Here is a 225,261-nt window from a genome sequence, read left to right on the forward strand (position 1 = left end):
ACGCCCAGATCGCCCAGAATATCCGCTGCCCCTTTCATAGTCGGCCAGTCCGACTGGCTGCCCATGATGATCCCTACCTTTATCTCGGCCATACGCTCTGCCCCCGGCTTAGGAAAGAGCGCGCACTATAGCCAAATCGGGCGATGTGGCAATGCGGTACGAAAGGCGCGCGCGAGGGGTTTTCGCACGGGCCAAATCCCGGGTATTCAGGCGGTGATTGGAGGTGCTCATGCTGGAACTTCGGCCCAATTGCGAACTGTGCGACCACGATCTGCCGCCCGAGAGCCCTGAGGCGCGCATTTGCAGCTATGAATGCACCTATTGTGCCGAATGCGTCGAGACCCGGCTGCACAATGTCTGCCCCATCTGCGGCGGCGGTTTTGCGCCCCGTCCGATCCGCCCACACCGGTCCTGGCGGCCGGAACTGAAGCTGGGCCTTGCCAATCACCCGGCTAACGACAGGCGCCGTCACTCGAAGTTCACACAAGAGGATATCGCCGATCACGTGGCCCGCATCCGCGATATCCCGCCCGAGGACAGGTAGGTTCAGGCGATGATGTCGGGGGTCAGGCGATCCTCGATTAGCCGGATGATGTCCTTGAGGCGCAGCTTCTGCTTTTTCAGTCGTTTGATCGTCAGCTGATCCGCAGTGGCCTTGGCCTCAAGCGCTTCGATGGCTTCGTCCAGATCACGGTGCTGGCGGCGGAACACTTCCAATTCGACCCTCAGAACTTCATCGGTTTTCATCGACAGATCGGTGGGTGCATTCATGGGCGACTCGGCTCTTCTTAGTACTGTTTGCGCGACAGGATACGCGGTCGGGATGTTTTAGCCTAGACCTTGTGGAAGCCGGGAATTCTCCCCATATTCATTGGGGCGCGGCTGCCTGAACGGGGCCGTGCGCAACGTCGCTTTGACAATAAAGGACGAGAAAACGTGTCGAAACTTACTCTGGGTTCATACCCGCATCTGCTTGGGTTTGAACAATTGGAACGCCTTCTGGAACGTTCGGCCAAGGCCGGGAACGAAGGCTACCCGCCCTACAATATCGAACAGACCTCGGATTTTTCCTACCGGATCACGCTGGCTGTGGCCGGGTTTGCAGAAGAGGATCTGGCGATCACCATTGAGGATCGGCAACTGGTGATCCGGGGCCGTCAACGCGACGACAGCGAGGGGCGCGTCTTTCTGCATCGCGGCATTGCCGCGCGTCAGTTCCAGCGCATGTTCGTGCTGGCCGACGGGGTCGAAGTGGGCGAGGCCGTGATGGAGAACGGTCTGCTGCATGTCGATCTCAGCCGCGCAGTGCCGGAAACCGTGGTGCAGACGATCAGTATAAAGAAGGGGTAATCGATGCATACACCGTATGAATTCAAGGAAGAAGGCAGCCGGATCGTGTACGTCAAGGCTGTCGATGTTGCCGACCTGCCGCATGACGTGCGGGTGCAGGCGGGCGACCGCGCGCAACTTTATGCCGTGCATGACGCGGACGGCCAGCAACTGGCGCTGGTTGCCGACCGCAACCTGGCCTTTGCTCTGGCCCGGCAGCACGACCTGTCTCCGGTCGCGGTGCACTAACCGATTTGACGTGACAATTGCCGCCGTTCGGGCGAAACATGCGGCCCGGTCGGCTGGGCAATCCCGCCGTCCCAAGGGTTGACCACGCGGGAGAAGGCGGATGAGCTGGTTCGATTTCGATTGGGTGGATGCCTTCAGTGACCGCGCCTTTGGCGGCAATGGCTGCGCTGTGGTGCATGGCGGCGCGTCCCTGCCCGAGTCGGTTTGCACCGCTTACGTCCGTGAAACCTCGCTGGTCGAATGCACCTTTACCGGGCCGTCAGAGGTCGCCGATATCCGCGTCCGCTATTTCCTTGCCAGCCGGGAGATCCCTTTTGCCGGACATCCCACCATCGCCACCGTCGCCGCCATGCGCTCGCGCGGGATGATCGAGGGCGATGCCCTGACACTTGAGACCGGCGCGGGGATCGTCTCGATTCGCCTTGCAGGTGACGAGATCGAGATGACGCAGGTTGCTCCGCAGTTCGGGACCCCGGTGCCTGTCGAGATGGTGGCGGAGGGGATCGGATTGACCTCGGATGCGATCATCTCGCCACCGCAGATGGTGTCGACAGGTCTGCCGTTCTGCATCACTGTGCTGCGTGATCATACGGCGTTGCGTGCGGCGCGGCTGAATGTCGAGGCCCTGCGCCGGATGGCCGAAACCCAAGGCTATGACGGTACAGACATGATGGAGCCCTTTCTGGTGACGCTTGAAGGCGCGACAGACGCGGGCGACACGTTCTCGCGCCTGCTGATGGCGCCGCCCAGCCCGCCCGAGGACCCGTTCACCGGCTCGGCTACCGGGGCGATGGCGGCGTATCTGTGGAAGCGCGGGCTGATGGACAAGGATAGTTTTGTAGCCGAACAGGGCCATGACATGGGCCGCCCGGGCCGCGCCACCGTCACCCGCTTAGGCCCGCCTGAGGCGATGACAGGCATTCGCGTCGCGGGTACCGGACATGTGCTTATGCGCGGTCAGGTCGATCTGCCGCAGGAGGTCGCCTGATGCCCGACCCCGCAATTGCCGTCCTGCCCTACGGGCTACGGTTGGGCCCCGATCTAGCGCAACTGCCGGCGTCCGATCTGATCTGGCCGCTGGGCTGTCCTGACCGGCTGGCCAGCGCTACCGTGGGCGATCTGGAGCGCACTGACCACATCATCATGTTCCCCAACACCATGGCGCATTTCCGTTTGCGCCGGGGCACGCGGGCGCGTATCTCGCTGATGATGGGTGAACCGGCGGCAATCCATGCCAAGCATATCAAGCTGCTGCGCTACACTTGGCGGCGTTTTTATCGCATCTTCACCTTCCACGAGACGCTGGTGAACATCCTGCCCAACGCCGAGTTTCTGCCCTATGGCACCACCTGGGTGCCGGAATGGCGCGATCTGCCGTTGGACAAGGCCAAATCCTGCTCGCTCATCGCTTCGGCCAAGCGAGACACCACCGGGCACCAGTTGCGCCACGCGGTGGTCGAATGGGTCCGCGAGACCGGGCAGGACGTGAATATCATGGGCCGCGGTTATACCCCGTTCGAGCGGAAATCCGACGGGCTGGCGCCCTACCGCTATTCGGTGGTGATCGAGAACGTGCAGGAGCCGAATTATTTCTCGGAAAAACTGATCGACGCGATCCTCTGCAACACCGTCCCGATCTATTGGGGCTGTCCCAATATCGACCGGTTCATGGATCCGGAGGGGATGATCATCTGCAACGGCAAGGCTGATATCCGGCACGCCATCGAGGCCGCCTCGGTCGAAGATTTCGAAAAGCGCCTGCCGCTGATCCAGGCGCTGCAGCCGGTCGCCGCGCAATACGCCGATTTCGAGCGTCGTGCCGCCGAGGCATTGAGGGCCACACTGTAGCCCGTTCGGCGCCATACCACCTTGAACCCCAACCCGCGCGCGTATAGGGAAAACTTGCGCGCAAAGGGGAGGTTCGCATGCAGGACGATCCGAAAACACTGGTTTCCACCGACTGGCTTGCCGCCCATATCAAGGACCCGGATCTGCGGATTCTGGACGGGTCCTGGTACCTTCCCCAACAGGGGCGCGATGCCAAGGCCGAGTATGATGCCTCCCATATCCCCGGCGCGCGGTTCTTCGATATCGATGAGATTTCCGACCACCGTTCGGACCTGCCGCACATGGCGCCTCCGGTCGAAAAATTCATGTCCCGCATGCGTGCGATGGGGGTCGGTGACGGTCATCAGGTGGTGGTCTATGACGGCGCCGGGCTGCAATCGGCGGCCCGCGTCTGGTGGCTGTTCAAGCTAATGGGGCAGGAGAATATCGCCGTGCTCGACGGCGGGTTGCCGAAATGGCAGGCCGAAGGGCGCGAGATCGAGGATCTGCCGCCTGTCATCCGCGACCGCCACATGACGGTGCGGGTGCAGAACCATCTGGTGCGCGACGTTACACAGGTCTCTGCCGCTGCCAAGCTGGGCGATCATGAGGTCATAGATGCCCGCGCCGCAGGCCGGTTCAATGGCACCGAGGCCGAGCCGCGCGAAGGTCTGCGTTCGGGCCACATCCCCGGCTCGCGCAGTGTTCCGTTTCCCGAGCTGTTCAACAAGGATGGCACGATGAAGGCGCCCGAGGATTGCCGCGCCGTGTTCGAAGCCGCTGGCGTGGATCTGTCCAAACCCGCCATCACCACCTGTGGTTCGGGCGTGACGGCGGCCATCCTCAGCCTTGCGCTCGAACGCATGGGCAAGACCGATCACTCGCTTTATGACGGCTCCTGGGCCGAATGGGGTGCCTTCCCGACCCTGCCCGTCGCAACCGGAGAAAACTGATGTTCGAAAATCTCAAGGCGCAGCCTGCCGACAAGATTCTGGCGCTGATGCAGGCCTATCGCGAAGACCCGCGCGAGACCAAGATCGATCTGGGTGTGGGGGTCTACAAGAATGCCGAGGGCGTGACCCCGGTGATGCGCGCGGTCAAGGCCGCAGAAAAGGTGGTCTGGGAGGAGCAGCAGTCGAAATCCTATACTGGCCTGATCGGCGATCCGGCTTATTCGGATGCGATGATCAAGCTGATCCTGAGCGACGCGGTGCCGCGCGCGAATGTGGGCGCTGCCGCCACCCCGGGCGGCACCGGCGCCTGCCGCCAGGCGTTTGAACTGATCCGCATGGCCAGCCCCGGCGCCCGCATTTTCGTGTCGGACCCGACCTGGCCCAACCACATCTCGATCCTGAACTATCTGGGCATGGAGATGGTCCCCTATCGCTATTTCGACAGCGAGACGCGGGGTGTGAATTTCGATGGGATGCTTGAGGATCTCAAGCAGGCCAAGGCGGGCGACGTGGTGTTGCTGCATGGATGCTGCCACAACCCGACCGGTGCCAACCTGAATCTGGTGCAGTGGCGGGAGGTCGTGGACCTGATCAACGCCCAAGGTCTGGTCGCGATGGTCGACATCGCCTATCAGGGTTTTGGCGACGGGCTGGAAGAGGATGCGCAGGCGACTCGGCTGGTGGCCTCATCGGTCAAGGAATGCCTGATTGCGGCGTCGTGCTCGAAGAATTTCGGGGTCTATCGCGAGCGCACCGGCCTGCTGATGGCGGTGTCGCAGGACAGTGGCCAGACGGCACTGAACCAGGCGACGCTGGCGTTTTTGAACCGCCAGAACTACTCGTTCCCGCCGGATCACGGCGCGCGGGTGGTGACGACTATCCTCAATGATGACGCCCTGCGCGCCGATTGGGCGGCGGAACTGGAAGAGGTGCGCCTGTCGATGCTGGGTCTACGTCAGCAACTGGCCGATGAGTTGCAGCGCCTGACCGGGTCGGACCGCTTTGGCTTTATTGCCCAGCATCGCGGCATGTTCTCGCGTCTGGGCACCACACCCCAACTGGTCGAGAAACTGCGGGCCGAACATGCCATCTATATGGTCGGGGACAGCCGGATGAACATTGCGGGTCTGAACGCGAAGACGGTGCCGATCCTTGCCAGGGCGATTGTTGACGCAGGTGTCTGATCCGGCATTGACCGTTTGAAGATCTTGATTGGGCCGTCTGTTCCGCGCAGGCGGCCTTTCTTTTTGAGCGCTTTGCAGAGGGACGCGCGCGATCCTGGGTGGGCGCTTTGCAACGCTTGTGGTCGGCGCTTTATCTCAAAAGCTCCGGACTCGGGTCGAGCAGGAGGGGACATCGCCAATGCGCCCTCCCGAGGGGAGGGTCGGGCGCGACCCGGGCTGGTCGCCCGTGTCAAGGTGGGAGGAAGGCGCAAGAAAAAACCCGGGCGCGGACGCCCGGGCTTGGTTTCCTTCCAGACGGGTCTTAGCCCTTCGAGAACTCCGGATAGGCCTCCATCCCCAGCTCGGCCATGTCGAGCCCGTTGATCTCTTCCTCTTCGCCGACCCGTAGGCCAACGGTGTTCTTGATGATCAGGAACAGCACGTAGCTGACCACGAAGACGAACCCGCCGATGGCTGCAAAGCCGATGATCTGGGTGACGAACGAGGCGTCAGCGTTGGTCCATGCCACGATGAAGGTGCCCCAGAACCCGGCGATCAGGTGAACCGGGATCGCGCCAACGACGTCGTCGATTTTCATCCGGTCCAGCATCGGCACCGCGAAGACCACGATCACACCACCGATGCCGCCGATGATCAGAGCTTGAAACAGCGAGGGTGCCAAAGGTTCGGCCGTGATCGACACCAGACCGGCCAGCGCGCCGTTCAGGGTCATGGTCAGGTCAACCTTGCCGAATTTTACCTGCGTCAGGATCAGCGCGGCGACGGCTCCTGCAGCGGCGGCCATGTTGGTGTTGGCGAAGATGCGGCTGATATCGGCGATGTCGCCGATGGTGCCCATCGCCAGCTGCGAGCCGCCGTTGAAGCCGAACCAGCCCAGCCACAGGATGAAGGTACCCAGAGTGGCCAGCGCCAGGTTCGAGCCTGGAATCGGCACCACCTTGCCATCCTTGTTGTACTTGCCGATACGCGGCCCCAGCACAAGGGCCCCGGCCAGCGCGGCAAAGCCACCGGCGGCGTGCACAAGAGTCGAGCCCGCAAAGTCGCTGAAGCCCATCTCGGACAGCCAGCCGCCGCCCCACTGCCAGGACGCCTCGATGGGATAGATCACACCGGTCAGCACCACCACGAACAGCAGGAACGGCCACAGCTTCACCCGCTCGGCCATGGTGCCCGAGACGATCGAGGCGGTGGTGGCGCAGAACATCAGCTGAAAGAAAAAATCCGACCCGACCGAGGCATAATCCAGCGCGGTTTCGGTGTCGGCCAGCCCCACCGGTTCCAGCGAGGTGGGCGAGAAGGCACCGAGAACACCGGTAATGGTCCAGCCGTCGCCGGGGTACATCAGGTTGAAGCCCAGCAGCCAATACATGATCGCGGCAAAGCCAAAAAGCCCCATGTTCTTGGTTAGCTGCATGGTCACGTTCTTCGAGCGTACCAGCCCGGCCTCGAGCATGGCAAAGCCTGCGGCCATCCAGAACACCAAAAAGCCGCCCACCAGGAACAGCAGCGAGGTCAGTATGTATTTGGTGTGCAGCGCGGCCTCGCCGGTGGCGGCGGCCTCCTGCGCCATCCCCATCTGCGGCAGCGCAACGAGCGCCGCGGTAGGTACAAATATCTTGGTCAGTTTCATCATGTCCGTTTCCCTATGCGTGATATCAGCGAAAGGCCGCTTACAGCGCCTCTTGATCGGTTTCCCCGGTGCGCACCCGCACAGCCTGTTCGACGTCGAGGACAAAGACCTTGCCGTCGCCGATCTTGCCGGTCTTGGCAGTGGTCGTGATGGTGTCGACAATCGTCTCGACCATGCCTGCAGGCACCACGATTTCGAGCTTGATCTTGGGCACGAAATTCACCGCGTATTCGGCGCCGCGATAGATCTCGGTATGGCCGGACTGGGATCCGAACCCTTTGATTTCGGTTACCATCATGCCGCGTATCCCCGCCTCGGTGAGGGCTTCGCGCACCTCCTCGAGCTTGAACGGCTTGATCGTTGCAATGATCAGTTTCACGTTGTTACCCCTCGTTCTGCCGATCTGATCGGCGTGTTTGCACGCGCAGAAAGAGACCGTTTCTGCGCGCGCAAAGAAACGAGTCGGGGGGCTGAAATCCGATGAGAAGTCGGCGATATTGCACAATTTTTGCACAAACCGACATGAACGATTAAAAAAGCGGCATAGTTGCGAGGGAAAATACCGGAAATTCACACCTCAACACGCGGGGCTGGTCAGGGTATTGTGCGGCAAAAGCAAGAAACGGGCAGAGCTGAGAATGACGGATTCAAAGCGGCGCAAGCCGACATTGGTGGCGGACAAACGATACCCGTCAGCGGGCAGGAAAAAGACGTCGGCCAAGTCCACCCGCAAGGCGCCGCCAAAGAAAACCACGACCCGTAAAGCCAAGCCGAAAAGGACTGCGCGTAAGACGGCCCGGCGCAGTACGCGCGGCGGCGGGATCACCGGTGCGATCCGGCGGTTCTTCGGCTGGATCTTCGGAATGATCTGGGGCTTTGCCTGGCGCGTCGGGATGGTTGTCTTGCTGCTCGTCGCCTTGGCAGTGGGCCTGGTCTACACGACGCTGCCTGAGGTCGATGCGCTGCTCGACGGGCGTGCGCGTGGGTCTGTGACCATGCTCGACCGCGAAGGCAAGGTCTTTGCCTGGCGCGGAGATCAGTTTGGCGGTGTGATTACTGCCGACACCGTGTCAAAACACCTGAAAAACGCGGTGGTCGCGACCGAGGACAAGCGGTTCTACCGCCATTTCGGCATCAGCCCGCGCGGTGTCGCCAGCGCCGTGCGCATCAACCTGCGCGAGGGGCGCGGGCCGCTGTCTGGGCACGGCGGCTCGACCATCACGCAGCAGACTGCCAAGCTGTTGTGCCTCGGGGTGCCATATGAGCCGGGGCAGTGGGAGTCCGAGGCGGCCTACGAGTCCGACTGCCGTCAGGGCTCGCTCTGGCGCAAGGTGAAAGAGGCAGTCTATGCGCTGGCGATGGAGGTCAAGTATTCCAAGGATGAGATCCTGACCATCTATCTGAACCGCGCTTTCCTGGGCGCCGGCGCGCGCGGGTTCGAGGCGGCCAGCCAGCGCTACTTCGGCAAGTCGGCGGCAGAAGTCAGCCCCGCAGAGGCGGCGATGCTAGCCGGTCTGCTGGTGGCGCCGACACGCTATGCGCCGACCAACAACCTGCAACGCTCGCAGGATCGGGCCCAGCTGGTGATCGGGTTGATGGAGGAGCAGGGTTACCTGAGTACTGCCGAAGCGAAGAGTGCGCGCGCCAATCCCGCGCAATTGTCCGAGGCGGCGGCGGCGCGTGCGGGCGGTTACTTTGCCGACTGGGTCATGGCCAGCGGGCCAGAGTTCTTTACCCGCAACACCACCGAGGATGTGGTGATCCGCACGACACTGGATCAGCGCCTGCAGACTGCCGCCGAAGAGGCAATGCAGTTCGTGTTCCAGGAAAAGGTCAAGCCGGGGTCCAAGGCGCAGGCCGCGATTGTCGTGATGTCCGCCGATGGTGCCGTGCGGGCGATGGTTGGTGGGCGCGAGACCCGCGTTTCGGGTGCCTTCAACCGGGCGACGCAGGCGCTGCGGCAGACCGGGTCGTCGTTCAAACCGTTTGTCTATGCCACGGCGCTTGAACTTGGTTACTCGCCAAACGACATCGTGTTGGACGAGCCTTACTGCCTCAACATCCCTGGGTCGGGTCGGTGGTGCCCCAAGAACTACACCAAGAGACACTACGGCCGGGTGACCCTGACGCAGGCCCTGAAGGATTCGCTGAACGTGCCGGCGGTCAAGGTGGCCGAGGTGGCGGGGCTGGACAATGTGCGTACCGTGGCCAGCAATTTCGGAATTCAGAGCGATCTGGCCGCAGGTCCGGCGCTTGCACTGGGGGCGTCGGAAAGCACGCTGATCGAGATGACCGGGGCCTATGCCGGCATTCTGAATGGCGGTTCTTCGGTCGAGCCATACGGGCTGACCCAGCTGAAACTGCTGGGCGAGGACGAGCCTCTGATGGACACCAGCACCGGCATTGGCGAGCGGGTGATCCGGACGGACGCGGCGCGGCAGTTGATCTGGATGATGGAAAAGGTTGTCTCGCAAGGTTCGGGCAAACGCGCGGCACTTCCTGGTTGGCAGGTGGCGGGCAAGACCGGCACCACGCAGGCGGCACGGGATGCGTGGTTCATCGGCTTTACTGCCGACTACGTGACCGGGGTCTGGATGGGCTACGACGACAACACGCCGCTGTCGGGCGTAACCGGCGGCGGGCTGCCTGCGGAAATCTGGCACGAGACGATGGTGCGCGTGACCGAGGGGATGACCCCCAGTCCGCTACCGATGCTGGCGCCGAAACAGCCGGTCCGTACCGCCCAGCAGCCCAAACGCAGTAAGCCAAGGAGGGGTGGAGGTTTCGGGCAGGCGGTGGACAGGCTGCTCAAGGATATCTTCGGGGGCAATTGAGGAAAGGCGTTTGACCTGATCGCGCTCTGCGTTCCATAGAAAATGTTCGCTAATTGTTCTTCTCTGTGCTACCGAAGAGCCGCAGCAATTTCGGAGTGAGCGGATGCCAGATCAGACCGAGAAATACAAACAGTTCAAAGCTCTGCATCAGGGTGAGAGCGCTTTCGTGATGCCAAATCCGTGGGATGCTGGGACCGCCCGGATTTTAAGCTCGATGGGGTTCGCCGCCCTCGCTACCACCAGCGCGGGATACGCGTTTTCGGCAGGCAGGCGCGATTCCTCTGCTGCGTTGTCGCGACAGGAACTGCTGGCCAACGCGGGGGAAATCGTCGCCGCCACCGACTTGCCGGTATCGGCTGATCTTGAGGACGGCTTTGGCGCGGCCCCTGAGACCTGTGCCGATACGATCCGGATGGCATGTGACATCGGACTGGTTGGCGGTTCGATCGAGGACGCGACCGGCGACCCCGACAATCCGATTTATGAGATGGACGCAGCCGTTGACCGCGTTCGCGCGGCTGCCGAGGCAGCCCGCGATCTGCCGTTCCTGCTGACCGCCCGGGCCGAAAACCACTTGTGGGGCCGGCCTGATCTCGACGGCACGATCCGGCGCTTGGTCGCGTTTGCCGAAGCGGGGGCAGATGTGCTTTATGCTCCGGGACTTCCCGATATCGACGCGATCAAGGCGGTCTGCCAGGCGGTCGATAATCCGGTGAATGTGGTCATGGGGCTTCAAGCCCCGGCGTATTCGGTGCAAGAACTGTCCGAGGCAGGGGTGCGCCGGATCAGTGTCGGCGGCTCTTTTGCGCGGGCAGCGCTGGGCGCGCTAAGACGCGCTGCTGACGAGGTTCTGACCACCGGAACCTTCACCTACGCCACCGATGCGATGCCCGGCGAGGCCATCGCCCGTCTCATGTCACCGGAAAAACCGACCCGGCGCTAGCACAACGAAAAACCCGCACCATGGGGTGCGGGCTTGTCATTGTCACGATGACCAGAGCCGGTCAGCCCGCCTTGGGCAGGTCCTGAATCAGGCGGTCCAGATTACCCTTGCGCGCATCCAGCATGGCGCCGATCTCGGTGCGTTCGGTCAGCAGCACGTTCACCCCTTCGATGAACATGTTGAAGAACTTGTCCTTGCCGGATTTGTCCGAGACCAGGAACGTCACTTCGAACGGCGCTTCGCCCCGCAGCTTGACGGTGCTGCGCACCTCATAACCTGCGCGGATCTTGCGGGCGTTCTTGACGTTCACCTCACCGCCAATGAATTCACGGAAACGACGGCCGTATTTGCGGGCGATATAGCCTTGGAACGCCTTGGTGAACTGCCGCAGCTGCGCCTTGCTGGCGCTGCGCGCATCGGCACCCAGCGCATAGCGCGCCATGATCGGTACATCCGCGTAGCGCACGAAAATCTTCTCGAAATCCCTGAGCATCGCATTCTCGGATTTGCCCGAGGCGATCACCTTGTTGATTTCATCGACCACGCTGTTGACCAGGCTAACGGCGCTGGCCTCGCTCAGCGCCAGTGCGGGCACCGGCAGCGCGGCAAGGCCGACCCCGGCCAGCGTGGTGGTCACGAAAAGGCGGCGGTTCATCATGTTACTCTGCATATGGATCCTCATATGGGTCGAGATACGGATCCGAGGCCGCGTCTTCTCCGTTCACCGCGGCGTAGGGATCGGTATAAAGGCCTAGATAGGCGTCGTCATCGCCACTTGCCAGTTCGAAGCGGCGGTTTTGCAGGTAGATCAGGCGCGATTGGGCGTAACTGTCTGCGCTGCCGTAAAGAATTGAATCGACCGTGTCCGAATAACGGCCCCGGTCACCCATGCGGCGCACAACCTCGGCATAGAGACCGAGGTTGTCGGCAGGCCGGGTCGGCGCAAAATCGATCGGGTTGGTGAAGAGGTTCACCACCACACCCACCGCGTCCCGGGTGGTCGAGGGGCCGTAAAGCGGCAGTTCGACATAAGCCCCCTCGCCAAAGCCCCAAGTGTGCAGGGTTTCACCGAAATCGGTGTCCGGCCGCGCAATTTCCATCTCGCTGGCCGGATCGAACAGGCCGCCGATGCCCCAGATCGTGTTCACGGTGAACCGAAGCAGGGCACTGCCGGACTCGCGCGGTTTCCCCTGCAGCAGATAATCCACGGCCTGCCCCGGCGTGGACAGGTTGCGCGCAAAGTTGCTGAACGCCGTCACGACCGGATCAGGAAAGATCCTCACATAGCTCTTCGACGCCGGGCGGAAGAAGTACCGATCCACCCCGCGGTTGAAGGCATGAATCGACCGGTTGGTGTTTTCGTACGGGTCATGGATCTCGCCGCGTGAGGCCTGCTCGGGCGGTTGCTGGGCACAGGCCGACAGGGCCGCCACCAGGGCCAGGGCGCATAGAGACTTGATAAACTGACTGGTCAACACGGTCTTGGGTACTCCATGGCGGCTAGGCGGCGGCGCGGCCAGGTCAAACTAGATAATCGCCCGAGGTTCAATGTGATTGGCGCGGTGTTGCTGACACATAGTGGATGAGTGACGGATATGAAACAGGCAAGCATGTATCGCGCCCGGGCGATGAGGTAAAGCGGCACACCTATCAGCGTGACCGGATGAGAGGAGATACGCGCATGGCATGGGCTCGGGGCGTTTGCCCATGCGCATTTTGGGGCGGGGATCAAATCTCTGTGGGTGGTGCTCGGTTTCGGGCTTTTCGACCGCCCCGATCCCGGCTAGCGTCCGCCGGAACCTGATTGTGGGAGGACGCGACTCATGAGCATCGCAGCGAAACTTGAAAGCCTGGGCGTGACCCTGCCGGACGCACCGGCACCGGCGGCCAACTATGTGCCTTTCGTGCGTGTCGGCAATATCGTTTACGTATCGGGCCAGATCTCGAAGGATGACGACCTGATCACCGGCAAGCTGGGTGACGGTATGGAGGTCGAGGCAGGTGCCGCGGCGGCGCGTGTCTGTGCGATCAACCTTCTGGCACAGGTCAAGGCCGCGTGCGACGGCGATATCGAGCGGCTGGTGAGGGTGATCAAGCTAACCGGATTTGTGAATTCGACTGCCGATTTCACCCAGCAGCCGCAGGTCATCAACGGCGCGTCGGATTTTCTGGTCGAGGCGCTGGGCGATGCCGGGCGACATTCGCGCTCGGCGGTCAGCGCGGCGGCCCTGCCGCTGGGTGTTGCGGTTGAGATCGAAGGGATCTTCGAGATCCGATGACGCCGGACCTGCCACGCGCCTTTCTGGACGTGCCAATTGCCCACCGGGCGCTGCACGACATCACGCAGGGGCGCCCTGAGAACAGCCGCGCGGCGATCCGCGCGGCCATCAAGGCCGGGTACGGGATCGAGATCGACCTGCAACTGACGGCCGATGGCCGGGCCATGGTGTTTCACGACTATGACATGACGCGCCTGACCGGCCAGCCCGGCCCGATCCGACGGCTGACGGCGGCCGAGGCCGAGGCGGTGCCGCTGCTGCATTCCGATAGCGAGGGCATCCCGACGCTGGCTGAGGTACTGGAGATGGTGGCCGGTCAGGTGCCGCTGCTGGTCGAGATCAAGGATCAGGATGGCGGCATGGGCACTGACGTCGGCGCGCTGGAAGAGGCGGCGGCGGCAATGCTCTTGGCCTATAAAGGCCCGCTGGCGGTGATGTCCTTCAACCCCAACAGCATGGCCGCCATGGCGCGTCTGATGCCGGACGTTCCACGCGGGATCGTTACCAGCGCTTACGAACGCTCGAACTGGCCACTGTCACAGGCCGTCCGCGATCACCTCCGCGATATTCCGGACTTCGATCGGGTGCAGGCGAGCTTCATCAGCCATGAATGGCATGACCTGAACCGCCCTCGAGTCACCGAACTCAAGGCGCGCGGTGTGCCGATCCTGTGCTGGACGATCCGCTCGCCCGAGCAGGAGGCAGAGGCGCGCAAGGTTGCCGACAATGTGACCTTCGAGGGGTATCTGGCTGCGCATTCGGCTTGATCCGGGGTTGTCCGGCCACAGATACTGATCAGGCGCGGAGGGTACATGGATCAGGCACAGATCGAAGTTCGGGTTCTAAGCTCCCTCGATCAGATCGGGGCAGAGGACTGGGATGCCTGTGCCTGTCCCGAGACCGCCGATGGCGGGCGGCCCCTCGATCCGTTCACCACGCACCGCTTTCTGCTGGCACTGGAACAAAGCGGCTCGGTCGGACCCGGCACCGGCTGGCAGCCGCAATACCTGACCGCCTATCTCGACGGCATGCTGATCGCCGCGGCGCCGATGTATGCCAAGTCGCACAGTCAGGGCGAGTATATCTTCGACCATAGCTGGGCCCATGCCTACGAACAGGCGGGCGGGCGCTACTATCCCAAGCTGCAGATCGCGGTGCCCTTCACCCCTGCCACGGGTCGGCGGCTGCTGGTGCGTCCGGGGTATGAGGGGATCGGTATGTCCGCTCTGGTTCAGGGCGCAGTGCAGCTTGCTGCCGACAATCGTGTCTCTTCGATCCATGTCACCTTCTGCACCGAAGACGAGGCGCGGGCGGGCGAGCAGATGGGCCTGCTGCACCGCGCCTCGCAGCAGTTTCACTGGCTGAACGATGGGTATCGCGACTTTGGCGGGTTTCTCGCCGCCCTGTCCTCGCGCAAACGCAAGAACATCCGCAAGGAACGGGCGCAGGCCTGCGCCTTTGGTGGCGAGATCAAAACGCTGACGGGGCCTGATCTGAGGCCCGAGCATTGGGATGCGTTCTGGGTCTTCTATCAGGACACCGGCTCGCGGAAATGGGGCTCACCCTATCTGACGCGCGAGTTCTTCGACATCGTGCACCACACCATGGCGGATGATGTGGCACTGGTGCTGGCCGAACGCCACGGACATCTCATCGCTGGGGCGCTGAACTTCGTCGGGCGCAAGACGCTTTACGGCCGCTACTGGGGTGCCATCGAACATCATCCATGCCTGCATTTCGAACTGTGCTATTATCGTGCCATCGATTTTGCGATCGTCGAAGGCTTGCACCGGGTCGAAGCGGGCGCGCAGGGCGAACACAAGCTGGCGCGCGGATATCTGCCGACGCAGACCCACAGTCTGCATTGGGTGGGTGATTCCGGTTTCGCCGACGCGGTGGCCCAGTATCTTGAGGCCGAACGCGCGGCGATTGGCGAAGAAATCGAGATTCTGACCGACTACGGTCCGTTCAGAAAATCGACTCCGGAGGAACAGCAATGACCGAACTTCTGTCGGAAGAGACCCGCGGCCCGCTTCTGGACCCTCTGTTCAAGAACGGCTGGACCATGGTCGAAGATCGCGATGCGATCACCAAGACCTTCATCTTTGACAGTTTTGTCGACGCATTCGGCTGGATGACCCGCGTGGCGATCTGGTCCGAGAAATGGGATCACCATCCGGAATGGAAGAATATCTACCGCACGGTCGAAGTGGTGCTCAGCACCCATGACGTTGGCGGAGTGTCGGCACTGGACGCCAAACTGGCGCGCAAGATGGACAGCCTATGCTAGCGATTGTCCGGTGAGGTCAGGCCACCTGCAAGCATTGCGGCTTGCCGCATCCGCAGAAACTCTTCCGGTGTCACCAGCCCGTCGCTGACGTCAATCCCTCGGGGCACACGCGTGCGCCGGTTACCGATCAACTGCATGCTGCGCGTACTTGCGTCGATCCTCAGGCAGCCGTTGTTGTAACATGTCAGATCACCGCTGTTGATCTGGATGAGCGTCTGTCCATCGCTGCCGGTGACCAGCGTGGCGCTGGGCACGTCACAGGCGGCAAGCAGGCATATCAGGGGATACAGTTTCCACTTGGTCATAACGACCTCTCGGGCATGTAGGACAACCACAGGTTAACTGGCGCGATCAGTTGGCACAAGAAAAGGCCGGGCGCTCGCGACAACTCACGACAGGCCAATGCAGGGTAACATTGGCCTGCAGGCGGGGCGCTGTCACTCAGTCGAGCAACCCATTCCCGTCCTGATCCGCCGCCTCGAAATCCTTGGCCATCCGCGCCCGATATTCGGCACTGGAAACGGCGTTGTTGCTGTTGGCATCAAGCTGTCTGAACGTCGCGAGATCGAAATGAGGTTTTGTCTCAGCCGAACTCAGCGCGCCGCTCTTGTCCACATCCATGGCCTTAAAGGCATAATCCGAGAAGGCGTCGAACTCACCGCGGGACACGGCACCGTCCTTGTCTTTGTCCATCGCGGACAGCTGGGCATCCGTCATGCCCGCAGTTTGTGATAGGGCCGCCGAGGCAGTCATGGCCAGCGCAACCGCCAGCGTTGTTCCAAGTTTCATGTCGAGCCCCCCGTTAACACGCGTATCTGCTGCCGGACACGGCGCCGGCGCTGGCACCTGCCGCCGTCAGGATGTCTCGCCCCGACCCGCCGCCAAACTGATTGCCGATCGCGCCGCCGATGAGGCCACCAACGACACTACCGCTCAGACAGGCGATTTCATGTTGCCGTGCTGCTTGCGCCTGAGGTGTCGGTGCGGGCGCGCAAGCGGCAAGCAGACCCGAAACGCATAAGGCAAAGCCTAGTACTTTCGATTTCATGGAAATAACTCCTGTTACTATACAGGAAAGTATTCTCTCAAATCAGAATAACAACAAGCTGAGTTCGCGTTACGCGGGAAAACCGGCAAATTGTGGCCCCGCCTGAAACGGGGCCACGTCGCGTTACATCGCGTCCAGCAACGCTTCGCCTGCGGACAACTCGCACACGCCCGGATTTTCCTCGACGTTCAGTGCTGAGACCTTGCCGTCCTCGACCAACATCGCATAGCGCTTGGATCGGGCCATCAGGCCCACGGGCGGCGCGTCGAACTGCATACCTATGGCGCCGGTGAACTCGGATTGCGCGTCGGCCAGCAGAGTCAGACCCGCATCGGCGGCACCGGTGGCCTCGCCCCAGGCATTCATCACGAAAGGATCGTTGACCGAGACGCAGATGATCTCGTCAACACCCTTTTCGTCGAACTGCGCCTTGGTGCGGATGAAGCTGGGCACGTGGGCCGAGTGGCAGGTCGGCGTAAAAGCGCCGGGTACCGCAAAGATCACCACTTTGCGTCCCTTGATCTTGCCGGACAGATCGACCGGTTCGGGCCCCTCGGCGCCCATCTGTGTCATGGTTGCATCGGGCAGGGTGTCGCCGATTGAAATCATCTTTGGGTACCTCATTGTTGGATTTGCGGTTCGGTCTTCCCCGGCATATAGCTGAGCGGGTGGATGTGACCACTGGTATTCTACAGGGCGGGAGGAATATGAGCCACATTGTCGTGATTGGCGCGGGCCAGGCGGGGTCGTCTTTGGTGGCCAGGTTGCGCAAGGATGGGTTTGAGGGAGAGATCACTCTGATCGGAGCCGAGCCGGTTCTGCCCTATCAGCGCCCGCCTCTGAGCAAGGCCTATCTGCTGGGCGAGATGGACGTTGAGCGGCTGTTTCTGCGGCCCGAGAGTTTCTATGCCGAGCAGAACGTCACGCTAAAACTGGGTCAGCGGGTGAGCGCGATTGACCCCGTCGCCAAGACCGTGACGCTGGGGGACGAGGTGATCCATTATGATCAGTTGGCGCTGACCACCGGGTCCGACCCGCGCCGCCTGCCTGCCGCGATTGGCGGCGATCTGGAGGGCGTGCATGTGGTCCGCGACTTGGCGGATGTGGACGCGATGGCGCCAGCGGTGACCGAAGGCGCACGGGCGCTGATCGTGGGGGGCGGATACATCGGGCTCGAGGCCGCCGCCGTCTGCGCCAAGCGCGGGGTCAAGGTGACATTGGTCGAGATGGCCGAGCGCATCCTGCAACGTGTGGCCGCGCCCGAGACCAGCGACTATTTTCGTGCTTTGCATACCGGTCATGGGGCCGATATCCGCGAGGGCGTGGGGCTCGCCGGCATCACCGGCGAGGATGGCAAGGTCACTGGCGCGGTGCTGAGCGATGGCACCGAACTGACGGTGGATTTCGTTGTTGTCGGAGTTGGCATCGCCCCCTCGACGCAACTGGCCGAGATGGCGGGGCTGGAGGTCGAGAACGGCATCAAGACCGACGCGCAGGGCCGCACCTCGGATGCGTCGATCTGGGCGGCGGGTGATTGCGCCTCGTTCCCGTTCAACGGCGTGCGCATCCGGCTGGAGAGCGTGCCGAACGCCATCGATCAGGCAGAGGTGGTGGCGCAGAACATGCTGGGCGCGGGCAAGGATTATGTCGCGCAGCCGTGGTTCTGGTCGGATCAGTATGACGTCAAGCTGCAGATCGCGGGTCTGAATACCGGTTACGATCAGGTGGTGACGCGCAAGGGCGAGGGGCTGACCAATTCGTTCTGGTACTACAAGGGCGGACAGCTTGTGGCCGTGGACGCGATGAACGACCCGCGCGCCTATATGGTCGGCAAGCGGCTGATCGACATGGGCAAGAATGCCGATCCCACCGTGGTCGCCGATCCCGAGGCTGATCTGAAACCGCTGCTGAAAGCGTGAGGATCATCTCCGGAAAGTTCCGGGGCCGGTCCTTGGCCTCGGTCGGCAAGGGGGATGCGGGTGCGCATCTGCGCCCCACCACCGATCGCGTGCGGGAAAGCCTGTTCAACGTGCTGACCCACCAGATCGACTTCGATGGCCTGCGGGTACTGGACCTGTTTGCCGGCACCGGCGCGCTGGGCCTCGAAGCGCTGTCGCGAGGGGCGGGCCACGTGACCTTTGTGGATGACGGGCGCGTTGCGCAGGGTCTGATCCGCAAGAATATCGGCCTGACCCGCAGCGGCGACCGGACCGACCTGATCCGCCGCGATGCCGTCCGGCTGGGCGACAATCCCGGTGATCCTTGCGCCCTCATCTTTCTCGATCCGCCGTATGGCAAGGGGTTGGGGCAAAAGGCCCTGGCAGCCGCGGTGGCGGGCGGTTGGGTGGCCGAGGACGCGTTGGTGGTTTGGGAAGAAAGCACTCCGATGGCCGCGCCCGAAGGGTTCGAACTGCATGATACGCGCAAATATGGCGACACGCATATCTCGCTGATGTGGCGGTGCTGAGGTTTCAAGAAGGGAAAAAGCCGCGTGGAACCGGCTTTCAAGCGGTTTCGAAACCGCTTGAACCAAGGCGTTTGCAGACGCCTTGGCGCGCGGAAGGCCGAGGTACGGCACATGCATGATCTGGTGATCTTTGACTGCGACGGGGTGCTGGTGGACAGCGAGATGATCGCCCAGCAAGTGATCGTTGACCGGTTGGCGCCATGTGGTCTGGTCCTTTCGACAAGGCAAAGTGCTGACCTGTTTGTCGGCGGGACTATCCAATCGGCGTCCGAAGAGGCGACGCGCCTTGGCGCGGATTTGCCTGCCGACTGGGTCCCGGAAACCTACTCGGCCATTTTCGAGGCGCTACGGGACAACACCCCGCTGATTGCCAACGTGGTGGACCTGCTCGATCAATTGGACCGTCGCGGCCTGCCATATTGCGTGGCCTCGAACGGGCCGCTGGCCAAGATGGAGATCACCCTCGGGCAAAACGGTCTGTGGCGGCGGTTCGAGGGGCGCCGTTGGTCCGCGCATGACGTCGGATACGCCAAACCGCATCCGGGATTGTTCCTGCACGCTGCCCACGCGATGAATGCTGAGCCGGAGGCCTGCATCGTGATCGAAGACAGTGCAAGCGGGGTCAAGGCTGCTGCAGCTGCCGGTATGCGCTGCCTCGGGTTTGCGGCGCATGGCGATGGGGCGGACCTGCGCGCATTGGGTGCCGAAGTGTTTCACGACATGGCCGAGGTGCCTGCACTGCTTGCATTGCACGGATCGTGAATTTGGCTGGCTCCCGGGATGTGATACCCTGCCGCCCATGGACCGCGCATTAACAACCTCACCATGGGGCCTCAGGCAGGATGCAGACACGACGACCGGGCCGGAGCCCAAACCGCTTCGCGCGCCGGTCTTTATCCATGACGCGGTGATCCCCTGGCGCGGCGAGACCCTGCTGCTGGCCCTGTGGCGCGAACAGCAGGGCGCGGATCAGGAGCCGTAAGTGGGGTGAAACTTGCCGCCGGGCGAGAGGGTAAAGATCTCGACCCCGTCCGCGGTCACGCCCACCGAATGCTCGAACTGCGCCGACAGCGATTTGTCGCGGGTCACGGCGGTCCAGTCGTCGGCCAGCGTCTTGGTCTCGGGACGGCCCAGATTGACCATCGGTTCGATGGTAAAGAACATGCCCTCTTCCAGCTTGGCGCCGGTGCCCGGGCGGCCGTAATGCAGCACGTTCGGCGGTGCGTGGAATACCCGGCCCAGCCCGTGGCCGCAGAAATCACGCACAACACTCATCCGGTGCGATTCGACGTAGGCCTGAATGGCGTGGCCAATGTCGCCGAACGTGTTGCCGGGCTTGACCATCTCGATGCCCTTGAATAGCGCATCATGGGTCACCTGGATCAGCCGCTCGGCCTTGCGTGGCAGTTTGCCCGCCACATACATACGCGAGGTGTCGCCATACCAGCCATCGACGATCACGGTCACGTCGATGTTCAGGATGTCGCCGTCCTTGAGTCGCTTGTCCCCGGGAATTCCGTGACAAACCACATGGTTGACCGAGATACAACTGGCGTGCTGATAGCCCTTGTAGCCAATGGTGGCCGAGGTGGCGCCCGCCTCGCCGACCATCTGGGTGATCAGCCGGTCAAGCTCACCCGTGGTCTGGCCGGGAAAGACATGTTCCGCGATGGTGTCGAGTATCCGCGCGGCCAGCGCCCCTGCCGCGTGCATCCCGGCAAAGTCGGCCTGTTCGTAGATGCGGATGCCGTCCTTGGTCAGGCGGCCACGATGTTCTTTCATCAACGCGGGGCTCCATCTGTTGCGCGCAGGCCCTTCTTTACGCTTCTCGCGCGAAAAGGGCCAGAGGGTGTGGGGTCGCGGAGTCGTTTTGCGAAGTTCAAATGGCGTGTTAACCGACGAGTTCAAGGCTCGTTTGCAACATGCACTATGATGCACGCGCAGAACCCAAGCGTCATATTGGAAATTGAATGGGCGAGACCAATTTCGCTTTGTAGAATTTAAGTCTATCTGAACTCATACTGAGTGTGTTCATACGACCCGCAGTTTTTCGTCGAACCACACATCCTCATATGAACCATCCGTCAGAAATCTCCACCCGGGTGGGAGTAGCAGGAACTTCAGCGCCAAAACACAACGTCTCTCCAAGTGCCATACGTGCATCGGCAAAAAGAAATCGTCTTCGTTCCGAAACTCGGCGCCTCCCCAGATGTACCAGCCTGTAGTTTCGTTGACATCCAGATGTCGTAAGCCATTCAGAGGCAATTCACTGTCAAGAGCCGATTGGGATATTCCAACTTTGTGCTCAAGCGAGGTTTCGTATGGAAGGGCCCCTACAGTTTTGCAAAATTCAATCTGGATGCTCTGAGTGTTGGCGTGCATTTTTGTTTCTTGGTTCGGCGAGTTTAGTTCGCGCAGCTCTCCATCACACTCGCAAAGGACACAAGATGATCCTAGCTGACATTCGAATTGACAGTTACATCCACCCGTACCTCGTCCGGTGATATCTGAGTGCTGAAGACCAGTCTTTCGACACCCTGCGCCTTCGCCGCCTCAAACGCCGTCGCATAGGCTGGGTCGATATCTGCCGCCAAGGCAAACCGGTGACAATCCGTGCGCTGTACCAGATAGAGCATGATCGCCCGGTGCCCTTCGGCCGCCATCGCCGCCAGCTCGCCCAGATGTTTGGTTCCACGCGCGGTAACGCTGTCGGGGAACTCGGCCAGACCGGGTTGGCGAGAGAGGGTGACGCTTTTGACCTCGACATAGGCATCGGGCAGGCCCGGCTGGGTCAGCAGAAAATCGATGCGACTGCCCTGGCCATATTTCACCTCGGTCCGCACTGTCTTGTACGCGGCCAGTTCAGCAATCTCGCCGTTCTCCAGCGAGGCCCGCAGCGCCTTGTTGGGGACCGATGTATCGACCCCGGTAAAATGCCCATTCTCGTGATCGACCAGCCGCCAGCCATATTTCAGCTTCTTCTTCGGATCGTCGTTCGGCTCCAGCCAGATCCGCATCCCCGGCTCGGCCAACCCCATCATGCTGCCTGGATTGGCACAATGCGCAGTGACCTCGCGCCCGTCCTCCAGCGTACAGTCGGCCAGAAAGCGTTTGTAGCGGCGGATCAGGCGGGCGGGAACAAGAGGGGTTTGAAAGCGCATGAGCTCAGGCCTATACCTGCGCAAGGGGTCGTTCAAGAGATGAGGGTGCCATGGCCAATCCAACCGCCGCAATGCTCGTGATCGGGGATGAAATCCTGTCGGGCCGCACCCGCGATGCCAATATGCACTTTCTGGCCGGAGAACTGACCAAGCACGGCATCGACCTGAAGGAGGTGCGCATCGTCAGCGATGAGGCCGAGGCGATCGAGGCGGCGGTCAGCGCGCTGTCGGCGGCCTATACTCATGTCTTCACCAGCGGCGGGATTGGGCCGACCCATGACGACATCACCGCCGATTGTATCGCGCGGGCCTTTGGCGCGCATCTCGATGTGCGCGACGACGCCCGGGCGCTGCTTGAGGCGCATTACGACAAGACCGGGCTGGAGCTGAACGCGGCCCGCCTGCGCATGGCGCGCGTCCCGGAAGGTGCCACGCTGATCGAGAACCCGGTCTCAACCGCGCCTGGCTTCACCCTGCGCAACGTACATGTGATGGCCGGGGTGCCCAATATCTTTCAGGCGATGGTGGCCAGCGTGCTGCCGACGCTGACCGGCGGCGCGCCGCTTTTGTCGCAGACCCTGCGGGTGAATCGGGGCGAGGGCGATATTGCGGCCATGCTATCGGCGCTGGCATCGGATTTTGATGACCTTTCGATTGGCTGCTACCCGTTTCAGGTGAACGGCGCCTACGGGGCTAACGTGGTGATCCGGGGAACCGAGGGCGCGCGGGTGGATGCCGCCATGACCCGTCTGGCGAAGGAGCTGGCACTTTGAGCCCCAATTGGTTCGACGTGGTCGATGGCACTTGGCCCGCCGCGCGATATGAGCGGTGCGGGCCGTTTCTGCTGCGCGAGGGGCAGGGCGGCGGCTCACGCGTTTCTGCCGCCACCGGTCTCGCGCGGGCAAGCGAGGCCGACATCGACGTGGCCGAGGCGGCGATGCTGGCCATGGGGCAGAAACGCATCTTCATGCTGCGTCCGGGGGACGAGGCTCTGGACGCGCAGCTTGCGGCGCGCGGTTACAAGATCCTCGACCCGGTCAACATCTATGCCTGCCCGGCCAAACAGCTGACCGATCTGGAAATCCCCCGCGTTACCGTCTTCACCCTGTGGGAGCCGCTGGCGATCATGCGCGAGATCTGGGCGCAGGGCGGCATCGGCCCGGAACGGCTGGCGGTGATGGAGCGTGCCGAGGGTCCCAAGACCGGGTTGCTGCTGCGGCACAGGGACAAGCCCGGCGGCACCGGCTTTGTCGCCCTCCATGACGGCACCGCCATGGTGCACGCGCTGGAAATCCTGCCCGCGCAGCGCCGACAAGGTCTGGGCCAATGGGCCATGCGCGGCGCGGCCTTTTGGGCGCTGGACAACGGGGCCGAGACCCTTAGCGTGATCTGTACCAAGGCGAATGAGGGCGCCAATGCGCTCTATCGCTCTCTGGGGATGGAAATCGTCGGAGCGTACCACTATCGCCAGCTTGTCTGAGGGGAGAGAGACAGTCGTGACCGATCACACACAGCCCACCGCGCTGGACCTGCCGATGGTGGACCCGCTGCCGCCCGAGACGCAGAAGTACTTCGATATCTGCATCGAAAAGCTGGGCATGGTGCCGAACGTCCTTAAAGCCAATGCGTTCGATATCGACAAGCTGAACGCATTCACCGGGATGTATAACGACCTGATGCTGGCCGACAGCGGGCTTTCCAAGCTGGAACGCGAGATGATCGCGGTGGTGGTCTCGTCGATCAACAAATGCTTCTACTGCCTCGTGGCGCATGGGGCAGCGGTGCGGCAGTTGTCGGGCGATCCGCAGTTGGGCGAGATGCTGGTGATGAACTACCGCGTGGCACCACTTGATGCGCGGCAGCGGGCGATGCTGGATTTCGCCGCCAAGATGACCACCGCCAGCGCCGAGATCGAGGAACCCGACCGACAGCGCCTGCGCGATGTGGGCTTTACCGACCGCGACATCTGGGACATTGCCAATGTGGCCGGATTCTTCAATATGTCCAACCGGGTCGCCAGCGCCACCGCCATGGTTCCCAACGACGAATATCACGCCCAGTTCCGATGATCCGGCACCTTGCCCTCTGCGCCGCGCTGGCGGTGGGACCTGCTTTAGCGCAGGAGCTGAGCCTTCCCGGCGGCGCGCGGCAGTTGACCGAGCGGATAAGCGCCTTGGACAGCTACGACCTGCCGGTTGGTGTCTTCACGGGCGATGCGGTTCCCACCCGCACGCTTGAGGGTCGGATCGAGCGGCGCACATGGCGGGTGCAGGCCGGGTCGCGCACCACGCTGCAGGTTCTGGCCCCGCTGCGCGAGCAGATCGAGGCGCAAGGCTACGAGATCCTGCTCGACTGCGAGGCCCGCCAATGCGGCGGCTTCGATTTCCGTTTCGGAACCGAGGTGGTGCCCAACCCGGACATGTATGTGGCGATCCGCGACTACCGTTTTGTCTCGGCCACGCGGGGGGACGAGGCGCTGAGCCTCTTGGTCAGCCGCAACCCGCCGGACGCCTATATCCAGCTCATCCGGGTAATCCCGAATGGCAGCGATGATCATGTGCCGCTGGTGGTGACGGAAACCGCCTCGGGGTCAGAAGGGTTGCTGGCCGAGTTGCATCGCGATGGTCGGGCCATTCTGGACGATCTGGTGTTCGGTTCCGGCGCCGCTGCATTGGGCGAAGGACAGTTCGCCTCTCTGACTACGCTGGCTGGTCTGCTGGACGAGGACCCCAAGTTGCGGGTGGCCCTTGTCGGTCACACCGACGATGTGGGCACGCTCGAAGGAAACATCGCCCTTAGCCGTCGCCGGGCCGAAGCAGTGCGCGCCCGTCTGATCGAGGCACATGGCGTGGACGGCGAACGGATCGAGGCGCGGGGCGTCGGCTATCTGGCGCCGCGCACCTCGAACAGCACCGCTGAAGGGCGCGAGGCAAACCGCCGGGTCGAGGCGGTACTGCTTGGCAGCCGTTAGCCCTCTCTTGACGTTCCGCGACTGCGGCGCATCTCCTGTCATAACCTGACGGAGGATGGAGCCATGGCAGACTCGCAACCGAAACCAACCGCTCTGATCGTCGGTGTGGGTACTGGACTTTCGGCCTCGTTTGCACGCGAGTTGGCAGGGGCGGGGTACGCCCTGCACCTGACGGCCCGTGACACCTCGGATCTGGCCGGGTTTGCTGCTGAGACTGACGCCACCCTGCACCAGTTGGATGGTACCGACGCCGAGGGTATGGCCGATCTTGTGGCCAACCTGCCCGGTGAATTGCGCGTGGCCTGCTACAACCCGTCCGCCCGGCAGAGGGGACCGCTGATCGAGCTGGACCCCGAAACCGTGCGCAAGGCGGTCGAGGTGACGGCGTATGGTGCGTTTCTGCTGGGGCAGGCAGCGGCGCGGCGTATGTTGGACCAACCGCTCGAAAACGGTCGGCGCGGTACCATCCTGTTCACCGGAGCGTCGGCGGGTGTGAAGGGATTTGCCCATTCCGCGCCCTTCGCGATGGGCAAATTCGCGCAGCGCGGGTTGGCGCAATCCATGGCGCGTGAGTTGCACCCCAAGGGCATTCACGTCGTCTGGATCAATATCGACGGCGGCATCCGCAACGTCGCTCGGCCCGAGCGGACCGAGGCGGCGGACAATCCCGACAGCATGCTTAACCCTGACGCCATTGCGCGGGAATACATGCACCTGATCTGTCAGGACCGCTCGACTTGGTCGAACGAACTGACCCTGCGGCCATGGGTCGAAACCTTCTGACCAATACGCCCGTACCGTGATCCTTGCAAACGGGCCTATGTCACTTCGGGCATGGGCCGAGCGAAGCGCGGATTTTGATCTCGGTCTCAAGATTGATCGAGGCCGCAGCTGTCTTGCGCTCGACCATGTCAACCAGCCCGCAAGCAGCCCGAAGCCCCATTTCCCGATGCGGGACATGCACGGTCGTCAGCGCCGGGCTGACGATCCGGGCCAGTTCGATGTCGTCGAAACCGGTGATTGAAACATCCTCGGGAACGCGCATCCCAAGCTGGAGCGCCTTGCGAAGCGCGCCTGCCGCCAACACATCGTTCCCGCACAGCACCACACTTGGCGACGGACCGCCGGACATCAAACCGGCAAAGGCGTCGGCCCCGCTCTCGATCTCATAGGATGTTTCGATCACGGACAGCGCCTCCGGGGGCAGCCCGTTTGCCGCCAGCGCATCCTTGACACCCTTGATCCTCAATCGCGCGCGATCATTGCCCTGACTGATGCCGGAGATCATCCCGATCCGGGTATGGCCGAGCCTGATCACCTCTTGCGCAAGGGCAAACATCGCATCCCGGTTGCTGAACCCGATAGAAGGCGTGCGGGCGTCGGGAATGAAGGACCAGGCGACCAGTGCGGGCGTTTTCTGACGCTCGAGATACTCGTAGATCTTGGGATCGCGATCATGGCCGATCAACAGCAGCCCGTCCGCGCCACGCGCGACCAGGGTTCTGATCTGCTCTTCCTCGACGTCGGGCTTGTAGGCGGAACTTGAAACCAGCAGCGTGTATCCACTTCGGTGCAGCTCTTCCTGAAATGCCTGCAGACCCCGTGCAAAGATCGCGTTTTCCATCGTCGGGATGATCGCGCCGATGGTGAAGGTTCGCTTGGCGGCCATCACCCGTGCCGCGAAATTGGGCGTGTATCCCAGCGTTTCAACAGCGGACATCACGCGCTTGCGCGTGGCCTCGACCACCCTGTCAGGCGCGTTCAGGCAGCGCGAGACCGTCGCCGTGGACACCCCGGCCTTTTTGGCAACGTCGTCCAGAGTAGGTGCTGACCGCATATTCGACATTCCCAATCTCGCAAATCGGTTTCGCTTAATCCTTAGCACCAATGCGAGTATTTGGACACCTTGCAATGTAAGCGCTTGCATTATCAATGTAAGCGCTTACAAAGGTGAATGAGCCGATTCCCGCAGGAGCCTTGCCAATGTTTCTCGTCGCGTCCGTTGCCGTGTTTGCAATTTACTTCGCAAACGTTGCCCTGGGTGCATTCGCGAACAGCGCGTTCTTGGGCGATGTGGGCGAAATGTTGGTTCTGTTCGCGGCGTCGATCCTGTTCGTTGTCGCAATTCTGAAGAAGGAAGCTGACCGCAAAAACAACGACGGAAGCTGATTTGTCCAATGGGAGGGCAATTGATGGACAACGACAAGAAAGATCTCGCCTCGGCAGAACGCCGTAATTTTCTGAAGCTCAGCGCCGGAGGGGCGTTCACGGCGGCGCTGGTTGCAGGCGCGGGCGGCGTGCTTTGGTCATCCGAGGCCGCAGCGCAAACCGCCAAGGAAGAGCGTGAGCGTGAGAAAGCTGCCGAGCACGTTATGACGATCGCGACCGCCTACGTTCTGGGCGCCTCGCGCAGCTATCCGATCATGCAGTTGGACCTCAAAGAGAACATTCAGAACGCAACGAACGGCAAGGTCTATGTCAAGCTTGCACCGGGCGGTCAGCTCGGCGCCGGTGGTTCGCTGGTTCAAAAGGTGCAGGGCGGAACCATCCAGGCGGCGCAGCACTCGCTGTCGAACTTCGCGCCTTTTGCGTCCACGGTCGATCTTATCAACATGCCCTATCTGTGTGGATCCAATCAGCGGTTCACCAACCTCGTGACCTCGGATTACTGGAATGCAGAGGTGCATCCGAAGATCGAGGCCAACGGGTTCAAGGCGCTGTTCTATGTGAATATCGACCCGCGCGTGGTGGCCGTGCGCAAGGGCGGTGCAGGGGCCGTGCTCAGCCCGAGCGATCTGTCGGGCGTGAAATTCCGCGTGCCGGGATCGAAGATGTTGCAGCAATATTACCGGATGGTCGGTGCAAACCCGACGCCAGTGGCCTGGGGTGAAACGCCGTCCGCCATCAAGCAGGGCGTGGCCGATGCGCTCGACCCGTCGGTGGGTGCGCTTTATGTCTTTGGGTTCAAGGACATCCTCAGCCACGTGACGTTCACGCAGGCGGTGCCGGACAGTCAGGTCTATTCGTGCAACCTGGAATGGTTCAACTCGATGCCGGCGGACGTGCAGGACGGGATCATGTGGGGCTCGGAAATGACCGCACATCAGAACCTGTCCAAGGTTCCCTCGGCACGCGCCTATGCGATGGCGGAACTGACCAAGGCCGGTGTGGAGTTCCATTCCCTGAGCGCGGATCAGCTGGGAGAATGGCAGGAAGCCGGCGGTTACCAGCGCCCGGAATGGGATGAGTTCAAAACCGAACTCGCCGGTTCCATGGATGCCTTTGCCAAGCTGGAAGAGGCGGCCGGCACGCAGGGCAAATACTACGTCCACGACGCGTGACGATCCCGAGCGGGCACCGGTCCGGTGCCCGTTCTCTCTGACATTTGCTTTACGACCTGCGGGTCAGCTTTCGGCTGGCGTGCGGCGTGCTGCCAAACTCCGGGGTAAGAGATGAGCGTTTTGCGCAAAGTCGACCGCAATGCCGAACGATGGCTGCTTTTGGTGTTCTACGTGATGCTGGTCATCACGATGGCCATCGAAGTGGTGCGGCGCGAGCTGTTTGCCTATTCGTCGATCTGGGGCGAAGAGATCGTGCGCTATTCGTTCATCTATCTGGCATGGATCGGCGCCGCTGCCGCCGTCAAGGAACGCGCCCATATCCGCATCGACGTGATCATGCACTATCTCGGCCCGCGCCCGAAGGCGCTGCTGTATATCTTTGGCGATCTGGTGATGTTCGTGGTCGCCATCATCGCGCTCTATTGGTCGTTTGAGGCCGTGCATGTCTCGGCCAAGTTCGGATCCGTCACCGATGGTCTGCGTGTGTCCAAGGTCTGGTTTCTGATGGCCGTGCCGACCGGATTTGCCCTGATGATCTGGCGCCTGCTTCAGTCTTTTCGTCGTGATTTCAACGCCCTGCGAGACGGCAAACCCGTCTTCGAAGGCGACAAGCTGTTTGATTAAGGGAGTTCGGGATGCTTTGGAATTCGCTCAATCAAACCGTTGAACTCGGCTGGGATTTCTATCTGCCGGTGATCATGTTCGTGGCCCTGATTGCCTTGGCGGTTCCCGTCTGGGCGGCCATCGGGGCGGCGGCAATCACGATGCTGATCATGTCCGGTGACCTGCCGCTCAGCCTCGTCGGTGAAAGCCTGTTTGCGGGCATTGACGCCTTTGCTCTGACCGCCGTGCCGCTGTTCATCTTGACCGGCGACGTGCTGGTGCGCACTGGGCTCTCACGCAAGTTTCTGGATGTGGCCGAGGCGCTGACCTGTTTCGCCAAGGGCGGTTTCGGTTCGGCGACCGTGCTGGTCTGCGGCATGTTCGCCGCCATCTCCGGCTCGGACGCGGCGGGGGCCGCCGCTGTGGGCCGCATGACCATCAACCGTCTGGTCGAAAGCGGCTATCCGCGCCCCTATGCCTGTGCTCTGGTCGCCGCCGGGGCGTGTACCGGCATCCTGATCCCGCCCTCCATCGCCTATATCATCATCGGCCTGGTGCTGGGCATTTCTGCCTCGACGCTGTTTCTGGCCGCACTCATTCCCGGCCTGGCGATCCTGGTCTCGATCCTGGTTACGAATATCATCATGAACCGACTCTATGCCTATGAAGGCGGCGGCATGATGAGCGCAGGCGAGTGGCTGGGCAATCTGGGCAACGCTTTGAAATCCGGATGGTACGCGTTCATCGTGCCGGGCATCATCTTTTACGGTATTTTCTCGGGGCGTCTGACGCCGACCGAGGCAGGAGCCACGGCCGTTGTCGTGACCATTGCCATGGGTTTCATCCTGCGCACACTGACGCTGGCGGATTTTCCCTCGATGCTGGTGAGTTCGGCCAAGGTGAACGGGGTCATCCTGCCCATCATCGCATTCTCGGCCCCGCTGGCCGAAGCGCTGGCGATCATGGGCGTGCCGCAGGGGTTCGTGACCTCTGTCACCTCGCTGACGGATGATCCGTACATTCTGATCCTGCTGATGGTCGCCATCCTCATTGCCGCAGGCTGCGTGATGGAAACCACCCCGAATATCGTGATCCTTGCGCCGATCCTGAAGCCGCTGGCCGACAATATCGGCATGAACGAGATTCAGTTCTGCATCATGATGATCACGGCGCTGGGCGTAGGATTCATCACACCGCCGCTGGGTCTGAACCTGTTTGTCGTATCTGGCATTACCGGTGAGTCGATTCTGAAAATTGCCGCCCGGGCTGTGCCCTTTGTATTAACGATGCTGATCGTGGTTCTTCTGATCGCCTACTTGCCCGCGGTCTCGACAACCTTGCTACCTGAAATCTACCAGTAGGATTTTCTGAATATGCCTCGTGACTATCTGAAAAAGGCGACCCTGACGGCGCAATCGCATGCGACGGAAGTGCATGATACGGTCAAGACCATTCTCGCCGACATCGAGGCGGGCGGAGATGCCAAGGCGCAGGAATACGCGGCCAAGTTCGACAAATATGACGGAAACGTGCTGATGAGCGCGGCCGAGATCGAGGCCGCCTGCGCACTGGTTCCCGAAAAGCTCAAGGCGGATATCCGGTTTGCCCATGACAATGTGCGCCGGTTTGCGGAAACGCAAAAGGCGACCGTGTCCGATGTGCAGATGGAGATCGTGCCCGGATTTATCGCCGGTCAAAAGGCGATCCCGGTGGATGCGGCGGGCTGTTATGTTCCTGGCGGGCGTTACAGCCACGTCGCCAGCGCCATTATGACTGTCACCACGGCCAAGGTTGCGGGATGCCGCCATATCACCGCGTGCTCTCCGCCGCGCCCGGGGGAGGGCGTCGCGCCTGCGATCGTCTATGCCGCGCATATCTGCGGCGCGGACAGCATACTGGCCATGGGCGGCGTGCAGGGCGTGGCTGCCATGACTTACGGACTGTTCGGCCTGCCACGCGCCAATATCCTCGTGGGACCGGGCAATCAGTTCGTTGCCGAAGCCAAGCGTATTCTCTATGGCAAGGTCGGCATCGACATGATCGCGGGGCCGACCGACAGTTTGATCCTGGCGGATGCCACCTCAGACGCGCATGTGGTTGCAACGGATTTGGTCAGCCAGGCCGAGCATGGGTACAACTCGCCCGTCTGGCTGGTGACCGATGACCGGGACCTGGCGCAGAAAGTCATGGAACTGGTTCCGGCCCTGATCGACGATCTGCCCGAGTTGAACCGCGACAATGCCTTTGCCGCGTGGCGTGACTATGCCGAGGTGATCGTCTGTTCGGACCGTGAGGAGATGGCCGCCTGTTCTGACGAATACGCGCCCGAACATCTGACAGTTCAGGCCGCAGATCTGGATTGGTGGCTGGATCGGCTGACCTGCTATGGCTCCCTGTTTCTGGGCGAAGAGACCACGGTATCCTATGGAGACAAAGCCACCGGAACCAATCACGTGCTGCCCACCTCCGGGGCGGCCAGCTATACTGGCGGGCTGAGCGTGCATAAATACATGAAGATCGTCACCTGGCAGCGCGCCACCCGCGAAGGCTCGAAACCAATTGCCGAGGCGACCGCGCGCATCTCGCGTCTGGAGGGCATGGAGGGGCACGCGCGCGCAGCAGATGTGCGGCTTGCCAAATACTTTCCCGACGAACAATTCGACCTCACCGCAGATGGATGATCCCCGGGGCCTTTTTGACCTGACTGGCCGCGTGGCCTGTGTGACCGGGGCAAGCTCCGGTCTGGGGCGGCGTGTGGCTCAGGTTCTGGCGGCGGCAGGGGCCAATGTCGTGGCCGTGGCCCGGCGCAAACAGGCATTGGACCAGCTATGCGGCGACATTGGCAGTCGTGCCGCTGCAGTGGTTGCCGATGTCTCGGACCGGGATGGTCTTGAGGCCCTTCGGGACTCGGTTTCCGAAAAGTTCGGTGCGCCCGACATCGTCATTCATGCCGCCGGAGTGAACACGCGCGAACCCGCGGATGAGGTCACGACAGGGGGTTGGGATCAAACGCTGGCCCTCAACCTCAGCGCGCCGTTCTTTCTCAGTCAATTGATGGTTCCGGCGATGAAAGAAAAGGGCTGGGGTCGCATTGTAAACTTTGCGTCTCTGCAAACGACGCGGGCCTTTCCGGGCGGCATTGCTTACGGCGCCTCAAAGGCCGGCGTGGCGCAACTCACCCGCGCAATGGCCGAGGCCTGGTCCAGGTTTGGCATAACCGCAAACGCGATTGGCCCGGGGTTCTTTCCGACCGAACTGACGCAGGCGGTGTTTGACGACCCCGAACGGTCTGCACGAAATGCCGCGCAAACATGTATGCAGCGCAACGGTAGGGTTGAGGATATCGATGGACCGATCCTGTTTCTCTGCTCTGCTGCGTCTGACTACGTGACCGGTCAGGTTCTGATGGTTGATGGGGGATTTACCGCGAAATGAAGGCGCTTGTGTATGACGGCGTTGAGAAGCTGGGGTTTCGCGAGGTTCCCGATGCGCGGCCCAAGGCCGGGGAGCATCTGGTCCGCGTCGAGGCGGTCGGTATCTGCGGGTCGGACATGCACGCCTATCTTGGCCATGACGCACGCAGGCCCGCGCCCCTGATCCTCGGTCACGAAGCCGCGGGCGCGGTGATCGGCGGCGCGCGCGATGGTGCGCGTGTGACGATCAATCCGCTGGTCACCTGTGGAAGCTGCCGCGCCTGCGCGAGCGGACGTGAGAATATCTGCCCGGACCGGCAGATCATCTCGATGCCGCCAAGAGAGGGCGCATTTGCGCAATTTGTGGCTGTGCCCGACCGCAATTTGGTTGAGGTGCCGGGGGACGTGCCCCTGGCCAAGGCAGCTTTGGCCGAGCCATTGGCAGTCAGCTGGCACGCGGCCCGGTTGGCGCTTGAGGCGTCGCACCCAGATACGGACAAGCGTGCGCTGGTGATCGGCGGCGGTGCCATTGGCCTTGCGGCGGCACTGGCGCTGAGCGCGATGGGCGTTCGCGATGTCACGGTGGTGGAGCCCAACGACATTCGGCGCACGTTTTTGGCGGACCGGTGCCGCCAGAACGCGGTGGCCGAGGCTGAGGGGCAGTTCCCGATCGTGATCGACGCGGTAGGCTACTCTGCAACCCGCGCGGCGGCCTCGGCTCTTGTACAGCCAGGGGGCGTTATTGCTCATGTCGGGCTGGGTGAGGATGCCGGCGGGCTCGATATCCGAAAAATGACGCTGCAGGAAATCACGTTCATCGGTACATATACCTATACCGCCGAGGATTTCCGCGAGACGGCGCAGGCCATTTTCGACGGCCGTCTTGGCCCGCTGGACTGGTTCGAACAACGTTCGCTGGCCTATGGTGCCGATGCATTTCGGGATCTGCGCGCGGGCAGGGTCGCTGCGCCAAAAATCGTGTTGACCCCGTGGATGTAGACACAACTGAACAGGCAACGGAGGCAGAAATGTACGCCAGAATTCTCGTCCCGATGGCGCTCGATCACGACATTTCGGGACATACCCTGCAGGTCGCAAAAGCGCTTTGCGCCAGCAACGGAGAGATTATTGCCCTGCATGTCTACGAGTCGCCGCAGGGCTCAGTGAGTGTGTATCTGGACGAGGCCACCGTCAAAGAGGGTTTCAAACAGGCGCATCGGATGATGCAGAAAAAACTGGAAGACCTGCCGGATGTCAGGCCCGAGATTGTCAAAGGTCACACATCGCGCTCGATCATCGATTTTGCGGACGCCAAAGGCATCGACTGCATCGTGATCGGGTCGCACAAGCCGGGCCTCACCGATTATTTCCTGGGCTCCACGGCCTCGCGTGTCGTCCGGCACGCATCCTGCGCCGTGCATGTCCACCGCAGCAGCTAATTCGGAAAATGCGCGACATGCGCTCAAACAGGAAGGCAAGTCAGATATGAATATCGACAAGAAGATCGCCGATGATCTTGTCGCCAACGATATCTCGTTCGTAACCACCGTCCCGTGCAAGCAACTGGCTGGGGTGATTGCGGAAATCGACGAACGAGACGACATCTTTCACATCCCCTCGAACAAGGAAGATGAGGGGATGGGGCTGTGTGCCGGGGCATGGATGGGGGGCAAACGTCCTGCGATCATCATGCAGAACACCGCCATCGGAGTGACGATCAACACGTTGGCCACGCTGATCCAGTACTACCGGATGCCGTTGCCGATGCTGATCTCGTATCGCGGGGAATTGCGCGAACCGGTGGCCTGTCAGGTGGAAATGGCGGTACACACAAAGGCGCTGCTGGCCCAGATGAACATCCCCACCTACCACTTTCATAGACAGTCCGACGTCGAAGAACTGGATATGATCCTGAAATACACATTCATGTGCAACAAACCGGTGGCGATCCTGACCGATGCCAATTTCTGGGGAGGCTATGGCGACCAATGATCCGTTCTGAAATCCTCAAAGAGATCGCGCCGATCCTCCGTGACCAATTGGTTGTCTGCAATATCGGCATTCCCAGTCAGGAACTGCACGCCATCGACGATCAGCCGACCAATTTCTACATGCTGGGCACCATGGGTCTGGCGTCGAGCATCGGTCTGGGCCTTGCGTTGGCGCAACCCAAGCCTGTTGTCGTGATCGACGGTGATGGCTCGATCCTGACCAACATGGGCACCTTGCCGACCATCGCCAACAACGTGGCCGACAATTACATCCTGATGATCATCGACAACGGCTCGTATGGCTCGACCGGGGATCAGCCAACCTATGCCGGAAAGAAAACTTCGCTGGCGAAAGTCGCCGAGGCGTGCGGCTGCGAAAACGTCGTCGAGTGCCGCGATGTGGAGACGGGCGACGTGCTGAAAAAGGCCCTCGACAGCGGCAAGATGCATGTGATCGTGGTCAAGTGCGACAGCGGCAACGCCAAGATGCCGGTGATCACCATGGATCCGGTGGTCATCCGGGACCGGTTCATGAAGGCCGTCCGCGCCTGATGGCAGCAAGCGCCATTCACAGCGCCGAAGATGCCCGCCGCCTGGCGCGGCGGCGTCTGCCGTGGATGGTGTTTGACTATATCGACGGGGCTGCGGGCACCGAAACCGGAGCGGCCCGGAACCGTGCGGCGCTTGACGGCATGACATTGCGCCCTCGCATCCTGCGGGATGTAAGCTCAAGGTCGCTGTCGACCGAGCTTTTTGGCAAGCCCGCGCAACGTCCGTTCGGGATTGCTCCCATGGGAATGTGCAATCTCTCCATCCCCGGCGCCGATCTGATGCTGGCCCGCCTTGCCGCGCGCTATTCGGTTCCGCTGGGGGTTTCGACCGTCGCCTCGACCCCGATGGAGGAGTTGATCGAGGTGGCGGAAGGAAACGCCTGGTTTCAGCTTTATTTCAGTGGCGACGGGTCCGGGACCTTTCGGCTGGTGGAACGGGCCCGGGCGGCCGGATATGAGACACTGGTTCTGACCGTGGACGTGCCCGAGGTTGGGCGCCGCCCGCGTGAGTTGCGTCATGGCTTCACAATGCCGTTTAGCATCGGCCCCCGGCAGTTTCTCGATTTCGCCCTGCACCCCCGCTGGTCGCTCTCGACGCTGTTTCATGGCAAGCCGCAAATGGCGAACTTCCTGATGGAGGGGTACGAATTCGACCGAACGGAAAGCCGCGCGAAGGCGGATTGGAGCACCTTGAGTAGGCTCAGAGACATGTGGCCGGGCAATCTGGTCGTGAAGGGTGTGCTTGATGTCGAGGACGCCGTTGCGCTCAAGGCCGCTGGCGCCGATGCAGTTCAGGTGTCCAGTCACGGGGCCCGCCAACTTGACAGCGCTCCGGCGCCGTTTTCGGTTTTGCCGCAGGTTCGAAACGCGCTGGGTGCGAAGTTTCCCATATTCTATGACAGCGGGCTCCGCTCGGGCGAGGATGCTTTGAAAGCCCTCGCCAGTGGCGCAGATTTCGTGTTCTTCGGGCGCATCCTGCAATACGCAATGGCTGGTGCAGGAGAGCAAGGGTTGGAGCGGCTCTGGACCGTGCTGAGCGATGAACTCAGCATCGCAATGGCGCAAACGGGTATGTGTTCGCTGTCATTCGAAAGGGCGGGGTGACTCCATCCCCGATCAAAAAAGAAACCCGCGCCGAGGCACGGGCCGTTAGTTTCAGGGAGAAATTTTCTCAATACGCTACCGTTACCACTCCATCGGTCCTTTTTCCGCAAAGGACTCGACCAGAAAGTCGATGAACGCGCGGACCTTGGGCTGGGTGAAACGGCCCGGAGGATAGACGGCATAGATGCCTTGCACCTCGTCCGGAAGGGTGGGCATTGCATCCTCGACCAGCCCGGCCTTCAGCGCGTCCGCATAGAGGTAGCTGGGCAGATGTGCGATCCCAAGCCCTGAAATCGCGGCGTTCAGCAGGGATTGCCCGTCATTCACGCTCAGCCATCCGGCCGTTCGCACCTGCCGCTTTTCGCCCGAAGGCGCGGTCAGCTTCCAAACGCTGCCCGACGACTGGTTGGAGTAGTGCAGCAGTTTGTGCTCATTCAGGTCGTCGATCCGCTGTGGGCGGCCATATTTCTGGATGTATTCCGGCGAGGCGACCATCCGTTTTGTCGTCTCGGTCAGCTTGCGCGCGCGCAGCGTGCTGTCCTCAAGCTCGCCGATCCGTACCGCCACGTCGAACCCTTCCGAAATCAGCTCCACATAGCGGTTGTTGAGAACCATGTTGACGGTGATGTCTGGGAAATCGGACAGGAACCGGGACAGGACCGGAGACAGGTGATTGACGCCAAAATCGGTGGCAACGCTGATCCGCAACAGTCCCGAAGGCGCCGATTGCATCGAAGTGACCAGCGCATCCGCTTCGCCCGCGTCGTTCAGCACCCGGCGCGCGCGGTCATAATAGGCCAAACCGATCTCAGTCGGCGACACCCGGCGCGTGGTGCGGTTCAGCAAACGGGCGCCCAAGCGCGCCTCAAGGCTGGACACATGCTTGGAAACAGCCGACTTGGAAATGCCCATCTTCTTGGCAGCATCGGTAAAGCCGCCCTGGTCCACCACATTGGCGAAGGCCTCCATTTCGGTAAGTCGATCCATACTCGTATCCTCGGAATTACACGTGTTGGCCTCATTCTTTGACGGGAATCTGGGCGGAAACGGGGCGGGGATGGGATAATATCGGGGATTTCATGCGGATCGTTTGCGTCCAGGAAACGCCGAAAACGTGGATTCCGGGTGCGGAATCAATGGCAAAACCGGGTGAGATGCGGCGCTTGTCTGACTTTGCGACCCGACGCGCTAGTTTACAAAAGGCTTGTTTGAAGAGGGAGAAACCCATGAGGATTTTGATTGCATCTATTGCCGCATGCCTGCTCTCGGCGCCTGTTTTTGCCGGGGGCGAAACACCGTCAAATCCCGACGCGCAGGTCTATTTCGTTAACCTTTCAGACGGCGACACCGTGACATCACCCGTCACCGTCGTGTTCGGCCTGAACGGTATGGGCGTTGCGCCCGCCGGCACCGAAAAGGAAAACACCGGGCACCACCATTTGCTGATTGATCGCCCGGCACTCGGTGAGGGAGAGGACGGGGCCGATGAACTGTCTTACGGCATTCCCTCGGACGACAACCACCTGCATTTCGGCGGTGGTCAGACTGAGGTCACCCTGGAACTGGCGCCGGGTTCGCACACATTGCAGCTGGTCCTCGGCGATCACGGGCACGTGCCGCACGCAACCCCGATCGTGTCCGACGTGATCACCATTACCGTGGAATGACGGACGGAACCGGGCGGGTGGCCGCACCTGCCCGATGTCACATTCCAGAGCTTTGCTTGGCGATAAGGATTACTCCGCAGCCCAGCCGCCCACGGCCTTGACCTCAAGGAAATCCTCCAGCCCCCATGTGCCGCCTTCGCGCCCGTTGCCGGACTGTTTCATGCCGCCAAAGGGCGACCCCGCCGCGCGGGACTGGCCGTTCATCTCGACCATGCCCGAGCGCAGCTGACGCGCCATGCGGTTGGCGCGGGCCGGGTCCTGTGTCTGGACATAGTTGGTCAAACCATAGGGCGTGTCATTGGCGATCTCGACGGCCTCTTCCTCGGTGTCGAAGGGGATCATGGTCAGGACGGGGCCAAAGATCTCTTCCCGCGCGATGGTCATCCGGTTGTTGGCATCGGCAAAGACGGTAGGCTTGACGTAGTAGCCCTTGTTGAACCCCTCGGGCCGCCCGGTGCCACCCGCCACCAGGCGGGCGCCTTCGTCGATACCCTTCTGGATCAGGTCCTGGATCTTGCTCCACTGCACCTCATTGACCACCGGGCCGATGTGGCGGCCTTCCTCCAGCGCGTTGCCGACGCTGACCATGTTGGCAACTTCGGCAGCGGTCTCGACCGCCTTGTCGTAGATACCGCGCTGCACCAGCATCCGGCTGGGGGCATTACAGCTTTGACCAGTGTTGTTCATCATGTGCAGCACGCCGCGCTTGACCGCCTTTTCGTCGGCGTCATCGAACACCACGTTGGCGCCCTTGCCGCCCAGTTCCAGATGCACCTTCTTGAGCGTATCGGCAGCGTTCTTGGAAATCGCGGTCCCGGCGCGGGTCGAGCCGGTGAAGCTGACCATATCCACGTCCGGGTGGCCCGAAAGCTGGCTGCCGACGCCCGCGCCATCGCCGTTCACTAGGTTGAAGACACCGGGCGGGAACCCGGCCTCATCCATCGTCTCGGCAAAGATCATCGCGTTGAGCGGGCTCTGTTCCGACGGTTTCAGCACCATCGTACAGCCGGCAATCGCCGCCGCCCCTACCTTGAGCGTGATCTGGTTCATCGGCCAGTTCCACGGCGTGATCAGCGCGGCAACACCCACGGCCTCATGGATGATCCGGTCGTTCGGGGCATGATCTCCCAAGGGGCGTTCGAAGGGAAACGCTTTGGCGGCGCGGATGAAGTTCTTGAGGTGCCAGATACCCGCGCCCACTTGCTGGGTGCGCGACATGTCGATGGGGGCGCCCATCTCGGTTGACATGGCCTGCGCCAGATCCTCGCCCCGGGTCTTGTAGACGTCAGCCAGTTTCTCGACCAGCGCGATCCGCTCTTCGACGGGGGTGGCCATCCAGCCGGGCAGGGCGGCCTTGGCGGCTGCGACGGCGGCGTCGGTGTCGGTCTGCCCGCCCAGCGAGATCACCGCGCAGGGCTCTTCGGTCGAGGGGTCGATGACCTGAAAGTCATTGGGTTGGGACGGGGCGACCCATTGGCCGTTGATATAGAAATCACGCTTTTCGATCATGTCTGCCACTCCTGATCAGACCAGTTATCGACCGCACGGTCGGTTTTCCCGGCCACTGTGTCACCATGGGTGGGATCCGGCAAGGGGCACTCGAATAATTTGATCAAATTCTGTCAACTCGCTTTGCCGATGCCCCGCCAAGCTCGGAAAGATGCCGGTTTTATGCGTTTTGTCATGGTTCTTCGCTGCCGACCCTGTAACCTTGCGGCTGAGCGATTAGGTTAGGACCGAACGACTCGGATTTAGCACCAAAGGAGACGAGCCATGGGTTTGCGCATCAACGATACTGTTCCGAATTTCACCGCCGAAACCGATCAAGGGACAATTCAGTTCCATGACTGGATCGGTGACAGCTGGGCCATCCTGTTCTCGCATCCCAAGGATTTCACCCCGGTCTGCACCACTGAATTCTCGGCCGTTGCTCAGCTTTCAGACGAATGGGACAAGCGCAATACCAAAGTGATCGGCGTGTCGGTGGACAGCGCTGAGGATCACCGCAAATGGAAAAAGGACATCGAGAGCTATGGTGGCGCCAATCCCGGCTTCCCGATCATCGCCGATGACGGGCTGGCAGTGTCCAAGGCCTTCGACATGCTGCCCGCCGAGGCCTACCTGCCCGATGGCCGCACCCCTGCAGACAGTGCCACGGTGCGCTCGGTCTTCATCATCGGGCCGGACAAGCAACTGAAACTCTCCATGACCTACCCGATGACCGTGGGCCGGAACTTTGCCGAGATCCTGCGGGCCCTCGACGGGTTGCAGATGACCGCCAAAGGCGTGGCGACGCCAGCGAACTGGGTGCCGGGCGAGGACGTGATCATCCCGCCGGCCGTCAGCAATGAGGAAGCCAAGGAGAAATTCGGCGAGTTCGAAACGATCTTCCCCTATCTGCGCCGGACTAAGGCACCCGAGTGATATGCTGGCGCGCGATTGCGGCCGGGGTCAAGGCGTTTGCAAACGCCTTGAAGCAAGCGGTTTGAAAACCGCTTAAGCCGCTTGCAAGCGGCTTGGCCCCCTGCGGCAACTGTGCCGCGTCATGGTCTCTGGGGGCACCGGTGCAGTTGTAGCCGGTATAGACCCCGCTTGAATTCCCGTCCCAGCACCTCGCCGGGGCGGGTTTTCTTTTGGATGGTCGAGCCGCCGATCTGGCCAGCGACCTCCTGATTGCCGGTCCCTTGCAGGGCATGGATCGGTTGTCCGGTAATCCAGTGCATCTGTAGGAATGTGTCCACCGGCCGGTCGATCCGGTCCGTGGCGGCCAGCAGGCGCGCTGCCGCATTGCGGCCCACGACCTGACACACACATTGCAACCCGATCACCCGCGGCAGGATCAGGCGCAGCCCATCCCGCTCGGCCAGCACCTGTGCCGGCACCTCCCGCTGTTTCACCGGCAGCCGGATGTAGTGTTCCGGGGTGGCGTGTGTTCGGATCATCTCCAGCGCCGAGGCGAAGCGATCCGGGTCGATCCCCAGATCGTCCTCCGTAGTGATGGCCAGATCGATCTCCTCGTCAACCATCTTGCGCCAGATCCGCCGGTGGCTTTCGAACACGCCGATCTCGGCGGGTCGTAGCGGAAAGGGATAGCGTGGGCGATGCAGGTCGCCGTTGAACACCTTCACCCCGGCAATCTGCTCGGGATCGCGCCCGTTCACCGCTTCGAACAGCTCGGCATTCGGCAGAGCTGCACACAGCGCCTCAGCATTCGGGCGGCGGGTGGTGCTGGCGGACATATGGATGACGAAAGAACGCATGACCCGGTGCATAGAACACCGGGTCATGCAGGGGAAGCGAAACCGGACATGCGCCTCCCCGGGGGGATCAGAAGTTGAAGCGCAGGCCGAGGTTGAGGCTGAACGCATCCAGGTCATCCTCGACCGTGCCCGTTACCGATCCGTTCTGGGCAAGCCTTGGGCTTGAAACGTCAAAAGCGCGCGAGTACCGCGCATCGAGCGTCAGGGCAGTGCTTGGGTTCAGCTCATACGCCACCCCGGCAATGGCCTGCGCGGCAAAGCTGGTGTCGTCCCCGTCGATCCGGACGCCGGGCGCGTAGACCAGATCCAAATCCGAGCGTGTGGCACCCAGGCCGAAGCCAACAAACGGCGTGAACGCGCCGCTTTGCTTGAAGTCGAAGAGCACATTGGCAAAGAGCGAGGTCGAGGTCACATCGCCCGAAACATTGACCTCGGGGGCCGGGCCGTTGCCCGAGAAATTCAGCCCGTCGACGTCATTGTCACGATAGGACAGCTCCAGCTCGATCCGGGTGCCGATATTGTCATTCGACCATTGCGGAATCTCGCGCCCGATGGCCAGACCTACGCCATAGCCGGTATCGAAATCTCCCGCCACGGATTGCTGTGTTCCTCCGATGGCGCCAGAGAAGTCGGTGTCTTGCAGTTGGTTGGCGCCGATGAAGCCTTGAATATAGGTGCCGTCCGGCAGGCTTTGGGCCGAGACTACCGAGGCCAACAGGGTCAACGCGGCCGAGGCTAGAGTAAGGCGGGAGATCATGGGGAATGTCCTTTGTTCCAGATTATGCGGGTCGCATGGCGCACATCTGGTAAGGCGCGCGGCAAAATAAAGCGCCCGTCCGTTCACTTCGCGTCACGGATGGTTTGAGGCTTGTGAGCGAATAGACCCGGGCGCGGAATGTCTGCTGTTAGGCAAGGCGATACACGCGCCTCAGACGCGCCCGGTCACGACTCCGGCGGCCTTGCCAGCACTGGTTCAGAGACCAATTCTTCGATGAAATAGCTTAAAAGCTGTAGCCGTCCCGAGACACCGGCCTTGCGGTAAACCGCGGCGCATTGCGCCTTGATCGTTCCCTCTTTGGTCTGGCGCAGGGCCGCGATATCGGCCACTGACAATCCCTTGATGGCTAGCATCGCCACCTCGCGCTCAGCGGTGCTGAGACCCCATTCGGTGAACTGTGTCTCAATCAGCTGTGCGAAGGCGCCCGATGCGATGTCCAATTGCCGCCGCATCTCCTGCCCGCGCAGGGTCAGGCTGCGGATGTGCAGGGCAGTGGCCACCAGCCCGCCGACCAGCGCCAGCGCCAGCACCAGCTCGAACGCATGAATGTGACGAAAGCCCGGGCTTTCCGCAGCTCCGGTCCAGTCCATTACGCCGTCGAACACGAAAAAGGTGGCGCAGACGGCCTGCACCACCAGAAGGAGCCATAACCAAAGCGTGCGCGATTTGCTCATAAGGCTCCTTAGCAGATGTCAGGAGGTTCAATCCTCCTCAGTTTCGATCTCTGTCACCGTGCCATCGGCCAGGCTCAACTCCAGCTCAGTTTCGACGCCATCCTTGAGGACTTCAACCTCGATTTCATCGCCTTCCACTTCGATTTCCTGCACGATGTAGCCTTGCTCTTCGAGCTTCGCGCGGATCGTGGCCTCATCGGTGCCCAGCTTGTCGCCCACGGCGAACCCGGCAAAGGCCAGCGCGGGCACGGCAATGATGGCAGAGGTCAGGGTGAGGGTTTTGAAGGTATTCATTTCGCATCTCCTGTTTGGCGTTGATTATGACAGCGACTTGGGTGGGTGCTGCCGGTGATGCGATTGGTCTTGGGTTGATTTGGGGGCTATTGGACCTTGGTTTATGTGCTTGAACCCGTCGTTGCGGAGTTTAGGGGTCGACGGACCTCTGCAAGACAGCCTGCAACAAAAAAGCCCCGGCTGCGTGCCGGGGCTTCTCGTCACTGAAATAGACTGGCAGATTATTCTGCGCTTGCCTCTTTCTTTTCTTTCTTCTCCGGCACGATCTCTTCGCCGGTTTCCTGATCGACAACCTTCATCGACAGGCGCACCTTGCCACGGTCGTCAAAGCCCAGAAGCTTGACCTTTACTTCCTGACCTTCCTTCAGAACGTCCGACGGATGGTTCAGGCGGCGGTTTTCGATCTGGGACACATGCACCAGACCGTCGCGCTTGCCGAAGAAGTTCACAAAGGCGCCGAAATCGACGATCTTCACGACCTTGCCGGTATAGATCGCGCCCTCTTCCGGCTCGGCTACGATCGCGTGGATCATGTCGTATGCCTTCTGGATGGCGTCACCGTTGGGCGAGGCGATCTTGATCACGCCATCGTCGTTGATGTCGACCTTGGCGCCCGACACTTCGACGATCTCGCGGATGACCTTGCCGCCCGAGCCGATCACTTCGCGGATCTTGTCGGTGGGGATGTTCATGGTCTCGATGCGCGGGGCGTGGACCGAGAACTCGTTGGTCTCGCTCAGCGCCTTGCCCATCTCGCCCAGAATGTGCATCCGGCCATCCTTGGCCTGAGCCAGGGCTTTCTCCATGATCTCGGGCGTGATGCCCGCCACCTTGATGTCCATCTGCAGCGAGGTGATGCCGTTTTCGGTACCTGCCACTTTGAAGTCCATGTCGCCCAAGTGGTCCTCGTCACCCAGAATGTCGGACAGGATCGCGTAGGAGCCGTCATCTTCCAGGATCAGACCCATGGCCACACCGGCAACCGGTGCCTTAAGCGGAACGCCTGCGTCCATCATCGACAGCGAACCGCCACAGACGGAGGCCATCGAGGACGAACCGTTCGATTCGGTGATCTCGGACACCACGCGGATGGTGTAGGGGAAATCGGTGGCGGCGGGCAGAACGGCTTGCAAAGCGCGCCATGCCAGCTTGCCGTGGCCGACCTCACGACGTCCCGGAGGGCCCACGCGGCCAACTTCACCCACCGAGTAGGGCGGGAAGTTGTAGTGCAGCAGGAAGTTCGATTTGAAGTTGCCGTGCAGCGCGTCGATGAACTGCTCATCGTCGCCAGTGCCCAGCGTGGTCACGGCCAGCGCCTGCGTCTCACCACGGGTGAACAGGGCCGAGCCGTGGGTCCGCGGCAGCATCGAGGTTTCGGCAACGATCGGGCGGATATCGGTGGTCGAACGACCGTCGATCCGTTTGCCGCCCTTCACCACGTCACCACGCAGAATACCGGCTTCGAGCTTCTTCATCGCGGAACCAAGGTTGGCGTCTTCCAGTTGCTCTTCGGTCAGCGTTTCCTTGATCGCTTCGCGAGCAGCGGCAACAGCGGCGGTGCGTTCCTGCTTGTCGATGATCGCGAAGGCCGCGCGCATCTGGGTGTCACCGGCGGCTTTGACGGCCTCAGACAGCTCGGAATAATCCGGCGCCTGGAAGTCGAAGGGCTCTTTCGCGGCTTCTTCGGCCAGCGAGATGATCAGGTCGATCACCGGCTGGATCTGGTCATGGGCAAACTTGACGGCGCCCAGCATCTCGGCCTCGGACAGCTCGTAGGCTTCGGATTCCACCATCATCACGGCGTCTTTGGTACCGGCAACAACCAGATCCAGACGCTGTTCGGGGTTCAGGCGCAGGTCCTGCATATCGTCCACGGTCGGGTTCAGGACGTATTCGCCATCCTCGAAACCAACGCGGCAGCCAGCGATCGGGCCCATGAACGGTGCGCCCGACAGCGTCAGCGCGGCCGAGGCGGCGATCATCGCAACCATGTCGGGGTCGTTGACCAGGTCGTGGGACAGAACGGTGCACATCACCAGCACTTCGTTCTTGAAGCCCGGGACGAACAGCGGACGGATCGGACGGTCAATCAGGCGGGCGGTCAGCGTCTCTTTCTCGGTCGGACGCGCCTCGCGCTTGAAAAAGCCGCCCGGAACCTTACCGGCGGCATAGTATTTTTCCTGATAGTGCACAGTCAGCGGAAAGAAATCCTGACCGGGCTTTTGTTCCCTGGCAAAGGTCACGTTGGCCATAACGCTGGTTTCGCCCAGCGTGGCAATCACGGTGCCGTCGGCCTGACGGGCAACCTTGCCGGTTTCCAGTGTAAGCGTCTCCTCGCCCCACTGCATTGATTTCGTCGTTACATCAAACATTTGCGTATCCTAGAAGGGAGCGCTCCCAGGCGTATCCCGGGTCTCCCGTTTCAATGGCGGCCCCATTGCCGCCGACCCCATTTATCTTCCGTTCGAGTGCCGGGGTCATGGCACAACGTCTCAGATGCTAGGCCCATACAGCAGTTTGCAGAGATTGGAAAGCGGGGAAGTTTTAGGGGCTCGCGCACGGCTGAAAACCCCGATGTGACCCCGTCCGTCTGCGGACGGAGCCACACGTTATCGCGCTAAAGGATCGCGTGGGCGAGGATCATCACGATACCGCAGCCGATGGCATAGCCGGTGTCGACGGCAATCGCGAAACCGCTTTTCTGCGCCCATTTGCCGACCGAGGCTGCCTGCGCCGCCACGGCAAGGATCGCCAGAACTGCTACGCCCAGACTGTTGGTGGTTTCGGTGGCGGCGATGATGATCGCCAACAAAACCAGAAACACGATCTGCAAGCCCATCGCCGCCAGCGGAGGCGTGTCGGGCGGTGTCGGATCGATCCGCGTGCCCTCGGCCCACCGCTTTTGAAACCCGAGCGGGCCGTAAACCAGAAATCCCAGCAGGAATGCGGCGATCACGCCTGCCCCTGCGGCCAGCCAGTTGATCATCATAGCGCCGCCTCCAGGGCGACAAGGATTGCTGTCCAGCCGCCCTCGTGATTGTTGCGGCTTTCCTCAGACGGAAAGCGGATGTGGTGCAGCTTGAGTTCCGTGCCCTTGTCTGTGGGCGTGAAGTCGAGCGTTACGGTGGAATCGTCCTGGCTGTAGGGCGACACCCAGGTGAATTGCAGTCGGTTGGGGCGGTCGATGACCTTGTATTCGCCCTCATGCGGCAGGTCGCCGGCCTCGGGTGCGCGCATGACGATGCGGAACCGCCCGCCGACCTTGGCGTCCGAGGTGGCCTCGGGCACCGTCATCCCCGGCCCGGGCAGCATGAACTTGGCCAGCATTTCCGGTTCCAGCCACGCGTCGAACACCCGTTCTGGCGGATGCGGGATTGCGCGGGTTATCTCAAGGGACAGGTCAGTCATCGTCAGGATCCTCCAAAGCAGCTTCCAGGGCGTCCAGCCGAAGCGCCCAGATCGAACGCAACTCGGCAAACCACGTGTCTATGGCCGACAACGGAGCCATGCGGACCTCGATCAGATGCTCGCGCCACTCGGTGCGGCGTTGCACCAGTTCGGCGGTTTCCAGCACTTTGATGTGCTTGGACACCGAGTTGAGGCTCATATCGAACTGCCGTGCGATATCCGTCACTCGCAAGGGACCGTGCTGGGCAAGCATGGTCAGGATCTTGCGGCGGGTCGGATCGGACGCGGCCTTCAATATCGCGTTGAGGTCATCCTGACTCTCTCGTTCAACCATTTGGATGAATTACCGCCTTTTTCCGCATCAGTCAACCGTTTGGTTGAATTACGATTTTCCTAACTGGAATATCTTACTGAAGTGAAGCAAAAGAAAAACCGCGCCAATCCGGATTGGCGCGGTTTCCCTGTCAGAATTCTCTGAAACGCTTAGCGGCGGATGCCCAGGCGTTTGATAAGGTCCTGATAGCGGGCCTCTTCCTTGCCTTTCAGGTAGTCCAGCAGCTTGCGGCGCTGGGCAACCATCTTCAGAAGGCCACGGCGGCCGTGGTTGTCCTTCTTGTGGGTCTTGAAATGCTCGGTCAGCGTTGTGATGCGCGAGGTCAGGATTGCGACCTGAACTTCCGGCGAGCCGGTGTCGCCGTCCTTGGTCGCGAACTCTTTCATGACGCGTGCTTTTTCTTCAGCCGTGATCGACATCGGGGTCTCCTTTACAGGTTAGAGTGATGGCGCAGGCCGGGATGTCGTCCAGCACAGGCCCATGGAGAAAACCGCGCCGATTCCGGCACGGATGGGCGCGTATAGGCGCTTTTTCCCCGATTGGCAAAGAAATTCTGTAGCGTCAATCTGTGGCCTGGAACGAGGGCAGATCCGCTTCTTTGATGAGTTGAATATCATCCGATGTCACTACATCGGTGCTGTAAAGCTGCGCCACCTCATGTCCTTCGATCAGAACACGGGTCAGGTTGGCAATCTCGGGGTCCTTTTGGATTTCAATGTCGGGGTCGGGAAGCGCATCCAGATCCCAGGTGACCAGCAGCCGGTCCTCGCCGGGTTCGAAATCCATCACCGAGACGGCATCGCCGTCATCACCAATATCGCCAAGAACGATATCGTCGGCGTCCATACCGGATGTCACGATATCGTTGCGGCCCGCCAGTATCGTGTCCTCGCCTTGCCCGCCGTTCAGATAGTCCTTGGTCGGGGGCTCATCCGAGGCACCTTCGATGCCGTTCAGGACATCGTTCCCGAAGCCGCCGAACAACGTGTCCTCGCCTTCACCGCCGTCAAGCGCGTCCTCGCCATGGCCGCCATGCAGCGCGTCGTCACCTTCACCACCTTCGAGTTGGTCGTCATCCTGACCACCAAAAAGCTCGTCGTCGCCCTCGCCGCCTTGCATGTGGTCGTTGCCGAAATAGCCGAACAGACTGTCCGCCCCGGTGTCGCCCTGCAACTGGTCGTCTCCGTCCTCACCATGCAGAACGTCATCGCCTTCGCCGCCCTGCATCAGATCGTCGCCTTCGCCACCATGCAGGATGTCGTTGCCATCGGCACCCTGAACAGTGTCGTTGCCCTCATAACCGTTGATCTGATCATCGCCATCCAGTCCGGCCAGAGCCTCGCTGGTTTCATCTCCGGCGATCACGAGATTCCCGTCATAGTCGCTGACCAGCCCCCGGATCGTCGGTGTCAATGGCACATCCGGTTCTTCATCCCCTGTGCCACCATTGGCGCCGGGCTCGTCCGCGCCGGTGTCGAATTCGCTGTCGTCTGGCAGAACCTCATCGTCATCGTCCACGATGGGTTCATCGCCGACCATGTAGGCGACGCCGCCCACGGCTGCCAGACCAAGCAGGCTTGCGAACAGGAACATAACCAGTCTCCCGGCGCAGAATGCGCCAAGCCTATGAAATCCTCACTTCATAGCGCTTAGTCAAAACCAATATAAACAATTGGTTAACAATCCTGTAACGCGGACCAGCTTTCCGGCCGCTGGGTGTAGGCGATATAAAGTGGGTGCTTGGGATGGCCGTCCTTGGTCAGCCCGAGGTGATATAGAGGCTGCCCGGTTCCCCGCAACAGCCGTTCGACCGCCGGGCCACGCTCCAGATGCGCGCCATGGGTGCCCCAGGCGGCGATCACCTGATCGGCCCAGTCGACGCCTGCAAGGATGGCGTCGTCATTGTCGGGCCCCACCGGGTCCGCAGCCGCGCGCATCTTGCGCGGATCGGTGTCGCGCCAGGCGAAGATGTTGGTGACCTGAAAGGCCCCGAACCCCAGTGCCCGCGCCCGTCGCTCGCAGCGCTCGACGGTAGGATCGTTCTGCACCTCGGTCGCGGTCGACGGGTTCAGCATCACGAACAGCGCCCTGCGCCCCGCCGCGTCCCAGACGCGGGTGAGGCTATAGCGGTAGCGTTCGCAATCGGAATAGATGGCAGTCGAGGGCGCGTCGCCCTTGGTGTGAGAACGGGTGATCATGCGTTTGCGCTTAACATGATGCGCCGCAGGTCGCCATATGGCTCAGGCGGCAAAAACCCGGCTTGGGTGCAACTTGCCGGACTTGTAAACCCCGACAGCCACCGCCCGGCCATCGAGCGAGGCCCACGCCTCGTCGCCATATTCCACGTCCGAGGCCAGCACCATGCCCGGATTGCCGTTGCGCAGGCGGGTGGCGCCTTCGGGGGTGCATTTGAGTTCGGGCAGATCGGCCAACCCTTCCTCCAGCGGTCGCAAATGGTCGTCCAGCGCGTGCGTCTTGGCCATCTCGTCGATCTGTTCGATGGTGATCCCGTCTTCGGCATCGAACGGGCCGGACCAGATACGGCGCAGTTCTCTCACATGCCCGTGACACCCCAGCACCTGACCCAAATCGCGGGCGACCGAACGCACGTACCCGCCCTTGCCGCAGGTCATTTCCAGCACCACGTGATCGGGATCGGGCCGGTCCACCAGCACAAGTTCCTCGACCCAGAGCGGGCGAGCGGCGATCTCGACATCCTCGCCATCGCGGGCCAGTTTGTAAGCGCGCTGTCCGTCGATCTTGACGGCAGAGAATTTGGGCGGCACCTGCATGATTTCGCCAAGGAAGGAGGCCAGCGCCTGTTTGATCCGCTCATCGGTCGGGCGCGCATCGCTTTCCGCGATCACCTCGCCCTCGGCATCGTCGGTATTGGTGGCCTGCCCCAGACGCACGGTGAACGTATATGCCTTGAGCGCATCGGTTATGTAGGGAACGGTCTTGGTCGCCTCACCCAGAGCCACCGCCAGAACGCCGGTGGCTTCCGGGTCCAGCGTGCCCGCATGGCCCGCCTTCTTGGCGTCCATCGCCCAGCGGACCTTGTTGACCACAGCGGTCGAGGTTATGCCCGCGGGCTTGTCCACCACCAGCCAGCCGGAAATGTCGCGACCCTTGCGTTTGCGTCCCATCTTGCACCTTGCATCTTGCTGAGGCGCGCGACCTAACGGATCGGTCGGGCGCTGTCAATTTAGCAAAATACGACAGTTTGGGCAGTGTCGACGATCACTCGCGCGGCTCGGCCACGCCGACAATCGGCCCCATCGAAAACCCGGCATCGGCCCGGTCGATTTGCGGCGCGTAAAGGCGTGAGATATTGCCGTCGAAATATAGCGCTTGTGGTGTCTCAAGCACGTCGCGGAACAGGCTGCCGAATTCGTGGAACGTCACCGAATTGCGCGAGATCGCGAACACCGCGCGGGACCCGTCGGCGCTAGTGCCGACCCCGTTGCGGACATAGCGCGAGGTGGAGTCGGGCAGGAACCGTGGGTGCAGCTCTCCATCGATCACCAGCATCGGCCCCGACTGGGTGGCATCCCGGCATCCCGGCTGCGTCTCGACATAAAGTAGCGTCTCGATGACATCGGCGCGGCCCTCGCGGATGCAGAACACCCCGTTGGGCAGCAGACCGAAATTGCCGGGCCCGGCATTGGGGATCACCCGCATCTGCTCGACCCCGTTTTCGACATAATGCCCGACAGGAGAGCGGTCGTCGTGATACATGCCCGCGTTCATCGCAAAAGCCAGCTGCTTGCCCTCGGTGCCAAGCGCGTCATCGACGCTTGAGAACTGGCCCAGCACCTGCCCCTCGCCATCACTGAGAAACAGCCGCAGCTCTTCGCTGCCCGCATCGACTTCGCAGACCGAATAGCGGTTGTCCTCATGATCAAGGTCCCGGCACTCGACCGCCGCCGCCTGCCCTGCCGACAGGGCGACGACGCCCGCCACCAGCGCCCGGATCACTCGTCCAGATCGCGGCGCACCGCGTCCTGTTCGAACATCCGGCGGGTGTCGTCGAGCCGGTCGAATGTCTCATCCAGACGGAACCGCAGATCAGGCGAAAACTTTAGGCCGACCTTCTTGCCGATGACGCGCCGCAGCTCGCCCTTGTTGCGGGCCAGCAATTGCAGTACGTCCTCCTGCCCCTTGCCACCCAGGGGCAGCACATAGGCGGTGGCGATCTTGAGGTCGGGCGAGGTGCGCACCTCGCCCACCGTGATCGACATGCGGTTGAGATCCGGGTCGTGCACGTCGCCGCGCGCCAGCACCTCGGACAGGGTGCGGCGGATCAGTTCGCCGACGCGAAGCTGACGTTGCGAGGGGCCGGGACCGTCGTGGAATTTGTTCTTTGCCATGGCTTCCGATCTAAGCCTTAACCGAGGCTTTGCCAAGCGGCCCCGAACCGGTTAGGAGGCTTTGAGCCGAATTGAGGAAGGACGCCGTCATGACCCATACCCCAGGGATCGTCATTACCGGAGCTTCGGGCCGCATGGGCCAGATGCTGATCAGGACCGTCGGCGCAAGTGACAAGGCCCGTCTGGTGGGCGCGGTCGAGCGTCCGGGGCATGACTGGGTCGGCCACGATGTGGGCGAGGCGATGGGCGGCCAGCCGCTGGGCGTCACCGTGACCGACGACCCGCTCGAGGCGTTTGCACGGGCGCAGGCGGTGATCGATTTCACCGCGCCCGAAGCGACGCTGGAATTCGCCGCGCTGGCTGCTCAGGCGCGTTGCGTGCACGTGATCGGAACCACCGGTATGACCGAGGATCAGATCGCAGCGCTGGAACCAGCGGCGCGTCACGCGGTGATCGTGCGGGCGGGCAACATGAGCCTCGGCGTGAACCTGCTGGTGCAACTCACCAAAAAGGTCGCCGCCGCGCTGGACGAGGATTTCGATATCGAGGTGATTGAGGCGCATCATCACCACAAGGTCGATGCCCCTTCGGGCACCGCGCTGATGCTGGGTGAGGCGGCCGCCGAGGGGCGCGGTGTGGCTCTGGCGGATGTCTCCGACCGCGCCCGCGACGGCATCACCGGCGCCCGCAAGCGGGGCGATATCGGTTTTCACGCCGTGCGCGGCGGCGACATCGTGGGGGAGCATGATGTGCTGTTCGCAGCACCGGGCGAGCGCATCGTGCTGCGCCATCTGGCCAGTGACCGGGCGATCTTTGCCCGCGGCGCGCTCAAGGCAGCACTTTGGGGACAGGGCAAGGCGCCGGGGCAGTATGACATGGTGGATGTGCTGGGCCTTTGATAGACTTCGGGTCGCTGAGGCTGCGCCAATCATAACGTGCGGCGACCGCCACTAAGGTCTGGTCATGTGGAAATCAAAGTCAGGCATTGTGACGATCCTTTTGCTGTCGTTGTTTTACCTGACTCTGTTGCCGTTTCTTGTTCACGCGGTCGGGATGGTCAGGATCGGGTTGTCCCATGACGCCGCCGACCAAAGCTACCTGTTCGCGCAGGATCACGTCGTTGGAAACGCGGCGATGATGCTGCACATCTCCGCCGGGGCGGTGCTGGTCGCCTTGGTCCCGCTTCAGCTTGTGAGAGGCATCCGCCAACGTTTTAACCGGTTCCATCGCGGCCTCGGGGCGGTTCTGATTGCCCTGGCTCTGGTGACCGGGCTGGCCGGGATGATCTACGTTCCCCTGCGCGGAACAATTGGCGGCCCGGTAATGTCGGTCGCGTTCTTCCTGTATGGGGTGTGCCTGTTCACCGCGGCGCTGATGGCGGCGCGCATGGCCTTGTCCGGCGACAGGAATGGCCATTGGAAATGGGGGCTGAGACTATTCTGGCTTGCCCTTGGTTCGTGGCTTTACCGGTTGCACTACACGCTCTGGTACGTGTTGACCGGGGGTCTGTGGTCCGAGCCTGACTTTTCTGGCGCCTTCGATCTTGTGCAGAATTTTGCCTTTTTCGTTCCCTATCTCGTGGCCGTTCAGATCTGGATCGCCATCCGCCACGCTGCCCATCGCGAGCCGCTGTTCAGATCTCCTTGATCTTGTCGGCCCGCAGCGGGCAGGCAAGGTAGACCCCGAACTCCTGCCCGATATCGGCGCTCACCCGGGCGTGCACACGGCCCTGACGGTCGAGAAAACGCTGCTGGTCCTCGACCGGGAAAATCCCCTCATGCCAGATACCGGGATGGATATAGAGCCCGCGTGAGCCGTCGCACCAGAACGCCACCACCTTGTCCGGTGTCAGGTTGTCGCCGGGCAGGGCAGCAGGAACAATGAAAGGCTTGTTGTCCAGCGGCCAGAACATCTGCCCGCCGTCGGGGTGATAGTTCATGTGCCACAGCAGCACCTGATCGCGCGGCGCGGTTTGCCGGTCGGTCTGTGCCTGTTGAGGATCAGTGGACCAGCCCAGAACGTAATGGCCCCTGACCGCTTCGTTCTCACCGTAGAGCACATCGCCCAGCCAGTCGCAGCGGAACGTGCCTTCGACCCAGCCGCCCTCATCCCCGGTGCCCTCGTCGATCGGACGCCAGCCCTGTTGCGGCCAGCGCACGATTTCGATTTCGAAACCGTCGGGATCATCGACCAGACAGCCATAGCCTTTGACAGTCTCTTCCGCTGCGCGGATCAGCGGGACCTCATGCCAAGGTAACGAGGGTTTTGAATTGGCCTCAAAGATATATTCCGGCGCGCTCATGCCGGGCTCATATGGCGGTTGACCATGCGCTGCACCATCGGTGCGAAATGGTCGAACTCGGGCGTTTCCAGATCCGCGCGTTTGCCCGCCTCGTCCAGATAGCGCACCTGAATGATCTCCTTCAGGTTCGGATTGCTTTCGAACTCGGCAACCTCTTCAGCGTTCATCGGTCCGCCTTGCAACTCCAGCGTATGGACCGAGGCCGCCGATAGGCGATTGAAATACTCGGGCTTTGCCGCGCAGAGATAGCGTTTCGCAGCTACATGATATCGGCAGCAATCGGTGATGACCGAGGGGAAGAACTGTTCCAGGACCTCAGCGCCTGCGTCCTCGTGATGGCGGTCCTCGGTGTCATCGGGGTGATAAGTGCCGAACTCGGAGGTGAAATGGCCGATATCGTGCAACAGGGCGCCAACGATGATCTCTTCGGGCATTCCGTTCTGCTCGGCGATGGTGGCGCCCTGCAGCATGTGCTGCGCCATCGTCACCGGCTCGCCCAGATATTCCTCGCCGCCTCGACGGTCAAAGATATCGGCGATGAAGGCGACGATGTTGTCGCGGTTCAGGGTCGAGAAATCGGGTCTCATTCCGCCGCCTCCGGCTGTGCCATCTCCATCGCCGCCAGTGTCGACAGCAACCCGTCCTTGTCGGCATAGCATCCTTGTAGCCAGCGCGAACCGGCACCGGAATAGCCCAGCCGCGCATGCAGGACGCGGGTGTTGTCGACGATGAAGCTTTCACCGGGCTCCAGCTTGAACGACACGCCCATGGCCGGATCGTCGATGATCTCGCCCAGCTGCCGATAGGCGGCGTAATAGGCCTCCATCTTGTCAAAGGGGATGTCCACGAACGGCGCTGATGAGCGATTGTTGAAGCGGATCCCCACCAGCTCACCATCCGGCGACAGCTCGATCATCGGACGGCGCGAGCGCAGGCAGACCCCGTCCGAGCCATTGTATTCGAACCTTGCAGGATACCCTGCCAATAGCGCGAAGCCCTCTGGATTGTCGGCGCGCAGCCGCTCGGCGGCGCGGAAACCGTCGACCACGATGGAGTCGCCACCCTCTGCCGAGTTTTCCAGACAGTAGAGTATCTGCAGCGTCGGCACCGGATCGCGGTAAGGGTTGTCTGTATGAGCCTGCAAGCCAAGGCCGGTATAGGCGAGGTTGGTGGGGTTCACCTCGGTCCGCACTTCGAAATAGGGGCCATAGTTTGTCTCACGCACATAGCCGAACAGATCGGCCACCTTCAGCAGCGACTCGGGTTCGGTGGGGCCGTTGGTCAGCTTGGCAAAGCCATACTCGGCCACCGCCGCCAGCCAGCCGCGCTTGGCGGAGGGATTGGCATGCACCTCGTTCCAGTCGGCACTGGGCGCCTCGATGCCGCGCTCCCATGTGGTGACATCAGGGGCGACACGGCCCATTTCGCGGGACAGATCGCGGTCATAGATGTGATCCACCAGCCAGTCGGCGGGGAAGGTGACCGTCTTGTTCTCGGGTGCAAAGGTCACGGACAGATCGCCGTTCACGATTTCTGCGGCGCTGACCGAGATGCCCTCGGGGATATCGCCGATGGTGATCAGCCGCTGGCCGTTGCCGGGCGCGCGGGTTTCGGGGTCAAGTGCGTTGTCGCGCAGCCAGATGGCGTGGAAACGGGCACGGGTGCCGTCGGCAAAATCCAGCGTGACGACGGACGAATTAAAGGTGGCGGAGCGCAGCATGGGGTCTCTCCTGTTCGCGCAGGCTGTCCCTTGAGGAAATACCCCGTCCGTGCCATTACCACAATTAATCCTTGTTTCGGCTGAGGGTTGGAATTTCTTATGGATAAGAAGAAAACGGGCCTGCCCCCGCTCGACTGGCTACGCGTGTTCGAGGCGGCGGGTCGCCTGGGCGGGTTCTCGGCTGCGGCGCGGGAATTCGGGCTGACGCAGGCCGCCGTCAGCCAGCGGATCGGCAACCTCGAGGCGTGGCTGGGCCGGTCCCTGTTCATCCGCGAGGCGCGCGGGGTGTCGCTGACGGTCGAGGGCGAAAGCTATCTGCCGCTGGTGCAGGAAAGCCTGACCGCGTTGGAACGCAATACCGAAGACCTGTTTGGCAAAGCCCCCAAAGAGTTGCGGGTGGCGGGCCTCAGTTCACATATCAACGCGTTGGTGATGGGGCGTGCGGCGGCGTTTCTGGCGGCGCATCCGGACGTGCGGCTGGTGACCGATTCCGTGGCCCGCCGGTCGGAGCTGGGCGAGGAACGGACCTGGTTGCAAGTCCGCTACGGGCGCGGCGCCTGGCCCGGGCGCGAGGCGCTGCGGATCGCGCCCGAGGTGCTGGTGCCGATGGCCGCGCCGGGTGTCGGCTGGGACCGGGGCGTGATCGAGCTTCGCGGTGAACGGCCTGGCTGGCAGGACTGGGCGCGCGAGACCGGCCAGTCCGCGCCGGATATGGCCCGGCTGAGTGTGGATTCGATGGAACATGCCCTTTCGGCTGCTCGGCAGGGACTCGGCGTGGTGCTGGGCTCCGTTCCCCTTGCGCAGGATCTGTTGGCGGACGGACGGCTGCGGCGGCTCGACCTACCCGAGCTTGCCACGCGGGACGGCTATTGGCTGACCTGGCCCGAGGATCGTCTGCGTTCGGCCAAACAACGCGCGCTGGTGGATGGTTTCTGTACTGCGTTGAAACCGACCGAGTGATCCGCCCTGCCTTTGCCTGCGTACACCTTACAAGCGTGGGGAGATCGTCATGTGGAAACGCATATCTTTGGTGTGCCTGTTGACCGTGTTTGCAGGCCCGGCAGCGGCGGAATTCACGCGGGTCAGTGACGAGGGAACGTTCCGGGCCATCGTGACCGGCAAAGTCCTGACCCGTCCCCTGATCCGCCTGCAGGTATCGCCCGAGGGGGAGATCACCGGCACCGGAGGGCCCAGCGATGTCGCGGGATCGTGGACATGGCGGGACGGCTATTTCTGCCGCGACCTGTCATGGGGCAAACGGAATCTCGGGTACAATTGTCAGGAGGTCCGGGTGAATGGCGGTAAGATCCGTTTCACGTCGGATCGCGGGTCGGGTGACTATGCCGACTTCCGGCTGCGTTCGAAATAGCGATCCGCCCCTGCAAACTCCCTGACGCCAAGATGCTTGTGGTCGGTGACTCCCGGCCATATCCTTGCGCGGAAGCGACCTCGGACGGAACGGGACCGGTACGATTGCATGGCGGTAACTCATGGGACATAGCCTGCCGGTTGTCGCAAGTTTCTGGTACGGCTCGGATCTGTCCTGGCTCGAAGCGGTTTGCATCAAGTCCTATCTGGATTGCGGCCACCGTTTCGTCCTTTACACCGACGAAGAGATCTCGGGCGTCCCGGACGGAGCCGAGATAAGGCCCGCTTCGGAGATTTTCTGGCCGCCGCCGTTCCCGATCAGCGACAATGACCGGCTGCGCGTCGCGGTGTTCTCGGACATCTTCCGCCTGCATCTCGTCAGCCGGACCGGGTTCATATGGGTCGATCTGGATGCCTATTGCGTCCGCGCGTTTGATTTTGGAGCACCATACGTGTTCGGACGCTCACATCGCGGGACCTTTCCCAGCGGTGTGATGGGGCTGCCGCAGGACTCTCAGACACTTGCGGCGATGTTGGAATTCGTCACATCCCCGAACCCGAGCCAACCGTGGCGCGGCACACGAATGCAGAGGGTCAACAAACGCCGCGTTGATCGCGGTGAGACATGGGGGATCGAGAGCTTACCGTGGGGGTGTTCCGGGCCCAAGGCCTTTGGCCATTTCCTGGCGCAGACGGGCGAGGATCGCCATGCCATGCAGCCCGACACATTATACCCGCTGGCGCCGGAAGACTTATGGAAGCTGCATACATCGCGGGTCACCACGGCTGAGATTGAGCGCGACGGCGTGTTCTCCGTCCATATCTTCGGCCACCAGAAAAAGAAGATTGCCATCGAGTTTTCCGGGCTTCCCGTTGCTGGGTCCTATCTGGATCGTTTGTGCGCCCGACATGGGATCGACCCGAAGGAACAGACGGTCTTAAGGCTAGGCTGGATGAAATGAACAGGGCTCGAGTGATCAATCCGCCGGTACAAGACGACAATACGTTCCGATCTCAGGCCTTCTTCGGCACCCGATCGGCCACAATCTGCACGATCCCTCCGATGACCAACCCCCATACGGCTGCACTCAGGCCAAAGATCGAGATGCCGGACGCCGTGACCAAAAAGGTGATCGCCGCCGATTGGCGATAGCTTGCGTCTTCCAGGGCGGAAAGCGTGGCTGAGGCGAAGACACTCATCAGGGCAATCCCGGCCACTGTTCCCAGCAACAGTGCCGGGGCCAGCGCGGCGAAGCTGGTGATGACGCCCGCAAAAACCCCGAGGCAGCAATAGAACAGGCCGGCCATCGCCGCCGACCAGTAGCGGAGCGCCGGGTCGGGGTGGCTGTCGTCATTGGCGCACATGGCGGCGGTGATCGCGGCGAGGCAGGTGGCGGGTGAGCCGAACGAGGCCGAGACCGCGCTGGCGACACCGACCGACGCTACCAGCGGCGCCGGTTCCGGCTGATAGCCATAGCTGCGCAGCACGGCGAGGCCAGGAATGTTCTGGGTTGCCATGGTCACGATGAACAGCGGTAGGGCGATATTGGTGAACGCCTCGACCGAGAACACCGGCGCGATCCAGAGCGGCGCGGCGATGATGCGCTCGGGCGTTGGGATGTCGAATCCGGCGTGGATGGCGGCCATCAGCGCCGCGACCAAAACGGCGGCGGGGACGGCGAACAGCCGGTTGACCAAGCCCACCACGAACCATGTCAGGATGATCGGCAGCGCCAGAGCCGGGATCTCGGCCATGGCCTGAAACGGCTGGATGCAGAGCGACAGCAGCACGCCCGCCAGCATCGCCTGAGCCAGTGGTGCGGGGATGGCGGCGATCAGGCGGCTGAGCGGGCGCCAGTAGCCCGCGATCACCGTCAGCACCCCAGCCATCAGGAACCCGGCCACCGCCCCGGCAAACCCGCCCTCGGGCGCCTGCGACACAGCCAGTAGCGCCACGCCGGGCGTGGACCAGGCAACGCTGATCGGTTGCTTTTTCCACAGGCTCAATCCGATCCCGGCCGCGCCCATAGCCAGGGACGCAAACATCAGGCCCGAGGCCGATTGCGCGCCATCAGCGCCAACGCCTGCCAGCCCCTGCAACACGATGGGGAATGAGCTGAAAAAGCCCACGATGGCCACGACAAGGCCGGTCGATACGGTCTGTGCGGGTGGTCTGACGGCCACGGCTGTCCCTTTCCGCCAATCGGGCGGTTCGTTCTTTAAAATCGAGGGGCAGATTGACCGGGAAGGGCGGGGCGCGCAACCCGCGCGTCAGAAATCGACGGCGATGCCCTTTTTCTCCCAATCGCCATAGCGCACCGGCTCGGGCCCGTCGCGCCCGCCCAGCTCCTTGGGCAGCGGTTTCGCCTTGGCCTCGGCCCGCTTGCGGCGCTCTTCCGCCTCGGCCAGGGCGCGTTCGGCGGCAGGCGGCAGATCTTTGCGCGCGTCACTCATGGCTTTGGGTTCCTTTCCGTCTCGGCCCTTGATATACGCCCGCGTCCGCCCAAGGCAATGCGGGCGCAAGGTCACAGGCAAAGGACAGCCCCGGATGGCGGATATGGGCACTCAGGCGCGGCGCAGCGCGATCTACCTGCTGGATCAGGTTCTGGGCGAGGGGCGTCTGTTGGCGGAATGCCTCTCGGCCGGAGCGTTGGACCGGCTGGCGCCCGAGGACCGGGCTCGCGCCCAGCGGCTGGCGCTGGAGACCCTGCGCGGATTGGAACGTGCCGACCGGTTGCTCAAAAAACATCTGCAAAAGGCACCCCCCCTACACGTACGCAACGCGCTGCGGCTAGGCACGGTCGAGCTGTGCCAGGGCGCTGCGGCGCATGGGGTGGTGAATTCCATGGTCGAGATCGTCGGCCACTCCCGCCGCCACGGACGCTTGAAAGGGCTGGTCAACGCGGTGCTGCGCAAGGTGGCTGCCGATGGCCCCGAGGCGTGGGACAAGCTGCGGGTGCCACGCCTTCCAGGCTGGCTGCGCGGTCCGTTGGTGCAAGCCTGGGGACCCGAGGCGGTGGCGGGTATGGAGCGTGCCCATTTCGCAGGTGCTCCTTTGGATTTGACCGTCAAGCCCGATGCTGAGAAGCCCGAAGGCGAGGAACTGCCAACCGGCACCATTCGGCTGTATGAGGCCGGGCAGGTCTCGGCCCTGCCGGGATTTGCCGAGGGCAACTGGTGGGTGCAGGACGCGGCGGCGGCGCTGCCGGTCAAGGTACTGGCGCCGCAACCGGGAGAGCGTGCCCTCGACCTCTGCGCCGCGCCGGGCGGCAAAACCATGCAACTGGCGGCTGCCGGGGTCGATGTTGCGGCGCTGGATATCTCGGAAACCCGCATGGCGCGGGTGCGCGAGAACCTGCTCCGTACTGATCTCAGCGCGGAACTGATCGTGGGCGATGCGCTGGAGCATGAGGGTCAATATGACGCCATCCTTCTGGACGCCCCGTGTTCCGCCACCGGCACCATCCGGCGGCACCCGGACCTGCCGCAGGCCAAGGACGGCTCGGACTTCGGCGCGCTGATCGAGTTGCAGGCAAAGATGCTCACGCATGCCTGGGGCCTGCTGAAGCCCGGCGGGCGGATGATCTATTGCACCTGCTCGCTGCTGCCGGATGAGGGCGAGGTGCAGGTGGAGGAAGCGCTGGACATGTTCCCAGACATGACCGCCGACCGTACCGCGCTGGACCTGCCGTGGATCGAACCCAGCTGGATCACCGAAGAGGGCGGCCTGCGCCTGCGCCCCGATTATTGGCCGGATCGGGGCGGCATGGACGGGTTCTACATCGCCTGTCTGCGCAAAGCGGCCTGAGCGGCACTCTTTCGGTGACTCGGCGCGGATCACCGGCTATTCTCGCCGCAAACGCCACCAGAGCGTAAGAGGCAGAGCGATATGTCCAACCCGGAGACCATGGCCAGCAGGTGGATGCGGTTTCAGAACCGTCTTCAAGCGCGGCTCAGCCAGCGCCGCAAACCGGTCGCAGGCTTCGTCTCACAGCCCGAGCCGCGCACTGTGGGCTCATTCGCGCGCGGGCGGCAGCTGGTGGCGGGAAATCTGCTGTTTGCGGGCTATCTGGTGGAATCGCGCGACAGCGGGCTGTGGGAGGTCGCGGCCCCAAATCCCGCATTCGATGCCGAGCGGCACGGCTTCGCCTGGCTCGACGATTTGGCTTCGGTGGGCGATGCCGCGGCCCGAGCCAAAGCCCAGCATTGGGTCTGGGGCTGGATCGAGACCCATGGCCGCGGCACCGGTCCGGGCTGGGTGCCGGACCTGACCGGACGCCGGGTGATCCGCTGGATCAACCACGCGCTGTTCCTGCTGCGCGGCGTTGACCCCGAGCAAAGCCAGGCCCTGTTCCGTTCGCTGGCGCAGCAGACCTGGTTTCTGTCGAAACGCTGGCAGGCGGCCACACCGGGCCTGCCCCGGTTCGAGGCGCTGGCGGGGCTGATCTATGCCGGGCTGGCGCTGGAAGGGCTCGAAGAGCTGGCCGATCCGGCGATCAAGGCCCTTGCCCGCGAATGCGAAAGCCAGATCGACGAACAGGGCGGGCTGCCCACGCGCAACCCCGAGGAACTGCTTGAGGTCTTTACCCTGCTGACCTGGACCGCCGCCTCTCTGCACGAGGTCGGGCGCGGTGCCCCCATGGCGCATACGGCGGCGATCCAGCGCATCGCACCGACGTTGCGCAGCCTGCGCCACACCGATGGCGGGCTGGCGCGGTTTCATGGCGGTGGGCGCGGGCTGGAGGGGCGGCTGGATCATGCGCTGGCCGCCAGCGGGGTAAAGCCGCAGCATCCTGTGGGTCTGTCGATGGGCTATGCCCGCTTGTCCACCGGACGCACCAGCGTGATCGTCGATGCCAGTGTACCGCCCCAAGGCCCGGCCTCATACAATGCCCACGCCTCGACGCTTGCATTCGAGCTGACCTCGGGCCGCCGCCCGCTGATCGTCAATTGCGGCTCTGGCGAGAGCTTCGGTCTGGAATGGCGCCGTGCTGGCCGGGCCACGCCCTCGCATTCGACTCTGTGCCTCGATGGCTACTCTAGCGCCCGGCTGGCCGACCCCGTGCCGGGTACTGCACTGGAGGCGCTGGTGGACAGCCCCACCAAGGTGCCGGTTGAGATCGACGATGCCCCGAACGGCATCCGCTTTCAGGGCGGCCACAACGGGTATTCCAAGGTCTTCGGCCTGACCCATGCCCGGACATTGGGGCTCAGCTTCGACGGGCGCGGGCTGTCGGGTGAGGATATGCTGCTGGCGATGGACGACACCGCCAAGCGCCGGTTCGACAAGGCGATGGATGCCTCGGGCCTCTCGGGCTTTGGATTCGATATCCGTCTGCATCTGCACCCGGATGTCGATGCGGCGCTCGATCTGGGTGGGGCGGCGGTGTCAATGGCGCTGAAAAGCGGCGAGATCTGGGTGCTACGCCACGATGGCAAGTGCATTTTGTCATTGGAACCCAGCGTTTATCTCGAAAAAGGGCGTCTGAAGCCACGCGCGACAAAACAGATCGTTCTATCCGGGCGCGCAATGGAGTATGCGACGCGCATCCGGTGGACGCTGAGCAAGGCGCAGGATACTGCGGTTGCGATACGCGACATCACCCGGGACGAGCCTGAATTCGACTGACGCCAAAAGGACCTTTGGACCCATGACCGACTTTCACCCCGTGCGCCGCGCGCTCCTTTCCGTTTCCGACAAGACCGGATTGGTCGAGCTGGGCAAGGCCTTGGCAGAGCGCGGGGTCGAGTTGCTGTCGACCGGCGGCACGGCACGCACGCTGCGCGAGGCGGGGCTGGAGGTCAAGGACGTCAGCGAGGTCACCGGCTTTCCCGAGATGATGGATGGCCGGGTTAAGACCCTGCATCCCGTGGTGCATGGCGGGTTGCTGGCGTTGCGTGACAATGACACTCACGTCGCCGCGATGGAGGAACATGGCATCGGTGCGATCGACCTGCTGGTGGTGAACCTCTACCCGTTCGAGGCCACGGTGGCGAAGGGCGCGGACTACGATGAATGCATCGAGAATATCGACATCGGCGGCCCGGCGATGATCCGCGCGGCCTCGAAGAACCACGCCTTTGTCAATGTGGTCGTGGATGTCGAGGATTACTCGTCGCTGCTGGATCAATTGGAAGAGAACTACGGCAAGACGTCTCTGGGTTTCCGTCAGTGGCTGGCACAAAAGGCTTATGCCCGCACCGCCGCCTATGACGCCGCCGTGTCGAATTGGCTGGCTGATGCGCTGAAGCTGGAGGCCCCCACGCGCCGCGCCTTTGCCGGAGACCTGAAGCAGACCCTGCGCTATGGTGAGAACAGCCACCAGCAAGCCGCCTTCTACACCGACGGCACCAATCGCCCCGGCGTGGCCACCGCCGTGCAGCATCAAGGCAAGGAACTCAGCTACAACAACATCAACGACACCGACGCCGCCTTTGAACTGGTGGCCGAGTTCGATCCGCGCGACAGTGCCGCCTGCGCGATCATCAAACACGCCAACCCTTGTGGCGTGGCCAAGGGCGCGACCCTGCTCGAGGCTTACAAGGCCGCGTTCGACTGCGACCGCACCTCGGCCTTCGGTGGCATCGTGGCGCTGAACCAGCCTCTGGATGCTGAAACCGCGCAGGAGATCACCGGCATCTTTACCGAAGTGGTGATCGCCCCCGGCGCCTCGGATGAGGCCAAGGCGATCTTTGCGGCTAAGAAGAACCTGCGCCTGCTGACCACAGAAGGGCTGCCGGATGTGACGACCCCGGCCAAGACCGTGCGTCAGGTGGCGGGCGGCCTGCTGGTGCAGGACAAGGACAACGGGTTTGTCGGCATGGATGACCTGAAGGTGATGACCAAGAAGGCGCCGACACCGGAACAGATGCGTGACCTGCTGTTTGCCTGGAAAGTCGCCAAACACGTCAAGTCGAATGCTATCGTCTACGTCAAGGACGGCGCCACTGTCGGCGTCGGCGCCGGTCAGATGAGCCGCGTGGACTCGGCGCTGATCGCCGCCAAAAAGGCTGAACGCATGGCCGAAGCGCTGGAACTGCCGCAACCGCTGACGATTGGCTCTGCCGTGGCCTCGGATGCGTTCTTTCCCTTCCCGGATGGGCTGATGGAAGCCGCCGCCGCAGGCGCCACCTGTGTGATCCAGCCGGGCGGCTCGATGCGCGATGATGAGGTGATCGCGGCAGCGGATGAAGCCGGGTTGGCGATGGTCTTCACCGGCATGCGGCACTTCCGTCACTGATGCGGTACGGTTTGCTCTTCTGGGCCACGCTTCTGGCCTTTTTGACCGATCAGGTCAGCAAGTATCTGGTGGTGCATGTGATGCGAGTCGAGCAGCGCGAGGTCATCGACGTGCTGCCGCCGCTGCTCACCTTCAAATACGGCGAGAATCGCGGCATCAATTTCGGTCTGTTTCAGGGCGATGGCGATACGGGCCGATGGATTCTGATCGGTATATCGCTGGTCATCTGCCTGGCTGTGCTGATCTGGCTGCGCCGGATCGCGCCATCGGTCTGGATGCTGCTCAGCGCCGGGCTGCTGATCGGCGGCGCGCTGGGCAACGTGCTGGATCGGGTGCTTTATGGCTATGTGCTGGACTTCCTCAACATGTCCTGCTGCGGCATCCGCAACCCTTATGTGTTCAACATCGCCGACATCTTCATATTCGCGGGCGCCATAGGTCTGGTGCTGCTGGATGGCAAAAAGGCCTCGTGACGGGCCGGGTGAAATGCGATAAAACCGCCTCAAACAGGCAGGAGAAGACCATGCGGACGCCGCTGGCAATGATCATGTTGACCGCCGCCATCGCGGTGTCGGGATGCGCGAACAAGGGGTTGAAGGTGCTGCAGTCGCCAGCAAACGGCCCCGATGAGTTCGCCGTGCTGCCGGTCAAGCCGCTGACCGCGCCGACGGATTACCAGTTCCTGCCCGCCCCCACGCCGGGCGCAAGCAACCTGACCGACCCGACCCCGCAGGCGGATGCGGTCGAGGCGCTGGGTGGCCGCGCTTCGGCCCTGGCCTCCAGCGGGATTCCGTCCTCCGATCAGGCGCTTGTCACCGCCTCCAGCCGCTATGGCGTGCCCGCTGACACCCGTCAGGTGCTGGCTCAGGAAGACGCAGATTTCCGCAAGCGGCGCGGCCGGTTCACGCAAATCCGGCTGTTCCCGGTGGACCGTTACGAACAGGTCTATCGCAAGCACTCGATCGACCCCTACGCGCAGGCCGAGGCGTTCCGCAAGCGTGGCTATCCCACCCCGTCCGCGCCTCCGGAAGAATGAATATTTCTTAACTTTCCGTCATCGCGTCTTGAACCCCTGCGCGTCCGCCGTAGTTTGACATCGTAACTCATCACGGAGGATGCCGCATGGTCCGGGCACTGGCGCTTGCCGCCGCCTTGTTCTCAGCAACTCCGCTTCTGGCCGAGGACAGCCAGGAAGCGGTCACCACATTCACGCTGGACAACGGCATGGATGTCGTGGTGGTCGAGGATCACCGCGCCCCGGTCGTGCAGCACATGCTGTGGTACCGGGCGGGATCGGCGGATGAACCCGTGGGCTCGTCCGGCGTGGCGCATTTCCTTGAGCATCTGCTTTTCAAGGCGACCGATACGCTTGAGGCAGGGGAGCTTTCGGCCACCGTCGCGGCCAATGGCGGCAATGACAACGCCTTCACCTCATACGACTACACCGCTTACTACCAGCGCGTCGCCGCCGACCGTCTGGAACTGATGATGCAGATGGAGGCGGACCGGATGCGCAACATCCGTCTGACCGAGCGCGATATCGCGACCGAGCGCGCCGTGATCCTGGAGGAGCGTAATCAGCGCACCGAAAACAACCCCCGCGCGCTGTTTGCCGAGCAGGTGAACGCGGCGCAGTATCTCAACCATCGCTACGGCGCGCCGATCATCGGCTGGCGGCATGAGATGGAGACGCTGGATATGGAGGACGCGCTGTCCTTCTACCGGACCTATTATGCCCCCAACAACGCCATCCTTGTCGTGACCGGCGACGTGAACCCCGATGAGGTCAAGGCGCTGGCCGAGCAATATTACGGTGTGATCCCCGCCAATCCCGACCTGCCCGAGCGCGTCCGCTCGCAGGAACCGCCGCAAACCGCCGAGCGCCGCGTGACCTTCCGCGACCCGCGCGTGGCACAGCCCTATGTTCAGCGCAGCTATCTGGCGCCGGAACGGGATGCGGGCGATCAGGAAAAGGCCGCCGCGCTTTATCTGCTGGCCGAGCTTCTGGGTGGCGGCACCACATCCTACCTGAACGAAAAGCTGCAGTTCGAAGATCAGAAGGTCGTCTATACTGGCGCGTTCTACCGGGGGGTCTCGCTCGACGACACCACCTTTGACCTGATCGTGGTCCCGGCCGAGGGCGTGTCCCTGCAAGAGGCCGAAGATGCCATGGATGAGGCCCTGGCCGATTTCATCGAAGAGGGGGTCAAGCAAGAGGAACTGGATCGGATCAAGATGCAGCTGCGCGCCGCGCTGATCTATGCGCGCGACAATGTGGACGGGATCGGCAACCGCTACGGACAGGCGTTGAGCAGCGGTCTGACGGTCGAGGATGTGCAGGCCTGGCCCGACACCCTGCAGGCCGTGACCGGCGAGGACATCATCGCCGCCGCCAACGAGGTGCTGCGCCCGGAAACCTCGGTGACCGGCTGGCTGATGCGCGATCAGGAGGTGACGCAATGAAGGCTCTATTCACAACCCTGATCGCCGTGGTCCTGGCGCTGCCGGCCCGGGCCGAAGTGGATATTCAGGAGGTGACCTCGCCCAAAGGCATCAAGGCCTGGCTGGTCGAGGAACCCTCGATCCCCTTCACCGCGCTTGAGCTACGCTTTCGCGGCGGTACCTCGCTGGATGCACCGGGCAAGCGCGGTGCAACCAATCTGATGACCGGGCTGATCGAGGAAGGCGCGGGCGACATGGATGCGCGCACCTATGCCCGCAAGCTGGAATCGCTGGCCGCGTCGTTCACTTATGACGTCGGCGACGACACCCTGTCGATCTCGGCCCAGTTCCTGACCGAGAACCGCGATGAGGTGATCGACCTGCTGCGCACCACCATCCTTGAGCCGCGCTTCGATCAGGATGCGGTGGACCGGGTGCGCGCGCAGGTGATCTCGGGCCTGCGCTCGGATGCCAAAGATCCTAACGACATCGCCGGGCGCAGCTTTGCCGCCATGGCCTATGGCGATCACCCCTACGCCAGCGAGGGCAAGGGCACGATCGAAAGCGTCTCGGCCCTGACACGCGATGATATCGTGGCCGCCCATCGCGGCGCGCTGACCCGCGACCGGCTCTATGTCGGGGCGGTGGGCGATATCACTCCGGAAGAACTGGGCGTGCTGCTGGATCACCTGTTGGGCGACCTGCCGGAAACCGGCGCACCGATCCCGGGCAAGGCGGATCTGAGCATTCCTGGCGGGGTCAGCGTGGTCGAGTTCGATACCCCGCAATCGGTGGCCCTGTTCGCCCAGACTGGCATCGACCGGGACGATCCGGAGTTCTTCGCGGCTTACATCCTCAACCACATCATCGGCGGTGGCGGGTTCGAAAGCCGCCTGATGTCCGAAATACGCGAAAAGCGCGGGCTGACCTATGGCGTCTACTCTTATTTGGTGCCCAAGGACCTGGCCTCTCTCTATCTGGGCTCGGTCGCCTCGGCCAATGACCGAATCGCCGAAGCGGTTGAGGTCATCCGCGACGAGTGGGCGCGCGCGGCAACGGAAGGCGTCACAGAGAAAGAGCTTGAGGACGCCAAGACCTATCTGACCGGCGCTTATCCGCTGCGGTTCGACGGTAACGGCCAGATCGCGGGTATTCTGGTGGGGATGCAGATGGAGGATCTGCCCATCGACTACATCGCCACCCGCAACGACAAGGTGAACGCGGTGACGCTGGACGAGATCAACGCCTTTGCGCGCAAATTCCTCGATCCCGACGGGCTGCATTTCACCGTGGTGGGCAAACCGGTGGGTCTGGAAACCACGAACTGAGCGGGGCGGATCAAGGCGTTTGCAAACGCCTTGAAGCGGTTTGAAAACCGTTTAAGCCGCTTCAAGTGGCTTCCGCCGGCTTAGACGTCACAAGAAAAGGTCTTCAGGTCTTACGAGACATCGACCGCAGCATCTGCCCAATCATCTGCCCCGGGCGGCCCGAGCCGCGTTGATAGAGCGCGCCATCCACCGCCAGCACCGTGCCGCTGATGTAGCTGGCCATGTCCGAGCCCAGAAACAGGCAGGCATTGGCGACGTCCTGCGGCTGACCCCAGCGGCCCAAGGGCACGTCCGCTTTGAACTTGGCTTCGGCATCCGGCGTGGGGGCCAGCCGTTTCGCGCCCTCGGTGCCTTCGATGAAGCCCGGCACCACCGAGTTCACCCGTATCCCCTCGATCCCCCATTCCATCGACAGGGTCCGGGTGATCTGGTCCACGCCCGCCTTCGCCGCACAGACATGGGCCTGCCCTTCATAGGGCAAATAGGATTGTGGTGCCGAGATGTTGATGATGCTGGCGCCGGGGCGCTTGAGGAACGGATACGCCTCTTTCATCACATGGATTGTGCCCATCAGGTCGATATCGATCACCGTTTTGAACGCATTGATCGACATCTCTGCCGCCAGCGCCGGGAAGTTCCCTGCCGCGCCCGAGACCAGCACGTCGAAATCGCCGAACGCTTCGTGGAACTGCTTCAGGCCACCCGCCACGGCCTCGGCATCGCGCACATCGAAGGCGACGCCTATGGCGTCTGCCGCGCCCAATTCCTTCAGCGCGGCGACCGTATCGTCCACCTTCTCCCGCGACCGGCTTGCCACCGCCACTTTCGCGCCCGAGGCCGCGAACCCCTCGGCAATGCCCCGATTGATGCCGCTGGTGCCGCCGATAACGATGACGGTTTTTTCGGAAAAATCCATTTGAGGCCTCACTGTAATGAACTTCTTAGCGTTACCTCTCCAGCGAAGTAGTCAGAGGTCAATCAACCTTTTTGCTTCGTTCAAGGCTGTATCGAGTTTATCAAACTTGCTGCTGATATTCGGCTCGACTCTAACTTCGTATGTTACTTCTTCTTCGGGATCGTATCGTGGAGCGAACTCCCGAAGAGTATAAAGGCCGTTTTTGTCACTCACGACTTCGATTATTCGAGAGCCGCACTCGGAGTACACTCTGCGGTCATCGATCACGGCGTTAAGACCTGAAGCAAAACACTTACCAATTTTTTACTCCCATTCGTGGGAGCCCTACTCGCCGTAGGGCACCCAAATGTTCTTGATTTCGGTCGCAGCCTGCAGGAACCGGCGGGAATGGTCTATGCTCCAGTCAAAAGCCGTCGCGTTATTGACCCAGGTCCGCTTGATGTTGCCTGCCGCCGCCTTCTCGATCTCACCCGAAAGGTCGGTCGAGGAGAAGCTCCACACCGCATCCACGTTCAGATGCGCCGCCAGCGGCTTCGCGATCTCGGCATGGCTGCCGGTCAGGATATTGACGACGCCCGCAGGCACGTCCGAGGTCTCGAGGATCTGATAGAAATCCGTCGCCGCGAGCGGGTAGGGCTCGGATGCTGCCAGCACCATCCGGTTGCCCATCGCAATCGCGGGTGCCATGGCCGAGACCAGACCCAGCAGCGGCGCCTCATCGGCGCAGAGCGCACCGATCACGCCCACCGGCTCTTTCATCGCCAGCGCCACGCCCCGGATCGGCACACCATGCACCTGACCGTCATATTTGTCAGCCCAGGCGGCAGCGGTGAACAGACGCTGGAGCGAGGCCTCGACCTCTTTCGCGCCGGTCTTCTTGCCGACCATCGCGTCGATGCGCGCCGCGAACTCGCCGGCACGGGCCGACAGGTTCTCACCGATGTAATAGAGGATCTGCGCCCTCAGATGCCCGGTGGTCTTGCCCCACCCCTTGGCGCCCGCTGCAGCCTCGACCGCGTTGCGCACGTCCTTGCGGTTGGCCAGACCCACATGGCCCAGCAGGTCCGACTTGCCCCAGACAGGCCGCGAATAGCCGCCATCGGGCCGCGCCTGCTTGCCGCCGACATACATCTTGGCGGTGCGGTCGATGGGATCGACCGGGGCACCTTCGCCCGTCACCGCTTCGATCCTTGCCAGCGGCTTGGCCTTGCCCTTGGGACGGGTATAGGCGCTCAGGCCCTCCCAGCCACCTTCGCGGCCAAAGCCGCTCTCGCGAACGCCGCCAAAGCCGGCGGCGGCGTCGAACAGGTTGGTGGCGTTCACCCAGACCACGCCTGCAACCAGCTTAGGCGCGATATCCAGCGCGAGGTTGACGTTCTCGGTCCACACCGTTGCCGCCAGCCCGTAGCGGGTGTTGTTGGCCAGCTCCACCGCCTCTTCCGGGGTACGGAAGGTGGAGGACACCAGAACCGGGCCAAAGATCTCTTCCTGCATCAGCGGATCGCTGGTCTCCAACCCCGTGATCAGCGTTGGCGGATAGTAGCAGCCGTTCTCGGGCAACTCGCAGGCGGCGTGATGCGTGTGACCGGCGGTGTTGCTTTCGACCAGACCCTTGATGGTCTGCAACTGCACCGGGTCCACGACGGCACCGATGTCGATACACTTGTCCAGCGGATCGCCGACCCGCAGCTTGTCCATCCGCGCGCGCAGCTTGTCGTGGAACCGCTCGGCGATGCCCTCCTGCACCAGCAGGCGCGACCCGGCGCAACAGACCTGCCCCTGATTGAACCAGATCGCATCGACCAGCCCTTCGATGGCTGAATCGATATCGGCATCGTCGAACACGACATAGGCCGACTTGCCACCCAGCTCCAGGGTCAGCTCCTTGCCCGATCCGGCGGTGGCCTCACGAATACGGCGGCCCACCGAGGTCGAGCCGGTAAACGCGATCTTGTCCACGTCCGAGGCTACGATCATCTCGCCCACTGCGCCATCACCGGTAACGATATTGACCACGCCTTTCGGCAACCCGGCTTGGCAACAGATATCGGCAAATAGCAAGGCGGTCAGCGAGGTATACTCCGCAGGTTTCAGCACCACCGTGTTGCCCATCGCCAGCGCGGGCGCGATCTTCCACGCTAGCATCAGCAGCGGGAAATTCCACGGGATGATCTGGCCGCAAACACCCAGGGCCTCGGCCTCGGGCAATTCGCTTTCCATCAACTGCGCCATACCGGCGTGATAGTAGAAATGCCGCTGCGCCAGAGGGATGTCGATGTCCCTGCTCTCGCGGATCGGCTTGCCATTATCCAAGCTCTCCAGCACGGCAAAGAGGCGCGAATGCTTCTGCAACAGCCGCGCGATCGCATAAAGATACCGGGCCCTGCCCGCGCCACCCAGGCCCTCCCATTTCGGCTGCGCCTTGCGGGCAGCACCAACGGCAGCGTCCACATCGGCCTGCGTCGCCTGGCTCAGCGTTGCCAGCACCTCTCCGCTCGCCGGATTGCGGCTTTCGAACCCGTCACCGGGCTCGGTGAAGGCCCCGTTGATGAAATGACCGAACCGGTCGCCCTGATCCACCAGCCAGGCCAGTGCCTCGGCAACGCTTTCGGGGGCGGGGCCGTAATCCATCGTTTCGAAGATCTCTTTGACAGTCATGACTTCATCTTTTCCCAAATACTCACGGTCCGGACCTCAGCCACGGGGTTATCCGGCGGCATGTCTGTACCCGGCCGAATAGGCTCCGGTCACGTGGTGTTCCAACTGCCGCTCGATGTCGCCAAGCAAGGACGAGGCGCCAAAGCGGAACAGGTCAGGCTCCAGCCACCGATCGCCCAGTTCATCCTTGATCAGCGACAGGTATACCAGCGCGTCCTTGGCTTTCGAGATGCCGCCCGCAGGCTTGTAGCCCACCCGATACCCGGTGCGGTCGTAGAAATCGCGAATGGCGCGGATCATGACCAGCGAGACGGGCAGGGTGGCATTGACGCTCTCCTTACCGGTGGAGGTCTTGATGAAATCCGCCCCCGCCATCATGCAGACCAGCGAGGCGCGGGCCACGTTGCGCAACGAACCCAGCTCGCCCGTCGCAAGGATCGCCTTCACATGCGCCTCGCCGCAAGCGGTGCGAAACGCCTTCATTTCATCATAGAGCGCCTGCCAATCGCCCGACAGCACGTGGCGGCGCGAGATCACGATGTCGATCTCTTCGGCGCCCGCCTTCACGCTTTCCTCGATTTCAGCCACGCGCAGGTGGAACGGCGACAGGCCTGCCGGGAACCCGGTGGACACGGCGGCCACCGGAATGCCGGTGCCCCTGAGTGCGTCGACCGCCGTACCGATCATGTCGTGATAAACGCAGACCGCGCCTGTGGTGATCGGGTCCATCCCCAGACCGTCCAGCAACCGGCTGGAAACCGGCTGCCGTGCCTTGGCACAAAGCCGCCGCACCCGGCCAACGGTGTCGTCACCCGACAGCGTGGTCAGGTCGATCATCGTGATCGCCTTCAACAGCCATGCCGCCTGATAATCTTTCTTCACCGACCGCCGCCCCGGCAGCGTCGCGGCCCGGCGTTCGATGGCCGAGGTGTTGGCCTGCACCGCCCGCACCCAGTCCAGATCAAGCTCCATCCCTGGATTGCGGGGCTCGGTCACTTGCGGCAGATGCGCGGTGCGCTCAAGGCTCTGCGTTTCCATCATCGTTTCCTTTGGGAGGTTCAGGGCCAAAATCGCATGAGCCGCAGCGGAATGGCAAGCGGGCTTGGCGGGTCTGGGTTCAGATTTTTTGACCAAATGGACAAAAATATACCTTTCTTGCGAATAATTCTCAATTGCGTTGACATAATTGCGAATGGTTCGCATATTCATTCTCAACACAGCTAATGGGAGTCGTCATGATTCGTCGCAGCTTTCTTTTGGCACTGAGCCTGGTGATAAGCCTGCCGCTTGCCGCCTGGGCTGAAGCGCCGCTCAAGATCGTCGCCACCACCGGCATGATCGCCGATGCCGCGCGGCAGGTGGGTGGCGATCAGGTCGAAGTGAAGGGGCTGATGGGCCCTGGCGTCGATCCGCATGCCTATCGCCAGACCCGCAGCGACATCGTGGCGATGACCCGCGCCGATCTGGTGCTGTGGCACGGGCTCTACCTTGAGGCGCAGATGGAGGAGTTCTTTCACGACCTCGACCGCAGGCGCAACGTGGTGGCCGTGGCCGAAGGCGTGGACAAAGCCAAGCTGCGCGCCCATGACGACTATGCCGACAAATATGACCCGCATCTGTGGATGACGCCCGAGCTGTGGCGCGACGTGGTGATCGAGGTACAGGAGGCGCTGACCGAGGCGCGCCCCGAAGCTGCCGATCTTTTCGCCGCCAATGCCGAGGCGCATCTGGCTGATATCGACCGGCTGGCGGAGTATGCGCAAAAGACGCTGGCCACCGTGCCCGAGCACAACAAGGTGCTGGTGACCGCGCATGACGCATTCGGTTATTTCGGCCAGAGCTTCGGCTTTGAGGTGCTGGGCATTCAGGGCATCTCGACCCAGTCCGAGGCGGGCCTGAACCGGATCGGCGAACTGGTCGACCTGCTTGTTGACCGCAAGATCACCGCTGTTTTCGTGGAAAGCTCGGTCTCGGATCGCTCGATCCGTGCGCTTGTCGAGGGGTCCGCTGCCAAGGGGCATGAGGTCAAGGTTGGTGGTGAGCTGTTCTCGGACGCAATGGGCGAGCCCGGCACCTATGAGGGCACCTATCTGGGGATGCTCGATCACAACATCACCGTGATTGCCGGGGCGCTGGATGGCGACGTGCCCGCGCGCGGCATGGACGGCAAACTGTCGGCGGGGTTCTGAGCGATGCTGGATCTGGTAAGCGATCAGGGTGTAGCCGTCGAAGCACAGGCGCTCGGGGACAGCCCGCTGGCGATCCGGGGACTGACCGTGTCTTACGGGCAGAAACCGGCGGTGTTCTCGGTGGACATGACCGTGCAGCCCGGCGCGATGACCGCCATCATCGGGCCCAACGGGGCCGGCAAATCGACCCTGCTCAAGGCCGCTCTGGGCATCATCAAACCGCTCTCGGGTCAGGTGTCGGTCTTCGGCAAGCCGCTGGACGATCAGCGCGCCCGCATCGCCTATGTGCCGCAGCGCGCAAGTGTGGACTGGGATTTTCCCACCCGCGTCATCGACGTGGTGCTGATGGGGCTCTATCGCGAGTTGGGCTTGCTGGGCCGCCTGCGCGCTCGCCACACGGCAAAGGCGATGGACTGCCTGAACCGCGTTGGCATGCACGATTTTGCCGACCGTCAGATCGGCCAGCTTTCGGGTGGTCAGCAACAGCGCGTGTTCCTGGCCCGCGCGCTGGCGCAGGAGGCGGACCTCTACCTGCTGGACGAACCCTTTGCCGGGGTCGATGCGGCCACCGAAAAAGCCATCATCGGCGTGCTGAAATCGCTGCGCGAGGCGGGCAAGACCGTGGTCGTGGTGCATCACGACCTGGCCACCGTCACCGACTATTTCGACCATGTCTTCCTGATCAACACCCGCAAGGTGGCCGAGGGTGCGGTGGCCGAGGCCTTTACCGCCGACACGCTGCAAGCCGCGTATGGAGGCCGTCTGGCCACCGCGCAGGTGGATCAGCTGGCCAAGGCGCTGGGGTAATTTCATGCTCTGGGATGCACTGTTTCTCCAGCTTGGCTACAACGCCACGCTGGTGGCCATCGGTGCGACCCTGTTGGGGGTCTCGGCGGGCGTGACCGGCACTTTCCTGTTCCTGCGCAAGCGCGCGCTGGTGAGCGACGCGATCAGCCACGCTACCCTGCCCGGTGTCTGCATCGCCTTCATGGCCATGGTGGCGTTGGGCGGCGATGGGCGCAATCTGGTGGGCCTTCTGGCTGGATCGGCGGTGTCCGCCTGGGTGGGCCTTTTGTGTCTCAACTGGCTGACCCGCAACACCCGGCTGGCCGAAGATGCGGCCATCGGCGCGGTGCTGTCGGTGTTCTTCGGCTTTGGCGTCGTGCTGCTCACGGTGATACAGACCATGGGCGCGGGCCGTCAGGCCGGGCTCGAAGGGTTCCTGCTGGGCTCGACCGCGGGCATGCTCTGGGCCGACGCGCTGGTGATCGCCATCGGAGGCGCCGGTACGCTGGCGCTGATCCTGCTGATGCGGCGCCCGATGACGCTGGTGGCCTTCGATCCGGAATACGCCGCCGCGCGCGGGTTGCCCGTGGACCGGATCGACCTGGCCATGATGGGGCTGGTGATGGCGGTGACGGTGGTGGGCCTCAAGATTGTCGGCCTGATCCTGATCGTCGCCCTTCTGATCATCCCGCCTGTCACCGCCCGCTTCTGGACCGAACGCTCGGACCGAGTGGTGCTGCTTAGCGGTATCGCGGGGGGCTTGGCGGGCTATCTCGGCGCGGCGCTGTCGGCCTCAGCCCCGAACCTGCCCACCGGACCGATCATCGTGCTGGTCAGCTTTGCCTTCTTCGCGCTGTCGCTATTCCTCGCCCCGGGCCGGGGTGTACTGGCTGCCATCCTGCGCCACATGCGGTTCCAGCGCCGGGTGCACCTGCGGCAGGGGCTGCTGGCGCTGGCACAGGGCCAGCCGATCTACGAAAAGCTCACCCTGCGCTTGTTGCGCCGTGCAGGCCTCGCGCGCGCGGATGGTGTCGCAACCGATACCGGCAAGGCCCGCGCCGCCAAGGCCCTGCGCGACGAAAAACGCTGGGAAATCGTGCGCACCGATCTAGCGCATGAGGCCGCCGCAGCGCTCTATGACGGTCTGCGCGACATCGAGACCGTGCTGACCCGCGACCAGATCGCCGATATCGACCGCCGCATCGGCGGCCCGCAAGGAGTCCCGTCATGAGCGGAGAAGAGTTCGTCCCCCTCTCCCTGACCCCGCTCCTGATCGGGATCTTTGCCGCGGTCGCCTGCGCCCTGCCGGGCAACTTTCTGGTGCTGCGCCGTCAGGCCCTGATCGGGGACGCCATCAGCCATGTGGTGCTGCCCGGCATCGTGGTGGCCTTCCTGATCTCGGGCGTGATTGCCGCCTGGCCGATGATGCTGGGCGCGGCAGGGGCGGCGGTGGTCGCTGTGGTGCTGATCGAGGCGATCCGCCGTCTGGGCCGGATCGAACCGGGCGCGGCCATGGGCGTGGTGTTCACCACCATGTTCGCGGGCGGCGTGCTGCTGCTGGAGCAAACCGACACCTCGAAAGTGCATCTGGATGTGGAGCACGCGCTTTACGGCAATCTGGAAAGCCTGATCTGGCTGGACGCGACCGGATGGGCCTCGCTCTGGGATGCCGAGGCACTCTCGGGCCTGCCGGTGGAACTGCCACGCATGTTCGTGACCTTGATCGGGGTGATCCTGTTCACCTGGCTGTTGTGGCGCCCGCTGAAACTCTCGACCTTCGACGAAGGCTTTGCCCGCACCGTCGGCATCCCGACCGGCCTGCTGGGGCTGGCGCTTGTGATCGTTGCCGCCATCGCGGCGGTTGCGGCCTTCGACGCCGTGGGCTCGATCATCGTGATCGCCATGTTCATCTGTCCGCCCGCAGCAGCCCGTATGATGACCAACCAGCTTGAAGGCCAAGTCGCCTGGAGCGTGATTTTTGCCGTAATCTCAGCCGTTTCCGGCTACATCCTTGCAGGCTACGGCCCCCTCTGGATGGGCGGGGCGGACGCGGTTAGCGCAGCCGGAATGATCGCCACCATGTCGGGCCTGATCCTGGCACTGGCAGCTATATTCGGCCCTTGCAGGACCCGGACCGGAGCCCCCAGCCAGGCTTGATTTGGCGTTTTCCCGCCAATCGTCGGCTGCGGAAATCGGCTGAACCCTGCTCAGACACCTGACAATTCCGGTCAGGGGCTGTTTTCGTGCGGCACCTGTGTTGTGATGATTGGGCCGGAAGGGGCCAAGTAACCACCACCACTCACCAATCCGCCCGGCCGATCCCGAGACGGTTGCCACCATACGCGTGGGCTGGCACGGACGGGAGCGGTCGGGCGACCCCCTTTGCGGGCCTTATTTCTCATCAAACCGGTGGTAGAATCGCGACCAGCCATGCTAGGTATTGGGGTATGGCGCATGCAAACCCCAATATCGACGAAAATGGCCCTGCGGTCACTCGGCCTGCGATCCGGCAACTGGATGAGGCCGCAATCAACCGCATTGCCGCCGGAGAGGTGGTGGAACGCCCTGCCTCGGCGGTCAAGGAATTGGTCGAAAATGCCGTCGATGCCGGGGCCAGCCGGATCACAATCGATATCGCGGACGGGGGAAAGACGCTGATTCGCGTCACCGACGATGGCTGCGGGATCGCGGCAGAGGACCTGTCGCTGGCCTTGGCCCGTCATGCGACCTCGAAAATCGACGGCTCGGACCTGCTGAATATCCACACATTCGGGTTTCGGGGCGAGGCGCTGCCGTCGCTTGGTGCCGTTGGCCGCCTGACCATCACCAGCCGCGTTCCCGGGGCCGAGGCCGCCTCGATCCGCGTCGCGGGCGGGCAGACCGAGCCGGTGAGACCTGCCGCCCTGCGATCAGGCACGGTGGTGGAGTTGCGCGATCTGTTCTTTGCCACGCCCGCCCGGCTGAAATTCATGCGGACCGACCGGGCCGAGGCGCAGGCGATTTCCGACACCGTCAAACGCCTCGCCATGGCGGAACCTGCGATCACCTTCACCCTGCGCGACGTCTCCGGCGGCGGGGAAGGGCGCGTGGTGTTCCGCGCCGACCGCGAGAACGGAGACCTGTTCGACGCGTTGCACGCAAGGCTGGCGCGGGTGTTGGGGCGCGAGTTCGCTGAAAACGCCCTGCGCATCGACGCCACCCGCGACGGCATCCGGCTTTATGGCTACACGGCCCTGCCCACCTATTCGCGAGGTGCGGCGGTGGCGCAATACCTCTTCGTCAATGGCCGTCCGGTGCGGGACAAGATGCTGACCGGTGCCCTGCGCGCGGCCTATTTCGACTTTCTTAGCCGCGACCGCCACCCGGCGGCGGCGCTGTTTCTCGACTGCGATCCGACGCTGGTGGACGTGAATGTGCACCCGGCCAAATCCGAGGTGCGGTTTCGCGATCCCGGTGTGGCGCGCGGCCTGATCATCTCGGCCTTGCGGCACGCGCTGGCCGACGCGGGCCACCGCGCCTCATCCACCGTCGCGGGCGCCACCCTGGGCGCCATGCGCCCGGAGCCGGCCACCCCCGGCCCGGCGCGGGTCTACCAGATGGACCGACCCTCGGCTGGCGCCCGGCAGGCCGCCTATCAGGCTCAGGCGCCGGGATTTGCGGAGCTGTCGAATAGCTACAGTGGCCACGTGGTTGAGCCCGCACCGCGTGAAGACACCCATCCGGCGGATGCTGCACCCGCCGAGCCGCAAGCCGAACACCTGCCGCTGGGCGCCGCTCGCGGTCAGGTGCACGAGAACTACATTATCGCCCAGACCGCCGACGGCATGGTCATCGTCGACCAGCACGCCGCGCATGAGCGGCTGGTTTACGAAAAGCTGAAACACCAGATGGCCGAGAACGGCGTCCCCGCGCAGGCGCTGCTGATTCCCGAGATCGTGGAGCTCAGCGAGGGCGACTGTGCCCGCCTGATGGCCGTGGCCGAAGACCTGTCTAAGCTGGGCCTGACGGTCGAGCCCTTCGGTGGCGACGCCGTCGCGGTGCGCGAAACCCCGGCCATTCTTGGTGAGGTCAACGCCCGCGCCATGATCCTCGACATCCTCGACGAACTGGCCGATCAGGGCGAATCCCAGACGGTTCAGGCCCGGATCGAGGCGATCCTGTCCCGCGTCGCCTGCCACGGTTCGGTCCGCTCGGGCCGCCGGATGCGGGCGGAGGAGATGAACGCCCTGCTGCGCGAGATGGAGGCCACGCCCCATTCCGGCCAGTGCAACCATGGCCGCCCAACTTACGTAGAGCTGAAACTGGCGGATATCGAGCGGCTGTTCGGACGCAGTTGATCCCGCCGCCGGGCGGGGGTAAAAGAGAAGAAACAAAACAAGAACACGCAGGTTGAGATGATCGAGATTGCAGGTAAAATCTACGCCCTGGACGACCCGCAGGTGATCGCTACGCTTGCCGCAGGCGGCGCCCTGCTTCTGATCCTGCTACTGCTCTTCCTCGCCCTGCGCGCCGCCAACCGCTCGGCCCGCCTGGCCGCGCCGCTTTCGCAGCAAATGGCCTATCTGGGCCAGCATGTTCAGCAGCTTGGCCAGGGGCAGGAGCAGCTGCGCGGCGGGCTCCAGCACGTCTCGGATACACAGGCCAACGCGCAGGTGCAGATGGTCCAGACGGTCGAGGCGCGGCTGTCCTCGGTGCAGCAGCAGATGAACGACCGGCTGGCCGACAACGCGATGAAATCCGCCCGCGCGCTGGCCGAAATGCAGGAGCGGATGAAGGAGAGCCTGCACGGCTCGTCCAAACAGACGGCGACCTCGCTGACCCAGTTGCAGGAGCGGCTGGCGGCTATCGACAAGGCGCAGGACAATATCACCAAACTCTCGGGCGACGTGCTGTCCCTGCAGGACATCCTGTCCAACAAGCAGACCCGGGGCGCGTTCGGAGAGATCCAGCTCAACGACATCGTGTCCAAGGCGCTGCCCGCCGACAGCTACGCGCTGCAACACACGCTCTCGAACGGCAAGCGTGCCGACTGCCTGATCCACCTGCCCAACCCTCCGGGCCCCATCGTGATCGACAGCAAGTTCCCACTCGAGGCCTATGAGGCGTTGATTTCCGCCCGCAACGATGCGGAACTGAAAGCGGCGGTGCAGATGTTCCGAAGCTCGGTGCGCAAGCATATCAACGATATTGCCGAGAAATATGTGATCGACGGCGAAACAGCCGAAGGGGCGCTGATGTTTCTGCCTTCCGAGGCGGTCTATGCCGAGTTGCATGCCAAGTTCTCGGAACTGGTGCAGGAGGGGTTTGCGAAACGCGTCTGGATCGTCTCGCCCACCACCTGCATGGCGACCCTGAACACGATGCGCGCGATCCTCAAGGACGCGCGGATGCGCGAACAGGCGGGCGCGATCCGCAAGGAGCTGGGCCTGTTGCACAAGGATGTGGAGCGTCTGGGCGACCGTGTGGGCAATCTGGACCGGCATTTCGGGCAGGCGGCCAAGGATATCTCGGACATCAAGATCAGCGCCGAAAAGGCGGGCCGGCGCGCCCAGCGTCTGGACAATTTCGATTTTGAGGAACTGGCGCCTGATGACGGGTCCAACGTTGTGCCGCTGAGCAAGCCCGAGGCCTGATCGGTTTCGGATGCGCAGCAACGGAGGTCCCGGCGTTTAAGTAAAATGATCCGTTCTCACGAGGTTTCGTGGTCATATGATAGGCTACCGAAAGGTATCGTGGCGAATTTGGTGAAGCTTCCGCACGTTCGCAGGCGTAGACCTGTGAAAAACAACAACCAAAGCGGACGCCAACAATGTGCCGGTTTCTCGCCTGGAGCGGTGCTCCACGCTATCTCGATGAGCTTGTCCTGAATCAGGAGCAATCTCTGGTCGACCAAAGCCGGAACGCCCATATCGGAAAGACACCGATCAACGCCGACGGGTTCGGGCTGGCCTGGTATTCCGAGCGATCAAAGCCTTGTTTCTACAAGGACACGCACCCGGCGTGGTCGGATGCCAACCTCAAGCAACTGGCCCATCATACACGGTCCGGGCTGTTTCTGGCGCATGTGCGGGCCTCGACCGGAACCGCCACGTCGCGCAACAATTGCCACCCCTTCGGATATGGCCGCTGGTGCTTTATGCATAACGGGCAGGCGGGCGGGCACGAGCGTATCCGGCAGGCGCTCGACGGGATGATCCCGGCCGACCTTTATGACCATCGGTTTGGCGCGACCGAAAGCGAGGCGATATTCCTGATTGCACTGGGCGAAGGGCTGGAAACCGATCCAATTGCCGCGATGGCCCGCGCAGTGGCAAAGGTAGAGGGTTTATCGCGCGAGAAAGGAACCCTTCCGTTCATGCGATTTGCGGCCTGCTGGTCCGATGGCGAGCGTCTCTATGCGGCCCGCTACGCCTCGGACCGCTTTGCACCCAGCCTGTTTTTTCGCCGGTGCCCGGGCGGGGTCGTAGTCTCGTCCGAACCGCTGGATGGAGACAGCGGAGAATGGATTGAAATCCCTGCCGGTTCAGCGATCGAGGTGCGGGGCAAGGATCTGGTAACACGCCCGTTTCAGGTTGCCACCGGGATCACACCTTCAGCGCAGCCCGCGCCGCATCGGTCACCCCGCTCATCGCCGCCAGATACGGTGCGGGCCCATGGCTGATCCGCGCAACGCCCAGTTCGGCTAGGGTTGCATGGGCCGGGGCCTGACCGATTTGCATAATGTTCACCGGTAGGGCCGCGTCGGTGCAGAAATCGCCGATCAACTCCGGCGTTACCAGCCCTGGCACAAATATCCCGTCCGCTCTGGCATCGGCATAAGCAGCCGCGCGGGACTTGGCCTCATCCATGAGACCCGCATGATCGTCGGGCTTGCTGCCCTGAAAGAACACATCCGTCCGGGCATTGATGAACAGCGGCACGCCCATGGTGTCGGCTACGCCCCGCAGGGTCGCAATGCGCTGCGCCTGTGCCTCGACGGGTCGCAATTCGGTGCCGCCGATCACGCGGTCCTCGAAATTCACGCCCACGGCCCCAGCTGCAAGCACCTGTTCGATATTGCGGGCCAGCGCCTCGGGGTCCTGCGCGTACCCGGCCTCGAAATCGAAACTGACCGGCAATTCAACCGAGGCGACGATGCGTTCGAGGATCTGCACCGCAAACTCCAACGGAATCTCTTCTCCGTCGCCGTAGCCTTGCGCACGGGCCAGCGACCAACTGCCGGTGGCGATGGCCGCCGCACCCGCTTTTGCCACCGCCTGCGCGCTGCCGGCGTCCCAGGCATTGTAGAAGATAAGCGGTGTACCGGGTTGATGCAGCGCGGCAAAGGCGCGGGCCTTGTAGGATTGAGTCATGCGGGATGTGCCTCCTTCGGAGCGTAGTGCCGTTCCAGGTCTATGAGTTTCTGTTTCCGCCACAACCCGCCGCCATAGCCGGTCAATGCGCCGTCGACGCCCAACACGCGATGGCAGGGGATGACGATGGCGATCTGGTTGGCGCCATTGGCACGCGCCACCGCCCGCACGGCCTGGGGGCGGCCCAGACGGCGGGCGATGTCGGAATAGGAATGGGTGGTGCCCGCCGGCAGGGTTTGCAACTCCTGCCAGACGGCCTTGGTGAATTCCGTGCCGTGCAGCGCCAGTGGCACGTCGAACCGGGCCAAACGGCCTGCGAAATAGTCGCCCAGTTGCATCTCAATCCAATCGGTTGGGGCAAACCGCCCGAATCCCAGCGCGCCCTTGCAGGCTTTGTGCAGCCGCTTTAACTGGGTGGGCAGCGCCTTGCGGTCGGCAAATTCCAGCAGGTGCAGATGGGTCTGATCGCTGACCGCGACCATCGCGCCCAGCGGCGTATCGAACCAGTCGGCCCTCAGCAGCGCATCTGCACGAAAGGCGCCGGGTGGAAGACCGAGATGGCGCGCAAAAGCCTCGCGAAACGCCGCCCCCGAGGCAAACCCGGCCTCAAGCTGCGCGTCTATGACTCGCCCGCCCTGCGCCAGCGTGGTCAGCCCGGCCTGCAACCGCGCCTGCCGCGCCATCTCAAGGAACGTGGTGCCGAAATGGCGCTTGAAGGCGCGCCGGACGGTCGACGGGTCGAACCCCATCGCCGCCACATCCGCCTCGCTCCACCTCCGCGCCGGATCGGCGTCGAGCGCGGCCAGCAGGGACCGGATTGCCGGGTCGGCCTCAGCCGCCGGGGCCATCGGATGGCAGCGCTTGCAGGGTCGGAACCCGGCGGCGTGGCACTCAGCGATAGTTGCGAAGAACTGGCAGTTCTCGCGCCGAGGTTTTCGCGCAGGGCAGGTCAGGCGGCAGAACACACCTGTCGAGGTCACGCCCACATAGGCCCGCCCGTCCCAAGCAGGGTCGCGGGCCAAAAGTGCCGCAAAAAGCGTGTCGTCATCGGGCAGATCAGATCTCATGCCCGCACCCTAGCCGAAAACCGGCGAGCCGTGCCGCCGGTTTTCGGGCATCGATTCACATTTTCGGGATACTCAGATCCGCAGGAAGGGCTGCACAAGCCGTGGGATCAGGCTGGTAAAGCGCAACGGCGCGTCTGTGACGGCAAAACAGATGCAATCCTCGCCCACATCGGCCACCGGCGTATGCTCCAGATCCTGATCTGCGATTTCCACGTCGCCGCGGGCAAAATGATCGACCTCGTCCGAGAATGCGCCCTGTAACACCATTGTCAGCTCGATCCCCCGGTGCCCGTGATCCGGCACTGCGGCACCCGCTGGGATGAGCAGCAGTCGCGCGGAAGCCTCGCGCGACGTGGGCAGGATCGCCTGCCGCACGCCCATGCCAATGGATTTCCAGCGGATCGCCTCAACGCCACCGCCAACATAATCCTGCAAGGGCGCGGGAAGCACCGAGCATGGCGGGCGTTTGGTCGTCTCGGGCGCCTTGTTTTCAGCGATCAGCGCTAGGGTAGCCTCGAATGCACCATCGCTCATCACATGCGTATCGGCCTGATCCTCCAGCAGGCTGCCGCCCACCGCGTCATAGCTCTCGGCCTGCGCCCGGCATTCGTCGCACAGGGACAGGTGTGTGGCCACCATCAGATTGAACGCTTCGGGAAGCGTTCCGGCGGAGTACGCCATCAGCAACTCGTCCGTCAGGTGATGTTTGATCGTCTCGGTCATCGTTATCCACTCAGTTCATCGCGTGTCTCAGCCGGTCCAATGCCAGCCTGATCCGCGATTTGATCGTGCCCAGCGGCAAACCCGTCTGTGCGGCGATTTCGCGATGGCTCAGATCGCCGAAATACGCCTTTTCGATCAGTTCCTTTTGCGCTCCGGGCAGGGCCTGCATGGCCCTGCGCAGCAGCGCGGTTTCCTGTTGCAGTGCGACCACATCGGCTTGTTCGGGCTCGGCCTCGGGCCCCCAGGTCAGTTCCTCGGGTTCCGGGCGGCGCTGCTTGCGCAAGAGGTCGATGCGCTTGTTCCGGGCGATCGTGAACACCCATGTGGCGACCGAAGCGTGTCCGGGGTCGAACAGATGCGCCTTGTTCCACAGGGTGGCCATGACCTCCTGTGCGCATTCTTCGGCCAAAGCGGCATCAGATCCGGACCGGATCAGAAACGCCTTAACACGCGGCGCAAAATGCCGAAACAACTCGGCAAACGCCGTTTGATCTTGCCTGTCGCGAATGCGCAAAACGTGGGCAATCCACTCGCCCTGCGCGTCACACTGCTCCTTCGTTCTGTGCACCGGTTTCCTTCCAGCGGTTCGCCTTGCCGTTCTGGTCCGCACACGCCGAGGCGCAGCCTCTGCCACGGCCTCAATCGTGATGGGGTCGGTTTCGGTAAACATACCCAGTTTACGAGCCACTTCCCAAGCTGGATCATAAGTTCAGAGAAAAGTTTTTATTTTCATCCGGATCAGCCGCTTGTGCGTAGACGGAAGAAGACCAAGAAAACCGGAGAACAGAATGCCATTTGAAAATTCAGCGGGCGCTCCCCGGAAGATCGCCGTGATAGGTGGCGGCATTTCGGGGATGGGGGCGGCGAACCTGCTGGCGGACAGTCATCACGTCACCCTGTTCGAGACCGAATCGAGACTAGGGGGACATGCCCGAACCATCATTGCAGGCAAACGCAAGGATCAGCCGGTCGACACCGGCTTTATCGTATTCAACAAGGTCACATACCCGAACCTGGTACAGCTGTTCGACCGATTGGAAGTGCCGATTGCGGAAAGCGAGATGACCTTCGGCGTCTCTGCCCGCGGCGGCGCCGTCGAATACGCGCTGCACGGGGCGGATTCACTTTTTGCGCAGCGTCGAAACCTGGTTCAGCCGAAGTTCCTGCGCATGGTGCGCGATCTGTTTCGGTTCAACGCCCAGGCGCTGAACCACATCGACGACCGGACGATCACTGTGCGGCAACTGCTGGATCTTCTGGGCACCGGTGAGTGGTTTCGCAAATACTATCTTGAGCCTTTTTCGGGCGCGATCTGGTCGACCCCAAAGGATAGGGTTCTGGATTTTCCCGCACACGCAATGATCCGGTTTTTCGAAAACCACCTTCTGATGGACGCCAAGCGAGAACATCAGTGGTACACGGTTCAGGGCGGCTCGGTGGAATATGTCCGCCGGTTCGAAGCTGCGATGCGCCGCAAGGGTGTCGCGCTAAGGTTGGGCGCTCCGATCGATGCCGTCCGCCGCAACGCGATCGGACCGCAGGTCAAGGCGCCAGGTGGAGAGTGGGAGACGTTTGATGAGGTTGTATTCGCCACGCATTCCGACGACACGCTGTCGCTTCTGGCTGATCCGATGCCGCAGGAACGTGCAGCCCTCGGCGCCATACGCTATCAGCCCAACAACGTCGTGCTGCACGCCGATGCGTCGCTGATGCCAAAACGCCGCAAATGCTGGGCCAGCTGGGTACATACCGAGGATGCCGCGCCGGATTCCAGCCGCATCGACATCACCTATTGGATGAATGCGCTGCAGCCGATCCCGCATGACGATCCGCTGTTTGTCACCCTAAACTCCCGCCGCCGCATCCGCGAGGAGTTGATCCATGACGAGGCGGTGTTCCGGCACCCGGTCTTCGATCTGGCAGCACTTGCCGCGCAAGAGGACGTGGCCCGGTTCAACGGCGCCAACGCCACTTGGTTCTGCGGCGCCTGGATGCGCAACGGGTTTCACGAGGACGGGCTGGCCAGCGCCGTCGCTGTGGCGCACGCGATCAATCGTACCGGCGCGATGAGCGTAGCGGCGGAATGAGCGCTGTCGATCATATCCCAGCCCATACTTTTCATGGGCGCAAGGGGGCGGTGCAGAACGGCTTCCGCTACTCGGTGGATTATCTTCTGCTCGACCCCGAGGCCGAGCTGACCGCGCCCGGGTTGTTCTCGCGCAACCGGACGAACCTGATGGGGTTTCACGAGATTGACCACGGAGGACAGCCCGGCAACGGGCGCGGCGCCCAATGGCTGCGGGATGTTTTCGTCGAGTATCAGCTGCCGCAACCCGCGCGCATCGCGCTGCTGACCCAGCCGCGCGTGCTGGGTCACGTGTTCAACCCGGTCAGCTTCTGGTTCTGCTTCGATCAGGACGACGCGCTTTATGCTGTCGTGTCCGAGGTCACCAATACCTTTGGCATCCGACACAGCTATGTCTGCCACAAGCCGGACTTGTCCCCGATTATCGCATCTGACCGGTTGGAGGCGGCCAAACGGCTTCACGTCTCGCCATTCCAGCCGCGTGAGGGCGGATATACGTTCCGCTTCGATTTCCGAGATGACCGGGTCGGGGTCTGGATCGATTATGGCCGCGAAGAGGGTGGGCTGATTGCCACCCTGTCCGGGCGCCGTAAACCGTTAACCAACCAAGCCATCCTCTGGTCCGTGCTCCGACGCCCCTTCGGCGCGCGCCGGGTGTTGACCCTGATCCACTGGCAGGCCCTGAAGCTTTGGTTCAAGGGCGCCGGGTTCCGTCGCCAGCCCGTCCCGCACAAACCGGACGTGAGTCGGGGATGACCGTGGCGCAGGCGCATACCCCAGCGATCCCGCGGCTGCCCGCTTTTGCGGGCTTTGCCGCAATGCTGGCTGCGGCTGGCCTGCCGCTTTATATTCATGCACCCAAGTTCTACGTGGATCAGTATGGGGTTAGCCTGGCAGCGCTGGGTGCGGTTCTGTTTGGTCTGCGCCTTCTGGACGTCGTGCAGGACCCCCTGCTGGGACGCCTGTCCGAGGCCCTGCGCGCCCATCGGGCCACCGCCGTCGCCGCTGCCGTTGCAATTTTAGCTGGCGCCATGCTGGGGCTTTTCGCGGTCACGCCGCCCATGGCGCCGCTTACCTGGTTCACCCTGATGCTGACGATGGTCTTTTCGTCGTTCAGCTTTCTGACCATCAGTTTCTACGCCCAAGGCGTGGCGACGGCGGACCGGCTGGGCACCAAAGGCCATCTGCGCCTGGCCCGCTGGCGCGAAACTGGGGCCTTGCTCGGCATATGCCTCGCTGCCGTGATTCCGACGGCGCTGATCGGGTTGACTGCGCAACCCTTTGCGGCTTTCGCACTGGGTTTTGCGGTGCTGGCATTGCTGGCTGCAGGCGCGATGCGCGCGGAATGGAACGCCGCGCATATGCCTGCGGCTTCCGGCTTTGGCCCGGTACTGCGCGATCGGATCTCGCGCCGCCTCCTGTTCATAGGCTTTCTCAACGCCGCGCCGGTCGCGGTCTCATCCACCCTTTTTCTGTTCTTTGTGGAAAGCCGGCTGAATGCCCCGGGTGCCGAGGGGCCTCTCCTGCTGCTGTTCTTTCTGTCCGCCGCCGCCGCCGCCCCGTTCTGGGGCCGCGCCGCCGAGCGCTACGGTGCCAAAAAGGTACTCGGCCTAGGCATGGCGCTTTCGATCTTGGCATTCGGTTTTGCTCTGACGCTCGGGGCGGGCGACGTGGTGCCCTTTGCCCTGATTTGCCTCGCCTCCGGTGCGGCGCTCGGGGCCGATATGACCCTGCTGCCCGCCCTTTTCGCCGCCCGGATGGCGCGTGTTGCGCCCACTGCCGCCGAAGGGTTTGGCCTGTGGTCATTCGTGTCGAAACTGACGCTGGCCTTTGCCGCCGTGCTGTTGCTGCCCGCGCTTGAGGGCGCCGGATTTCAGGCGGGCACCGCGAACCCACCCCAGGCGCTGACCCTGCTCACCCTGTTTTATGCCGCGTTGCCCTGTGGCCTAAAGGCGCTTGCCCTGGCCCTGCTGGCAACCACCGACCTTGAGGAGACCTGATACATGGAGCCCTATCACTTCGCTCTTCTGGGCGGCTTTTTGGTCCTGCTGGCGGGCTTTGCCCTGCGGCGGTTCACCGGATTCCTGGCGCAGCGCCCGATTCACTATGCTACCGGTGAGCCCCAGTTCGATCTGCGCACCCATCTGAATGGCGATATCCTGTGTTCCGGCGTGATATACGGACCGACCGGGCGGGTCACGTCCAGTTTCAAGGGTGATTTCCGCGCGGACTGGCAGGGAAACACCGGCGTGATGACCGAGCGCTTTGTCTATGACACCGGCACCATCCAGAACCGGGAGTGGCACTTGCGGCTGGGCAATGACGGGCGCATCAAGGCCACCGCTCCGGACGTGATCGGCCACGGCACAGGTGTTCAACTCGGATCGGCGGTGCAGCTGAAATACCGGCTGCGGCTTCCCGAAACGGCGGGCAGCCATGTTCTGGACGTGGTAGACTGGATGTACCTCACACCCGGCGGAGAAATCGTCAACCGCTCGCAGTTCCGCAAACTCGGGATCAAGGTCGCCGAGCTGGTTGCCGTCATGCGGCCTGCCAATCTGGACCGCGAGCCGGAATGAAGAATTGGCGCGGTAAACGTTACTGGCTGGTAGGCGCCAGCGAAGGTCTGGGCGCCGCGCTTGCTGGTGAGATGAGCCGCGCTGGCGCCCACCTGATCCTGTCAGCGCGCACGCCCGAACGGCTGCAGGCGCTGGCCGACAGCTTGCCTGGGCCCTGCGAGGTGCTGCCGCTCGATGTCGCAGATGCAGACAGCGTCTCGGCAGCGGCGGAGAAGGCGGGTGAGATTGACGGGGTGGTCTGGCTGGCCGGTGTCTACTGGCCGATGAAAGCACAGGACTGGCATGCCGAACGTGCCGACAGCATGGCCGATATCAACTTTACCGGGCTGGTGCGCATTCTGGGCGTCTGCGTGCCGCAGATGGTGGATCGCGATGCCGGGCACGTGGTGATCACCGGTTCGCTCTCCGGCTTTCGCGGCCTTCCGGGTGCTATCGGCTATGCCGCATCCAAGGCCGGAACCATGGCACTAGCGGAGTGCATGCATGCCGACCTGCGCCGCACCGGGGTTCAGGTGCAACTGGTCAACCCGGGCTTCATCCGCACCCGCCTGACCGACAAGAACGATTTCGAGATGCCCTTCATCCTCGAACCCGAGGCCGCGGCCCGCCTCATGTTCGCCCATATGAACGGCAACTGGTTCAAACGGAATTTCCCGACCGGGTTTTCCCTGCTGTTCCGGTTCGGGCAGTTTTTGCCGGACTGGATCTACTACCGCCTGTTTGCGTAAGATCAAAGACGCGCCCGCGCCCGCCTGCTTGATGGAGGTGTGACAAGCGAACAGGAGTACGATCAGATGGAGATTTCGGCACGGAAAGTGGCTCAGGTGGCGCTGATGGGGCGCGAACTGGACCGGGCAGAGGGCGAACTGCGCGCCTTCATCGACCGCATGAGCGAGGATGAGCAGGCCGAGCTGGTCGCGGTGATGTGGATCGGCCGCGAGAGTTTCTTTGCCGAGGATCTGGCCGAGGCCATCGCCACCGCCCGCGCCGAGGCCTCAACCCCTTGCGCCGATTATCTGATCGGTACGCCGCACCTGTCGGATCATCTTGAGAACGGTCTGGATGCGCTGGGAATCTCCGCCGAGGATGTCGAGAACGATTTGATGTAGGTTCCGGTCTGGTGGGCCTGAAGCGAGGAGCCAGATGCTCGTGCGTCCCAAGACACTTATTCAAACAGAAAAGGGGATGCGCGCCGTTAATGCGGTGTCTAGAAACAAGTGTAATGCTGGCCAGGGCGTGAATTCGCGTGCCTCGGCCTTGGCACGAACGGGCAGGGGCAGTTCCTCAATAAAAATTTGTCATGTGTCCAACCGCTGGCAATGTTCCGACGGGTCGCCGGATGTCATTGTAACGGAAAAGAACTGCGCAAGGACGCGGGCGCAGCGATAACCTGCGTCTTCGGTAAGAAAGAGCTGAAGCGTCGAGGTTTTTGAGGGCGGCTTCAATGGAACCGACCCACAAATGCGGAAGCGAGAGGCGCCGACCCGGATACCGTGCCGGTGTCGCATTCCCGTGCCCGCAGCCCGGAGAAGACGATCGGACGTGATCGGAGTGCAATCATGTGGGGCTGTGACCCACCACCTGCAGATGCCGCGCCAGCTGATGGTTCTCACCCATTCAGCTTTCGACAAGCTTTGGATCGCTAGGGCCTGCATTCATGCCTACCGAGACAGCCCGGTTCAGCACCACATCGACCGCCAGAGACACCGGGATCGACAACAGCCGTGCCATTGCCGTGCCACGTTCATCGCCCGAAGTTCGATATGACCCTAGGTGCGTGCTTCTGTTCGTGATCTACGCTGTGCACTCATATGGTACGGTCGGCTTTGGTTGGGCAAAACTCATTACATCGTGCAGGGTTAAGCGCCTGCCAGGTCAAGGAGCCTGCGACTGCTCGCATGCAGGGAAATCGTAGGAACCCAACTGTTGCTCATCCCAAAATCCCCGGCAGCCGCAGCCCATGCGCGCGGGCGCAGTCCTTGGCGATGTCATATCCTGCATCGGCGTGGCGCCAGACGCCCGAGGCCGGGTCGTTCCACAGGACGCGTTCCAGCCGGCGGGCGGCGTCCTCAGTGCCGTCGGCGCAGATCACCACGCCTGCGTGCTGGCTGAACCCCATGCCGACACCGCCGCCATGGTGCAGTGAGACCCATGTGGCTCCGCTGGCGGTGTTGATCAGCGCATTCAGCAGCGGCCAGTCCGACACAGCGTCCGAGCCGTCCAGCATCGCCTCGGTCTCGCGGTTCGGGCTAGCGACCGAGCCTGAATCCAGATGGTCGCGCCCAATTACGACCGGCGCCTTCAACTCGCCATTGGCCACCATCTCGTTGAACGCCAGCCCGGCACGATGCCGGTCGCCCAGCCCGATCCAGCAGATCCGCGCGGGCAGGCCCTGAAACGCGATCCGCTCGCGCGCCATGTCGAGCCAGCGGTGCAGGTGCTCGTTCTCGGGAAACAGCTCCTTCATCTTGGCGTCGGTCTTGTAGATATCCTCGGGGTCGCCCGACAGTGCGCACCAGCGAAACGGGCCGATGCCGCGGCAAAAGAGGGGGCGGATATAGGCGGGGACGAAACCGGGGAAGGCAAAGGCGTTCTCCAACCCCTCGTCCAGCGCCACCTGCCGGATGTTGTTGCCGTAGTCCAGTGTCGGAACGCCCGCGTTCCAGAAATCGACCATCGCCGCCACATGTTGCTTCATCGAGGCGCAAGCGGCCTTTTCCACCGCTTTAGGGTCTGTTTCCCGCTTCTCCCGCCACTCACCCATGGTCCAGCCCAGCGGTAGATAGCCGTTCAACGGGTCATGGGCGCTGGTCTGGTCGGTGACGATATCGGGGCGCATCCCGCCCTCTTTCATGCGGCGATAGATCTCGGGGAAGATCTCGGCGGCATTGCCCAGCAGACCCACGGATTTCGCCTCACCCGCCTTGGTCCAGCGGTCGATCATCTCGAGCGCCTCATCCAGAGACTCGGCCTTTTCGTCTAGGTATTTGGTGCGCAAGCGGAAGTCGATACTGTCGGGGTTGCACTCGACCGCCAGACAGCATGCGCCCGCGAACACAGCCGCCAGCGGCTGCGCGCCACCCATACCGCCCAGACCCCCGGTCAGAATCCACTTGCCGGTCAGGTCGCCGTCATAATGCTGACGCCCGGCCTCGGCAAAGGTCTCATAGGTGCCCTGAACGATGCCCTGCGTGCCGATATAGATCCACGAGCCAGCCGTCATCTGGCCGTACATCATCAGGCCCTTCTTATCGAGCTCGTTGAAATGGTCCCAATTGGCCCAGTGCGGCACGATGTTCGAGTTCGCGATCAGCACCCGTGGCGTGTCCTTGTGGGTGCGGATGATCGCCACCGGCTTGCCGGACTGCACGATCAGGGTCTCATCCTCTTCGAGGTCCTTCAGGCTGGCGACGATGATGTCGAAATCGTTCCACGTCCGCGCCGCGCGCCCGATGCCGCCATAAACCACCAGCTCATGCGGGTTTTCGGCCACGTCCGGGTGCAGGTTGTTCATCATCATCCTGAGCGGTGCCTCGGTCACCCAGCTTTTGGCGTTCAGTTCGGGGCCGGTGGGCGGATAGATGTCGCGGGTGTTCTTGCGCGGATCGCTCATTGGAGGGCTCCTTTTTCGGTCAATGCGCCCGATAGGGCGAGGTCGCGGAGGCGGTCTAGCATCGCCTTCAGATGCGGGCGGAGAGTTGCGGCACGATCCTCGCGCCAGTTCCAGGGCGGGGTTTCGTCCATATAGGCGCGCTGGGCGATCTCCATCTGGATCGCATGGCGTCCCTCGGTCGGGCGGCCATAATGGCGGGTGGTCCAGCCGCCTTTAAAGCGGCCATTCAGCACCGAGGTGAAGCCCGCCGCCCCTGCCGCCACGCCATGCACCGCCTGCTCGATGGCCGGATGGCAGGTGGCACCGATATTGGTGCCGGTGTTGAAGATCGGCAGCTCACCCTCGAACAGAAACGGGATCAGCGAGCGGATCGAGTGGCAGTCGAACAGGATTGCCACGCCATGCTTTGCACGCACCCGATCCAGCTCCTGTTCCAGCGCTGCGTGATAGGGCGCGTGATATTTGACGCGCCGATCCTCGATTTCATCTTCCGGGGGCTCCTGCCCCTCGGCCCAGATCGATGTCCCGTCGAAATCGGTCAGCGGCACCAACGTCGTCGTGTTCTGTCCGGGATAGAGCGACACGCCGGAAGGATCGCGGTTGGCGTCGATCACGTAGCGGTGGATGTGCGATTGCACCACCGTCGCATCGTCCAAAAGACCTTGGTAGAGCCTGTTTATGTGCCAATCCGTGTCCGCCAACCCGTGCCCGTTCTCGTTCAGCCGCGCGGCGATACCGTCCGGCACTTGTGTGCCGCCATGGGGCTGGCCCAGCACGATCGGGCCATCGCCGCGCGATACGCCAAAGACCTGCATCACGCCAGCTCCGGCATCGGGATGCCGACCGCGCGCAGGATGGCGCCTTCGGCCACAAGATGCTTGGCTGTTTCTAGCTCTGGGGCCAGATAGCGGTCCTCGGCGAGTGATGGGATTTCGGCACGCAGGCGCGCGATGACCTGTTGCAGCGGCGCGCTGGTGGTCAACGGTGCGCGGAATTCGACGCCCTGCGCGGCGCACATCAGCTCGATCCCGAGGATGTAGTTCAGGTTCTCAACCATCCGGGTCAGCCGCCGCGCGCCATGGGCGGCCATTGAGACGTGATCCTCCTGATTGGCCGAGGTCGGAGTGCTGTCGGTGACACATGGATTGGCCAGATGCTTGTTCTCGCTCATCAGCGCGGCGGTGGTCACCTCGGCGATCATCAGGCCCGAGTTCAGTCCGGGATCGGGGGTCAGAAACGGCGGCAAATCGAAGCTCAGCGTCGGGTCCACCATCAGCGCGATACGGCGCTGGGCGATGGCGCCGATCTCGGACACCGCCAGCGCGATCATGTCGGCGGCAAAACCCACTGGTTCGGCGTGGAAATTCCCGCCCGAGACGATGGCCTGCGGGTCGCTCAGTACCAGCGGGTTGTCGGTCGCGGCATTGGCCTCGACCGTCAGCGTGGCGGCGGCCTGACGCAGGATGTCCAAGGCCGCACCGGTGACCTGCGGCTGGCAGCGGATGCAATAGGGGTCCTGCACCCGCGTGTCGCCCTCACGGTGGCTTTCGCGGATGACCGACCCCTCAAGCGCCGCACGCATGGCGCTGGCGGCCTCGATCTGGCCGCGATGACCGCGCAGGGCGTGGATTTCCGGCTGTAGCGGCGCGGTCGAGCCCATGATGGCGTCAGTCGAGGTTGACGAGATCACCAGCGCGTTCTGCGCCGCGCGCCACGCTTCGAACAGCCCGGCCAGCGCAAAGGCGGTCGAGAACTGGGTGCCGTTAATGAAGGCCAGCCCCTCTTTTGGGCCAAGCGGGATGGGGGTCAGACCGGCTCGCGCCAGCGCCTCGGCCCCCGGCAGCACCTTGCCCTGGTATTCCGCCTCGCCTTCTCCGATCACCACGGCGGTCATGTGTGCCAGCGGTGCCAGATCGCCCGAGGCCCCGACCGAGCCCTGCGCCGGGATCACCGGAGTCACTTCGCGCGCCAGCATGTCCTGTAACAACTCGATCAGCTCCCACCGGACGCCGGATGCGCCGCGGCCAAAGGACAACAGTTTCAGAGACATCATCAGGCGCGCCAGCCGCCGCGGCACGGCCTCACCCACACCACAGCAATGGCTGAGGATCAGGTTGCGTTGCAGGGTGGAAGTGTCATCGGGCGCGATCTTGAGGCTGGCGAGCTTGCCGAAGCCGGTGTTGACGCCATAAACCGCCGCGTCGCCTGCAGCAGCCTCGGCGATCCGCTCGGCGGCGGCTTGAACATTTGGTTTACAACTGTCGTCCAGAATGATCGGGGTTTCGGACCAGTAGATCTCGGCCAGCTCCGGCAGGGTGACATTGCCCGGAGTGAGCTTGAGAACGCTCATTCGGTGCCTCCAAAGATGCGTTTGTGCAGAGGGTTGAAGCCGATGCGATAGGACAATTCGGCGGGGTGTTCGACATCCCAGATGGCCAGATCCGCGCGCTGTCCGGGGGCGATGGTGCCGGTGTCGGTCAAGCCCAGGGCGCGGGCGGCCTCACAGGTGACCCCGGCTAGTGCCTCCTCCGGCGTCATGCGGAACAGGGTGCAGGCCATGTTCATGGTCAGCAAAAGCGAGGTCAGCGGCGACGAGCCCGGGTTGCAGTCGGTGGCCAGCGCCATCGGGACTTTATGTTGGCGCAGCAGGTCGATGGGCGGCACCTGTGTTTCACGCAGGGTGTAGAACGCGCCAGGCAGGATCACCGCGACAGTGCCCGCATCGGCCATGGCCCGCACGCCATCCTCATCCAGATACTCGATATGATCGGCAGAAAGCGCGCCGTAAGACGCCGCCAGCTTTGCACCGCCAAGGTTCGAGAGCTGCTCGGCATGCAGCTTGACCGGCAGGCCCAACTCCTGCGCCACGTCGAAAACGCGCGCGATCTGGGTCGGATCAAAGGCAATCCCCTCGCAGAACCCGTCCACCGCATCGACCAGCCCTTCGGCGTGCCCCGCGCGCAGGGCGGGGATGCAAACCTCGTCGATATAGGCGTCGGCCCGGTCCTTGAATTCCGGCGGCACCGCGTGGGCGCCCAGAAAGCTGGTTTTGACCCGCACGGGCCGCGCCTCGGCAATCCTCCGGGCGGCGCGCAGCATCCGCAGCTCAGTGTCCTGATCCAGCCCGTAGCCCGATTTGACCTCGATGCAACTCACGCCCTCGGCCAGCAGCGCATCGACCCTGGGTAGGGCGCCCGCCAGCAGCTCATCCTCGGACGCCGCGCGGGTGCCGTTGACGGTCGACAGAATACCGCCGCCTGCCCGCGCGATCTCTTCATACGAGGCGCCGTTCAGCCGCATCTCGAACTCGACCGCCCGGTTGCCGCCGAACACGACATGGGTGTGGGCATCGATCAGGCCCGGAGTGATCAGGCGCCCCCCAAGATCCTCGCGCGGCCAATCGACATAGCCTGCGGGCAAGGCGTTCATCGGCCCCACCCAGTCAATCCGCCCGGCATCGACCGCAACCGCCCCGTCCGCGATCATCCCATACGGCGCGCCGGTGCCGTCCAAAGTTGCGACCTGAGCGCCGCAGAACACAATTTTCCCTGTCATGGCGATTCTTTTCAGTTCACCTCTTGTCGGATTTTTTCGTATACGGGTATAAATATAAAGTCTACACAAAATGAAATGGCCATGGATATCCACGCAAAAACCGCCTTGTTAGGCTCTGAATGGACGCAAAACGTCAGGCTGAGCGTGACCGACGGCCGAGTCACCGCGCTGATACCCGGGGCTGAACCGCAGGCTGCCGACCTGCGGGTGGACACCCTACTGCCCGCGCTGGGCAATCTGCACAGCCACGCCTTTCAGCGCGCCATGGCCGGAATGACCGAGGTGCGCGCGGCGGGAAAGGAAAGCTTCTGGACCTGGCGGACACTGATGTACCGCTTTCTCGACCGGCTGACGCCCGAGCATGTCGAGGCCATCGCGGCGCTGGTCTATATGGAGATGCAGGAGGCCGGATATGCCTCGGTCGGCGAGTTCCACTATGTCCATCACCAACCCGGCGGCGCGCCATATGACCGCCTGTCGGAGCTGAGCCAGCGTATCTTTGCCGCCGCAGGGCGCACCGGCATCGGCCTGACCCACCTGCCGGTACTCTACACCTATGGCGGCGTCGCGCAGGAACCACTGGCGGGTGGGCAACTGCGTTTCGGCAACGACGTGGACCGCTTCCTGCAGTTGGTAGATGACTGCCGTGCCGTGCTGGCTCAAATGCCCGATGATACCGGCGTCGGGATCGCACCGCACTCGCTGCGTGCCACCTCACCCGCCGAACTAAGGGTGGTGCTGGCGGAGGTGCCAGAAGGGCCGGTGCATATCCACATCTCCGAACAGCTCAAGGAAGTGGCGGATGTCGAGGCCAAGCTGGGCCAGCGCCCTGTGGCGTGGCTGTTGGACAATGCGCCGGTGGACAATCGCTGGTGCCTGATCCATGCGACCCACATGACCGATGCGGAAACCTCCGCCTTGGCCCGCTCAGGCGCCGTGGCTGGTCTTTGCCCGATCACAGAAGCCAATCTGGGCGACGGTGTCTTCAACGGGTCGGTTTATCTGGATCATGTTGGCGCTTTTGGTGTTGGATCGGACTCTAATGTGCGGATTTCACTGACCGAGGAACTGCGGACGCTGGAGTATTCCCAACGCCTACGCGACATGGCCCGCACCGTTCTGGTGCCGGGTGAGGGCTCGGTCGGACACACGCTCTATACCGGCGCGGCCCGGGGCGGGGCGCAGGCGCAGGGACGGGATGCGGGCGAGATCGCGGTGGGCCAACTGGCCGATCTGGTCGCCATTGATCGCAATCATCCCTCGCTATGCGCGCTGGAGGATCATCAACTGCTCGATGGGTTGTGTTTTGCCGCACCGGATACGGTGGTCACCGATCTGTGGTCGGCGGGGCGACATATGGTGCAGGGCGGGCGCCACGTGGCCCGCGACGGCATCATCGCCGACTACCGCAAGGCGATGGCCGATCTGCTGGCCGATGGCTGACCTCAGGAACGGACCCGCACGGATGACCCACCCTTCCGACACCACCAGCTACCGCGACATCAAGCGGATCGTGATGGAGCGCATCCGCTCAGGCATCTGGCAGCCCGACACTCTGGTTCCTAGCGAACAGGATCTTGCCGAGGAGTTTTCCTGTACCCGCACCACTGTCAACCGCGCGATGCGGGAACTGGCCGACGAGGGATATCTGGAACGCCGCCGCAAGGCCGGTACCCGCGTGCTCAGCGCGCCACTGCGGCAGGCGCGGTTCACCATCCCGCTGGTCCGCGATGAAGTCGAGGCGACTGGCGCCGAGTACAGATATGCCCTTATTAGTGCCGAAAACCTGCCCGCGCCGGAGTGGTTGAGCGCCCGCCTGACCCTGCAGCCCGCGCAAGAGGCGATGTACGTGCGCTGCATGCATTATTCCAACAACACCCCGTTTCAATACGAAGACCGCTGGATCGTGATCGACAGCGTGCCCGAGGTCGCCAGCGCCGATTTCACCGTCATCGGGCCGAATGACTGGCTGGTGCAGACCGTGCCCTTTACCAATGTCGAGTTGACTTTCCTCGCCAGCCGCGCCGACACGCAGCTTGCCGGATTTCTGGACGTCCCCGAGGGCGAGCCGGTCTTCACCGCCGAGCGGATCACCTGGCTGCAGGGCCGTCCGGTCACTTTCGCCAAGCTGTTCTTTGGCGCCGGATACCGGATGACCACCCAGATCTGAACGGGGCTTACTGCTCCGGCGACGGCTCCAACGGCACCCTGCCGTGGTCAGTCAGCCGCCAGCACCGGCGCCCTTCGAACACGGCAGACACCAGCGGGCGGCCATAGCCTGCGCCTGCGTCCAGATTGATGCGGTTGCCGCAATGCTCGGCCTGTTTGGCCGGGGTGTGGCCATGCACCACCAGCCACGGATGCGGGCGGGGATCTTGCAGGAATTCGTGGCGTATCCAAATCAGATCGTGCTCGGTCTGCTCCTCCAGTGGCACGCCGGGGCGGATGCCCGCATGCACAAACAGCAGCTCGCCTTCCTGATGCGAGACTGGCAGTGCGTTCAGAAAGTCGAGATGCGCCACAGGCACCGCCGCGCGCGCCCGTTCGTGAATCTCGTAGATACGGTCTCCGTCGACCACAGGCACGCCATATGAGGCCAGCGTCTCGATCCCACCGATCCGCTCGTGCAGCCAGTGATAGCCAACCAGCAGGCGGTCGTCATTGGTGGGATGCTCATGCATGAACATCGCAAACATCCGGTCGTGATTGCCCTTGAGCGTGATCCAGTTGCGCCCTGCGTTCAGGCCCTCGATCAACACGTCGATCACTCCCCGGCTGTCCGGCCCGCGATCGGTGTAATCCCCCAGAAACACGATGCGCGCATCCGGGCCGCCATCCGCCTCGACACGGGCCAATGCGTCCTGAAGCATGCCTAGCTGGCCATGAATGTCGCCGATGGCGTAGATGGGGGTGGTCATGAACGGGCCTCAGGATTGGTCGCGTCCGTTCTGTCGGAAATCTGCGGTCTTGAAAAGGCGACACCCGCACAAAGACTTGCGCGGGTGTCAGATTTGCAAGCGTGTCAGGCCACGTCGAATTCCAGCGGCTTGATCTGGGTAAAGAGCCCGGTTTCCGCCAGCTTGGCGCGCGCCTCGGCCGGAACCGGCTCGTCCACGTAAAGCAGCGCGATGGCTTCACCTCCGGCATGTGCCCGGCCGAGTGTAAAGTTGGCGATGTTGACGCCGTGCATCCCCATGGTCTGGCCCAGCGTGCCGATGATCCCCGGCACATCCTCGTTAGTGGTGTAGAGCATGTGCGAGCCGATCTCGGCGTCGATATTGATGCCCTTGATCTGGATGAAACGCGGCTTGCCATCGCTGAACACGGTGCCGCCGATGGACCGCTCACGCTTTTCAGTCACCACGGTCACCTTGATATAGCCCTCGAACGCGCCGGATTTGTCCTGATTGGTGGTCGAGATCTGGATGCCACGCTCCTTGGCCACCACGGGGGCCGAGACCATGTTCACTTCCGGATTCGACTTTTTCATGATGCCTGCGATTACCGCGCAGTTCAGCGCGGCGAGGTTCATCTCGGCAGCCACACCGTCATAGAGAATATTGATCGCCTTGATCGGCTCATCCGTCATCTGACCCACGAAAGAGCCCAGATGACCGGCCAGCTTGATCCACGGCCCCATGATCTTGGCCTCTTCGGCGGTGACGCTGGGCATGTTCAGTGCGTTTTCCACTGCTCCGGTCAGCAGATAGTTCGACATCTGCTCGGCCACCTGCAGGGCGACGTTTTCCTGCGCCTCGGTGGTTGCCGCGCCCAGATGCGGGGTGCAGACCACATTGGGCAGGTTGAAGAGCGGGTTGTCCTTGGCCGGTTCCTCGCTGAACACGTCAAAGGCGGCACCTGCCACGTGACCACTCTGCAGCATTTCGGACAGCACATCTTCGTCCACCAGACCGCCCCGGGCGCAGTTGACGATGCGTACGCCCTTCTTGGTCTTGGCGAGGTTTTCACGGCTCAGGATATTGCGGGTCTGGTCGGTCAGCGGCACGTGCAGGGTGATGAAATCGGCACGCTCAAGCAGCTCGTCCAGCTCGACCTTGTCGACACCCATCTGGTCGGCCTTTTCGGCGCCCAAGTAGGGATCGTAGGCGAGGACCTTCATCTTCAGCGCGTGGGCCCGGTCACAGACGATGCCGCCAATATTGCCCGCGCCGATGACGCCCAGGGTCTTGTTGGTCAGCTCGGTGCCCATGAACTTGGACTTTTCCCATTTGCCCGCATGGGTCGAGGCGCTGGCCTCGGGGATCTGCCGCGCCACGGCGAACATCATCGCAATCGCGTGCTCGGCGGTGGTGATCATGTTGCCGAAGGGCGTGTTCATCACGATCACCCCCTTTTTCGATGCTGCGTCCTTATCGACATTATCGGTGCCGATCCCGGCACGGCCGACGACCTTGAGATTGTCGGCCTTTTCCAGGATCTTTTCGGTCACCTTGGTGGCCGAGCGGATGGCAAGGCCGTCATACTGGCCGATAATCTCGGCCAGCTTTTCCTTGTCCTTGCCCACATCGGGCAAGAAATCCACATCGATGCCACGGTCGCGGAAGATCTGGACGGCAGCGTCCGACAGCTTGTCGGAAATGAGCACTTTGGGGGCCATTGATTTGGTCCTTTGAATGGGTCTGGGGATGGCGGGCTGAAGCCCGCCTTACGTTTGTGTCTCGCGTAGGCCGGGCTTCAGCCCGGCACACGGGAATTCAGGCAGCTTGTGCTTGCGCCTCGATCTCGGCCTCAAAGGCCCATTCGAGCCAGGGCAGCATCGCCTCGATATCCGAGGTCTCGACCGTACCTCCGCACCAGACTCGCAGGCCCGCAGGCGCATCGCGATAGGCGCCGATATCCAGAGCGATGTTTTCGGCCTCCAGCCGCTTGGCCACCGCCTTGGCAAAGGCTGCGCCGTCGCGGATGCGGTCGTCGGTGAATTTCAGGCAGACGGAGGTGTTCGAGCGCGTTGCCGCGTCCTCAGCCAGATTGGCAATCCAGTCATGCGCATCGCAAAAGGCGTGGATGGCGCCCGCATTGGCATCGGCACGGCCAATCAGGCCCTGCAAGCCGCCGACCGAGCGGGCCCAGTCGAGCGCGAACAGGTAATCCTCGACCGCCAGCATCGACGGCGTGTTGATGGTGGCACCGGTAAAGATGCCCTCGATCAGCTTGCTGCCTTTGGTCAGCCGGAAGATCTTGGGCAGGGGCCAGGCGGGGGTGTAACTCTCCAACCGCTCCACCGCGCGGGGCGACAGGATCAGCATGCCGTGCGCCGCTTCACCGCCCAGAACCTTCTGCCAGCTGAAGGTGGTTACATCCAGCTTGTCCCAGGGCAGGTCTATGGCAAAGGCGGCAGAGGTGGCGTCGCAGATCGTCAGCCCCTCGCGGTCATCGGCGATCCAGTCACCATTCGGCACGCGGATGCCCGAGGTGGTGCCGTTCCAGGTGAACACGACATCATTGGCGAAATCGACAGAGGCCAGATCCACGATCTGCCCGTATTCGGCGGTCTTTACTTCGGCTTCGATCTTGAGCTGTTTCACTACGTCGGTGACCCAGCCCGCGCCAAAGCTCTCCCAGGCCAGCATCTCGACCTTGCGCGCGCCCAGTAACGACCAGAGCGCCATCTCGACGGCACCGGTGTCCGACGCGGGGACGATACCGATGCGGTAATCAGCGGGAATGCCCAAAACCTCGCGGGTGCCTTCGATGGCGGCCTTCAGCTTGTCCTTGCCGACGGCGGCACGGTGCGAACGGCCCAGCGCAGCGCCGGCGAGTTTGGTCAGATCGAATATGGGGGGTTTGGCGCAGGGGCCAGAGGAAAAACGCGGATTAGCCGGCCGCGTCGCCGGTTGTTCGATAGTCATCGGTGTTACCCTTACAGATATGCGCCCCTCGTTGGGGAGGGGTGTCCCACCGACAGAGCTATGCCGCTGCGGCGCGGCACGCAAGCGCGAAATGGCCTGATTTCGGCGCTTTGACGATCAAATCCGACGCCGGTGACTATGATCGGAAACTTGCGTTCCGGGTTGGTTGGAGCCCGTGGAACGGTTGGATGTGGCACCGGTCGGCCATGAGTATTTTTGAAAAGATGAAATATTGCAGTCGGTTAGCGTTGACGTGGTCGTCGGGTCGGGCGCCAGCGCTGAGTGCGGGGGACTTTCGGATTCGGTAGCTGGCGGATTTTCTGCGCCTGCGGTATGTGCAGGCAACGAAACAGGAGATGCCCATGTATGTCGCCACCCTGCTGACCAACCCAGCCGCGCCATCGCTGGACCCTGCGCTGGTCGAGTCGCTGCGTAATGCCTGGGGTGGGGGCGAGGCGGTCTGGCTGAGCTCGGACGAGGCGGCGGAGTTTGCTTTGGACGTGATGCCGGGGAATCTTTGGGAGGTTTGGGCCGACTTGCAGAAGCTGGGTGTCGATCTGGTGGTGCAGCGGACCGAGGGACGGCGCAAGCGGATGCTGCTGGCGGATATGGACAGTACCATGATCGAGCAGGAATGCATCGACGAGTTGGCGGATGAGGCCGGGGTGGGTGCTCATGTGAAGGACATCACCGCGCGGGCGATGAATGGCGAGCTGGATTTCGAAGGCGCACTGATCGAGCGGGTCGGACTGCTGAAAGGGCTCGATGAGGCGGTGATTGCCAAGGTTCTGGCCGAGCGGATCACCCTCATGCCCGGCGGGCAGGAACTGGTGGCGACGATGCGCGCGGGCGGCGGCTATGCCGCCCTGGTCTCCGGCGGGTTTACCGCTTTTACGGCCAAGGTGGCCGAGGTGCTGGGGTTCGATGAGAACCGGGCCAACACGCTGTTGGCTGAGGATGGCAGGCTGACCGGCGATGTCGGGCGCCCGATCTTGGGGCGCGAGGCGAAAGTTGAGGCGCTCGGGCAGATCACTGCTCGGCTTGGGATTTCTCCGGCCGATGCGATCGCTGTGGGTGATGGGGCGAACGATCTGGGCATGCTGGGATTGGCCGGAACCGGGGTTGCGTTGCACGCCAAGCCCTCGGTGGCCGAGCAATGCGACGTGCGCATCAATCACGGGAATCTGACGGCCCTGCTGTATCTGCAAGGTTACGCCCGAGAGGATTTCATCGGTTAGAAAACGTCAGAACAGATCGAAACGCACAGGGTTTATCGCGTAATAAACTCGGGCGGCGAGGATGAGCCGTTCCTTTGGATCATTCAGCGCAGCGAAGGGCACGGGAACCCCATGCGCGGCGGTGACGTTTTCCAGCGCCCTGGTGGTCGCGGGACCAACCTGTCCGTCCACCGCGACACTCTCACCCAGCTCGTTGAGCGCCATCTGCAACGCGCGATCCAGCGCCGAGTTCGGCAGGCCGTCGAGCTGCTCACGCGCCTGGCCTGCGGCTTCTTCATCTGCCAGCAGCGTCGCTTTGGCCGCCCGCAAAGCCGCGTCTGCCGGACCTTTGCCGCGCACCTGGCCGTCAAGAATGATGTAGGCCCCGTTGGCGCCACCCCATGCGTCACCGCGTGCAAGCGACATGTCATACCATTCGAGTGCCTCGGCGCTTGTGCGGCCCTGCAACTGATCGCGCAGGATCATACGGGCAATGCTGGCGGGGGCCGTGGGATGGCCACCTTCCACAGCGGCAAGAAAGTACCGGTGCGCCTTTTCGTAGTCGACCGGATTGCCGCCCAGCCCGTTCAGCGCGACATAGGCTAGATTGTCATAGCCGTAGATGTCTTTGCGCAATTCCGAGGCCCGCAGATAGCGCATGCCGCGCTCGGGAATGTAGTGCTCGGAGTTTTCACGCAGGAAATAGAGCCCCAATTCGTTCATCGAGAACGTATGGCCCAGTTCCACGGCCCGCTCCAGCAGTTCAAAGCCCCGCTTCTTCTCCTCGGCAGTTTCGCCTTCGCGCAGCAGCTTCTTTCCCAGCCGGTGCATGGCATAGGGGTCTTGTTCGGCAGTGCCCTCTTCCAGCAGTGTAAGCGCTTTTTGCGTATCAAGGGGGATCTTGGTTACCGCGCGGTCGATCTGTTCGGAATCAAGAAGCATGGCCAAAGCGAATTTTGCTCGGATATGCCCCGCCGCAGCCGCAGCCGAGATGTTGTCATAGGCTTCGGACAACTGGCCTGCGGCTTGCTGCACGCGACCCAGCTGATACCGAAAACGGGCATTGTCAGGATGCGCTGCAACGGCTTCGCCACACGCCTTCAAGCCGTCTGCAATGTTGATCTCGTTCGGCAGGCGAAAGATGCCCACACCATTCAGATCAAGCGCATCGCCTGCTTCCAGGTCACATGCGTTCAGGTCCAGTTGTAGGGAAACGTCGACCCGCTGGCGTTGCTGGCCGGAGGTGACGACCTCGACCACGAACTTGTCCTGAACCCCGGCCTTGTTCACCTCGACCGCGCGGACATCCGAGATTTCCGGCGCGTATGAGATCGAACCGGACTGTTGTTCATTCCCCAGCGCAATCACACCGCGGTCGGGACGCTCAACAATATGCACCTCGGAGATGTCGGCACCCAGCGCCTGTTCCAAGGTCTGGGACAGCGGGATGTTCTTGTCGAACTGATGGGTCAGATCAAGCGATTGGGCCTCGCCGCCGGTGACCGGTTCGGGCGTTGTTTCGGTTTGTAGCTGCGCCAGGTAGAACGGCTTCACAAGCGTCGAGCTTTCCCATGGGATCTGCTGCCCTTGGGTGGAGTCATGCACCCGTTCCCTGATGACCGGGAACAACTGCTGAATGTTCTCAAACGGCGTGGCGCGCGCGGTTTCAAGAACCGCCGCAGTATAAGGGCTGTTCTCCCCAGCCGCGCCGTCACTGGCCACGGCACCGGGCGAGGTGGAATAAGCGACCAGCGAGTTGAGCGGGGTGCGGAACACGTCAAACCCGGTGCGGGTCTCGAACAGGTTGGCGTCCAGATCCGCGGCCAGCCGGATGTCACTGAACGGGTTGTCGCGACAGGAATCCAGAATGGCCACATGCGCCGAGCTGCGGGCCGACAGCGTGTCGATCACCCGATCCAGTGTCATGGTGGCCAGGGGAACGTCGTAGATGCTTTCGAACTTGGCATCCACCGGCAGCAGGTAGTTTCGCCTGCCGATCTGAATGCCGTGCCCGGCGTAGTAGAACAGAACGTTCGCTGAATCCGGGATATTGAGCACGGCCGTGCGCAGAAGCTCCTCGAATTCGCGTTTTTCAAGATCGTATCCGTCATAGACCTTGAAGTTGAACTCGCGCAGCAGTGAGGCAATATCCTGGGCGTCCTTGCGCGCATTCGTAAGGTCGCCAACATTCGTATAGTCCTGATTGCCGATCACGATGGCAATCCTGGGGGCAGTCGCCGATTGCGATACTTCGCGGGGGGCGGTTTGGGCCAGCACATGTCCGGTTGGCAGAGACAAAGCAAGCATCCCGGCCAAGATCGGATAGATCCCGCCTCTCAGGCTGCGCCGAAACATGATTGGCCCTCCGTGTCTAGTTCCAGCTTCCGCCGCCACCGCCACCGGCGCCGCCACCACCGCCGCCACCGCCATCGCTATCCCGTTCTTCACCGGAGTCAGAAGTATTGGACGACGCTTGCGTTGTTGTCACCGTCGGCGTTGTTGCAGCGGCAGGAGTCGGCGTGGCAACCGGAGCCGGCTGCGGAGCGGGCTGTGGTTCCACGGTTTGGGTATTTTCAAACCAAAGCGGCGTGCACCCAACCAGAACCATCGTACTGCACACCACAATCGGTAAAGAAACTCGGACCATTACGGGCCTCCCTGACAAATTATTCAACGTATATGCACAATTTAGCTTACGTTGAGTAAGTTAGGTCTGTCCATCATAGATTTCCGGTCAGTTTATACCTGCCCCGCTCGCCCCAAGAATCGAGTTTGCATCATTTAACATTTATGTTAATAGTCGGGCATGAACACACTTATCAAGGCCTTCTCTGCCCTGTCAGACGAAACCCGCCTGTCCATTGTCGAACAGCTTATGGCGGACGGCGAGTTGCCAGCCGGAGATCTGATCGAAGGCAGGGGCATGTCCGGAGCCGCGATCTCGCGTCATCTGAAGGTGCTGCGCGAGGCGGGGCTGATACAACAACGCGCAAAGGGGCCGCAGCGGCTTTATTCCATCCGGCCCGAGGGACTGCGCGCCATTGCCGAATGGACCATCTCGAAGCGCGAATTCTGGGAGACGAGCCTCGACCGGTTGGGGGCGACTTTGGAGAGAGAGAATACATGGCCGACCTGAGATTGAAGCGGGAGTTTCCCGTAGCCCCCGAACAGCTTTTCGCGTGGGTCAGCGATGGCCCCAAACTGTTGCAGTGGTGGGGACCTGAGGGGCTGCATGTGCCCGAGCACGACCTGGATTTCTCGCGCACCGGTCCGTGGTTCTCGGTGATGGAGAATGGCGAGGGGCAGCGGTTCAAGGTCTCGGGTCATGTCACCCATGTGGATGCGCCCAAATCGGTCGGGTTCACCTGGGCCTGGCATGACGAGAATGACCAGCGCGGCGATGAGAGCCATGTGACTTTCACGGTCGAGGCCACGGACAATGGTGCGCGGCTGGTGCTGGATCACCGCGAGTTGGGCGATGACGAGATCAGCGCCAGCCACGAAGGCGGCTGGACCTCGTCGCTGCGCAAGCTTGAAGCCGCATTGGCGTGAGTTTTCAGCAAGGGAGGTAGTGAAATGCCGGAATTCGTTTTTGCATATCATGGCGGCAAGGCGCCCGAGAGCCCCGAGGAGGGCGAAAAGGTGATGGCACAATGGCAGGCCTGGTTTGCCGATATGGGCGAGGCGGTGGTGATCCCCGGCGCACCGGTGGGGATGTCCAAGACCGTCAGCGCGGACGGTGTGGCCGATGATGGCGGCGCCAATCCGATCTCGGGGTATTCGGTGGTCAAGGCCGCCGATATCGGAGCCGCGACCGAGATGGCCAAAGGGTGTCCGATGGTGGTGACGGGCAACGGCTCGGTCGAGGTTGCCGAAGTTATGGAGATGTAGATCATCCCCCTCACCCTAACCCTCTCCCCGTGGGGAGAGGGAATCCGCGATGCGTCAGAGCGGGGCCAACAGATCCTGTGTTGGCCTGATGCTGCCGCAGTCGATACCCCTGCGGCTATGGATTGGCGCATTCATGAACTTCCGTGTGGCCGGGTGATCGGCATCCAGCACTCCGAGGCCTACCAGAATCGCTGCGATGGCGCATTCGCTGGCGCGGGTGGCGCCGTCGGCGATCTTGAGTGCCACGCCCACACGCTTTTCCGGAATGATGGCGACGAACACCGCTTCGGCGCCGGTCTTGATCGCCGCGCGGCCATCCATGGCGCGCATCAGTTCGGTGCAGGCGCGGCCTTCGCCCGCGACAAGCTCGGGATGTTTGATCATCGCCGCCGTTAGTTGCTCGGCGGCAGTGCTTTGGCGGTCGGATCGGTCAGCGGCAGAAGCAAACCATGCCATCGAGCGCGCGAGCCCCAGCAAAGAGGTCGCGAAGTTCGGGGCCGAGCAACCGTCGATACCGTAACCGGGGCTGGATTCGCCCGTTACTTCTTCGAACGCGGCGCGACAGGCCTGCTGCACGGGGTGGTCGATTTCGATATATTCCGGGCCCGCGCCCATATGCTGCGCCAGCGTCAGAAAACCGGCATGTTTGCCCGAACAATTGTTGTGCATCTGGCAGGGGCGGACATCGGCAAGGATCAGCCCGTCGCGCGCGGCCATGTCCGACGGCTCCTGCGGGCCGCAGCGGAAATCGTCGTCATGCAGGCCCAGATGATGCAGCCAGGCGGAAACCCGATCAGTGTGGATCGCGGCACCGCTATGCGAGGCGCAGGCCAGGGCCAGATGTTCCGGGCCCAGCCCATATTTGGCCGCCGCACCTGAGGTAACCAGCGGTAAAGCCTGAACCATTTTGCAGGACGACCGCGGATAGATCAACGCGTTCGGGTCGCCCCAGCTGCGCACGATCTGGCCTGTGTCGTCGCAAATCACCGCATGACCCAGGTGAATGCTCTCCAGAAACGGTCCCCGCCACACTTCGGTCATCGCCACCGGCTGCGTCATGACGTCCTCTCCACCCCTGCGCAAATTTCTGCCAATCGCCCTTTCGCCCATGGCGAAACCTGCGATAGTGTGTCTATGTCGGCAAACGATGGGATGCGCAAGGCAGACGGGCTTCAAGACCCGCAGGCGCCCCGGGAAACTTGAGGTAAAGGTCGGGCTAGGAGGCTGGACAAATGGGATCGAAACTCGTCCGCGCAATTGCGGGCCTGTGCATGACAGGAATGGCCACAACTGCAATCGCTCAGCAGGCGACAAGCACCAACCGTGTGGCCGCCAAGACCGATTGGCACGTGTATGTCGAGGACGATCCGACCGAATGCTGGAGCGTTTCGTCCCCCAAGGAAACCGTCAACACCCGTGGTGGTCGGGTCGTTTCGGTGCGGCGCAGCGACATCCTGCTGTTCGTGTTCTTCCGCCCCAAGGCCGAGGTGAGCGGTCAGGTGACCTTTACAGGAGGCTATCCGTTCGCGCCGGGATCGACCGTGAACCTGAATGTCGAGGGTGAGGAGTTCGAACTGTTCACCGAAGGCGAATGGGCCTGGCCTGCGACCGAGACAGACGATGCCAAGATCGTGACCGCCATGAAGCGCGGCAGCGAGGCCGTTCTGACCGCACGGTCCGAGCGGGGCACGCAGACCAAGGACACATTCTCGCTGCTGGGTTTCACCGCAGCGATCGAGGATGCCGAGAAACGCTGCACGAACTAACCGATCCGGTTCGGCGCTGATGAAGGCCTCGCCGTTTTGGCTGGGGCTTTTTTTTGATGCGGTAAAGTGCGGTCCTGTCGTCCGCATGACATGCGACCGTCTGCTATTCACCCCACTCAAGAACAACCTTGCCAGACAGGCCGGATTTCATCGCGGCAAAACCCTTGGCGAACTCATCCACCTTGAAGCGGTGGGTAATGACGCGCGTGACATCCAGACCGTTCTGAAGCATCGCGATCATCTTGTACCAGGTCTCGAACATCTCGCGCCCATAGACCCCCTTGATGGTGATCGCCTTGAACACAATCCGCGACCAGTCCACCGGAGACTTGCCCGGCGGGATGCCCAGTAGGGCGATTTTGCCGCCCATCACCAGCGCCTCGACCATCTGGTCCAGCGCGGCTTGCGAGCCAGACATTTCAAGCCCGACATCGAACCCCTCTTTCATGCCCAGTTCGGCGATCACGTCCTGCAAGTCTTCGCTGGTCACATCTACGGTACGAACCGACGGAACGACATGGCCAGCCAGTTGTAGCCGGTCCGGGTTGATGTCGGTGATCACCACATGCCGCGCACCGGCGTGGCGGGCGACAGCGGCGGCCATGATGCCGATGGGACCGGCGCCGGTGATCAACACGTCCTCGCCCAGCAGATCGAAACTGAGCGCCGTGTGCACCGCATTGCCCAGGGGATCGAGAATCGCGCCGATCTCGTCCGGAATGTCGTCCGGCAGTGGCACCACGTTGAAAGCGGGGAGTTTCAGGTATTCGGCGAATGCCCCCTGCTCGTTCACCCCGATCCCGCGCGTGCCCGGGTCGAGATGGAACTTCCCTGCGCGGCTCTGGCGGCTGTCGGTGCCGATCAGGTGTCCCTCGCCAGAGCAGCGCTGGCCGATTTCCAGCCCGGTCACGTCGCGACCCATCTCGACGATTTCACCGGCGAATTCGTGGCCCGTGATGAGCGGAACCGGCACAGTGGCCGAGGCCCAGTCATCCCAGTTCCAGATGTGAATATCGGTGCCGCAGATACCGGTCTTGTTGATACGGATCAGCACCTCGTCGGGACCGATTTCAGGGACCAGAGCGTGTACCATCCACAGCCCCTCCTGCGGTTTGGACTTTTCGAGGGCCTTCATTGTATTGGGTCGCATCGGATCACTCCCACAAATCGGTCGAAAGGTATTTCAGCCCACTGTCGCACATCACGATGGCAACGCAGCCGCCGCGCTCCGACCCGCGCAGCAGCTCGGTGGCAGCGGCAAGATTGGCGCCGGAGGAGTACCCGGCAAAGATACCCTCGGCACGGGCAAGCAGGCGGGCATGGTCGCGCGCCTGCCCGCCGGTCACGGCAAGGTGGCCGGCGATTGGCGCCTCGCGCAGGTGGGCAAGATCGGGCATGGCGTAGCCGCCGCCCTGAATCGGATGGTCCGGGCAACGCACGGAACCCTCCGCCAAAGCGCGCGCGTCGTCAGGTTCCACGGCGAAACAGCGTACACTGTGACGGGCAAAGAAGCGCGCCGCGCCGCCAAGGGTTCCCCCTGATCCTGCAAAGTCGCAGAACGCGGTGATTTCACCGTTGGATTGTGCCCAGATTTCCGGCGCGGTTCCACTTTCGTGGGCATCCGGGTTGCCCTTGTGGCCGAACTGGTCGGCCCGGAAAGCGCCACGTTCAGCCGTCAGCCGTTGGGCGGCGTCCTCAACCAAGGCAAGATCCGCGCCCGACACCTCACCCGGCTTGCCGCCCGGAGATTGCGGAACGATGACCACCTCGGCCCCGAGCGCGCGCATCATGCGTGCCCGTTCGACGGAGTTTCCGGCACTCATGACCGCCACGAAAGGATGGCCCAGAACGCCGCACACGATGGCCAGCCCGGTTCCCATATTGCCCGAGGTGAGCTCCACCACGGTCTGGCCGGGCGCGAGGGTGCCGTCGGCCCGGGCCGCTTCGATGATGGATCTTGCCGCGCGATCCTTTTTGGAGAAGCCGGGCAGCAGGTAATCCAGCTTGGCGAGTATGCGACCCTGCAGGTGGAGCGCAGCGCATACGCGCGACAGCTCGACCAGCGGGGAATTGGCCATCACGCCAATGACCGAGGTGTGGATCATGCGATCACTCCCAGATCCGTGCCGACCTTGCCAAAGGCGGCCAGTGCACGGTCCAGTTCGCCCTTGGTCAGAGCCGCATTCATCTGCGTCCTGATCCGCGCCTGACCGCGCGGCACCACCGGGAAGAAGAAGCCCGAGACATAGACGCCTTCGTCAAAGAGACGTGCTGCCATTTCCTGTGCCAACGTCGCCTCACCCAGCATGACCGGGATGATCGGGTGTTCGCCGGGCAAGAGATCAAAACCCAGTTTTTCGAGACCCGCGCGCCAGTATTTGGCGTTGCCGAAGAGTTGGGCGCGCAGCATGTCGCCCTCTTCGACCAGACGGATGGCTTCAAGGCCCGCGGAGACGATGGAGGGCGGCAGCGAGTTCGAGAACAGATAGGGCCGCGCCCGCTGCCGCAGAAGGTCGATCACTGGCTGCGGCCCTGCGATATAACCGCCGATTGCCCCCCCAAGTGCCTTGCCCAGCGTCCCCGTCAGGATGTCGACGTCCACGCCGAAATGATCCGGCGTACCCGCTCCGTGCGGTCCCATGAAGCCGGTGGCGTGACAGTCGTCGACCATCACCACTGCGTCATATGTGTCGGCCAATTCGCGGATGGCGGGCAGGTTGGCCAGATAGCCATCCATCGAGAACACGCCATCGGTGGCGATCATGATATGCCGCGCCCCATCCTCGCGCGCCTGTTTCAGCCAGGCTTCGAGGTCGTTCATGTCGTTGTTGAGATAGCGGTAGCGCTTCGCCTTGCAGAGCCGCACTCCGTCGATGATCGATGCGTGGTTGAGGCTGTCCGAGATGATGGCGTCCTCGGGGCCCAGAAGCGGCTCGAACAAGCCACCATTGGCGTCGAAGCAGGCGGCGAACAGGATGGCGTCATCCTTGTTCAGGAACTTGGCCAGCCGCTGCTCCAACTCACGGTGGATGTCCTGCGTGCCGCAGATGAACCGGACCGAGGCCATGCCGAAGCCGCGGGGCTCCATCGCGGATTTCGCCGCTGCGATCAGGTCCGGGTGATCGGCGAGGCCCAGATAGTTGTTGGCGCACAGGTTGATGACATGCTGCCCGCCAACCGTGATCTCACCGCCCTGAGGCGAGGTGATCATTCGCTCGCGCTTGTAGAGCCCCTCGGCTTCGATCTGCGCAAGCGTGTCCGTGACGTGGGACAGGAATGTGTCGGACATGGGCCATCCTCCTTTGCCTGAGTCGCACGTCTACCATAACGGATAGGTTTCCGAAATAGGGGAATTCACTATATTGGATGAAAATCCGCCAAACCGGACATCTGTGCCGGACGCAAAATTCTTCGAAGAATTTTGAACCAAGAAAATTCGAATTTTCTTGGTTGCGATTGGACATGTCAGGCTCACGTCCTGACCGGGCGTGAAGTCGAGATCGGGGAGAACAAATTTTTTCGAAAAAATTTGGCCGCGGCTCAGGCGTTTTTCACGATGAGGAATACGCGCGCCGCCGCGTCCGGCGCTGAGATCGAATGCACCACATCCGCCGCGTAGCGCGCAGTGTCTCCGGCGTTCAACTCACTTGCGGTGTTACCCGAGGTGACACGCACGGCACCTTCCAGCACCGTCAGTTGTTCCTGCGCGCCACGCGCATGGGGCTGGCTGTTGAGGGCACCGCCGGGATCGAATCGAATATCGTAGACTTCATGCCCGCCGGCCTCCTCGGGGGGCGACAGGATGCGGATACGGCAGCCCTGCCCCATGTTGTCGATGCTCGGCACGTCGGTTTTGCGCAGCACTTCGATCCGGTCCGCGCCGTCGCCATCTTCGAGCAGTCCCGCGAAATCCACCTGCAAGGCACGGGTCAGGTTCCAGAGCGTGGCGATGGTCGGGCTGCTTTCGCCGCGTTCGATCTGGCTGACCATCGAGCGGGATACGCCGCTGAGATTGGCCACCGCCTCAAGCGACAGGCCTTGCGCCCGGCGCGCCTCTTTCAGGCGGGCGGGCAGGCGTGTCAGGATATCGTCTGGATTTTCCGTCATGACGGATTCTTGTGCGCCTTGAGGTCTAGTTTGTCAATTCCACCCGTGACGGTACGTCTCATGAGACAGCCCAATGCCGCAGGTGCATAATGCCGCCAGACCCAACAGGAGAGAGACATGACCGACATCGTGATTCTGGACGGCGCCCGCACCGCAATCGGGACGTTTGGCGGGGCACTGGCCTCGACCGCGCCCATCGATCTGGCAACCGTTGCCACCGAGGCCGCGCTGGAGCGGTCAGGGGTCGAGGGCGGTCAGATCGGTCATGTGGTCTTTGGCCATGTGATCAACACCGAGCCGCGCGACATGTATCTGAGCCGGGTGGCGGGGATGCAGGCGGGGATACCGAACGGGACGCCTGCGATGAACGTGAACCGTCTGTGCGGGTCCGGCGCGCAGGCGGTTGTGTCGGCGGTTCAGTCGCTGATGCTGGGCGATGCCGAGTTTGCCGTTGCGGGCGGCGCCGAGAGCATGTCGCGCAGCCCGTTTATCACACCGCAGACCCGTTGGGGGGCGAAGATGGGCGATGTGAAGTCGCTTGACATGATGTTGGGAGCGCTGAACTGTCCGTTTGGCAGCGGGCATATGGGTGTGACGGCTGAGAATGTGGCGGACGAGCATCAGATCTCTCGCGAGCAGATGGATGAGTTTGCTCTGGCAAGTCAGGACCGGGCGGCGGCGGCGATTGACGCGGGCCATTTCGACAGCCAGATCACGCCGGTGCAGGTGAAGGTCAAGCGTGACATGGTCGATTTCAAGGTGGATGAGCATCCCAAGGCTACCACCGCCGAAGCGCTGGCCGGGCTGAGGCCGGTGTTCCAGAAGGACGGTCGGGTGACGGCGGGCAATGCCTCGGGCATCAATGACGGCGCTGCGGCGATGGTGCTGGCGACAGCGGATGCGGCGGAGAAGGCCGGGCTGACGCCCAAGGCGCGGGTGCTGGGCTATGCACATGCCGGCGTGCGGCCCGAGGTGATGGGGATCGGGCCGGTTCCGGCGGTGCAGAACCTGTTTACAAAGACGGGTCTGACGGCCGCGGATTTCGACGTGATCGAGTCGAACGAGGCCTTTGCGGCGCAGGCGTTGGCGGTGAACAAGGAACTGGGGCTGGATGCAGCCAGGGTGAACCCGAATGGTGGTGCGATTGCGCTGGGTCATCCGGTGGGTGCAACCGGGGCGATCATCACGCTGAAGGCGCTTTATGAGTTGGAACGAACCGGCGGATCGAAAGGGCTGATCACCATGTGTATCGGCGGCGGTCAGGGGATTGCCATTGCCATCGAGCGGCTCTGATCGGTAGGGGGCAGGGGGGCTGTCTGCCCCCCATCGCGCGTTGCGCGATTCCCCCCGAGGATATTTTGGAACAGAAGAAGATCCGAGCCGGGCTGCGGTCAGATCAGCGTGATGAGCAGCAGGGTCAGGATTGCGCCAGCCAATACGCCTGCCAGCGCGGGCAAGAGCCACGAGGTCTTGCCGGACGCGGTGCTTTCTTCGGTTTGGGACTGGGCGATCAAGGCGTTTTCCACCAAGGCCGGGAGACGGGGGCCAAAGCGGGCGAGGACGCGGGCGGTGTTGCCCAAATCGCGCATGATCGCGCGAGGGCCGATGGAGCCTTTGATGTAATCCTCGACCACCGGATGGGCGACCTCCCAGATATTGATGTGGGGATCGAGCGAGCGGGCCACGCCTTCCACCACTACCATGGTGCGTTGCAGCAGGATCAGCTCGGTGCGGGTCTCCATGCCGAAGCGTTCGGTGACCTCGAACAGGTAGTTCAGCAGCCGGCCCATCGAGATATGTGAGGCGTCCATGCCGAAGATCGGCTCGCCCACGGCGCGCAGGGCGCGGGCGAATTCGTCGACATCCCTGTCGGCGGGGACGTAACCGGCCTCGAAATGCACCTCGGCCACGCGTTTGTAGTCGCGGCGGATGAAGCCGAACAGGATCTCGGCATAGACCCGGCGGGTGTATTCGTCGATATGGCCCATGATGCCGAAATCGTAGGCGATGATGTCGCCGTTGGCGGCGACCTTGAGGTTGCCCTGGTGCATGTCGGCGTGGAAAAACCCGTCGCGCAGGGCGTGCAGCAGGAACATGCGCAGCACGCGTTCCCCCAGGTCGCGGCGGTTGTGATTTGCCGCATCCAGCGCGTCGTTGTCTCCCAGCGGGATGCCGTCGGCCCAACTAAGCGTCATGACCCGCCGCGCCGAAAGCGACCAGCGCACCGGCGGCAGCCAGAAGCCTTCGTCACCCTTGGTGTTGTCGGCATATTCCGAGGCGGCGGCGCTTTCCAGCCGCAGGTCCAACTCGCCCCGCACCACGCCGTCGAAATGTTCGATCACGTCCATCGGGCGCAACCGGCGTGCGCCGGGGGCAAACAGATCGACGATGCGGGCGGCGAAATAGAAGGCGTCCACATCCTTGCGGAAGGCGCGCTCGATCCCGGGGCGCAGGACCTTGACCGCCACTTCTTCACCGGTGGCGGCCAGCTTGGCCTTGTGCACCTGTGCGATCGAGGCGGCGGCGATCGGCTCGCTGAATTCCGAGAACAGGGTGTCGACCTGGCGGCCCAGCTCTTTTTCCACCTCTTTCATGGCCTCGGCGCGCGAAAACGGCGGCAGCTTGTCTTGCAGCACCCGCAGCTGTTCGGCCAGTTCATCGCCCACCACATCGGGGCGGGTCGAGAGGACCTGACCGAACTTAATATAGGCCGGGCCCATGGCGGTCAGCGCGCGGGTGGCGGGTGGCATGTCCGGGTCGCCCTTGTAGCCCAGCCACTGGAACGGCTTGCCCAGCGCGTGGGCCAGAAAGCGCAGCGCGCGCGGGGCCTCGAACGCGTTGAGTACCACGTTCATGGCACCCGTGCGCTCCAAAGTGGCGCCTGTGCGGATCAGGCGGATGATGTTGTGAGGTCCTCGCATTCAGAGTTTCCAGCCGGAATGCAGCGCGGCGATGCCCATGCTGAGGTTGCGGTATTTGGCATTGCCGAACCCGGCCTTGCAGACCATGGCCAGAAACGTGTCCTGATCGGGGAAATTTCGGATCGATTCCACGAGGTATTGATAGCTGTCGCGGTCGCCCGCAATCATCTGCCCCATGCGCGGAATGACGTTGAAACTGTAGAGGTCGTAGAGTTTCTGCAGCCCGTCATTGGGCAACTGGCTGAATTCCAGAACCATCAGGCGACCGCCGGGTTTCAGCACACGGTAAGCCTCGTTCAAAGCGTCCTGCGGGCGGGTCACGTTCCGGATGCCGAACGAGATGGTGTAAACGTCGAACGTGTTGTCCTCAAACGGCAGCGCCATGGCGTCGCCAACCACCCAGTCAAGACTGTCGGCGCGCTGTTCGGCCTCGGCGCGTTTGCGGCCCTCGACCAGCATCGGCTCGGTCAGGTCCAGCACGGTGGCGTGGCCATGGCCAGCCCGTCTCAGGAAACGGAACGAGATGTCGCCGGTGCCACCCGCCACGTCCAGCAGACGCTGACCGGGACGCGGTGCCAGCCAGTCCATCATCGCGTCCTTCCAGACCCGATGGATGCCGATACTCATCACATCGTTCATGATGTCGTATTTCGAGGCGACCGAGTTGAACACACCCTGCACCCGCCCGGCCTTTTCAGCCTCGCGGACGGTTTCGAACCCGAAATGGGTGGTTTTGTCGTTGGTCTCAGACATGGGCCTTGCCGTTTTTCGAATTTCGCCTCTGTTATAGGGCGCTGGAACCTGGGCACAATGCGGCCCGTTGGAATGGGAGCGTCCTAATGCCTGAATTGCCCGAGGTCGAGACAGTAAGACGCGGCCTGAGCCCCGCGATGGAGGGTGTGGTGATAGAGAAGGCGGATGTGAACCGCCCCGATTTGCGCTGGCCGTTCCCCGACCGCATGGCCGAACGGCTTACAGGGCAGCGGGTGGATCGGCTGCGGCGGCGGTCGAAATACATTCTGGCCGACCTGAGCGGGGGCGAGACACTGTTGATCCATCTGGGCATGTCGGGGCGGATGACCGTCTCGGGCGATCCGCTGGGGCAGTTCGTGCATGAGCATCCCGCGCCCGAGAAACACGACCATGTGGTGTTTCACATGGCCAACGGCGCCCGCGTCACCTTCAACGATCCGCGCCGGTTCGGGGTGATGGACCTGATGCCCACTGCCACGGCTGAGGCGCACAAGCTGCTGGCGGTTCTGGGGCCGGAACCCTTGGGCAACGATTTCCACGAACAGCACCTGATCGAGTCGTTTCGGGGCCGGAACACCCCGGTCAAATCGGCGCTGCTGGATCAGGGAATCGTCGCCGGGCTGGGCAATATCTATGTGTGCGAGGCGCTCTACCGCGCCGGGATTACTCCACGTCGCAAGGCGGGCCAGATCTCGGCCAAGCGGGTGGCGGCGCTGGTTCCGGTGATCCGACAGGTGCTGCAGGACGCCATCGAGGCGGGCGGATCGTCGCTGCGGGATTTCCGCCAAGCCGATGGAGAACTTGGGTATTTTCAGCATCGCTTTGACGTCTACGGGCGCGAGGGTGAGGCCTGCCGCACCCCGGGTTGCAGTGGCGCCATACAGAGAATCACTCAGTCGGGCCGGTCCTCCTTCTATTGCGCGCAATGCCAAAGATAGCTTGAAAGCGACCGCTCGCGTGGTAAGGAATCGTTCCTGAACGGAACAACCGAAAGCACTTGCCCCATGGCCTTTGAGACGATCATCGTCGAAATTGAAGACCACGTCGCCCTTATCCGCCTCAACCGTCCGGACGCCCTGAACGCGCTGAACACCCAATTGCTGGGGGAGCTGTGCAGCGCGCTGGAAGAGGCGGACAGCAACGACAAGGTGCGCTGTATCGTCATCACCGGCTCGGACAAGGCCTTTGCCGCGGGCGCCGATATCAAGGAAATGTCGGAGATGAGCTTTGTGGATGTGTTCACCACGAACCTCTTTGCCGACGCCAATGACCGTATTGCCGCCATCCGCAAGCCGATCATCGCTGCCGTGGGTGGCTACGCGCTGGGCGGTGGGTGCGAGTTGGCGATGATGTGCGATTTCATCATTGCCGCCGACAGCGCCAAGTTCGGCCAGCCCGAGATCAATCTTGGTGTGATCGCCGGCATGGGCGGCAGCCAGCGCCTGACCCGTTTCGTGGGCAAGTCCAAGTCGATGGACATGAACCTGACCGGCCGTTTCATGGACGCCGAAGAGGCCGAACGCTCGGGCCTGGTCAGCCGCGTGGTTCCCGCCAAGAAGCTGGTCGAGGAGGCGGTGGGCGCGGCCCAGAAGATCGCGGAAAAATCTATGCTCAGCACCATGGCTGCGAAAGAAGCGGTAAACCGCAGCTATGAGTTGCCGCTGAGCGAGGGCATGCTGTTCGAACGCCGCGTGTTCCATTCGATGTTCGCCAGCGAAGACCAAAAGGAAGGCATGGCCGCCTTCCTTGAAAAACGCGAGGCGCAGTTCCGCGACAAGTAAGGTCAAGGGTCCTCGTGACCGATCAGGCGGGCAAATGCCCGCCTTTTTCTTAGCCTGTCCGGTGTAGAAGAATCGGCTTGGCAAACCCGCCAAACTTGGCTATGCAGCGCCGCTATACATGCGCGTGCGGCCCGCTTTGGCCAGAATCACACTCGTGATCCATGATCCGGTGCGGCATTGTCCGTCACGCGAACCGAAGACAACCGAACCGAACAAAGGTCAGAGAGACACATGGCAAATTCGCCCCAGGCCAAGAAGCGCGCCCGTCAGAACGAAAAGCGTTTCGCCGTCAACAAAGCCCGCCGCTCGCGGATCCGTACCTATCTGCGCAAAGTCGAAGAGGCGATTGCCTCGGGCGACAAGGACGCCGCAACCGCTGCCCTGCGCGCCGCTCAGCCCGAGCTAATGCGCGGTGTGACCAAGGGCGTGTTCCACAAAAACACCGCGTCGCGCAAGATGTCGCGCCTGTCGGCACGGGTCAAAGCACTGGGCTGAATCCGGTCCGCGACTCACGAGAAATTCCATTGAAAGAGGCGTCGCGTCATGCGGCGCCTTTTTCCGTTGCTGTTGCCGGAAAGCCGCGTCTCGGCGGGCCAGAGAGATTCTTTGCGTTAAAAGCCTGAGTCAATATCAGAGTTTCATTGCCGCTTCGCACACGGACTTGCTAGGACTGTTTTCAGCGATTCACTCGCTTGGGGGGACAGGCTGCTTGGGAACCTATACCTGACGGGCATCAGGTCAGTTTCAAAGCGAATGTCGGCGGTCGGGACAAACCGATCCTGTCGATCTGCTCTTGGTTTCGGGCTTACTCCGGGACTTTGGCCCTGTCGTAAAATGAGAGTGTAGCAGGCGGCTCTGTCGCTCGTAGCGATCCGGTCTCGGGTTGTCTCGTGTGTTTTTCGGCCTCTGCCTTCGTACCTGTCGGGGTACTGCCACCGAAGCTGCGTTTCGGTGTGTGGGTATCTTATTGCGTGTGGATCCAGTCGGGCAATGTCCCGGTGCGTAGATGGTGAATACAAGGCCCAAAGGCCAATAAACAATGGGATGCGTGAGGCGCTGGATGACACAAGAGAAATGGGGACAGCTTCGTCAAAAACTGCTCAAGACAGTTGGACAGAACAACTACACCACCTGGATCGAACCGCTGGAGTTCGAGGAATTGCAGGACGGCGTGGCGGTTTTTTCGGTCCCGACCAATTTCATGGGCAACTATGTCAGCCAGAATTTCGCAGATCTCATCCTCTATGAACTGAACACTTCGGGCGAGGCCGTGCAGCGCCTGGCGTTTAGGGTTGCAGCCAACTCACCGGTGCGCCCTGCGAAGAAGGCCGCTGCCGCACCTGTACCCGTAACAGCCGATGCCGAGGAAGAGCCGAGCCCCGATATGACACAGACGTCCAACGACCCGATGGAATCCCTTCAGGCCGCACCTCTGGAGGCCCGGTTCACCTTTGAAAGCTTTGTGGTGGGCAAGCCCAACGAACTGGCCCATGCCGCCGCGCGTCGTGTGGCCGAGGGCGGGCCGGTCACATTCAATCCGCTGGTGCTCTATGGTGGCGTCGGTCTGGGTAAGACGCACCTGATGCACGCGATTGCGTGGGAGCTGAAGGTCAAGCACCCGGAGTTGAACGTACTCTACCTATCGGCGGAGCAGTTCATGTACCGTTTCGTGCAGGCCCTGCGCGAGCGCCGGATGATGGATTTCAAGCACCTGTTCCGCTCGGTCGACGTGCTGATGGTGGATGACGTGCAGTTCATCGCGGGCAAGGATTCCACTCAGGAGGAATTCTTCCACACCTTCAATGCGCTGGTGGATCAGAACAAGCAGATCATCATCTCAGCCGATCGGGCGCCCGGCGAAATCAAGGACTTGGAGGATCGGGTAAAGTCGCGCCTGCAATGCGGCCTGGTCGTCGACCTGCATCCCACCGATTACGAGCTGCGGCTGGGCATCCTGCAGACCAAGGTACAGCAGTATCGCTCCACCTATCCCGATCTAAAGATCGCCGACGGGGTGCTGGAATTCCTTGCTCACCGCATTTCAACAAATGTCCGCGTGCTCGAAGGCGCGCTGACCCGGCTCTTTGCCTTTGCCTCGCTGGTGGGGCGCGAGATCGACATGGAGCTGACGCAGGATTGTCTGGCCGACGTGTTGCGTGCCTCGGAACGCAAGATCACCGTCGAGGAGATCCAGCGCAAGGTCTCCGACTATTACAACATCCGCCTCAGCGACATCATCGGCCCCAAGCGCCTGCGCTCCTACGCCCGGCCACGCCAGGTGGCGATGTATCTGTGCAAGCAGCTCACCAGCCGCTCGCTACCCGAGATCGGCCGCCGCTTTGGCGGGCGCGATCATACCACTGTGATGCACGGGGTGCGTCGTATCGAGGAACTCAAGCTGACCGACGGGCAGATCGCCGAGGATGTCGAAATGCTGCGCCGCGCGCTGGAAGCATAATCTGCCCGCCCCGGGCGTGATCCGGGGCCACGTTTTCGAACCCCGGGGCCCGCTTCGGGGTTTTTCTGTGCGGTTAACCCCACGGTTGCCGGCGAACTGTGCCCTGTCGGCCACGTGGCGCTTGACCCTCCGGGTTTTCCAACCCAGAAATCCGTAAAAAACCTTGTGCCGCAGGGGGAAACCGCTAGGTTGCCAATCCCGGCCTAAGTCAGAGGAATTGAGGGTATGAAGATCAGCATCGAACGCGGCGCATTGCTCAAGGCCGTGTCTCAGGCCCAGTCCGTTGTGGAGCGCCGCAATACGATCCCGATCCTGGCCAATGTTCTCATCGAAGCCGAAAACGATCAGGTTCAGTTCCGCGCCACCGATCTGGATATCGAAGTGGTCGACAAGGCGCCCGCTCAGGTCGAGCGCGCAGGCGCTACCACCGTCGCGGCCACCACCTTGCACGAGATCGTGCGCAAACTGCCCGACGGCGCGCTGGTTACGCTGAATGCCGACAGCGCGGCTGGACGGCTGACGGTCGAAGCCGGGCGCTCGAACTTCTCGCTGGCAACCCTGCCGCGCGAGGACTTTCCGGTAATGGCCTCCTCGGAATACCAGTCCAATTTTACCGCATCGGCGGCATTGCTGCGGCGGCTGTTCGACAAGTCGAAATTCGCGATCTCGACCGAAGAGACCCGGTATTATCTGAACGGTGTCTATATGCATGTGGCGGACGGGTCCGAAGGCGGAAAGTCGCTGCGCTGCGTGGCGACCGATGGCCACCGTCTGGCCCGGATCGACGCTGATCTGCCCGGCGGGGCCGACGAAATGCCCGGCGTGATCGTGCCGCGCAAGACCGTGGGTGAGCTGCGCAAGCTGCTGGACGATGACGAGATGGATATTGCCGTGTCGGTCAGCGAGACCAAAGTGCGCTTTGCCACCCCGGACATAACCCTGACCTCGAAGGTGATCGACGGCACCTTCCCCGACTACACCCGCGTGATCCCGCAGGGCAACACGCGGCGCTTGGAAGTGGACGCCTCGGAATTCGCCCAAGCAGTGGACCGGGTGGCCACCGTGTCGTCGGAACGTTCGCGCGCGGTGAAGCTGCAGCTTGAGACCGACCGGCTGGTGCTGTCGGTCAACGCGCCCGACAGTGGTGCTGCCGAAGAGGAACTGGCCGTGGCCTATGGAGACGAGCGGCTCGAGATCGGGTTCAACGCCAAGTATCTGCTTGAAATCGCGTCTCAGGTGGATCGCGAAAACGCGGTGTTCCTGTTCAACTCGGCGGGCGATCCGACCCTGATGCGCGAAGGCAGTGATCAGAGCGCGGTCTATGTGGTCATGCCGATGCGTGTCTGATCGCGCTGACGCGCGATGCCTCCGGCGGGGATATTTTTGAACAGAAGAAGGGGGCTTGGTTTTTGCTGGCCCTGACCTCGCTTACAATTTCCCATTTTCGCTCGCACAAGCTGGTGCGGCTGTCTCTGGATGACCGGCCTGTGGCGATTTACGGGCCGAACGGGGCGGGCAAGACCAATATCCTTGAGGCTGTGTCGCTGTTTTCGCCGGGGCGCGGGTTGCGCCGGGCCAGTGCCGCCGAGATGACGCGGCGACCCGAGGCGTTAGGGTGGAAGCTGACCGGGCTGCTTGCGGCGCACGGGCAGAGTTATGAGATCGAGACCTGGTCCGATGGCGGCGCGGCGCGGCAGGTACGGGTTGACGGCAAGGCAGCCAGTCAGGTGGCGCTGGGCAAACTGGCGCGGGTCGTGTGGCTGATCCCCTCGATGGACCGTTTGTGGATCGAAGGTGCCGACGGGCGGCGGCGGTTTCTGGACCGGATGGCGCTAAGTTTCGACCCCTCGCACGCCGAGGCTGCGCTGACCTATGAAAAGGCCATGCGCGAACGCAATCGTCTGCTGAAGGACCAAGTGCGGGATGCCCATTGGTATGTCGCGCTTGAGGGGCAGATGGCCACCTCGGGCCATCGGATACATCTCGCGCGTGTTGCGGCATTGGAGCATCTGCGGGCGGCGCAAGAACGGGCGGAAACGGCGTTCCCAACGGCAGAATTGGAATTGGTCCAGACCGAAGGTGCAATGCCCGAGACCGAAGGTGATCTGCGCGAGGCGCTGGCAGAGAGCCGGTTTCGCGATCTGGCCGCCGGGCGCACGTTAGTGGGGCCACATCGCAGCGATCTCTATGGCACATATGCGGCCAAGGGCGTTCCCGCCCGTGATTGCTCGACGGGTGAACAAAAGGCGCTACTGGTGTCGCTGATCCTCGCCAATGCGCGCGCGCTCGCCGGGATGATCGGGGCACCACCCATCGTGCTGCTGGACGAGGTGGCGGCGCATCTGGATGCGGACCGCCAGGCGGCGCTTTATGAGGAGATCTGCGCGCTGGGCGCCCAGGCCTGGATGACTGGAACGGGGCTTGAGCTCTTTGCCGAATTGGGCGGTCGGGCACAGGTTCTGGAGGTCACTGAAACTGAGGGAATATCGCAGGTTTCAGCATTCTGAGCCGGGCGCGGGCGATCGGTGCAAACAAGACCCGTTCATCACACAAAATCTGGTGGGATCGCGTGACAATCCCCACCAGAGAACGTATAAGATGACAAAAAATGAAGGTACTGACGGCATGTCCGACGACGCACAGACGCCAGAAGAATACGGCGCCGATTCCATTAAGGTTCTCAAGGGGTTGGAGGCCGTTCGGAAACGGCCGGGCATGTATATCGGCGACACCGACGATGGCTCGGGTTTGCACCATATGGTGTATGAGGTCGTGGACAACGGTATCGACGAGGCGCTGGCCGGTCATGCCGACCATGTGACGGTCAAAATCCATGCAGATTCCAGCGTCTCGGTCAGCGATAACGGGCGCGGAATTCCGGTGGGAATCCACGAAGAGGAAGGCGTGTCCGCCGCCGAGGTCATCATGACCCAGCTGCATGCGGGCGGGAAGTTCGACAGCAACTCTTACAAGGTGTCCGGCGGTCTGCACGGTGTGGGTGTGTCGGTGGTGAACGCCCTGTCGGACTGGCTGGAGTTGCGGATCTGGCGCGACGGCAAGGAACATGTCGCCCGGTTTGAAGGCGGCGAGACAACCGAACACCTGACCGTTGTCGGCGAATGTGGTGAGCGCACTGGGACCGAGGTGCGGTTCCTGGCCTCGACCAACACGTTTTCCAACCTCGAATACGCGTTTGAGACGCTGGAAAAACGCCTGCGCGAGCTGGCCTTCCTGAACTCCGGCGTGCGGATCACCCTAATCGATGAGCGCCCCGCCGAGCGGCTGGAGACCGAGCTGTTCTACGAGGGTGGCGTCAAGGAGTTCGTCAAGTATCTCGACCGTTCCAAGACAGCCGTGATGGATCAGCCGATCTACATCAAGGGCGACCGTGACGATATCGGCGTGGAAATCGCCATGTGGTGGAACGACAGCTACCACGAGACGGTGCTGCCCTTTACCAACAACATCCCGCAGCGCGATGGCGGCACCCATGTGGCGGGCTTCCGGGGTGCGCTGACGCGGACGATTAACAACTACGCGCAATCTTCGGGCATCGCGAAGAAGGAGAAGGTGAGCTTTACCGGTGACGACGCCCGCGAAGGGTTGACCTGCGTGCTGTCGGTCAAGGTGCCCGATCCGAAATTCTCATCCCAGACCAAGGACAAGCTGGTCAGTTCCGAGGTACGCCCGGCGGTCGAAAGCCTGGTGAACGAAAAGCTGGCGGAGTGGTTCGAGGAAAACCCAAACGAGGCCAAACAGATCGTCGGCAAGATCATCGAGGCCGCACTGGCGCGTGAGGCTGCCCGCAAGGCGCGCGAACTGACCCGTCGCAAGACGGCGATGGATGTCAATTATCTCGCCGGCAAGCTCAAGGATTGTTCCGAGAAAGACCCGGCAAAGACCGAAGTGTTTTTGGTCGAAGGGGACTCGGCGGGCGGTTCCGCGCAAACCGGCCGCGATCGGCGTACACAGGCGGTGCTGCCCCTGCGCGGCAAGATCCTGAACGTGGAACGCGCCCGGTTCGACCGGATGCTGTCATCCCAGGAGATCGGCAATTTGGTGATGGCGCTTGGTACCGGCATTGGCCGGGATGAGTTCAACATCGAAAAGCTGCGCTACCACAAGATCGTCATCATGACCGATGCTGACGTGGACGGCGCGCATATCCGGACCCTGCTGCTGACCTTCTTCTACCGGCAGATGCCAGAGCTGATCGAGGGGGGACACCTTTATATCGCGCAACCACCCCTCTACAAAGTTTCGCGCGGCAAATCAGAAGTTTACCTAAAGGATCAGGCTGCGCTGGATGATTACCTGATCCATCAGGGCGTCGAGGGCGCGGTACTGAAACTCGGCTCGGGCGAAGAAATCATCGGTCAGGACCTGACCCGCGTGGTCGACGAGGCACGGCAATTGAAACGCGTGCTGGACGCTTTCCCAACCCACTACCCCCGCCACATTCTGGAACAGGCCGCCGTCGCAGGCGCCTTTGTGCCCGGCGCGGTGGATGCCGACCTACAAGGCGTGGCTGACAAAGTCGCCGCCCGTTTGGATCTGATCGCACTGGAATACGAACGCGGCTGGCAGGGCCGGATTACGCAGGATCACGGCATCCGCCTGGCCCGTATCCTGCGCGGTGTGGAAGAGGTGCGCACACTGGACGGCCCGATGCTGCGCTCGGGCGAGGCCCGCAAGACCGGCAGCTTCACCCAGAGCCTGCAGGAGGTTTATAATTCCCCCGCCACCCTCATCCGCCGCGACCGGTCTCAGGCCATCCACGGCCCGCTGGATCTGCTGCGTGCGATTCTGGAAGAGGGCGAAAAGGGCCTCTCGCTGCAACGCTACAAGGGGCTGGGCGAGATGAACCCCGATCAGCTGTGGGAAACCACGCTCGACCCGGACGCGCGCACGCTGCTGCAGGTGCGCGTGGATGACATGGTTGAGGCGGATGACCTGTTCACCAAGCTGATGGGTGATGTGGTGGAACCCCGCCGCGAGTTTATCCAGCAAAACGCGCTGAGCGTGGAGAACCTGGATTTCTGATCGTGTGTAGGTTTGCGCATAGCCCTTCGCACACCCCAAAGTTTTGCGTAGTTCGCCCATAGTTTTGCGCAAATGGTCGAAACGGGGGAAAGCGCTTTCTCGAGCTAGACAACCTGTAAACTCGGATATTTCGTGCGGACGCTGCGGGCCGTTTTGCGTTCAGCTTCGTTGGAATATCCGATACACGCAGATAGCGACCTTTGCAAATGACCTGCTGCCCGGAAACTGGACCGGCGGAAGCGAGACTTTTCCTGTAATGTACCAGGCAGGCAACGCGGAGAATCCCGATGCGGAAATCACGGTTCAGCGAACAGCAGATCGCGTTCATTCTGAAACAGGTTGATGATGGGTTGAGTGTCCAAGAGGTCTGCCGGAAGGCGGGCGTTTCCCAGCAGACATATTACCGGTGGCGAAAGAAGTACGGCGGGCTGATGCCTTCGGAACTGAAACGGCTGAAGCTGCTCGAGGAAGAAAACGGGCGACTGAAAAGGATGGTGGCCGATCTGTCCCTGGACAAAGCCATGCTTCAGGACGTTCTCGCAAAAAAAGTGTAGCGCCTGCGAAAGGCCGGCAACTGGTCGACTATGTTCAGGGCGTGTTTCAGGTCTCGATCCGGCGAGGCTGCAAGGTTCTGGGTCTGAGCAAGTCCACCTATTTCTAAAAGTCGCGCCGGCCGTCGCAGGCGGCATTGTGGAAACGGATCCGTGAGATCGCCGAGACGCGGGTGCGTTATGGCTACCGGCGGATCCATATCCTACTGAGAAGAGAAGGTTGGGAAGTGAACGCCAAACGTTGTATAAAGCATATGAAAGCAAAGAAGATTTTATCTTCGCAGTCCTTTATCATTACGCGGAGAAAACCAAGGCTGACATCGAAAGCGTCTGCGCAACAACAACCGATCTTGAGGATAGGCTCGACATACTCTTCAAGCACATGTGCGCCGCCCCCTTCGACGCCATGCAAAGGTTTCCGCACCTCGACGAGGTACTCGAAATTGGCGACAACCTCTCACCCGAGCGTGTGAAATAGATCAAGGGCAACTACCTTAGAGCAATCGGTATCGTGTTGGCGCCCTTCGAAAAGGATTTGAACAGCGCGGGTATCGACCCGTTGCAGCTTCAGAACATGATCAAGAGTATGTTCACGCAAATCAAACGGGATGCCCGCGATGCGCAGCAGCTAAAATCGCTGTTCGACCCAATGCGTGCAATGTTGGTTTTCTGTGTTCTAGGAAAGCCTGAAGGCAGATCTTAGATTGCCAAGCGAACTCGATTGGCGAGGGTAGTGACAACGGCCTCAGCCTAGCGGTAACCGGCGCGTTCAATTTTTTCTAAAAGCGGACGTAAGTTGAGGCTTGGTGAATGGCCGTATTGTTGCGCTCCTTGATTGCCGAATTCGACCGCAGCGAATGATCGGTTTAGAATCCGCCGACTTGGTGCGAATGAACGACCGGTCTGGGGAAATCTGCCGCGCCGCCGAAGATTTCGTGCGGCGCGGGCGGTGTTTTTCTGCGCAAGCAATCGCCGCGTCGGCATAAGGCGGCTGTGTCCCGCTGACTGCCTGTAATTCGTTGCTTATTGAAGGCCCGGGCGAAATGCAAAGCAACCATTGGGTTCGGTCGGAGAAAAGGGCAATGGGAGAGCCCTTCCAAGACATTCGCCGGATCGCCACCGACGCAAAACACCGTGTTTGCGAGAGTCCGACGGATTAGGCAGCGACGTCTGAGCGTTCGCAGCGGTCAGTGTTGCGCCGATACCAGTGACGCGCCCGGGCGCATCAGACGTCACGTTGTCTGAAGGCATACACTGCGATAAACGCTGCGAATTTGTTGCTTGTAGGGTATCCCGGAAGAATTATGGGTGGCGAAGGAGTTGTATCATGGCTGAAGTGGACAACGACAGGATCGTGAAAACGGTCGAGTTGAACGCACCAGTCTCGCGGGTTTGGCAAGCTCTCACGGACTATGAAGAATTTGGACAGTGGTTTCGTGTCGACCTCGATCAGCCATTTGAGGTGGGCGGCAAATCCACCGGGCAGATCACGTATCCGGGCCATGAAGGCGTTCCCTGGATCGCTTACATCAAGCGTATGGTGCCCGAGCGCCTATTCTCGTTCATGTGGTATGATGCTGACGTGGGCGCGGCCGAGCAATTAACGGATCAGCCGAGGATGCTTGTTGAGTTTCGGTTGATGGAGATCCCGAAAGGGACACGACTGACGATAACCGAGTCCGGATTTTCCTCTTTGCCCGACGCTCGACGGATCGAGCTTTTGCGCAGCAACGAAGAGGGCTGGAATATACAGGTCAACAACCTTGCCGAACATCTCGCGACTTAGGGATCAGAAACCGCAGTCGGATACCGGCGGCGTGAAGTCGCCATGCCAGCGGCCCGGAGAAATGGCGAGCCAGGCCGCAGCATTTCCAAGGCGATATGCCACAAGCCTGCGATTGAGCTGTGTCATTCAGATAAGGGTTGAGTTTTGCAAGTTAAAATGCACTTTTGATTGAGCGGAAATGCTTCCAAGTTGACGGAATCGCGCGGCAACTACCGTCAATTGAACGCGTTCTTTTGAACCGCGCAAACTTATGGGTTAATCGTGCAGAGTTATGGGCAAATGGTGCGCAAAGTTATGGGCGAAGACGCCTAAATTTTCTGAATAAAATCAATGGTGAAGATGCAGCGTTATGAGCGCACCTACATTGGTTGTAAGATTGCCCAAAACCGTTCGCGAATGATCTCTGGTCAGAGTTTGATTGTTGGGGGAGACGCTAAAACCCCCGAAGACGGACTTGTATGAACCTCTAAACATTATGCAAGATCCAAGTCATCATCGCACCAACAGCGAACTCATTACGAAATCCTCGACACTACCGACCAACTTGGACATCGGTATCCCGGCCAACACGCTGCGATACGCGCTGCCTTCCAAAACCTCTATGACCAATTGCGAAGCCTGAAGAGGATCGGGAACAGCACGCAGGTCACCATCCGCAATACCCCGTTTAACCACAGATACAAGCGCATCGGTCAGCATCGCGCGGTTCTCCACAAACAACTGCGCGATGTCCGGTTGGCGCACGGCCTCACTTGAAATCTCCAACGCGAGAATGACATTTTCCGGTGCGGCCAGATACCTGGCGTAAGCACCGATGAACTTTTTTAGAATTTTCGGTGCCGGAGAGTTTGAATTCAGGATCTTCAGAAACGGCTCCATATCGCGTCGCTCGAACATCGCGATTTCGACAAGCACATCATGTTTTCCGCGAAAGTGATTGTAGAGATTTCCAAGGCTGACGCCCGCCCGAGCCGCAATGTCGCGTACGCCGGTCTGATGATATCCGTTCTCGAGAAAACACATGACTGCGGCTTCCAAAATCTGATTGCGCCTTTTGGCCGTGGCCTTTTCTCGGGCCGAGCCCGCCTTCCCATCTTCTGACATTTTTTCATGCTCAATATTGAACGAACGATCGTTCATAGTATATGACACATTATCCACCACCGCAAGGACAATGGATTCGATTGCGCAGAGAGGGGCCGTTTCATGACTGACAAATCCGTGGAAGCGCCGCAAAACCCGAAACGCCGATGGCTCTGGATCGGACTTGCCTTGGCATTGCTTGTCGCGATAGTGCTCCTGTTGTTCGACACCGAAGACACAATCGATGTGCGGGCAACAACGACCGCGCCACCGCCGCCCGTTGTTTCGGTGGTCACCGTGGTCCCGCAAACGGTACGGGCGCGCATATCGGCCTTTGCCGAGGTTCGTCCACGCTGGGATGCCGAACTGCGGTCTGCCATATCCGGGCGCATTATCGCGATTCACGAAGCCGCTTTGGCCGGGGCAAAGGTGGACCGGGGGGATCCTTTGTTCTCGATTGAGAGTGCGCCCTATGAAAGCGCCGTCGCCGCAGCAGCGATGGAGCATGAACAGGCGAAGCTGGCTCTGTTGCGTGCGCAGAACAATGTCACCGTTGCTCGACGCCAATTTGATCGGGATGGCGTGGAACCACCCAACGATCTGGCGCTGAACTTGCCGCAACTGCGCATCGCGGAGAAAACCGTCGCAGCGGCCGAGGCGCGCCTGAACGCGGTACGAACCGAGCTGGCGCAAGCAGATGTGGTGGCCCCGTTTTCTGGCTTTGTCACGCAGCGCTTTGCCAGCCTTGGCCAAACGGTGGCTCCGGGGGATGCTTTGGTGCACCTGTCCGATGATCGGCAATTCGAACTGGTCGCCGAGTTCAGTCAAGCGGATTGGGCGCTTCTGAACCATCCGATTTCCGGTGCAAAAGCAGAGCTGATACATCGCACCGGAGTGCCATTGGGAGAGGCTCAGGTCCGCCACGGGGGTGGGTTTCTGGATCAGAACACGCGACAAGTACGCCTCTTTCTGGACGTCGCCTCGCCTGATGGGCGGGTACTGGCCGGAGACTTTCTAAAGGTTCGCCTTCTTGGGCGTCAGATCGCAGACACGCTGACCCTGCCGGAAAGTACGCTGTCCCGCGCCGGGTATGTCTGGCTGATAGGAGACAACGATCAACTGCACCGGATCAGCCCGGACATATTGTTCCGTAACGAAGGCACAATAACGATATCGGCACCCGAAGGGACCGGCCCGTGGCGGGTGGCCAAGACGCCGCTGGCCTCGTTTCTGCCGGGTCAGCGGGTGACGCCGCGGTCGGATGAGGGTTGAGCCATGCATGCGCTGACATCCTGGTTCATTCGCAACCCCGTCGCCGCCAACCTGATGATGGCCCTGATCCTCTTTCTTGGCGTGCAGACGCTGCTGAATATCCGCATCGAAGGCTTCCCGCGTATCCCGCCGGAAAGCGTCACCATCGCGACTGAATTTCCTGATGCGACAGCCGTACAGGTCGACGAACTGGTGACACAGAAGGTTGAGCAGGCCCTTGAGGGGCTGGAAGGTGTGCGTAGCGTCACCTCGCAGTCTCAAAACGATCTCAGTGTGGTCACGGTCCGCCGCGCGGGTGGGGAGAAATTGCAGGCCGTACTGGACCGCGTGCGCATACGCATCGACGGGTTGACCGACCTCCCCGATACCGCCCGCCGCCCGGTGATCGAAGCTTCAGGCTTTGATTTCCCCGCGCTCTACCTGAACCTGTATGGCGAAACCGATCCGGCCACACTGCAGACACTGGCACAGCGCCTCAAGGAAGAGCTGCTGGCCCAACCAGAATTGTCCCGTCTGCAAATCTGGGGGTTGATCCCACGCGAGTTGCGCATCGAAATCGACCCCGCGCGATTACGACACTATGGCCTGACCGTCTCGGATGTTACCCGCACGATAGAGCAGAACTCGCTGACATTTCAGGCCGGCCGGTTGCGCACCGAAGGCGGAACGATTTTTCTGCGGGCCGATGACCGGGCGAAATATGGGCCGGAATACGCGGCCCTGCCCATTATCGTACGCGGCGACGGATCTTTCGTACCACTGGACGATATCGCCACCATCGAGGACGGGTTTCAGGACGGCGAATACTTGTTTCGATTGAACGGCAAACCGACCGTGGGAATGGAGGTTCTGGTCGGGCAAAAAGAAAACCTGCTCGAGATCAGCGATGTGGTGCGCAGCACGGTGGAGGATTTCAGCCGACAGCTGCCCGCGCGGATTCATGTCGAGGTCTGGGGCGATAGCGCTGGCTACATCTCGGACCGGCTGGCGCTGCTGCGTTCGAACGGGGTGCAGGGGCTGATCCTTGTGACCCTGATGCTGTCAATCTTCCTGAACGTGCGTCTTGCCTTCTGGGTTGCAATGGGCATTCCGATCTCGGTCATGGGGGCGATTGCGGTTTCAGGCTCGAAATGGGTGGATTACTCGCTGAACGATGTCACCACCTTTGGTCTGATCATCGCGTTGGGCATCCTGGTCGATGACGCCGTTGTGGTCGGTGAGAGCGTTTTCGAAGAACGCCGCAAAGGCAAAGACCCGATCAAGGACACCGAGCGCGGTGTGCACCGCGTGGCCATTGCCACAGTGTTTGGCGTATTGACCACGATAGCGGCCTTCTTCCCGATGTTGCTGATCGACAACCCACTGGGCAAAGTGCTGGCCGGGTTTTCGGGTATCGTGATCCTGACGCTGATCTTCTCGCTCATCGAAAGCAAATTCATCCTGCCTGCGCATCTGGCATATGTCCGGATGGGGCAGGGACGCCGCTATCTGCTGACCCGCCTCTGGGGCGGCGTGCAGGACGCGGCGCAAGGTGGGTTGTATTGGGTCCGGGACCACATCTACCAACCCATGCTCGTTGCCGCGGTGCGCCAACGCTACGCCGTGCTGATCCTGTTCATTGCCGCTGCAACGCTGGGGCTTGGCCTGATGTACAAGGGCAAGGTGAGGACCGTGTTCTTCCCCGAAGTGCCCGGTCAGGTCATCACGATGAATCTTGAAATGGACGCCCGCGCGCCCTTTGCACTGACCCGCGCCAATGTGGAACGGATTGAAGGGGTGCTGAACGACCTGAACTCGGATCTTGCCGAGGACACAGGCATGGTCAAACCGCCCGTGCAAACCGTATTCACCATCATCAACAGCGCGGGCAGCGCGCAGATCTACGCCGAGATGATCCCGGTTGCGGAACGTCCAGAAGTTCCAATCCTGAAAGTGGTGCGTGACTGGCGCAAACGGGTGGGTGACGTCGAAGGTGCAACCGAACTCGAATTCACCGGGTCTGAATCGCTCGCCGGTGGGTTTCGCATCCGGTTGGCGTCACAGGACGAGGACCTGCTGCGGCAGGCCAGCGCTGAGATGAAGGCCTTTCTGTCCAAAATCGAAGGCGTGGCAAATGTTCGGGACGGGCTGGCCGGTGGGCAACCCGAGCTGAAACTGCGCCTGCGCCCGGATGCGCGGCACCTTGGCTTCAACGCCGAGACCCTCGCCAACCAGATCGGCTATGGCTTCGGCGGGGCCGAAGTGACCAAGGTCAGGCGCGATGGTTCGGAAATTCGCGTGGTCGTCCAGAACGCACGTGAAAACCGCGATACATTGGCCGATCTGATGCAGACCCGATTGCGCAGCGCGTCCGGCGCGTGGGTACCACTGGAAACGGTTGCCGAAATCGAAGGGGCCTATGCGTCCGGTATCGTCAACCGTCGCGACGGCAAGCGCATGAATATTGTGGCCGCCTCGATCGACCGCAATCTTGTCGCTCCGGAAGAGGTCGGGCAGGCGGTGTTCGAGCAACTGGTTCCCGAACTTTGGGAGAAATACCCCAGCGTGACTGTCCTGCCGGCCGGAGAGCTGGAGGAGATGTCGGATATCAGCGACGGATTGAAACGCGCGCTGCTGTTGGCGGCGGTTCTGATCTATGTGCTGATGGCCGTGCCGCTGAAAAGTTACTGGCAACCTTTCGTCATTCTGGCCATCGTCCCTTTTGGTTTCATTGCAGCCGCCGTCGGCCACCTGATCATGGGTGTTTCGATTTCGCTGTTCTCGTTTTTCGGCATGCTGGCACTGACCGGTGTGATCGTGAACGACAGCCTGGTCATGATCACACGTTACAATCAGGCCCGCGATGAGGGTCAGCCAGTTCATCTGGCCTTGAACAGTGCAGGTGTCGGGCGCTTCAAGGCGATCTTCCTGACCACGGCGACGACGGTGATCGGCTTGTTGCCCTTGCTGACCGAAACCTCCGAGCAGGCGCAATACCTCATCCCGGCAGCAATCTCGCTGGCCTTTGGCGAGCTGTTCGGCACCGCGCTGATGCTGGTGCTTGTCCCGGTGCTTATCGCAATTGCCGAAGACGTCATAGCGATCTTCAAAACCCCCCTCCCACAACCAGGTACGGAAAGGACAAAGGCATGATCCGAAAACTGATGGGCGCCGCAGTCGCCATGGTGACATTGGCAACGCCCGCCGTTGCTGACGGCCTGAATGTAACCGTGGACGGCATCCGGAATGCCAAAGGGAACATCGTGATCCTTGTTTTCGATGATGCCCGCGCATTTGACAATTTGGATCTCTGGAGCGCCATAGACTACGCCCAGATCCCGTCTCGGAAAGGCAGTGTCCGCCACGAGTTTTCGAATCTCAACGCCGGTCCTTACGCAGTTCTGTTGTTTCATGACGAAAACAAGGATGAAGACCTGAACATGACCGCGACGCACCTCTTGGAAGGCATTGGTGCAACGGGCGCGCCAAATCCTCAGGATGAACCTGATTTTCACGCCGCCTCGGTCTGGCCAGGCGATGTCCGTGTCCGCATCCACTATGATCAATAACGCGCCATGTTGAGCGACCAAAACCTCACGATCGGCACGCTTCTGAGCGTGTTTCGCTGGCGCGTCGGGCTAACTTGGTTTCTGATCCTGTCCGAAACTGCACTGACCGTTTTGATCCCGCTGTTCATCGGTTTCGCCATCGACGGATTGCTGAGTGGCGAGCCACAGCCCTTTTTGCATCTGGCGGCACTCCTGGTCGTTCTCACATTGATCGGAGTGGCCCGGCGGATTTACGACACGCGGGTTTATGGCACCATACGCGTTGAATTGGGCAAGACGCTTGCGTCGCGATTTTCGAACTTGCCAATATCATCCCTGAACGCCCGGATCGGCATGGGCCGTGAGCTGGCCGACTTCCTGGAAGACACATTGCCTTCGGCAATCGGCGGTGTCGTGCAGTTCGTGGTTTCGGCAGTTCTGCTGTTTTACTTTTCTCCGACGCTCGCCCTGTCTGCCTGCGGCGCCCTATTTGGAATGATATCCATCTACGCCTTGTTTCACACGACCTTCTGGCATTGGAACCGGGCGCTCAACGAGCAAATGGAGCATCAGGTCAGGATCCTTGAACAACGCCGCGACCGCCCCGTTCTGGTTCACCTCAAAAGGTTGCGCCGGTTCGAGGTCAAACTCTCGGATACCGAGGCGATCCTGTATGGCACGATCTTCATCCTGCTGATTGGTCTGGTTCTGTTCAACCTCTGGTTCGCGACGCAGAATCTGGATGCGACACCCGGTGCGATCTTCTCGATTGTCAGCTACTCGTGGGAGTTTGCAGAAGCGGCCCTGACCCTGCCGGTTACACTGCAATCCTGGTCACGCTTGTCTGAGATTACGACTCGATTAAGGTGCGGATGACCAACGGTGCTGCGTGCATATTATGACCGGCTATGCACGCCCGGCTTACGCCGAGCTCGTGATGGTATCGTGTGATTCGTTGCGGGTACCCGGTGCCTGATCAGGCTGCGGATGTCATCGCTTTGGCCAGGGCACTTCCAACATCATCCAGTTCGAGCACACCCCAGGCGGCACGAAGCAACCGATCCTGCTCGGCCTCAGACAGAACACCTTCGCAGCACGACCGCGCCTTGGCTTCGACTTCGGCGCCTGTAAGTGGGTTATCTGGCCCGCCGCGATAGCGTTCGTCTGCCCAGCCGGCAATCTCACGCCCGTTCCTCAACCGGATGGTGATACGGGACCGCATCTTGTCGAACCCTTGCGCTTCGATCTCGGGGTCCAGCTCTGTGCGCACCCGACGCTGCATCTTTTGCATCGGGTCAGATCCAACAAATGCGTCCGAGAACTCGACTTTGCCGGCCTTACGAGCCAGTGCGATCATGGAAAGCGCCGCGGGGAGAGAGAATTTTGCCTGTAAGTGGTTAGACGCAATTGGATAGCGAATTGGTTTGAGAATGTTGGTGCCTGTGTAGACGGTTACAGTGTCGATGTCTTCGGGCTGAATGTCCGCATCGGTGACCAGACGCAGCATCAGATCAATGGTGGGATGGGTCAGCACACCACAAGGATAGGGTTTGATCGACACGCCGGGTTCAACGATGGTCCAGGTGCTGCCAAAGCCCTGCGCGATTTTTTCCGGGTTGGCGCCACCACCCTGCACAGCCATGAAACCCCACGGGCCATCCAAGGCTTGCGGGTCGGCGGTATAGCCGCGTGCGGCCAGCAACGCAGCGGTGATCCCGTTCTCGGCGGCACGCCCCACATGCAGGGGTTTTGTCATCGTGCCGAAATTGCAGCGGATGCCAGCGGCAAAGCTGGCAGCAATTCCGAACCCGTTGCTCAGAGCGTCGCCTTCAAGCCCCAAAAGCTTTGCGGCTGTCGCATAGGCTCCGAAATGCCCAACTGTACCGCTAGAGTGCATGCCCTGCATGTAGTGTTGCGGCAGCATCCATTCCGAGATTTTGCACTCCACTTCGAAACCGGTCAGAAACGCCAGCATGAAATCCTTGCCTGACACGTTGCCCAGCTTCTGCGCCATAACGATAGCGGCCGTCAGGGGCGGGATGGTCGGATGTGTCAGCAAGCCATAGATATGCGCCGGATCAATGCTGACCTGGCTGTCGTCCCAGTCATGGGCATGGCCTGCCGTTCCCAAAACACGGGCCGCCATCGGCGCGGGGACCTTGGCGTTGCGTCCTATCAGCAACGCATCTTCTCGCCCGCCAAAATCCAGCGCCTCGTCCACCAGTATGTCGATAGTGTGCTCTTCGGACCCGGCGACGTAAAGGCCAACGCCGTCCACTATACATCGCGTTCCGATGCGCAGGGCCTCTTCGGGTATGTCTTCAAAACGGACCGTTTCCACGAACTCCGCGGCCTCGGCCGTGATCGTGGTATCCTGGGGCATTTCTGCGAACGCGTTCTGCACAGCTGACATGGGTGTCATCCTTTCGGGGTAAGAGAAGTATCTGATTGGGAAACAAGATTGCGCCAGACAACTCCGGCGCAGGCATTGACCAAGACGGCACGAACCGCTTGGAATGCCGCGACAAGAGCAACGTTCTGACCCAGAACCTTTGAGGTCAGAACCATTTCGGCCATTCCGCCTACGGAGAAACAGAGAACGAGAGTTGGCAGGCTGATGGGCATGACCAAACTTGCCAAACCGGCTGCGGCCGCCATTGCCGTCATGATCACAAGAAGAACGAGCAATCCTGTGCCGAGCGCCCTCGGGATCGAAGACAGGCGATCCCGCCGGAACCTGGCACCCAGCGAGATGCCGACCAGAACCTGCACTCCGGCCATCAGGGACGCTGGCATGCGACCGCTTAAGAAGCCCAACGAAGACAGCAGACCAACCGCGATCAGCGCACCCAGCAACCATGCGGCAGGCAGTCCCAATTGGGCAGTGGCCCACCCGCCGGCGACGCCGACAAGGATGACCATGGCCAGATGGGTCCAGCTCAGCAGTGCCACATCCTGCACAGGGTCGCCGGATGCAGGAAAGAACGCGTATAGCACCAACGGCAAAAGGCCGACAACCAACGCCACGCGCACAGCATGCAATGCGGCGACAATCGTTCTGTCTGCACCGTGGCCTTCACCGACGTTCGCCATTTCGATGACGCCACCGGGTAGCAGCGAGAAAAACGCAGTGCTGCGTTCCATCCGTCCAAAGCGGGCAAGAAGGGGTGTCATAAGCACCGCGGCACCAACACCCAAGCAACCGGCGACGACCATCACAGGTGCCCAGACCAGCAATGTGGCTGCAACATCCGGGGTGATGGACAGCCCGACACCGGCCCCCAAAGCCGCCAGCGAAACGCTATAGAGCGGTTTTGGAACAACGACCTCGACATTGCACATAGCAAAGAAACCGGTCACCACGGCCGCGCCCATCAGCCAGCCGAGCGGGAGGCCAAGTGCCTCCCACAGGCTGCCCCCGAGCGCGGCGGGCAAGAGGGCCAGTGCAAAGCCCTTGGTTATGCCGAGATCGCTCACGGTCACTCGTTCAGATCTCTGTACACGGGCGCATCCGCGCGACGGCGACCCTTCAGCCAGTTGCTGAGCGGTGACGACGCGATGCTGAGGATGGCCAGAGCAAAGAAGAACAGCGCAATCGGGCGCGACAGGAACTGGCTCATGTCCTGATCGAACAGGATCATGGACTGGGCCAGAGAGTTCTCGACCAGGTGTCCCAGCACGAGCCCCATGATGATCGGCGCGGGTGAGAACCCAGCGCGGTTTAGGAAGTACCCGACCAGACCGGCGACCAGCATGATGTAGACGTCGCTCATGGACTGCCCGACGCCATAGGCACCAACCACGCAGAGGCAGAACACTGTCGGCCATAGAAACTGACGCGGGATCAGCGAAATGCGTGAGAAGTGTTTCGCGCCAATTAGGCCGAACCCAAGGAAGACAAAGTTCGCGATCAGCATTGCAAAGAAGATCGCATAAAGCAGGTTGGGTTGGTTTTCGAACAGGTACGGACCGGGACGCAGGCCGTGGATCTGCAGACCGCCCAGAATTACTGCTGCGGTGGCCGATCCGGGAATCCCGAGCGCCAGGGTTGGCACCATGGCTCCACCAGTTGCCGCGTTGTTTGCAGCTTCGGGACCGGCGACGCCTTCAATCTCACCCTTGCCGAAATTGTCCTTGTTCTTCGACCAGCGCTTAGCCTCGTTGTAACCCATCATCGCCGCGACGGTTGAACCCTCGGCAGGCAGAATGCCCACGAAAGTCCCCAGACCAGAGCTGCGCAGGATCGTTTTCCAGACGCGCTTGAAGTCATCGACCGTAGGCAGTTTCAGAGCCGACATGCTGAAACGTTCCAGCGGCGTGTCTTTTTGCCCGGCCTGGTCCAACAGTTCGGCCATGGCAAAAAGGCCAATCAAGACGGGGATAAAACTGATGCCTTCGTAAAGCTGAGGAACACCGAATGTGAACCGTTCGACGCCAGTGGTAAGATCGACGCCAACGGTGGCGAGCAGTACCCCAAAGGCACCACCGATCAGGTTCTTGACTGCGGATTTACCGCTGATCGACGCAAGCATCGACAAGCCAAATACCGTGAGCGCGAAATACTCCGGCGGGCCAAATCTATATGCGATCGTTGCCAGTGCGGGCGCGGCGAGGATCAAAACGATTAGTGAGAAAATCCCTCCAGCGACACTTGCGACCGCAGCCATGCCGAGCGCCTTACCCGCCTCACCATTTTTGGCCAGTGGGTACCCGTCGAATGCGGTCGCGGCCGCAGGCGGCGCGCCTGGCGCGTTGATTAGGATTGCTGTGATACTACCACCAAATGTTCCGGCACAATAAAGCGCTGCGAGCATCGCGATGGCAGGGATCGGTTCCAGATAGATAGTGAAAGGCAACAACAACGCGACTGCCATAGAGCTTGACAAGCCCGGAAGCGCGCCGACCAATACGCCAACGATTGTCCCCACCATGATCAGCAGCAGGGTCGTGGGTTGGATGATTTCAAGAAGTCCGCCAAGAATGTCCATTTTCGCCTCCCTTCAAAGCCCCAGCGCCGTGAGCGGGCCCATGGGCAAACGCAAACCGAGCAGCATTTTGAAGACCACGTAGATTGCCACCGGAACGCCAACGGCAAAGGCCACTACCGCGCCGTAGTTCCGCGCGCCCCACATCACCGGCAAAACCAGGCAAATGCAGAAAAACACCAGCGGTACGCCAAGAACTGGAAACAGTATGGCTGCCAGCCCAAGCACAGCTGCCGTGGCAGGCATTTGCCAGGGCGGTACACCACCCAGCGCGTCGCCCTCTTTTGCGAGGCTTTGCAGGATCATGATGACGGTAAGTACAGCGATCACGCCGAGGATCAGACGGGGCATGTGCGTTGCTGGCATTCCCTGCGCCATGCCGAGCGGGTCCGAGTCAAAGGTCGTTGTGACCCACCAAAGGATTGCCGACAGGACAAGGATCAGCCCGCCTGCGACAAGGTCGCGAGAGAGTTTCATGGGGTTCCCTTCCAATGGAAAGAGTGACCGCCCGCCATGGCGGCGGGCGGTCGGGAGGCGGCCTTACTTGCGCAGGCCCAGTTCTTCGAGGGTTGCGTAGATGTTGTCGTACATCTCACGGATCTGAGCATCCCAGACCTCCGAGCCTGCAACCGAGCCCGCGTCCAGACCAATGCCCTCGAGGTAGGCCTGATAAGTGCCGTGCTCCATGCCTTTAAGCAGTTTTTCTTCCAAGAGCGCTGCACGATCCTCCGGGGTATCCTTCATCACGATAACGCCCCGCACCGTCGAAAAATTGACGCCGTCGATACCCAACTCGCTCAGTGTTGGCGTGTCCGGCAGAACACCCAGCCGCTCTTTAGCCATGATCGCCAACGGGACGAAGTCACCGGATTCGATGCCATCGACGGCCTCGCCATAGTTCAGACCAGCAGCCTGAATGTTCTTTCCCATCAGGTTCGTAATAATCGCGCCGCCACCATCAAAAGGAACGTAAGCCACTTTGGCACCGGATCTGTTGGCGAAGGTCATTGCGGCAATATGATCGATCCCGCCAGCCTGCGTACCGCCCCATTTGATTGGAGACTCTTTAGAAGCCCCTATCAGCTGCTCCAGATTTTCTATTCCGGAATCCTTGTTGACCACGACAATGATCGGGTCATCAGTCGAACGAGCGATGCCTTTCACGTCACCGATACTAATCGGCGCTCGACCCCGAGCCATGGTGATCAGATGGGTCGGTGTAATCGCCATAAGTGTATGGCCGTCTGCGGGTTTGCTTGAGGCATAGCTCATGGCCACGGCGCCGCCACCACCTTTTTTGATTTGCACAAAGGCGTCTACACCCAGCTCTTTTCGGGCACGGATCAGCATTGTTCGTGCGGTTGTGTCGGTGCCGCCGCCGGCGGACGCGTGAGTTACAACCTCAATCGGCTGCGAGGGGTATTCTTCTGCCGCCGATGATGTGGCGAGTGCTGCCACGATCATCGCACCAGCAGCGATACGCGAAAGTGTTTTCATAGTGTCCTCCCATAGATAGCCGCCAAGCCGGTTACGGCCGCTGACTTCGATGAGTAACATTACATACTGTAAACTGTCAACAGTTTTCAATTTAAGAATTCACCTAACCGTCTGCGAATGGCTTAAAGGGATGCGATCAGACGTGTCAGGCCGTTGGAAACATGGTCGCGCAGCGCCTTGTTCGCCGCAGAAGCATTGCGCTGCATCAACGCGTCGACTATCTTCTTGTGTTCGGAATTTGAAACTTGAAGGTTACCTTCCTGGACAAGTCCACGCCTCCGCAACAAGTGAAGCTGATTGACAATCTTCCGGTAGGTATCCTCAAGCGCGCTGTTTCGGGCCGCCAGAACCAAAGCATCATGAAACTGCAAATTCAGCTTATAGTACTCCGCCGCGTTGCCGTTATCCGCAGCTATTTGCATCTGCTCCACGAGACCACTTAGTTCTGCAATTTCAGTGTCATCTGCTCGCTTTACGATCAATTCCCCAACAAGCCCCGCGATGGCTCCGCGCAATTCATACAGGTCTCGTGCTTCATCCAGAGAAACCTCGCGCACATACATGCCCCGGTTTACCTTGCTGGTCAGCAGTCCGGCCTGCTCGAGGCTTCTGCACGCTTCACGGATCGGCCCCCGGCTGATTCCAAGGCGTTCGGCTAGCGTGCTCTCATTGATCCGGTCGCCTGCAACCAGTTCACCCGACACGATCATTGCTTCTATCGCGCCCACGGCAATGGACGTAATCGTGTTCGCCCTCCGCTGACTGATAGCCTGAGTGGCGGAATGTGTTGATGGAGGTGTTTTCATGTGAGCAATTCTGTTCGCTCAACCGTCAACTGTCAACGATTGGCGGAACCTCTTATTGTCCAAAAGCCTGGTGCCAGAAAGTTTTCGGCTAGCGGATACTGTCCTATCATGCACAGACGGCCAATAACCGCCGCCTATACCTATCACCAGCGCTATAGTGCGACTTCCCAAGAGTGGACGTCCATTAATCGCGTAACACGCAAAACAGGTGAAGGAGCGAAGCGACAGGATGAGGCACCATTTCGCTGCGCCTGCGCCAATGACCGCTTCGTAGCGGATTGCCCTGATACCGCGAGCCCCAAGCGCAACTTACTTCAGGCTTTCATTCGCATTGCATATTGCTTTCCCACGTTTGAGCCATGCTGCCCAGATGGCAAAGCAGAGACTCGCAGCAGATGCGGCGAGCATGAGTAGAAGAAGCGTCTGTGCGCCATGTGTTGCGGACACTGCACTGCCTGTCAGTGCCGTTAGGACCGCGCCACCAGCCACGATTAGCGCCCCACTGTGAGCGGCTGCGCTGCCTGCGAGTTCGGGGCGAACTGACATCGCGCCCGTATTGCTCCCCGGCATGGTGATACCGTTACCGAAACCGACGAAAATAGTGCTGGCGAAGAAGAAGTGCGGCGATGTAACCCCCAGTGCCAAAAGAAGCAGGCCGCCCAGCAGCCCGACGCAGGCAACCAAGCGGCCCGCAATCATCACCGTTATGGGCTCACATCGTGACCCGAACCGACCAGCAACGAAACCACCACATATGAACCCCACCGTAGTTGAGCCGATGTAAACCCCCAACTCTGCTGTCGTCATGCTGAACACGGAATGAGCGATTAAGGGTACGCCAGTCAGAAAGATGTAGAATGCACCTACGGAGAATGTGCCGCAAAGCGCATAGGCCCAAAAGAGCGGTTCCCAAACAAGTGTGGTGGTGCCAACGATTGGCGCAGTGCGATCACTCGTGGCACGCCTCTTCGTCTCTCCCAAATCCAGCCAGCAGATGGCAAACAGACCGAAACTTACTACGGCGTAGAACACGAAGATGGACCGCCACCCAAAATAGGTATCCAGCACACCGCCGAGCATCGGCCCCAGCATCGGCGCGACTGCCATCGACATCCCGATATATCCAATCAGACTAACGGCCTGTCGTTCTGATCTCGTATCCCGCACAATCGCGAGGGAAAGTGCATGTCCGCTGATTATGCCGCCCTGGAGCATTCGAAAGGACAGAAACGTCCCGATGTTCTTCGCCAACACGCAGCCGACCGATGCAATCGCGAAGGCCAATAGGGCAACCAAGAGCACAGGTCGCCTCCCGATCCGGCCCGACAGTGACCCGATGATCAATTGGATGACGGCGGTGATGGCCAGATAGCCGGAGACCGACCAACTTACTATGGCATAGTCCGTTCCGAGGTCGACGGCGATATTGGCCAGTGCAGGCAGGAACATGTTGAGCGACATGGGTGAAAACCCTGTCAAAAGGATCAGTGTCAACAAGTGCGGTGGCGTTTCCGGGGAATTCATTCTGGATTGCCCGCTCAAAAACAAAAAAGCCCCCGAATTCTTCGGGGGCGCATGGAAACGGATATGGATACCCTTATCGGACCATGCACCTCTTGCTCACTACGACGACGAAGTTGAAGTTCATTTTCCACCTCCTCTGGATCAAAGCTTATTTACACTGATCTACCGTGACAATATGGGAAGGGGCCTTTCGTGCGGAACGCAACACCAGGCAGATTGGCGCCGAGGCCGCCAATCTCCTCGGCGCAGTGAACAACCTTAATTGAGTAGTCTTTGGCGGCACGGGGCTGCCGCAGCCGTCATTTAACACTGGCGTTCGATGCTGCAATGGAGTCTGCCGTGGCGGGCATTATTGCAGGTGAAAGTACGCAAAAGAGATAGCGGCCTATTGATCAGAGCTGAATTGCGAGGCACAGGCTTGACTTCTGGCTGCGTATGTCCTCTATTTCTGTCATGACAGAAACTACCGACATGACAAGCTCATCCTCCAAATCCAAGTTCATTCTGTATTGGGGTGATATGGGCAGCCAGTGGGGCGTCAATCGCTCTGTGGCCCAGATCCACGCGTTGTTGTACCTCAGTGAAACACCGCTCAACGCAGAGCAGATATCTGAAGCACTGGGCATTGCTCGGTCAAACGTGTCGAACTCGCTGAAGGAACTCGTTGGTTGGCGTTTGGTCCACCGCGTTCCGGTCCCCGGCGACCGCAGGGAGCACTTCGCAGCGGAAACCGATGTTTGGGAAATGGCCTTGTTGATCGCAAAGGGCCGAAAAGAGCGTGAGATTGACCCGGCCATTCGCGCCATTGACGTTTGCATCGTGCAGGCTGCCTCAGAGCCTGATTTGAGTCCGGTCGTTTTCAGCCGAATGCAAGAGATGCAGGATTTCCTGAAAACTGCCGACCGTTGGTCGGAACAGATGTTGAACGTACCAAAGTCAAAACTCTCCTTGCTGATGAAAATGGGAGACAAGGTTTTGTCGCTGCTCAAAATCAACAGCAAATAAGACGATAAAAAATTTGAAACCTAATTTCCCTACGTACAGAAAAATCTGATGCAACAGCAGGTCATGGAATGAAGCAAGCAAGCGTTTCACCACACCACCAAATCCTCAGGGACACTCGGTTTCGGGAGCTTGTTGGAAAGGATGCCTGGCGCGCCCTGCCCGAAAAGGTTCGAAAGCGGTTTGGCTACCGCCTACGTGAAGGAGCAAGTGTCGTGTATCAAGGCAAAGTGATCGGCATGCGCATTAGCCTGACGGGTCGCCTTGTGGCCCAAATTGCACGGCTGGTCGGGGGGCCATTACCTTATGATGCATCTTGCCTGAATCAACCCGCCGTGGTGACAGTAACCGAGGATTGCGGAGGGTCTGGGCAATTCTGGGTGCGCCAATTTGGTCGGGCTGCGGGCTTTCCTCAGGTCATATACAGTTCAAAGCGTTTCGCTGGCCCTACTGGCATCGAAGAATATATCGGCGCGGGGATCGGAATGGCTTTGCGCGTCAGCGTTGATCGCAAAGGCATTTATTTTGAAAGTGACCACTTTTTTCTGCAGGCCGGGCGCAGGAAATTCAGATTCCCACGGTGGTTGCAACCGGGGGCGCTGACCATCGCGCACAAGGATCTCGGGCAATCGCGCTTTCTCTTTTCACTTAAACTACGAAGCCGCTGGCTTGGTGATTTGCTTCAACAGGATGCGGTCTTTCACGACATGCAGGAGAGACGTTATGGATAACCCTATTCTTTGGACGCTGATTTCAGTTCAGGTTTTCATGGGTGCATTCGACACGCTCGTTCATCACGAGGGAACCGAACGCCTCGCGTGGCGCGCTTCGCAAAAAAAGGAGCTGCGCCTACACGGTGTTCGTAATCTGTTTTATGCCGTAATCTTTCTGTGCTTTGGCTGGTCTGAACCGCGCGGGGTTTTCACCGCTGTCCTGACTGCGATCCTCTTTCTCGAAGTCGCCATCACGCTGTGGGACTTTGTTGAAGAAGATCTGACGCGCAGGCTGCCCGGTAGCGAACGCATCAATCACACGCTTCTGGCGCTGAATTACGGTGCCATTCTCGCGCAGGCGGCTCCTTATCTTTGGTCCTGGGCATTCATGTCCACTGCACTTGTCCCGGTCAGCTATGGCTGGTGGAGCGTCATGGCGACCGTGTCGGCGGTTGGTGTTGGTATGTTCGGTGTGCGCGACCTTCTGGCCGCTGCGCGCACTGACCGTTTGGGCCGCGGCGATGCAGCGAAGCTGGTTGCAGATCTACGGCCCAGGCAACATGTGCTAGTCACCGGTGGGACGGGGTTCATCGGGCGGCGGCTGGTGCAGTCGCTGGTCGCGGGTGGGCACTATGTGACTGTGCTTGCTCGGAACACAAAGAGAATTGACACTCTAACCCACCCTGTACGGGTGATTGCCAGCCTCGACCAAATCGATGAAATAGAGCGGCTTGATGCGATCATAAACCTCGCCGGCGAGCCCGTTGCGAATTGGTTCTGGACCGCGAGGAAGCGTGCGCGCATCATTGAGTCCCGGGTCGAAACAACCGAAGCGCTACACGCGCTGATCCGACGGCTTCAGAACAAACCCGAATGCCTGATCAACGGTTCGGCTATCGGGTGGTACGGGTTGCGGGGCAATGAAACCTTGACCGAAACGTCTGAGGCGGAACCGGCATTCGTGCACGATGTGTGCCAGGCGTGGGAACGTGCCGCCATAAAGGTCGCGCAGAGCGGGGTGCGTGTTGTCATTTTACGCATTGGATTGGTTCTGGGCGTCGATGGCGGAATGCTGTCCAGACTACTGACACCTTTCGAATTCTGCGGCGGCGGGATCCTTGGAACCGGTCGGCAATGGATGTCGTGGATTGAGCTTGATGATATGATCCGTGTGATCGCCTTTGCTCTTGCCCGTCAGGATGTCAATGGCGTCGTCAACGCAACCGCCCCAGAGCCCGTTCGGAATATTGAGTTCACACAATCGCTTTCCCAAGCCCTGCAACGACCGGCTCGGCTAAGATTCCCTGGGTGGCTTATTGCAGGTGGTCTCGGAGAAATGGGGCGCGAGACAATGCTAAGCGGACAGCGTGTTTTGCCAATGCGATTGCAGAAACTCGGTTTCGCTTTTGTTTATCCCAGACTGACTTCGGCATTGTGCGCCATGACCGGCCGAAAACACGTTGAGTTTGAAAGATCGAACCAAAAAACATCTAGTGAAGGCCGAACAGTGGCCGACTAGCAAGCGGCCCAATCCGACCATTGGACAGTGTTACAGTTCACTCGCAGGCCGCACCAAAGGCTGCGTCGTCAAGAACGCCGAGATATTCGCGCACCGCCCGTGGTGAATCTTTGGAGTAGACCTTTTGAGCGGCGCTTTCCTCTGGCTTGCTGGAGTTCTGTATCTGAGCGTCCGCGACGATCAAACTGGCAGCTACTGCGAAGCCATGGCCACAGACCAGCCCTTCCTCCATGCACCGCGCAACAGATGTCTCGAACACGTGACAGAAGTAGCCGTTCGCGACCTAGCAACAAGGATTCCGCAAATTGGAACCTGCCAGTTTAATTGAATACGCGAAACGTTCAAAAGTTTTTCAGCCAAAAACCGCTCTAGGTCCTTGCATTTTCAAACGCCGCCCAGGCTTCTTTGAACGTATCAAAATCGAAGCCCTCGGCTCGGGCCGGTTCGAGCACCAGCTTTTCGGTCGCCAGCAGTTTGTGGATTGCGTCGGCCAGTTTGGGGATGTCGTCCTGCGGGATCACTACGGCGCCGTGGCGGTCGGCGTGAATCAGGTCGCCGTCTGCGATCTCCATTCCGAACACGGTAACGGGTGTTCCGATTTCGCGTACATGGACAAAGGCGTGGCTGGGGCCAATGGATCCGGCGATGACGGGAAAGCCCTCGGGCAAATCCCCGAGGTCACGCATGACGCCGTTTGTTAGCGCTCCGGACAGGCCAAAGCCCTTGTGGACGGTGGTGTTGATCTCGCCCCAAAAAGCGCCCACGGCGCCCTCACCATCCAGATCCTCGATAACGGCCAGACCCGGGCGCGGCCCTTCAGCCATGTGGCGGTAATAGTCCATGCGGCGCGCCTTGATGATCTCGGCGGCTTCCGAGGGCGGTTCCAGCGCGGCAATCTTGGCGGTCCGGGCATATCCGACAATGGCGCCTGCGTCAGGATCGCTGCACAGCATGGTGCCGCGTGTAAACCGGTCAAAGCCTCGTCCACCCTGTGCCACTTCGATTGCGTTGCAGACGGTGGGCGTGTCGACAGATTTCAGAAGGGTCAACAAGTCGTCATTCATCGTCAACATCCTTTAGCCAGCGGTGCAGAGCCTGTGTGGTCTCTTGAGGTTTTTCCAATGTCGGGAGGTGCCCTGCGCCCTCGATAATCACAAACTCGGAACGCGGGAGAAGGCTGTGCATCAACTCGTGACGCGAGATCGGACAGAGCTTGTCTTCGCGACCGCACAGCACCAGCGCGGGTTGGGTGAAATGTCGCAGGGTTTCGGTTTGGTCCGGGCGATCCCGCAGCGCGATGGATTGCTCGCAAAACACCTCCGGCCCCAAATCCAACGCCATCTCCATGCACAGGTCGAGAATTTCGCCCCGGTTTTCGCCGTGGCTGAGGTAGTTTGGCTTCATCTCGTCCCGCATCACGCTCTCCAGCCGACCGGCCCGGGCGCTGTCCATCTGTGGGCCGCGACGGGCCTGAACCTCTTCGATCTCGGCCAGCGGGTTGGTGTCCAACAGGGCCAGGCCCGCGACCCGGTCAGGGGCCTGCCGCACGATTTCCATCGCCACGATGCCGCCCATTGAAAGACCCCCCAGCGCAAAGCGATCAGGTGCATCTTTCAGTATCCGGTCCGCAAGCCCGGCCATCGTATCGTTGCCGGACAGGGCAGGCACAGATACCGAGCGCCTTGGCGAAAACGCATCGAACTGCGGTTTGAACAACCGGGCGTCGCACATCATGCCCGGCAACAAGAGCAGGGGCGTCATTCACGCCCCCTGAACCGAGGCCGCACCTTCGGACAGCGCAGCCAGTTTGGCATAGGCAATTGCCGGATCAACGGCGCCGAACCCCGCGAATGTGCCGAACCCGCAATCGCTGCCGGCAATCACCCGATCGGTTCCGACAATGCCGGTGAAGCGTTCTATGCGTTGTGCAACCAGATCGGGGTGCTCGACGAAGTTCGTGGTCGTGTCAACAACGCCGGGCACCAGGATCTTGTCCTCGGGGATGTCCGCCTTGCGGTCGCGGAACACGGTCCATTCGTGGCCGTGGCGCGGGTTTGAGGTCTCGAACAGGACATAGCGCGACTTGGTGGCCATCAGCGTGTCGAACATCTTGGACATGGGGATATCGCACAGATGCGGGCCTTCGTAGTTACCCCAGCAGATGTGGACCCTGACGCGATCCTGCGGCACATCCGATAATGCGTGGTTCAGAGCGTCCACATGCATCTGCGCCACCTTTACGAACTCGTCATCCGAGAGGTCGGTGAACAGCATGTGGCGCGATAGCGCGAGGTCTGGGCAATCCAGTTGCAGGTCCAGACCGGCGGCAATAATCGTCTCGTATTCCTCCTTCATCGCATCGGCCAGCGCCGCAAGATACGCCTCACGCGATTGGTAGAAATCGTTTTGCAGGAACAGGGAGATCACGCCGGGGCTGGCCGCATTCATGAACCCGCGCGAAACCCCGTGTTCGGCCATCGCGGCCTTCAGGTTGGCGATGTCCTTTTTCAACTCATCCTGCCCTTTCGAGCGCACCTCGCCTGTGCACATGGGGCGCGCATATTGCGGAGTGCCGCCCTCATCGGCCAGCCGTTGCAGAAAGCTGGGGAACATTTTCAGATCGGCTGGTGCGTTCCGGGGGCTATCGCCGGAAAACCCGGTATAGCGGTCCTTGACATAGGTCGCGTAGCTGATCTTGGAGGTCTCGCCGTCGGACACGATGTCAATCCCGGCATCCTTTTGCTGTTTCACGGTTTCCGAGACCGCTGCCGTCATGCAGGCGTCAAACGCAGCCGCGTCATAAGGTTCTTCCCGCTCGCGGGCAAAGATGAAATCCACCACCTCTTGCGTGCGTGGCAAGCTGCCCACATGGGTTGTCAGAACTTGGGCCATCCTGGTCTCCTCCGTCATCCTCTTGTTGGGGGCTGTGACCCCGGTCGTTCGTTGGCGGCCGACATCCGGGCCGACCGCCAGCCTGTAATCAGTCTCCGGTCCAGGTCGCACCCGCGGGATCGTCGGTTGCGGTGATACGGTAGAGCCCCGCCTGACCGGTCATCGAAGGCGCGGCGCTGTAGCTTTCGCCCGGCAGAACCAGCGCGGTGTCGCCGTTCGATAGGGTGCTCTCATGCCCGTTGATCACAATGCGCCAGTGACCGCTTGCCGGCATCAGCACCACCGGTTTTTCGGCAGCGACCGGATCGGAAACACTGGACCCACGCGACAGGAAATCCACCTCGAAGCCTGGCTTGTCCGTGATCAGACCGTTTTCACCGATCACCACGACCGGTTTGTTGGACGCGAGCGCCATCAGGTCCCAATAGCGGGCGACATATTTACCGATCACACTCTCGACCGGCACCTCAGGGTAGGCCTTGAGCTGCTCTTCGGTCAGCAGGGGCATTGGGCGCACGTTATGCGGCAGTTCCTGACCCTTTTTCGAGTCATAGAGCACGCCATTGTCACCCAGCATCAGCCCGTGAGACTGTGCGTCTTCGATGACCTGAGGTGCCCACGTAACGCCGCCGCCCGCATCATCGCCGCCCAGGATCGACATGATCATGCCGTAGTCCTGTCCCACATTCTCGAATCCACGGAAGATGCCGGTGGGGATATTGAAAATGTCCCCTTCCTCGGCGATGAACTCTCCCGCCGTTCCGTAGCGGCCCCAGAAAAAGCGCCAGCGCCCTTTGGCAACAAAGAAGACCTCGGCCGTGGTGTGGCTGTGCAGCGAGTTGCGGCATTTCGGTGGCTGACCGGCCGCGCCGATGTTGAAGCCGATCTTGTCGGTGATGTGGACGTGCTGGTCGGGGCTTTCCGATACACCGCCGCCGACAATGGTAAAGTTCTCTTTCTGGTCCGATCCCGGGGTGTGGGCGTCGATGAAGGCGGTTTTGCAGGGCTGTAGCTCGCCATAACGGACGATGCGTTCTTGGATGGTGCTCATGATGGTGTCTCCTTGGAATTGGGGGGTGATGGGATCAAACCCCGTCCCCGGGAGGGCGGTTGTTCAGCCGCCTTGCGCGCAGCGAGGCGCGATGCGCGTGAAACCGCCGCGCAGCCTTACTGGCATCCAGATATGAGATCCGGCGGGTCACTCAGACGTCCCCGGTTTGCAGAAGGATCTGTTTCCAGATGGCGACCTCGTCATAGAGGCTGAATTCGCGGCGCAGTCCCCACGGGCCGAATTCGGCGTGAGACATGCCCATGACATGCACCTGCGCGCCGGTCGGACGCCCGAAGGCGCCCCAGCCGGTATGGGGCCCGTCCAGTGACCACCGGATTGCGGCGCGCGGAGGCATCATGTCCCCGTCCATTCCGATCTGGTGGTGTATTCTGAACTTGGCATTCGGAAAGGATGACCGCAGACCGATCCAGAACCGGCTGACTGCCTCGCGCCCGATGGCCTGTTGCGCACCGGTATATTCTCCGATCACCGCCCGGTCATAATCTGCAAGGATATGGTTGAAATCCTTGTTCATGATCCGGGTTAGCGTGTCGGCATAGCGCACACCCCATTCATTGTCATTCCCGGACCCGTGATACCCGCCATCCACATCGATATCGGGCGTGAAAGGGCGCCCCGCCTGATCCGGCCCGCCTTCGGCCGCAATCAGGTCGCGGGTGTAGTCCTCGGGCTCCAACCCCAGTTGGCGCACAAGGCCGCCATAGTCGCGGACCAGCCATTCGTCATAGATCGTCTCGCCCTTGGCGGCGCAATCGGCGATCACGCGGACGGTCCATTTCCTGCCGCTGGCTTTGCCGAACTGGCCATCCTGCAGATGGGTTGCCGTGGTCAGCAAACGGTGTGAGGACAGGTGACCGTGGTCCTCGGAATGGGACCAGATCACATCCTCACCATAAAGCTGGCGGTCCGGAAATTCGTGGCAGGTGGCCATGGTCGACGCGATGACATCCTGATTGCCGCGGCTGATGCCCATGGGCGTGCGCACAGGAATGTCGGGCGCGTAGTAGCGATTGAGCGTCTCGGTCCCGCGATCCTCCCAGATCTCCTTGGTGATCCCGAGGATGTAGTCGGGAAAGTCTTTCCATTTCTCTGCGTAGGTCATGGGGAGAAGCCTTTTGGTTTTCGGGCCGAACCGCGAATTTTCAGCGGTCCGGGTATCTGTATGCGCTCGGACGCCGCGCCTTTTTCGATGCGGGACAAGAGAACGTCGACCGTGGCGGTGACCATCTTGTTGATCGGTTGCCGAATGGTCGTCAGGTCATAGGCTGGCCAGGCCGACATGGGGACGTCGTCATAACCGACGATACTGACGTCATCGGGGACAGACAGGCCCAGTTCGAACCGCAGCGTATCCATGACGGCAAAGGCCATGTGGTCGTTACCCACAAAGATCGCGTCTGGCCGATCCGAGGTGCTGCAAAGCCTGCGCGCGATGGTCGCGGCGATATCCTGATTGTATTGGCCGTCCTCGATTGCAGCGGGCTCAAGCCCGTGGTCTTTCAACCCTTCGACAAAACCGCGCATGCGGTCCACACCGGTCGAGGATTCCAGCCAGCCGGATATATGTGCGATCTTGCAGTGCCCGCCACCGGCGAGAAAATGCGCGACGGTGCGGCCGCCCTGAATGTTGTCAGACGTCACCTGCGCCAGGCTACCCGTTTCCTGACCCCGGTTGAACATCACCACCGGGATACCCGCATCGTTGCAGCGTTCCGCGATATCGTTGGACATGGCGACCGAGGCGGTGATGATCCCCTCGACCTGATATGACAGCAACTCTTCGACGATTTGCCCCACGCTGTCGTCGTTCTTCGCCATAAACAGCAGGATGTGATACCCGCGTTCCTTCAGCGCGCCGTCCAGATATTCCAGAGCCATCGGGTAGAATTGGTTTTCCAGATAGGCCACGACCACGCCGATCACCCGGCTTTTGCCGGTGATCATGGCGCGCGCAAGGGTGTTTGGACGATACCCCAACTCTTTGGCGGCCTTCATCACCTTGTTGCGGGTCGCCGCCGAAGCCGATGCGCCGGGCGTAAAGACGCGGCTGACCGCCGACTGGCTGACGCCCGCACGGCGGGCCACGTCGAAGGATGTGACCTTGTCCGCCATCAGTCCGCCGTCCACCCGCCGTCAATCAGCAGAGATGTCCCGGTGACAAGGCTTGCGCTGTCGGACGCAAGGTACACCGCCGCGCCGGTAATATCGCTCAGCTCTCCCACGCGGCCGAGTTTGATCTTGTCCTCGATCCAAGCGCGGCGTTCGGGGATGGCCAAGGTTTGCTCGGCCAGAGGTGTGCGTATGAATGTCGGGGCAATCGTGTTGACCCGGATACTATGCGGCCCCCACTCGATCGCCATCGCCTTGGTAAAGCCTTCGACCGCGTGCTTGGTGCCGCAGTAAACGGCGCGGTCGATGCCGCCCACCTGACCCATCTGGCTGGTAATGTTGATCAGGCTGCCCGGTTTGCCCGCTGCGATCAGTCCACGCGCCACAGCGCGGGTCAGGAAATAGGCACCCTTGAAGTTCAGGTCGTTCACCGCGTCGAAATCGGCCTCGGAGGTTTCGAGCGCCGGGGAATGCCGGGCGAGGCCAGCGGAGTTGATCAGGATGTCGAACGGACCGTGTGCATCCACCGCAGCCTCGGTCGCGGCGACATCTGCAACATCCAGCGCCAGACTTTTGGCGGACCAGCCTTTGTCGGTGAACGCGCCTGCGATTTCCGCCAGCTTGCCGGTCGAGCGCGCTGCCAGCGTCACTTCGGCCCCGTGACTGGCCAGAGCAGTTGCGCAGGCAAGGCCGATCCCCGAGGACGCGCCGGCGACCAGGGCGCGTTTGCCATCGAGGCGGAAGGACGGGGCGGGGGGCAGGTTCATCAGATATCTCCGACTGGAAAAGGCACGCGACCCGGAACCCGCGCCTTATTGAACTCGCGCAATCGCCGGAAGACGTCCACCCCCAATTGCCTGTAGGCGTCCAGCAGGTCGACCATGACCCAGTTTTCCCGGATGCGGCCATCCGCAATCCGCCAGAAATCCAGGCTGCGCATGGTGATTTTTGCACCCGTCGGCGCGATGCCCATCCATCCGTCATGCGTCACCGTTTGAACCATGTCGGGCCAGCCGGTGACGGCCACGTAGGGGCCATCGCCGAAGAAATGATAGGTGATTTCATCCAGATACTGCCCCCGGTCGGGCATACCGGACAAGAACGGGATCTGGTGCCAGTTCCGGAACCCGCGAATGCCCCGGCAGGTGCCGATCCCGGCGGGTCCGTACCAGTTCATGCTTTCATGCCAGAACCGCTCCATCTCCATGACCTCGGGCCCACCCTCGGACGGGTGCCGTTTCATGTGGTTCAGCATGTCGACAACCAGATCACGGCTGGCGTCGCTTTGCGTATCGTCGCGTGCAGGACGTGAGAGCCCATCGCCCGAGGCCGGGCCCGGAATAAAGACCTCGGCCCCAAGAGACGGTGCCATGGGCCAGGCACCAACCTGCATCATGACCTCGGGCAGATCCCAGATCATCTGCATCTCGTCAATCTTGCCATCCAGAAACCGGTAATACTCGTGAAACCGCATATGCGCGAGGTGGCCTGACGGAGGGATATCCAGGAACGATCCGGCAAAAGTGCCCACATAGTGCCCGCCGCACCCGACCCAGTCGCCGCCATGCTCGTCTTTGCCCGCCATGACCAGCCAGTCGCGACGCTCGGCATCGGGCCAGGCTTCGCGCAGCGGTGCCAGCACGTTTTGAAAAAACGCCTCGGAACCCGTCTGATCCCCGAAAGGGTGACAGCAATGGAATACCGCATCGGGGATGAAAAGCGCGTCGAGCGCCTGCCGAACCGCCGCCGTGTCCCAGTCGTACAGCGCGGCGCGCAGCGGGGTCAGCAGATCGCGGTTGGCGTCGTGAATTGAGGTCATGCGGCGCTACTCGGCCGCTTGAACGGGTGGAACAGGCTCACCATAAGGGACATTGCGGCCACCATAGCGGCGCACGCGGATGTTGCATTGTTCGGCATGTCCCACAAAACCTTCGAGCATGCACAGGCGTGATCCGTATTCGCCGATCAGGGCGGCGGCCTCGTCCGTAGTAACTTTCTGATAACTGTGTGTTTTCAGGAACTTGCCAACCCAAAGGCCACCGGTATAGCGACCGGCCTTTTTCGTCGGCAACGTATGGTTGGTGCCGATGACCTTGTCGCCGTTCGCGACATTGGTGCGGGGTCCGAGGAACAGCGCGCCATAAGAGTGCATGTTCTCCAGATACCAGTCATCCCGATCCGTCATGATCTGCACGTGCTCATACGCCATGTCGTTGGCCACGGTGAGAATTTCGTCGTGACTGTCGCACAGGATCACGTCGCCATAATCCTTCCACGAAGCGGATGCGGTTTCGAATGTGGGCAGGATTTTCAGCAGCCGGTCAATCTCGGACAGGGTGTCTTCGGCGAGGCTGCGGGAATTCGTGATCAGGCACGCGGGCGAGTTATACCCGTGCTCGGCCTGCCCCAGCAGATCGGTGGCGCACATTTCGGCATCGACAGTGTCATCTGCGATCACCATGGTCTCGGTCGGGCCAGCAAAGAGGTCGATGCCTACGCGGCCGAACAGCTGCCGCTTGGCTTCGGCCACGAAGGCATTGCCGGGGCCGACGATCATGTGGACCGGGTCGATGGTCTCGGTCCCGATGGCCATCGAGCCGACCGCTTGAATGCCGCCCAGAACGTAGACCTCATGCGCGCCGCCCAGATGCATCGCCGCAACGATCGCGGGATGCGGGGCGCCATCCACCGGCGGGGCCGCCGCGATGATCCGTGGTACACCCGCCACCTGCGCGGTCAGCACCGACATGTGCGCGGATGCAACCATCGGGAACTTGCCGCCGGGAACGTAGCAGCCAACCGACTGCACCGGGATGTTCTTGTGGCCCAAGATCACGCCGGGCATGGTTTCCACCTCAACATCGGTCATCGAGGCACGCTGTGCCTCGGCGAAGCGGCGGATTTGCGTCTGGGCGAACCGGATGTCCTCCATATCACGGGCCGAGACCTTTTGCATGGCCGCCTCGATCTCGGACGCGCTGAGACGGAAGGAGGCCGGGCTGTAGCCATCGAACTTCTCGCTGAGTTCGCGAACGGCCGTATCGCCGCGCTTTTCGATGTCCGACAGGGTTGTCTCGACGACCTTGCGCACCTTTGCATCGTCTTCCGCACGTGCCTCGGCGGGTTTACCGGTTTTCAGATATTGGATGGACATGAGTGTCTCCTAACTTGCGGGATGCGCGCCGTGATCGGTGGGCTGGGCGGTTTCCCAGCCTCGGCCAAGAAAGACGTCGCCGCCCAACTGTTTCACAACGCTTGCAAAATCGACGCGCACGATGTTTTCGGCGATCTTCGAGCCTTCGATGCGCCAGAAATCGATATACGGGATGCGGATTGGCTGACCGGTGGCGGCGATGCCCATGAAGTCTGCGTCCAAAGTCGCGTGGCACGCCCCGAAGCAGGCCGCCCAGTCGCCGTCCTGCATATAGTGTTCGGTCAGAAAATCCCGGTTACCGAAGAACTCGCGAAACGGGAGGTACCAGCCCTGTTCGAACTCTTGCAGGCCGTGTTTGAGCCCGCACCCATAGTTGGCATCCCACACAAAATCTTCGTGGAAATAGTCGGACACATCGACGTCAGACCGCTGAAGTGCGCCTTCCATCGCCTGCACGACATCAAGCGGTTTCACGGCCGCTCCCTGACCGGATTGTCCGCGCCACAATCGTGTGACCGGCGGGTCAAGCCGGTCCCAGCCTCGGGCCTCGAACACATCCCAACCCAGCTGGGCCGCAACGCTGGCCAGATCGACGTCGACCTTGTTGTAAGCGATGCGCCCGTCGCGAATTTTCCAGAAATCGACGTAAGGGATGCGCACGGGCCGCCCCGTCGCGGGTATGCCCATGAAACTGCCTGAATGGGTTGCATGGCAGGTGCCGATACAGGCTGCCCAATCGGCATCTTCCAGCCAGAGCGAGGTTTCGTACCGCCGGGCCCCAAATGCCGATCTGAATGGTGCCTGCCAGCCGTCCCGGAACTGTTCCAGCCCGGTCTTTCGGCCGCATCCGGCGTTGCCATCCCAGACGAAATCCGTGTGAAACCAGGGCGTCAGGTCGGTCTCGGACCGGCCAAGCGCCTGCTCCATATCCTGCACAAGGTCGAGAACGGCACCCATCACGCAACCGCTTCGGGTTTGGGCGGCGCGGCTTCACCGCGATCGAAGGCTTCCCAACCCTGGCCTTTGAAGATATCGTGCCCGATCTGCGCCAAAACGTGCGGGAAATCCACCATCACCCAGTTGTCGACAATCTTGCCGTCCACGACTTTCCAGAAATCCATGTAACGGATATCGACACGTTTGCCGGTCGGCGCGATGCCCATGAACGTGCCCGAATGCGTTGCCTCCTGCCGTCCAAAGGCCGCCGCCCACTCGCCCATGTAGAGACGTGCTTCGTCGATGCAGACCTTGTCCGAGAATGCCGCCTGAAAGGGACGCTGCCAGTTGTCCTGAAACTCTTTCAGCCCGTTTTTCGTGCCGCAACCGAAATTTCCCATCCATCGAAAGCCGTCGGCAAAAAAATCGCCGATGTCGTCGATGCGGTGGTCGTTCAGGCCATCCACCATGGTTTCGATCACTTTGCGGGTTTCATCGGTTTTGCCGAGATCGGTATCGCGGCTCAGCACGGCTTGTTCCGGTCGAGACCCTTTCATGCCGTTTCCTCCGTACATTCTCAGACCATCGTTCGCATAAGCGACCGGGGTGCCTTTCGCTTCAGGCAAGCCGAGTGCTCATCTCGACCCATTCGCCAAAGCTGGCTACTCCAGCCGTTCGCCGGTATCGGCGTCGAAGATGTGGCATGCCTCGGGCGGGATGTTCACGGCGGTATTGTCGCCGATCTCGGCGCGGTATTCCTTGCCCGCCCGAATTGAGGCGATGGTGCCGCCCAGCTTCAATGTCGCGATCGTGGCATCGCCCAGCAGTTCAAGCGAGTAGAGCGGCGCCGAGGATGTCCCGTTGGGGTCAAGTGCTGCGTCTTCGGCCCGGAAGCCGAGCGTCACCTTGCCTTCATGCCTGGTGGAAAGACCGCTGATCGAGACGTTGTCACCGATAAACGTGCCGCCCGAGATATTGCCGTCCAGAAGGTTCATGGCGGGGCTGCCGATAAAGCTGGCGACAAAGGTGTTTGCGGGCCGGTCGTAGATGTCCGTCGGGGTGCCGACCTGCTGCACCACGCCCTTGCTCATCACCACAACGCGGTCTGCAAGAGTCATGGCTTCGATCTGGTCATGGGTCACGTAGATTGTCGTGACCTGCAATTCATGGCTCAGGTTCTTGATCTGGTGGCGTGTGGATACGCGCAGTTTGGCGTCGAGATTCGACAGAGGCTCATCCATCAGAAAGACGTTGGGCTCGCGAACGATTGCCCGGGCCAGCGCAACCCGCTGCCGCTGACCCCCTGAAAGCTCTGCCGGGCGGCGATGCATGAAATCGGTCAGCTCGACCATCTCTGCCGCTCGCTTGACCCGCTCGTCATGAGTGGATGGGTCTGTTTTGCGGACCTTCAGCGGGAACCGGATATTCTCGTAGACGTTCAGATTGGGGTAGAGCGCGTAGCTTTGAAACACCATCGCCACGTCCCGGTCCTTGGGGTCGAGGTCATTGACGAGCCGGCCATCGATGGTGATTTCGCCTTCGGTCACGTCTTCGAGGCCCGCGATCATACGCATGGTGGTGGTCTTGCCGCAGCCGGACGGTCCGAGCAGGACCAGAAACTCTTTGTCGGCGATTGTCAGATCAAAGTTCTGGACCCCGACAAAGGATCCCCAACGCTTTGAAATGTTCTTCAGCTGAATCTCGGCCATCCCGACTCCACCCTTTGCATGCGTTCCCAATAAAAGTGTCAGCGAATGCAAAATTTGGCAAGAAAAACTTTGAAAGTGTCGGGGAAGCATGACTTACTCCCGCATAGAGCAAGATAGTTTCCTTATATTTTTATAGGCAGTAGCCCATAAAGATAGGAAATTCTTGTCACACGCAGAATTATCAGCATAATGATGACTGCGAATGCATAATATAAGCCAAAAATGGTGATTCTCATGAAAGGGCAGGCGATTGCCTGCGGAACAGGGTCCAACCGGAGGGAACCAATATGTCTCTAATGAAAAGTTTTGCGACCGGTGCGATTGCGGCGCTTATGGCGACCGCAGCCTATGCCGAGTGCGAGATCAGCAGCGGCAACGTCAACGTGCTGGCGAACGACTTTCCGGCGCTGAAGGCGATCACGGGAACGGCCGCCGAATGTGCGGGCGACGGCGTGACGATTGCGGCCAACCACAATAAGGACTTTCGCAACATCACCGTTCAGGCGCTGACGCCAAACCCGGCCGAATACACCTCGGTTATCGTTGCGAACTCCTCCATCGTTCCGTTGCTGAACGAAGGGCTGCTGCGCCCGCTGGACGATCTCGTGGCCAAGCATGGACAGCACTTGCCCAAAAACCAGTTGATCACCATTGACGGCAAGATCATGGCGATCGCCTTCATGGCCAATGCGCAGCACCTGTTCCTCCGCCAGGATATTCTGGACGAAGTCGGAAAGCCGGCGCCGGCGACCTGGGAAGAGGTTGTCGAAACAGGCCAGGCTATTCGCGATGCGGGCCTAATGGAACACCCGTTTGCGTTCCTCAGCATGTCCGACTGGAATCTGGGCGAGGAATTCGTGAACATGTACCTCGGGCATGGCGGCGAGTTCTTCAAACCGGGAACGGCTGAGCCTGCGATAAACAACGAAAAGGGTGTCGCGACCCTGAACATGATGAAGGAGCTGGTGTCGCTCTCCAATCCGGACTTCCTGACCTACAACACCGCGACCGTGGTGCCGATCTGGAAGTCGGGTGATCTGGCGATTGCGCAGCTTTGGGGCTCAAGCGGTGGTGAACTGCTGAGCGGTGAAGGCGCGCAGGAAGGTGTCGCCGAAAACACGGTTCTGATCGGCGCTCCGACTGTTGCGGGAGGGTCCACCCCGTCATCCTCGCTGTGGTGGGATGGTTTTACGATTGCCAAAAACATCTCGGATGAAGACGCGGAAGCGACCTTTATCGCAATGATGCACGGCATGTCGGACAAGATGGTCGAGGCGAACAATGACGCCGCGGTCTGGCTGATGGAGTCCTACAAGCCTGGACCGGCCGCCGCTGGTGTTGCCGCAACCGCCTCAGCCGGGGCCGATCCCTATCCGATGCTGCCCTACATGGGGTTGCTGCATCAGGCGATCTTTGAGGAGCTGCCCGACTTCCTGCAAGGCAACGAAAACGCCGAAAAGACCTTGGCAGACATTGAAGCTGCCTATGTCGCGGCGGCCAAAGAGGCAGGTTACCTTTAAAGGTTCGACTTCGGGGCTGCATGATTGCGGCCCCGGAGCATTCCACCCAGATCCCCAGACTGACGTAGGAATTGGGCTATGAAGCATCGCACGTTCTTTTGGTTTATCCTGCCGTCGCTGGCCGCGATGATCCTGTTCATTGCCCTGCCCATCGTATCGGTGGCCATTCAGTCGCTGTTCGTCGAACACGAGCAGGTCATGGTCGAGGTCGAGAACTGCGGCCCCTTCAAATGCGAGACCGTGTTGCAGGTCGACAACGAGGCGACTGCGGCACTGCAGGAGGAGGCGCCGCTTGGACGCTACAACGGGTTGGGAACCTACACCAACCGCAAGCATCTCGCGTTCGAACAAGTCGGTGTTGCCTGGGACGAAACTGAAACGCTGGGCGCGTTCATGTCCGAGTTGCTGAACTTGCCCTTCTATAAGGCGTTGATTTTCACTCTGACCTACACTGCGGTCGTAACGCCGTTTGTCCTCGTGATCGGGCTTGGCGTGGCGTTGGCAGTGAATACTTTGCCGCGCATGCTAAAAGGCCCGACGATCTTCGCCTCATTGTTGCCGATGATTGTGACACCCTTGGTTGGGGCGCTGATCCTGTTCTGGATGGTGGATGCCGACGGCATAATCGGCGCCACACTACAAAAGATATTCAACGACCCAAACCTGTCGCTCAAGGCCTCGACCCCACTGACATGGATCATGCTGATCGTCTATGGCATCTGGAGTTCAGCCCCATTCAGTTTCATCGTGTTTTACGCCGGGCTTCAAACTGTTCCGAAAGAGACGCTTGAAGCTGCCAAAATCGACGGTGCTTCGCGCTGGCAAGCCATTCGTTATGTGGTGGTGCCCTATATGATGCCGCTGGTCGTGTTCATAACTCTGATGCAGCTAATGGATAACTTCCGGGTACTTGAGCCAATCGTTGCATTCCAGGCTTCCGCCAAGGCGACGTCACTATCGTACATCATCTATAATGACCTGCGTGGCGGCGACATCCCGTCGTTTGGTTCAGCCGGTGCGACGTCGATCATGACGATCATCGGTGTAGCCATACTTCTGACACCCGTGCTGATCCGCACTTGGCGCGACTTCAACCGGAAAAGGGCCTGATCATGTCAACATCTGTAGCAGACAGGCGCTCCAAGGGCCTTATCTGGTTCACCTCAAGCTTCGTTGTCCTGTGGATACTCATCGCCGCCGGCCCTTTCCTGTGGACGGTCTGGGGGTCGTTCAAGGTTCAACCCGATTTCTTTTCGAAAACGGATTGGACCAACGCGATTTATGGCGTGATGACCAAAGCTGAGACCGGCGGCGCCTTTACGGGTGCGGGTTACTACGGCGCTTGGGCCGAACAGGAGTTCTGGCGGAACTCGATAAACACCGCGGTTGTCGTGTTCTTTACGGTCGTGATCTCGCTAACGCTTGGGACCCTTGGTGGTTACGCTCTAGCGAGGTCAGGCTACCGGTATGCATTCTGGCTGTTGATGATTGCACTGGTGTTCCGAGCCATGCCGCATATTACGCTGGTTTCGGGCTATCTGTTGCCGTTCTTCGAATGGAATATCTGGGGTAGGCTGTCGACGACGATCATCGTCCTTGTTGCGATCAACCAGCCGTTTACGCTTTGGATGCTGCATTCCTTCTTTCTGAACATCCCCAAGGATATGGATGAGAGTGCCATGGTTGACGGCTGCACGCGGTTTCAGGCGTTTCGGTATGTGATCATTCCCGTAATGTGGCCGGGCGTTATTACAACGGGTCTGTTCAGCTTCTTGTTGGCCTACAATGACTTCGCCATTGGTGCGGTTCTTCTGAGTTCGGAAAACCAAACGATGGTACCAAAAATCGCCAGCTTCCTTGGTACTGTACGCGAAACCGGGGACGTCATGTTTGCCGTAGCCGCAGCTGTGAGTGCTTTGGTCCCGCTATTCTTCCTGATTTTGTTCTTCCAGCGGCAAATCGTCAGCGGTCTGACGGCCGGTGCGGTCAAAGGATAGTGGCAAAACGGCTTCACAACACGTCGATCTGAGCAGGAGGGAATATGTCACGGAACTATGGGCCGGCGCGGCCTCTTGAGCGCCGGCATATGCCGGCACATTTCGACATCTCATTGCGCGAATACACGAAGAACCGCACTGTTCGTATTCCGGATGATTTCGGCCCTGACCAAAGCCTCCGTGGTTTCGAGAGCGACTACAGGAACATCATCGACTATATCGTTCGGATCACGCATCGCATCTGGGAAACCGACGCGCGCGAGGTTAACTACATCGCAGCCTGCTATGCGCCGACATCGCTGATCTATGACGACTATGGCCTGCAGACGGGCAGCAAGAAGATCATCGCCGACACGCATCATACGACCGGGGCCTTTCCCGACATCATTCTGGATGCAGAAGAGGTGATCTGGGCGGGGGATGATGAGGTTGGATTTCACACGTCGCACCTGACGCGGATTATCGGCACGAACACGGGCGAAAGCCGCTATGGCGCAGCAACCGGCAAAAAGGTCAGCGTCATGGTCATCGCCAATTGTGTGGCCCTTGAGAACGACATCTTCCTCGAACACGTGCTCTACAACACGTCGGCGATGCTGCAGCAGCTCGGGATCGATCTGTGGGACGAGGCTGACCGGCTGGCGGCCGATCCGCCTCCGGGTTGGCCGCGCAGCCAGCAGACATGGGAAGATTTGCGCCGGTCGGCAGCTCCGGCGCGGCCATTGTCATCGGCCGAACCGGTTGATGGGTTTGACCCCGATGCGTTCGCGCGGGCTATGCACGACAACATCTGGAATGGCGATATGAGCATGGTGGATGCCAGCTACGCCGCTGATTTGCCCTTTGAGGGGACAACGGAGCGCAAATTTACCGGCAGCTCTGCCTACAAGGACTATGTCACCAGCCTGCGCAGTGCCTTTCCCGATCTCTCGCTTCAGGTGGATGAAGTGTACTGGATGGGGAACGAGCAAGACGGGTGGCTGATCTCGACCCGGTGGAGTGCGGAAGGAACCCATAAGGGAGACACGGATATGTATCGCGCGGCGACCGGGGCGGCCTGCCAGATCTGGGGCATTACCCAGTGGCGCGTCAGGGATGGCCGGGTCGAGCAGGAGTGGCAGCTATTCAACGAGTTGGACCTGATGATGCAGATTGCTAAGGCGCGTCGGAACGCCGTCTGATCCCATTGCATCCGGCCGGGCGTACCCGGCGAAACCTTTTGCAAATCAAGAAAAGAATACAGATATGTCGGACTTACAATCTGCAAAGAAACTGGTGCGAGACTACTTTGTGGCGCTGGACAACGATCCGGTGGCCGCGGCCAGGACGTATTTCTCGCCGGATGCCATCTGGCGCGGCTACCACCCATTCCACGAGATCCACGACCCGGTGGACGTCGCCGAGCGGTTCTGGATGCCATTGCAAAACGCCCTGCGCCGGATGCAGCGCCGGTTGGATCTGTTCATGGCAGGTGAAAACCATCTTGAGGCCGGCGGCGTCTGGGTGGCCTCGATGGGCCACTTGATGGGCCTGTTCGATGCACCCTGGCTGAACATCGCACATACAAACAAAATCGCGATGCTGCGCTATGCGGAATTTCATCGTGTCGAAGGGGACAAGATCACCGACACGGCGATGTTCTTCGATATCCCTCACCTGATGGCTCAGGCCGGGCTGAAGCTGTTCGCGTCGCAGACCGGAGCGGAGTTGGTGCAACCCGGACCAATGACCCACACAGGTGTCATGTTCGATCCCCAGGACCCCGAAGAAGGGCGCAGGACGCTTGCCGCCATCGAGTTCATGATCGATGACATCCGCGACTGGAAAGGGCGTGAAGAGCTGGGCCTGGAAGTGGAACTGCCACGCAGCTGGAATGACGACATGATCTGGTGGGGTCCGACCGGGATTGGCGCGACGTATACCATCGAGCGCTATATCAAACAGCATTCCGGGCCGTTCCGCGAAGGGCTGGCTGACCGGATCTTCAACGGCCATATCGCCCGTATCGCCGAGGGCGAGTTCGGGGGCTTTTTCGGTTGGCCGAACCTGACCCTCAGACCGTCGGGTGGCTTCATGGGCATGCCTGCGACCGACCAGCCGGGCGACATGCGGGTGATCGACATGTATCGCCGTTCCGGCGACAAGCTGACCGAGAACTGGATATTCATCGACCTGCTGCATTTCTGGAACCAGCAAGGTGTCGACCTGTTGTCGCGCATTCCGCATATGCGCGGCTGATACGATGATGCTTCGCTAGACCCCTGCGGGCCAATTTGGAACAAAGCTTCTGGTACAGGCGGCCGCACATTGGGCGCCTGATGTGGGCGGGTGAGGTGTTCCGTTTTGCGCGTGATAGTTGGGGCTGATCGACCGGAAGACGGTTTATGCGCCGCGCGATAGCAATGAACGGTTGCTTTTGAGGTCTAAGGCAATCAGTTCGAACACGAGCTGACGGTTGCAGCCTTCGCGCCGTTCCGCGCGTTCGAGCTGTTGGCCCCCGGCATGTTGGGGGATCAAATCCACCATAAATCTGTTGAGCTTGGAAGCCTGAGTGCTTCGGATGTGCCCGTAAAGTGATAGACCATCGAGCGCCTTCATGCGATTGGCCGGAATTTCCCTTTCCTTCCACCCAAATGGCAGTCTCCGTTTTACGCCTCGCATGTCGCCTGTACGTGTTAATTCAAGGCTTTCCATAAAGACCAGTGCATCTGTTGACGGCGCTTCTGTGTTGGAGTTAGCTTGCAACCAACTCGAAACATTCAAATCTGACGGTTTTCTTCTAACCAAAGTCAAGAAAGGCATAAGGATGCCTACGACCTTTGAAGTTATGTTCCTCGGCACGTTTGCGGATATCGATCCGACCGAGGGCAACGATGACATGGAAAATGCGGCAAGCCTGGTGGGTTTGACATTCGGGTCTGCCGCAGATCCGCTAGCCTTTGGAAATCAGCGCACGCTGACCCCTGTCAACTTTTCCGGCGGTAACGCAGGCGTTTACGACACTGATAACAATCTTTCCAACGACACGTTCAGTCTGAATGGCGGGCCCGCGCAGACCTTTGACTCGGCTGTGCTCTACAATGCGACCATCACCTATACCGACGGCACCCCGCCGGCGGTGATTTCTGCCGTTTTGATGCAGGATACGGATGGCAATCTCTACCTGGCCCCTGAATCAACGAATAATGCCGATCAGGCAGCACTGACCGCGGCACCCATTCAAAGCTTGACAATCAATTCTGTGATCCGGGATTTTGACATCTCCGGATTGTCCGCTGACCGAGCGGCAACTGATTTTGTGTGCTTTGCCAAAGGAACGCTGATCCGGACCGCGCAGGGCAACCGGCGGGTCGAAGACCTTCAACCTGGCGATCTGGTCTGCACTCTGGATCGGGGAATGCAGCCAATCCGCTGGATCGGGTCCAAATGCGTTGATTTGAGCCAGGCCAGTGGCGAGATGGAAAGGCTGCTCCCCGTCCGGATCACCGCAGGCGCTCTGGGTGGAGGTCTGCCGAGGCGGGACCTTTTGGTATCCCGCCAACACCGCTTACTGGTGTCATCGAAGATCGCGGCGCACATGTTCGGCACCCGGGATGTATTGGTCGCGGCCATCAAATTGTCTGCGCTTCCGGGTATTTATGTCGATGAGGAAGTCGACGAGGTCGAATATTTCCATCTGCTGTTCGACCGGCATGAGGTGATCTTTGCAGAGGATGCTCCGGCGGAAAGCCTTTATACCGGTGCCGAGGCTCTGAAGGCGGTATCGCCGGAGGCGCGGCAGGAGATTCTGACGCTGCTACCTGAACTGGAGGATGAGGCTTTTGCTCCGGCGCCAGCGATCCCCGTTCCGCAAGGCCGACGGCAGAAGCAACTCGTTACCCGGCATGCAAAGAACGACAAGCCATTGCTGGAGACCTATCCGGCTGAATAGGCTTTGATGATGCGGCCTCAGCGACGGAGCCTGTCTGTTTTTGAGAGCTAACTGAAGTGCGGACAGAGAGTGAAGGGTGACCGGCACTCAGACAAATACTATGTTTGCCCGACTGCTGAGACGGCATTCATCGCGGCCGTGATCCCCGCTTTCAGAATATCAAACATCTGGTGGATCTCCGCTTCGCTGATGATCAGCGGTGGTGAGAACACGCACATGTTGACGATCGGGCGCAGGATAAGTCCGCGTTTCTGACATTCTGCATCGATCATCGCACCAAGCTGATAATCCCGCGCCAGATCGCCTTGTGCATCGCCGGACTCAGAGCATTGCACGCAGCCCATCAACCCCATTCCGCGGGTGTCCGCGACGATGTCTATCTCTGAAAGCTCGTGCAAGCGGCCCTGAAAGAGGGGTGTCATTTGGCGCACATGGTCGAGGAGGCCTTCCCGCTCGATGATCTCCATGCTTTTGAGACCAGCCGCAGCGCTGACCGGGTGGCCGGAATAGGTATACCCGTTGGAAAAGGTCGCATCGCGCCCCGCCACATCGTTGATCAGCTGGTCCGAGATAATGGCAGCACCCATTGGGGAATAGCCCGACGTCAAACCTTTGGCGCAGGTAATGATGTCGGGTTTGATGCCGAAGACATCCTCTGACGCGAACCAGTGGCCCAGACGGCCAAAGGCAGTGACGACTTCGTCCGAGATATAGAGGACGTCGTGGCGGCGACAGACCTCAAGGCAGCGTTGGTGATAGCACTCGGGCGGAACGATGACGCCACCCGAGGCGAGGATGGGTTCTGCGATGAACGCGGCCACTTTGTCTCCGCCCAGTGTCTGGATCGCGTTTTCCAGATCGGCGACTTTTTCGTTCAGAAAGTCTTCGATGGTCCGATCTTTTGCGCGATAAAGTGGGTTCACATCGGGAAGGAAATGCGTGAGATTATCCGCCTTGTCGAGCCAAAGGCGATCACGTTCCTTACCGCTGACACTGGCGGCAAGATAGGTGCTTCCGTGGTAGGCTTTCTGGCGCGAAATGATGATCTTTTTCTTGGGCCGCCCAAGCAGATTGTTCCGGAACTGGACAAAGCGAATTGCCGTGTCGACCGCGGTTGAACCGCCGGTGGTGAAAAAGACATGGTTCAGATCACCCGGCGCGCGTTTGGCGATCTCTCGCGCGAAACGGGCGGCGGTGGAGTTCGTGTTGCTGAAGGGTGAGAAATAGGCGAGTTGCCGCGCCTGTTCGGCCATCGCCTGGGCCATTTCTTCGCGACCGTAGCCAATCTGCGTGCACCACATGCCGCCCGGGCCGTCGATCAGCTTTTCACCCTTGTCGTTCACCACGTAAATGCCGCTTGCCCTCTCGACAAGGGTCCGGTCGTTCCGGCCAAGTGTTTCCATCCCCTCCCACGGATGCAGGAAGTGATCGTTGTCCCATTGTCTGGCGTCGGTGTTATCCACGAGGTGCCGCCATTTCTTGCGCTGTCATGACGATTGGGAACTCTTCGCGGACCTGAGCATCTGCCGCGCCGAAGTAATTCGGGAAGTGGCTGTTCAGGATTGTGGTTGCCTTGTCGCGTGCCCGCTCCAGCAGGTCGGTTTTGCCTTCGTTTTCCCATGTGTCGGTGCGCTCACGATCCATCAGCCGTGGGTAGACGAATTCGCTGTTCATGTAGCTTAGCGTGTGCGGGTTACCCAGGAAATGGCCCGGGTCGATGGCGCATTGGTGAATGACATCCACGGCCATGGTTTCATCGGTCACCTCGATCCCGCGCAGAGAGCGCAGGATCATGCCCCCCGCTTCGTCATCGATGACCATGCTTTCAAAGCTGCATCCCATAAGGCTGCCGATCATACCTCCGAATTCACACAGGCGATTGGCCCCGGCATGGGCGGCAAGCGTGAAGGTCAGCGCCTTTTCTAGCCCGTATTGCGCGTCGGGGATTTTGGCATCTGTCATGCCCGCGCCCACGGATGTGGGCAGGCCATAGAAGTTGCCCATCTGAATGGCCGCGGCCCCGATCAGCGCCTGTTCACCACTGCCGCCGGTGAAGGACCCGCTGCGCAGGTCGGTGATGAACGGCCAGGCGGCGAAGCAGACCGGGCAGCCGGGCGTGATGAGGTTGACGATAGCGACACAGGCAAGCGTTTCGGCCACGGTTTGCACCAGCGTGCCCGCAAGCGTGGCGGGGGCGGTGGCCCCGGCCTGCGGTGGCACGGCGAGATCGACTGTCAGTCCCAGCTTGGCGGTGTCGATCAGCATTTCCATGTTTTCCTTGCCGATCCGCAGAGGTGAAACGATTGGGCATCCGCCAAAGATAACGCTGGGCTTTTTCAGAAAGCTGCCCTCACCGCCTTGGGCCAGGTCGAACATGCGAATAGCGTGTGGGATATGGCTGCGGTCACGAAACGTCAGGCAGGCAGGCTTTTGACTGCCCGCAAGCATCGCATAGACGACGTTCATGTCATGGATAAAATCGTCGGCCACATCGGTTGCCAGCACCGTGTCGCCCAGCATGTGGATGTTTTCGAGCTGGTCCACCAGCCGGGTGAAATCATAGACGTCGCGCAAATCGGACGGGCGATAGGACTTGGTTTCATAGTCGAAGGTCGTGACCGCAGTGCCGGAGTTGGCGAAATAGACGCTCTCCGCCGTGCAGTGCATGTCGTCTTCGCCTTCGCGTTCGCCCCGGGCATAGACGTAGAACTCCTTTGCGGCGCTGGCGAGAATGTCGTCCATCAGCGCGCGGGGAAAGCACAGGCGACCATGGTCGTTCAGCACCGCCCCTTTGGGTAGCACGAGGTCGAGGAGTTCGGGAAAATGGTCGGTGACGCCTGTGTTTTCCAGAACGGTGAGCGCGGCGTTGTGGATGTTATCCATGTCGCGCTGTGTCAGCGGTTTGTAGCGCCCACCGCTCAGTCCGCCGCGCACGGCCTCATTTCCGGTTGTTGCCTGCTGAACGGCAATACGTGCAGCGCGTCCACCGCCACCGCGGCGACGCGCACGGGGTGTTTCGGTTGTGCTGTTCATGACGCATCCTCTGCCAGGTCGATTATTTCACGGCGAAACCAATCCTTGTCGGCTTCTGCCTTGGGGCGTTCGAAATCGCGGGCGGCGCGGTGGCCTGCGAAGACCGCATCGACGATCAGCCCGGGTGACGCGGCATCGCCGATGAGTTCCAAGCTTTTCAAGCCAGCTCCTTTCAACGTGTCGTACAGAGCTGTCTCGCGGCGGCGTTCGGTGACCAGAACCATTGAGGCGCAGGGGATATCGGTTTGACGACCGGTGAAGGCGCAGCCAATACACGCCACGTCGCTTTGCAAGGCCGTCAGCACCTGATTGCAGCGAATGTCGACGCCAAGCTCGATCAGCCGGGCCTGAATGCGGGATTGCTCCAGAGTGTTGACGGCGTAGGCTGACACCAGACTTTCGGGCGTGACGAAGGCCACCTGATACCCGGCGGTTGCCAGCTTTTCGGTAATCACGCCTGCCAGATAGATGTGGTCGTCATCGTAGATCATCACCGGGCCTTCCGGCGGAAGCGTGCCGTTCATGATGTCATTGGGCGTCAGAACTTTGGCATTTGACGCGATCATGGGTGGGTGGCGTTGGGTGCTTCGCCCAATCCCGTCTTTGCGCCAATGGCAGCCGGTGGCGACAAAGACATGTTCGATGCCAAGTTCTGCCACTTGCTCGCCATCAAGCCTGCTGTCGGTGAACAGCCGAACATTACCGCGCTGTTTCAGATCGTTCAGGCGATAGTCTGCCACGCGCGACCAGGCGGCGAGGCCGGGAAGCCTGCTTTCTTTCGCGACACGCCCACCGAGTTCGGAGGACGCCTCGGCCAGAGTCACCTGATACCCGCGTCTTGCCAGCTGCATGGCGCATTCGAGACCGGCCGGACCGCCGCCGATTACCAGCGTCTCCGCCTCGCTCCTTCTCGGCGCAATGATCTCGGGGTGCCAGCCGCGCCGCCATTCCTCGCCCATGGTCGGGTTTTGGGTGCAGCGGATCGGGATGCCCAGATTGTCGGATGACACGCAGATGTTGCAGCCGATGCATTCGCGGATTTCGTCGGCCCGGCCTTCTTCGATCTTTTTAGGGATGAATGGGTCCGCGATGGAGGGCCGCGCGGCGCCGATGAGGTCGACAATGCCCTTTTTGACCATCGACAGCATCATGTCGGGTGAGGTCAGGCGACCGACGCCGACCACGGGTTTCCGGGTGATCTGCTTGACGTGGGACAGAAATGCGTTCTGATATCCGTCCTCCGGCTGAAACCGAGTGGTGGCGCTGTCGTTGGACCAGTTGGCCACATTCACATCCCACAGGTCCGGCAGGTCGGACAAAAGCTCGACCACGGCGCGGCCTTCTTCCGCGGCCTGCATGCCATCGGCCCCCATCATCTCATCAATGGCAAAACGGAACGCCACGGCGCAACTATCGCCGACGGCCTCGTGCGTATCTTCCAGCAGTTCGCGAGTCAGGCGCACACGGTTTTCCAGCGATCCGCCATATTCATCGCTGCGCTGGTTCATATGCGGCAGCATGAAGTGGTGGGCCAATGTCATGTTGTGCCCGGCATAGACATAGATGATGTCGAACCCGGCATCCCTTGCGCGCAAGGCGGCGTCGCGATGCCAGCGGCGGAATTCACGGATATCGGCCTTGTCCATGGCCTGCGCCTGCTTGGGCTGTGATGTGTCGATGGACATCTCGGAAGGCGCAAGAACCGGCGCGCGGGTCAGCAGGTTTTGCGCGTGATTGCCATTATGCGCCAGTTGGATGGCCGCCAGTGCTCCATGCGCGTGCACCGCATCCGTCATTAGCCGCAATGCAGGGATATCACGCTCATCCCATAGCCGCCCTTCGGCATAAGGAGACAGGTCAGACGTCGGGTGAATCTCGGTCTCCTGATTTGAAACCACGGCCCAACCACCTTCGGCCTTCATACCGCGCACGGCGGCATCGGCGCGCGGCCGGACATGCCCCAGCCCGGTGCAATGGGGCACCTGATAGAAGCGGTTCCTGGCCGTGACCGGCCCGATCCGGACAGGCTCAAAAAGCAGAGCGTATGGGTTCGCGTCTGACATGTTCACGCGTTTTCCTGTATTTGGCTCCGGGGCGTCGAACGGCCCCGGAAAAGAGTTGGTGTTCTAGAAGCCGGCTTTGATCCGCTCGAACTCGGCCAGCATCTTCGCTTCAAGCTCGGGGTTCACAGCGTCAAAGAACAGGCTGCCCTCAAAAAAGCTTGTCGGGTCGGCAAAACCATAGGCTTCGATGTTGGCCTGATCGGCCATTTCAAACGCTTTGGCGTTGGAATGCGGGTACCCCCAGTTGTCGATGATGTACTGGCCGCTTGCGGGATCTGTCAGCGCGTTCAACAGGTCATAGACCTGATCGACCGGCGTTGTAGAAGATTTCAGATGTACGTAGCCACACACCCAGGTGGCGATGCCCTTGTCCACGTCCCGCATCATGGCGGCGGGCACTTCGTTCCAGATCAGGTTCAGCTCGGACTGGTTCCAGGCCCAGCCCATTTCGATCTCGCCGCTGGTCATGGCCTGATCCATCTGACCGGCATCGGACCAGTAAAAGCGCATATTCGGGTGGATCGAGCGCAGGAAGTCCGATGCTTCCTTGAACTGCTCATCGCTGAGATTGGTGTAATTGTCGGCATTTCCGGTGGCCAGCGAAGCCAGCGCATAAGCGGAGGATGCAGCATCCGGGATGGCGATCTTGCCCGCGTAGGCCGGGTCAGACAGCAATTGCAGCGAGATGTCATCGGCCGAGATCTTATCGGTACGGTAGATAAGGCCGGTGTTCCCCATTCGAAAGGCAGCATGTAAAGCTTGCCGTCAAGGACGATGGCATCCACTTTTTTGATCTCGGGCAGCACATCGGCCCAGTTGGTCAGCTTGCTTTCGTCCAGCGGCTGGATCAGGTCGGCTGCGACCCATTTCCGAACCGCGTCCGAACAGGGGTGAGCCAAGTCGGCGGTAAAGCCCGAGGTCAGTTTGGTAAAGGCCTCTTCCTGACTTCCGAAATAGGAATAGCTTGGCGCCTCGTCCCCGTATTTTTTCATGTAACTGGCAAAAAAGCCGGGATCTTCGTATCCGGACCAATCGAATACCGACAGATCGGCGCCGCCGGCGCTGGCGCTTCCCGCGCTTATGGCCGTCGCACATGCAAAGGCTGCAAGTCCCTGAAGTTTCATTCTATCCTCCCATTGTCTTTATTTTGTGTCCTTGCCGAGATCGATCACACTGGCGCCCTGAAGCCCCAGCCAAACCGCATCGCCGCGGTTGAAATCGACCGTGTGAAAATAGTTGGGGACCGATACCGAGACTGGCTGCGGGGCTCCGTCGACCTGAATGTGATAGTGGATGTTCTCACCATAGAAGGCGACGTTGCTGACCGTACCCTGAACCGTCGTTGGATAGTCCTCGGGCTTATCAGCCTTGATCTCCAACTGTTCAGGCCGAATGCCAATACTCATCTCTCGGGCGCGGGCGGGCACATTGGGGTTTCTGTCGACCTCCATGTGTCCGAAAGCGGCCGCGTTGATTGAGAGCGTATCGCCGTTCTCGCCCAGCAACTCGGCTGGCAATATGTTCATCTCGCCAATAAAGCTGGCCACTTCCTGATCGCAGGGGCGGGCATAAAGGGTGGCTGGCGTGTCGACCTGCTTCAGCCGCCCATTGAACATGACCCCGATGCGGTCGGACATGGTCATTGCCTCATACTGGTCGTGGGTGACCATGACAAAGGTGATGCCAAGTGATTGCTGCAGATTGCGCATCTCAAACTGCATCTGTTCGCGGAGTTTCTTGTCGAGCGCAGACAAGGGCTCGTCCAGCAACAGCACCTTGGGCCGCATGATCAGCGCCCGGGCCAGTGCCACCCTTTGCCGCTGCCCGCCCGACAATTCGTTGGCACCCCGGTTTTGAAGACCACCCAGTTCGACCATGTCCAGCGCCTCGGCCACACGCTGGTCGATCTCGGCCTTGGGCGCTCGGCCACGCAGACCATAGGCGACGTTGTTGCCGACATTCAGGTGCGGGAAGATCGCGTAGCTTTGAAAGACCATGTTTGTCGGGCGTTTGTTTGCGGGCACGCCCTCCATATCCTGACCGTCGATCAGCACGGTGCCCTCGGTCGGGTCCTGAAAGCCTGCGATCATCCGCAAAACCGTGGTCTTGCCGCATCCCGAGGGGCCGAGAAGCGAGAAGAACTCGCCCTCTTTCAGATCGAGGTTGATCCCTCCGGCGGCTACAAAACTGCCATAGCGCTTTTCGACGCCCCTGAGCTCTATGATGTTTTTTTCAGTCATCGGACCTCTTGGGCGGAAGAACGGCGGCGGAAATACTCGGCCAGGACCAAAAGCAGGACCGAGGTGAGCAGCAGGATCGAGCCCAACGCCAGAACGTTTGGAAGCTTGGCGGGAAAGCGGATCTGGCTCCAGATATAGACAGGCAGGGTCGGCTGGTTGCCCGACAAGAAAAAGGCCAGGACAAACTCGTCGAAACTGACCGTGAAGGTGACCAGCATGCTGGCCACAATGCCGGGTGCGACGACCGGAAGCGTCACGCGGCGGAAGGTTTCGAATACGCCGACGCCAAGATCGTAAGATGCCTCCTCGAGCGACGCGTCGAAGTCATCGAAGGCGGATTTCAGGATCGAGACGGAGAAGGGCAGTGCAAGGAACGTATGGCCCAGCGTGACGGTCAGCAGGGACGGTTTTAGGCCGAGGAAAAGAAACAGGACCAGCATGGAGGAGGCCACGATGATGCCCGGGATGACCAGGGGCAGCATCACCAGACCCTCGGCTGCGCGCTGGCCCCGGAAACGGTATCGTACAAAGGCGCGGGCGGCAAAAAGGCCCATGGCCGTAGACAGAAGCGCAACGACCATGCCGACGCCAAGCGAATTCCAAAGCGCCTGAATCAGCGTGTCTTGCTCGCCCAGCTTCCGGTACCAGTCCAATGTCCAGCCCTTTATCGGAAAGGCCACGATGGTTCCGCTGTTGAATGAAAACAGCGGCAGGAAGAGAACCGGCAGGTACAAGAAGGTCAGATACAGGAATGCGTAGGTTGTCAGGGTCGAGGGACGCCTCATCTGATCCGCCTCCCCAGCCGGGTGCCGGCGATGACGAAGACGATGGCGACGAAGCCGACCGAGAGCATCGCGATCAATGATAGCGTGGCACCCAGGGGCCAGTTGTTGGCGGCCCCGAACTGCACCTGAATGAGATTGGCGATCATCTTGCCGTCCGACCCGCCGACCAGCGCCGGGGTCACATAATCGCCAACGGTTGGGATGAAGATGATCAGGCAGGCGGCAATGATGCCGGGTATGGTCAGCGGCAACGTCACCCGCATGAAGCGCTGAAAGGGGCTGTTGCCGAGATCGGTGGCGGCCTCCAGAAGACTCGGGTCGATTTTTTGCAGTGAAACATAGATCGGAAGGATCGCAAAAGGTGCCCAGGCATGGGCAAGCGTCAACACGACGGCGAACTCATTGTAGAGGAGAAAGCCGAGCGGTTCGTCGATCAGACCAAGCCCCAGCAGCGCCGAATTCATCACACCGTTGAACCCGAGGATGAGTTTCCAGGCGAAAACGCGCAGGAGGTAGCTGGACCAGAACGGAATGGTGATGAGCAGAAGCCAGATGGTCTTTTTCCGCGCCTTCATCGCGATGAAATAGGCGATGGGATAGGCCAGTGCGACGGTTGCAACGGTAACCGCCCCGGCAATCCAGATCGACCGCAGCATCAGATGGCGGACCAGCGGGTCGGCAAAGGCGTCGCGGTAGTTTTTCAGGGTCGGGGTCTTATCGAGCGTCACATAGGTCTGGGTCCAGAAGGAATACGCGATCAGGATCACCAACGGCGCGGCCACCAGAAAGCCCACATAAGCGGTGGCTGGCGTGCTGAGGGCATACCCCCGGGATGTCTCGCTTCGAAAGATCACCCAACCTCCCTTCCCGATTTTCACGAGTTCTTAATGGACGATCGTCCATTTAATGTTGCGCCAGAAAGGCCTTTCGTGTCAATCTTCCCGTGAACTAGCCCTCTGAAAAGACGTCAAGCAAATGGAATCATTGGAAAAAGTGGAAGGCGCAAAGGGAAGAAAGCGTGGCGCAAGGCGCGATCCCGAGGCCAACAAACAGCTTCTGATCACGGCGACTCTCGACACGATTGCCGACATTGGAATAACCGACACCTCGGTCAGCCGCATCTGCGAGCGCTCTGGTCTGTCCCGCGGAATGATCCATTTGCACTTCGGGGGAAAGGACAATCTGCTGACTGCGGCGGCCCAGCAATTCAGCGCCGAATACTATGCCGAGATGGACCGGATGACCGACCTTGGCCCGGATGCATCACCCGAAGATCGGATAATGGCCGTGGTTGAGGCCGACCTGTCCGAAGTCTTGCTGAACCCGCGCAGCACCAAAATCTGGCACGCCTTCCGCGGGATCGCGAGCTCTCACCCGGGAATTGCCAGTTACAGCAGTACCCAGGATGAGAAACTGGTCGATACCTTGCGAAGGGCGTTCAGGGAAATCGCGGAGCGAAGCGGACATGATCCGGGTTTGGCAGACGATGCCACCAGCGGGACGTTGGCCCTGCTGGAAGGTATGTGGGTGAACTATCTGACCGACATGCAGGGCTTTTCTCGCGAAGGCGCAGGGGCTTTGATACGCAGATTCCTGGCGGGTCTGTATCCAGGATGCTTCGAAGCCGATCTGGATGAATAAATCGTTTGGCCAAAAGCGTTTGACCGAGGCCGTGGCTAACGTTCGGAAACCCGGCAATGCGCGCAGTTAATCGATACTCGGCGCTGGTTCCCAAGACTGATTGACGATGGAAGCTTGGGTCACGCTGCCTGTTGAGCCAGCGTTAGGATGCCCGGAAATGTTTTTTTTGCAATTTTGACGGCAAGGCAGTGGCATTTGGGGGAGGTATTGAATGTCGCTGTTCGGGAAACGCGCCGAGAAATCGGTGTCCTTGCCCGAAGATCCGGGGGAGCGGCGCCAGCTAACGGTGCTGTTTTATGACGTTGTCGGCTCCACCTCGCTTGTAGACAGCAACGATCCCGAGGAACTGCGCGCGGCCTTGAACCTGATCCATGTGGCCGCCCGTTCAATCCTGTCTGAGCATGGAGGGTCCCTGGAACAGATCATGGGGGACGGCGGGATAGCGCATTTCGGATATCCCGTCAGCAGCGAAGATGCTGCCCTGTCTGCGGTCCAGTCAGCGCTTGCGCTTCTTGACGCGCGCTCGGGGATATCCGGCGCTCCCAATATTCACATCGGGATTGCAACCGGAGTGGTTGTCCTGTCCGATGACACTGGCTCCGCCGTTGGCGGTCGTCTGGGTGCCATCGGGGCCGCCCCCAATCTCGCGGCACGTTTGGAATCCGCGTCGGGAGTCAATCAGGTATTGGTCAACCAGTCGACCTACGCAATGACGTGCCGCGCCATCGACTATCAGCCCGTGGATGACTTGAACCTGAAAGGGTTTCCGGATGTGACCCGGGCATGGCGCCCCGTTGCAATGCGTCCTGCAGAATCACGATTCCAGCGGGATCGGGACAGCTCGAGCCCGCTGATCGGCCGTGTGGATGAGGTTGCCCAGTTGCGGGCGGCTTGGGCGCGTGCACGCAAGGGTGACGGCTCGGCAATCCTGATCGAGGGTGAGCCGGGGGTGGGCAAATCGCGGATCGTTTCGGAACTTGCCAACCATGTAGGCGAATGCCGCACAATCCTGTTGCAGTGCCAGCCCCGAACCCAGGGAGAGGCGCTTTCTTCGATCATTCGCATGTATGACCGGGCACATGAGGAGGCTGGAGACCCTGCGCTTGCCAATGCAGCCGTCCGTACCGCCGAGCGGATCGGAGCCCTTGAAGATGACATATCGCTCGGTCCCGAAACACGCCGTACGGCCATAGTGAACGCGGTGGCCGACGGGTTTCTTGGTCTGGCAGAGGCACAGCCGCTGTTGATGCTGGCCGAAGACCTGCACTGGGCGGACGAGGTCACTCTTGCCGTTCTTCGACGGCTCGGGCGCGATATCGGAGGACGGTCGATCCTGATCTTGGCGACCTCGCGACCCGAGGCAAATCTGAATGGCGAGTTGGCGGCGTTTTCGGACCTCTCATTATCGCCTGTTGGCGCCAAGGAAGCATATGCGCTGATAGAGGCCGCCGCGCCGGGCGCTTTAACGCAGGCCACATGCGACTGGATTGTGAAAAAGGCGGATGGGAATCCTCTGTTTCTGTTGGAGCTCACCGCTTATGCGTCTGATCCGGAGGCAGCGAACGGGCATCTAACGGATATCAGCGGCGCGAATGTCATGAGCCTGCGGGACCTTCTGGCGACCCGCCTGGAATCTGCCGGCCGAGCATAGCGCACGGCGCAGGTGGCCAGTGTGCTGGGTCGGGAATACCCCTATCGCCTGCTGTCACGGCTGACGCTGCCCTACACCACGCACGAGTTGGACGCAGACCTTCAGCGGTTGACCGACCATGGTTTGCAGGAGGCGATAACCAACGGATACAACTACGCGTTCCGCCACGCCTTGATGCGGGATGTGGCTTATGACAGCCAGTTGCGCGCGGTCCGCAGAGAGCTGCACGGGCAGGTTGTCGATCTGGTCGATAGCGAACCGCCGCTGGCTCGGGATGTCCCCGATATCCTGCTGGCTGAGCATTGTTTGGCTGCGGAGCGGACAATCCGGGGGTTGGAACTATTGTTGCAGGTGGCCGAAGATGCGCTGCGCCGTTTCGCCCTGCGTGCTCCGCGTTCAATTCTGGAACGTGTTCTTGCGCTCTCTGCTGAGCTGGTCCCGGGCAGCAGGCGGGATCTCATCCAACTGAAAACGATTTCGTTGTTGGGGCCTCTGATCACCTTGCTAGATGGCCACCGGTTGGCTTCGGCTTTGTATCAGACCGGCAAGGATCTGTATTTTGCTGTCCACGCGAGTGAGCGTGCGCCTTTCTTTCCGGTACTTTGGGGATGGTGGTTCACTGCCGGTGACCTGATCGAGCAGACGCGGCGATCCGAAATTCTGATACGAGATGTCACGCCGGATGCCGACAGGGTGTCAAGGTTACAGGCCTTGCATTGAGGCTGGGCGACACTGTTTGATGGCGGCGCACATGATCGCTGTCTGACAGCGATTACTGATGGCCTGTCGCTCTATGACACCGAAACAGCACAGCGGTCGCGGTATCAATATGGCCATGATGCCCGGGTGTGTGGGCTGGGCGAGCGCGCGTTGAGCGCGTGGTTGACCGGCCAGCTGGACCTGAGTACGCAATCCATCCAGGCATGTGAGGAATGGGCGGACGAGATCGGGCATTTGCGGTCACGCCTGCACGCGCTGGACATCGCCATGCAGGTTGCGTTCTTCAATCGGAATCCGTCGGGGATTGACCGGGTTTTGTCCAAGATCGAGTCCATATCGCAGGCCGATGCGGTCCCGGTCATCGCCGCAAAACGACAGATCTTTCGGAGTTGGGCACAGGTCAGGAACGGCGGTGATGCCGACATCGAAGCCGTGGAACAGGGTTTGCACGCACTGCACGGGTTCGGTGTTTTGGAGGACACGCCCTTTTATGCGGACATCGCAGCGGAAGTGCGGGCCCAAGGCGGAGCGTCCTCGCGCGCGGTCGGGCGGCTTGAGGATGACATTGCCGACGCAAAGGCAACCGGTCTGACCTTCTGGTTGCCGGAGCTGCTGCGCCGCAAGGCCGTTCTGACCGATGGTGCAGCTGCCGAAGCCGCACTCGATGAGGGCTTTCAGATCGCGCAAGCCCAAAACGCGCAAATGCTGGCCCTGCGTAATCTCTCAGCTCGGATTGACCTGGGATTGGCGATCCCATCGGATCAGGTCGCGACAATGGCCGAAAAGATTGGTCACGTCTCAGATTGCAGGCTGCGCCGGCAGGTCGCCAATGCGCTGGGAATCTGATCCGGTCGCCCCAAACGTGTTGTCCTCGGCATTGGAGGGCGATGCGTCCCACGGTCTCGAACCAGGGAGATACTGGGACCGACTCCGCCCCCATCTCAACCGCTTCGGGATCAGCCGCGTTGCCGACATCACTGGGCTGGATCGGATTGGCTTTCCGGTGATGTAGGCCGTGCGCCCTATGGCGCAATCGAATGCAGTTACGCAGGGAAAGGCCGAAAGCCCGGAAGGCGCCGCAATAGGCGCAGTTCTGGAGTGTCTGGAGATGGCGGCGGGTGAGAATCTGGACCGGCTGCCGTTGGTCCCCTCGGGCGATACGGGGCTGTGGTCGGACCTGGCGCCGGGTGCCAAGTGGCCAACGGATCAGCCCCCGTTTGTCACGGCGTGGGATCTTGCAAATAACGAACCGGCGGCGGTGCCGCGGGACCTGATCTGCACGGATTTCTCACGTGGCGCGGCGGCAGAGGCTGCACCGATATTGCGCCATTCCATTGGCTTGGGGGCCGGTGCGACTCTGGGCGCTGCGCTGATGCACGGTCTATTGGAGTGCATCGAAACGGATGCACGGATCAGGTGTGAGTTTTCGGGTCGGGCCGATAGAGTTGCGTTGGATGAGACGCACTTAGTCTATGGCCCATTGTTGTGTCGCCTTGCGGAGTTGGGGATGCGCGTGGTTGTGCGAAATCTGTCGTGCAGTGATTGTGCCTGCGTGATCCACGCATCCGTCATGGAGGCACCGGGTGCCTCAGCGCTGCCGTTACCGGCGTCTGGATATGCTGCGCGAGCTTGTCCGCATGCCGCGATAGCGGCCGCTTTGGCTGAGGCCGTGCAAGCCCGTCTCGCGGTCATTTCCGGCGCCCGCGAGGACATTACTCAGAGGTTATATGCGCACGGCTACAGCCGGATCGAATTGGAAGCGGAATGGGCGCGCCATGGGCCTGGCGCCGCAGAACCGATCGAAGAAGAGCTCGCCCGACATTTGAGCGTGCGCGATCTTGCCTCTCAGGTGGGATCCGCCTTTGCGGTGCCGCTTTTTTGGGATTCTGATCTGCCGCTTGCCATCACCAGAGTCATTGCGCCCGGTCTGATCGCGGACCCCCAGAGGATTGCAGCACAGCCATGACCCAGCCCGTAACTCACAGTGCAGAACGTCCCGTGGTGTTTCTTGGGCCCAGCCTGGGTTTGGACGAAGCCCGGACAATAGTTGAGGCTGACTTTCGGCCTCCGGCAGGTCAGGGCGATATCTTTCGCGCCTGCGCGAGTGCTCCGCCAGCCATTGCATTGATCGACGGGATTTTCAAAGACGCCCCAACCGTGCGCCATCGGGAAATACTCTGGGCCCTGTCGCAGGGCATTCCCGTCTTTGGCGCGGCCAGTATGGGGGCCTTGCGGGCTGCGGAGCTTTGGCGCCAAGGAATGATCGGTGTCGGTTTGATCTTTCGTTGGTATCGGCGCTATGCGCTGTTGCCCGACGATGCAGTTGCGGTGGCTTTGTTGCACAAATCGGCCGATGGGATTCACTGTGTGAATCCAGCGTGATAGCTGAGGTGGCATGAGCAGTTGGTCCCCTAGGAAGTACAAGACCAAGAACTGGCCTTCGTACAACACCGCGCTGAAGCAACGCGGTTCACTTTCGATCTGGCTTGATCCCGAGATGGAATGGTGCCCGCCCGCAACCGGTAAGCGCGGGCATCAACCGGAGTACAGCGATGCCGCGATCCAGGTTTGCCTCACATTGAAGGTGCTGTTTGGGATGCCGCTTCGCCAGACCACCGGCTTCGTCGAAAGCTTGGTGCGGCTGGCAGGGCTCGGCTGGAAAGTGCCAGACTTCAGCACCCTTTGCCGTCGTCAAAAGACGTTGAGCGTCTCCATCCCATATCGTGGCGGAACTGGGCCGTTGCATCTGCTGATTGATGCGACCGGGATCAAGGCTGAGGGTGAAGGAGAATGGAACGCGCGTAAGCATGGCGGGAGCAAGAAACGCCTGTGGCGCAGGCTTCACCTCGCAATGGATGAGGAAACCCTGGAAATCCGTGCGATTGGTGTCACGACAAGCAACATCGGCGATGCCCCAATGCTGCCCGACCTGCTGGAACAAATCCCACCGGATCAAGAGATTGCCACCGTCACCGCTGACGGGGCTTACGGCACGCGAAGATGTCACAATGTAATTGCTGCTCGGGGAGCCGCTGCCATCATCCCACCGCGCAAAAATGCCCAGCTTTGGAACCCAACCACGGCGGGCGCCATCGCGCGAAACGAAGCCGTAAGAGCCTGCAAATATCTCGGACGGGCATTGTGACGAAAGTTGAGCGGATATCACCGACGAAGCCGCGCAGAGACAAAGATGAACTGCGTCAAACTGCTTGGCCAAGGCCTCATGGCACACGACTTTGATCGGCAGATCGCTGAGCTTCAGGTCCGGATTGTCGTGCTCAACCGTTACACGGCTATTGGCATACCCGTCACAGAGCCTGTAGCATAAGTCCGTCTCGGGTAAGGGGAAATCCGCTCAAAACCCGATTTGTGCAACAAAGCCCCGCTGAGGTGTGCACCCGATCATCGCCGCGCTGGAAATACTGCGTTGCTTCTTGCTGTGCCGGGCCTTCCTCACTTTGGAAAACCCCAACATCACGACAATCAAGCGTACCCCCATCCAGAATGGTATTTACTTTGCAGCACAGGGGTGTTGGGTGGCAGCATGATCCCTATCTTCTGTCATGACACGAGGGAGCCCGAGGCGTGACCGATACCAGCGTGGCCCAGCCGAGGTCCGGAAAGTTCTTTCTGACCCGACCGGACGAGTTTGATCTGGACAACAAATACACCGAGGCCGCGCTTGAACGGCATAAGCGCGAGGGGTTGGAACTGGCGGTGCGCGCGCGCTGGATTGCGATGGGGCTGACCGCCGTCCTTCTGGTCTATCTTAACCCGAACTGGGACGTTCTGTATTACCACTTCATTCTGGCCCTGATCTGCGCCAATGGCTGGCTGATCCGTCGGGCGGGCCGGGTCGGGCAGTCGCGGGTCGAGTTATTGCTGATCTTTTTCGATCTGCTGATCATGACGCTGGGAATGGTGGCCCCCAATCCGTTCAGCGACGATGTGCGGCCCTTGGCGATGCAGTACCGGTTCGATAACTTCCAGTATTTCTTCATCATTCTGGCCGCCGGGACGCTGGCTTATTCATGGCGCACCGTGATTGCCATCGGGTCATGGACTGCTGGCATGTGGACCATCGGCTGGATCGCCGCATGGTGGTTTGCCACACCCATCCCGGGACTGAGCGAACAGGTGTCCAAGGCCTTTGCCGGGTTCCCCGACGTGGCAGAGTTTCTCGATCCCAACAGCTTCATGATCCCGCAGCGCATTCAGCAGGTCATCGTCTTCATGATGGTTGCGGTTACCCTCGGCGTGTCGATGCGGCGACTGAACCGCTTGTTGATGACCAATGCCGGGCTGGAACGGGAAAGGGCAAATCTCTCGCGCTATTTCTCGCCCAATGTGGTGGACGAGCTGAGCCAGAATGACGAACCGCTGAAACAGGTCCGTAAAGAGAATATTGCCGTGTTGTTCATCGATATCGTGGGCTTCACCAAATTCGCGGCGAACCGAGACGCCTATGAGGTGATCGAACTGCTGCGCGGCTTTCACGCCAGGATGGAGACAGAAGTCTTCCGACATCACGGTACCCTGGACAAGTATCTGGGCGACGGTCTGATGGCCACCTTCGGCACGCCGGTCGCGGGTGAGCGGGACGCCACCAACGCGCTGGCCTGCGCCCGGTCGATGGTCGACGTCATCGAACGCTGGAACCTGGAGCGGCGGCGCGCAGGTGATCCCGAAATCCAGGCGGGAATAGGGCTGCACTACGGTCAGGTGGTGCTCGGTGACATCGGTGCCAACCGGCTGGAGTTCGCGGTGATCGGCAATGCGGTGAACGTAGCCGCCAAGCTTGAGGCCACGACCCGTGACTTGCAGGCGCGCGTTGTCATCAGCGATGCAATCCGGACGCAGACACTGGCGGAATCCGCCAAAGAGGCAGATTTGCTAACGGGCTTTGAGTCTCACGAAAGCCAGGCCGTTCGGGGTTTGGAAGCGCCGATGACTGTCTGGTCTCTGGATTGAGGCAAGCCTTCGCTCACCCAGCGGTGGGCTGAGTTTCATAGTGAGACGCATTCCGGGTTTTCTGGTATGCTGACCTTCTGAATTTATTTTTTGATGATTTTAGGAGGACGCCATGAGCGACTTTATTATTCTGCGCAACAAGAATGTTGGCCGGACATTTGAGGAAGGCCTCGGTCCCAGAAACCTCGCAGCAAGCGATGCACCCGAGCCGGAGCTGAGCGTCGAATCTCTGGAAGGAACGGATATCCGAGATGCGCAGGCCGATCCCGAAGTCGTCGAAATGGCTCGATCGATGCCCACCCGTTTGATCGAACCGACGGAAGGCGAGGCACCGGCCGGGGCTGAGCCGACCTGGGGTGTGACTGCCGTGGGGGCCGACACAGCAGCCGAGGATGGCTCCGGTGTTCGGGTCTGCGTGCTTGATACCGGCATCGACGCGGGCCATGCGGCGTTCGCCGGGGTGAATCTGATCGAGCGGGATTTTACCGGATCGGGGAATGGCGATGTGCAGGGCCATGGCACCCATTGTGCCGGAACCGTCTTTGGCCGCGACGTGGACGGCACCCGCATCGGTGTGGCGCCGGGCGTGACGGATGCCCTGATCGGCAAGGTGTTGGGCAACGATGGAAGCGGGCAGTCGGACTGGCTGTTTCAGGCGATGAACTGGGCCTCGGACAACAATGCCAAGGTGATCTCGATGTCGCTTGGTTTCGATTTCCCGGGGCTGGTCGAACGGCTGGTCGAGCAAGATGTGCCGGAGTTGCTGGCAGCTTCGATCGCGCTTGAGGCGTATCGGATGAACCTGCGCGTGTTTGACCGGATCATGGACCTGATGGCGGCCCGGGCCGCGTTCAATGGTGGCGCCGTCGTGTGTGCGGCCACCGGGAACGAGTCGCTGCGTGACGTAAGCCCAGATCTTGAGGTCAGCGCCTCGCTACCGGCGGCTGCGCGTGGGATCGTCTCGGTGGGTGCGGCATCTCCGAACACCGGTGCCGGGTTCGGGATCGCTGATTTCTCGAACACCAACCCGACGGTCAGCGCGCCGGGGGTAAACGTGCTGTCGGCCAACGTCGGTGGCGGGCTGCGTGCACTGAACGGAACCAGCATGGCAACGCCGCATGTCGCCGGACTGGCCGCGTTGTGGTGGCAGCGCGCCGCCAACAGCGGCTTCCCGGCCACAAGCGAGGCGGTCAAGGCGCGGCTGCGCACGGCCAGCGATCCCAGCGTTTTTGCGCCCGGGATCGAGATTCCGTTGCGCGGGGACGGGATGGCGCAGGCGCCGAAACAGCCCTAAAACGGGTCGCGTTTGATCGGAGTTTTGAACCTGAAGACATCGGCGAGGCAGCGTTTGCGAAGCAAAACGCGTTCGCCGCTGCCGGAGAGAGCGATTTACCGCGACACGCTCTGACGCGGCAGAGGGTTGGCGGCCCTGTTGTAGGGCCGCCAGTCGGTGATCTCGGGGTAATACCGCCGCCGCCAGGCGCGCACGCGCGGGTTCATCACCCTGCGCCAGAGCGGCGGGACCATCGCCGCAATGGTCATCACCGGATAGCCGTAAGGTAGCTGTGGCGCGGCGTCATCCGTGTGATTCTGCAGCAACGGGAACCGGCGGTCGGGCTTGTAGTGATGGTCCGAGTGGCGTTGCAAGTTAATCAGCAGCCAGTTTGAGGCCTTCTGCGCTGAGTTCCAAGAATGCCGGGGGCGGACATGTTCGTATTTGCCGTCCCCCAGATGTTTGCGGGTCAGGCCGTAGTGTTCGACATAGTTCACCAGCTCAAGCTGCCAGATGGCGGTGCCCGCCTGCACCACGAACAGGCCCAACCCGCTCCACCCGCCGATCAGCAGCGCCAGCAGCAGCATCGCGCTCTGCAGCGCCCAGTAGCGCCAGAACGGGTTTGACGGATCGGTCCACGGCAGATCCCTGCGGGCCAGTTTCTCGCGCTCGGCGCGGAAGGAGGAGAGCAGGCTTTGGCGCAGCACACGCGGGTAAAAGCGGTGAAACCCCTCGTTATATCGCGCCGTCACCGGGTCGCGCGGGGTGCCGACATAGCGGTGATGGACCAGCAGGTGCTCGGACCGGAAATGTGAATAGAGCACCATCGCCAGCAGGATATCGCCCAGCCAGCGCTCGGTCCTACCCTTCTGGTGCATCAGCTCGTGGCTGTAATTGATCCCGATCGTGCCCGACAGCACCCCCATGCCGAAGAACAGCGCGATCTTTTCGACCGTTCCCAGATGGGTGCTGTGGGTGGCGCACCAGATCAGGCCGAACAGGGTCAGGAACTGGATCGGCACCCAGATCTGCGTCAGCAGGATGTACCAGTGCAGATCGTCGTCCGGTGTCTCGGGGTCCGCGTTCTGCAGCTCGGGCCCGGTCAACCCGTCCAGCACCGCAAAGGCCCACCAGGTCGATAGCGGCACCAGAACCAGCCACCAACCGCCTGCCATTGCCGACAGCCAGATCAGCGGGACCAGCAGCAGAGAGATCCAGAAAGGCAGGGCGGTTTGCCAGCGCGACAGGGTTTCGGATGCGATCATCGTTTTGTTCCAGAGCTTTGCGGCGGCAGTTTACCCTCAGTTTCGGCCAGTGCCCACCTGTCTATTGGCCGCGCCAGAGATCATGGGCCTTGCGCATCACCGTCGGCAGGTCAGAGGGGCGGAACGCGTGTTTTCCGATGATCTGCAGCCCGTCCGGTTCCAGATCGTCGGGCAGAACCGCGCCGCGCAGATGCAGGATCAAGTGAAAGTGGGTGAAGGTATGGCGAACCTCGCCGGTCAGAACCTGCCAGTCCGCCTCAAAAGGCGGCGTCTCGACCGGCGTTTCGGACCAGTCCGAGCCCGGCCAACCCAACATGCCCCCCAGCAGGCCCTTGTCGGGCCTCCGCTCCATCAGCACCGCCCCATCGGCCCGGCCGGCAAGATAGGCGTATCCATAGCGGGTTGGCTTGGGCTTTTTTGGGCTTTTCTTCGGCAGTTCGGGCGCCATTCCAGTTAGGCGTGCGCGACACGGCTCACGCAGCGGGCAGATGCCGCAGGCCGGGGATTTCGGGGTGCAGATCGTGGCCCCCAGATCCATCACCGCCTGTGCGTAATCTCCGGGACGGATCGCCGGTGTCAGCGCCTCGGCCCGCTGTTTCAGTAGCGGCTTCGAGCCGGGCAAGGGCTCGTGAATGTCGTGGAGCCGCGCCATGACCCGCTCGACATTGCCATCCAGTACGGTCTCGGGTCTGTCGAACGCAATGGCGGCGATGGCGGCGGCGGTATAGGGGCCGATGCCGGGCAGGGTCAGTAGGGCGTCATGGGTTTCGGGAAACCGCCCGCCATGCTCTTCCGCCACCACGCGCGCGCATTTCAGCAGGTTGCGCGCGCGGGCATAGTAGCCCAGCCCGGCCCATTCGCCCATTACATGTTCATCCGGTGCGGCGGCCAGCGCCTCGACCGTGGGCCAACGGGCGGTGAAACGCTGGAAATAGTCGCGCACCGCCGCAACGGTGGTCTGCTGCAACATGACTTCGGACAGCCACACGCGATAGGGATCCGGCCGCACACCTGACGCGCGGTCCGCAGGGCCCACCCGCCACGGCATCGCGCGCGCATGCAGGTCGTACCAATCCAGCAGCGCCCCGTTCACATCGAATTCAAAGTTGTCACGCAAGTTTTATTCCTCTGCCCGTCGGGTTTCGCTGGCACCCGGCCAGACGCTCACTACAATAGCGCCTGAGGAGTCGGAAACCAGATGCCGCCGAGACGTTCCACAACCCGCGGGTTCAAACGCACCGCGACGTTGCTTAACGACCAGATCCGGCGCGCCGGGGAAAGCAGGGGCTTTGCCGTGTCGCGTTTGCTGACACACTGGGCAGAGGTCGTGGGGCAGGACATCGCCGCCATCGCGCGGCCCGTCAACGTGGGCTATGGGCGCAGCGGGTTCGGGGCCACGCTGACCGTGCTGACCACTGGGCCGCAGGCGCCGATGCTGGAAATGCAGAAGGAACAGCTACGCGCCAAGGTGAACGCCGTCTACGGCTATAACGCCATCAGCCGCGTGCGCATTACCCAGACCGCTCCGACCGGATTTGCCGAGGGGCAGGCCAGTTTCGAACACAAGCCGAAACCGGCAAAACCCGAAATCGCACCCGAAATTGCCGCCGAGGCGAGCAAGGCCGCCGGAGACGTGCACGACACCGATCTGCGCTCTGCCCTTGAACGTCTGGGCCGCAACGTTTTATCCAAGCAAAAAACGCTGAGAAAGGGCTGAGAATGACCCGTTTTGCAACCGTAATCTGTGCGGCCGTCGCCATGGCCGCAGGCGCCTACTGGCTGACGCAGTCGCCCTCGAACACGCCTGCCAATCCGCTGATCGGCAGTGCCGAGGCGCAGGAGGCCGATATCGACACTTCAACCATCGTCGAGATGGTGCAGGGTGCCAAGGACGCGCCGGTCGAGATCGTCGAATACGCCTCGTTCACCTGCCCGCATTGCGCGTCCTTCCATGAGGGGCCGTACAAGCAGCTCAAGAAGGATTTCATCGACACCGGCAAGGTCAAATTCGTCTACCGTGAGGTCTACTTTGATCGCTACGGGCTGTGGGCCTCGATGGTGGCGCGCTGCACCGGGCCGGACAAGTTCTTTGGCCTGACGGACCTGATCTTCAAGGAACAGTCCAACTGGGCGCGCGCGGGCGGTCCGTCCGAGATCGTGGCTGCGTTGCGCAAGATCGGCCTGAAGGCCGGGATCAGCAACGAGCAGCTGGATGCCTGTCTGCAGGACGCTACACGGGCGCAGACGCTGGTCGCCTGGTATCAGGAAAACGCCGAGCGTGATGGGATCAACGCGACGCCCAGCTTCGTGATGAACGGCAAGAAAGTGGATAACCAGTCTTATGCCGAATTCAAGAAACTGATCGAAGCGGAACTGGGTAGCTGATGACGGCACCGCTTGCCGGTCTGAAAGTCATCGAACTGGCACGTATTCTGGCTGGCCCCTGGGCCGGCCAGACTTTTGCCGATCTGGGCGCCGAGGTCATCAAGGTGGAATCGCCCGCAGGCGATGACACCCGCGCCTGGGGCCCTCCGTTTGTGACGCGGGGCGAAGATGTTTCGGCCGCGTATTACCATTCGGCCAATCGGGGCAAGGCCTCGATCACAGTGGATTTTTCGACCCCCGAAGGGCAGGCGCAGGTGCGCGAGCTGGTGGCGGATGCCGATATCCTGATCGAGAACTTCAAGGTCGGCGGCCTGAAGAAATACGGGCTGGACTATGACAGCCTGAAACGGGTCAACCCGCGCCTCATCTACTGCTCGATCACCGGGTTCGGTCAGACCGGGCCTTATGCCCACCGTGCGGGCTATGATTTCATCATTCAGGGCATGTCCGGGCTGATGTCGATCACCGGTGAGCCCGATGGCCAGCCGCAAAAGGCAGGTGTGGCGATCACCGATGTCTTTACCGGTATATACGCGGTTACGGGCGTTCTGGCGGCGCTGCATCAGCGTGAGAGTACTGGGCGCGGACAGCATGTGGATATGGCGCTGCTGGACGTAGCGGTGGCTGTCACCGCAAATCAGGCGCTGAACTACCTGACCACCGGCAAGGCGCCCGAGCGAATGGGCAACGCCCATGTGAACCTTGCGCCCTATCAGGTCTTTGACTGCGCCGACGGGCATATCATCATCGCCACCGGCAATGATCGACAGTATCAGCGGCTCTGCCGGGTGCTGGGCCTCGATGACATGGCCGAGGCGCCCGAGTTTTTGCGCAACAAGGACCGGCTGGCCAACCGCCGGGTGATGATCGCGCGGCTGAACGGGGCGACGGCGCAATGGGCCAAGGCCGATCTGCTCGCCGCCTGCGAGGCGCAGGGTATCCCCGCCGGGCCGATCAACACACTGGACGAAGTGATGGCCGATCCGCAGGTCGTGGCACGCGGGATGCAGATTGAGCTGGACGGGGTGCCGGGCGTGCGCTCGCCATTTGTGTTTTCCGATGCGGAGCTGGCCCTGCACAGGCCCGCGCCGAAGCTGGGCGAAGACGGTTAGGGCGCAGGGGCGGCCGCCAGCATCATCGCGCGCACTTTTTCGGCCTCGGGCACATGCAGTCGCACCGGCAGGGTGATCACCTTGCTGCGGAATGCGGGTGGCAGGCGCACCGCGTCCTTCTCGGTCGTCACCATTTGCGCGCCAAGCAACTTCGCTTCATTCTCCAGCCGGGTCATCAATGCGGTCGTCAGCGGCTGGTGATCGTCCAGCGCCTCGGCCCGCAGCACGTTGGCGCCCTGCTGGCGCAAGGTACGAAAGAACTTGGCCGGGTTGCCGATGCCTGCGAATGCCAAAACCGGCGTGCTGCTCCAGTCCATCCCGGTCTGCAGGGCTCGCACCTCACCAGTGGAGTGAGGCACGGTCAACCGCACGCCCCAGGCATCAGAAAACACGCATTGCGCGTCCTCGTCCCCTAGCGATAGCACCAGATGCGCCCGCCGCAACCCGATATCGACAGGCTCGCGCAACGGTCCGGCGGGCAGGCACAGCCCGTTGCCGAAACCCTGGCCCGCATCCACCACGATTAGCGAGAAATCCTTGGCCACGGCAGGATTCTGAAACCCGTCATCCAACACGATCACAGTCGCCCCGCCCTGTGCCGCCGCACGCGCACCGGCGGCCCGATCCTTGGCGACCCAGACCTCGGCAAAGGCGGCCAGCAGCAGCGGCTCGTCGCCCACCTGGTCGGCCTTGTGTCGCCCTGGATCGACCTGCACCGGCCCGTCGAGCGAACCGCCATAGCCGCGTGTGACCACATGCGGCTCGTGCCCGGCGCCGCGCAGCTGTTCCACCACCCATATCGCCGTGGGGGTCTTGCCGGTGCCACCTGCGTTCAGGTTACCGACGCAGATCACCGGCACCTGCGCCCGGAACTCGGCGCCCGAAGCCAGCCGCCGAGCCGTGGCACGGGCGTAGATCTTGCCCAGTGGTGACAACAGCCGGGCGCGCCAGTCCAGGCGGTCCGGGCCGGTATGCCAGAACTCAGGTGCCCGCATGTTCGGCCCTCCGCCTGTCCAGCCGGTCCTGCACCATGTCGATCAGCTGATCGGTCAGTTGCGCGCCCTCGCTGACCACTTGCCAGCCCGCCAGAGCCACGCTGGCCGCCTGATCGGGCGACAGCAGCTCGACCACGCCCTTGCCCAACTCTTCGGCGGTTCGGACCTGACGCGCCGCTCCGGCATCGGCCAACCGCTTGTATATGTCCGCATGCTCGCCAACATTGGGTCCGTGGATCACCGCCGAGCCCAAAGCCACCGCCACTAGCGGATCCTTGCCGCCGGGGCCGGGTTCCAGTGAACTGCCGACGAAGGTCAGAGGCGACACCCGGTACCATAGGCCCAAGTCCTCGGGGTAGGCGGTCAGGATCACCTGCGTGGTGTCCTCGATCTCATCGCCGGCATCCCAATTGGCGCAACGCAAATCCATTGTCTCGAGCCTCTTGCGCAGCGGATCAGCCTCGGCGCCGTCGGCGACATGAAGGATCAGCACCATCCGATGGAGCAGCCGCAATGCATGACGATGAGCGGTCAGGACCGATATGAACTCTTTGTCCTGAACCCAGGCGGCCAGCCATACGGGCCGGCCTGCAAGCGCGTGATTGGTTTCGATCAATTCGTCCTCGGGCCACGGGGCGGGGTTCGAGCTGACGCGCAGACGCGCCGAAATCGCGACCTTGGCATACATCACGCCTAGCCGCCGGATCTGCCGGGCGGTTTCGTCATTCGTGACCAGAATGGATTCGAAACACTCCAACGTTTGTCGAGGCAGATCGGGCAGCCAGCGTGGCTTATGCGGGACCAGTTCCTGTGTATCGACTTCAAGCAGCACCATCGGGATATCCCGGCCCGCCGCGTCTGAAATCAGGTTGGGCAACAGACCCGCACCGGACCATAGCCCCATTTCGGGCCGCCAATGATCGAGAAACCCGCGCACGGCGCCTGCGTTGTCCTGCGGCAGCGGAACCAAGGGTGAGCAGCTTTCGCCCCACTCGCCCAAGTCGGCGTCGGAGGGCCCGGTCAACAGCACCGAGAGCTCTGCCCGTTGCGCCAGCAGGCGGCGGCACAGGTCGTTCAACGGCGCAAGACGCTCGCGCTCGCTGACATGCACCCACAGAAGCTCTCCATCGGGTCGTTGCGGCGCCCCATCGCCGTTTTGAGGCGCGCCGCGCCACGACAACACGCGGTAGGCCGCGAGGCTGAGTGAGCGAGACCGCGCCACGGGATCAGCCTGCCTCTGTCTGGGCGTTCGAGGTGAGCCCGGCCTTCTGGCCGTCGGCAAGCGTACCTCCATCGGTGCCCGCAAGCGGGGCGTCGCACGTGCCGTCAAGGGCAGGGTGCGCGCGATGGGTCAATGATCGCTCCTTCCAGTCCCGCAGGAGTGCGGGGTTGCCGGCAACCTACGGTTTTCATTAACGAGGTCAAGTTTTTGCGGTTCCGGGAATGCCGGTTCCAGCAGGGTCAAGCGCGTCGCTCAACTGCTGGTGCACGCGCGTTCCCGCAGCGACGATCCCGTTCAGCCGGGGGTGTGGATTGTTGAACCGAAGGGGCTGCCCGGTGCGATCCGTGCACCGTCCCAACGCCTCACGCAGGATCAGGTCGCCGGCGGCGATATCCCATTCCCAACTGGGGCGCAGGGTCAGCATTCCGTCGAACCGCCCCTGTCCCACAAGCGCCATGCGATAGGCCAGTGACGGGCGATACGCGCGCGCGAAATCCGGCGCGCTGCCCTGCCGCCAATGTCGTGGGTCCAGGTTGGGTTTTGCGGCCAGTATCTCGGCCTCAGCCAGCGTCGCTTTCTGCGAGACCTTGATCGGTTCGCCGTTCAGCGTGGCACCCTGGCCGGTGGCGGCGGCATAGAGCAGGTCGCGTTGCGGCAGATAGATTACGGCCGCTGTCACGATACCGCCCTGCGCCACCGCCAGCGAATGCGCCCATGTGCGGGATCCTTCGGCAAAGCTGCGGGTGCCGTCGATGGGGTCGACGATGAACACCCTCTCACAAGCCAGCCGATCGGTACTGTCCTCGGTCTCTTCACTCAGCCAGCCATAGCCAGGGCGGGCGCCGGGCAGCCGGGTTTCGAGCATGGCGTTGACCGCCAGATCTGCCTCGGTCACCGGCCCCGCGCCCTCGGGCTTGTCCCAGCGCTGCGCCGTGCGCCCCGAGTACCTTGTGGCGATGCGCCCGGCCTCGAGTGCGGCGTCGATGAGCAGGGGCAGGTCAGTTGCCGGCAAGGGTCATCCCTTCGATCAACAGCGAGGGGACGACGCGCGAGAGATAGGTGCGCGCATCGTTCGCCGGGAGGATCCGTTTCAGCATGTCGCGTAGATTGCCCGCGATGGTGCATTCGTTGACCGGATGAGTGATCTCGCCATTCTCGACCCAGAACCCCGAGGCGCCCCGCGAATAGTCGCCGGTATTGGGATTGATGGTCGAGCCGATCATCGAGGTGACCAGCAGCCCGGTGCCCATGTCCCGCAGCAGGTCCGCGCGGCTTTTATCGCCCTGCGTCAGGCCGAGGTTCCAGTTGCTGGGCGAGGGCGGGGCGGACACGCTGCGCGCCGCGTTGCCGGTCGAGGTCATCTCAAGCTTGCGGGCGCTGGACAGATCCAGCGTCCAGCCGGTCAGAACCCCGTTCTCGACAATGGCGCGGCGGCGGGTCGGCAGCCCCTCGGCATCGAACGGGCGCGAGCCGGCGATGCGTGGGCGATGCGGGTCTTCGATCAACGACAGATGCTCGGGCAGTACCTGTTCGCCCAGTCTGTCCTTGAGCCACGAGGCGCCGCGCGCAATCGCCGCGCCGTTGGCGGCGGCCACCAGATGACCGATCAGCGAAGAGGAAATGCGTTCGTCGAACAGAACCGGAAAGCTGCCGGTCGCCGGCTGCCGGGCACCGACCAGTTGCGTTGCCCGTTCGCCCGCCGTCCGCCCGATCTCGGCAGCGCCGCGCAGATCCGACTGAAAGGTACGGCTGTCACCGTCATAGTCGCGCTCCATGCTGGTGCCAGTGCCCGAGATCGCCACGCAGGATACCGAGCGGCTGGTGCGGGCATACCCGCCGGAAAACCCGTTGGTGGCGGCCAGATGGACCCGATGGATGCCATAGCCCGCTGCGGCGTCAGACACCTGCGTTACCCCCTCGACCGCCATGGCTTCGGCCTCGGCGGTCAGCGCATCCTGCATCAGCGCCTCGGCGGAGGGTTCGGGGGAGGCGTCGAACAGTTCCAGCGCGTCCGCGTCCCAGTCCCCGGCTAGTTGATCCGTAGCGGCCAACCCGGCAAACGGGTCCTCGGGCGCCTCCCTGGCCATCGCCACGGCTCGCTCGGCCATGGATGTCAGCGTGTCGGGACGGCTGTCCGAACTGGACACGATGGCCTGCCGCTTGCCCAGCAACACCCGCAGCCCCAGATCGGTGCCCTCGGATCGTTCGGCATGTTCCAACGCCCCGCCGCGCACCTCGACCGAAACGGATGACCCTTCGATAACGATCGCATCGGCGGCCTCGGCCCCCACCTTGCGGGCGGCGTCCAGCAGGGCTTGGCTGATCTCTTCCGGTGTCCGGGTCATGGGGCCTCCGTTTCCTTGATTTGGACCTAGCCGTGCCTCATCCGTCCTGCAAGCCCCCGGACCTGAAAAGAATGGTGAGGTCAGGCGCACTCATCTTGTTCAGCTGCGGCAAAAGCAGTGCGCGACATGGCGCGGGAACTCGGCTGCCAGCGACAGACCGATGCTGCGTGGCCGAAAACCAAAATGGGCGGCACCTGCGCCGCCCATTCTTACTTGCCTATGATCAGGTTCAGTTCATGGTGAAATACTTGAACTTGGCGGTGTCGTCCGGCGCCACGATGGTACCCACGTTCGACTTCATGCCCCAGTTGAGCACCTGATGGTGGATCGGGATGTAAAGCTGTTCGTCCTGCACCACCTGCCAGATCTCCGCGATCATCTCGTCGCGCTTGGGCAGGTTGGTCTCGGATGCCAGCGCCTCGATCTTGGCGTCGAGATCGGGGTTCGAGAAGCGGGTGCCATTCCACGAGCCGTATTTCTCACCCTTGGTATGGGCCAGGAAGTTGAAGATGTATTCCGAGTCGTAGGTCGGAACACCCCAGCCCAGCATGTAGAAATCGGTCTCGAGGTTGTTGATCAACGGGAAGTGCTGCGCCTTGGGCTTGGCGTCCAGATTAACCGTGACCCCGATCTGCGCCAGCATGCCGACGGCGGCCTGACAGATCGCCTCGTCATTGATGTAGCGGTCGTTCGGGCAGTCGAGCTGGATTGAGAACCCGTCGCCATAGCCCGCTTCCTCCATCAGCCCCTTGGCGGCGGCGATGTCGGTCTTGGACGAGCTGTCCATCGCCTCGTCCCAGCCGTTGACAAACGGGGGCGAGATCATGCCCGCAGGCTGCGACTGGCCGCGCATCACCACCTGCTTGATGGCATCGCGGTTGATCGCCATCGACATGGCCTGACGCACGCGGACATCCGCAAGGGGGTTCTTGCCGTCGACATTGTCGTTGGCCAGATCCTCATCGCCCTGGTTCATGCCGAAAAAGATCACCCGGTTCTGCGGTGCGGTGCGCACATCCAGACCGTCGGCCCCGGCCACGCGGCCCAGATCCTGAACCGGCACGTCCTGGATGAAGTCCACCTCACCCGACAAGAGCGCGGCAACTCGGGTCGCGGCGTTCTGGATCGGAGTGTAGATGATCTCGGTCACCGCCATCGGGAACTCGTCTTTGCCCCAGTAGCTCTCGTTCATCGTCAGGACGGTTTTTACGTCCGGTTCGCGGCTGACCAGCTTGTACGGTCCGGTGCCGTTGGCGTTCTTGGCGGCAAACGTGTCCTCGCCGCCCTCATAGTCCTGCACCTTGACCGCGCCATTTGCCTCGGCCCAGGTCTTGTCCATCATGAACATGTTGGTGAGGTTGTTGGGCATGATCGGGTTTGGCCCGTTGGTCTCGATCTCGACGGTATACTTGTCCGCCGCGCGCACCTCTTTCACCGAGGCCAGCAGCTCCTTGTAATCCGAATCCGGCGTCATCGCGCGGTTGAGCGAGAACACTACGTCTTCGCTGTCGAATTCGGCACCGTCATGAAAGGTGACGCCCTCGCGCAGCTTGAACACCCAGATATTCGGGTTCTCTTCCGACGGGCCCCATTCGGTGGCCAGCGCCGGTACCATCGCGCCGGTCATGTCGCGCATCACCAGCGGCTCCATGATCTGGTGCGCCAGCGCAGAGGTCGGGCCTTCGTTCTGCGCATGCGGATCCAGCGTCAGCGCGTCACCCGCGCGCGCCCAGCGGATCGTCTCGGCCGAGGCTCCGGCGGCCATCAGCGCGGTGGCGCTGGCCGCCAGCAGAAGATGTTTGAAAGTCATGTATTTCTCTCCCAGTTTTGTTGTTCTCCCGTCTCCTGAGAGACGGTCGGCTGTGTTGCCAGCCATCATGGCGCGTATCTTTTCGGGCCTTTGCACGTATTGCAACAGTTGAGGTGGAATTGCCCTAGCGTCACCTCAGTGCGCGGGTTCCCGGTCAATATCCGGTCATCTCGAGATATCCGCGCCCGGTATGGCTGCCTGTTATGTGAACCGGGCCCTCCCAATAGGGAAACCGGGTGCCCATCCAAGCGCGTTGGTTAAGGGCCGAGACGGTGACATCCACATCGTAGGCGGGCACTTCCAGCCGCCACTTGGTCGGAATGCGGCGGGTTTCCAGATCGGTTTGCTCAAGCGGTTCGGCCATAATGGCCCCATCGGGCAGCGCCGTGGTCGAACCGTCAGCTGCAATCCAGGTGGCCGAGGTGAAATCCCCGCGGCCGCCGCGCAGCTGGAACGCCATCAACCGCGCACCGGTGTCGAAGCTCAGCGAGAACCAGTCCCAGCCGGTCTGATCCTCGGACAAGGGTTGCGAGGACCATTCGCGGTCCAGCCAGGCCTGACCGGTCACCAAGATATCGCCCTCGGGCAAATGCAGCGTGCCGGACACCACATAAGCGGGCTGCGAGTAGTAGTGGCTGGCCTGCCCATCCGCCGATTTCACCGAAAACCCGTCGTCGCCGTGAAAGATCAGTGGCCCTTCGGCTGTCAATGACAGGTCATAGCTGAAATCGGCGCCACGGGCGGTGAGCGTTAGGTTGTCGAAATCCGGTCCCGCCATTTGCCAGTCGTCGATCCAGGCCGAAAATGGCGCGGCGGTAACGCCCGCCTGTCCGATCCCGCCGCGCGACATGCGCTCGGCAAAGCGGTGATGGTCAGGCGTGGTGACGGCGGCGTGGCCCATCCAGAGCTGCGGGCTCTGCCAGCCCTCGGCCTCATGCGGTTTCAGCGCCGAGCGGAACAGAGTCCACTGGATGCCGTAGTCCCGGCCATCCTCGCCAGTGAGCGTCGCGGTCACATACCACCACTCGATGCGGAACGCCGGGTGGGGGCCGTGATCGGCGGGAAAGTCGAACTCGTAACCGCGTTGCGGGACGGCAAAGCCCTCGGCCCCGGTGCCCAATCCGGCAAAGCCCTGCGCCATCGCGGCGACCGGCAAAAACAAGAGCAGAGTGAGGGCCTTAACGTTCATTGGCAAACACTCTCAGCAGGTCCGAGGGCGGCAGGCGCCGCAGCCGGAGCGCCGGTATCGCGGCCGCCAGAGCGGCGGCTAACAGGGCCAGCACAAGCAGCCGGACCCAATCCAGTGGGAACAGATACATCGGCAACCGCCACCCGAACGCCTCGACATTGATCACCGCCAGCAACGCCCAGGCCAGCAGCAACCCCAACGGCAGCGCCAGCAGCGCAGTCAGCGCCGCCAGCAGCACGCTGCGCAGCAGTTCCAGCCGCGCCAGTTGCGCCCGTGTCAGCCCCAGCGCCCAGACCGGCGCCAGTTGCGGCAGGCGCTGGGTCCAAAGCGTCAGCAGGCTGGTCAGGATGGCAAAGCTGGCCACGCCTAGCGTCAGGATATTGAGCGCAGCGGTCACCACAAAGGTCTTTTCGAAAATCACCATCGACTGCGCCTTGAGCGCGGCCTGATGGATCACCGCTCCGGGCGGCAGGTCGAACCGGTCGCGCAATTCATTCGCCAGCTCCGAGGCTCTTTCGGGCGCGATCCGGACACCGAAGCGGCGATTGGGGGTGCCGGGGACATGCGTGGCCAGAACCTCCACCGAGACGATGGCTTGGCCCGTCGGGTTGCCGTAATCCGAATAGACCCCGGCAATCGGCAATTCCCACTCCGGCAGCACGGTCAGCCGGTCGCCGGGCCAGAGATTGGCGCGGCGCGCAAGTTGCTCGTTGATCAGAATGGCTTCTCCAGCGTTAACCCGGTCCCAGACATCCCGGTCCGATGCGATCAGTGGCCAATTCTCGCGATAAGTGAAATGATCGACAATGCCGTAAAGAAACAATGGCCCGGTTTCATGCGCCAACTCGGTTCGCCGGATCGGCAGAACGGCATCGGCGCGTTGGCTGAGCCAGCCCGCGATCTCTGCGCCCTGCTGGTCGTCCCGTGCGGTGATGTACAGCTCGGAGGTCAGGCGCTGATCCAGCCAGCCGGTGAAGGTCAGTCGGAAACTCGACACCATGGTGCCCACCCCGACATTGGCCGCCAGCGCCAGCAGCAACGCCATCAGCGCCAACGACAGCCCCGGCAGTTGTGCCCGCATATCCGCCCAGACCCACTGCGCCAGCGGAGCCCGCGCGCGCGCGCCGCAGAGACGCAATATGAGCGACAGAAGTGGCGGCAACAGCAGCGCTGCCCCCATCAGCAACCCACCCAGAAACGCAAAGCCGGCCACCAGCCCGTCGAACAGAAGCACGGCCATGATCCCGCCCGCGATCAAGGCACAGCCGGTGGCGGTCCCGACCAGCGCGGACCCCGCCTGCATCCGCCACGCCTGCGTGCCGGGGGCGGCCAGCAGCGGCATCCGCGACAGGCGCCAGAGCGCCTGTGCGCTAGCGATCAGTGTGCCGCCCACCGCCATCGCCAGCCCTGAGGCCACCCAGGCCGGGCGCAGCGCCAGTTGTCCATCGACCGGCGCGCCGTAGAGCCCGCGCAGGGTCGCCGCCACATCGGGCAACAGCGCCCCAGCCAGCAGATATCCCAGGATCAGGCCAATGGCGCCTCCGAGCAGTGCCAGCAGCAGCAGCTCGGCTAGTATCAACCAAGTCAGCAGCCGTAATGTTACGCCCAGTGCCCGCAGGGTGCGGATCATGCCCCGCCGCTGCGCCATCGCCAGCCCCACGGTGCCATGCACGATGAACAGCCCCACGGCAAACGAGAGCAAACCGAAGGCCGTCAGGTTGAGGTGGAAACTGTCGGTCAGGCGCGCGGTGTCGGTTGCCGCTTCGGGGTGTTTGCGTTGCAGCTCGGGCGCCAATTCGGTGAGCGGCGTCAGGCCCTTGGGCTGATCCGGCAGGACTACCAGCCGCGTGATCAGACCGGGCTTGTTCAACAGGCGCTCGGCCACGCCGATATCGGTCAGGATCAGATCCGGCGGCACCGCTTGGCTTGCGATCACCGGCGGCAGATCGGCTTGCGCGGCCAGCAAGGGCGCAAGCTCGGAGCGGGCAAACAACCGCCCCGGTGCGGTCAGGACATCTTCCGGATCGGGAGGTGCTTTATCGCGCTCAGCCTCTTCGATGGCGGGCAGCGGGGGATAGCTCAGCAGGTCCACCCCCATCAGCCGCAGGCTGCGCCCGCCGACCCGCAAGCGCCCCTCCAGCACCGCCGCCAGCTGCCACCCGGCGCGCCGCAAGTCGACGTAGCGGGACAGGGGGATGCTGCTTCCGGGCGCGTGCAACTCGTCCAACTGGCCGGCCGCAAGCTGTGCATTGGCGCGGGCATAGCTGGCGCGCGCTTCGGCATTGATCGCCTGCACGGCGGACCAGAGAGCGGTGGCCAGCGCCAGACCGCACAGCAGGGTGATAAGTTGCACCTTGTGGCGCCGCCAATGCGACCAGAGCGCCTGGACAGCAGGCCGGATCATGCGATCCGCCCGCCCGCCAGATGCGCGCGCCGGTCGAGTTGAGCGGCGATTTCGGGCGAGTGGGTGACCAGCAGCAGCGCCGCGCCCGAGGCTTTGACCAGATCCAGCATCAGGCTCAGCACCGAAGCACTGGCGGTTTCATCCAGATTGCCGGTGGGCTCATCCGCCAGCAGCAGCTTGGGCCGCACCGCCAGCGCCCGTCCGATCGCCACCCTCTGCTGTTGGCCGCCCGAGAGGTGTTCTGGATACCGCGATTGCAGATCGGAAAGGCCCAGCCGGTCGGTCAGCTTGGCCAGCCAGCCGGTGTCCAGCCGCCCCGCCAGACGCGCGTGAAAGGCCAGGTTCTGGGCCACCGTCAGCGAGGGGATCAGGTTGAACTGCTGAAACACCAGCGCCACCCGATCCCGCCGCAACGTGGCCTGGCCTGCATCATCTAGCGTCGAGAGCGCCACACCGTCCAAGGTGATCTCGCCCGCGTCAAAACCGTCCAGTGCGGCGGCGAGGTTTAGAAGCGTGCTCTTGCCGCTGCCGCTTTCGCCGGTTAGCGCCAGCGTCTGCCCGGCCTTCAACGTCAAAGACACATCCTGTAACACCGGTCGGCCACCGGGGTAGGTCTTGTGCACATGGTCGATGGTCAGCAGCATCCGGCCCTCGATATTTGGTGGAGCCACAATGTGGACCAAGCCGCAGAAGTGTCCAGCGCGGATCCGACAGCGGAGCCATTCGCCGCAGCCGCTGCGGGAGCAACCCTGTGGGCTTGTTCCTCGCGAAACCTCCGTCCATTCTGAGCGCAAACTTCAATCGAGCAGCAGATGAGGCCGGTCGCATGACACTGTCACAACAAATTCTCTGGGGCAGCATGTATCTGGGCCTGTGTTTCGTGATCGAAATCGTGATGCTGACCTGGTGTACACTCGTCATTCGACGGCTGGCTGATAAATGGGCGAGCAAGGGCCACACCATCCAAACTGCTTCACCGATTGCGGTTGCGCTGGGGTTCATAGTGCTGACCCACACCATTCAGGTCTGGATATGGGCGATGGTCTGGGTGTTCAGTTCGGTGCTGCCTGACTGGAACAGCGCGCTCTATTTCTCGCTCGTGACCTTCACTACACTGGGATACGGCGACATCGTGCTAGGCGAGAATCTGAGAATATTCGGTGCTTTCGCGTCCGTCACCGGTTTGCTCGCGTTTGGCCTTTCGACCGCTTACATGGTGGCGCTGATGACCCGCGTGTTTGAGAATCGTTTTTTGTCCTGAAGTGATCCGGCCCGAATGGTCACATCGCAACAAAAAAGGCCGCCGGATGGCGGCCTTTCGTTTCTAAGCTTAGGATTATTTGATCCGCTGACCGTTGGCCGAAATGTGGCCTTCTTTGTTAATCTCGATCTTCGAGTTCAATGTGTCCGGCGAGTCGCCCGGTACGGCCAGCATGCCCATCATCATCCGGGCGCCCATGGCGTCGCTGTCCGACATCAGGCCCATGCCGATCAGCTTGTCGATCAGCGCGTTGGCACCCACAAGCTGCAGGTTCGCCTCACCCGAGGGCGCGGGCATGCCGTCGAAGGCCTCGAGGTTGGAATTGTCGAACTCGAATGCGCCGGTCCCGGTCAGCTTTGCCCCGACCATCGACACGGTCAATTGGTTGATCGCCAGCGTTTCCAGCTCGCCAGGGGCTGCTTCGGTTGCATCCAGCGTCTCAGCCACGGTCGGGTCGAGGAAATCGACCAGCACCTTGGCGGTACCTGTTGCGTCCAGCGCGATGGTTGCCGGATCGCGAGGTAGCGCGCCGGCAGGATCAAACATGCCCCAGATGATGTCGGACATGGTAAAATCGGTCAGGTTCATGCCAAACGCGAAAGGCTGCGCTTCGTCCGAGGCTTGCACCGGAACATCGAACTTGATCCCGGCCTGGGCCATTGCCAGCTCGATGGGGAAGGGCAGGTCCTGCGAGGTGACAGACAGCTCGACACTGTTCTGCGCGATGTCATAGCCGATATGGTCGGCATCCATAGCAACCTCGAACGTTCCGCCCTGTGAGCTGCTTTGCATTCCAAACTGCTCGCCATCCCCGGTGCCCGAAATGTCCGAGCTGCCGGCGCCGTAGGTGAACGCACCTGCAAAGTTGAACCCGGCCTCGATCATGCTCTGATAATCTGCCGCGTTGATCCCCATGGGTATCATCCCGGCGCCCTTGAAGGTCAGCGCGTCCATCTTGCCGCTGAACTTGCCCTGATCGTCGGATTCGGGATCGTCAAAGGCGATATCGTAGGTCAGACTATCGGCGGTGAAACTCTGATCGACGTCGCGGTTCTCGCCAATGACCATGCGGGACGTGCCAGCGACTCCGGTCATGTCAAAGGCAACCTTGACCACATCCGATGGAATGGCTTCGCCATCCGCCTCGACCGAGTCGAGCACCACGCCAAGCCGGCTTGCCGAATAATCATAGGTCATGTCCTCGGGCGAGCCCGAAACAAGCATGGTCATACCGTCGTGGGAATAGGTCAGCGCGGCCTTGAACACCTCATCATCGGCAGTGCCGTCAATCACCAGCGGGAATGACGGGGGCAAGCCGATGCTGACGGTGCCATCGCCGTTTTCGGTCATCGTCATTTCGGGGAAGTTCATGTTGAACTGGCCGTCCTGCTCCGGCAGGTCCATCGCGAGGGACACATTGGCAACGGTGGTCACGTTGCCCGAGGTGCTGGCCGTGCCGGAAACCTCATATCCCATCCCGCCCAGATACGCCTGCCAGTCGGCCCAGACGTCATTGGCTGTGAGATCGGCCCAGGCACTCTGAGAAACAACGGCGTAGGCAATAACTGCGCCGCAACTGCGGCGGAGGAAAACAGACATAAGGGAACCCTTCTTGATCAATGTCGCACATATCGTCGGGTGTGGCGGCGCGGGCGTCAAGGGGGCAAGGGCTGGACCTTCTCCCCCTTGGCAAAGTACGACTTTCGGAAAGGGCGTCACAACAGGGGTTTGACGATGGATATGCAAGGGAAAACTGTTCTGATCACCGGCGCCAGTCGCGGCATAGGGGCCGAGACCGGGCGCGTTTTTGCCGCAGCCGGTGCAAATGTGGCCCTGGTCGCGCGCAGCGGGCAGGCGATTTCCGCGCTGGCCGCCGAGATCGGAGAGCGCGCTCTGGCGCTGCCCTGCGATGTCGGCGACTACGCTCAGGTCGAGCGTGCGGTGGCCACCTGTGTCTCGCATTTCGGCAGTCTGGACTTGCTGATCGGCAATGCCGGGGCGATTGAGCCCATCGCTCATATCGCGCGCGCGGACCCGGCAGCGTGGGGGCAGGTCATCGACATCAACCTCAAGGGCGTGTTCTACGGGATGCGGGCGGCCCTGCCGGTCATGCGCGCCGCCGGAGGGGGGACGATCCTGACCATCTCGTCCGGTGCTGCGCACAATCCGGTTGAGGCATGGAGCCATTACTGCGCCTCCAAGGCCGGGGCGGCGATGCTGACCGATTGCGTGCATCTGGAAGAGGCGCATCACGGCATCCGCGCCATGGGTCTGTCGCCGGGCACCGTTGCCACCCAGATGCAGCGCGAGATCAAGGCCTCTGGCATCAACCCGGTCAGCCAGCTGGATTGGGAAGTTCATATCCCTGCGGACTGGCCTGCTAAGGCGCTGCTGTGGATGTGCTCGTCGGATGCGGATGAATTCCTGGGCACCGAAATCTCGCTGCGGGACGAGGGCATTCGCAAGCGGGCCGGGCTGACATGATCGATCTGGTGGAGGAGGACGGGTTGTGGATCGTCACCCTCAACCGTCCCGACAAGGCCAATTCGCTGACCGGGGCGATGCTGGCGGAACTGGCCGGGATCGCTGAGGCCGCGGTTGACGCCAAGGCGTTGATCCTGACTGGGGCTGGCAGCGTATTCAGCGCCGGGGCCGATCTGGACGAGGCGCGGGCGGGTCTTGCTACTTCGGACCTGTGGGAGAGGCTATCGAACGCCATCGCCGCGCTGCCTTGCCTGACTGTTGCGGCGCTGAACGGGACGCTGGCGGGTGGCGCGAATGGCATGGTGTTGGCCTGCGATCTGCGCATCGCCGTGCCAGCCGCCAAGTTCTTCTACCCAGTGATGAAGCTGGGCTTCCTGCCGCAGCCCTCGGACCCGAAACGCATGGCCGCCCTGATCGGTCCCGCGCGCACCAAGCTGATCTTCATGGCGGGCCAAAAAATCACGGCGCAGGAGGCCTATGGCTTTGGCCTTGTGGACCGCATCGTCGAGCCCGACGCGCTGATGCCGGTGGCGCGCGAACTGGTGACCGACAGCGTGGCCGCGCGGCCCGAGATCGCCGCTGGGATTGCGGAGATGTGCCGATGAGACTTTCAGCATTGCGGCTGCGCGTGGCCGATCCCGAGCGACTGGCCCGGTTCTACACGGACGTTCTGGGCATGACGGCGCGGCCTCAGGGTGCCAACTGGCGCGTCGGCTATGACGGCGCCGATGCCGACCTGCTTCTGATGCCGGGCGGCGGGGCCTATACCCATGATCGCGGCCAGCGCTATTGGAAAATCGGGATTACCTTGCCGAATGTCGATCTAGCCACCGACTATCTGCGCAAACAGGGTGTCGAGGTCAGCGACCCGCATCAGTTCCTCGATATCGGTTACATGTGCCATCTGGCGGATCCCGAGGGGTTCGTGATCGAGCTGCTGCAACATGATTTCGAGGGCAACCGGCCCAAGGGTGCGGGCGATGCTGCACGGCCCTTCGCCGGAGCCCGCATCGGCCAGATCACACTGCGCACCGGCGATATCGTGGCGGAGGAGACGCGCTGCAAAGCGCTGGGTATGCGGCTGCTTTCGATTCAAGAAGTCGCACCCTACGGCTTTGACCTGCACTTCTACGCCTTCACGGACGACACCCAGCCTGATCCCGATCTGTGGTCAGCCAACAACCGCGAATGGCTGTGGAAGCGCCCCTATACCACACTGGAATTCCAGCACATTCCCGGCGCGAGCTTCGTGCCGACGCCCGACTATCGCGGTATGGAGATCGAAGGTTTGACAGAGGCCACAAGCGACGCATTTAGTGATCCGCTACTGCCGGGCTGATCACCGCACCCGCCGCTTGCCCGGCACTTTCGACCGGAACCCGGGCGGGCGTTTGCGGACCCAGCCAAGGAATTTTGCCAGCCGGGGATGGGCGCGCAGGGCCTCGACGGTGCTGTAGTCGCGCGCCAGCTCTGTCTCGGTCAGCGTGGCGTGAACCTCTTTGTGGCAGATCTGGTGTAGCAACACCGTCGGTCCGCCCTTGCCGCCTTTCAGCCTGGGGATCAGATGGTGCAGGCTGCCGGACCCATCGGGGATCGGGCGGTCGCAAAGCGGACAAATCGGTTCGGTCATCACGGTCCTGTTTTTCTTGCCGTCCACGTCGTAGACAGACATGACACTGCATCGAATGGTAACGGGTTGGCGTGAGGGAGCAATGGAAGTCGGATTTGATTTTATGCAGGAGCTGACCGAGCAGTCCCTGCGCTTGCGTGACACCGCGCTGTCATGGGTGTCCAGTCCCGCCGCGTGGTCGCAATTCGCGCTGTTGGTGGTGGCCTTTCTGGCGGCGCTGCTGGTGGCGCGGCGGCTGCGTGGACCACTGACGCGCCTTCTGACCCCGCCTGATGAGCAGCAAGGGCCGGTGGCCAAGACGCGCCGGTTCATCCTGATTTTCGTACCACTGCTGCTGCCACTTCTGGCCTATGCCTTTACCGGCATTGGTGAAAGTGTCACCCGCTCGCTCTTTGGCTCGGGTGCGGTGATTGCCTTTGGCAAGCGCGTGTTCCTGTTCCTCGCCGCCCGCATTCTAGTGCGCGAGATCATTACCGACCCGCTGATGAAGCTTCTGGGCCGCTACGTCCTGATCCCGGTTGCCGCGCTTTATGCCCTGGGCCTGCTGGAACCGGTGATGGCCAAGCTGGACGAGACCATCGTACCACTCGGAAACCTGTCCTTTTCGCTGCTGTTCGCGCTGCGCTTCATCGTCGTGGGTGGCGCGATCTTCTGGCTGGGGCGGTGGTCCAACGACCAATCCGCGCAATTCCTGAAAAAGCAGGAGGATATGCGCCCGGCCATGCGCGAACTGACTGCCAAGGCCATCGAGATCGGCATATTTGGCGTCGCCTTCCTGTTGGTGATGAACATCATGGGCATCAGCCTGACCTCACTGGCGGTTCTCGGCGGTGCGATTGGTGTCGGGCTGGGCTTCGGTCTGCAAAAGATCGCATCGAACTTCATTTCCGGCCTTATCCTGCTGCTGGAAGGGCAAGCGACAGTGGGCGATTATGTCGAACTCGATGGCGGCGAGGCCGGCATTATCGTCAAGATGGGCGCCCGCGCGGCGATCCTTGAAACCTATGACGGGCGCTGGATCGTGGTCCCGAACGAGGATTTCATCACCACCCGCGTGGTCAATTTCTCGGACAGCGGCTCGGCCAACCGGTATGAGGCGCCGTTTTCCGTCAGTTACGACACCGACATCAATAAGGTGCCTGCTTTGGTCGAGGCGGCGGTGGCTAAGCACCCCGGCGTGCTGGACAAGCCGTTTCCGCCCGATTGCGAGTTGCGCGGATTCGGCGACAGCGGGGTGGATTTCGCGGTCGAGTTCTGGGTCGAAGGGATTGATGACGGCCGCAACAAGTTCATGTCGGATGTACTGTTCCTGATCTGGAACGCGCTGAAAGAGCATGAGATCGAGATCCCCTATCCGCATCGGGTGGTGGAGCTTTCCGGCTCGATCGAGACCCGCTCGGGATGACGCAAGCGGTTGTGGTTGGGGCTGGACCGGCGGGGCTGATGGCCGCCGAGGAGCTGGCCCGCGCCGGTATCTCGGTGCTGGTGGTCGAGGCCAAGCCCTCGGTCGCGCGCAAGTTCCTGATGGCGGGCAAATCGGGGTTGAACCTGACCAAGGACGAACCGTTCGACGATCTGATGCGCGCCTACGATGCGGCTGCGAACTGGCTGCATCCGATGATCGCCGACTTCGATGCCCAAGCAGTTCAGGACTGGGCGCGCGGCTTGGGGCAGGAGCTGTTTACCGGCTCGACCGGGCGGGTGTTTCCCAAGGCGATGAAAGCCTCGCCCCTCCTGCGAGCGTGGTTGGAGCGGTTGAACAGGCTTGATGTCCAAATCCGAACCCGCTGGCGCTGGACCGGCTGGGAGGATGAGGCGTTGAGGTTCGACACGCCCGAGGGCGTGCAGCGGTTTGTGGCGGACGCCACCGTTCTGGCGCTGGGTGGGGCGAGCTGGGCCCGGCTTGGTTCCGACGGTACCTGGGCGCAGTTGTTGGCTGAGCGGGGCGTGGAGCTTGCGCCCTTCGCGCCGGCAAATGCGGGTCTGCTGGTGGACTGGTCGGAGCACATGCGGCCACGGTTTGGCCACCCGCTCAAGAATGTCGCGCTGGAGGCGGGTGGTGTGCGGACCCGGGGCGAAGCGGTGATCTCGGAACAGGGTCTGGAAGGTGGCGGGATTTACACGGTCTGCAAGGCGGTGCGCGAAGGTGCGGGGCTGTGCGTTGACATGCTGCCCGACCTGCCGGTCGAGGAGGTGGCCCGCCGCCTCTCCACGCCGCGCGGCAAAGCGAGCCTGTCGAACCATCTTCGCAAAGCGTTGAAACTGGGGCCCGGGCGGCTGGCGCTGCTGATGGAGTTCGGGCGGCCCCTGCCGCGGGACGCGTCAGATCTGGCAAGGCTGATCAAGGCGGTGCCGGTGCGCCATGCCGGGCTGCGTCCGATGGACGAGGCAATCTCGACCGCCGGCGGCGTGATGCACGCGGCGCTTGACGATGGGCTGATGCTGAAAGCGCTACCGGGGGTCTTCTGCGCTGGAGAGATGCTGGATTGGGAGGCGCCGACGGGTGGCTACCTGCTGACCGGTTGCTTTGCCACCGGTCGCTGGGCGGGCCGCTCTGCTGCAAGCTGGCTGCGTCAGCGGGACAGCGCGCAGGCGTAACCCACCGGGAGCAAGCCGCTTGGAAGCGGCTTAAACGGTTTTCAAACGCCTTGGCTGCCCTTGGCTAACGGCCTCGCTCAGTTCTCCGCCAGAGCGCCCATGCGCTGGAATGCAGGGCGATTGCGCAACTCCTTGCCATAGGCCCTCAGCGTCTCGGAATTCATCGGAAAATCGAACCCCTTGGCCCAGCTCATGCAATGGCCGCACAGGATGTCGGCAATCGTCATCTTGTCGCCCTGCAGGAACGGGCCGCGGAACCGCTCGCCCATCCGCTGGAAATTCCGGTCGAACTCCCATTTCGAAGTCTCGACGATCTGCGGCACCCTTTTGTCCTCGGGCAGGATGAACATGTGCCGGGTTGCCGTCCAGAGCAATGCGTCGAACTCATCGACCAGCGCCAGCAGGATCGAGTCCTGCTGGGCGCGTTCGGGGGTGCCCGCCGGATGGGTAAAAGCGCCATGCTTGTCAGCCAGATAGGTCATGATCGCGCAGGAATCGGTCAGCACCGTGTCGCCATCCACGAGCACCGGGATCTTGCCCGACGGGTTCACCTCCAGCACCTGAGGGTCATGCGGGCCCACATCGACGAATTCATACTCCTGCTCCAGCTCTTCAAGCAGCCAAAGAACCCGCGACGCGCGGCTTTGGAGGCGTCCGAAAACCTTGTACATGATGGCAATCCCTGTTGGTCCGTTCGCAGGGAAGAATGAGGCGATGCGGCCAAGCGTCAAGTGGAACGCGCGGTCAGGTCACCCTAGCGTGAGCGCGCCAGCATCGCCAGCCGGATCATCGCCCGTTCGACCAGCGCCATGGCAGGCGCCACCTGCCCGGCTGAGCGCAGTTGCAGGTCGGTATCCGTCAGCACCGTCAGCGCGGTTTCCAGCTTGGGGGCGCCCCAGCCCTGCGCCTGCCGGAGAACGCGGTCGCGGCGCTTGCCGTAAACCGGCGGGCGCAGTTTACCGATGCCCTGGGCCGCGCCGCCGGGGTCCGAGGCGCAGGCATAGAGCGTTCGGAAATGGCGGGTGGCACCGATGCACAGTGAGACCGCGTTGGTGCCCTGCGCCTGCAGGCGGCGGATCAGCGGGCCGATCTCACCCGGACGGCCCTCGGCCACCACGTTCAGCACATCGTCCAACGCCGCCTCGGTCGAGCGCGGGGCGCAGGCGTCGATATCTTCCAGCGTCAGGTCCGACGTGTCGCCGCGCTTGTAGAGCGCCAGTTTCTCGATGGTCTGGGTGAAATCACCGGGACCAAGTTCGCCCGCCAGATCGGTGAGGGCAGCCATCGAATCGCGGGGTACCGCCTGAATACCGGCTTGCGCCAGCGTCCGCTCGATCTCGGCGCGTGAGAGCGGGTCGTCGTAGATACCCACCGCATAGGCGTTGGGATGCGCCTCGAACGCCTTGCGGATTTTCGAGCTGGGTTTCAGTTGCCCCGCCGTGACGACGATCTGCGCATCGCCCGGCGCCCAATCCTCAAGTGCGGTCAGAATCGCCGGGGCGGCGGCGTCGGTAGCATCCTCGACAAAGGCCGCGCGTGGTCCGGGAAAGAACCCGACCGCCTTGATCGCGTCCAGCAGCAGCGCCGGATCGCCACGCAGATCGGAACCCGGTATACGGGTCAACCGCATCTCTTCCTCGGCCCCGTCTCCCAGCAGCGCACCGATCACCTGCTGTCGCTTGAGCGCAACCCGCATCGCATCCGCGCCGTAGATCAGCAGCCCGGCCTTGCCCGCGTCAGGCTTGGCGAAATAGCCGTCCGCCTCGCGCGGGCTGAGTTTCATGAGGGCAGGTCCACCGTGGCGATCAGTTGCGTGGTGAGCTGATCAGCCAGAATGGTCATCAGCCGCTCACGCGCATCGCGCTCACCCGCCAGCGTTTCCACGGTCGAGCCGGTGGCCGAATAGCCGGTGAAATTGTCCACCTGACCGGAGGCAACCACCGCGCCATTGCCAATCTGCGTCAGGGTGTATCTGACCTTCCCGACAATGGTGAAACGGGTGGTTTCGTTGGTCGCGGTGATGGCCTGGCCCTGACGAAAGGTGTTCAGCCGCACATTCAGGTTATAGTCGGCGCCCGATCCCGCCTGGCGCCCCAGCCTCTGTTCGAGGTTCTGGACCAGCAGATACGTCTCGACCGAGTTCGGGGCCGAGACCTGAACCTTGCCGTCCAGCGCTGCGCCCGAGCCTCCGGGGGCATAGACCGGTTCGAACCCGCAGGCGGCCAGCGCCAGCGGGAGCATCAGCAGAGTTCTGCGGACCACGCGTGTTGCGTTCATTTGCATTCTCTCCACCCGCATGGATCGTTCAGCGCAGCATACCTAATAGCGCAAAACCGGTTCCCACTTTTGCGCGGCATGCTTCAGACAACAACATTCACGATCCGGCCCGGGACAACGATAACCTTCTTCGGCGTGGCGCCATCCAGCGCCTTCTGCACAGCTTCGGTGCTGAGCGCGACTTTTTCAACCTCTGCCTTGTCCATGTCCTTGGCGACGCTGATTTCCGCACGCCGTTTGCCGTTGATCTGGATCGGCAGGGTAACTGTGTCATCGACCAGCATCGCCGCATCGGCCACGGGCCAGGGCGCGGTGGCGATCAGGCCTTCGCCACCCAGCAATTGCCAGAGTTCCTCGGACAGATGCGGGGTCATGGGCGACATGAGCTGTGCCAACTTCCTGGCCGCTTGACGTTTGGCCGTGGTGCCCGCCTTGGATTTGGCCAGCGTGTTGGTGAAGGCGTAAAGCTTGGCGATCGAGGCGTTGAAGCCGAAGGATTCCACGCCGACCGTCACGTCATGGATGGTCTTGTGCATCTCACGCAGCAGTGCCTCATCCTCGTCATTGGCGGGGTTGTCCGATGCGGAGATCTCGGACGCGACGCGATAGACACGGCTCAGGTGCTTGTGTGCGGCCTCGGCACCGGCGGCGGTCCATTCTACATCCCGCTCGGGCGGAGAATCAGACAGCACGAACCAGCGCGCGGTGTCGGCGCCGAAGGCTGAGATGATGTTGACCGGATCGACGACGTTGTTTTTTGATTTGGACATTTTCGCAGACGGGATGATTTTCACCATCTGCCCCCTAGCGTCCTCATCAAGCCAAAGGTTGTTCAGGGCAACTGAATCAGTTGCATTGATCCCCAGCTTCTCTGCGGCGGATCGCAGAACTGCGCGTTTTTCGCCGGTCATCTCAACGAACTCAATAACCTCTTCAGGGTAAAGGTATTTTGCGCGGGTTGGATTGGTTTTCATCACTTCGGCCAATTCTTCGTCGGCCTCGGGTCCCGAACCTTGAACCCCCGGTGCATCCAAACCTTCGACAAACTCATAAATAGCATGGGTCACCATGCCCTGCGTGAACAGCGCATCGAAGGGCTCGATGGCTTTTTTTGGCAGGTGGCCGGTGATCTGCATCGCGCGGGCGAAGAAGCGGGAATAGAGCAGGTGCAGAATCGCATGCTCGATGCCGCCGATATACTGGTCGACATTCATCCAGTATTCGGCCTCGGCCAGATCGGTTGGCGTTTCGGCATGGGGCGCGGTGAAACGGGCGAAATACCACGATGAATCGACGAAAGTGTCCATCGTGTCGGTCTCGCGCTTGGCCGCAGCTCCGCAGGACGGGCATGCGCAGGCGCGCCAGGTCGGGTGACGGTCCAGCGGGTTGCCCGGTTTGTCGAACGACACGTCATCGGGCAGGCGGATGGGCAGGTTCTCTTTCTTCTCGGGCACCACACCGCAGCTGTCACAATGCACCACCGGAATCGGGCAGCCCCAGTAGCGCTGACGGGACAGACCCCAGTCGCGCAGGCGGTATTTGGTGACGCCTTCGCCCCAACCCGCCTTTTCGGCGAAATCCACGGTAGTGTCGATCGCTTCGTCTCCGGTCGCCTCGGTCAGCCCGGCGAAGTGATTCACCCAGCGCACCTTTTCGGTCTTGGGCGGGACAAAGGCGATCTTGTCCACCGGCGTGTCGTCATCCAGAGCAAAGAAGGTATCAACCACCGGAAGGTCGTATTTGCGGCAGAAATCCAGGTCGCGCTGGTCATGCGCCGGGCAGGCAAAGATCGCGCCGGTGCCGTAATCCATCAGGATGAAATTGGCAATCCAGACCGGCAGCTCCCAATTTGGGTCCAGCGGGTGTTTTACCCGGATGCCGGTGTCATAGCCCAGCTTTTCAGCGGTTTCGATAGCCTCTTCCGTGGTGCCGCCTTTGCGGCATTCCGCAACGAATTCAGCGATTTCGGGGTTTTCAGCTTCAAGCTGTTTGGCAATCGGGTGATCCGGCGAGATGCCGACAAAAGACGCGCCCAGCAGCGTGTCGGGACGGGTGGTGTAGACAGTGATCGGCTCGGCGCCGTCGGTGCGCTCGAACGAGAATTGCAGGCCGCGCGACTTGCCGATCCAGTTCTCCTGCATCAGCCGCACCTTGGCGGGCCAGTTCTCAAGCGTATCCAGCGCCGAGAGCAGTTCTTCGGACATCGAAGAAATCTTGAAGAACCACTGCGTCAGCTCGCGCCGCTCAACCAGCGCGCCCGAGCGCCAGCCACGCCCGTTTTCGACCTGCTCATTGGCCAGAACAGTCATGTCCACCGGGTCCCAGTTCACCACGGCGTTCTTGCGATAGACAAGGCCCGCGTCGAGCATATCCAGGAACAATGCCTGCTGCTGGCCGTAATATTCCGGGTCGCAGGTGGCGAATTCGCGGGACCAGTCGATGGACAGGCCCAGCGGTTTCATCTGCCCGCGCATGTCGGCGATGTTGCCATAGGTCCATTCCTTCGGATGACCCCCGATGGCCATGGCTGCGTTTTCCGCAGGCATCCCGAAGGCGTCCCATCCCATCGGGTGCAGCACGTTGTGCCCCGTCGCCAGTTTGTGCCGCGCGATCACGTCGCCCATCGTGTAGTTGCGCACATGCCCCATATGGATGCGGCCCGAAGGGTAGGGGAACATCTCAAGCACGTAATACTTGGGCTTGTCGCCATGCCGGGTCGCAGTGAAGATCCCGGCCTTGTCCCAGGCCTCTTGCCATTTTGCTTCGATTTCGGTGGCGGAGTAGCGCGACATCGTGCGGTCCTTCGTGAATGAAAACGCCGGGTGTGAACCCGGCGTGGTGATAGAGCGTATCTCGTCCGGATTCTAGAGTCTGCCGTCAGCGATGCGTAGCTGACGTGCCCGCGACAGGATCGCGTCCTCGACTGCGCGGGTTGTTGCCGGGCTGACCGCTCGGCCACCGCTCGACTGCAGGGCAACATTCAATGCACGCGCCTCAAGCGCGGGATCCTTTATATGCACGGTTGCGCGATAGGACCGTCCGCCACCCGGAGGGGTGCCGTATCCGGTGACAATGACGCCGGTGAACGGATCGACGGACTGCACAGGAAGAAAGCTCAGAACATCCAAGGCAGCCGCCCACAGATAGCGGTTAACCTGAGTCGTTTGCTCGGCATTGGAGCGGTCAAAGATATCCCAGATGGTCGAGCGATCTTCGTCAAAGGTGTCGTCCGGATTCCCGCCGATCACGTTTTCATTAAAGGCGGGCGGGCCGCTCCTCCGATTCCCGCAAGCGGCTACGGCGGTTATCAGCACAATAAAACCCAGAATCGTCAGCCGGCGCATATCGGGCAGGTCCTGTTACTTGGATCAACTTGTCAGGCATTACTCCTAGACAAGCCCTTGGGCCGCAACAACCCTATTCTTTATGGATGTATTCTTGGCTGCCCGATCCGGGGCTGCTCAGGACTGTGGCATCCTTGCACCAATTTCGGGCGAATGGGCGGGATCAATTTAAGGCAAGCTTGCGCAAACCACCCAAAAAGAGCGACACGGTGTGCGTGCTGAGACATATGCGACGAGGCATGTGTCGAGTAGAATCTTAAGAACCGAGGGAAACAAGATGAAAAAAGTTCTCTTCGCGACTACTGCGCTGATGGCAACCGCAACCGTTGCATCCGCAGACATCGCAAACATCCGCATGAGCGGTTATGGCCGTTTTGGTCTTGGCTACGTGGAAGACCGCGACGCTCTCACTGGCAATCCGGACGTTTCGGACACCATTCTGGTGCACCGCTTCCGTCTGAACATCGATGCCGTTGCCGAATCCGATGGCGGCGTTGAGTTCTCGGGCCGTGTTCGTCTGCAGGCTGACGAAGATGCCGACACCGGCGAAGCAAACGCAGCCGGTCTGAACGGTGCACGTTTCACCGTTGCATATGGCGGTCTGCGTGTCGACGTCGGCAACGTTGCTGGCGCATTCGACAACTTGGCCAACTACTATGGCAACGAGCCGGGCCTGGAAAACTTCATCGGTCAGTACTCGGCTGTTGACTACGACTTCCTGGCCTATTCGTCGGGTGGTGCGGGCAGCAACGGTGTGTTCTTCAACTACGCGGTTGGCGATTTCGGTTTTGCTGCATCGTATGATGAGAACAGCGCTCCGATCGACGCAGACAACCGTGGTGACCGTTGGGACCTGAGCGCGACCTACTCGTTCAACAACATCACCGCGGCCATCGCGTACGGTGAAAACGATGCCAACGAGGAACTGCTGGTTCTGACTCTGGGCGGCGATTGGGGTCCCTTCTCGGGTACTCTGTTCGTTGGTGACGAAACCGTGACTGACGCAACCGGCACAACCGAAGACGCTGGTCGTTCGGACACCTTCTATGGTGTGTCGGCTGCCTATGAAGTTGGCGCCGCAACCACGGTGACCTTCGCCTATGGCGACGGCTCGGGCGATGCTGACGAACGGCATGTTGGTCTTGGCTTCATCCACGATCTGGGCGGCGGCACCTCGCTGCGTGGTGGTATCGGCAGCATCGATCCGGGTACTGCAGGTGATGACTACCTCCGTGCCGACTTCGGTGCACGCTTCGACTTCTAAGTCGACGTAAACCGCAAGGTTTTGGGCAGGTCTTCGGGCCTGCCCTTTTCTTTTGCCGCCACATGGTGTTTCTCTGCCAACAAAGCAGACTTGAGGAGCCCCATGCCGCTGCAAGACATCACCGCACGCATTGCCAAGGCCGAACAGGCGGCAAACCGATCGGAAGGATCGGTCAAGCTGATTGCCGTGTCCAAGGTTCAGCCTGACGAGCGGGTTGAAGCGGTGCTGGAACAGGGCCATCGCTGCTTCGGTGAGAACCGGGTGCAGGAGGCTGCAGGCAAATGGCCCGGTTTCATGGAGCGGTTCGACGGGATCGACTTGCATCTGATCGGTCCCCTGCAGACAAACAAAGCGCGGCAGGCGATGGAGCTGTGTCACGCGATCCACTCGGTCGACCGCCCCAAACTCGCCAAGACACTGGCGCGGCTGGCGCAGGAGCTGGGCAAATGCCCGGACCTGTTCGTTCAGGTGAATACCGGCGAGGAGGAGCAGAAGGCCGGGGTCATGCCCGCTAACGCGGACGGGTTCATTGCCGAATGCCGCGCGTTCGATCTGCCGATCCAAGGGTTGATGTGCATCCCGCCGGTTGACGAAGAACCCGCGCTGCATTTCGCTCTTCTGGCCAAGATTGCCGAGCGTAACGGGCTAAAAGGCCTGTCTATGGGCATGAGCAGCGATTTCGAATCCGCCATTGCGCTGGGCGCGACCCATGTGCGGGTGGGCTCGGCCATTTTTGGTGAGCGGGTCAGACCTCAGGGATAATCAACCGGGTGCCGGGCGCGATGCGTCCGGCGATCCAGCGTAGGTGGTCGCGGCGGAAGGCAACGCAACCCTCGGTCGGATAGCCGGGACGGCGCCATTGGTGTAAAAAGATCGCCGAGCCGCGCCCGGGTACCGCATCGGGCCAGTTCCAGTCAGTGATCAGAACCAGATCATAGAGCGGATCGGCACGGCGCAACGGTTCGTGGCTGTGCCCATAAGGCGCGCGGACCAGATGGTTGTACCCCGCGTCGCGCACATCGTCCGACCAAAGATCGCCAGGCCCGATGGGCCGCGCCCGTGACGCGGGCGCGGTGATCCGGTCCGGGCGATAGAGCATCCCCACGATTCGATGAATGCCGGTCGGCGTGGCCCCATCGCCTTCGCGTTTGTCCGTGCTCAGCCCGCCCTTGCCGATAGTGCAGGGAAACCGCCGCCCGCGAAACCGTACACCCTGCCGGGTCAGCACCAAATCGTATGGGTTCACAGCAGATGGCCCGACTTGGCTGCCTTGGTGGCCAGATAGCCGCGGTTATGCGCGGTTTCGCCGACTTTGAGCGGCACGCGCTCAGTTACGGCGATACCAGTGCGCTCCATCATCGCGATCTTGGCCGGGTTGTTGGTCAACAAGCGCACCGAGCGGAACCCCAGCGATTTCAGGATGTCCGAGCCCAGGCGGAAATCGCGCTCGTCATCCTCAAACCCCAGCCGGTGATTGGCCTCGACCGTGTCGAACCCCTGATCCTGCAGGAAATATGCGCGCATCTTGTTGGCCAGGCCGATCCCGCGCCCCTCTTGATTGAGGTACAGCAGCACACCCGCCCCCTCGGTCCCCATCTGTGCCAAGGCACCGCGCAATTGAGGGCCGCAATCGCATTTCAGACTGCCCATCAGGTCGCCGGTGAAACAGGCCGAATGCAGCCGGGCCAGAACCGGCTTGTCCCGGTCGGGGCGGCCAATCTCGACCGCGTAATGCTCTTCGCCGCCATCGTCGGGGCGGAAGACATGCAGGCGCCCGGCCTCGGACACTTCCATCGGCAGGCGTGCGGCCACCACCTCGCGCAGCGGGCTGCGTTCGGTCAGATGCGGCGCGGCGCGGGCGTGGTCGATGCAGGTCAGGCCGTGTGCTGCGGCAAAGCCGCTCCCGTCCTCGATGGGCAGAACCACGGCTGCGGGCAACAGTCGCGCGGATTTAGTCAGTGCGATGGCGATCCGGTGCAGGTTGGCGCTGCCCTGCCGCTCGGTCATCAGCGGGCCCTTCATCGGCGCATTCAAATCGTCGGACGGGTCGGCCACCGCCTGCACCCAGCTCAGGTCCGCATCCGCCGGGATCAGCACCCGCGCCAGATCGCCGTCATAGGCCCGCGCCTTGAGCGTTTCGGCCCGTCGCACGGTGATCGCAATCACCGGCTCACCTCCCAGTGCCCGCAGATCCGCCAGCCGCTGCGCACTGAGCGCCTCGGCCGACAGCGACAGCACGCTGAACCCGGTGTCATCGGTCAGCACCACGGGCACCCCCATCCGCAGATCGGCCCGCGCTCGCGCCAAGAGTTCGGTGATGTCGGGAATGAGACTCATGCCTGTTATCCTGTAACGTTCAGCGCCTTACCTAGTCGTTCCTGAAAGAAATGTGAAACAAATCCCGGACTACAGACACGAGGGCGTGAGAGAATTGCAGCATATCTTGCCGATGGAGCAGTCCACGCTCAAGTGTTGCGAAATGGCAAAGGAGGACCAGGATATGGCTCAGCTCAAGAAGATCCTGCTGGTGGATGACGACGAGGATTTGCGCGAGGCGCTCAGCGAGCAATTGGTGATGACCGAGGATTTCGATGTGTTCGAAGCCGCTGATGGTCAGGGTGCGATGGAGCGGGCGAAAGAGGCGATTTACGATCTGGTCATCCTGGACGTGGGTCTGCCCGATACCGATGGCCGTGAGCTTTGTCGTCTGATGCGTAAGCAGGGGGTCAAGAGCCCGATCCTGATGCTGACCGGTCATGACAGCGATGCCGACACCATTCTGGGCCTCGACGCCGGCGCCAACGATTATGTGTCCAAGCCGTTCAAGTTCCCGGTCCTGCTGGCCCGTATTCGTGCCCAGCTGCGCCAGCATGAGCAATCCGAGGACGCGGTTTTCGTGCTGGGGCCCTACACGTTCAAACCGGCGATGAAGATGCTGATCACCGAAGAGGACCGCAAAATCCGGCTGACCGAGAAAGAGACGAACATCCTCAAGTTCCTTTACCGCTCAACCGACGGTGTTGTGGCGCGGGATGTGCTGCTGCATGAGGTGTGGGGCTACAATGCGGGCGTCACCACGCACACATTGGAAACCCATATCTACCGTTTGCGCCAGAAAATCGAGCCCGATCCCTCGAACGCACGCCTTCTGGTGACGGAATCCGGCGGGTATCGGCTGGTTTCTTAAATGCAAAGGTAGATTGATTTGGATCAAAGTGATACTTTGGTCACATATTTAGAGTTCAACCATCCCGCGCATGTCCGGGTTATGACATGTACCTCCCTGTTGGACTGGCCGGGCCTCGTGCCCGGCCTCTTTTTTGTGGCACCTGCCCCATGGCATCCCGGGCGCCCTCACGTTAGGCTGCGCGAAAATCCGACAGTGGAAGACGCGCCATGCCCATTACCCTCGCCACCTGGAACATCAACTCGGTCCGCCTGCGCGAACCCATCGTGCTAAAGCTGTTGCAGGAAGAGGCGCCGGATGTGCTCTGCCTGCAGGAGTGCAAATCGCCGGTCGAAAAGATCCCGACCGAGGCGTTTGCCGAGCTGGGATACTCCCACCTGATCGCGCGCGGGCAAAAGGGGTATAACGGCGTCGCCATCCTGTCGCGCCTGCCGATCGAGGATATTGGTGACAAGGATTTCGCCGGTCTGGGTCATGCCCGTCACGTGGCGGGGCGGCTCGAAAACGGCGTGATCATCCATAACTTCTATGTCCCTGCCGGCGGCGATGTACCGGATCGCCAGGTGAACAAGAAATTCGGGCAAAAGCTCGACTACCTTACCGATATGCGCGACTGGTTCCGGGCCGAGACGCCCGAGAAATCCATCCTGGTGGGTGACCTCAACATTGCCCCGCGTGAGGATGACGTCTGGTCGCACAAGCAGTTGCTCAAGGTCGTCTCGCACACGCCTATCGAGGTCGAGCATCTGGCCGAGACACAGGACGCGGGCGGCTGGATCGACATCACGAGGCGGGACATTCCCGAGGGGCAGCTCTATAGCTGGTGGTCCTACCGTGCGCGCGACTGGGATGCGGCGGACAAGGGTCGGCGGCTTGATCATGTCTGGGCCACGCCCGATATCGCGAATTCCGGCCATTCCAGCCGCATCTTGCGTGATGCGCGCGGGTGGGAGAAACCTAGCGATCACGCGCCGGTTTTTGCGACCTTCGATCTGTAAGGTCAGGCACACGAGCCGAAATAAGCATCAACTCCTCTCTTGGTTTCCCAGCTCAGCCGCTGCATATAGAGGCCAAGTCCGAACCGGAGAATATGAGCCATGGAAATTCTAAGCGGCGCAGATGGCGCCTCAGCCCCCGACCTGATTAAGGACACGACCGAGGCCACGTTCATGACTGACGTGATCGAGGCCAGCCAGCAGGTTCCGGTGATCGTGGATTTCTGGGCGCCGTGGTGCGGCCCCTGCAAGACGCTTGGCCCGCAGCTGGAAGAGGCCGTGACCGCCGCCAAGGGCGCGGTGAAGATGGTCAAGGTCAATGTTGACGAAAATCAGATGATCGCGGGCCAGATGCGAGTGCAGTCGATCCCGACGGTTTATGCCTTCTACAAGGGCCAACCGGTCGATGGGTTCCAGGGTGCGGTGTCCGGATCCGAGATCAAGGCCTTTGTCGACCGCGCGATCGCTGCAGGCGGTGGAGAGGCGCCCGGGGACCAGTTGGCCGATGCCGTGGCCGCCGCCGAAGAGATGCTGGAGCAGGGCGCTGCGGTCGATGCGGCCCAGACCTTTGCCGCCATTCTGGGCGAAGATCCAAAGCACGCCGCCGCCTATGGCGGTCTGGTGCGCGCCCACATCGCCACAGGCGATCTGGATCAGGCCGAAGCGGTTCTGAACGGCGCCCCGGCCGAGATTTCGGCCTCGCCCGAACTGGAAGCGGCCCATGCGCAGCTTGAGTTGGCCCGCCAGGCCGCCGATGCCGGCCCTGTGGCCGATCTGACCGCTGCGGTCGAGGCCAACCCGGACGACCATCAGGCCCGGTTCGATCTGGCGCAGGCCCTGCACGCCAATGGCGATGTCGAAGAGGCCGTCGCGCAGCTGCTGGAGCTGTTCCGCCGTGACCGCGAGTGGAACGACGCGGCCGCCAAGACGCAGCTTTTCACCATCTTCGACGCGCTCAAGCCGAACGATCCGGTGGTGCTGAACGGCCGGCGCAAGCTCAGCTCGATGATATTTGCCTAAATCCGGATCAGGGCTACACTCGGGTACATGATGCACCCCGCCGATCTGCCGGATACGATCTCGGTCTTCCCGTTGCCCGGGGCGCTGTTGCTGCCCCGGTCGCGCCTCCCGCTGCACATCTTCGAACCGCGCTACCTGCAGATGCTGGACGACGCGCTGAAAACGCCGCAGCGGCTGATCGGAATGGTGCAGCCCAATCCATGTCAGAGCAGCGACGACAAGCTGCACATGATCGGCTGCGCCGGGCGCGTTACCCAGTTTTCCGAAACCGAGGATGGGCGCTATCTGATTACGCTCAGCGGTATTTCCCGGTTCCGGGTCCGGTCCGAGGTGGAGGGGTTCACCCCCTACCGGCGCTGCGAAGTGTGCTGGAACGGGTTCGAGCGCGATCTGGGGCGTCCTGAGGCGGATCAGGAGTTTGACCGGATGCGGTTCCTGCGCCTGCTCGAGCGGTTCTTCAGCGCTAAACAACTCTCGACCGATTGGGAGACGCTGAAGGACGCCGATGATGAATTGCTGGTCAACTCGCTGTCGATGCTGCTGGATTTCGACGCCGAGGACAAACAAGCCCTACTTGAGGCACCGTGCCTCGCCACCCGGCGCGAGACGCTGGTTACGTTGATCGAGTTCGCCCTGCGAGGCGGCTCAAACGAGGAAACCCTGCAATGACCGAAGCCCAACCCGATTTCGACCGCCGCATGCTCGAAGCGTTGGTCTGCCCGCAAACCCACGCCACTCTGGAATATGACGCCGAGCGGCAGGAGTTGGTGTCCCGGGGGGCGGGCCTCGCTTTTCCCATCCGTAACGGTATCCCGGTGATGCTGGTGGATGAGGCGCGCACGCTGGACTGAGCGAACATGCCCGGAAGGGCGGATGAGCGGCTCAGATATCGCGCCCTTGCAGCAGTTTCGGCAGGTCTCCGGTCAGCCCGGCGGCCTCGCGCACGAAACCTCGGCGCAGGCCGGGTAGCGACCCGACGATGCCCATGCCAATGTCGCGCCCTATCCGAAGGATTGGATTGTCGTTCGAAAACAGTCTGTTGAACACATCCGTCGCCATCGCCAACGTTGCGGTGTCGAACCGGCGCCACTCCTGATAGCGCTCCAGAACCAAGGTAGCGCCGATATCCTCACCCCGCCGCCTGGCCAGCGTCAGCACCTCGGCCAGCGCACCTACGTCCCGCAGACCGGCGTTCAGGCCCTGCCCGGCGATGGGGTGCATCCCGTGGGCCGCATCCCCCACCAGCGCCATCCGTTCACCGATGAAGGAATTCGCGATGGTCAGGTTCAGCGGATAGGTGAACCGGTCGCCCTGCAGCCGGATCTCGCCCAGGAAATCGCCAAAACGAGGGCGCAGGACCTGCAGGTAATCGGCCTCGGACATGGCGTTGATGCGCTGCGCCATTTCGGTGCGCTCGCTCCACACAATGGAACTGCGGTTTACGGTCAGCGGCAGGATCGCCAACGGCCCCGGCGGCATGAAGAACTGATGCGCCACCCCGTGATGCGGCAGATCGTGCTCGATGGCGCAGACCAACGCGGTCTGGCCGTAATCCCAGCCGGTTCTCTTGACCCCGGCGCGCTGGGCGGTGCCGCTACGCCGTCCGTCACACCCGGCCAACAGCCCTCCGCGCAGCTCCGAACCGTCGTCCAGCGTCACACTCACGCCGATGGCGTCGGCCTCTTGCGAGATCACGGTCTTGCCGCTGATCTGGGTGATCCGTTTCTCCTCGGTCATCGCGTCCAGAAAGGCGCGGCGCAGGTGGCGGTCCTCGACCATGTATCCCATCGGGCCTTCCTCGATCTCGGCGTGGTCGAAATGCATGAAGAACGGCGAGGGGCCCGTGCCCGCATGGCCGTCGGTGACCTTGATCTCAAGCATCGGCTGGGCATGCTCAGCCACCCGGTCCCAGACCCCGATGGCCGCCAGCAGCCGTTGCGAGGCTAGTGCCAGCGCATAGGCCCGCCCGTCAAAGGCGGCGTTCTTACGCACGGTCTCGGCCAGCGAGTCGATCACCGTCACCGAATGCCCGGTTTGCGCCAGTGCCAGGGCCAAGGCGGGGCCGTTCAGCCCGCCGCCCACGATCAGGATATCGGATGTGTTGTCCATGTCGTGCAATATGCGCGCCCCTTCGGGATTGTCCATGTGCAGTCCTGTCGCTACCGTCGCGGGAAACGCGAGGGAGGGTGCGATGCAGGACTGGCTGACGATGACGGCAAGCGATCTGGGCCGGGGGATCGGCGCGGGCGAGATCGACGCCGTGGAGCTGACCGAGTGCTACCTGGACGCCATCGACGCCCACCCCCATCGCGACCGCATCTATGCCCGCGTCACGCACGACCGCGCCCGGGCCGAGGCGAAAGCGGCGCAGGAGCGCGCCAGACTGGACCTGCGTCGGTCGCTTCTGGATGGCGTGCCGATCAGCTGGAAAGACCTGTTCGACACCGCCGGGGTGGGAACCGAGGCGGGCTCGGCGCTGCTCAAGGGGCGGGTGCCCGATGCCGATGCCGTGGTGTTGCGCAACGCCACCGCGATGGGCACGGTTTGCCTGGGTAAGACGCATATGAGCGAGCTGGCCTTTTCCGGGCTGGGCCTGAACCCGATCACCGACACGCCGCCCTGCGTGCATGATGAGGCGGCGGTGCCCGGTGGGTCGTCTTCCGGTGCGGCGGCGTCGGTTGCGTGGAACCTCGCGGCCTGCGGGATCGGGTCTGATACCGGCGGATCGGTGCGTATCCCGTCGGCGTGGAACGATCTGGTAGGGCTGAAAACCACATCCGGCCGCATCAGCCTAGAAGGTGTCGTACCGCTTTGTCTGAAGTTCGATACGGTGGGGCCACTGGCACGCTCGGTCGAGGACGCGGCACAGATGCTGGCGCTGCTCGAAGGTGGAACGCCTGCCGACCTGCGCGGCGCCTCGCTCAGGGGCCGCCGCTTTGCCGCCCTGCAAACCGTGGCGCTGGACGATCTGCGCGACGCCCCCGGCGCGGCCTATGAAAGCGCGCTGCAGCGGCTGGCTGACGCAGGCGCCGAGATTGTGCCGCTGGAGGTGCCCGAGCTTGCGGATGCGATGGAGCTTAGTGGCGCGCTCTACACCACCGAGGCCTACGGGTTGTGGCGCGACGTGATCGAGGCCAACCCCGAGGCGATGTTCTCGGAAATCCTGGAACGGTTCCGGGCCGGACGCAATTACTCGGGTCCAGAATATGTGGCGGCTTGGGCCAAACTGGAAAGCTGCCGCGCAGCCTGGGATGCCGCCACCGCCGGATTCGATGCGGTGCTGGCCCCGACCGCGCCGATCACGCCGCCGAATCTGGAGCGTCTGCTGAAAGATCACGACTATTTCGTCTCCGAAAACCTGCTCGCCCTGCGCAATACGCGGATCGGCAACCTGATGGGGTTGGCGGCGCTGACCTTGCCCACCGGAACCCCGTCCTGCGGCCTGATGCTACTCAGCCCGCCCGACACCGAAGAAATGCTGTTGCGCGTCGGGGCGGCGGTCGAGGCGGCGCTGACCTGAATGCCACAATCCCCTGTTTCGACACCGCTTTGTCTGGACGAAGCGGGGTGCGGGCTGTAACTTGACCTCAAACGGGGCGGTAATGATCCCGTAATTGAGGCAGTTGTGATGAATTTCCCCGAGCGGTTTTCGAACCTACCGGCATATGCATTTCCGCGCCTGCGCGCCTTGCTCGACCATTACGAGCCGGGCGGCGAGGTCGTGCATATGACCATTGGCGAGCCGAAACATGCGTTTCCCGGCTGGGTCACGGATGTGATCGTCGAAAACTCCGCCGGGTTTCAGGGTTATCCGAACAACGATGGCTCGGACGAACTACGCGGCGCCATCACCGACTGGATCGAACGCCGCTATGGCGTGACGCTGGACCCAGGGACCAGCGTGATGGCGCTGAACGGCACGCGCGAGGGGCTGTACAACGCCGCCATGGCGCTGTGTCCTGAGCAGAAGAACGGGCAGAAACCCATCGTTCTGTGTCCCAACCCGTTTTATCAGGTCTACATGGTGGCCTCGCTTTCCGTTGGGGCCGAGCCGCATTTCGTACCGGCTACCGCCGCCACCGGCCACCTGCCGGACTACGCCGGGCTGCCTGAGGATGTGCTGAACCGCACCGCCGTGGCCTATATCTGCTCACCCGCCAACCCGCAGGGCGCCGTTGCTTCGCGCGATTACTGGGCCGAGCTGATCCGGCTGGCCGAGCAGTACGATTTCCGCATTTTCGCCGATGAATGCTATTCCGAGATCTACCGCAACGACGCTCCGACCGGCGTGCTGACCGTGGCGCAGGAACTGGGTGCAGACCCCGAGCGGATCACGCTGTTCAATTCATTGTCGAAACGCTCGAATCTGGCAGGCCTGCGCTCCGGCTTGATCGCGGGCGGGCCCGAGACGATCAAGCGGGTCAAACAGCTGCGCGCCTATTCCGGTGCGCCCCTGCCCGCGCCCCTGCAGGCGGCGGCGGCCACGGTCTGGGCCGATGAGGCGCATGTTCGGGAAAACCGCGCCCTCTATCAGGAGAAATACGCCATCGCCGATGAGGTTTTTGCGGGCGTTCAGGGCTATATGCCGCCCGAGGCTGGCTTTTTCCTCTGGCTGCCGGTCGATGACGGCGAGGCGACCGCATTGAAACTCTGGCAGGAAACGGGGGTCCGGGTATTGCCCGGCGCCTATCTTGCCCAAGGCGAACCGGGACAGAACCCGGGCAAAGGATACATCCGGGCCGCTATGGTGGCCCCAAAAACAGAGTTGCGGCGCGGGCTGATCACGCTGCGCGACTGCATCTATAGGTAAGGTACGAGGGTAGCATGGCATCTTATAACGCGCGCAACCGCGATCCCCTGCTGGACAGCACGACACAGGCGGCCATCGAAAAGCGGGGCAAGGAACTGATCGGCATCGCGCTGATCCTGCTGGGCCTGGCCGCCGCGGGGATGATCGGGTCCTATACGCCGGACGATCCGAACTGGATGGTCTCGACCGATGCGCCGGTGCAGAACTGGATGGGCCGGATCGGTGCCTCGATCGCCGCGCCCTTGTTCATGATCGTAGGCTGGGGCAGCTGGGGCATCGCGCTGGTGCTGGTCGGCTGGGGCCTGCGTTTTGCCGTCCATGCGGGTGAGGAGCGCGCGGTGGCGCGGCTGATCTTTGCGCCGATCTGGATCGCCGTGGTGTCGATCTATGCTGCCACGCTGGTTCCTGGCGCCGAATGGCGCGCGACGCACAGCTTTGGTTTGGGTGGCCTCTTCGGTGACACCGTGATGGGCGCGCTGCTGACGCTGCTGCCGATCTCGTCGCATTTCATGGTCAAACTGATGTCGCTGATGATGGCCTTGGGGATGCTGGCGCTGGGCGCCTTCGTGCTGGGCTTCACCATGGTGGATGTCAAACGTGGCTTCCGCGCCTTCCTGCTGGGGCTGGTGGTGACCTATGACGCGCTGATGACCATGCTGGGACGTAGCGCCTCGGCCACCGCGCAAGCCGCCCGCCAACGCCGCGCGCAATGGGCCGAGCGCCGGGCCGCCGAACGCGCCATGGGGGCCGAGGCCGCGATGGGGGATGAGTTCGCCTATGCCGACCCGCTGATCGAAGCGCCCGAGTTCGATATGCCCGAGCCTGAGCCCAAAGGCGGCCTGCTGTCCCGCATGCCCGCGTTGATCCGCCGCCCCGAGCCGATGCCGGAACCCGAGCTGATCGAACCTGAGCCGCTGGGCGATGTCGACGAGATGCCGGGCGAGGATCGCATCCGCTCCAAGATTTCCGCCGCCGTGCGCTCGCGCAAGGTGGCCGCTGGCGTCGAGGCGCCCGAGCCCGATCCGAACCGACCGCTGACCAAGGGCCGGGGCCGGGGGCCCGATCCGCTGGTGTTGAGCACGCAGAGTGCCGACCTGCCGCCCGAGCCGCCTCTGACCGCCGCGGGCCTGCCGCCGGAACCCCCGGTGACAGCCGGTGAGGTGCCCACATGGATGCAGCCTGAACCAGCGGAATATGAAGCGCAGCCCGATGCAGATTTCGATCAGGATTATGATCCCGACCCCAAGGCGGTCTTCGAAGGTGAACCTGCACCGGTGACCCGCCCGGTGCCCGCCGCGTCGATCCCCGTGGCCGAACCGCGCAAGCCGGTGGTGGCGCAGCCCGTGCGACGCGCGCCGCAACCCTCGCGCCGGGCGCAGGCCGAGGCGCAGCCCGCCCTGTCCTTCGAAGACAACGCAGCCGACTTTGAGCTGCCACCGCTCAGCCTGCTGTCCAACCCGTCAAACATCCAACGCCACCACCTCAGCGACGAGGCGCTGGAAGAAAACGCGCGGATGCTGGAGAACGTGCTGGACGACTACGGCGTAAAGGGTGAGATTGTCAGCGTTCGCCCCGGCCCCGTCGTCACTATGTACGAGCTGGAACCGGCGCCGGGCCTCAAGGCCTCCCGCGTCATCGGCTTGGCCGACGACATCGCGCGCTCAATGTCGGCCCTGTCCGCGCGCGTTTCGACCGTGCCGGGCCGCTCGGTCATCGGCATCGAACTGCCCAATGACAATCGCGAGATGGTGGTGCTGCGCGAAATCCTTGCCAGCCGCGATTTCGGCGATGGCAATCACGCCCTGCCGCTGGCGCTGGGCAAGGATATCGGCGGCGATTCCGTCGTGGCCAACCTCGCCAAGATGCCCCACCTGCTGATTGCGGGTACGACCGGTTCGGGTAAGTCGGTGGCGATCAACACGATGATCCTGTCGCTGCTCTACAAGCTGACGCCGGAAGAGTGCCGCCTGATCATGATCGATCCCAAGATGTTGGAACTCAGCGTCTATGACGGCATCCCGCATCTGCTCAGCCCCGTTGTCACCGACCCCAAAAAGGCCGTCGTGGCCCTGAAATGGGTCGTGGGTGAGATGGAGGATCGCTATCGCAAGATGTCCAAGATGGGCGTGCGCAACATTGCAGGCTACAACGGTCGGGTGAAGGATGCGCTCTCCAAGGGCGAGATGTTCTCGCGCACGGTCCAGACCGGTTTTGACGATGAAACCGGCGAACCGGTTTTCGAGACCGAGGAATTCGAGCCCAGGGCGATGCCCTATATCGTTGTCATCGTCGACGAGATGGCCGACCTGATGATGGTGGCGGGCAAGGAAATCGAAGCCTGCATCCAGCGTCTGGCGCAGATGGCGCGGGCCTCGGGCATCCATCTGATCATGGCGACGCAACGCCCCTCGGTGGACGTCATCACCGGCACGATCAAGGCCAACTTCCCCACCCGAATCTCGTTCCAAGTGACGTCGAAGGTCGACAGCCGCACCATCCTTGGCGAAATGGGTGCCGAACAACTGCTGGGGCAGGGCGACATGCTCTATATGGCGGGCGGCGCCAAGATCACCCGCTGCCACGGGCCTTTCGTGTCGGATGAAGAGGTCGAAGAGGTCGTGAACCACCTCAAGGCCTTTGGCCCACCGGACTATATCGGAGGTGTCGTTGAAGGCCCGGATGAAGAAAAGGCCGACAATATCGACGCGGTGCTGGGGCTGAACACTGGCGGCAACACCGATGGCGAGGATGCGCTTTATGACACCGCTGTCGCGATTGTGATCAAGGACCGCAAGTGCTCGACCTCTTATATCCAGCGGAAACTGGCCATCGGCTATAACAAGGCCGCGCGGCTGGTCGAGCAGATGGAGGAGGAAGGCGTAGTTTCGCCGGCCAACCACGTGGGCAAGCGCGAGATCCTTGTCCCCGAGCAGTAAGAGTGCTTCAAATCCGGGGCAAAGTGCTTATCTGAGGTCACATGAAAAAGTTTGCCCTTGCTCTCGCCCTGACACTGGCGG

Annotated in this window: 225 protein-coding genes and 2 pseudogenes (2 of these 227 only partly in view); 121 read left to right on the forward strand and 106 right to left on the reverse strand. The window is 61.7% G+C overall.

The annotated features are described in order from the left end of the window. A protein-coding gene (purE, locus tag AB3N21_RS08335) for a 5-(carboxyamino)imidazole ribonucleotide mutase (RefSeq protein ID WP_367934790.1) crosses the window boundary here: on the reverse strand, positions 1-92 show its start. 397 nt of this gene lie to the left of the window's left edge; the window shows 92 of its 489 coding nt (coding positions 1-92); it begins with the start codon at positions 90-92; the stop codon falls past the left edge of the window. Positions 93-229: 137 nt separating this feature from the next. Here purE and AB3N21_RS08340 point away from each other — a divergent pair, with 137 nt between their 5' ends. After that, a complete protein-coding gene (locus AB3N21_RS08340; RefSeq protein ID WP_367934791.1) occupies positions 230-544 on the forward strand; it encodes a DUF1272 domain-containing protein in 315 nt (104 codons plus the stop codon). 2 nt (positions 545-546) lie between these two features. Here the strand turns inward: AB3N21_RS08340 and AB3N21_RS08345 are convergent, their stop codons facing one another. Further along, positions 547-771, reverse strand: a complete 225-nt coding sequence (locus tag AB3N21_RS08345) for a YdcH family protein (RefSeq protein ID WP_171178931.1) — start codon at positions 769-771, stop codon at positions 547-549. Positions 772-936: 165 nt separating this feature from the next. On the opposite strand from AB3N21_RS08345, the gene AB3N21_RS08350 reads away from it, so the two are divergent. From AB3N21_RS08350 to AB3N21_RS08375, 6 genes are all read left to right on the forward strand, one after another. Next, entirely contained in the window at positions 937-1,350 is a 414-nt protein-coding gene (locus tag AB3N21_RS08350) for an Hsp20 family protein (protein ID WP_367934792.1), read from the forward strand. A 3-nt stretch (positions 1,351-1,353) separates the two neighbouring features. Beyond that, complete coding sequence (locus tag AB3N21_RS08355) at positions 1,354-1,578, forward strand: DUF1150 family protein (RefSeq protein ID WP_367934793.1); 225 nt, start codon at positions 1,354-1,356, stop codon at positions 1,576-1,578. Positions 1,579-1,678: 100 nt separating this feature from the next. Then, positions 1,679-2,566 carry a PhzF family phenazine biosynthesis protein gene (locus AB3N21_RS08360; protein ID WP_367934794.1) on the forward strand — a complete coding sequence of 296 codons (888 nt, stop codon included), beginning with the start codon at positions 1,679-1,681 and terminating at the stop codon, positions 2,564-2,566. After that, entirely contained in the window at positions 2,566-3,426 is an 861-nt protein-coding gene (locus tag AB3N21_RS08365) for a glycosyltransferase family 10 (protein ID WP_367934795.1), read from the forward strand. The genes AB3N21_RS08360 and AB3N21_RS08365 overlap by 1 nt, the downstream gene beginning before the upstream one ends. Before the next feature lie 77 nt (positions 3,427-3,503). After that, positions 3,504-4,358, forward strand: a complete 855-nt coding sequence (gene sseA, locus AB3N21_RS08370; RefSeq protein WP_367934796.1) for a 3-mercaptopyruvate sulfurtransferase — start codon at positions 3,504-3,506, stop codon at positions 4,356-4,358. After that, positions 4,358-5,542 (forward strand): aromatic amino acid transaminase, encoded by a 1,185-nt coding sequence (locus AB3N21_RS08375; RefSeq protein ID WP_367934797.1) that lies wholly within the window; start codon positions 4,358-4,360, stop codon positions 5,540-5,542. Before sseA ends, AB3N21_RS08375 begins: the two co-directional genes overlap by 1 nt. Before the next feature lie 301 nt (positions 5,543-5,843). Here AB3N21_RS08375 and AB3N21_RS08380 read toward each other — a convergent pair whose 3' ends face one another. Further along, positions 5,844-7,175, reverse strand: coding sequence for an ammonium transporter (locus AB3N21_RS08380; RefSeq protein ID WP_367934798.1), 1,332 nt, complete (start codon positions 7,173-7,175; stop codon positions 5,844-5,846). A 37-nt stretch (positions 7,176-7,212) separates the two neighbouring features. Then, the gene (locus AB3N21_RS08385) at positions 7,213-7,551 is read right to left on the reverse strand and encodes a P-II family nitrogen regulator (protein WP_367934799.1); all 339 of its coding nucleotides are present in this window, start codon (positions 7,549-7,551) and stop codon (positions 7,213-7,215) included. Between the two features lie 259 nt (positions 7,552-7,810). Here AB3N21_RS08385 and AB3N21_RS08390 point away from each other — a divergent pair, with 259 nt between their 5' ends. Both AB3N21_RS08390 and AB3N21_RS08395 read left to right on the forward strand, forming a co-directional pair. Then, entirely contained in the window at positions 7,811-10,006 is a 2,196-nt protein-coding gene (locus AB3N21_RS08390; RefSeq protein WP_367934800.1) for a PBP1A family penicillin-binding protein, read from the forward strand. A gap of 103 nt (positions 10,007-10,109) precedes the next feature. Beyond that, positions 10,110-10,949 carry an isocitrate lyase/phosphoenolpyruvate mutase family protein gene (locus AB3N21_RS08395; protein WP_367934801.1) on the forward strand — a complete coding sequence of 280 codons (840 nt, stop codon included), beginning with the start codon at positions 10,110-10,112 and terminating at the stop codon, positions 10,947-10,949. Between the two features lie 61 nt (positions 10,950-11,010). Here AB3N21_RS08395 and AB3N21_RS08400 read toward each other — a convergent pair whose 3' ends face one another. Both AB3N21_RS08400 and AB3N21_RS08405 read right to left on the reverse strand, forming a co-directional pair. Beyond that, entirely contained in the window at positions 11,011-11,619 is a 609-nt protein-coding gene (locus AB3N21_RS08400; protein WP_367934802.1) for a phospholipid-binding protein MlaC, read from the reverse strand. Continuing rightward, positions 11,609-12,424, reverse strand: coding sequence for a VacJ family lipoprotein (locus tag AB3N21_RS08405; RefSeq protein ID WP_367934803.1), 816 nt, complete (start codon positions 12,422-12,424; stop codon positions 11,609-11,611). The genes AB3N21_RS08400 and AB3N21_RS08405 overlap by 11 nt, the downstream gene beginning before the upstream one ends. A 348-nt stretch (positions 12,425-12,772) precedes the next feature. Between AB3N21_RS08405 and AB3N21_RS08410 the strand changes: the two genes are divergently transcribed. Genes AB3N21_RS08410 through AB3N21_RS08425 form a run of 4 tightly spaced genes read left to right on the forward strand, consistent with a single transcriptional unit; the run spans position 12,773 to position 15,518 of the window. Then, a complete protein-coding gene (locus AB3N21_RS08410; RefSeq protein ID WP_367934804.1) occupies positions 12,773-13,228 on the forward strand; it encodes a RidA family protein in 456 nt (151 codons plus the stop codon). After that, a complete protein-coding gene (locus AB3N21_RS08415; RefSeq protein ID WP_367934805.1) occupies positions 13,225-13,995 on the forward strand; it encodes a glycerophosphodiester phosphodiesterase family protein in 771 nt (256 codons plus the stop codon). Before AB3N21_RS08410 ends, AB3N21_RS08415 begins: the two co-directional genes overlap by 4 nt. Before the next feature lie 45 nt (positions 13,996-14,040). Beyond that, a complete protein-coding gene (locus tag AB3N21_RS08420) occupies positions 14,041-15,228 on the forward strand; it encodes a GNAT family N-acetyltransferase (RefSeq protein ID WP_367934806.1) in 1,188 nt (395 codons plus the stop codon). Then, entirely contained in the window at positions 15,225-15,518 is a 294-nt protein-coding gene (locus tag AB3N21_RS08425) for a 4a-hydroxytetrahydrobiopterin dehydratase (RefSeq protein WP_171178903.1), read from the forward strand. Before AB3N21_RS08420 ends, AB3N21_RS08425 begins: the two co-directional genes overlap by 4 nt. On the opposite strand, the gene AB3N21_RS08430 is transcribed toward AB3N21_RS08425, so the two are convergent. The 4 genes from AB3N21_RS08430 to AB3N21_RS08445 form a co-directional block, all read right to left on the reverse strand. After that, positions 15,515-15,823 carry a hypothetical protein gene (locus AB3N21_RS08430; RefSeq protein WP_367934807.1) on the reverse strand — a complete coding sequence of 103 codons (309 nt, stop codon included), beginning with the start codon at positions 15,821-15,823 and terminating at the stop codon, positions 15,515-15,517. The genes AB3N21_RS08425 and AB3N21_RS08430 overlap by 4 nt on opposite strands. A 136-nt stretch (positions 15,824-15,959) precedes the next feature. Beyond that, positions 15,960-16,307 carry a hypothetical protein gene (locus AB3N21_RS08435; protein WP_367934808.1) on the reverse strand — a complete coding sequence of 116 codons (348 nt, stop codon included), beginning with the start codon at positions 16,305-16,307 and terminating at the stop codon, positions 15,960-15,962. 13 nt (positions 16,308-16,320) lie between these two features. Beyond that, positions 16,321-16,566 (reverse strand): glycine zipper 2TM domain-containing protein, encoded by a 246-nt coding sequence (locus AB3N21_RS08440; protein ID WP_367934809.1) that lies wholly within the window; start codon positions 16,564-16,566, stop codon positions 16,321-16,323. Positions 16,567-16,689: 123 nt separating this feature from the next. Further along, positions 16,690-17,175, reverse strand: coding sequence for a peroxiredoxin (locus AB3N21_RS08445; RefSeq protein ID WP_171178897.1), 486 nt, complete (start codon positions 17,173-17,175; stop codon positions 16,690-16,692). Between the two features lie 98 nt (positions 17,176-17,273). Between AB3N21_RS08445 and AB3N21_RS08450 the strand changes: the two genes are divergently transcribed. The 4 genes from AB3N21_RS08450 to AB3N21_RS08465 all read left to right on the forward strand — a co-directional run bounded on the left by AB3N21_RS08450 (position 17,274) and on the right by AB3N21_RS08465 (position 20,015). Beyond that, on the forward strand, positions 17,274-18,485 hold the full coding sequence (locus AB3N21_RS08450) for an NAD(P)/FAD-dependent oxidoreductase (RefSeq protein WP_367934810.1): 1,212 nt from the start codon (positions 17,274-17,276) through the stop codon (positions 18,483-18,485). After that, complete coding sequence (gene rsmD / locus AB3N21_RS08455; RefSeq protein WP_367934811.1) at positions 18,482-19,033, forward strand: 16S rRNA (guanine(966)-N(2))-methyltransferase RsmD; 552 nt, start codon at positions 18,482-18,484, stop codon at positions 19,031-19,033. Before AB3N21_RS08450 ends, rsmD begins: the two co-directional genes overlap by 4 nt. A 111-nt stretch (positions 19,034-19,144) precedes the next feature. Continuing rightward, on the forward strand, positions 19,145-19,795 hold the full coding sequence (locus AB3N21_RS08460) for an HAD family hydrolase (RefSeq protein WP_367934812.1): 651 nt from the start codon (positions 19,145-19,147) through the stop codon (positions 19,793-19,795). 37 nt (positions 19,796-19,832) lie between these two features. Continuing rightward, positions 19,833-20,015: a hypothetical protein gene (locus AB3N21_RS08465; protein WP_367934813.1), complete on the forward strand. Its 183-nt coding sequence runs from the start codon at positions 19,833-19,835 to the stop codon at positions 20,013-20,015. Here the strand turns inward: AB3N21_RS08465 and map are convergent. Both map and sfsA read right to left on the reverse strand, forming a co-directional pair. Beyond that, positions 20,003-20,815, reverse strand: coding sequence for a type I methionyl aminopeptidase (gene map / locus AB3N21_RS08470; protein ID WP_367934814.1), 813 nt, complete (start codon positions 20,813-20,815; stop codon positions 20,003-20,005). The two genes, AB3N21_RS08465 and map, sit on opposite strands and share 13 nt — an antisense overlap. A 671-nt stretch (positions 20,816-21,486) precedes the next feature. Next, positions 21,487-22,194: a DNA/RNA nuclease SfsA gene (sfsA, locus tag AB3N21_RS08475; protein ID WP_367934815.1), complete on the reverse strand. Its 708-nt coding sequence runs from the start codon at positions 22,192-22,194 to the stop codon at positions 21,487-21,489. Positions 22,195-22,244: 50 nt separating this feature from the next. Here sfsA and AB3N21_RS08480 point away from each other — a divergent pair, with 50 nt between their 5' ends. From AB3N21_RS08480 to AB3N21_RS08500, 5 genes are all read left to right on the forward strand, one after another. Further along, positions 22,245-22,967, forward strand: a complete 723-nt coding sequence (locus AB3N21_RS08480) for a competence/damage-inducible protein A (protein ID WP_367934816.1) — start codon at positions 22,245-22,247, stop codon at positions 22,965-22,967. Continuing rightward, the gene (locus AB3N21_RS08485) at positions 22,964-23,674 is read left to right on the forward strand and encodes a GNAT family N-acetyltransferase (RefSeq protein WP_367934817.1); all 711 of its coding nucleotides are present in this window, start codon (positions 22,964-22,966) and stop codon (positions 23,672-23,674) included. Before AB3N21_RS08480 ends, AB3N21_RS08485 begins: the two co-directional genes overlap by 4 nt. 16 nt (positions 23,675-23,690) lie before the next feature. Next, complete coding sequence (locus AB3N21_RS08490) at positions 23,691-24,263, forward strand: peroxidase-related enzyme (RefSeq protein ID WP_367934818.1); 573 nt, start codon at positions 23,691-23,693, stop codon at positions 24,261-24,263. Then, positions 24,260-25,165 (forward strand): OmpA family protein, encoded by a 906-nt coding sequence (locus AB3N21_RS08495; protein ID WP_367934819.1) that lies wholly within the window; start codon positions 24,260-24,262, stop codon positions 25,163-25,165. The genes AB3N21_RS08490 and AB3N21_RS08495 overlap by 4 nt, the downstream gene beginning before the upstream one ends. Before the next feature lie 63 nt (positions 25,166-25,228). Further along, positions 25,229-25,948 (forward strand): SDR family NAD(P)-dependent oxidoreductase, encoded by a 720-nt coding sequence (locus tag AB3N21_RS08500; RefSeq protein ID WP_367934820.1) that lies wholly within the window; start codon positions 25,229-25,231, stop codon positions 25,946-25,948. Between the two features lie 40 nt (positions 25,949-25,988). Here the strand turns inward: AB3N21_RS08500 and AB3N21_RS08505 are convergent, their stop codons facing one another. Beyond that, positions 25,989-27,011: a LacI family DNA-binding transcriptional regulator gene (locus AB3N21_RS08505; RefSeq protein WP_367934821.1), complete on the reverse strand. Its 1,023-nt coding sequence runs from the start codon at positions 27,009-27,011 to the stop codon at positions 25,989-25,991. A gap of 137 nt (positions 27,012-27,148) precedes the next feature. Here AB3N21_RS08505 and AB3N21_RS08510 point away from each other — a divergent pair, with 137 nt between their 5' ends. The 11 genes from AB3N21_RS08510 (at position 27,149) to AB3N21_RS08560 (ending at position 36,168) form a co-directional block, all read left to right on the forward strand. Then, positions 27,149-27,334: a hypothetical protein gene (locus AB3N21_RS08510; RefSeq protein WP_171178875.1), complete on the forward strand. Its 186-nt coding sequence runs from the start codon at positions 27,149-27,151 to the stop codon at positions 27,332-27,334. 23 nt (positions 27,335-27,357) lie between these two features. Beyond that, entirely contained in the window at positions 27,358-28,506 is a 1,149-nt protein-coding gene (locus AB3N21_RS08515; protein WP_367934822.1) for a TRAP transporter substrate-binding protein, read from the forward strand. Between the two features lie 111 nt (positions 28,507-28,617). Further along, on the forward strand, positions 28,618-29,130 hold the full coding sequence (locus tag AB3N21_RS08520) for a TRAP transporter small permease (RefSeq protein WP_367934823.1): 513 nt from the start codon (positions 28,618-28,620) through the stop codon (positions 29,128-29,130). Positions 29,131-29,141: 11 nt separating this feature from the next. Next, positions 29,142-30,470 carry a TRAP transporter large permease gene (locus tag AB3N21_RS08525; RefSeq protein ID WP_367934824.1) on the forward strand — a complete coding sequence of 443 codons (1,329 nt, stop codon included), beginning with the start codon at positions 29,142-29,144 and terminating at the stop codon, positions 30,468-30,470. Between the two features lie 12 nt (positions 30,471-30,482). Continuing rightward, on the forward strand, positions 30,483-31,790 hold the full coding sequence (gene hisD, locus AB3N21_RS08530; RefSeq protein WP_367934825.1) for a histidinol dehydrogenase: 1,308 nt from the start codon (positions 30,483-30,485) through the stop codon (positions 31,788-31,790). Next, complete coding sequence (locus tag AB3N21_RS08535; protein WP_367934826.1) at positions 31,783-32,544, forward strand: SDR family NAD(P)-dependent oxidoreductase; 762 nt, start codon at positions 31,783-31,785, stop codon at positions 32,542-32,544. The genes hisD (AB3N21_RS08530) and AB3N21_RS08535 overlap by 8 nt, the downstream gene beginning before the upstream one ends. Next, the gene (locus AB3N21_RS08540) at positions 32,541-33,521 is read left to right on the forward strand and encodes an alcohol dehydrogenase catalytic domain-containing protein (protein ID WP_367934827.1); all 981 of its coding nucleotides are present in this window, start codon (positions 32,541-32,543) and stop codon (positions 33,519-33,521) included. The genes AB3N21_RS08535 and AB3N21_RS08540 overlap by 4 nt, the downstream gene beginning before the upstream one ends. Positions 33,522-33,550: 29 nt before the next feature. Then, entirely contained in the window at positions 33,551-33,961 is a 411-nt protein-coding gene (locus AB3N21_RS08545) for a universal stress protein (protein WP_367934828.1), read from the forward strand. A gap of 46 nt (positions 33,962-34,007) precedes the next feature. Then, positions 34,008-34,514, forward strand: coding sequence for a sulfopyruvate decarboxylase subunit alpha (comD, locus tag AB3N21_RS08550; RefSeq protein ID WP_367934829.1), 507 nt, complete (start codon positions 34,008-34,010; stop codon positions 34,512-34,514). Continuing rightward, complete coding sequence (gene comE, locus AB3N21_RS08555; protein ID WP_367934830.1) at positions 34,511-35,065, forward strand: sulfopyruvate decarboxylase subunit beta; 555 nt, start codon at positions 34,511-34,513, stop codon at positions 35,063-35,065. The genes comD and comE overlap by 4 nt, the downstream gene beginning before the upstream one ends. Further along, positions 35,065-36,168, forward strand: a complete 1,104-nt coding sequence (locus AB3N21_RS08560; protein ID WP_367934831.1) for an alpha-hydroxy acid oxidase — start codon at positions 35,065-35,067, stop codon at positions 36,166-36,168. Before comE ends, AB3N21_RS08560 begins: the two co-directional genes overlap by 1 nt. Positions 36,169-36,249: 81 nt before the next feature. Here the strand turns inward: AB3N21_RS08560 and AB3N21_RS08565 are convergent, their stop codons facing one another. Next, positions 36,250-37,155 (reverse strand): LysR family transcriptional regulator, encoded by a 906-nt coding sequence (locus AB3N21_RS08565; RefSeq protein ID WP_171178856.1) that lies wholly within the window; start codon positions 37,153-37,155, stop codon positions 36,250-36,252. Between the two features lie 239 nt (positions 37,156-37,394). Here AB3N21_RS08565 and AB3N21_RS08570 point away from each other — a divergent pair, with 239 nt between their 5' ends. Beyond that, positions 37,395-37,835, forward strand: coding sequence for a DUF4399 domain-containing protein (locus tag AB3N21_RS08570; RefSeq protein ID WP_367934832.1), 441 nt, complete (start codon positions 37,395-37,397; stop codon positions 37,833-37,835). Positions 37,836-37,904: 69 nt separating this feature from the next. Here AB3N21_RS08570 and AB3N21_RS08575 read toward each other — a convergent pair whose 3' ends face one another. Then, entirely contained in the window at positions 37,905-39,344 is a 1,440-nt protein-coding gene (locus AB3N21_RS08575; RefSeq protein ID WP_367934833.1) for an aldehyde dehydrogenase family protein, read from the reverse strand. A gap of 264 nt (positions 39,345-39,608) precedes the next feature. Here AB3N21_RS08575 and AB3N21_RS08580 point away from each other — a divergent pair, with 264 nt between their 5' ends. Continuing rightward, on the forward strand, positions 39,609-40,259 hold the full coding sequence (locus AB3N21_RS08580) for a peroxiredoxin (RefSeq protein WP_171178848.1): 651 nt from the start codon (positions 39,609-39,611) through the stop codon (positions 40,257-40,259). Positions 40,260-40,378: 119 nt separating this feature from the next. Here the strand turns inward: AB3N21_RS08580 and AB3N21_RS08585 are convergent, their stop codons facing one another. The 14 genes from AB3N21_RS08585 to rbfA all read right to left on the reverse strand — a co-directional run bounded on the left by AB3N21_RS08585 (position 40,379) and on the right by rbfA (position 50,953). Further along, a complete protein-coding gene (locus tag AB3N21_RS08585; RefSeq protein WP_367934834.1) occupies positions 40,379-41,095 on the reverse strand; it encodes a glycosyltransferase family 25 protein in 717 nt (238 codons plus the stop codon). A gap of 67 nt (positions 41,096-41,162) precedes the next feature. Next, positions 41,163-41,852, reverse strand: a complete 690-nt coding sequence (locus tag AB3N21_RS08590; RefSeq protein ID WP_367934835.1) for an outer membrane protein — start codon at positions 41,850-41,852, stop codon at positions 41,163-41,165. Between the two features lie 185 nt (positions 41,853-42,037). Continuing rightward, on the reverse strand, positions 42,038-42,547 hold the full coding sequence (locus AB3N21_RS08595) for a helix-turn-helix transcriptional regulator (RefSeq protein WP_367934836.1): 510 nt from the start codon (positions 42,545-42,547) through the stop codon (positions 42,038-42,040). 27 nt (positions 42,548-42,574) lie between these two features. Then, a complete protein-coding gene (locus AB3N21_RS08600) occupies positions 42,575-42,841 on the reverse strand; it encodes a PepSY domain-containing protein (protein ID WP_367934837.1) in 267 nt (88 codons plus the stop codon). Between the two features lie 221 nt (positions 42,842-43,062). Further along, positions 43,063-45,213, reverse strand: coding sequence for a polyribonucleotide nucleotidyltransferase (gene pnp / locus AB3N21_RS08605; RefSeq protein ID WP_367934838.1), 2,151 nt, complete (start codon positions 45,211-45,213; stop codon positions 43,063-43,065). Positions 45,214-45,458: 245 nt separating this feature from the next. Then, on the reverse strand, positions 45,459-45,830 hold the full coding sequence (locus tag AB3N21_RS08610; RefSeq protein ID WP_367934839.1) for a DUF1761 family protein: 372 nt from the start codon (positions 45,828-45,830) through the stop codon (positions 45,459-45,461). Next, complete coding sequence (locus AB3N21_RS08615; protein WP_367934840.1) at positions 45,827-46,249, reverse strand: SRPBCC domain-containing protein; 423 nt, start codon at positions 46,247-46,249, stop codon at positions 45,827-45,829. Before AB3N21_RS08615 ends, AB3N21_RS08610 begins: the two co-directional genes overlap by 4 nt. Then, positions 46,242-46,583, reverse strand: a complete 342-nt coding sequence (locus tag AB3N21_RS08620) for an ArsR/SmtB family transcription factor (RefSeq protein ID WP_367934841.1) — start codon at positions 46,581-46,583, stop codon at positions 46,242-46,244. The genes AB3N21_RS08615 and AB3N21_RS08620 overlap by 8 nt, the downstream gene beginning before the upstream one ends. A 149-nt stretch (positions 46,584-46,732) precedes the next feature. Next, positions 46,733-47,002: a 30S ribosomal protein S15 gene (gene rpsO, locus AB3N21_RS08625; protein WP_367934842.1), complete on the reverse strand. Its 270-nt coding sequence runs from the start codon at positions 47,000-47,002 to the stop codon at positions 46,733-46,735. Positions 47,003-47,144: 142 nt separating this feature from the next. Further along, positions 47,145-48,176: a calcium-binding protein gene (locus AB3N21_RS08630; RefSeq protein WP_367934843.1), complete on the reverse strand. Its 1,032-nt coding sequence runs from the start codon at positions 48,174-48,176 to the stop codon at positions 47,145-47,147. Positions 48,177-48,259: 83 nt separating this feature from the next. Then, entirely contained in the window at positions 48,260-48,781 is a 522-nt protein-coding gene (locus AB3N21_RS08635; protein WP_367934844.1) for a DUF1643 domain-containing protein, read from the reverse strand. 42 nt (positions 48,782-48,823) lie between these two features. Continuing rightward, positions 48,824-49,729, reverse strand: a complete 906-nt coding sequence (gene truB, locus AB3N21_RS08640; RefSeq protein ID WP_367934845.1) for a tRNA pseudouridine(55) synthase TruB — start codon at positions 49,727-49,729, stop codon at positions 48,824-48,826. A 94-nt stretch (positions 49,730-49,823) separates the two neighbouring features. Then, the gene (locus tag AB3N21_RS08645; protein WP_367934846.1) at positions 49,824-50,561 is read right to left on the reverse strand and encodes a phosphodiester glycosidase family protein; all 738 of its coding nucleotides are present in this window, start codon (positions 50,559-50,561) and stop codon (positions 49,824-49,826) included. After that, positions 50,558-50,953 (reverse strand): 30S ribosome-binding factor RbfA, encoded by a 396-nt coding sequence (gene rbfA, locus AB3N21_RS08650; protein WP_367934847.1) that lies wholly within the window; start codon positions 50,951-50,953, stop codon positions 50,558-50,560. Before rbfA ends, AB3N21_RS08645 begins: the two co-directional genes overlap by 4 nt. Before the next feature lie 89 nt (positions 50,954-51,042). On the opposite strand from rbfA, the gene dapB reads away from it, so the two are divergent. Then, on the forward strand, positions 51,043-51,852 hold the full coding sequence (dapB, locus tag AB3N21_RS08655; protein WP_367934848.1) for a 4-hydroxy-tetrahydrodipicolinate reductase: 810 nt from the start codon (positions 51,043-51,045) through the stop codon (positions 51,850-51,852). A gap of 127 nt (positions 51,853-51,979) precedes the next feature. Beyond that, complete coding sequence (locus tag AB3N21_RS08660) at positions 51,980-52,600, forward strand: DUF2306 domain-containing protein (RefSeq protein ID WP_367934849.1); 621 nt, start codon at positions 51,980-51,982, stop codon at positions 52,598-52,600. On the opposite strand, the gene AB3N21_RS08665 is transcribed toward AB3N21_RS08660, so the two are convergent. Genes AB3N21_RS08665 through AB3N21_RS08675 form a run of 3 tightly spaced genes read right to left on the reverse strand, consistent with a single transcriptional unit; the run spans position 52,587 to position 54,975 of the window. Next, positions 52,587-53,255: an ureidoglycolate lyase gene (locus tag AB3N21_RS08665; protein ID WP_367934850.1), complete on the reverse strand. Its 669-nt coding sequence runs from the start codon at positions 53,253-53,255 to the stop codon at positions 52,587-52,589. The genes AB3N21_RS08660 and AB3N21_RS08665 overlap by 14 nt on opposite strands. Next, entirely contained in the window at positions 53,252-53,842 is a 591-nt protein-coding gene (locus AB3N21_RS08670; protein WP_367934851.1) for an HD domain-containing protein, read from the reverse strand. The genes AB3N21_RS08665 and AB3N21_RS08670 overlap by 4 nt, the downstream gene beginning before the upstream one ends. After that, positions 53,839-54,975: a gamma-butyrobetaine dioxygenase gene (locus tag AB3N21_RS08675; protein ID WP_367934852.1), complete on the reverse strand. Its 1,137-nt coding sequence runs from the start codon at positions 54,973-54,975 to the stop codon at positions 53,839-53,841. The genes AB3N21_RS08670 and AB3N21_RS08675 overlap by 4 nt, the downstream gene beginning before the upstream one ends. 99 nt (positions 54,976-55,074) lie before the next feature. Here AB3N21_RS08675 and AB3N21_RS08680 point away from each other — a divergent pair, with 99 nt between their 5' ends. The 3 genes from AB3N21_RS08680 (at position 55,075) to AB3N21_RS08690 (ending at position 57,305) form a co-directional block, all read left to right on the forward strand. Next, positions 55,075-55,935, forward strand: coding sequence for a LysR family transcriptional regulator (locus AB3N21_RS08680; RefSeq protein WP_367934853.1), 861 nt, complete (start codon positions 55,075-55,077; stop codon positions 55,933-55,935). Positions 55,936-55,984: 49 nt separating this feature from the next. Beyond that, positions 55,985-56,344, forward strand: coding sequence for a dihydrodipicolinate reductase (locus AB3N21_RS08685; protein ID WP_367934854.1), 360 nt, complete (start codon positions 55,985-55,987; stop codon positions 56,342-56,344). A gap of 121 nt (positions 56,345-56,465) precedes the next feature. Continuing rightward, the gene (locus AB3N21_RS08690; RefSeq protein ID WP_367934855.1) at positions 56,466-57,305 is read left to right on the forward strand and encodes a hypothetical protein; all 840 of its coding nucleotides are present in this window, start codon (positions 56,466-56,468) and stop codon (positions 57,303-57,305) included. A gap of 52 nt (positions 57,306-57,357) precedes the next feature. Here the strand turns inward: AB3N21_RS08690 and AB3N21_RS08695 are convergent, their stop codons facing one another. Both AB3N21_RS08695 and AB3N21_RS08700 read right to left on the reverse strand, forming a co-directional pair. After that, the gene (locus tag AB3N21_RS08695) at positions 57,358-58,527 is read right to left on the reverse strand and encodes a benzoate/H(+) symporter BenE family transporter (RefSeq protein WP_367934856.1); all 1,170 of its coding nucleotides are present in this window, start codon (positions 58,525-58,527) and stop codon (positions 57,358-57,360) included. 87 nt (positions 58,528-58,614) lie between these two features. Beyond that, positions 58,615-58,797: a DUF1674 domain-containing protein gene (locus AB3N21_RS08700; protein ID WP_367934857.1), complete on the reverse strand. Its 183-nt coding sequence runs from the start codon at positions 58,795-58,797 to the stop codon at positions 58,615-58,617. A gap of 94 nt (positions 58,798-58,891) precedes the next feature. On the opposite strand from AB3N21_RS08700, the gene AB3N21_RS08705 reads away from it, so the two are divergent. From AB3N21_RS08705 to AB3N21_RS08735, 7 genes are all read left to right on the forward strand, one after another. Continuing rightward, the gene (locus AB3N21_RS08705; protein ID WP_367934858.1) at positions 58,892-60,151 is read left to right on the forward strand and encodes an RsmB/NOP family class I SAM-dependent RNA methyltransferase; all 1,260 of its coding nucleotides are present in this window, start codon (positions 58,892-58,894) and stop codon (positions 60,149-60,151) included. 81 nt (positions 60,152-60,232) lie between these two features. Then, entirely contained in the window at positions 60,233-61,972 is a 1,740-nt protein-coding gene (locus AB3N21_RS08710; protein ID WP_367934859.1) for a heparinase II/III family protein, read from the forward strand. Positions 61,973-61,994: 22 nt separating this feature from the next. After that, positions 61,995-63,584 carry a bifunctional phosphoribosylaminoimidazolecarboxamide formyltransferase/IMP cyclohydrolase gene (purH, locus tag AB3N21_RS08715; protein ID WP_367934860.1) on the forward strand — a complete coding sequence of 530 codons (1,590 nt, stop codon included), beginning with the start codon at positions 61,995-61,997 and terminating at the stop codon, positions 63,582-63,584. After that, a complete protein-coding gene (gene lspA / locus AB3N21_RS08720) occupies positions 63,584-64,057 on the forward strand; it encodes a signal peptidase II (RefSeq protein ID WP_367934861.1) in 474 nt (157 codons plus the stop codon). The genes purH and lspA overlap by 1 nt, the downstream gene beginning before the upstream one ends. A 50-nt stretch (positions 64,058-64,107) precedes the next feature. Further along, positions 64,108-64,620, forward strand: coding sequence for a DUF3035 domain-containing protein (locus tag AB3N21_RS08725; protein WP_367934862.1), 513 nt, complete (start codon positions 64,108-64,110; stop codon positions 64,618-64,620). Positions 64,621-64,706: 86 nt separating this feature from the next. Beyond that, positions 64,707-66,047 (forward strand): M16 family metallopeptidase, encoded by a 1,341-nt coding sequence (locus AB3N21_RS08730; RefSeq protein ID WP_367934863.1) that lies wholly within the window; start codon positions 64,707-64,709, stop codon positions 66,045-66,047. Beyond that, positions 66,044-67,354 carry a M16 family metallopeptidase gene (locus AB3N21_RS08735; RefSeq protein WP_367934864.1) on the forward strand — a complete coding sequence of 437 codons (1,311 nt, stop codon included), beginning with the start codon at positions 66,044-66,046 and terminating at the stop codon, positions 67,352-67,354. The genes AB3N21_RS08730 and AB3N21_RS08735 overlap by 4 nt, the downstream gene beginning before the upstream one ends. A 103-nt stretch (positions 67,355-67,457) precedes the next feature. On the opposite strand, the gene AB3N21_RS08740 is transcribed toward AB3N21_RS08735, so the two are convergent. The 3 genes from AB3N21_RS08740 to deoC all read right to left on the reverse strand — a co-directional run bounded on the left by AB3N21_RS08740 (position 67,458) and on the right by deoC (position 71,966). Further along, positions 67,458-68,270, reverse strand: a complete 813-nt coding sequence (locus tag AB3N21_RS08740; RefSeq protein ID WP_367934865.1) for an SDR family oxidoreductase — start codon at positions 68,268-68,270, stop codon at positions 67,458-67,460. 324 nt (positions 68,271-68,594) lie between these two features. After that, a complete protein-coding gene (locus AB3N21_RS08745; protein WP_367934866.1) occupies positions 68,595-70,928 on the reverse strand; it encodes an aldehyde dehydrogenase family protein in 2,334 nt (777 codons plus the stop codon). 48 nt (positions 70,929-70,976) lie between these two features. Next, positions 70,977-71,966, reverse strand: coding sequence for a deoxyribose-phosphate aldolase (gene deoC, locus AB3N21_RS08750; protein WP_367934867.1), 990 nt, complete (start codon positions 71,964-71,966; stop codon positions 70,977-70,979). A 197-nt stretch (positions 71,967-72,163) separates the two neighbouring features. On the opposite strand from deoC, the gene AB3N21_RS08755 reads away from it, so the two are divergent. The 7 genes from AB3N21_RS08755 to AB3N21_RS08785 all read left to right on the forward strand — a co-directional run bounded on the left by AB3N21_RS08755 (position 72,164) and on the right by AB3N21_RS08785 (position 80,564). Beyond that, positions 72,164-73,117 carry a zinc ABC transporter substrate-binding protein gene (locus AB3N21_RS08755; protein ID WP_367934868.1) on the forward strand — a complete coding sequence of 318 codons (954 nt, stop codon included), beginning with the start codon at positions 72,164-72,166 and terminating at the stop codon, positions 73,115-73,117. A gap of 3 nt (positions 73,118-73,120) precedes the next feature. Beyond that, positions 73,121-73,924 carry a metal ABC transporter ATP-binding protein gene (locus AB3N21_RS08760; RefSeq protein ID WP_367934869.1) on the forward strand — a complete coding sequence of 268 codons (804 nt, stop codon included), beginning with the start codon at positions 73,121-73,123 and terminating at the stop codon, positions 73,922-73,924. A 4-nt stretch (positions 73,925-73,928) separates the two neighbouring features. Then, positions 73,929-75,134, forward strand: a complete 1,206-nt coding sequence (locus tag AB3N21_RS08765; protein ID WP_367934870.1) for a metal ABC transporter permease — start codon at positions 73,929-73,931, stop codon at positions 75,132-75,134. After that, a complete protein-coding gene (locus tag AB3N21_RS08770) occupies positions 75,131-76,060 on the forward strand; it encodes a metal ABC transporter permease (RefSeq protein WP_367934871.1) in 930 nt (309 codons plus the stop codon). The genes AB3N21_RS08765 and AB3N21_RS08770 overlap by 4 nt, the downstream gene beginning before the upstream one ends. 290 nt (positions 76,061-76,350) lie before the next feature. Beyond that, on the forward strand, positions 76,351-78,240 hold the full coding sequence (gene mutL / locus AB3N21_RS08775; protein WP_367934872.1) for a DNA mismatch repair endonuclease MutL: 1,890 nt from the start codon (positions 76,351-76,353) through the stop codon (positions 78,238-78,240). Positions 78,241-78,297: 57 nt separating this feature from the next. After that, positions 78,298-79,536 carry a DNA recombination protein RmuC gene (locus AB3N21_RS08780; protein WP_367934873.1) on the forward strand — a complete coding sequence of 413 codons (1,239 nt, stop codon included), beginning with the start codon at positions 78,298-78,300 and terminating at the stop codon, positions 79,534-79,536. 176 nt (positions 79,537-79,712) lie between these two features. Next, positions 79,713-80,564 (forward strand): class II glutamine amidotransferase, encoded by an 852-nt coding sequence (locus AB3N21_RS08785; protein WP_367934874.1) that lies wholly within the window; start codon positions 79,713-79,715, stop codon positions 80,562-80,564. Here the strand turns inward: AB3N21_RS08785 and AB3N21_RS08790 are convergent. The 4 genes from AB3N21_RS08790 to AB3N21_RS08805 form a co-directional block, all read right to left on the reverse strand. Next, positions 80,488-81,255: an isocitrate lyase/phosphoenolpyruvate mutase family protein gene (locus tag AB3N21_RS08790; RefSeq protein WP_367934875.1), complete on the reverse strand. Its 768-nt coding sequence runs from the start codon at positions 81,253-81,255 to the stop codon at positions 80,488-80,490. The two genes, AB3N21_RS08785 and AB3N21_RS08790, sit on opposite strands and share 77 nt — an antisense overlap. Beyond that, positions 81,252-82,322, reverse strand: a complete 1,071-nt coding sequence (locus AB3N21_RS08795) for a bifunctional transcriptional activator/DNA repair enzyme AdaA (protein ID WP_367934876.1) — start codon at positions 82,320-82,322, stop codon at positions 81,252-81,254. The genes AB3N21_RS08790 and AB3N21_RS08795 overlap by 4 nt, the downstream gene beginning before the upstream one ends. A 72-nt stretch (positions 82,323-82,394) precedes the next feature. Continuing rightward, the gene (locus AB3N21_RS08800) at positions 82,395-83,045 is read right to left on the reverse strand and encodes a ChrR family anti-sigma-E factor (protein WP_367934877.1); all 651 of its coding nucleotides are present in this window, start codon (positions 83,043-83,045) and stop codon (positions 82,395-82,397) included. Between the two features lie 10 nt (positions 83,046-83,055). Next, the gene (locus AB3N21_RS08805; protein ID WP_367934878.1) at positions 83,056-83,613 is read right to left on the reverse strand and encodes a sigma-70 family RNA polymerase sigma factor; all 558 of its coding nucleotides are present in this window, start codon (positions 83,611-83,613) and stop codon (positions 83,056-83,058) included. Between AB3N21_RS08805 and AB3N21_RS08810 the strand changes: the two genes are divergently transcribed. The 7 genes from AB3N21_RS08810 to AB3N21_RS08840 all read left to right on the forward strand — a co-directional run bounded on the left by AB3N21_RS08810 (position 83,506) and on the right by AB3N21_RS08840 (position 88,819). Beyond that, positions 83,506-83,844 (forward strand): hypothetical protein, encoded by a 339-nt coding sequence (locus tag AB3N21_RS08810; protein ID WP_367935079.1) that lies wholly within the window; start codon positions 83,506-83,508, stop codon positions 83,842-83,844. The two genes, AB3N21_RS08805 and AB3N21_RS08810, sit on opposite strands and share 108 nt — an antisense overlap. After that, on the forward strand, positions 83,834-85,132 hold the full coding sequence (locus AB3N21_RS08815; protein WP_367934879.1) for an NAD(P)/FAD-dependent oxidoreductase: 1,299 nt from the start codon (positions 83,834-83,836) through the stop codon (positions 85,130-85,132). The genes AB3N21_RS08810 and AB3N21_RS08815 overlap by 11 nt, the downstream gene beginning before the upstream one ends. Beyond that, complete coding sequence (locus AB3N21_RS08820; RefSeq protein ID WP_367934880.1) at positions 85,129-85,887, forward strand: DUF1365 domain-containing protein; 759 nt, start codon at positions 85,129-85,131, stop codon at positions 85,885-85,887. The genes AB3N21_RS08815 and AB3N21_RS08820 overlap by 4 nt, the downstream gene beginning before the upstream one ends. Further along, positions 85,884-87,131, forward strand: coding sequence for an MFS transporter (locus AB3N21_RS08825; RefSeq protein WP_367934881.1), 1,248 nt, complete (start codon positions 85,884-85,886; stop codon positions 87,129-87,131). Before AB3N21_RS08820 ends, AB3N21_RS08825 begins: the two co-directional genes overlap by 4 nt. A gap of 3 nt (positions 87,132-87,134) precedes the next feature. After that, positions 87,135-87,710 carry a DUF3833 family protein gene (locus AB3N21_RS08830; RefSeq protein ID WP_367934882.1) on the forward strand — a complete coding sequence of 192 codons (576 nt, stop codon included), beginning with the start codon at positions 87,135-87,137 and terminating at the stop codon, positions 87,708-87,710. Next, complete coding sequence (locus AB3N21_RS08835) at positions 87,707-88,438, forward strand: SDR family NAD(P)-dependent oxidoreductase (protein ID WP_367934883.1); 732 nt, start codon at positions 87,707-87,709, stop codon at positions 88,436-88,438. Before AB3N21_RS08830 ends, AB3N21_RS08835 begins: the two co-directional genes overlap by 4 nt. Before the next feature lie 66 nt (positions 88,439-88,504). Next, on the forward strand, positions 88,505-88,819 hold the full coding sequence (locus tag AB3N21_RS08840) for a DUF3775 domain-containing protein (RefSeq protein WP_171177284.1): 315 nt from the start codon (positions 88,505-88,507) through the stop codon (positions 88,817-88,819). Positions 88,820-89,640: 821 nt separating this feature from the next. Here AB3N21_RS08840 and hutU read toward each other — a convergent pair. The 4 genes from hutU to hutI are packed head-to-tail and all read right to left on the reverse strand — an operon-like array spanning position 89,641 to position 94,878. Next, positions 89,641-91,323 carry a urocanate hydratase gene (gene hutU, locus AB3N21_RS08845; protein ID WP_367934884.1) on the reverse strand — a complete coding sequence of 561 codons (1,683 nt, stop codon included), beginning with the start codon at positions 91,321-91,323 and terminating at the stop codon, positions 89,641-89,643. Next, complete coding sequence (gene hutG, locus AB3N21_RS08850; RefSeq protein ID WP_367934885.1) at positions 91,320-92,138, reverse strand: N-formylglutamate deformylase; 819 nt, start codon at positions 92,136-92,138, stop codon at positions 91,320-91,322. Before hutG ends, hutU begins: the two co-directional genes overlap by 4 nt. After that, entirely contained in the window at positions 92,138-93,673 is a 1,536-nt protein-coding gene (gene hutH / locus AB3N21_RS08855) for a histidine ammonia-lyase (RefSeq protein WP_367934886.1), read from the reverse strand. Before hutH ends, hutG begins: the two co-directional genes overlap by 1 nt. Next, complete coding sequence (gene hutI, locus AB3N21_RS08860) at positions 93,670-94,878, reverse strand: imidazolonepropionase (RefSeq protein ID WP_367934887.1); 1,209 nt, start codon at positions 94,876-94,878, stop codon at positions 93,670-93,672. The genes hutH and hutI overlap by 4 nt, the downstream gene beginning before the upstream one ends. Positions 94,879-94,959: 81 nt before the next feature. Between hutI and AB3N21_RS08865 the strand changes: the two genes are divergently transcribed. After that, entirely contained in the window at positions 94,960-96,321 is a 1,362-nt protein-coding gene (locus AB3N21_RS08865) for a formimidoylglutamate deiminase (RefSeq protein ID WP_367934888.1), read from the forward strand. Positions 96,322-96,343: 22 nt separating this feature from the next. After that, positions 96,344-97,048, forward strand: coding sequence for a UTRA domain-containing protein (locus AB3N21_RS08870; protein WP_367934889.1), 705 nt, complete (start codon positions 96,344-96,346; stop codon positions 97,046-97,048). A 7-nt stretch (positions 97,049-97,055) separates the two neighbouring features. On the opposite strand, the gene AB3N21_RS08875 is transcribed toward AB3N21_RS08870, so the two are convergent. The 3 genes from AB3N21_RS08875 to AB3N21_RS08885 all read right to left on the reverse strand — a co-directional run bounded on the left by AB3N21_RS08875 (position 97,056) and on the right by AB3N21_RS08885 (position 100,748). Then, on the reverse strand, positions 97,056-97,796 hold the full coding sequence (locus tag AB3N21_RS08875; RefSeq protein WP_367934890.1) for a metallophosphoesterase: 741 nt from the start codon (positions 97,794-97,796) through the stop codon (positions 97,056-97,058). A 104-nt stretch (positions 97,797-97,900) separates the two neighbouring features. After that, a complete protein-coding gene (gene serA / locus AB3N21_RS08880; protein WP_367934891.1) occupies positions 97,901-99,496 on the reverse strand; it encodes a phosphoglycerate dehydrogenase in 1,596 nt (531 codons plus the stop codon). Between the two features lie 97 nt (positions 99,497-99,593). Further along, entirely contained in the window at positions 99,594-100,748 is a 1,155-nt protein-coding gene (locus AB3N21_RS08885; protein ID WP_367934892.1) for a phosphoserine transaminase, read from the reverse strand. A gap of 362 nt (positions 100,749-101,110) precedes the next feature. On the opposite strand from AB3N21_RS08885, the gene serB reads away from it, so the two are divergent. Further along, a complete protein-coding gene (gene serB, locus AB3N21_RS08890) occupies positions 101,111-101,986 on the forward strand; it encodes a phosphoserine phosphatase SerB (protein WP_367934893.1) in 876 nt (291 codons plus the stop codon). 6 nt (positions 101,987-101,992) lie between these two features. Here the strand turns inward: serB and AB3N21_RS08895 are convergent, their stop codons facing one another. Continuing rightward, complete coding sequence (locus tag AB3N21_RS08895) at positions 101,993-104,320, reverse strand: caspase family protein (protein ID WP_367934894.1); 2,328 nt, start codon at positions 104,318-104,320, stop codon at positions 101,993-101,995. A 451-nt stretch (positions 104,321-104,771) separates the two neighbouring features. Between AB3N21_RS08895 and AB3N21_RS08900 the strand changes: the two genes are divergently transcribed. Genes AB3N21_RS08900 through AB3N21_RS08910 form a run of 3 tightly spaced genes read left to right on the forward strand, consistent with a single transcriptional unit; the run spans position 104,772 to position 105,856 of the window. Beyond that, positions 104,772-105,101: an ArsR/SmtB family transcription factor gene (locus AB3N21_RS08900; protein WP_367934895.1), complete on the forward strand. Its 330-nt coding sequence runs from the start codon at positions 104,772-104,774 to the stop codon at positions 105,099-105,101. Then, positions 105,089-105,517, forward strand: coding sequence for an SRPBCC domain-containing protein (locus tag AB3N21_RS08905; protein ID WP_367934896.1), 429 nt, complete (start codon positions 105,089-105,091; stop codon positions 105,515-105,517). Before AB3N21_RS08900 ends, AB3N21_RS08905 begins: the two co-directional genes overlap by 13 nt. A 24-nt stretch (positions 105,518-105,541) precedes the next feature. Next, a complete protein-coding gene (locus AB3N21_RS08910) occupies positions 105,542-105,856 on the forward strand; it encodes a hypothetical protein (RefSeq protein WP_367934897.1) in 315 nt (104 codons plus the stop codon). Between the two features lie 54 nt (positions 105,857-105,910). Here the strand turns inward: AB3N21_RS08910 and AB3N21_RS08915 are convergent, their stop codons facing one another. Further along, positions 105,911-106,915 (reverse strand): asparaginase, encoded by a 1,005-nt coding sequence (locus AB3N21_RS08915; RefSeq protein ID WP_367934898.1) that lies wholly within the window; start codon positions 106,913-106,915, stop codon positions 105,911-105,913. A 173-nt stretch (positions 106,916-107,088) separates the two neighbouring features. On the opposite strand from AB3N21_RS08915, the gene AB3N21_RS08920 reads away from it, so the two are divergent. After that, entirely contained in the window at positions 107,089-107,622 is a 534-nt protein-coding gene (locus AB3N21_RS08920; RefSeq protein ID WP_367934899.1) for an invasion associated locus B family protein, read from the forward strand. 103 nt (positions 107,623-107,725) lie between these two features. Here the strand turns inward: AB3N21_RS08920 and tdh are convergent, their stop codons facing one another. The 4 genes from tdh to AB3N21_RS08940 form a co-directional block, all read right to left on the reverse strand. Next, complete coding sequence (gene tdh, locus AB3N21_RS08925) at positions 107,726-108,757, reverse strand: L-threonine 3-dehydrogenase (protein ID WP_367935071.1); 1,032 nt, start codon at positions 108,755-108,757, stop codon at positions 107,726-107,728. 19 nt (positions 108,758-108,776) lie between these two features. Continuing rightward, the gene (locus AB3N21_RS08930; protein ID WP_367934900.1) at positions 108,777-109,727 is read right to left on the reverse strand and encodes a PLP-dependent cysteine synthase family protein; all 951 of its coding nucleotides are present in this window, start codon (positions 109,725-109,727) and stop codon (positions 108,777-108,779) included. Then, on the reverse strand, positions 109,724-110,911 hold the full coding sequence (locus AB3N21_RS08935; RefSeq protein WP_367934901.1) for a glycine C-acetyltransferase: 1,188 nt from the start codon (positions 110,909-110,911) through the stop codon (positions 109,724-109,726). Before AB3N21_RS08935 ends, AB3N21_RS08930 begins: the two co-directional genes overlap by 4 nt. A 251-nt stretch (positions 110,912-111,162) precedes the next feature. Continuing rightward, positions 111,163-111,729 carry a helix-turn-helix domain-containing protein gene (locus tag AB3N21_RS08940; RefSeq protein WP_367934902.1) on the reverse strand — a complete coding sequence of 189 codons (567 nt, stop codon included), beginning with the start codon at positions 111,727-111,729 and terminating at the stop codon, positions 111,163-111,165. A 117-nt stretch (positions 111,730-111,846) separates the two neighbouring features. Here AB3N21_RS08940 and AB3N21_RS08945 point away from each other — a divergent pair, with 117 nt between their 5' ends. Then, a complete protein-coding gene (locus tag AB3N21_RS08945) occupies positions 111,847-113,022 on the forward strand; it encodes an acetyl-CoA C-acyltransferase family protein (protein ID WP_367934903.1) in 1,176 nt (391 codons plus the stop codon). A gap of 98 nt (positions 113,023-113,120) precedes the next feature. Here AB3N21_RS08945 and ubiB read toward each other — a convergent pair whose 3' ends face one another. Both ubiB and ubiE read right to left on the reverse strand, forming a co-directional pair. Beyond that, positions 113,121-114,650: a 2-polyprenylphenol 6-hydroxylase gene (ubiB, locus tag AB3N21_RS08950; protein ID WP_367934904.1), complete on the reverse strand. Its 1,530-nt coding sequence runs from the start codon at positions 114,648-114,650 to the stop codon at positions 113,121-113,123. Continuing rightward, entirely contained in the window at positions 114,651-115,403 is a 753-nt protein-coding gene (ubiE, locus tag AB3N21_RS08955) for a bifunctional demethylmenaquinone methyltransferase/2-methoxy-6-polyprenyl-1,4-benzoquinol methylase UbiE (RefSeq protein ID WP_367934905.1), read from the reverse strand. Between the two features lie 86 nt (positions 115,404-115,489). Here ubiE and mutM point away from each other — a divergent pair, with 86 nt between their 5' ends. The 10 genes and pseudogenes from mutM to AB3N21_RS09005 all read left to right on the forward strand — a co-directional run bounded on the left by mutM (position 115,490) and on the right by AB3N21_RS09005 (position 127,022). Continuing rightward, on the forward strand, positions 115,490-116,341 hold the full coding sequence (mutM, locus tag AB3N21_RS08960) for a bifunctional DNA-formamidopyrimidine glycosylase/DNA-(apurinic or apyrimidinic site) lyase (RefSeq protein WP_367934906.1): 852 nt from the start codon (positions 115,490-115,492) through the stop codon (positions 116,339-116,341). A 66-nt stretch (positions 116,342-116,407) separates the two neighbouring features. Beyond that, a complete protein-coding gene (locus AB3N21_RS08965) occupies positions 116,408-117,184 on the forward strand; it encodes an enoyl-CoA hydratase (protein WP_367934907.1) in 777 nt (258 codons plus the stop codon). A 231-nt stretch (positions 117,185-117,415) separates the two neighbouring features. After that, positions 117,416-117,679, forward strand: a complete 264-nt coding sequence (rpsT, locus tag AB3N21_RS08970) for a 30S ribosomal protein S20 (protein WP_142638226.1) — start codon at positions 117,416-117,418, stop codon at positions 117,677-117,679. Positions 117,680-118,244: 565 nt separating this feature from the next. Continuing rightward, positions 118,245-119,642 carry a chromosomal replication initiator protein DnaA gene (dnaA, locus tag AB3N21_RS08975; RefSeq protein WP_367934908.1) on the forward strand — a complete coding sequence of 466 codons (1,398 nt, stop codon included), beginning with the start codon at positions 118,245-118,247 and terminating at the stop codon, positions 119,640-119,642. 225 nt (positions 119,643-119,867) lie between these two features. Then, on the forward strand, positions 119,868-120,989 hold the full coding sequence (gene dnaN, locus AB3N21_RS08980) for a DNA polymerase III subunit beta (protein WP_367934909.1): 1,122 nt from the start codon (positions 119,868-119,870) through the stop codon (positions 120,987-120,989). A gap of 62 nt (positions 120,990-121,051) precedes the next feature. Next, positions 121,052-122,149 (forward strand): DNA replication/repair protein RecF, encoded by a 1,098-nt coding sequence (recF, locus tag AB3N21_RS08985; RefSeq protein ID WP_367934910.1) that lies wholly within the window; start codon positions 121,052-121,054, stop codon positions 122,147-122,149. 118 nt (positions 122,150-122,267) lie between these two features. Next, positions 122,268-124,685, forward strand: coding sequence for a DNA topoisomerase (ATP-hydrolyzing) subunit B (gene gyrB, locus AB3N21_RS08990; RefSeq protein WP_367935072.1), 2,418 nt, complete (start codon positions 122,268-122,270; stop codon positions 124,683-124,685). Between the two features lie 287 nt (positions 124,686-124,972). After that, positions 124,973-125,475: pseudogene (locus tag AB3N21_RS08995) on the forward strand (transposase); the annotation flags it as partial. Then, positions 125,457-125,714, forward strand: a complete 258-nt coding sequence (locus AB3N21_RS09000) for a hypothetical protein (RefSeq protein ID WP_367935080.1) — start codon at positions 125,457-125,459, stop codon at positions 125,712-125,714. The pseudogene AB3N21_RS08995 and the gene AB3N21_RS09000, both read left to right, overlap by 19 nt. Positions 125,715-126,563: 849 nt before the next feature. After that, entirely contained in the window at positions 126,564-127,022 is a 459-nt protein-coding gene (locus tag AB3N21_RS09005) for an SRPBCC family protein (RefSeq protein WP_367934911.1), read from the forward strand. 3 nt (positions 127,023-127,025) lie between these two features. Here the strand turns inward: AB3N21_RS09005 and AB3N21_RS09010 are convergent, their stop codons facing one another. Beyond that, positions 127,026-127,148, reverse strand: a complete 123-nt coding sequence (locus AB3N21_RS09010; RefSeq protein WP_367934912.1) for a hypothetical protein — start codon at positions 127,146-127,148, stop codon at positions 127,026-127,028. A gap of 366 nt (positions 127,149-127,514) precedes the next feature. Then, positions 127,515-128,162 carry a TetR/AcrR family transcriptional regulator gene (locus tag AB3N21_RS09015; protein WP_367934913.1) on the reverse strand — a complete coding sequence of 216 codons (648 nt, stop codon included), beginning with the start codon at positions 128,160-128,162 and terminating at the stop codon, positions 127,515-127,517. 66 nt (positions 128,163-128,228) lie between these two features. On the opposite strand from AB3N21_RS09015, the gene AB3N21_RS09020 reads away from it, so the two are divergent. The 4 genes from AB3N21_RS09020 to AB3N21_RS09035 are packed head-to-tail and all read left to right on the forward strand — an operon-like array spanning position 128,229 to position 133,780. Continuing rightward, positions 128,229-129,377 carry an efflux RND transporter periplasmic adaptor subunit gene (locus AB3N21_RS09020; protein WP_367934914.1) on the forward strand — a complete coding sequence of 383 codons (1,149 nt, stop codon included), beginning with the start codon at positions 128,229-128,231 and terminating at the stop codon, positions 129,375-129,377. A 3-nt stretch (positions 129,378-129,380) separates the two neighbouring features. Beyond that, a complete protein-coding gene (locus AB3N21_RS09025) occupies positions 129,381-132,509 on the forward strand; it encodes an efflux RND transporter permease subunit (RefSeq protein ID WP_367934915.1) in 3,129 nt (1,042 codons plus the stop codon). Continuing rightward, positions 132,506-132,925, forward strand: coding sequence for a DUF2141 domain-containing protein (locus tag AB3N21_RS09030; RefSeq protein WP_367934916.1), 420 nt, complete (start codon positions 132,506-132,508; stop codon positions 132,923-132,925). The genes AB3N21_RS09025 and AB3N21_RS09030 overlap by 4 nt, the downstream gene beginning before the upstream one ends. 6 nt (positions 132,926-132,931) lie before the next feature. Next, the gene (locus tag AB3N21_RS09035; RefSeq protein WP_367934917.1) at positions 132,932-133,780 is read left to right on the forward strand and encodes an ABC transporter six-transmembrane domain-containing protein; all 849 of its coding nucleotides are present in this window, start codon (positions 132,932-132,934) and stop codon (positions 133,778-133,780) included. A 100-nt stretch (positions 133,781-133,880) separates the two neighbouring features. Here AB3N21_RS09035 and AB3N21_RS09040 read toward each other — a convergent pair whose 3' ends face one another. The 7 genes from AB3N21_RS09040 to AB3N21_RS09070 all read right to left on the reverse strand — a co-directional run bounded on the left by AB3N21_RS09040 (position 133,881) and on the right by AB3N21_RS09070 (position 141,716). Beyond that, positions 133,881-135,317: an MmgE/PrpD family protein gene (locus AB3N21_RS09040; RefSeq protein ID WP_367934918.1), complete on the reverse strand. Its 1,437-nt coding sequence runs from the start codon at positions 135,315-135,317 to the stop codon at positions 133,881-133,883. Between the two features lie 5 nt (positions 135,318-135,322). After that, positions 135,323-136,381, reverse strand: a complete 1,059-nt coding sequence (locus tag AB3N21_RS09045) for an AbrB family transcriptional regulator (RefSeq protein ID WP_367934919.1) — start codon at positions 136,379-136,381, stop codon at positions 135,323-135,325. 2 nt (positions 136,382-136,383) lie between these two features. Next, positions 136,384-137,892 (reverse strand): tripartite tricarboxylate transporter permease, encoded by a 1,509-nt coding sequence (locus AB3N21_RS09050; protein ID WP_367934920.1) that lies wholly within the window; start codon positions 137,890-137,892, stop codon positions 136,384-136,386. A gap of 12 nt (positions 137,893-137,904) precedes the next feature. Further along, on the reverse strand, positions 137,905-138,366 hold the full coding sequence (locus AB3N21_RS09055) for a tripartite tricarboxylate transporter TctB family protein (RefSeq protein ID WP_367934921.1): 462 nt from the start codon (positions 138,364-138,366) through the stop codon (positions 137,905-137,907). Between the two features lie 63 nt (positions 138,367-138,429). Further along, positions 138,430-139,446, reverse strand: a complete 1,017-nt coding sequence (locus AB3N21_RS09060; protein ID WP_367934922.1) for a Bug family tripartite tricarboxylate transporter substrate binding protein — start codon at positions 139,444-139,446, stop codon at positions 138,430-138,432. A gap of 62 nt (positions 139,447-139,508) precedes the next feature. After that, positions 139,509-140,192, reverse strand: coding sequence for an FCD domain-containing protein (locus AB3N21_RS09065; protein WP_367934923.1), 684 nt, complete (start codon positions 140,190-140,192; stop codon positions 139,509-139,511). Positions 140,193-140,501: 309 nt separating this feature from the next. Then, positions 140,502-141,716, reverse strand: coding sequence for an MFS transporter (locus AB3N21_RS09070; RefSeq protein WP_367934924.1), 1,215 nt, complete (start codon positions 141,714-141,716; stop codon positions 140,502-140,504). Positions 141,717-142,169: 453 nt separating this feature from the next. Here AB3N21_RS09070 and AB3N21_RS09075 point away from each other — a divergent pair, with 453 nt between their 5' ends. The 3 genes from AB3N21_RS09075 to AB3N21_RS09085 all read left to right on the forward strand — a co-directional run bounded on the left by AB3N21_RS09075 (position 142,170) and on the right by AB3N21_RS09085 (position 144,950). After that, a complete protein-coding gene (locus tag AB3N21_RS09075) occupies positions 142,170-142,721 on the forward strand; it encodes a GbsR/MarR family transcriptional regulator (RefSeq protein ID WP_367934925.1) in 552 nt (183 codons plus the stop codon). A gap of 68 nt (positions 142,722-142,789) precedes the next feature. After that, complete coding sequence (locus tag AB3N21_RS09080) at positions 142,790-143,449, forward strand: DUF4166 domain-containing protein (protein ID WP_367934926.1); 660 nt, start codon at positions 142,790-142,792, stop codon at positions 143,447-143,449. Beyond that, complete coding sequence (locus AB3N21_RS09085) at positions 143,442-144,950, forward strand: TIGR01777 family oxidoreductase (RefSeq protein ID WP_367934927.1); 1,509 nt, start codon at positions 143,442-143,444, stop codon at positions 144,948-144,950. Before AB3N21_RS09080 ends, AB3N21_RS09085 begins: the two co-directional genes overlap by 8 nt. A 37-nt stretch (positions 144,951-144,987) precedes the next feature. Here the strand turns inward: AB3N21_RS09085 and AB3N21_RS09090 are convergent, their stop codons facing one another. From AB3N21_RS09090 to AB3N21_RS09150, 13 genes are all read right to left on the reverse strand, one after another. Continuing rightward, positions 144,988-145,182, reverse strand: coding sequence for a hypothetical protein (locus AB3N21_RS09090; RefSeq protein WP_367934928.1), 195 nt, complete (start codon positions 145,180-145,182; stop codon positions 144,988-144,990). A gap of 136 nt (positions 145,183-145,318) precedes the next feature. After that, positions 145,319-146,014 (reverse strand): RraA family protein, encoded by a 696-nt coding sequence (locus tag AB3N21_RS09095; RefSeq protein WP_367934929.1) that lies wholly within the window; start codon positions 146,012-146,014, stop codon positions 145,319-145,321. After that, positions 146,007-146,711 (reverse strand): alpha/beta fold hydrolase, encoded by a 705-nt coding sequence (locus AB3N21_RS09100; protein WP_367934930.1) that lies wholly within the window; start codon positions 146,709-146,711, stop codon positions 146,007-146,009. The genes AB3N21_RS09095 and AB3N21_RS09100 overlap by 8 nt, the downstream gene beginning before the upstream one ends. Further along, entirely contained in the window at positions 146,712-147,842 is a 1,131-nt protein-coding gene (locus AB3N21_RS09105) for a cobalamin-independent methionine synthase II family protein (RefSeq protein WP_367934931.1), read from the reverse strand. 88 nt (positions 147,843-147,930) lie between these two features. Then, positions 147,931-148,893, reverse strand: coding sequence for a cupin (locus AB3N21_RS09110; RefSeq protein WP_367934932.1), 963 nt, complete (start codon positions 148,891-148,893; stop codon positions 147,931-147,933). 151 nt (positions 148,894-149,044) lie between these two features. Beyond that, on the reverse strand, positions 149,045-150,016 hold the full coding sequence (locus AB3N21_RS09115; RefSeq protein ID WP_367934933.1) for an ester cyclase: 972 nt from the start codon (positions 150,014-150,016) through the stop codon (positions 149,045-149,047). Then, positions 150,013-151,029, reverse strand: coding sequence for a LacI family DNA-binding transcriptional regulator (locus tag AB3N21_RS09120; protein WP_367935073.1), 1,017 nt, complete (start codon positions 151,027-151,029; stop codon positions 150,013-150,015). The genes AB3N21_RS09115 and AB3N21_RS09120 overlap by 4 nt, the downstream gene beginning before the upstream one ends. Then, positions 151,026-151,790, reverse strand: coding sequence for an SDR family NAD(P)-dependent oxidoreductase (locus tag AB3N21_RS09125; RefSeq protein ID WP_367934934.1), 765 nt, complete (start codon positions 151,788-151,790; stop codon positions 151,026-151,028). Before AB3N21_RS09125 ends, AB3N21_RS09120 begins: the two co-directional genes overlap by 4 nt. Continuing rightward, positions 151,790-152,842, reverse strand: a complete 1,053-nt coding sequence (locus tag AB3N21_RS09130) for an ester cyclase (protein WP_367934935.1) — start codon at positions 152,840-152,842, stop codon at positions 151,790-151,792. The genes AB3N21_RS09125 and AB3N21_RS09130 overlap by 1 nt, the downstream gene beginning before the upstream one ends. Positions 152,843-152,848: 6 nt before the next feature. Further along, positions 152,849-154,177, reverse strand: coding sequence for a histidinol dehydrogenase (gene hisD, locus AB3N21_RS09135; protein WP_367934936.1), 1,329 nt, complete (start codon positions 154,175-154,177; stop codon positions 152,849-152,851). Positions 154,178-154,186: 9 nt separating this feature from the next. Further along, a complete protein-coding gene (locus AB3N21_RS09140) occupies positions 154,187-155,134 on the reverse strand; it encodes an ester cyclase (RefSeq protein WP_367934937.1) in 948 nt (315 codons plus the stop codon). Next, positions 155,134-155,670: an ester cyclase gene (locus tag AB3N21_RS09145; protein WP_367934938.1), complete on the reverse strand. Its 537-nt coding sequence runs from the start codon at positions 155,668-155,670 to the stop codon at positions 155,134-155,136. Before AB3N21_RS09145 ends, AB3N21_RS09140 begins: the two co-directional genes overlap by 1 nt. A 105-nt stretch (positions 155,671-155,775) precedes the next feature. Further along, positions 155,776-156,822, reverse strand: coding sequence for an ABC transporter ATP-binding protein (locus AB3N21_RS09150; protein ID WP_367934939.1), 1,047 nt, complete (start codon positions 156,820-156,822; stop codon positions 155,776-155,778). 287 nt (positions 156,823-157,109) lie between these two features. Between AB3N21_RS09150 and AB3N21_RS09155 the strand changes: the two genes are divergently transcribed. The 5 genes from AB3N21_RS09155 (at position 157,110) to AB3N21_RS09175 (ending at position 162,577) form a co-directional block, all read left to right on the forward strand. Further along, positions 157,110-158,342: an ABC transporter substrate-binding protein gene (locus AB3N21_RS09155; protein WP_367934940.1), complete on the forward strand. Its 1,233-nt coding sequence runs from the start codon at positions 157,110-157,112 to the stop codon at positions 158,340-158,342. Between the two features lie 78 nt (positions 158,343-158,420). After that, positions 158,421-159,452, forward strand: coding sequence for a carbohydrate ABC transporter permease (locus AB3N21_RS09160; protein ID WP_367934941.1), 1,032 nt, complete (start codon positions 158,421-158,423; stop codon positions 159,450-159,452). Between the two features lie 2 nt (positions 159,453-159,454). Then, on the forward strand, positions 159,455-160,339 hold the full coding sequence (locus AB3N21_RS09165) for a carbohydrate ABC transporter permease (protein ID WP_367934942.1): 885 nt from the start codon (positions 159,455-159,457) through the stop codon (positions 160,337-160,339). Positions 160,340-160,383: 44 nt separating this feature from the next. Then, positions 160,384-161,520, forward strand: a complete 1,137-nt coding sequence (locus tag AB3N21_RS09170) for an ester cyclase (RefSeq protein WP_367934943.1) — start codon at positions 160,384-160,386, stop codon at positions 161,518-161,520. Positions 161,521-161,584: 64 nt separating this feature from the next. Continuing rightward, positions 161,585-162,577: a nuclear transport factor 2 family protein gene (locus AB3N21_RS09175; RefSeq protein WP_367934944.1), complete on the forward strand. Its 993-nt coding sequence runs from the start codon at positions 161,585-161,587 to the stop codon at positions 162,575-162,577. Between the two features lie 144 nt (positions 162,578-162,721). Here the strand turns inward: AB3N21_RS09175 and AB3N21_RS09180 are convergent, their stop codons facing one another. Further along, positions 162,722-163,102 carry a hypothetical protein gene (locus AB3N21_RS09180; protein WP_367934945.1) on the reverse strand — a complete coding sequence of 127 codons (381 nt, stop codon included), beginning with the start codon at positions 163,100-163,102 and terminating at the stop codon, positions 162,722-162,724. A gap of 43 nt (positions 163,103-163,145) precedes the next feature. Between AB3N21_RS09180 and AB3N21_RS09185 the strand changes: the two genes are divergently transcribed. Further along, on the forward strand, positions 163,146-164,270 hold the full coding sequence (locus AB3N21_RS09185; RefSeq protein WP_367934946.1) for a Hint domain-containing protein: 1,125 nt from the start codon (positions 163,146-163,148) through the stop codon (positions 164,268-164,270). 98 nt (positions 164,271-164,368) lie between these two features. Here AB3N21_RS09185 and AB3N21_RS09190 read toward each other — a convergent pair whose 3' ends face one another. The 7 genes from AB3N21_RS09190 to AB3N21_RS09220 all read right to left on the reverse strand — a co-directional run bounded on the left by AB3N21_RS09190 (position 164,369) and on the right by AB3N21_RS09220 (position 173,245). Next, the gene (locus tag AB3N21_RS09190; RefSeq protein WP_367935074.1) at positions 164,369-165,673 is read right to left on the reverse strand and encodes an aminotransferase; all 1,305 of its coding nucleotides are present in this window, start codon (positions 165,671-165,673) and stop codon (positions 164,369-164,371) included. Positions 165,674-165,725: 52 nt separating this feature from the next. Continuing rightward, the gene (locus tag AB3N21_RS09195) at positions 165,726-167,303 is read right to left on the reverse strand and encodes a trimethylamine methyltransferase family protein (protein WP_367934947.1); all 1,578 of its coding nucleotides are present in this window, start codon (positions 167,301-167,303) and stop codon (positions 165,726-165,728) included. Then, complete coding sequence (locus AB3N21_RS09200) at positions 167,300-169,366, reverse strand: FAD-dependent oxidoreductase (RefSeq protein WP_367934948.1); 2,067 nt, start codon at positions 169,364-169,366, stop codon at positions 167,300-167,302. Before AB3N21_RS09200 ends, AB3N21_RS09195 begins: the two co-directional genes overlap by 4 nt. 63 nt (positions 169,367-169,429) lie before the next feature. After that, entirely contained in the window at positions 169,430-170,104 is a 675-nt protein-coding gene (locus AB3N21_RS09205) for a PotD/PotF family extracellular solute-binding protein (protein WP_367934949.1), read from the reverse strand. Positions 170,105-170,508: 404 nt separating this feature from the next. Beyond that, a complete protein-coding gene (locus AB3N21_RS09210) occupies positions 170,509-171,606 on the reverse strand; it encodes an ABC transporter ATP-binding protein (RefSeq protein WP_367934950.1) in 1,098 nt (365 codons plus the stop codon). Beyond that, positions 171,603-172,391: an ABC transporter permease gene (locus AB3N21_RS09215; protein WP_367934951.1), complete on the reverse strand. Its 789-nt coding sequence runs from the start codon at positions 172,389-172,391 to the stop codon at positions 171,603-171,605. The genes AB3N21_RS09210 and AB3N21_RS09215 overlap by 4 nt, the downstream gene beginning before the upstream one ends. Then, the gene (locus tag AB3N21_RS09220; RefSeq protein ID WP_367934952.1) at positions 172,388-173,245 is read right to left on the reverse strand and encodes an ABC transporter permease; all 858 of its coding nucleotides are present in this window, start codon (positions 173,243-173,245) and stop codon (positions 172,388-172,390) included. Before AB3N21_RS09220 ends, AB3N21_RS09215 begins: the two co-directional genes overlap by 4 nt. Positions 173,246-173,366: 121 nt before the next feature. Here AB3N21_RS09220 and AB3N21_RS09225 point away from each other — a divergent pair, with 121 nt between their 5' ends. From AB3N21_RS09225 to AB3N21_RS09265, 9 genes and pseudogenes are all read left to right on the forward strand, one after another. Continuing rightward, a complete protein-coding gene (locus tag AB3N21_RS09225) occupies positions 173,367-174,032 on the forward strand; it encodes a TetR family transcriptional regulator C-terminal domain-containing protein (RefSeq protein WP_367934953.1) in 666 nt (221 codons plus the stop codon). A 211-nt stretch (positions 174,033-174,243) separates the two neighbouring features. Then, complete coding sequence (locus tag AB3N21_RS09230; protein ID WP_367934954.1) at positions 174,244-175,683, forward strand: AAA family ATPase; 1,440 nt, start codon at positions 174,244-174,246, stop codon at positions 175,681-175,683. Between the two features lie 12 nt (positions 175,684-175,695). Beyond that, positions 175,696-176,403, forward strand: coding sequence for a hypothetical protein (locus tag AB3N21_RS09235; RefSeq protein ID WP_367934955.1), 708 nt, complete (start codon positions 175,696-175,698; stop codon positions 176,401-176,403). Positions 176,404-176,553: 150 nt separating this feature from the next. Further along, positions 176,554-177,249: a hypothetical protein gene (locus AB3N21_RS09240; protein ID WP_367934956.1), complete on the forward strand. Its 696-nt coding sequence runs from the start codon at positions 176,554-176,556 to the stop codon at positions 177,247-177,249. 178 nt (positions 177,250-177,427) lie between these two features. Beyond that, a complete protein-coding gene (locus tag AB3N21_RS09245) occupies positions 177,428-178,369 on the forward strand; it encodes a YcaO-like family protein (RefSeq protein WP_367934957.1) in 942 nt (313 codons plus the stop codon). Next, complete coding sequence (locus tag AB3N21_RS09250; protein ID WP_367934958.1) at positions 178,366-178,785, forward strand: TfuA-like protein; 420 nt, start codon at positions 178,366-178,368, stop codon at positions 178,783-178,785. The genes AB3N21_RS09245 and AB3N21_RS09250 overlap by 4 nt, the downstream gene beginning before the upstream one ends. A gap of 13 nt (positions 178,786-178,798) precedes the next feature. Then, a pseudogene (locus tag AB3N21_RS09255) lies at positions 178,799-179,731 on the forward strand (IS5 family transposase). 257 nt (positions 179,732-179,988) lie between these two features. After that, positions 179,989-181,374, forward strand: coding sequence for an adenylate/guanylate cyclase domain-containing protein (locus AB3N21_RS09260; RefSeq protein ID WP_367934959.1), 1,386 nt, complete (start codon positions 179,989-179,991; stop codon positions 181,372-181,374). A 112-nt stretch (positions 181,375-181,486) separates the two neighbouring features. Next, a complete protein-coding gene (locus AB3N21_RS09265) occupies positions 181,487-182,668 on the forward strand; it encodes a S8 family serine peptidase (protein WP_367934960.1) in 1,182 nt (393 codons plus the stop codon). Between the two features lie 95 nt (positions 182,669-182,763). Here AB3N21_RS09265 and AB3N21_RS09270 read toward each other — a convergent pair whose 3' ends face one another. After that, on the reverse strand, positions 182,764-183,912 hold the full coding sequence (locus AB3N21_RS09270) for an alkane 1-monooxygenase (RefSeq protein ID WP_367934961.1): 1,149 nt from the start codon (positions 183,910-183,912) through the stop codon (positions 182,764-182,766). A 61-nt stretch (positions 183,913-183,973) separates the two neighbouring features. Further along, complete coding sequence (gene mutY, locus AB3N21_RS09275) at positions 183,974-185,029, reverse strand: A/G-specific adenine glycosylase (RefSeq protein ID WP_367934962.1); 1,056 nt, start codon at positions 185,027-185,029, stop codon at positions 183,974-183,976. A gap of 81 nt (positions 185,030-185,110) precedes the next feature. Between mutY and AB3N21_RS09280 the strand changes: the two genes are divergently transcribed. Genes AB3N21_RS09280 through AB3N21_RS09290 form a run of 3 tightly spaced genes read left to right on the forward strand, consistent with a single transcriptional unit; the run spans position 185,111 to position 187,409 of the window. Further along, positions 185,111-185,629 carry a DUF721 domain-containing protein gene (locus AB3N21_RS09280; protein WP_367934963.1) on the forward strand — a complete coding sequence of 173 codons (519 nt, stop codon included), beginning with the start codon at positions 185,111-185,113 and terminating at the stop codon, positions 185,627-185,629. 2 nt (positions 185,630-185,631) lie between these two features. After that, positions 185,632-186,297, forward strand: coding sequence for a DsbA family protein (locus AB3N21_RS09285; RefSeq protein ID WP_367934964.1), 666 nt, complete (start codon positions 185,632-185,634; stop codon positions 186,295-186,297). After that, entirely contained in the window at positions 186,297-187,409 is a 1,113-nt protein-coding gene (locus tag AB3N21_RS09290) for a CaiB/BaiF CoA transferase family protein (RefSeq protein WP_367934965.1), read from the forward strand. Before AB3N21_RS09285 ends, AB3N21_RS09290 begins: the two co-directional genes overlap by 1 nt. Here the strand turns inward: AB3N21_RS09290 and lpxK are convergent. The 8 genes from lpxK to AB3N21_RS09330 all read right to left on the reverse strand — a co-directional run bounded on the left by lpxK (position 187,406) and on the right by AB3N21_RS09330 (position 198,018). Beyond that, the gene (gene lpxK, locus AB3N21_RS09295; protein ID WP_367934966.1) at positions 187,406-188,404 is read right to left on the reverse strand and encodes a tetraacyldisaccharide 4'-kinase; all 999 of its coding nucleotides are present in this window, start codon (positions 188,402-188,404) and stop codon (positions 187,406-187,408) included. The two genes, AB3N21_RS09290 and lpxK, sit on opposite strands and share 4 nt — an antisense overlap. After that, positions 188,391-189,626 carry a 3-deoxy-D-manno-octulosonic acid transferase gene (locus tag AB3N21_RS09300; protein ID WP_367934967.1) on the reverse strand — a complete coding sequence of 412 codons (1,236 nt, stop codon included), beginning with the start codon at positions 189,624-189,626 and terminating at the stop codon, positions 188,391-188,393. Before AB3N21_RS09300 ends, lpxK begins: the two co-directional genes overlap by 14 nt. 199 nt (positions 189,627-189,825) lie before the next feature. Further along, a complete protein-coding gene (locus tag AB3N21_RS09305; protein WP_367934968.1) occupies positions 189,826-190,638 on the reverse strand; it encodes an inositol monophosphatase in 813 nt (270 codons plus the stop codon). Beyond that, positions 190,625-191,971 (reverse strand): TldD/PmbA family protein, encoded by a 1,347-nt coding sequence (locus AB3N21_RS09310; protein WP_367934969.1) that lies wholly within the window; start codon positions 191,969-191,971, stop codon positions 190,625-190,627. The genes AB3N21_RS09305 and AB3N21_RS09310 overlap by 14 nt, the downstream gene beginning before the upstream one ends. A gap of 229 nt (positions 191,972-192,200) precedes the next feature. Next, positions 192,201-193,781: an ABC transporter substrate-binding protein gene (locus tag AB3N21_RS09315; protein WP_367934970.1), complete on the reverse strand. Its 1,581-nt coding sequence runs from the start codon at positions 193,779-193,781 to the stop codon at positions 192,201-192,203. A 154-nt stretch (positions 193,782-193,935) separates the two neighbouring features. Further along, the gene (locus AB3N21_RS09320) at positions 193,936-194,970 is read right to left on the reverse strand and encodes a lipocalin-like domain-containing protein (RefSeq protein ID WP_367934971.1); all 1,035 of its coding nucleotides are present in this window, start codon (positions 194,968-194,970) and stop codon (positions 193,936-193,938) included. Continuing rightward, positions 194,960-197,374, reverse strand: coding sequence for an FtsX-like permease family protein (locus tag AB3N21_RS09325; RefSeq protein WP_367934972.1), 2,415 nt, complete (start codon positions 197,372-197,374; stop codon positions 194,960-194,962). The genes AB3N21_RS09320 and AB3N21_RS09325 overlap by 11 nt, the downstream gene beginning before the upstream one ends. Further along, a complete protein-coding gene (locus AB3N21_RS09330) occupies positions 197,371-198,018 on the reverse strand; it encodes an ABC transporter ATP-binding protein (protein ID WP_367935075.1) in 648 nt (215 codons plus the stop codon). Before AB3N21_RS09330 ends, AB3N21_RS09325 begins: the two co-directional genes overlap by 4 nt. Before the next feature lie 182 nt (positions 198,019-198,200). Here AB3N21_RS09330 and AB3N21_RS09335 point away from each other — a divergent pair, with 182 nt between their 5' ends. Beyond that, positions 198,201-198,635, forward strand: a complete 435-nt coding sequence (locus tag AB3N21_RS09335; RefSeq protein WP_367934973.1) for an ion channel — start codon at positions 198,201-198,203, stop codon at positions 198,633-198,635. Between the two features lie 75 nt (positions 198,636-198,710). Here the strand turns inward: AB3N21_RS09335 and AB3N21_RS09340 are convergent, their stop codons facing one another. Next, a complete protein-coding gene (locus AB3N21_RS09340; RefSeq protein WP_367934974.1) occupies positions 198,711-200,234 on the reverse strand; it encodes a DUF2125 domain-containing protein in 1,524 nt (507 codons plus the stop codon). A 135-nt stretch (positions 200,235-200,369) separates the two neighbouring features. Here AB3N21_RS09340 and AB3N21_RS09345 point away from each other — a divergent pair, with 135 nt between their 5' ends. The 3 genes from AB3N21_RS09345 to AB3N21_RS09355 are packed head-to-tail and all read left to right on the forward strand — an operon-like array spanning position 200,370 to position 202,458. After that, complete coding sequence (locus tag AB3N21_RS09345) at positions 200,370-201,119, forward strand: SDR family oxidoreductase (protein WP_367934975.1); 750 nt, start codon at positions 200,370-200,372, stop codon at positions 201,117-201,119. After that, positions 201,116-201,724 carry an enoyl-CoA hydratase/isomerase family protein gene (locus AB3N21_RS09350; RefSeq protein ID WP_367934976.1) on the forward strand — a complete coding sequence of 203 codons (609 nt, stop codon included), beginning with the start codon at positions 201,116-201,118 and terminating at the stop codon, positions 201,722-201,724. Before AB3N21_RS09345 ends, AB3N21_RS09350 begins: the two co-directional genes overlap by 4 nt. Further along, positions 201,721-202,458: a VOC family protein gene (locus tag AB3N21_RS09355; RefSeq protein WP_367934977.1), complete on the forward strand. Its 738-nt coding sequence runs from the start codon at positions 201,721-201,723 to the stop codon at positions 202,456-202,458. The genes AB3N21_RS09350 and AB3N21_RS09355 overlap by 4 nt, the downstream gene beginning before the upstream one ends. On the opposite strand, the gene AB3N21_RS09360 is transcribed toward AB3N21_RS09355, so the two are convergent. Continuing rightward, the gene (locus AB3N21_RS09360; protein WP_367935076.1) at positions 202,459-202,749 is read right to left on the reverse strand and encodes an HNH endonuclease; all 291 of its coding nucleotides are present in this window, start codon (positions 202,747-202,749) and stop codon (positions 202,459-202,461) included. An 82-nt stretch (positions 202,750-202,831) separates the two neighbouring features. Here AB3N21_RS09360 and AB3N21_RS09365 point away from each other — a divergent pair, with 82 nt between their 5' ends. Together AB3N21_RS09365 and AB3N21_RS09370 are read left to right on the forward strand one after the other, a co-directional pair. Beyond that, positions 202,832-204,154 (forward strand): mechanosensitive ion channel family protein, encoded by a 1,323-nt coding sequence (locus tag AB3N21_RS09365; protein WP_367934978.1) that lies wholly within the window; start codon positions 202,832-202,834, stop codon positions 204,152-204,154. Further along, positions 204,151-205,347, forward strand: coding sequence for a TIGR03862 family flavoprotein (locus AB3N21_RS09370; RefSeq protein WP_367934979.1), 1,197 nt, complete (start codon positions 204,151-204,153; stop codon positions 205,345-205,347). The genes AB3N21_RS09365 and AB3N21_RS09370 overlap by 4 nt, the downstream gene beginning before the upstream one ends. Positions 205,348-205,424: 77 nt before the next feature. Here the strand turns inward: AB3N21_RS09370 and AB3N21_RS09375 are convergent, their stop codons facing one another. The 5 genes from AB3N21_RS09375 to AB3N21_RS09395 all read right to left on the reverse strand — a co-directional run bounded on the left by AB3N21_RS09375 (position 205,425) and on the right by AB3N21_RS09395 (position 210,968). Continuing rightward, positions 205,425-206,018, reverse strand: coding sequence for a glutathione S-transferase family protein (locus tag AB3N21_RS09375; RefSeq protein WP_367934980.1), 594 nt, complete (start codon positions 206,016-206,018; stop codon positions 205,425-205,427). An 83-nt stretch (positions 206,019-206,101) separates the two neighbouring features. Further along, entirely contained in the window at positions 206,102-207,130 is a 1,029-nt protein-coding gene (holA, locus tag AB3N21_RS09380; RefSeq protein ID WP_367934981.1) for a DNA polymerase III subunit delta, read from the reverse strand. Next, the gene (lptE, locus tag AB3N21_RS09385; protein ID WP_367934982.1) at positions 207,127-207,624 is read right to left on the reverse strand and encodes an LPS assembly lipoprotein LptE; all 498 of its coding nucleotides are present in this window, start codon (positions 207,622-207,624) and stop codon (positions 207,127-207,129) included. Before lptE ends, holA begins: the two co-directional genes overlap by 4 nt. Positions 207,625-207,707: 83 nt before the next feature. Then, on the reverse strand, positions 207,708-210,416 hold the full coding sequence (gene leuS, locus AB3N21_RS09390) for a leucine--tRNA ligase (protein WP_367934983.1): 2,709 nt from the start codon (positions 210,414-210,416) through the stop codon (positions 207,708-207,710). A gap of 72 nt (positions 210,417-210,488) precedes the next feature. Then, on the reverse strand, positions 210,489-210,968 hold the full coding sequence (locus AB3N21_RS09395) for a DUF3576 domain-containing protein (RefSeq protein ID WP_367934984.1): 480 nt from the start codon (positions 210,966-210,968) through the stop codon (positions 210,489-210,491). A gap of 277 nt (positions 210,969-211,245) precedes the next feature. Between AB3N21_RS09395 and AB3N21_RS09400 the strand changes: the two genes are divergently transcribed. Together AB3N21_RS09400 and AB3N21_RS09405 are read left to right on the forward strand one after the other, a co-directional pair. After that, the gene (locus tag AB3N21_RS09400) at positions 211,246-212,232 is read left to right on the forward strand and encodes a porin (RefSeq protein ID WP_367934985.1); all 987 of its coding nucleotides are present in this window, start codon (positions 211,246-211,248) and stop codon (positions 212,230-212,232) included. Between the two features lie 102 nt (positions 212,233-212,334). Beyond that, positions 212,335-212,994, forward strand: a complete 660-nt coding sequence (locus AB3N21_RS09405; RefSeq protein WP_367934986.1) for a YggS family pyridoxal phosphate-dependent enzyme — start codon at positions 212,335-212,337, stop codon at positions 212,992-212,994. Here the strand turns inward: AB3N21_RS09405 and AB3N21_RS09410 are convergent. Together AB3N21_RS09410 and ribA are read right to left on the reverse strand one after the other, a co-directional pair. After that, complete coding sequence (locus AB3N21_RS09410) at positions 212,978-213,478, reverse strand: L,D-transpeptidase (protein ID WP_367934987.1); 501 nt, start codon at positions 213,476-213,478, stop codon at positions 212,978-212,980. The genes AB3N21_RS09405 and AB3N21_RS09410 overlap by 17 nt on opposite strands. Beyond that, the gene (gene ribA / locus AB3N21_RS09415) at positions 213,475-214,569 is read right to left on the reverse strand and encodes a GTP cyclohydrolase II (protein ID WP_367934988.1); all 1,095 of its coding nucleotides are present in this window, start codon (positions 214,567-214,569) and stop codon (positions 213,475-213,477) included. Before ribA ends, AB3N21_RS09410 begins: the two co-directional genes overlap by 4 nt. A 163-nt stretch (positions 214,570-214,732) precedes the next feature. On the opposite strand from ribA, the gene AB3N21_RS09420 reads away from it, so the two are divergent. The 5 genes from AB3N21_RS09420 (at position 214,733) to AB3N21_RS09440 (ending at position 218,285) form a co-directional block, all read left to right on the forward strand. Beyond that, complete coding sequence (locus AB3N21_RS09420) at positions 214,733-215,419, forward strand: response regulator transcription factor (RefSeq protein ID WP_171177430.1); 687 nt, start codon at positions 214,733-214,735, stop codon at positions 215,417-215,419. 209 nt (positions 215,420-215,628) lie between these two features. Further along, a complete protein-coding gene (locus tag AB3N21_RS09425; RefSeq protein WP_171177432.1) occupies positions 215,629-216,417 on the forward strand; it encodes an exodeoxyribonuclease III in 789 nt (262 codons plus the stop codon). A gap of 99 nt (positions 216,418-216,516) precedes the next feature. Further along, positions 216,517-217,434, forward strand: a complete 918-nt coding sequence (trxA, locus tag AB3N21_RS09430; protein WP_171177434.1) for a thioredoxin — start codon at positions 216,517-216,519, stop codon at positions 217,432-217,434. A gap of 27 nt (positions 217,435-217,461) precedes the next feature. Beyond that, the gene (locus AB3N21_RS09435; RefSeq protein WP_367934989.1) at positions 217,462-218,103 is read left to right on the forward strand and encodes an LON peptidase substrate-binding domain-containing protein; all 642 of its coding nucleotides are present in this window, start codon (positions 217,462-217,464) and stop codon (positions 218,101-218,103) included. Continuing rightward, a complete protein-coding gene (locus AB3N21_RS09440; RefSeq protein ID WP_367934990.1) occupies positions 218,100-218,285 on the forward strand; it encodes a Trm112 family protein in 186 nt (61 codons plus the stop codon). The genes AB3N21_RS09435 and AB3N21_RS09440 overlap by 4 nt, the downstream gene beginning before the upstream one ends. Positions 218,286-218,316: 31 nt before the next feature. Here AB3N21_RS09440 and AB3N21_RS09445 read toward each other — a convergent pair whose 3' ends face one another. Continuing rightward, complete coding sequence (locus tag AB3N21_RS09445; protein WP_367934991.1) at positions 218,317-219,543, reverse strand: FAD-dependent monooxygenase; 1,227 nt, start codon at positions 219,541-219,543, stop codon at positions 218,317-218,319. An 82-nt stretch (positions 219,544-219,625) separates the two neighbouring features. On the opposite strand from AB3N21_RS09445, the gene AB3N21_RS09450 reads away from it, so the two are divergent. The 4 genes from AB3N21_RS09450 to AB3N21_RS09465 form a co-directional block, all read left to right on the forward strand. Then, positions 219,626-220,954: an amidase gene (locus AB3N21_RS09450; RefSeq protein WP_367934992.1), complete on the forward strand. Its 1,329-nt coding sequence runs from the start codon at positions 219,626-219,628 to the stop codon at positions 220,952-220,954. 108 nt (positions 220,955-221,062) lie between these two features. Further along, positions 221,063-222,244 carry an aminotransferase class I/II-fold pyridoxal phosphate-dependent enzyme gene (locus AB3N21_RS09455; protein WP_367934993.1) on the forward strand — a complete coding sequence of 394 codons (1,182 nt, stop codon included), beginning with the start codon at positions 221,063-221,065 and terminating at the stop codon, positions 222,242-222,244. Positions 222,245-222,258: 14 nt separating this feature from the next. Continuing rightward, positions 222,259-225,180, forward strand: a complete 2,922-nt coding sequence (locus AB3N21_RS09460) for a DNA translocase FtsK 4TM domain-containing protein (protein WP_367934994.1) — start codon at positions 222,259-222,261, stop codon at positions 225,178-225,180. Positions 225,181-225,221: 41 nt separating this feature from the next. Further along, positions 225,222-225,261, forward strand: the start of a protein-coding gene (locus AB3N21_RS09465; RefSeq protein WP_171177447.1) for an outer membrane lipoprotein carrier protein LolA. 551 nt of this gene lie beyond the right edge of the window; the window shows 40 of its 591 coding nt (coding positions 1-40); it begins with the start codon at positions 225,222-225,224; the stop codon falls past the right edge of the window.

The organism is Ruegeria sp. (genome assembly GCF_040830605.1).
GTDB lineage: Bacteria > Pseudomonadota > Alphaproteobacteria > Rhodobacterales > Rhodobacteraceae > Ruegeria.

Coding starts and splice junctions, on each gene's coding strand:
- AB3N21_RS08340 (WP_367934791.1), top strand. CDS start 230: ATGCTGGAACTTCGGCCCAATTGCGAACTGTGCGACCACGATCTGCCG.
- AB3N21_RS08345 (WP_171178931.1), bottom strand. CDS start 771: ATGAATGCACCCACCGATCTGTCGATGAAAACCGATGAAGTTCTGAGG.
- AB3N21_RS08355 (WP_367934793.1), top strand. CDS start 1,354: ATGCATACACCGTATGAATTCAAGGAAGAAGGCAGCCGGATCGTGTAC.
- AB3N21_RS08360 (WP_367934794.1), top strand. CDS start 1,679: ATGAGCTGGTTCGATTTCGATTGGGTGGATGCCTTCAGTGACCGCGCC.
- AB3N21_RS08365 (WP_367934795.1), top strand. CDS start 2,566: ATGCCCGACCCCGCAATTGCCGTCCTGCCCTACGGGCTACGGTTGGGC.
- sseA (WP_367934796.1), top strand. CDS start 3,504: ATGCAGGACGATCCGAAAACACTGGTTTCCACCGACTGGCTTGCCGCC.
- AB3N21_RS08375 (WP_367934797.1), top strand. CDS start 4,358: ATGTTCGAAAATCTCAAGGCGCAGCCTGCCGACAAGATTCTGGCGCTG.
- AB3N21_RS08380 (WP_367934798.1), bottom strand. CDS start 7,175: ATGATGAAACTGACCAAGATATTTGTACCTACCGCGGCGCTCGTTGCG.
- AB3N21_RS08390 (WP_367934800.1), top strand. CDS start 7,811: ATGACGGATTCAAAGCGGCGCAAGCCGACATTGGTGGCGGACAAACGA.
- AB3N21_RS08395 (WP_367934801.1), top strand. CDS start 10,110: ATGCCAGATCAGACCGAGAAATACAAACAGTTCAAAGCTCTGCATCAG.
- AB3N21_RS08400 (WP_367934802.1), bottom strand. CDS start 11,619: ATGCAGAGTAACATGATGAACCGCCGCCTTTTCGTGACCACCACGCTG.
- AB3N21_RS08410 (WP_367934804.1), top strand. CDS start 12,773: ATGAGCATCGCAGCGAAACTTGAAAGCCTGGGCGTGACCCTGCCGGAC.
- AB3N21_RS08415 (WP_367934805.1), top strand. CDS start 13,225: ATGACGCCGGACCTGCCACGCGCCTTTCTGGACGTGCCAATTGCCCAC.
- AB3N21_RS08420 (WP_367934806.1), top strand. CDS start 14,041: ATGGATCAGGCACAGATCGAAGTTCGGGTTCTAAGCTCCCTCGATCAG.
- AB3N21_RS08425 (WP_171178903.1), top strand. CDS start 15,225: ATGACCGAACTTCTGTCGGAAGAGACCCGCGGCCCGCTTCTGGACCCT.
- AB3N21_RS08430 (WP_367934807.1), bottom strand. CDS start 15,823: ATGACCAAGTGGAAACTGTATCCCCTGATATGCCTGCTTGCCGCCTGT.
- AB3N21_RS08435 (WP_367934808.1), bottom strand. CDS start 16,307: ATGAAACTTGGAACAACGCTGGCGGTTGCGCTGGCCATGACTGCCTCG.
- AB3N21_RS08440 (WP_367934809.1), bottom strand. CDS start 16,566: ATGAAATCGAAAGTACTAGGCTTTGCCTTATGCGTTTCGGGTCTGCTT.
- AB3N21_RS08445 (WP_171178897.1), bottom strand. CDS start 17,175: ATGATTTCAATCGGCGACACCCTGCCCGATGCAACCATGACACAGATG.
- AB3N21_RS08450 (WP_367934810.1), top strand. CDS start 17,274: ATGAGCCACATTGTCGTGATTGGCGCGGGCCAGGCGGGGTCGTCTTTG.
- AB3N21_RS08460 (WP_367934812.1), top strand. CDS start 19,145: ATGCATGATCTGGTGATCTTTGACTGCGACGGGGTGCTGGTGGACAGC.
- AB3N21_RS08465 (WP_367934813.1), top strand. CDS start 19,833: ATGGACCGCGCATTAACAACCTCACCATGGGGCCTCAGGCAGGATGCA.
- map (WP_367934814.1), bottom strand. CDS start 20,815: ATGAAAGAACATCGTGGCCGCCTGACCAAGGACGGCATCCGCATCTAC.
- sfsA (WP_367934815.1), bottom strand. CDS start 22,194: ATGCGCTTTCAAACCCCTCTTGTTCCCGCCCGCCTGATCCGCCGCTAC.
- AB3N21_RS08480 (WP_367934816.1), top strand. CDS start 22,245: ATGGCCAATCCAACCGCCGCAATGCTCGTGATCGGGGATGAAATCCTG.
- AB3N21_RS08495 (WP_367934819.1), top strand. CDS start 24,260: ATGATCCGGCACCTTGCCCTCTGCGCCGCGCTGGCGGTGGGACCTGCT.
- AB3N21_RS08500 (WP_367934820.1), top strand. CDS start 25,229: ATGGCAGACTCGCAACCGAAACCAACCGCTCTGATCGTCGGTGTGGGT.
- AB3N21_RS08505 (WP_367934821.1), bottom strand. CDS start 27,011: ATGTCGAATATGCGGTCAGCACCTACTCTGGACGACGTTGCCAAAAAG.
- AB3N21_RS08510 (WP_171178875.1), top strand. CDS start 27,149: ATGTTTCTCGTCGCGTCCGTTGCCGTGTTTGCAATTTACTTCGCAAAC.
- AB3N21_RS08515 (WP_367934822.1), top strand. CDS start 27,358: ATGGACAACGACAAGAAAGATCTCGCCTCGGCAGAACGCCGTAATTTT.
- AB3N21_RS08520 (WP_367934823.1), top strand. CDS start 28,618: ATGAGCGTTTTGCGCAAAGTCGACCGCAATGCCGAACGATGGCTGCTT.
- AB3N21_RS08525 (WP_367934824.1), top strand. CDS start 29,142: ATGCTTTGGAATTCGCTCAATCAAACCGTTGAACTCGGCTGGGATTTC.
- hisD (WP_367934825.1), top strand. CDS start 30,483: ATGCCTCGTGACTATCTGAAAAAGGCGACCCTGACGGCGCAATCGCAT.
- AB3N21_RS08535 (WP_367934826.1), top strand. CDS start 31,783: ATGGATGATCCCCGGGGCCTTTTTGACCTGACTGGCCGCGTGGCCTGT.
- AB3N21_RS08540 (WP_367934827.1), top strand. CDS start 32,541: ATGAAGGCGCTTGTGTATGACGGCGTTGAGAAGCTGGGGTTTCGCGAG.
- AB3N21_RS08545 (WP_367934828.1), top strand. CDS start 33,551: ATGTACGCCAGAATTCTCGTCCCGATGGCGCTCGATCACGACATTTCG.
- comD (WP_367934829.1), top strand. CDS start 34,008: ATGAATATCGACAAGAAGATCGCCGATGATCTTGTCGCCAACGATATC.
- comE (WP_367934830.1), top strand. CDS start 34,511: ATGATCCGTTCTGAAATCCTCAAAGAGATCGCGCCGATCCTCCGTGAC.
- AB3N21_RS08560 (WP_367934831.1), top strand. CDS start 35,065: ATGGCAGCAAGCGCCATTCACAGCGCCGAAGATGCCCGCCGCCTGGCG.
- AB3N21_RS08565 (WP_171178856.1), bottom strand. CDS start 37,155: ATGGATCGACTTACCGAAATGGAGGCCTTCGCCAATGTGGTGGACCAG.
- AB3N21_RS08570 (WP_367934832.1), top strand. CDS start 37,395: ATGAGGATTTTGATTGCATCTATTGCCGCATGCCTGCTCTCGGCGCCT.
- AB3N21_RS08575 (WP_367934833.1), bottom strand. CDS start 39,344: ATGATCGAAAAGCGTGATTTCTATATCAACGGCCAATGGGTCGCCCCG.
- AB3N21_RS08580 (WP_171178848.1), top strand. CDS start 39,609: ATGGGTTTGCGCATCAACGATACTGTTCCGAATTTCACCGCCGAAACC.
- AB3N21_RS08585 (WP_367934834.1), bottom strand. CDS start 41,095: ATGCGTTCTTTCGTCATCCATATGTCCGCCAGCACCACCCGCCGCCCG.
- AB3N21_RS08590 (WP_367934835.1), bottom strand. CDS start 41,852: ATGATCTCCCGCCTTACTCTAGCCTCGGCCGCGTTGACCCTGTTGGCC.
- AB3N21_RS08595 (WP_367934836.1), bottom strand. CDS start 42,547: ATGAGCAAATCGCGCACGCTTTGGTTATGGCTCCTTCTGGTGGTGCAG.
- AB3N21_RS08600 (WP_367934837.1), bottom strand. CDS start 42,841: ATGAATACCTTCAAAACCCTCACCCTGACCTCTGCCATCATTGCCGTG.
- pnp (WP_367934838.1), bottom strand. CDS start 45,213: ATGTTTGATGTAACGACGAAATCAATGCAGTGGGGCGAGGAGACGCTT.
- AB3N21_RS08610 (WP_367934839.1), bottom strand. CDS start 45,830: ATGATGATCAACTGGCTGGCCGCAGGGGCAGGCGTGATCGCCGCATTC.
- AB3N21_RS08615 (WP_367934840.1), bottom strand. CDS start 46,249: ATGACTGACCTGTCCCTTGAGATAACCCGCGCAATCCCGCATCCGCCA.
- AB3N21_RS08620 (WP_367934841.1), bottom strand. CDS start 46,583: ATGGTTGAACGAGAGAGTCAGGATGACCTCAACGCGATATTGAAGGCC.
- rpsO (WP_367934842.1), bottom strand. CDS start 47,002: ATGTCGATCACGGCTGAAGAAAAAGCACGCGTCATGAAAGAGTTCGCG.
- AB3N21_RS08630 (WP_367934843.1), bottom strand. CDS start 48,176: ATGTTCCTGTTCGCAAGCCTGCTTGGTCTGGCAGCCGTGGGCGGCGTC.
- AB3N21_RS08635 (WP_367934844.1), bottom strand. CDS start 48,781: ATGATCACCCGTTCTCACACCAAGGGCGACGCGCCCTCGACTGCCATC.
- truB (WP_367934845.1), bottom strand. CDS start 49,729: ATGGGACGCAAACGCAAGGGTCGCGACATTTCCGGCTGGCTGGTGGTG.
- rbfA (WP_367934847.1), bottom strand. CDS start 50,953: ATGGCAAAGAACAAATTCCACGACGGTCCCGGCCCCTCGCAACGTCAG.
- dapB (WP_367934848.1), top strand. CDS start 51,043: ATGACCCATACCCCAGGGATCGTCATTACCGGAGCTTCGGGCCGCATG.
- AB3N21_RS08665 (WP_367934850.1), bottom strand. CDS start 53,255: ATGAGCGCGCCGGAATATATCTTTGAGGCCAATTCAAAACCCTCGTTA.
- AB3N21_RS08670 (WP_367934851.1), bottom strand. CDS start 53,842: ATGAGACCCGATTTCTCGACCCTGAACCGCGACAACATCGTCGCCTTC.
- AB3N21_RS08675 (WP_367934852.1), bottom strand. CDS start 54,975: ATGCTGCGCTCCGCCACCTTTAATTCGTCCGTCGTCACGCTGGATTTT.
- AB3N21_RS08680 (WP_367934853.1), top strand. CDS start 55,075: ATGGATAAGAAGAAAACGGGCCTGCCCCCGCTCGACTGGCTACGCGTG.
- AB3N21_RS08685 (WP_367934854.1), top strand. CDS start 55,985: ATGTGGAAACGCATATCTTTGGTGTGCCTGTTGACCGTGTTTGCAGGC.
- AB3N21_RS08690 (WP_367934855.1), top strand. CDS start 56,466: ATGGGACATAGCCTGCCGGTTGTCGCAAGTTTCTGGTACGGCTCGGAT.
- AB3N21_RS08700 (WP_367934857.1), bottom strand. CDS start 58,797: ATGAGTGACGCGCGCAAAGATCTGCCGCCTGCCGCCGAACGCGCCCTG.
- AB3N21_RS08705 (WP_367934858.1), top strand. CDS start 58,892: ATGGCGGATATGGGCACTCAGGCGCGGCGCAGCGCGATCTACCTGCTG.
- AB3N21_RS08710 (WP_367934859.1), top strand. CDS start 60,233: ATGTCCAACCCGGAGACCATGGCCAGCAGGTGGATGCGGTTTCAGAAC.
- purH (WP_367934860.1), top strand. CDS start 61,995: ATGACCGACTTTCACCCCGTGCGCCGCGCGCTCCTTTCCGTTTCCGAC.
- lspA (WP_367934861.1), top strand. CDS start 63,584: ATGCGGTACGGTTTGCTCTTCTGGGCCACGCTTCTGGCCTTTTTGACC.
- AB3N21_RS08725 (WP_367934862.1), top strand. CDS start 64,108: ATGCGGACGCCGCTGGCAATGATCATGTTGACCGCCGCCATCGCGGTG.
- AB3N21_RS08730 (WP_367934863.1), top strand. CDS start 64,707: ATGGTCCGGGCACTGGCGCTTGCCGCCGCCTTGTTCTCAGCAACTCCG.
- AB3N21_RS08735 (WP_367934864.1), top strand. CDS start 66,044: ATGAAGGCTCTATTCACAACCCTGATCGCCGTGGTCCTGGCGCTGCCG.
- AB3N21_RS08740 (WP_367934865.1), bottom strand. CDS start 68,270: ATGGATTTTTCCGAAAAAACCGTCATCGTTATCGGCGGCACCAGCGGC.
- AB3N21_RS08745 (WP_367934866.1), bottom strand. CDS start 70,928: ATGACTGTCAAAGAGATCTTCGAAACGATGGATTACGGCCCCGCCCCC.
- deoC (WP_367934867.1), bottom strand. CDS start 71,966: ATGGAAACGCAGAGCCTTGAGCGCACCGCGCATCTGCCGCAAGTGACC.
- AB3N21_RS08755 (WP_367934868.1), top strand. CDS start 72,164: ATGATTCGTCGCAGCTTTCTTTTGGCACTGAGCCTGGTGATAAGCCTG.
- AB3N21_RS08760 (WP_367934869.1), top strand. CDS start 73,121: ATGCTGGATCTGGTAAGCGATCAGGGTGTAGCCGTCGAAGCACAGGCG.
- AB3N21_RS08765 (WP_367934870.1), top strand. CDS start 73,929: ATGCTCTGGGATGCACTGTTTCTCCAGCTTGGCTACAACGCCACGCTG.
- AB3N21_RS08770 (WP_367934871.1), top strand. CDS start 75,131: ATGAGCGGAGAAGAGTTCGTCCCCCTCTCCCTGACCCCGCTCCTGATC.
- mutL (WP_367934872.1), top strand. CDS start 76,351: ATGGCGCATGCAAACCCCAATATCGACGAAAATGGCCCTGCGGTCACT.
- AB3N21_RS08780 (WP_367934873.1), top strand. CDS start 78,298: ATGATCGAGATTGCAGGTAAAATCTACGCCCTGGACGACCCGCAGGTG.
- AB3N21_RS08785 (WP_367934874.1), top strand. CDS start 79,713: ATGTGCCGGTTTCTCGCCTGGAGCGGTGCTCCACGCTATCTCGATGAG.
- AB3N21_RS08790 (WP_367934875.1), bottom strand. CDS start 81,255: ATGACTCAATCCTACAAGGCCCGCGCCTTTGCCGCGCTGCATCAACCC.
- AB3N21_RS08795 (WP_367934876.1), bottom strand. CDS start 82,322: ATGAGATCTGATCTGCCCGATGACGACACGCTTTTTGCGGCACTTTTG.
- AB3N21_RS08800 (WP_367934877.1), bottom strand. CDS start 83,045: ATGACCGAGACGATCAAACATCACCTGACGGACGAGTTGCTGATGGCG.
- AB3N21_RS08810 (WP_367935079.1), top strand. CDS start 83,506: ATGCCGAAACAACTCGGCAAACGCCGTTTGATCTTGCCTGTCGCGAAT.
- AB3N21_RS08815 (WP_367934879.1), top strand. CDS start 83,834: ATGCCATTTGAAAATTCAGCGGGCGCTCCCCGGAAGATCGCCGTGATA.
- AB3N21_RS08820 (WP_367934880.1), top strand. CDS start 85,129: ATGAGCGCTGTCGATCATATCCCAGCCCATACTTTTCATGGGCGCAAG.
- AB3N21_RS08825 (WP_367934881.1), top strand. CDS start 85,884: ATGACCGTGGCGCAGGCGCATACCCCAGCGATCCCGCGGCTGCCCGCT.
- AB3N21_RS08830 (WP_367934882.1), top strand. CDS start 87,135: ATGGAGCCCTATCACTTCGCTCTTCTGGGCGGCTTTTTGGTCCTGCTG.
- AB3N21_RS08835 (WP_367934883.1), top strand. CDS start 87,707: ATGAAGAATTGGCGCGGTAAACGTTACTGGCTGGTAGGCGCCAGCGAA.
- AB3N21_RS08840 (WP_171177284.1), top strand. CDS start 88,505: ATGGAGATTTCGGCACGGAAAGTGGCTCAGGTGGCGCTGATGGGGCGC.
- hutU (WP_367934884.1), bottom strand. CDS start 91,323: ATGAGCGATCCGCGCAAGAACACCCGCGACATCTATCCGCCCACCGGC.
- hutG (WP_367934885.1), bottom strand. CDS start 92,138: ATGCAGGTCTTTGGCGTATCGCGCGGCGATGGCCCGATCGTGCTGGGC.
- hutH (WP_367934886.1), bottom strand. CDS start 93,673: ATGAGCGTTCTCAAGCTCACTCCGGGCAATGTCACCCTGCCGGAGCTG.
- hutI (WP_367934887.1), bottom strand. CDS start 94,878: ATGACAGGGAAAATTGTGTTCTGCGGCGCTCAGGTCGCAACTTTGGAC.
- AB3N21_RS08865 (WP_367934888.1), top strand. CDS start 94,960: ATGGATATCCACGCAAAAACCGCCTTGTTAGGCTCTGAATGGACGCAA.
- AB3N21_RS08870 (WP_367934889.1), top strand. CDS start 96,344: ATGACCCACCCTTCCGACACCACCAGCTACCGCGACATCAAGCGGATC.
- AB3N21_RS08875 (WP_367934890.1), bottom strand. CDS start 97,796: ATGACCACCCCCATCTACGCCATCGGCGACATTCATGGCCAGCTAGGC.
- serA (WP_367934891.1), bottom strand. CDS start 99,496: ATGGCCCCCAAAGTGCTCATTTCCGACAAGCTGTCGGACGCTGCCGTC.
- AB3N21_RS08885 (WP_367934892.1), bottom strand. CDS start 100,748: ATGACTATCGAACAACCGGCGACGCGGCCGGCTAATCCGCGTTTTTCC.
- serB (WP_367934893.1), top strand. CDS start 101,111: ATGTATGTCGCCACCCTGCTGACCAACCCAGCCGCGCCATCGCTGGAC.
- AB3N21_RS08895 (WP_367934894.1), bottom strand. CDS start 104,320: ATGTTTCGGCGCAGCCTGAGAGGCGGGATCTATCCGATCTTGGCCGGG.
- AB3N21_RS08900 (WP_367934895.1), top strand. CDS start 104,772: ATGAACACACTTATCAAGGCCTTCTCTGCCCTGTCAGACGAAACCCGC.
- AB3N21_RS08905 (WP_367934896.1), top strand. CDS start 105,089: ATGGCCGACCTGAGATTGAAGCGGGAGTTTCCCGTAGCCCCCGAACAG.
- AB3N21_RS08910 (WP_367934897.1), top strand. CDS start 105,542: ATGCCGGAATTCGTTTTTGCATATCATGGCGGCAAGGCGCCCGAGAGC.
- AB3N21_RS08915 (WP_367934898.1), bottom strand. CDS start 106,915: ATGACGCAGCCGGTGGCGATGACCGAAGTGTGGCGGGGACCGTTTCTG.
- AB3N21_RS08920 (WP_367934899.1), top strand. CDS start 107,089: ATGGGATCGAAACTCGTCCGCGCAATTGCGGGCCTGTGCATGACAGGA.
- tdh (WP_367935071.1), bottom strand. CDS start 108,757: ATGAAGGCCCTCGAAAAGTCCAAACCGCAGGAGGGGCTGTGGATGGTA.
- AB3N21_RS08930 (WP_367934900.1), bottom strand. CDS start 109,727: ATGATCCACACCTCGGTCATTGGCGTGATGGCCAATTCCCCGCTGGTC.
- AB3N21_RS08935 (WP_367934901.1), bottom strand. CDS start 110,911: ATGTCCGACACATTCCTGTCCCACGTCACGGACACGCTTGCGCAGATC.
- AB3N21_RS08940 (WP_367934902.1), bottom strand. CDS start 111,729: ATGACGGAAAATCCAGACGATATCCTGACACGCCTGCCCGCCCGCCTG.
- AB3N21_RS08945 (WP_367934903.1), top strand. CDS start 111,847: ATGACCGACATCGTGATTCTGGACGGCGCCCGCACCGCAATCGGGACG.
- ubiB (WP_367934904.1), bottom strand. CDS start 114,650: ATGCGAGGACCTCACAACATCATCCGCCTGATCCGCACAGGCGCCACT.
- ubiE (WP_367934905.1), bottom strand. CDS start 115,403: ATGTCTGAGACCAACGACAAAACCACCCATTTCGGGTTCGAAACCGTC.
- mutM (WP_367934906.1), top strand. CDS start 115,490: ATGCCTGAATTGCCCGAGGTCGAGACAGTAAGACGCGGCCTGAGCCCC.
- AB3N21_RS08965 (WP_367934907.1), top strand. CDS start 116,408: ATGGCCTTTGAGACGATCATCGTCGAAATTGAAGACCACGTCGCCCTT.
- rpsT (WP_142638226.1), top strand. CDS start 117,416: ATGGCAAATTCGCCCCAGGCCAAGAAGCGCGCCCGTCAGAACGAAAAG.
- dnaA (WP_367934908.1), top strand. CDS start 118,245: ATGACACAAGAGAAATGGGGACAGCTTCGTCAAAAACTGCTCAAGACA.
- dnaN (WP_367934909.1), top strand. CDS start 119,868: ATGAAGATCAGCATCGAACGCGGCGCATTGCTCAAGGCCGTGTCTCAG.
- gyrB (WP_367935072.1), top strand. CDS start 122,268: ATGTCCGACGACGCACAGACGCCAGAAGAATACGGCGCCGATTCCATT.
- AB3N21_RS09005 (WP_367934911.1), top strand. CDS start 126,564: ATGGCTGAAGTGGACAACGACAGGATCGTGAAAACGGTCGAGTTGAAC.
- AB3N21_RS09010 (WP_367934912.1), bottom strand. CDS start 127,148: ATGACACAGCTCAATCGCAGGCTTGTGGCATATCGCCTTGGAAATGCT.
- AB3N21_RS09015 (WP_367934913.1), bottom strand. CDS start 128,162: ATGAACGATCGTTCGTTCAATATTGAGCATGAAAAAATGTCAGAAGAT.
- AB3N21_RS09020 (WP_367934914.1), top strand. CDS start 128,229: ATGACTGACAAATCCGTGGAAGCGCCGCAAAACCCGAAACGCCGATGG.
- AB3N21_RS09025 (WP_367934915.1), top strand. CDS start 129,381: ATGCATGCGCTGACATCCTGGTTCATTCGCAACCCCGTCGCCGCCAAC.
- AB3N21_RS09030 (WP_367934916.1), top strand. CDS start 132,506: ATGATCCGAAAACTGATGGGCGCCGCAGTCGCCATGGTGACATTGGCA.
- AB3N21_RS09035 (WP_367934917.1), top strand. CDS start 132,932: ATGTTGAGCGACCAAAACCTCACGATCGGCACGCTTCTGAGCGTGTTT.
- AB3N21_RS09040 (WP_367934918.1), bottom strand. CDS start 135,317: ATGTCAGCTGTGCAGAACGCGTTCGCAGAAATGCCCCAGGATACCACG.
- AB3N21_RS09050 (WP_367934920.1), bottom strand. CDS start 137,892: ATGGACATTCTTGGCGGACTTCTTGAAATCATCCAACCCACGACCCTG.
- AB3N21_RS09055 (WP_367934921.1), bottom strand. CDS start 138,366: ATGAAACTCTCTCGCGACCTTGTCGCAGGCGGGCTGATCCTTGTCCTG.
- AB3N21_RS09060 (WP_367934922.1), bottom strand. CDS start 139,446: ATGTTACTCATCGAAGTCAGCGGCCGTAACCGGCTTGGCGGCTATCTA.
- AB3N21_RS09065 (WP_367934923.1), bottom strand. CDS start 140,192: ATGAAAACACCTCCATCAACACATTCCGCCACTCAGGCTATCAGTCAG.
- AB3N21_RS09070 (WP_367934924.1), bottom strand. CDS start 141,716: ATGAATTCCCCGGAAACGCCACCGCACTTGTTGACACTGATCCTTTTG.
- AB3N21_RS09075 (WP_367934925.1), top strand. CDS start 142,170: ATGACAGAAACTACCGACATGACAAGCTCATCCTCCAAATCCAAGTTC.
- AB3N21_RS09080 (WP_367934926.1), top strand. CDS start 142,790: ATGAAGCAAGCAAGCGTTTCACCACACCACCAAATCCTCAGGGACACT.
- AB3N21_RS09085 (WP_367934927.1), top strand. CDS start 143,442: ATGGATAACCCTATTCTTTGGACGCTGATTTCAGTTCAGGTTTTCATG.
- AB3N21_RS09090 (WP_367934928.1), bottom strand. CDS start 145,182: ATGGAGGAAGGGCTGGTCTGTGGCCATGGCTTCGCAGTAGCTGCCAGT.
- AB3N21_RS09095 (WP_367934929.1), bottom strand. CDS start 146,014: ATGAATGACGACTTGTTGACCCTTCTGAAATCTGTCGACACGCCCACC.
- AB3N21_RS09100 (WP_367934930.1), bottom strand. CDS start 146,711: ATGACGCCCCTGCTCTTGTTGCCGGGCATGATGTGCGACGCCCGGTTG.
- AB3N21_RS09105 (WP_367934931.1), bottom strand. CDS start 147,842: ATGGCCCAAGTTCTGACAACCCATGTGGGCAGCTTGCCACGCACGCAA.
- AB3N21_RS09110 (WP_367934932.1), bottom strand. CDS start 148,893: ATGAGCACCATCCAAGAACGCATCGTCCGTTATGGCGAGCTACAGCCC.
- AB3N21_RS09115 (WP_367934933.1), bottom strand. CDS start 150,016: ATGACCTACGCAGAGAAATGGAAAGACTTTCCCGACTACATCCTCGGG.
- AB3N21_RS09125 (WP_367934934.1), bottom strand. CDS start 151,790: ATGAACCTGCCCCCCGCCCCGTCCTTCCGCCTCGATGGCAAACGCGCC.
- AB3N21_RS09130 (WP_367934935.1), bottom strand. CDS start 152,842: ATGACCTCAATTCACGACGCCAACCGCGATCTGCTGACCCCGCTGCGC.
- hisD (WP_367934936.1), bottom strand. CDS start 154,177: ATGTCCATCCAATATCTGAAAACCGGTAAACCCGCCGAGGCACGTGCG.
- AB3N21_RS09140 (WP_367934937.1), bottom strand. CDS start 155,134: ATGGGTGCCGTTCTCGACCTTGTGCAGGATATGGAGCAGGCGCTTGGC.
- AB3N21_RS09145 (WP_367934938.1), bottom strand. CDS start 155,670: ATGAAAGGGTCTCGACCGGAACAAGCCGTGCTGAGCCGCGATACCGAT.
- AB3N21_RS09150 (WP_367934939.1), bottom strand. CDS start 156,822: ATGGCCGAGATTCAGCTGAAGAACATTTCAAAGCGTTGGGGATCCTTT.
- AB3N21_RS09155 (WP_367934940.1), top strand. CDS start 157,110: ATGTCTCTAATGAAAAGTTTTGCGACCGGTGCGATTGCGGCGCTTATG.
- AB3N21_RS09160 (WP_367934941.1), top strand. CDS start 158,421: ATGAAGCATCGCACGTTCTTTTGGTTTATCCTGCCGTCGCTGGCCGCG.
- AB3N21_RS09165 (WP_367934942.1), top strand. CDS start 159,455: ATGTCAACATCTGTAGCAGACAGGCGCTCCAAGGGCCTTATCTGGTTC.
- AB3N21_RS09170 (WP_367934943.1), top strand. CDS start 160,384: ATGTCACGGAACTATGGGCCGGCGCGGCCTCTTGAGCGCCGGCATATG.
- AB3N21_RS09175 (WP_367934944.1), top strand. CDS start 161,585: ATGTCGGACTTACAATCTGCAAAGAAACTGGTGCGAGACTACTTTGTG.
- AB3N21_RS09185 (WP_367934946.1), top strand. CDS start 163,146: ATGCCTACGACCTTTGAAGTTATGTTCCTCGGCACGTTTGCGGATATC.
- AB3N21_RS09190 (WP_367935074.1), bottom strand. CDS start 165,673: ATGGAAACACTTGGCCGGAACGACCGGACCCTTGTCGAGAGGGCAAGC.
- AB3N21_RS09195 (WP_367934947.1), bottom strand. CDS start 167,303: ATGAACAGCACAACCGAAACACCCCGTGCGCGTCGCCGCGGTGGCGGT.
- AB3N21_RS09200 (WP_367934948.1), bottom strand. CDS start 169,366: ATGTCAGACGCGAACCCATACGCTCTGCTTTTTGAGCCTGTCCGGATC.
- AB3N21_RS09205 (WP_367934949.1), bottom strand. CDS start 170,104: ATGGGGAACACCGGCCTTATCTACCGTACCGATAAGATCTCGGCCGAT.
- AB3N21_RS09210 (WP_367934950.1), bottom strand. CDS start 171,606: ATGACTGAAAAAAACATCATAGAGCTCAGGGGCGTCGAAAAGCGCTAT.
- AB3N21_RS09215 (WP_367934951.1), bottom strand. CDS start 172,391: ATGAGGCGTCCCTCGACCCTGACAACCTACGCATTCCTGTATCTGACC.
- AB3N21_RS09225 (WP_367934953.1), top strand. CDS start 173,367: ATGGAATCATTGGAAAAAGTGGAAGGCGCAAAGGGAAGAAAGCGTGGC.
- AB3N21_RS09230 (WP_367934954.1), top strand. CDS start 174,244: ATGTCGCTGTTCGGGAAACGCGCCGAGAAATCGGTGTCCTTGCCCGAA.
- AB3N21_RS09245 (WP_367934957.1), top strand. CDS start 177,428: ATGGCGCAATCGAATGCAGTTACGCAGGGAAAGGCCGAAAGCCCGGAA.
- AB3N21_RS09250 (WP_367934958.1), top strand. CDS start 178,366: ATGACCCAGCCCGTAACTCACAGTGCAGAACGTCCCGTGGTGTTTCTT.
- AB3N21_RS09265 (WP_367934960.1), top strand. CDS start 181,487: ATGAGCGACTTTATTATTCTGCGCAACAAGAATGTTGGCCGGACATTT.
- AB3N21_RS09270 (WP_367934961.1), bottom strand. CDS start 183,912: ATGATCGCATCCGAAACCCTGTCGCGCTGGCAAACCGCCCTGCCTTTC.
- AB3N21_RS09280 (WP_367934963.1), top strand. CDS start 185,111: ATGCCGCCGAGACGTTCCACAACCCGCGGGTTCAAACGCACCGCGACG.
- AB3N21_RS09285 (WP_367934964.1), top strand. CDS start 185,632: ATGACCCGTTTTGCAACCGTAATCTGTGCGGCCGTCGCCATGGCCGCA.
- AB3N21_RS09290 (WP_367934965.1), top strand. CDS start 186,297: ATGACGGCACCGCTTGCCGGTCTGAAAGTCATCGAACTGGCACGTATT.
- lpxK (WP_367934966.1), bottom strand. CDS start 188,404: ATGCGGGCACCTGAGTTCTGGCATACCGGCCCGGACCGCCTGGACTGG.
- AB3N21_RS09310 (WP_367934969.1), bottom strand. CDS start 191,971: ATGACCCGGACACCGGAAGAGATCAGCCAAGCCCTGCTGGACGCCGCC.
- AB3N21_RS09315 (WP_367934970.1), bottom strand. CDS start 193,781: ATGACTTTCAAACATCTTCTGCTGGCGGCCAGCGCCACCGCGCTGATG.
- AB3N21_RS09320 (WP_367934971.1), bottom strand. CDS start 194,970: ATGAACGTTAAGGCCCTCACTCTGCTCTTGTTTTTGCCGGTCGCCGCG.
- AB3N21_RS09325 (WP_367934972.1), bottom strand. CDS start 197,374: ATGATCCGGCCTGCTGTCCAGGCGCTCTGGTCGCATTGGCGGCGCCAC.
- AB3N21_RS09330 (WP_367935075.1), bottom strand. CDS start 198,018: ATGCTGCTGACCATCGACCATGTGCACAAGACCTACCCCGGTGGCCGA.
- AB3N21_RS09335 (WP_367934973.1), top strand. CDS start 198,201: ATGACACTGTCACAACAAATTCTCTGGGGCAGCATGTATCTGGGCCTG.
- AB3N21_RS09340 (WP_367934974.1), bottom strand. CDS start 200,234: ATGTCTGTTTTCCTCCGCCGCAGTTGCGGCGCAGTTATTGCCTACGCC.
- AB3N21_RS09345 (WP_367934975.1), top strand. CDS start 200,370: ATGGATATGCAAGGGAAAACTGTTCTGATCACCGGCGCCAGTCGCGGC.
- AB3N21_RS09350 (WP_367934976.1), top strand. CDS start 201,116: ATGATCGATCTGGTGGAGGAGGACGGGTTGTGGATCGTCACCCTCAAC.
- AB3N21_RS09355 (WP_367934977.1), top strand. CDS start 201,721: ATGAGACTTTCAGCATTGCGGCTGCGCGTGGCCGATCCCGAGCGACTG.
- AB3N21_RS09360 (WP_367935076.1), bottom strand. CDS start 202,749: ATGACCGAACCGATTTGTCCGCTTTGCGACCGCCCGATCCCCGATGGG.
- AB3N21_RS09365 (WP_367934978.1), top strand. CDS start 202,832: ATGGAAGTCGGATTTGATTTTATGCAGGAGCTGACCGAGCAGTCCCTG.
- AB3N21_RS09370 (WP_367934979.1), top strand. CDS start 204,151: ATGACGCAAGCGGTTGTGGTTGGGGCTGGACCGGCGGGGCTGATGGCC.
- AB3N21_RS09375 (WP_367934980.1), bottom strand. CDS start 206,018: ATGTACAAGGTTTTCGGACGCCTCCAAAGCCGCGCGTCGCGGGTTCTT.
- holA (WP_367934981.1), bottom strand. CDS start 207,130: ATGAAACTCAGCCCGCGCGAGGCGGACGGCTATTTCGCCAAGCCTGAC.
- lptE (WP_367934982.1), bottom strand. CDS start 207,624: ATGAACGCAACACGCGTGGTCCGCAGAACTCTGCTGATGCTCCCGCTG.
- leuS (WP_367934983.1), bottom strand. CDS start 210,416: ATGTCGCGCTACTCCGCCACCGAAATCGAAGCAAAATGGCAAGAGGCC.
- AB3N21_RS09395 (WP_367934984.1), bottom strand. CDS start 210,968: ATGCGCCGGCTGACGATTCTGGGTTTTATTGTGCTGATAACCGCCGTA.
- AB3N21_RS09400 (WP_367934985.1), top strand. CDS start 211,246: ATGAAAAAAGTTCTCTTCGCGACTACTGCGCTGATGGCAACCGCAACC.
- AB3N21_RS09405 (WP_367934986.1), top strand. CDS start 212,335: ATGCCGCTGCAAGACATCACCGCACGCATTGCCAAGGCCGAACAGGCG.
- ribA (WP_367934988.1), bottom strand. CDS start 214,569: ATGAGTCTCATTCCCGACATCACCGAACTCTTGGCGCGAGCGCGGGCC.
- AB3N21_RS09420 (WP_171177430.1), top strand. CDS start 214,733: ATGGCTCAGCTCAAGAAGATCCTGCTGGTGGATGACGACGAGGATTTG.
- AB3N21_RS09425 (WP_171177432.1), top strand. CDS start 215,629: ATGCCCATTACCCTCGCCACCTGGAACATCAACTCGGTCCGCCTGCGC.
- trxA (WP_171177434.1), top strand. CDS start 216,517: ATGGAAATTCTAAGCGGCGCAGATGGCGCCTCAGCCCCCGACCTGATT.
- AB3N21_RS09435 (WP_367934989.1), top strand. CDS start 217,462: ATGATGCACCCCGCCGATCTGCCGGATACGATCTCGGTCTTCCCGTTG.
- AB3N21_RS09440 (WP_367934990.1), top strand. CDS start 218,100: ATGACCGAAGCCCAACCCGATTTCGACCGCCGCATGCTCGAAGCGTTG.
- AB3N21_RS09445 (WP_367934991.1), bottom strand. CDS start 219,543: ATGGACAACACATCCGATATCCTGATCGTGGGCGGCGGGCTGAACGGC.
- AB3N21_RS09450 (WP_367934992.1), top strand. CDS start 219,626: ATGCAGGACTGGCTGACGATGACGGCAAGCGATCTGGGCCGGGGGATC.
- AB3N21_RS09455 (WP_367934993.1), top strand. CDS start 221,063: ATGAATTTCCCCGAGCGGTTTTCGAACCTACCGGCATATGCATTTCCG.
- AB3N21_RS09460 (WP_367934994.1), top strand. CDS start 222,259: ATGGCATCTTATAACGCGCGCAACCGCGATCCCCTGCTGGACAGCACG.